At 71.3% G+C, this 230,686-nt stretch carries 173 protein-coding genes, 1 tRNA gene, 2 rRNA genes, 2 pseudogenes and 1 riboswitch (1 of these 179 cut by a window edge); of the genes and pseudogenes, 56 read left to right on the top strand and 122 right to left on the bottom strand.

The window, feature by feature from the left end; all coding sequences use genetic code 11:
* From ACQP09_RS28610 to eccD, 9 genes are all read right to left on the bottom strand, one after another.
* Window positions 1–11,080: the 5' portion of a hypothetical protein gene (locus ACQP09_RS28610; RefSeq protein ID WP_433406791.1), read on the bottom strand. Its footprint begins 3,182 nt before the window's first position; only the first 11,080 of its 14,262 coding nucleotides appear in the window; its start codon is at window positions 11,078–11,080; its stop codon lies beyond the left edge, outside the window.
* A 117-nt stretch (window positions 11,081–11,197) separates the two neighbouring features.
* Complete coding sequence (locus ACQP09_RS28605) at window positions 11,198–11,566, bottom strand: hypothetical protein (protein WP_433404739.1); 369 nt, start codon at window positions 11,564–11,566, stop codon at window positions 11,198–11,200.
* A gap of 4 nt (window positions 11,567–11,570) precedes the next feature.
* Window positions 11,571–12,020 (bottom strand): YbaB/EbfC family nucleoid-associated protein, encoded by a 450-nt coding sequence (locus ACQP09_RS28600; RefSeq protein WP_433404736.1) that lies wholly within the window; start codon window positions 12,018–12,020, stop codon window positions 11,571–11,573.
* 64 nt (window positions 12,021–12,084) lie between these two features.
* Entirely contained in the window at window positions 12,085–15,672 is a 3,588-nt protein-coding gene (locus ACQP09_RS28595) for an AAWKG family protein (protein ID WP_433404733.1), read from the bottom strand.
* A gap of 48 nt (window positions 15,673–15,720) precedes the next feature.
* On the bottom strand, window positions 15,721–16,194 hold the full coding sequence (locus ACQP09_RS28590; RefSeq protein WP_433404730.1) for a type VII secretion system-associated protein: 474 nt from the start codon (window positions 16,192–16,194) through the stop codon (window positions 15,721–15,723).
* 108 nt (window positions 16,195–16,302) lie between these two features.
* Window positions 16,303–16,611, bottom strand: coding sequence for a WXG100 family type VII secretion target (locus ACQP09_RS28585; RefSeq protein WP_364788416.1), 309 nt, complete (start codon window positions 16,609–16,611; stop codon window positions 16,303–16,305).
* Window positions 16,612–16,639: 28 nt separating this feature from the next.
* On the bottom strand, window positions 16,640–16,975 hold the full coding sequence (locus ACQP09_RS28580) for a hypothetical protein (RefSeq protein ID WP_433404726.1): 336 nt from the start codon (window positions 16,973–16,975) through the stop codon (window positions 16,640–16,642).
* A 404-nt stretch (window positions 16,976–17,379) separates the two neighbouring features.
* Complete coding sequence (eccB, locus tag ACQP09_RS28575; protein WP_433404723.1) at window positions 17,380–18,912, bottom strand: type VII secretion protein EccB; 1,533 nt, start codon at window positions 18,910–18,912, stop codon at window positions 17,380–17,382.
* 43 nt (window positions 18,913–18,955) lie between these two features.
* The gene (gene eccD, locus ACQP09_RS28570; protein ID WP_433404721.1) at window positions 18,956–20,359 is read right to left on the bottom strand and encodes a type VII secretion integral membrane protein EccD; all 1,404 of its coding nucleotides are present in this window, start codon (window positions 20,357–20,359) and stop codon (window positions 18,956–18,958) included.
* A 417-nt stretch (window positions 20,360–20,776) separates the two neighbouring features.
* Between eccD and eccCa the strand changes: the two genes are divergently transcribed.
* On the top strand, window positions 20,777–24,784 hold the full coding sequence (eccCa, locus tag ACQP09_RS28565; protein ID WP_433404718.1) for a type VII secretion protein EccCa: 4,008 nt from the start codon (window positions 20,777–20,779) through the stop codon (window positions 24,782–24,784).
* A 61-nt stretch (window positions 24,785–24,845) separates the two neighbouring features.
* On the opposite strand, the gene ACQP09_RS28560 is transcribed toward eccCa, so the two are convergent.
* From ACQP09_RS28560 to ACQP09_RS28545, 4 genes are all read right to left on the bottom strand, one after another.
* On the bottom strand, window positions 24,846–26,138 hold the full coding sequence (locus tag ACQP09_RS28560; protein WP_433404715.1) for a S8 family serine peptidase: 1,293 nt from the start codon (window positions 26,136–26,138) through the stop codon (window positions 24,846–24,848).
* Complete coding sequence (locus ACQP09_RS28555) at window positions 26,135–29,446, bottom strand: right-handed parallel beta-helix repeat-containing protein (protein WP_433404713.1); 3,312 nt, start codon at window positions 29,444–29,446, stop codon at window positions 26,135–26,137. The genes ACQP09_RS28560 and ACQP09_RS28555 overlap by 4 nt, the downstream gene beginning before the upstream one ends.
* Window positions 29,447–29,590: 144 nt before the next feature.
* Entirely contained in the window at window positions 29,591–30,961 is a 1,371-nt protein-coding gene (locus ACQP09_RS28550) for a ricin-type beta-trefoil lectin domain protein (protein ID WP_433404710.1), read from the bottom strand.
* The gene (locus ACQP09_RS28545; RefSeq protein WP_433404707.1) at window positions 30,958–31,623 is read right to left on the bottom strand and encodes a type VII secretion system-associated protein; all 666 of its coding nucleotides are present in this window, start codon (window positions 31,621–31,623) and stop codon (window positions 30,958–30,960) included. The genes ACQP09_RS28550 and ACQP09_RS28545 overlap by 4 nt, the downstream gene beginning before the upstream one ends.
* 286 nt (window positions 31,624–31,909) lie before the next feature.
* Here ACQP09_RS28545 and ACQP09_RS28540 point away from each other — a divergent pair, with 286 nt between their 5' ends.
* Window positions 31,910–32,920 carry a mannose-binding protein gene (locus ACQP09_RS28540; protein ID WP_433404704.1) on the top strand — a complete coding sequence of 337 codons (1,011 nt, stop codon included), beginning with the start codon at window positions 31,910–31,912 and terminating at the stop codon, window positions 32,918–32,920.
* A 127-nt stretch (window positions 32,921–33,047) separates the two neighbouring features.
* Here the strand turns inward: ACQP09_RS28540 and ACQP09_RS28535 are convergent, their stop codons facing one another.
* The 11 genes from ACQP09_RS28535 to ACQP09_RS28485 form a co-directional block, all read right to left on the bottom strand.
* Complete coding sequence (locus ACQP09_RS28535; RefSeq protein ID WP_433404701.1) at window positions 33,048–34,205, bottom strand: agmatine deiminase family protein; 1,158 nt, start codon at window positions 34,203–34,205, stop codon at window positions 33,048–33,050.
* 67 nt (window positions 34,206–34,272) lie between these two features.
* Complete coding sequence (locus tag ACQP09_RS28530) at window positions 34,273–35,157, bottom strand: ABC transporter ATP-binding protein (RefSeq protein WP_433404699.1); 885 nt, start codon at window positions 35,155–35,157, stop codon at window positions 34,273–34,275.
* On the bottom strand, window positions 35,150–36,136 hold the full coding sequence (locus ACQP09_RS28525; protein WP_433404697.1) for an ABC transporter ATP-binding protein: 987 nt from the start codon (window positions 36,134–36,136) through the stop codon (window positions 35,150–35,152). Before ACQP09_RS28525 ends, ACQP09_RS28530 begins: the two co-directional genes overlap by 8 nt.
* Window positions 36,133–36,993, bottom strand: a complete 861-nt coding sequence (locus ACQP09_RS28520; RefSeq protein ID WP_433404694.1) for an ABC transporter permease — start codon at window positions 36,991–36,993, stop codon at window positions 36,133–36,135. Before ACQP09_RS28520 ends, ACQP09_RS28525 begins: the two co-directional genes overlap by 4 nt.
* Window positions 36,990–37,949: an ABC transporter permease gene (locus ACQP09_RS28515; protein ID WP_433404692.1), complete on the bottom strand. Its 960-nt coding sequence runs from the start codon at window positions 37,947–37,949 to the stop codon at window positions 36,990–36,992. Before ACQP09_RS28515 ends, ACQP09_RS28520 begins: the two co-directional genes overlap by 4 nt.
* Window positions 37,946–39,643: an ABC transporter substrate-binding protein gene (locus tag ACQP09_RS28510; protein ID WP_433404690.1), complete on the bottom strand. Its 1,698-nt coding sequence runs from the start codon at window positions 39,641–39,643 to the stop codon at window positions 37,946–37,948. The genes ACQP09_RS28515 and ACQP09_RS28510 overlap by 4 nt, the downstream gene beginning before the upstream one ends.
* 74 nt (window positions 39,644–39,717) lie before the next feature.
* Window positions 39,718–40,734 carry an agmatine deiminase family protein gene (locus tag ACQP09_RS28505; RefSeq protein WP_433404687.1) on the bottom strand — a complete coding sequence of 339 codons (1,017 nt, stop codon included), beginning with the start codon at window positions 40,732–40,734 and terminating at the stop codon, window positions 39,718–39,720.
* A gap of 121 nt (window positions 40,735–40,855) precedes the next feature.
* Window positions 40,856–42,604: an urease subunit alpha gene (locus ACQP09_RS28500; protein WP_433404686.1), complete on the bottom strand. Its 1,749-nt coding sequence runs from the start codon at window positions 42,602–42,604 to the stop codon at window positions 40,856–40,858.
* Complete coding sequence (ureA, locus tag ACQP09_RS28495; RefSeq protein WP_433404683.1) at window positions 42,601–43,392, bottom strand: urease subunit gamma; 792 nt, start codon at window positions 43,390–43,392, stop codon at window positions 42,601–42,603. Before ureA ends, ACQP09_RS28500 begins: the two co-directional genes overlap by 4 nt.
* A gap of 217 nt (window positions 43,393–43,609) precedes the next feature.
* Window positions 43,610–44,191, bottom strand: a complete 582-nt coding sequence (locus ACQP09_RS28490) for a TetR/AcrR family transcriptional regulator (protein ID WP_433404680.1) — start codon at window positions 44,189–44,191, stop codon at window positions 43,610–43,612.
* A 158-nt stretch (window positions 44,192–44,349) separates the two neighbouring features.
* Window positions 44,350–46,113 carry a serine/threonine-protein kinase gene (locus ACQP09_RS28485; protein ID WP_433404678.1) on the bottom strand — a complete coding sequence of 588 codons (1,764 nt, stop codon included), beginning with the start codon at window positions 46,111–46,113 and terminating at the stop codon, window positions 44,350–44,352.
* A gap of 176 nt (window positions 46,114–46,289) precedes the next feature.
* On the opposite strand from ACQP09_RS28485, the gene ACQP09_RS28480 reads away from it, so the two are divergent.
* The 4 genes from ACQP09_RS28480 (at window position 46,290) to ACQP09_RS28465 (ending at window position 48,991) form a co-directional block, all read left to right on the top strand.
* The gene (locus tag ACQP09_RS28480; RefSeq protein ID WP_433404676.1) at window positions 46,290–46,889 is read left to right on the top strand and encodes a TetR/AcrR family transcriptional regulator; all 600 of its coding nucleotides are present in this window, start codon (window positions 46,290–46,292) and stop codon (window positions 46,887–46,889) included.
* 178 nt (window positions 46,890–47,067) lie between these two features.
* Window positions 47,068–48,222, top strand: a complete 1,155-nt coding sequence (locus ACQP09_RS28475; protein WP_433404674.1) for an agmatine deiminase family protein — start codon at window positions 47,068–47,070, stop codon at window positions 48,220–48,222.
* A gap of 173 nt (window positions 48,223–48,395) precedes the next feature.
* Window positions 48,396–48,797, top strand: a complete 402-nt coding sequence (locus tag ACQP09_RS28470; RefSeq protein WP_433404672.1) for a DUF4436 family protein — start codon at window positions 48,396–48,398, stop codon at window positions 48,795–48,797.
* Entirely contained in the window at window positions 48,746–48,991 is a 246-nt protein-coding gene (locus ACQP09_RS28465) for a DUF4436 family protein (RefSeq protein WP_433404670.1), read from the top strand. Before ACQP09_RS28470 ends, ACQP09_RS28465 begins: the two co-directional genes overlap by 52 nt.
* 894 nt (window positions 48,992–49,885) lie before the next feature.
* Here ACQP09_RS28465 and ACQP09_RS28460 read toward each other — a convergent pair.
* Window positions 49,886–50,920: a macro domain-containing protein gene (locus tag ACQP09_RS28460; protein WP_433404668.1), complete on the bottom strand. Its 1,035-nt coding sequence runs from the start codon at window positions 50,918–50,920 to the stop codon at window positions 49,886–49,888.
* A 205-nt stretch (window positions 50,921–51,125) separates the two neighbouring features.
* Here ACQP09_RS28460 and ACQP09_RS28455 point away from each other — a divergent pair, with 205 nt between their 5' ends.
* From ACQP09_RS28455 to ACQP09_RS28440, 4 genes are all read left to right on the top strand, one after another.
* The gene (locus ACQP09_RS28455; RefSeq protein WP_433404665.1) at window positions 51,126–53,579 is read left to right on the top strand and encodes an SIR2 family protein; all 2,454 of its coding nucleotides are present in this window, start codon (window positions 51,126–51,128) and stop codon (window positions 53,577–53,579) included.
* 493 nt (window positions 53,580–54,072) lie between these two features.
* Window positions 54,073–54,399 (top strand): very short patch repair endonuclease, encoded by a 327-nt coding sequence (locus ACQP09_RS28450; RefSeq protein ID WP_433404661.1) that lies wholly within the window; start codon window positions 54,073–54,075, stop codon window positions 54,397–54,399.
* Window positions 54,400–54,751: 352 nt separating this feature from the next.
* Window positions 54,752–55,036 (top strand): hypothetical protein, encoded by a 285-nt coding sequence (locus ACQP09_RS28445; protein ID WP_433404659.1) that lies wholly within the window; start codon window positions 54,752–54,754, stop codon window positions 55,034–55,036.
* On the top strand, window positions 55,033–55,431 hold the full coding sequence (locus tag ACQP09_RS28440; protein ID WP_433404657.1) for a PIN domain-containing protein: 399 nt from the start codon (window positions 55,033–55,035) through the stop codon (window positions 55,429–55,431). Before ACQP09_RS28445 ends, ACQP09_RS28440 begins: the two co-directional genes overlap by 4 nt.
* A 358-nt stretch (window positions 55,432–55,789) precedes the next feature.
* On the opposite strand, the gene menC is transcribed toward ACQP09_RS28440, so the two are convergent.
* The 11 genes from menC to ACQP09_RS28385 all read right to left on the bottom strand — a co-directional run bounded on the left by menC (window position 55,790) and on the right by ACQP09_RS28385 (window position 68,680).
* Entirely contained in the window at window positions 55,790–56,902 is a 1,113-nt protein-coding gene (gene menC, locus ACQP09_RS28435; protein ID WP_433404654.1) for an o-succinylbenzoate synthase, read from the bottom strand.
* Window positions 56,903–56,927: 25 nt separating this feature from the next.
* Window positions 56,928–57,698: a GNAT family N-acetyltransferase gene (locus ACQP09_RS28430; RefSeq protein ID WP_433404652.1), complete on the bottom strand. Its 771-nt coding sequence runs from the start codon at window positions 57,696–57,698 to the stop codon at window positions 56,928–56,930.
* On the bottom strand, window positions 57,695–58,777 hold the full coding sequence (locus tag ACQP09_RS28425) for a M20 family metallopeptidase (RefSeq protein WP_433406789.1): 1,083 nt from the start codon (window positions 58,775–58,777) through the stop codon (window positions 57,695–57,697). Before ACQP09_RS28425 ends, ACQP09_RS28430 begins: the two co-directional genes overlap by 4 nt.
* Before the next feature lie 243 nt (window positions 58,778–59,020).
* A complete protein-coding gene (locus tag ACQP09_RS28420) occupies window positions 59,021–60,043 on the bottom strand; it encodes a dipeptidase (protein ID WP_433404649.1) in 1,023 nt (340 codons plus the stop codon).
* 86 nt (window positions 60,044–60,129) lie between these two features.
* Window positions 60,130–60,822, bottom strand: a complete 693-nt coding sequence (locus ACQP09_RS28415; RefSeq protein WP_433404646.1) for an ABC transporter ATP-binding protein — start codon at window positions 60,820–60,822, stop codon at window positions 60,130–60,132.
* Window positions 60,819–62,636, bottom strand: a complete 1,818-nt coding sequence (locus ACQP09_RS28410; RefSeq protein WP_433404643.1) for a dipeptide/oligopeptide/nickel ABC transporter permease/ATP-binding protein — start codon at window positions 62,634–62,636, stop codon at window positions 60,819–60,821. The genes ACQP09_RS28415 and ACQP09_RS28410 overlap by 4 nt, the downstream gene beginning before the upstream one ends.
* The gene (locus ACQP09_RS28405; RefSeq protein ID WP_433404640.1) at window positions 62,636–63,676 is read right to left on the bottom strand and encodes an ABC transporter permease; all 1,041 of its coding nucleotides are present in this window, start codon (window positions 63,674–63,676) and stop codon (window positions 62,636–62,638) included. Before ACQP09_RS28405 ends, ACQP09_RS28410 begins: the two co-directional genes overlap by 1 nt.
* Window positions 63,673–65,265, bottom strand: coding sequence for an ABC transporter substrate-binding protein (locus ACQP09_RS28400; protein WP_433404637.1), 1,593 nt, complete (start codon window positions 65,263–65,265; stop codon window positions 63,673–63,675). The genes ACQP09_RS28405 and ACQP09_RS28400 overlap by 4 nt, the downstream gene beginning before the upstream one ends.
* 212 nt (window positions 65,266–65,477) lie before the next feature.
* Entirely contained in the window at window positions 65,478–66,395 is a 918-nt protein-coding gene (locus ACQP09_RS28395; protein ID WP_433404634.1) for a serine hydrolase, read from the bottom strand.
* A complete protein-coding gene (locus tag ACQP09_RS28390) occupies window positions 66,392–67,333 on the bottom strand; it encodes a serine hydrolase (protein ID WP_433404631.1) in 942 nt (313 codons plus the stop codon). The genes ACQP09_RS28395 and ACQP09_RS28390 overlap by 4 nt, the downstream gene beginning before the upstream one ends.
* Window positions 67,334–67,354: 21 nt before the next feature.
* Window positions 67,355–68,680 carry a serine hydrolase domain-containing protein gene (locus ACQP09_RS28385; RefSeq protein WP_433404628.1) on the bottom strand — a complete coding sequence of 442 codons (1,326 nt, stop codon included), beginning with the start codon at window positions 68,678–68,680 and terminating at the stop codon, window positions 67,355–67,357.
* Window positions 68,681–68,875: 195 nt separating this feature from the next.
* Here ACQP09_RS28385 and ACQP09_RS28380 point away from each other — a divergent pair, with 195 nt between their 5' ends.
* A complete protein-coding gene (locus tag ACQP09_RS28380; RefSeq protein WP_433404626.1) occupies window positions 68,876–69,463 on the top strand; it encodes an isochorismatase family protein in 588 nt (195 codons plus the stop codon).
* Between the two features lie 11 nt (window positions 69,464–69,474).
* Here ACQP09_RS28380 and ACQP09_RS28375 read toward each other — a convergent pair whose 3' ends face one another.
* Together ACQP09_RS28375 and ACQP09_RS28370 are read right to left on the bottom strand one after the other, a co-directional pair.
* Window positions 69,475–71,142, bottom strand: a complete 1,668-nt coding sequence (locus ACQP09_RS28375) for a PucR family transcriptional regulator (RefSeq protein ID WP_433404622.1) — start codon at window positions 71,140–71,142, stop codon at window positions 69,475–69,477.
* 69 nt (window positions 71,143–71,211) lie between these two features.
* Window positions 71,212–71,955, bottom strand: coding sequence for an aspartate/glutamate racemase family protein (locus tag ACQP09_RS28370; protein WP_433404619.1), 744 nt, complete (start codon window positions 71,953–71,955; stop codon window positions 71,212–71,214).
* Window positions 71,956–72,249: 294 nt separating this feature from the next.
* Here ACQP09_RS28370 and ACQP09_RS28365 point away from each other — a divergent pair, with 294 nt between their 5' ends.
* A complete protein-coding gene (locus ACQP09_RS28365; RefSeq protein ID WP_433404616.1) occupies window positions 72,250–73,596 on the top strand; it encodes a pyridoxal phosphate-dependent decarboxylase family protein in 1,347 nt (448 codons plus the stop codon).
* 215 nt (window positions 73,597–73,811) lie between these two features.
* Here the strand turns inward: ACQP09_RS28365 and ACQP09_RS28360 are convergent, their stop codons facing one another.
* Entirely contained in the window at window positions 73,812–75,050 is a 1,239-nt protein-coding gene (locus ACQP09_RS28360) for a nucleoside monophosphate kinase (RefSeq protein ID WP_433404613.1), read from the bottom strand.
* A 261-nt stretch (window positions 75,051–75,311) separates the two neighbouring features.
* Here ACQP09_RS28360 and ACQP09_RS28355 point away from each other — a divergent pair, with 261 nt between their 5' ends.
* Window positions 75,312–75,593: a hypothetical protein gene (locus ACQP09_RS28355; RefSeq protein WP_433404611.1), complete on the top strand. Its 282-nt coding sequence runs from the start codon at window positions 75,312–75,314 to the stop codon at window positions 75,591–75,593.
* A 414-nt stretch (window positions 75,594–76,007) separates the two neighbouring features.
* On the opposite strand, the gene ACQP09_RS28350 is transcribed toward ACQP09_RS28355, so the two are convergent.
* On the bottom strand, window positions 76,008–77,336 hold the full coding sequence (locus ACQP09_RS28350) for a class I SAM-dependent RNA methyltransferase (RefSeq protein ID WP_433404608.1): 1,329 nt from the start codon (window positions 77,334–77,336) through the stop codon (window positions 76,008–76,010).
* A 113-nt stretch (window positions 77,337–77,449) separates the two neighbouring features.
* Window positions 77,450–79,498, bottom strand: a complete 2,049-nt coding sequence (locus ACQP09_RS28345; RefSeq protein WP_433404605.1) for an APC family permease — start codon at window positions 79,496–79,498, stop codon at window positions 77,450–77,452.
* A 344-nt stretch (window positions 79,499–79,842) separates the two neighbouring features.
* Here ACQP09_RS28345 and ACQP09_RS28340 point away from each other — a divergent pair, with 344 nt between their 5' ends.
* Together ACQP09_RS28340 and ACQP09_RS28335 are read left to right on the top strand one after the other, a co-directional pair.
* On the top strand, window positions 79,843–80,511 hold the full coding sequence (locus ACQP09_RS28340; protein WP_364788335.1) for a potassium channel family protein: 669 nt from the start codon (window positions 79,843–79,845) through the stop codon (window positions 80,509–80,511).
* Window positions 80,511–81,191, top strand: coding sequence for a potassium channel family protein (locus ACQP09_RS28335; RefSeq protein ID WP_433404601.1), 681 nt, complete (start codon window positions 80,511–80,513; stop codon window positions 81,189–81,191). The genes ACQP09_RS28340 and ACQP09_RS28335 overlap by 1 nt, the downstream gene beginning before the upstream one ends.
* An 85-nt stretch (window positions 81,192–81,276) precedes the next feature.
* Here the strand turns inward: ACQP09_RS28335 and ACQP09_RS28330 are convergent, their stop codons facing one another.
* The 7 genes from ACQP09_RS28330 to ACQP09_RS28300 all read right to left on the bottom strand — a co-directional run bounded on the left by ACQP09_RS28330 (window position 81,277) and on the right by ACQP09_RS28300 (window position 88,007).
* Complete coding sequence (locus tag ACQP09_RS28330; RefSeq protein WP_433404598.1) at window positions 81,277–82,083, bottom strand: DUF3159 domain-containing protein; 807 nt, start codon at window positions 82,081–82,083, stop codon at window positions 81,277–81,279.
* A gap of 3 nt (window positions 82,084–82,086) precedes the next feature.
* Window positions 82,087–82,503, bottom strand: coding sequence for an OB-fold nucleic acid binding domain-containing protein (locus tag ACQP09_RS28325; protein WP_356749040.1), 417 nt, complete (start codon window positions 82,501–82,503; stop codon window positions 82,087–82,089).
* A gap of 75 nt (window positions 82,504–82,578) precedes the next feature.
* Complete coding sequence (locus tag ACQP09_RS28320) at window positions 82,579–83,271, bottom strand: response regulator (protein WP_433404595.1); 693 nt, start codon at window positions 83,269–83,271, stop codon at window positions 82,579–82,581.
* A 70-nt stretch (window positions 83,272–83,341) separates the two neighbouring features.
* Window positions 83,342–85,897 (bottom strand): DUF4118 domain-containing protein, encoded by a 2,556-nt coding sequence (locus ACQP09_RS28315; protein ID WP_433404592.1) that lies wholly within the window; start codon window positions 85,895–85,897, stop codon window positions 83,342–83,344.
* A gap of 229 nt (window positions 85,898–86,126) precedes the next feature.
* Window positions 86,127–86,894 carry a DUF3710 domain-containing protein gene (locus tag ACQP09_RS28310; RefSeq protein WP_432150597.1) on the bottom strand — a complete coding sequence of 256 codons (768 nt, stop codon included), beginning with the start codon at window positions 86,892–86,894 and terminating at the stop codon, window positions 86,127–86,129.
* Window position 86,895: 1 nt separating this feature from the next.
* Entirely contained in the window at window positions 86,896–87,426 is a 531-nt protein-coding gene (gene dut, locus ACQP09_RS28305; RefSeq protein ID WP_433404589.1) for a dUTP diphosphatase, read from the bottom strand.
* Window positions 87,423–88,007: a PaaI family thioesterase gene (locus tag ACQP09_RS28300; protein ID WP_404069647.1), complete on the bottom strand. Its 585-nt coding sequence runs from the start codon at window positions 88,005–88,007 to the stop codon at window positions 87,423–87,425. Before ACQP09_RS28300 ends, dut begins: the two co-directional genes overlap by 4 nt.
* Window positions 88,008–88,065: 58 nt before the next feature.
* Between ACQP09_RS28300 and ACQP09_RS28295 the strand changes: the two genes are divergently transcribed.
* A complete protein-coding gene (locus ACQP09_RS28295; protein WP_433404586.1) occupies window positions 88,066–88,524 on the top strand; it encodes a DUF3093 domain-containing protein in 459 nt (152 codons plus the stop codon).
* 24 nt (window positions 88,525–88,548) lie between these two features.
* On the opposite strand, the gene ACQP09_RS28290 is transcribed toward ACQP09_RS28295, so the two are convergent.
* From ACQP09_RS28290 to ACQP09_RS28275, 4 genes are all read right to left on the bottom strand, one after another.
* Window positions 88,549–89,520, bottom strand: coding sequence for a hypothetical protein (locus ACQP09_RS28290; RefSeq protein WP_433404583.1), 972 nt, complete (start codon window positions 89,518–89,520; stop codon window positions 88,549–88,551).
* A 13-nt stretch (window positions 89,521–89,533) separates the two neighbouring features.
* Window positions 89,534–89,830 (bottom strand): DUF4193 domain-containing protein, encoded by a 297-nt coding sequence (locus ACQP09_RS28285; protein ID WP_003965732.1) that lies wholly within the window; start codon window positions 89,828–89,830, stop codon window positions 89,534–89,536.
* Window positions 89,831–90,235: 405 nt separating this feature from the next.
* Window positions 90,236–91,468 (bottom strand): sensor histidine kinase, encoded by a 1,233-nt coding sequence (locus ACQP09_RS28280; RefSeq protein ID WP_404069642.1) that lies wholly within the window; start codon window positions 91,466–91,468, stop codon window positions 90,236–90,238.
* Window positions 91,469–91,473: 5 nt separating this feature from the next.
* Complete coding sequence (locus ACQP09_RS28275) at window positions 91,474–92,127, bottom strand: response regulator transcription factor (protein WP_006128158.1); 654 nt, start codon at window positions 92,125–92,127, stop codon at window positions 91,474–91,476.
* A gap of 347 nt (window positions 92,128–92,474) precedes the next feature.
* On the opposite strand from ACQP09_RS28275, the gene ACQP09_RS28270 reads away from it, so the two are divergent.
* On the top strand, window positions 92,475–92,648 hold the full coding sequence (locus tag ACQP09_RS28270) for a hypothetical protein (protein WP_356749066.1): 174 nt from the start codon (window positions 92,475–92,477) through the stop codon (window positions 92,646–92,648).
* A 94-nt stretch (window positions 92,649–92,742) separates the two neighbouring features.
* On the opposite strand, the gene ACQP09_RS28265 is transcribed toward ACQP09_RS28270, so the two are convergent.
* Together ACQP09_RS28265 and ACQP09_RS28260 are read right to left on the bottom strand one after the other, a co-directional pair.
* The gene (locus ACQP09_RS28265) at window positions 92,743–93,543 is read right to left on the bottom strand and encodes an inositol monophosphatase family protein (RefSeq protein WP_433404578.1); all 801 of its coding nucleotides are present in this window, start codon (window positions 93,541–93,543) and stop codon (window positions 92,743–92,745) included.
* Between the two features lie 104 nt (window positions 93,544–93,647).
* Window positions 93,648–94,775, bottom strand: a complete 1,128-nt coding sequence (locus tag ACQP09_RS28260; RefSeq protein ID WP_433404576.1) for a ferrochelatase — start codon at window positions 94,773–94,775, stop codon at window positions 93,648–93,650.
* 197 nt (window positions 94,776–94,972) lie between these two features.
* Here ACQP09_RS28260 and ACQP09_RS28255 point away from each other — a divergent pair, with 197 nt between their 5' ends.
* Together ACQP09_RS28255 and ACQP09_RS28250 are read left to right on the top strand one after the other, a co-directional pair.
* On the top strand, window positions 94,973–96,220 hold the full coding sequence (locus ACQP09_RS28255) for an MFS transporter (RefSeq protein WP_433404573.1): 1,248 nt from the start codon (window positions 94,973–94,975) through the stop codon (window positions 96,218–96,220).
* Window positions 96,177–97,499, top strand: a complete 1,323-nt coding sequence (locus ACQP09_RS28250) for a D-arabinono-1,4-lactone oxidase (RefSeq protein ID WP_433404571.1) — start codon at window positions 96,177–96,179, stop codon at window positions 97,497–97,499. The genes ACQP09_RS28255 and ACQP09_RS28250 overlap by 44 nt, the downstream gene beginning before the upstream one ends.
* Window positions 97,500–97,567: 68 nt before the next feature.
* Here ACQP09_RS28250 and ACQP09_RS28245 read toward each other — a convergent pair whose 3' ends face one another.
* Complete coding sequence (locus ACQP09_RS28245; protein ID WP_433404568.1) at window positions 97,568–98,728, bottom strand: hypothetical protein; 1,161 nt, start codon at window positions 98,726–98,728, stop codon at window positions 97,568–97,570.
* A 495-nt stretch (window positions 98,729–99,223) separates the two neighbouring features.
* Between ACQP09_RS28245 and sepH the strand changes: the two genes are divergently transcribed.
* Window positions 99,224–100,294, top strand: a complete 1,071-nt coding sequence (gene sepH, locus ACQP09_RS28240; RefSeq protein ID WP_432152507.1) for a septation protein SepH — start codon at window positions 99,224–99,226, stop codon at window positions 100,292–100,294.
* Between the two features lie 72 nt (window positions 100,295–100,366).
* Here the strand turns inward: sepH and ACQP09_RS28235 are convergent, their stop codons facing one another.
* A complete protein-coding gene (locus ACQP09_RS28235) occupies window positions 100,367–101,197 on the bottom strand; it encodes a sulfurtransferase (protein WP_433404563.1) in 831 nt (276 codons plus the stop codon).
* 236 nt (window positions 101,198–101,433) lie between these two features.
* Between ACQP09_RS28235 and ACQP09_RS28230 the strand changes: the two genes are divergently transcribed.
* Window positions 101,434–102,210 (top strand): VOC family protein, encoded by a 777-nt coding sequence (locus ACQP09_RS28230; protein ID WP_433404560.1) that lies wholly within the window; start codon window positions 101,434–101,436, stop codon window positions 102,208–102,210.
* A 16-nt stretch (window positions 102,211–102,226) separates the two neighbouring features.
* On the opposite strand, the gene ACQP09_RS28225 is transcribed toward ACQP09_RS28230, so the two are convergent.
* Genes ACQP09_RS28225 through ACQP09_RS28210 form a run of 4 tightly spaced genes read right to left on the bottom strand, consistent with a single transcriptional unit; the run spans window position 102,227 to window position 107,636 of the window.
* Window positions 102,227–102,880 (bottom strand): thymidine kinase, encoded by a 654-nt coding sequence (locus ACQP09_RS28225; RefSeq protein ID WP_432152510.1) that lies wholly within the window; start codon window positions 102,878–102,880, stop codon window positions 102,227–102,229.
* Window positions 102,881–102,925: 45 nt separating this feature from the next.
* Complete coding sequence (locus tag ACQP09_RS28220; RefSeq protein WP_433404557.1) at window positions 102,926–104,113, bottom strand: alkaline phosphatase family protein; 1,188 nt, start codon at window positions 104,111–104,113, stop codon at window positions 102,926–102,928.
* Window positions 104,113–104,709, bottom strand: coding sequence for a DUF5998 family protein (locus tag ACQP09_RS28215; RefSeq protein ID WP_432152512.1), 597 nt, complete (start codon window positions 104,707–104,709; stop codon window positions 104,113–104,115). Before ACQP09_RS28215 ends, ACQP09_RS28220 begins: the two co-directional genes overlap by 1 nt.
* A gap of 41 nt (window positions 104,710–104,750) precedes the next feature.
* Window positions 104,751–107,636: a GNAT family N-acetyltransferase gene (locus tag ACQP09_RS28210; RefSeq protein ID WP_433404554.1), complete on the bottom strand. Its 2,886-nt coding sequence runs from the start codon at window positions 107,634–107,636 to the stop codon at window positions 104,751–104,753.
* A 159-nt stretch (window positions 107,637–107,795) separates the two neighbouring features.
* On the opposite strand from ACQP09_RS28210, the gene ACQP09_RS28205 reads away from it, so the two are divergent.
* Window positions 107,796–108,077, top strand: coding sequence for an HPr family phosphocarrier protein (locus tag ACQP09_RS28205; protein WP_007449776.1), 282 nt, complete (start codon window positions 107,796–107,798; stop codon window positions 108,075–108,077).
* Window positions 108,078–108,236: 159 nt separating this feature from the next.
* Here the strand turns inward: ACQP09_RS28205 and ACQP09_RS28200 are convergent, their stop codons facing one another.
* The 4 genes from ACQP09_RS28200 to ACQP09_RS28185 form a co-directional block, all read right to left on the bottom strand.
* Complete coding sequence (locus ACQP09_RS28200) at window positions 108,237–108,944, bottom strand: GntR family transcriptional regulator (protein WP_433404551.1); 708 nt, start codon at window positions 108,942–108,944, stop codon at window positions 108,237–108,239.
* A gap of 222 nt (window positions 108,945–109,166) precedes the next feature.
* Window positions 109,167–109,982 (bottom strand): M23 family metallopeptidase, encoded by an 816-nt coding sequence (locus tag ACQP09_RS28195; RefSeq protein WP_433404548.1) that lies wholly within the window; start codon window positions 109,980–109,982, stop codon window positions 109,167–109,169.
* Window positions 109,983–109,996: 14 nt separating this feature from the next.
* Window positions 109,997–110,165: riboswitch (cyclic di-AMP (ydaO/yuaA leader) on the bottom strand.
* A 224-nt stretch (window positions 110,166–110,389) separates the two neighbouring features.
* On the bottom strand, window positions 110,390–111,760 hold the full coding sequence (locus ACQP09_RS28190) for a M16 family metallopeptidase (RefSeq protein ID WP_433404546.1): 1,371 nt from the start codon (window positions 111,758–111,760) through the stop codon (window positions 110,390–110,392).
* A 26-nt stretch (window positions 111,761–111,786) separates the two neighbouring features.
* Window positions 111,787–113,142: a M16 family metallopeptidase gene (locus ACQP09_RS28185; protein ID WP_432152516.1), complete on the bottom strand. Its 1,356-nt coding sequence runs from the start codon at window positions 113,140–113,142 to the stop codon at window positions 111,787–111,789.
* Window positions 113,143–113,402: 260 nt separating this feature from the next.
* Between ACQP09_RS28185 and ACQP09_RS28180 the strand changes: the two genes are divergently transcribed.
* Window positions 113,403–115,856: a DNA gyrase/topoisomerase IV subunit A gene (locus ACQP09_RS28180; protein WP_433404542.1), complete on the top strand. Its 2,454-nt coding sequence runs from the start codon at window positions 113,403–113,405 to the stop codon at window positions 115,854–115,856.
* A 91-nt stretch (window positions 115,857–115,947) separates the two neighbouring features.
* On the opposite strand, the gene ACQP09_RS28175 is transcribed toward ACQP09_RS28180, so the two are convergent.
* Window positions 115,948–117,096: a CobW family GTP-binding protein gene (locus tag ACQP09_RS28175; protein WP_433404539.1), complete on the bottom strand. Its 1,149-nt coding sequence runs from the start codon at window positions 117,094–117,096 to the stop codon at window positions 115,948–115,950.
* A gap of 24 nt (window positions 117,097–117,120) precedes the next feature.
* On the bottom strand, window positions 117,121–118,275 hold the full coding sequence (locus ACQP09_RS28170) for a citrate/2-methylcitrate synthase (protein WP_433404536.1): 1,155 nt from the start codon (window positions 118,273–118,275) through the stop codon (window positions 117,121–117,123).
* Between the two features lie 111 nt (window positions 118,276–118,386).
* Between ACQP09_RS28170 and ACQP09_RS28165 the strand changes: the two genes are divergently transcribed.
* Window positions 118,387–119,631, top strand: a complete 1,245-nt coding sequence (locus ACQP09_RS28165; RefSeq protein WP_433404533.1) for a citrate synthase — start codon at window positions 118,387–118,389, stop codon at window positions 119,629–119,631.
* Between the two features lie 28 nt (window positions 119,632–119,659).
* On the opposite strand, the gene ACQP09_RS28160 is transcribed toward ACQP09_RS28165, so the two are convergent.
* Entirely contained in the window at window positions 119,660–120,679 is a 1,020-nt protein-coding gene (locus tag ACQP09_RS28160; RefSeq protein ID WP_015611931.1) for a LacI family DNA-binding transcriptional regulator, read from the bottom strand.
* Between the two features lie 177 nt (window positions 120,680–120,856).
* Between ACQP09_RS28160 and ACQP09_RS28155 the strand changes: the two genes are divergently transcribed.
* Both ACQP09_RS28155 and ACQP09_RS28150 read left to right on the top strand, forming a co-directional pair.
* On the top strand, window positions 120,857–122,500 hold the full coding sequence (locus tag ACQP09_RS28155; RefSeq protein WP_433404530.1) for an ATP-binding protein: 1,644 nt from the start codon (window positions 120,857–120,859) through the stop codon (window positions 122,498–122,500).
* Complete coding sequence (locus ACQP09_RS28150) at window positions 122,497–123,165, top strand: response regulator (protein WP_433404527.1); 669 nt, start codon at window positions 122,497–122,499, stop codon at window positions 123,163–123,165. Before ACQP09_RS28155 ends, ACQP09_RS28150 begins: the two co-directional genes overlap by 4 nt.
* A 36-nt stretch (window positions 123,166–123,201) precedes the next feature.
* Here the strand turns inward: ACQP09_RS28150 and ACQP09_RS28145 are convergent, their stop codons facing one another.
* From ACQP09_RS28145 to ACQP09_RS28135, 3 genes are all read right to left on the bottom strand, one after another.
* Window positions 123,202–124,794, bottom strand: a complete 1,593-nt coding sequence (locus ACQP09_RS28145) for a solute symporter family protein (RefSeq protein ID WP_433404524.1) — start codon at window positions 124,792–124,794, stop codon at window positions 123,202–123,204.
* Window positions 124,791–125,282, bottom strand: a complete 492-nt coding sequence (locus tag ACQP09_RS28140) for a DUF485 domain-containing protein (protein ID WP_433404521.1) — start codon at window positions 125,280–125,282, stop codon at window positions 124,791–124,793. The genes ACQP09_RS28145 and ACQP09_RS28140 overlap by 4 nt, the downstream gene beginning before the upstream one ends.
* A gap of 178 nt (window positions 125,283–125,460) precedes the next feature.
* Window positions 125,461–127,587, bottom strand: a complete 2,127-nt coding sequence (locus tag ACQP09_RS28135) for a DNA gyrase/topoisomerase IV subunit B (RefSeq protein WP_433404518.1) — start codon at window positions 127,585–127,587, stop codon at window positions 125,461–125,463.
* 447 nt (window positions 127,588–128,034) lie between these two features.
* Here ACQP09_RS28135 and ACQP09_RS28130 point away from each other — a divergent pair, with 447 nt between their 5' ends.
* Window positions 128,035–128,265, top strand: coding sequence for a DUF7455 domain-containing protein (locus ACQP09_RS28130; RefSeq protein WP_018516290.1), 231 nt, complete (start codon window positions 128,035–128,037; stop codon window positions 128,263–128,265).
* A 118-nt stretch (window positions 128,266–128,383) separates the two neighbouring features.
* On the opposite strand, the gene ACQP09_RS28125 is transcribed toward ACQP09_RS28130, so the two are convergent.
* The 6 genes from ACQP09_RS28125 to ACQP09_RS28100 form a co-directional block, all read right to left on the bottom strand.
* Window positions 128,384–129,214, bottom strand: coding sequence for a S1 family serine peptidase (locus ACQP09_RS28125; RefSeq protein WP_433404515.1), 831 nt, complete (start codon window positions 129,212–129,214; stop codon window positions 128,384–128,386).
* A 137-nt stretch (window positions 129,215–129,351) separates the two neighbouring features.
* Entirely contained in the window at window positions 129,352–130,902 is a 1,551-nt protein-coding gene (locus ACQP09_RS28120; RefSeq protein ID WP_433404512.1) for an RNA polymerase sigma factor, read from the bottom strand.
* 325 nt (window positions 130,903–131,227) lie between these two features.
* The gene (locus tag ACQP09_RS28115; RefSeq protein WP_432151702.1) at window positions 131,228–132,118 is read right to left on the bottom strand and encodes a FadR/GntR family transcriptional regulator; all 891 of its coding nucleotides are present in this window, start codon (window positions 132,116–132,118) and stop codon (window positions 131,228–131,230) included.
* Window positions 132,119–132,278: 160 nt separating this feature from the next.
* Entirely contained in the window at window positions 132,279–134,012 is a 1,734-nt protein-coding gene (locus ACQP09_RS28110; RefSeq protein ID WP_433404509.1) for an ATP-binding cassette domain-containing protein, read from the bottom strand.
* A gap of 145 nt (window positions 134,013–134,157) precedes the next feature.
* A complete protein-coding gene (locus ACQP09_RS28105; RefSeq protein WP_432151700.1) occupies window positions 134,158–134,901 on the bottom strand; it encodes an NUDIX hydrolase in 744 nt (247 codons plus the stop codon).
* 137 nt (window positions 134,902–135,038) lie between these two features.
* On the bottom strand, window positions 135,039–136,415 hold the full coding sequence (locus tag ACQP09_RS28100) for a DUF4192 domain-containing protein (protein WP_433404507.1): 1,377 nt from the start codon (window positions 136,413–136,415) through the stop codon (window positions 135,039–135,041).
* Window positions 136,416–136,525: 110 nt separating this feature from the next.
* On the opposite strand from ACQP09_RS28100, the gene ACQP09_RS28095 reads away from it, so the two are divergent.
* Complete coding sequence (locus ACQP09_RS28095; protein WP_433404504.1) at window positions 136,526–138,697, top strand: RecQ family ATP-dependent DNA helicase; 2,172 nt, start codon at window positions 136,526–136,528, stop codon at window positions 138,695–138,697.
* 215 nt (window positions 138,698–138,912) lie between these two features.
* Complete coding sequence (locus tag ACQP09_RS28090; RefSeq protein WP_433404501.1) at window positions 138,913–139,563, top strand: hypothetical protein; 651 nt, start codon at window positions 138,913–138,915, stop codon at window positions 139,561–139,563.
* 79 nt (window positions 139,564–139,642) lie between these two features.
* On the opposite strand, the gene ACQP09_RS28085 is transcribed toward ACQP09_RS28090, so the two are convergent.
* The 6 genes from ACQP09_RS28085 to ACQP09_RS28060 all read right to left on the bottom strand — a co-directional run bounded on the left by ACQP09_RS28085 (window position 139,643) and on the right by ACQP09_RS28060 (window position 145,537).
* Window positions 139,643–140,281: a hypothetical protein gene (locus ACQP09_RS28085; protein ID WP_433406788.1), complete on the bottom strand. Its 639-nt coding sequence runs from the start codon at window positions 140,279–140,281 to the stop codon at window positions 139,643–139,645.
* 62 nt (window positions 140,282–140,343) lie between these two features.
* Window positions 140,344–141,054 carry a ribonuclease HII gene (locus tag ACQP09_RS28080; RefSeq protein WP_433404498.1) on the bottom strand — a complete coding sequence of 237 codons (711 nt, stop codon included), beginning with the start codon at window positions 141,052–141,054 and terminating at the stop codon, window positions 140,344–140,346.
* A 139-nt stretch (window positions 141,055–141,193) separates the two neighbouring features.
* The gene (locus ACQP09_RS28075; RefSeq protein ID WP_433404497.1) at window positions 141,194–143,008 is read right to left on the bottom strand and encodes a DUF4153 domain-containing protein; all 1,815 of its coding nucleotides are present in this window, start codon (window positions 143,006–143,008) and stop codon (window positions 141,194–141,196) included.
* A gap of 212 nt (window positions 143,009–143,220) precedes the next feature.
* A complete protein-coding gene (locus tag ACQP09_RS28070) occupies window positions 143,221–144,129 on the bottom strand; it encodes an ADP-ribosylglycohydrolase family protein (protein ID WP_432151694.1) in 909 nt (302 codons plus the stop codon).
* A 12-nt stretch (window positions 144,130–144,141) separates the two neighbouring features.
* Window positions 144,142–144,801 carry a histidine phosphatase family protein gene (locus ACQP09_RS28065; RefSeq protein ID WP_433404494.1) on the bottom strand — a complete coding sequence of 220 codons (660 nt, stop codon included), beginning with the start codon at window positions 144,799–144,801 and terminating at the stop codon, window positions 144,142–144,144.
* A 130-nt stretch (window positions 144,802–144,931) separates the two neighbouring features.
* A complete protein-coding gene (locus tag ACQP09_RS28060; RefSeq protein ID WP_433404491.1) occupies window positions 144,932–145,537 on the bottom strand; it encodes a YdbC family protein in 606 nt (201 codons plus the stop codon).
* Between the two features lie 185 nt (window positions 145,538–145,722).
* Between ACQP09_RS28060 and ACQP09_RS28055 the strand changes: the two genes are divergently transcribed.
* Window positions 145,723–146,259, top strand: a complete 537-nt coding sequence (locus tag ACQP09_RS28055; protein WP_433404490.1) for a TerD family protein — start codon at window positions 145,723–145,725, stop codon at window positions 146,257–146,259.
* A gap of 118 nt (window positions 146,260–146,377) precedes the next feature.
* On the opposite strand, the gene ACQP09_RS28050 is transcribed toward ACQP09_RS28055, so the two are convergent.
* Together ACQP09_RS28050 and nrdR are read right to left on the bottom strand one after the other, a co-directional pair.
* On the bottom strand, window positions 146,378–149,272 hold the full coding sequence (locus ACQP09_RS28050; protein WP_433404488.1) for a vitamin B12-dependent ribonucleotide reductase: 2,895 nt from the start codon (window positions 149,270–149,272) through the stop codon (window positions 146,378–146,380).
* A 165-nt stretch (window positions 149,273–149,437) separates the two neighbouring features.
* Window positions 149,438–149,950: a transcriptional regulator NrdR gene (nrdR, locus tag ACQP09_RS28045; protein WP_433404485.1), complete on the bottom strand. Its 513-nt coding sequence runs from the start codon at window positions 149,948–149,950 to the stop codon at window positions 149,438–149,440.
* 503 nt (window positions 149,951–150,453) lie between these two features.
* On the opposite strand from nrdR, the gene lexA reads away from it, so the two are divergent.
* The gene (lexA, locus tag ACQP09_RS28040; protein ID WP_026242273.1) at window positions 150,454–151,251 is read left to right on the top strand and encodes a transcriptional repressor LexA; all 798 of its coding nucleotides are present in this window, start codon (window positions 150,454–150,456) and stop codon (window positions 151,249–151,251) included.
* 101 nt (window positions 151,252–151,352) lie between these two features.
* Here lexA and ACQP09_RS28035 read toward each other — a convergent pair whose 3' ends face one another.
* The 5 genes from ACQP09_RS28035 to ACQP09_RS28015 are packed head-to-tail and all read right to left on the bottom strand — an operon-like array spanning window position 151,353 to window position 159,428.
* Complete coding sequence (locus ACQP09_RS28035) at window positions 151,353–153,323, bottom strand: ATP-dependent DNA helicase (protein WP_433404481.1); 1,971 nt, start codon at window positions 153,321–153,323, stop codon at window positions 151,353–151,355.
* Between the two features lie 38 nt (window positions 153,324–153,361).
* On the bottom strand, window positions 153,362–155,263 hold the full coding sequence (locus ACQP09_RS28030) for an IucA/IucC family protein (protein WP_433404478.1): 1,902 nt from the start codon (window positions 155,261–155,263) through the stop codon (window positions 153,362–153,364).
* 60 nt (window positions 155,264–155,323) lie between these two features.
* Window positions 155,324–156,076: a GNAT family N-acetyltransferase gene (locus ACQP09_RS28025; RefSeq protein ID WP_433404477.1), complete on the bottom strand. Its 753-nt coding sequence runs from the start codon at window positions 156,074–156,076 to the stop codon at window positions 155,324–155,326.
* A gap of 36 nt (window positions 156,077–156,112) precedes the next feature.
* Window positions 156,113–157,996: an IucA/IucC family protein gene (locus tag ACQP09_RS28020; RefSeq protein WP_433404474.1), complete on the bottom strand. Its 1,884-nt coding sequence runs from the start codon at window positions 157,994–157,996 to the stop codon at window positions 156,113–156,115.
* A gap of 28 nt (window positions 157,997–158,024) precedes the next feature.
* Complete coding sequence (locus tag ACQP09_RS28015; protein ID WP_433404471.1) at window positions 158,025–159,428, bottom strand: diaminobutyrate--2-oxoglutarate transaminase family protein; 1,404 nt, start codon at window positions 159,426–159,428, stop codon at window positions 158,025–158,027.
* A 347-nt stretch (window positions 159,429–159,775) separates the two neighbouring features.
* On the opposite strand from ACQP09_RS28015, the gene ACQP09_RS28010 reads away from it, so the two are divergent.
* Window positions 159,776–160,948 carry a trypsin-like serine peptidase gene (locus tag ACQP09_RS28010; protein ID WP_433406787.1) on the top strand — a complete coding sequence of 391 codons (1,173 nt, stop codon included), beginning with the start codon at window positions 159,776–159,778 and terminating at the stop codon, window positions 160,946–160,948.
* A 207-nt stretch (window positions 160,949–161,155) separates the two neighbouring features.
* Here ACQP09_RS28010 and ACQP09_RS28005 read toward each other — a convergent pair whose 3' ends face one another.
* Window positions 161,156–161,494, bottom strand: a complete 339-nt coding sequence (locus ACQP09_RS28005) for a hypothetical protein (RefSeq protein ID WP_433404469.1) — start codon at window positions 161,492–161,494, stop codon at window positions 161,156–161,158.
* A 58-nt stretch (window positions 161,495–161,552) separates the two neighbouring features.
* Entirely contained in the window at window positions 161,553–161,795 is a 243-nt protein-coding gene (locus ACQP09_RS28000) for a DUF6411 family protein (RefSeq protein ID WP_432151681.1), read from the bottom strand.
* Between the two features lie 176 nt (window positions 161,796–161,971).
* Here ACQP09_RS28000 and ACQP09_RS27995 point away from each other — a divergent pair, with 176 nt between their 5' ends.
* Complete coding sequence (locus ACQP09_RS27995) at window positions 161,972–162,421, top strand: ATP-binding protein (protein ID WP_433406786.1); 450 nt, start codon at window positions 161,972–161,974, stop codon at window positions 162,419–162,421.
* Between the two features lie 58 nt (window positions 162,422–162,479).
* On the opposite strand, the gene hflX is transcribed toward ACQP09_RS27995, so the two are convergent.
* The 6 genes from hflX to miaA form a co-directional block, all read right to left on the bottom strand.
* Complete coding sequence (hflX, locus tag ACQP09_RS27990; protein WP_433404466.1) at window positions 162,480–164,000, bottom strand: GTPase HflX; 1,521 nt, start codon at window positions 163,998–164,000, stop codon at window positions 162,480–162,482.
* A gap of 172 nt (window positions 164,001–164,172) precedes the next feature.
* Window positions 164,173–165,627: a M1 family metallopeptidase gene (locus tag ACQP09_RS27985; protein ID WP_433404464.1), complete on the bottom strand. Its 1,455-nt coding sequence runs from the start codon at window positions 165,625–165,627 to the stop codon at window positions 164,173–164,175.
* A 71-nt stretch (window positions 165,628–165,698) separates the two neighbouring features.
* The gene (locus tag ACQP09_RS27980; RefSeq protein WP_433404461.1) at window positions 165,699–167,900 is read right to left on the bottom strand and encodes a RelA/SpoT family protein; all 2,202 of its coding nucleotides are present in this window, start codon (window positions 167,898–167,900) and stop codon (window positions 165,699–165,701) included.
* 188 nt (window positions 167,901–168,088) lie between these two features.
* On the bottom strand, window positions 168,089–168,961 hold the full coding sequence (gene dapF, locus ACQP09_RS27975; RefSeq protein WP_433404459.1) for a diaminopimelate epimerase: 873 nt from the start codon (window positions 168,959–168,961) through the stop codon (window positions 168,089–168,091).
* A gap of 89 nt (window positions 168,962–169,050) precedes the next feature.
* Window positions 169,051–169,491, bottom strand: coding sequence for a hypothetical protein (locus ACQP09_RS27970; protein WP_433406785.1), 441 nt, complete (start codon window positions 169,489–169,491; stop codon window positions 169,051–169,053).
* 107 nt (window positions 169,492–169,598) lie between these two features.
* Window positions 169,599–170,537 (bottom strand): tRNA (adenosine(37)-N6)-dimethylallyltransferase MiaA, encoded by a 939-nt coding sequence (miaA, locus tag ACQP09_RS27965; RefSeq protein WP_433404457.1) that lies wholly within the window; start codon window positions 170,535–170,537, stop codon window positions 169,599–169,601.
* Window positions 170,538–170,708: 171 nt separating this feature from the next.
* Here miaA and ACQP09_RS27960 point away from each other — a divergent pair, with 171 nt between their 5' ends.
* On the top strand, window positions 170,709–171,038 hold the full coding sequence (locus ACQP09_RS27960) for an antitoxin (RefSeq protein WP_433404455.1): 330 nt from the start codon (window positions 170,709–170,711) through the stop codon (window positions 171,036–171,038).
* 76 nt (window positions 171,039–171,114) lie between these two features.
* On the opposite strand, the gene ACQP09_RS27955 is transcribed toward ACQP09_RS27960, so the two are convergent.
* Complete coding sequence (locus ACQP09_RS27955) at window positions 171,115–171,819, bottom strand: class III extradiol dioxygenase subunit B-like domain-containing protein (protein ID WP_433404452.1); 705 nt, start codon at window positions 171,817–171,819, stop codon at window positions 171,115–171,117.
* A 117-nt stretch (window positions 171,820–171,936) separates the two neighbouring features.
* Window positions 171,937–173,460, bottom strand: coding sequence for a tRNA (N6-isopentenyl adenosine(37)-C2)-methylthiotransferase MiaB (gene miaB / locus ACQP09_RS27950; RefSeq protein WP_432151673.1), 1,524 nt, complete (start codon window positions 173,458–173,460; stop codon window positions 171,937–171,939).
* Window positions 173,461–173,549: 89 nt separating this feature from the next.
* Between miaB and ACQP09_RS27945 the strand changes: the two genes are divergently transcribed.
* Window positions 173,550–174,548, top strand: a complete 999-nt coding sequence (locus ACQP09_RS27945) for a TAXI family TRAP transporter solute-binding subunit (RefSeq protein WP_433404449.1) — start codon at window positions 173,550–173,552, stop codon at window positions 174,546–174,548.
* Between the two features lie 26 nt (window positions 174,549–174,574).
* Here the strand turns inward: ACQP09_RS27945 and ACQP09_RS27940 are convergent, their stop codons facing one another.
* Window positions 174,575–175,972 (bottom strand): ATP-binding protein, encoded by a 1,398-nt coding sequence (locus ACQP09_RS27940; RefSeq protein ID WP_433404447.1) that lies wholly within the window; start codon window positions 175,970–175,972, stop codon window positions 174,575–174,577.
* Window positions 175,973–175,990: 18 nt separating this feature from the next.
* Window positions 175,991–176,683 (bottom strand): response regulator transcription factor, encoded by a 693-nt coding sequence (locus ACQP09_RS27935; RefSeq protein ID WP_381136672.1) that lies wholly within the window; start codon window positions 176,681–176,683, stop codon window positions 175,991–175,993.
* Between the two features lie 360 nt (window positions 176,684–177,043).
* Here ACQP09_RS27935 and ACQP09_RS27930 point away from each other — a divergent pair, with 360 nt between their 5' ends.
* From ACQP09_RS27930 to ACQP09_RS27890, 9 genes are all read left to right on the top strand, one after another.
* The gene (locus ACQP09_RS27930) at window positions 177,044–177,829 is read left to right on the top strand and encodes an amino acid ABC transporter ATP-binding protein (protein WP_404069524.1); all 786 of its coding nucleotides are present in this window, start codon (window positions 177,044–177,046) and stop codon (window positions 177,827–177,829) included.
* A gap of 46 nt (window positions 177,830–177,875) precedes the next feature.
* Entirely contained in the window at window positions 177,876–178,799 is a 924-nt protein-coding gene (locus tag ACQP09_RS27925) for a glutamate ABC transporter substrate-binding protein (RefSeq protein WP_433404442.1), read from the top strand.
* A 144-nt stretch (window positions 178,800–178,943) separates the two neighbouring features.
* On the top strand, window positions 178,944–179,591 hold the full coding sequence (locus ACQP09_RS27920) for an amino acid ABC transporter permease (RefSeq protein WP_317817031.1): 648 nt from the start codon (window positions 178,944–178,946) through the stop codon (window positions 179,589–179,591).
* Window positions 179,588–180,532 (top strand): amino acid ABC transporter permease, encoded by a 945-nt coding sequence (locus ACQP09_RS27915; protein ID WP_433404437.1) that lies wholly within the window; start codon window positions 179,588–179,590, stop codon window positions 180,530–180,532. The genes ACQP09_RS27920 and ACQP09_RS27915 overlap by 4 nt, the downstream gene beginning before the upstream one ends.
* Before the next feature lie 166 nt (window positions 180,533–180,698).
* Window positions 180,699–182,408, top strand: a complete 1,710-nt coding sequence (locus tag ACQP09_RS27910; RefSeq protein WP_433404435.1) for an FAD-dependent monooxygenase — start codon at window positions 180,699–180,701, stop codon at window positions 182,406–182,408.
* A 5-nt stretch (window positions 182,409–182,413) separates the two neighbouring features.
* Window positions 182,414–182,527 (top strand): putative leader peptide, encoded by a 114-nt coding sequence (locus ACQP09_RS27905; RefSeq protein ID WP_432151666.1) that lies wholly within the window; start codon window positions 182,414–182,416, stop codon window positions 182,525–182,527.
* Window positions 182,528–182,600: 73 nt separating this feature from the next.
* The gene (locus tag ACQP09_RS27900) at window positions 182,601–183,212 is read left to right on the top strand and encodes a cysteine dioxygenase (RefSeq protein WP_433404432.1); all 612 of its coding nucleotides are present in this window, start codon (window positions 182,601–182,603) and stop codon (window positions 183,210–183,212) included.
* Between the two features lie 47 nt (window positions 183,213–183,259).
* A complete protein-coding gene (locus ACQP09_RS27895; protein ID WP_433404430.1) occupies window positions 183,260–183,703 on the top strand; it encodes a rhodanese-like domain-containing protein in 444 nt (147 codons plus the stop codon).
* Between the two features lie 188 nt (window positions 183,704–183,891).
* A complete protein-coding gene (locus tag ACQP09_RS27890; RefSeq protein WP_433404428.1) occupies window positions 183,892–184,548 on the top strand; it encodes a DUF6197 family protein in 657 nt (218 codons plus the stop codon).
* A 61-nt stretch (window positions 184,549–184,609) separates the two neighbouring features.
* On the opposite strand, the gene recX is transcribed toward ACQP09_RS27890, so the two are convergent.
* Together recX and recA are read right to left on the bottom strand one after the other, a co-directional pair.
* Window positions 184,610–185,389 (bottom strand): recombination regulator RecX, encoded by a 780-nt coding sequence (gene recX / locus ACQP09_RS27885; protein WP_433404425.1) that lies wholly within the window; start codon window positions 185,387–185,389, stop codon window positions 184,610–184,612.
* Window positions 185,390–185,392: 3 nt separating this feature from the next.
* Window positions 185,393–186,523 (bottom strand): recombinase RecA, encoded by a 1,131-nt coding sequence (gene recA, locus ACQP09_RS27880; protein WP_433404423.1) that lies wholly within the window; start codon window positions 186,521–186,523, stop codon window positions 185,393–185,395.
* A gap of 472 nt (window positions 186,524–186,995) precedes the next feature.
* Between recA and ACQP09_RS27875 the strand changes: the two genes are divergently transcribed.
* The 7 genes and pseudogenes from ACQP09_RS27875 (at window position 186,996) to ACQP09_RS27845 (ending at window position 196,370) form a co-directional block, all read left to right on the top strand.
* Window positions 186,996–188,588, top strand: coding sequence for a S8 family peptidase (locus tag ACQP09_RS27875; protein WP_432151661.1), 1,593 nt, complete (start codon window positions 186,996–186,998; stop codon window positions 188,586–188,588).
* Window positions 188,589–188,830: 242 nt separating this feature from the next.
* Window positions 188,831–191,686: an ATP-binding protein gene (locus tag ACQP09_RS27870; protein WP_433404420.1), complete on the top strand. Its 2,856-nt coding sequence runs from the start codon at window positions 188,831–188,833 to the stop codon at window positions 191,684–191,686.
* 54 nt (window positions 191,687–191,740) lie between these two features.
* Window positions 191,741–192,202, top strand: a pseudogene (locus ACQP09_RS27865) (short-chain dehydrogenase); the annotation flags it as partial.
* Window positions 192,203–192,247: 45 nt separating this feature from the next.
* Complete coding sequence (locus ACQP09_RS27860) at window positions 192,248–193,444, top strand: sensor histidine kinase (protein WP_433404418.1); 1,197 nt, start codon at window positions 192,248–192,250, stop codon at window positions 193,442–193,444.
* Complete coding sequence (locus tag ACQP09_RS27855) at window positions 193,441–194,106, top strand: response regulator (RefSeq protein WP_433404416.1); 666 nt, start codon at window positions 193,441–193,443, stop codon at window positions 194,104–194,106. The genes ACQP09_RS27860 and ACQP09_RS27855 overlap by 4 nt, the downstream gene beginning before the upstream one ends.
* Window positions 194,107–194,252: 146 nt before the next feature.
* On the top strand, window positions 194,253–195,584 hold the full coding sequence (locus ACQP09_RS27850) for a cytochrome ubiquinol oxidase subunit I (RefSeq protein ID WP_433404413.1): 1,332 nt from the start codon (window positions 194,253–194,255) through the stop codon (window positions 195,582–195,584).
* A 9-nt stretch (window positions 195,585–195,593) separates the two neighbouring features.
* Window positions 195,594–196,370 (top strand): cytochrome d ubiquinol oxidase subunit II, encoded by a 777-nt coding sequence (locus tag ACQP09_RS27845; RefSeq protein ID WP_433404411.1) that lies wholly within the window; start codon window positions 195,594–195,596, stop codon window positions 196,368–196,370.
* A gap of 27 nt (window positions 196,371–196,397) precedes the next feature.
* On the opposite strand, the pseudogene ACQP09_RS27840 reads toward ACQP09_RS27845, so the two are convergent.
* From ACQP09_RS27840 to ACQP09_RS27830, 3 genes and pseudogenes are all read right to left on the bottom strand, one after another.
* A pseudogene (locus ACQP09_RS27840) lies at window positions 196,398–197,229 on the bottom strand (IS5 family transposase).
* A 41-nt stretch (window positions 197,230–197,270) separates the two neighbouring features.
* Window positions 197,271–198,407: an AI-2E family transporter gene (locus ACQP09_RS27835; RefSeq protein ID WP_433406784.1), complete on the bottom strand. Its 1,137-nt coding sequence runs from the start codon at window positions 198,405–198,407 to the stop codon at window positions 197,271–197,273.
* A gap of 160 nt (window positions 198,408–198,567) precedes the next feature.
* The gene (locus ACQP09_RS27830) at window positions 198,568–198,762 is read right to left on the bottom strand and encodes a DUF3046 domain-containing protein (protein WP_404069496.1); all 195 of its coding nucleotides are present in this window, start codon (window positions 198,760–198,762) and stop codon (window positions 198,568–198,570) included.
* A 79-nt stretch (window positions 198,763–198,841) separates the two neighbouring features.
* Between ACQP09_RS27830 and ACQP09_RS27825 the strand changes: the two genes are divergently transcribed.
* A complete protein-coding gene (locus ACQP09_RS27825) occupies window positions 198,842–199,756 on the top strand; it encodes a hypothetical protein (protein WP_433404408.1) in 915 nt (304 codons plus the stop codon).
* Between the two features lie 40 nt (window positions 199,757–199,796).
* On the opposite strand, the gene ACQP09_RS27820 is transcribed toward ACQP09_RS27825, so the two are convergent.
* The 3 genes from ACQP09_RS27820 to ACQP09_RS27810 form a co-directional block, all read right to left on the bottom strand.
* The gene (locus ACQP09_RS27820) at window positions 199,797–200,102 is read right to left on the bottom strand and encodes an AzlD domain-containing protein (protein WP_359209534.1); all 306 of its coding nucleotides are present in this window, start codon (window positions 200,100–200,102) and stop codon (window positions 199,797–199,799) included.
* Window positions 200,099–200,902, bottom strand: a complete 804-nt coding sequence (locus ACQP09_RS27815) for an AzlC family ABC transporter permease (protein ID WP_433404407.1) — start codon at window positions 200,900–200,902, stop codon at window positions 200,099–200,101. Before ACQP09_RS27815 ends, ACQP09_RS27820 begins: the two co-directional genes overlap by 4 nt.
* A gap of 116 nt (window positions 200,903–201,018) precedes the next feature.
* The gene (locus ACQP09_RS27810) at window positions 201,019–201,876 is read right to left on the bottom strand and encodes an AraC family transcriptional regulator (RefSeq protein WP_433404404.1); all 858 of its coding nucleotides are present in this window, start codon (window positions 201,874–201,876) and stop codon (window positions 201,019–201,021) included.
* A gap of 102 nt (window positions 201,877–201,978) precedes the next feature.
* Here ACQP09_RS27810 and ACQP09_RS27805 point away from each other — a divergent pair, with 102 nt between their 5' ends.
* The 3 genes from ACQP09_RS27805 to ACQP09_RS27795 all read left to right on the top strand — a co-directional run bounded on the left by ACQP09_RS27805 (window position 201,979) and on the right by ACQP09_RS27795 (window position 208,438).
* Window positions 201,979–206,682 (top strand): Lhr family ATP-dependent helicase, encoded by a 4,704-nt coding sequence (locus ACQP09_RS27805; RefSeq protein ID WP_433404401.1) that lies wholly within the window; start codon window positions 201,979–201,981, stop codon window positions 206,680–206,682.
* 71 nt (window positions 206,683–206,753) lie between these two features.
* Window positions 206,754–207,605 carry an Fpg/Nei family DNA glycosylase gene (locus ACQP09_RS27800; protein ID WP_433404400.1) on the top strand — a complete coding sequence of 284 codons (852 nt, stop codon included), beginning with the start codon at window positions 206,754–206,756 and terminating at the stop codon, window positions 207,603–207,605.
* 59 nt (window positions 207,606–207,664) lie between these two features.
* Complete coding sequence (locus ACQP09_RS27795) at window positions 207,665–208,438, top strand: SDR family NAD(P)-dependent oxidoreductase (RefSeq protein WP_433404397.1); 774 nt, start codon at window positions 207,665–207,667, stop codon at window positions 208,436–208,438.
* A 519-nt stretch (window positions 208,439–208,957) separates the two neighbouring features.
* Here ACQP09_RS27795 and ACQP09_RS27790 read toward each other — a convergent pair.
* The 10 genes from ACQP09_RS27790 to ACQP09_RS27745 form a co-directional block, all read right to left on the bottom strand.
* Window positions 208,958–209,134 (bottom strand): CsbD family protein, encoded by a 177-nt coding sequence (locus ACQP09_RS27790; RefSeq protein ID WP_432151703.1) that lies wholly within the window; start codon window positions 209,132–209,134, stop codon window positions 208,958–208,960.
* A gap of 36 nt (window positions 209,135–209,170) precedes the next feature.
* Window positions 209,171–209,641, bottom strand: coding sequence for a Dps family protein (locus ACQP09_RS27785; RefSeq protein WP_433404394.1), 471 nt, complete (start codon window positions 209,639–209,641; stop codon window positions 209,171–209,173).
* A 296-nt stretch (window positions 209,642–209,937) separates the two neighbouring features.
* Window positions 209,938–210,321: a helix-turn-helix domain-containing protein gene (locus tag ACQP09_RS27780; RefSeq protein ID WP_003965837.1), complete on the bottom strand. Its 384-nt coding sequence runs from the start codon at window positions 210,319–210,321 to the stop codon at window positions 209,938–209,940.
* Window positions 210,322–210,430: 109 nt separating this feature from the next.
* Complete coding sequence (locus ACQP09_RS27775; protein ID WP_433404391.1) at window positions 210,431–210,943, bottom strand: CinA family protein; 513 nt, start codon at window positions 210,941–210,943, stop codon at window positions 210,431–210,433.
* Window positions 210,940–211,884 carry a CDP-diacylglycerol--glycerol-3-phosphate 3-phosphatidyltransferase gene (gene pgsA, locus ACQP09_RS27770; protein ID WP_433404388.1) on the bottom strand — a complete coding sequence of 315 codons (945 nt, stop codon included), beginning with the start codon at window positions 211,882–211,884 and terminating at the stop codon, window positions 210,940–210,942. Before pgsA ends, ACQP09_RS27775 begins: the two co-directional genes overlap by 4 nt.
* Complete coding sequence (rimO, locus tag ACQP09_RS27765) at window positions 211,881–213,365, bottom strand: 30S ribosomal protein S12 methylthiotransferase RimO (protein ID WP_404069474.1); 1,485 nt, start codon at window positions 213,363–213,365, stop codon at window positions 211,881–211,883. The genes pgsA and rimO overlap by 4 nt, the downstream gene beginning before the upstream one ends.
* A 158-nt stretch (window positions 213,366–213,523) precedes the next feature.
* Window positions 213,524–214,327 carry a helix-turn-helix domain-containing protein gene (locus ACQP09_RS27760; protein WP_432151647.1) on the bottom strand — a complete coding sequence of 268 codons (804 nt, stop codon included), beginning with the start codon at window positions 214,325–214,327 and terminating at the stop codon, window positions 213,524–213,526.
* 308 nt (window positions 214,328–214,635) lie between these two features.
* Window positions 214,636–217,455: a DNA translocase FtsK gene (locus ACQP09_RS27755; RefSeq protein ID WP_433404384.1), complete on the bottom strand. Its 2,820-nt coding sequence runs from the start codon at window positions 217,453–217,455 to the stop codon at window positions 214,636–214,638.
* A 161-nt stretch (window positions 217,456–217,616) separates the two neighbouring features.
* A complete protein-coding gene (locus ACQP09_RS27750) occupies window positions 217,617–218,300 on the bottom strand; it encodes a response regulator (RefSeq protein ID WP_404069468.1) in 684 nt (227 codons plus the stop codon).
* A gap of 244 nt (window positions 218,301–218,544) precedes the next feature.
* Window positions 218,545–223,977 (bottom strand): HAMP domain-containing protein, encoded by a 5,433-nt coding sequence (locus ACQP09_RS27745; RefSeq protein ID WP_433404381.1) that lies wholly within the window; start codon window positions 223,975–223,977, stop codon window positions 218,545–218,547.
* A gap of 400 nt (window positions 223,978–224,377) precedes the next feature.
* Here ACQP09_RS27745 and ACQP09_RS27740 point away from each other — a divergent pair, with 400 nt between their 5' ends.
* On the top strand, window positions 224,378–227,005 hold the full coding sequence (locus ACQP09_RS27740) for a SpoIIE family protein phosphatase (RefSeq protein WP_433404378.1): 2,628 nt from the start codon (window positions 224,378–224,380) through the stop codon (window positions 227,003–227,005).
* Window positions 227,006–227,067: 62 nt separating this feature from the next.
* Here the strand turns inward: ACQP09_RS27740 and ACQP09_RS27735 are convergent.
* The 3 genes from ACQP09_RS27735 to ACQP09_RS27725 form a co-directional block, all read right to left on the bottom strand.
* Window positions 227,068–227,140: transfer RNA gene (locus tag ACQP09_RS27735), tRNA-Thr, on the bottom strand.
* Between the two features lie 192 nt (window positions 227,141–227,332).
* Window positions 227,333–227,449: ribosomal RNA gene (rrf, locus tag ACQP09_RS27730) — 5S ribosomal RNA — on the bottom strand.
* Between the two features lie 80 nt (window positions 227,450–227,529).
* A 23S ribosomal RNA gene (locus tag ACQP09_RS27725) occupies window positions 227,530–230,654 on the bottom strand.
* Between the last annotated feature and the right edge of the window lie 32 nt (window positions 230,655–230,686).

Below are 230,686 nucleotides of genomic sequence, written 5' to 3'. Positions count from 1 at the left end.
CCGCCTTGGCCTGGTCGTCCCAGGCCGTCCGGGCCTCGTCGGGGAAGGTGGTGTCGTCCAGGAGGCCGTGGTCGCGGGCGACGTCCTCGCGCAGCCACACCAGCGCGGTCGTCTCCGCCTCCGCTGCGCGCGGGCCGCGCCTCGGCTTGCCGAGCGCCTGCATCGGGCGGCTGTCGGAGACCCGGTGGTCCACCTCGGCCACCGACAGCCAGCTGACCGGCACCGCGAAGAGCATGCTGCGGTCGGTGACGACCTTGACGTGGGTGCCGAGCGTGGTGTCCGTGGCCGCCTTGAGCGTGGTGCCGTCGTTCGACCCGCCGATCGGGACGGTGGCGCCTGGATTGGTCACACCCGCGTTGCTGTTGCCCGCCAGCGGTGACGTGCTCGCCGCAGCCTCGACGTTGTCGGTGATGCCGGCCTCCAGCGCGTCGGAGGTCTTGCGCCGCTGCATGGCCTCCATCCGCGGCTTGTTCTCCACCGCGAGGAGGCGGGCGCCCCGACGGTGCATCTTGGCGTAGAGGCGGGAGTCGGCGGTGTGCGACTGGCCGAGGAGGCGGGCGGAGGACTGGGTGGGCAGCGGCGAGCCGTTCGGGCCGAGCGCCTCGCGGAAGCCCGCGGTCAGGCCGATCTGGCTGGTCGCCTCCTGCTGGGCCTGGGCGGGTGCGGTGCCCAGGCCGGTCAGCGGGGTGTGGCGCGCCATCCGTACGCGCCCGGCGAGCGAGGTGCCGGTGTGCCGCTTGCCGAGGTCGCTGTCGCCGGGAAAGCCGTCCGCGCGGGCGGTGGCGAGGGTCAGCGCGTCCTCCACGTTGGCCGCGCCGAGGATGTCCACGGCGAGGATGCCGGAGCCGATCACGTCGTCGAAGGGGAGGATGTCCAGGTCGGGCGCGCCGGTGCTCCCGACAGGCGTGCCCCCGACAGGCGTGTTCCCGTCCGTCGTACGCCGCGTCCCGTCCGTCGTACGCCACTCCGCGATGCCTGCCGGGCTGGCCTGATCAGCCGTCAGGATCCTTACTGCGCGCTCAGGTTCCGGTAGCGACTGTTCGGTGATCGCACCATCGGCGCCGTCGCCGTCCGGGGTGAGCAGGCTCGTCGGGAGGATCTCGTTCAGGCTGCCGACGGGAGCGGTGGTGGCGGGGCCGAGCGGTTCGCCGGACGCGTCCGTCATCGTGACGGTCAAGGTGTACGTGGTGACGATCTCGGCGTGCGTCTGGGTGGTGGCGATGTTGGGCATCGCGGTGGAGCCGGTCGTCTCGGTCCGGGTGCTGGAACGCTGCTTGGCCGCGGTGCCCTGGAGCGCCGGGTTGGCGACGAGGATGCCGTTGTCCGCCGCGCGCTGGCCGGCGCTGAGCGTCACGTCGGCGCCGCGGTCCTGTGACGTACCCTCGGCGCCGTCGCGGGCGGTGTTCCGGTAGTCCTCCAGCTCGTAGCCGGTACGGAGCCGGTCCACGGTGGTCGTGACCGGCGTCAGCGTGAACCTCAGCTGCCCGGGGCTGCCGCCGACCGGCAGGTGGTGGAGGGCGGACCAGGCGCGGTAGCGGACGGGCAGGGTCATTCCGCCGGTCGTCAGCTCGTGCACATGGGAGCGGAGGAAGTCCGGCGAGAGCCGCTGGAGGGCCTGTTCCCGGTCGTGCGACGGTACGCCGATCCGCTCCAGCCGCCCCATCAGCTGCTGCGCCGCCCGGCTCGCGTCGAGCTGGCCGCTGGGGTGGGTCGGGAAGCGGCGGGTACGCAGGAAGGGCGGCAGCCGGTAGCCGCCGCCGAGGTTGCGCGGAGTGGTGGTGGCCAGGCCGTCCGGGGCCAGCCCGGCCTCGATGGCGTCCTGCATCGGCAGGTGGAACATCACCGCGTCCCGGATGCGCTGAAGCGCGGCGGCGGCCCCGCGCGGTGCGAGGCCGCGGCCCAGCCGCTCGGAGATCCGCCCGGCCGCCGAGCTGATCCCGGCTCCGGCACGCGTACCGACGGCTCCCATCGCGGCCGTCCAGCGGTCCCGTACGGCGACGGTCTCGGCGGTGTCGGCGACCACCAGGTACATCCGACCCGCGTACGTGAGCGTGGTGTTGCGCCCCCGCGTGAGCGTCTGCGAGACGCTGCGGCCCTTGCCCCACGCGTACTGGAGGGCGGACGAGTACGTGCCGATCACCGCCTGTCGGCCCGGAGCCTGCTGCAACGGCGTCACGGATCCCTGGAGTCCGAGCGTGGTACGGGACACGGAGCTCGAACTCCCCGCCACCCGGTGCTCGTTGCCGATCGTCGCTTCCAGCGTGCCCGGCTTGGGGTCGCTCCTGACCCGGAGGTTGCCGAGCTCGCCTCGGACGGCGGCCTTCAGGTAGTGGGTGGAGAGCGGGCCCGCGCCGCTGAGCCCGGTGATCCGGGAGCCGAACGGACCCAGGTACTGGCCGAGTTGACCGGCGATGCTGAGGTTCACCATGGCCCGGCGCAGGGCGGTGCGGACCGGAGCGCCGGGAGCGCTGACGTGCCAGGAGGTGTTCGTCGCGCGGTCGGCGGTGTCCTGGACGAGCTGCTGCCGCTCGCGGCCGCCCTCGGTGCTGAGCACCACGTGCGGGGCGCTGAGCAGCCTCCGCACGAGCTGCCGGTCGGCCGATTCCGTACGCGGCAACGGACGCGTCCCGTCCAGCAGTTGGTCCGCCTCGGTGGAGGAGAGGTGACGCGGTACGGGGGTGGGCGCGGGCGCCGGCGCCGGGCCGGTGGGCGGTGGGTCGGCGGGGGCGTGGCGGTCCGAGCCGTGGGCCGCCGGCACGGCCAGCTCCACCCGGCCCACGGTCTCGCTGCCCCGGCTGAACAGCGGCCGCTCCTCGACCTTGCTCACGAAGACTCCCGCGCCCAGCACACCGACCGAAAGCAGCCGCGCCCAGCCGCGCGGACGGCGGTGACCTTCGAAGGTGGCGCCCAACTCCACCTGGTAGCTGTAGAGATCGGCGCCGTTCTGGAACGTCAACTGGTCGTGCGCGACCGCGACGGTGTTCCGGGTGGCCCGCGTGCCGGTCTTCGCGTAGCGGGCTCCGAGCGAGAGGTTGCCCGCCTGGCGCGGCACTCCGGCCGTCGGGTCCTTCGCGTGGTCGCGCGGTGAGATGCCCAGCTCGACACCGGCGGAGAGCGTGGTGGAGGCCTGCTGGCCCTGGCCGGACACCTCGGTGCCGATCACCGCGTTGCGCAGCGACCGTTCGCTCATCGTGGTCTCGAATCGCCGGTCGGTGAGCCGCGCCCGCAGAATCAGTGTGTGGTGGCCGCGCCGTACCTTGCCGTCCTCGGTGAGCGTGACCGGGATGCCGGTGGTGGTGAGGTCGTCCAGGCTCTGCGCGAGGGTCGGCCGGTTGAGCGCCTCGCGCACCTGGCGGTCGTTGTGCAGAGCGGTCCGCATCCGCCCGTCCCCGTACCAGAGCTTGGCCAGCCGCGGGTGGCGCAGCATCAGCGGTGGGACGAAGAGCGAGCGGTAGGAGCGGTGGAGCGTGTCCAGCACCGTGTCGGCGAAGGCCCGGAGGGGGTCCTGAGGAGCTGGCGCGGGGGCTGGAGGAGCCGGGATGGCAGGTGTCGGGGCCGGGGCCGGCGGTCGCTGGTCGGGGCGGAAGCCCTCGGCGCGGACCTGGCCGCTCAGGTGCACCGGGTCCTCGCGGGTGAGGTACCACGGCACCGGCGGCTCGGCGTCCCGGTTCGGGCCCGTCGCACCCGGTGTACGGCTGTCCCAGCCCGCGAGGCGGCGCGCGTCCTGGGTGGAGATCCAGTCCAGGCTGACCACCCGGACCGGACGGGCCGCCGAGGCCGGTTCGCCGGCTCCGCGCACCATCAGGGTGCGCTCGACGCGGTAGAGCGCGATCGGCTGGTTCCGGACGCGGCCGGTGGTCTTGCGGGCCGCGTCGGTGCCGAGGTGGTGGCTGCGCCCGGTGGAGAGGTCGGCGCGGACCACCGGGCCGCCCTGGAGGCGTACATCGGTCTCCGGGCCGGTGAGGGTGTAGTTGGGCCCGGCGGTGACCTGGACGCCGAGGCGGGTGTCCCGGACGTGGGCGCGCTGGTTCTGGTACGTGGTCTGGGTGAGGTCGCGCACCTCCGACTTGACCGACTCCGTGACCAGGGTGGCCCGGTGCGGGATCGACCGTTCGACGACCAGGTGGCCGAGCGGGTGCTGTCCGCTGCCCCGGGTCAGTTCGGGTCCGCTGACCGGTCCGGCGAACCGCGCGAACAGGCCGAGCAGCCGACCGGGCCGGACGTAGGAGACCAGTGTGCGGTGGGCCGAACTGCCGGGCCGTGCACCGGAGATGGCGAGCGCCACCTCCTCCGGCGGGTCCGTCAGATGGAGGGCCGTGGTGTCGGAGATCCGTGGCTCGACGCCGTCCGGGAAGGTGAGCGTCTCCGGAGCGCGCTTCGGCCCGGTGAACGGCACGGTGAGATCGTCCGGGAGGCGCCAGCTCAGGCCGTCCCGCAGCGCGAACCCGGCGGAGTGCACGGGGCTGCGCCGCCAGCGGGGGGCGGCGGTGGGCCGGCTCGCGGCCTTCGGCGCCTCCGTGACGCGCTCCACCCGCACCCGGTAGTGGACGTCGTCCAGGTGCAGATGCGAGCCGTCCAGCGCCCGGTACTCCGACTGGTGGTACGCCTGGGTGCCCTGGGTGTAGTCGGTCCGGCGGCTCCAGCCGAGCGAAACGCCAATCTTCAGCATCCAGTTGAGCGGCGGGCCCATGCCCAGCGCACCGGCGATCCGCCGCCCGACCCCGACACTGCGCCCGCCACCCGTACCGGCCTGACCGCGCCGCATGGTGTCCACCCGGACCGTGGAGCCATTGACGTCGGAGAACCTCTCCCAGCGGTGGTACGGAATGGCCTCGACGGTCATCTCATGGCCGACGCCGGACTTCTCCCGGCCCACGAAACGGGCGCCGCGCGGGGCAGTGAAGGCGCCGGGCTGGTCGGTGAGCAGGCGCAGCAGCTCCGCCTCGTCGAACTGGGCGCGCACCTTCTTCGGCAGCGTACCGAGGATCTCCTGGGCCACCAGCTCGGGCGAGCGCAGGGTGAGGACGCCGACACCGTTGAGGAGGCCGGGCTGCGGGGTCCGGCGTGCGCGGGCCGACGGTGATCCGCCGCGGGGATCGCCGCCCGGATCGGCGTCCGGGCTGAGCAGGACGGCGGGCAGCCGACTGCCGTCCTCGAAGGTGACGGTGCGCGGCGCCGGACCCGGCGGCCGGGCGGCCTCTCCGGTCAACAGCCGCGCGGGCCGGTGCCGTTCGAGCTGGGTCTCCAGCGGTACGGGGTCACCGCGGTCCGGCGTCTCCGTAGCGGGAGCGTACAGGTCGGTGATCCCGCCCATGCTCCGCAGCCACTCCCCGAAGACGTCGGAGCCGGCGGGGGCCGCCGGAGTCGGCGCGGGGGCCGCCGAGGTGGGCGCCGGGGCCGCCGGAGTGAGCGCGGGGGCCGACGTGGTCGTGGGCGCCGACGTGGTCGTGGGCAGGGCCGAAGGCGGGAGCAGGGCGTCGTAGTGGTCGGTGCCGTTGTAGGCGAGGTGCAGGGTGCCGCCGCGGCCGCCGGGGTTGAGGGGCGTGGCGGAGGCGGGTCCGGGCGGCGACGGGGCGGGCCCGACGAGCCGCAGGTCCAGGTCGAGGGTGTGCGCCAGCGCCTGCGGGAGTACGTCGGCGAAGGGTGAGGCCCACAGCGCGGGCAGCTCGGCCGCCGCGAGGATCAGGCCTTCGGTGCCGAGCCGCCGCGCGTCGGCCGGGGTGGGCGCCACATCGGCGAGGTGCGGATAGCCGCTGTCGCGGAGCATCCGCCGCCACCGGCGCCCGTCGCCGTCGGTGACGACCGCCTGCGCGATCCGGTCCCAGCGCTGGGTGATCCTGGTCTGCGCGTCCGGGTCCCCGACCCCGGCGATGGCGGTCGTCCGGAGGTCGTCGACGACGGCGAGGACCGGGTCCGGGGTCGCCTCGGCCGCCGCGGTGAGCAGTTCGGAACCGGTGAGCCGGTCGCGCAGCAGCTCACGCAGCCGGGTGACGTCCCGCGCGGCCCATGCCGGAGGCACGGTCCGGCCGCGCGCGGTGTCGAGCAGCGCCCGGAAGAGGCAGTTCCCGCCGCCCGGGGTGTGCAGCCGGCGGAAGGTCAGGCCGTCCGCGCGCACGGTGTCGGCGGGGCCGGGCGTGGTGGCTTCCTTGCTGAGCAGGGTCAGGTCTTCGGCCAGGCTCTCCGGACGGCCCGGCGTGGGCGCCAGGTCGGGCCTGCGGCGAGCGAGTTCGGCGGTGTCCTCGGGGCTCAGGGCCAGGTCGGAGAGGGGCAGCGGGGTGTCGGAGAGGGACCAGGTGATCCGTGCGGCGGGCGCGTAGGCGAGACCGCGTACGTCCTCCGGCGAGACCAGGGCGTTCGGGGGGAGCTCGGGCGGCGGCGGGGGCAGCAGTGCGTCGAGCGTGGTGTCAGGTGTGGCGGCGGCGCGCAACTCGGCGGCCGCGCGCAGGAACGCGCGGTATTCGTCGGGGGTGGGGTCCGGCGCGGGTGCGGTGACGGGGTCTGCCGTCGCTCCGGTCGCGTCCCGCCGGTCGATGACCATCCGGCGCAGGAGGTCCGGGGTCATCCGGCCGTCGCCGTAGCGGGCCGCGGTATCCGGGGCGAGCCAGCGCAGACCGTCCACGTACGCGAGTCCGGCCAGCAACTCCTTGTTTCCGGGCTGCTGTTCGGCGTCGGTGCCGAGGGCGTCGCGCAGCGTGCGGATCTGCTGGAGCGTACGGGCCTGTGCGAAGGCGTCGGCCGGGTCCGGGCCCGTGTGCAGGCCCGCGTCGCGTGCCAGGGCGTCCAGTTCGGCGCCCCCGGGTTCCGGCGTGAAGAGCCGCCACCGGCCCGGCCCGTCGGGGCCCTCGGTGAGCACCGCGCGTACGTTGCCGTCCCGGTCCTTGGCGGTGCCCGCCTCGGTGGTCGGCGCGTACACCTGGCGCCCGGTCCGGTTGGCCACGTGCTGGGCCACCGGCAGTCCCGCGATCTTCGGCTGCTGCCCGGTCTCGCAGGAGAACAGCACCAGCGGACGGTCCCGATCACCCTCCTGCTCCCAGGACTTGAGCACCTCGCCGAGCTGGACTCCGCTGACCTTCACCGTGGGGTGCGCGGCGTCGTCGGTGCCGAGGGTGACGGTACGGGGGGTGCCGTGGCCCGCGAAGTAGTCGGCGCCGCGCTCGGTGCCGGAGCCGGGCAGCGCGGTCGGCGGTCCGGTGAACACCGTACGGGGGACGGGCGGGGTGGCCCCGGTGGGCCCGTCCGGAGCCTCGGAGGAGGTGGTGCGGACACCTCGGAAGGTGTCCTGGCCGAGCAGCGCCCGGCGCCCCGCGCTCTGCGCCGTACCGTCCTCGGCAGGTCCCTGCGAGATGGTCAACGTCTGCACGGCACGGCCCGGTTGGGGCTGCGCTGCCGTCTCCGGTACCCACCGCCGTAGCTGCGCGAAAGGCACGGCGTGGCCGCTCAGGGTCGTCACGACCGGCTGGCCCTCGGCGGGCGGCGGGCTGCTTCGGCCGGTGGTCTCGGTGTCGGCGCGGCCCGTCTCGAAGTGCGTGTCCGTGGCGGTCTGTTCCGGGGCTGGGCGCGGCCTGTCGGTGTTCAGGACGCCGTTGCGGACCAGCGAGTCGACCATCTGCTCCACCGAGTGGCCGCCCTGGAACAGGCTGTACATGTTGTCCGGCACGACCGGCCGGAAGCCCTGCTCCAGAAGGAGTTTGGGCAGCAGGACCTGCACGTTGGAGCGGAGGTTGCCGTCCTGGAAGGGGTGGACGACGTGCAGCGCCCGGATCGTGCGGGCGATGGAGGCGAGCTTGGTGGCGTCGTCGGCATCGGCCCGGCCGACCCGCGCGTAGTGCTGCTGGAACAGCGTGTCGACGAGGCCGGGCGCCGCGCCCTTCCGGTAGTTGGTCGCCAGCGAGGGGTTGCTGTGCATGAAGCGGGTCAGGATGGTGACCGGCCGGGGCGAGGGCAGCGGGTTGGACCAGTTGTGCGTGGTCATGTCGTAGACCAGGGCCTGGTCCCCGATCCGCTCGTCGAACATATCGGAAGCCAGCGCGTCCCCCCGCAGCGGGAACTGCGTGGCCCCGCCTCCGGACCAGCCGATCGTCCGGCCGAGGTGCCCGGTCGCCAGGCCGTGCATGGCGAGGTACGCGGAGGAGTCCATGGGCGCCGCCACGGTGCCGGGGTCCGCCAGGAACTGCGTGTACGCCGCGACCATGCCCGCCTGGAAGCCCGGGGACCGGTCGTGGTCGTAGTAGGAACCGGGGTCGTCGGGGAAGGCGGCTTGGGCGGCTTCGTGGTTCTTGGGGTCGATGTAGAACGTCCACCACTCGTTCTCCGGCAGGAAGTCCCGCAGGGTTTCGGGGTGCTGCGGCTGCGCGGGGGCCGTTGGAGGCCCGACGGTCCCGGTGGCGGGCGCGGCGCCGGGGCCGTCGTCGCCGCGTCCTGACTCCAGGTGCAGATCCGTGGCCGCCTCGGCCTCGGGACGGGCCAGTTCGGCGAGCTTGGACGCGATGGGGGTGTCGGTGGTGGTGGGCGTGGTGGTGGGTGTCGGCTTGATGTCAGGGGTGGGGTCGGTGCCGGTCGTGGTGACCGCGATCGGCTTGGCGTCCAGGTCGACTTCGTTCCTGTTCAAGGGGATCGACTCGGCCGGAGGCGACTTCACCGGGAGCGGGTCCGTGTCCCGTGCTCCGGATTCGGTGCCGACCGGCTCAGTGGTGGACGTCTCGCCGGACGCCTCGCCGGATCGCGGCTGCACGGTCGGGCCGGTGTCGGAGGAGGGGACGGCGGTGCTCTGCGAGCCGGGGCGCGCCGCCGGGCCCGTCGACGCGGCGGGCGGCGGAGCGGTGGTCGTGACCGGCGGCGTGGCGGCCGATGTGGCGGGCGGAGGGGCGGTGGTCGTGGCGGGTGGCGGGGTGGCCGACATGACCGGCGGCGCGCCGAGCGCGTTCGCCAGCGGCATCAGCACATCCGCGCCGGGGAACGTGGTCCCGCCGCCGTCCACCGGCGTGGCGAACTCCGGACCGGTGAGCGGACGGGCCTGCACCGGTTCGCCGGGCCCCTCGCGGGTCAGCTCGACCGCACCGCGTACGGCCTCCCCGGACTCCCCCGTCACGCCCGACCCTTCCGACGCGACCGGCGGGCCGAGCACCACTGCCCGGTCGACCCCCGCGCCGTCCAGCAACGCGGCCGCTTCCGGCGACCCCGCACCCGGCGGAGGCACCTCCGAGACGACGATCGTCAGCGGAGGCGTGTTCGAGGCGCCGGGGCCGGCAGCCAGGTCCGGCCCACCGCTCACCGGCACCGGGCTGCCCTCAGCACCAGGCCCCGGCGCGTCCACCGTCACCGGTGTCCCGAAGCCCTCCAGGGCCCTGCGGACCCCGTCGGCGTCCACGTGCGCGGCGGGCCCGCCACCGGTGGGTACCACCCGTACCTCGGGCAGCTGCGACAGGTTGGCGTGCAGGCCTTCGCGTACGCCGATCTCCACGACGCCCGGCGGCTGGGAACCCCGTACGGCGGCGAGATCCCGCAGCGCCTGCTCGCGCACCTCGGCGGGGCCCTGGTGGACCTGCTGCCACAGCGCGTTCTCGGCGGCGGTCACGGGCAGCGGGCCCGGAGTGTACGGCGGCGGGTCGGCCGAGACGTACGGCGGCGGGTTCTGCGACACGTACGGCGGCGGCGACTGGCTGCCGCCGGTCACGTCGCTCCGGCTCGTGGTCTGCTGGGCGACGGGCGGCGGCGCGGAGGAGCCGGGGCCGGGGCCGTCGGCGGTGTCCGTACGGGCGGGGCCCTCGCCGCGGTCGGCGCCGTCGCCGGAACCGCGCGTGCCGGAGTCGCCGCCGGAGACGGTCGGTGGCGGCTGGTCGCGCAACTTGTCGATGGCGTGGCGCAGTTCGGCGCCGCTGTTCAGCGCGGCGCCGGTGAGCGTGGACTCGACCCGGCTGCTGATGCCCGCGCCGAAGAAGGTGGTCCAGCTGGAGGACCAGTCACCGTCGAAGGCCCCCTTGATCAGGATCTCCGCGACGACCTCTCCCGCTCCGGCGGCGAGGAAGTCGGCCGTTCCCTTGAGCCCGTAGTGCCCGGCAAGCGCGCCCGGCCGGTCGAGGTTGAAGCGCAGGATCCGGCTGTTGCGCCACAGGTCGGGGTTGTTCCGGAAGGAGAGCGGACCGTCCCGGAAGGTGACGGGCGGCGGATTGGGTGAAGGCGTCGGGCCGTTGCCGTAGGGCCCGGGGCTGTTCCCGTACGGCCCGGGGCCGTTCCCGTACGAGCCAGGGCCGTTCCCGTACGGATTCGGGTCCGGGCGGTCCTTCGGGAAGTTGCCGCCGTCCGGGTCCGGCTTGGGCGTCGGGCCGTTGTTCTTGAGGTCGATGTCCGGCGTGTCCCGCAGGTTCGGCGGGTTCTTGAAGTCGAGATCCGGGCCGTTCTTCAGGAACTTGCCGTCGAAGCTCCGGACGATGTCCTTCGCGAACTTCTCGAAGACGCTCGTGAAGAAGCCCGCCGCCGCGCCGAAGGCCGCCGCCTTGCCGATGTCGCTCCAGTCGATGGAGTCGGGCCGACGGCCGTCCGGGGCGAAGTTCATCATCGCGAGCCGCACGGCGAAGGTGGTGAACGCCTCGGCGAACGCCTCCGTCAGCGAGGGTGCCAGGTGCAGCCGCTGGAGGAGGTGGCTGAGCGTGGTGAGGATGAAGAAGCGGCTGCGCAGCTTCGCCATCATGATCTGGCTGGCCGAGGCGCCGCCGGTGAAGAAGGACATCGCCAGGTAGATGGCGATCTCGATGAGCAGCCGGATGATCTCGGCGATGACCTGCCACTTGGACTCCATGATGTCCATGGAGGTCTTACGGCGGCCCTCGGCGATCTTGTCGAGCTGGTCGGAGAAGTCGCGCAGGTAGTTCTTGCCGCCGTCGTCGATGAGCATGCCCATCGCCTTGGCGTACGACGAGGCGAGGTCGTCCGGCATGGACTCGCCGATGTCGTGGATCGACTTGTCGATCAGCGAGGACAGCCGGTCCAGTTTGCGCCCGAGACCCGAGTACGGGAGGCGGCTCTCGAAGGCGAGGTCCTCGTCGGCGTCCATGAGCTTCTCCCCGGTGAGGATGAAGATCATGGCGTTGACCTCGGGCGATACCTGGATGCTCACCGGCGGCCGCCGCCTCGCGCCGCGCGCGGGCAGGACGGAGCGGCCGCTCCCGGTCGCGTACGGGAGCGGCCTGCGCTGCGGCGGTCAGCGGCGGCCATGCCCGCCCGGGCCGTCGAATCCATCCGCTTCGAGGCGGCTGTTGCCGTGCTCGATCCCGTCGATGTTGCGGTCGCGCGTGTCCTTCATCATCCGGACGTTGCTGACCGTGGCGTCGGTGATGCCCACCAGCGCGTCCCTGATGGAGAGCATGGTGTCCTTGGTGGTCTGCCGCTCCTTCTGCTCCTGCGGCTTGGCCTTCTCCGAGAACTCGCTGTTGGTGCCGGGCCAGTTGACGGTGGGCGCCAGCTCGTCCAGGAACTCCTCGGTCATGGACCTGGTCAGGGTGCCGATCTCCTCCAGCTGGCGCGCGAGGGCCTCGATGCGCTGCGGGTCGACGTAGTACCGCTGTCCCATCCCCTCAGTCCTCTCCCTCGTCGCCGAGCGCGTCCCGCCAAGCGGGGGCGGGCGAGCCGGCCGGGGCCTCGTCGTCCTCGCGCAGCACCTCGGGGCCGAAGATGCGCTCCCAGTCCAGCTCGAACCCCTTCAGCTCCGGCATCTCGCTGCTGGGCTCGGTGAAGGGCGCCATCGCCTTCATCACATGCCGGTTCATCTTCAGGCGCGCCGCGCCCGCCGCCTCCAGGACGCTGGCGGCCAGCTCCTGCGGGGACATGTCACGGTACTTGTTCTCCAGGAACTCGATCCCGGCCAGCTCACCCTGCGGGCCGGCGGTGGCCCGTACCGCACGGTCGGAGGAGAGCGCCGAGAACGACGCCGTCCGCAGCTCTCGCTCGGTGCGCGCGACCGCCTCCTGGGCCGCCTGCAGTTCGGCCATGGCCTTCTCCAGGCGCTTCTCCAGCGGTTCCGTCACCGCCCGCTCCCTTCTTCTGCTTCGGTCGTCTCGTACGGCCCTGCGCTACGGAACCGAGTGGCCGTCACCTGCCGATCACGGCCGGGGTGCCGCCCTCCTCGGTGCCCCACACGTCCGCGTCCTCCTCCAGATAGTCGGCGGAGGTGGCCGGCCTGCGGTTACTCTGCTCCGGCTCCTCCGAGGAGTCACCGCCGGTGGTGGCGACCCTGGAGGCCGGAGTCAGGAAGGTGTCGGTGTCCTCCTGACGGTTCCAGGGGCTGCGCCGACGGCGGTTGCGGCGCTCGCTCTCCTCCGCCGCGTCGACGAGGACGGCCCGTACGCGTTCGCCGTTGCCCTTCTCGCCGCCCGCGCCCATACCGCCCATGCCGCCGCCCATCGGCATGCCGGGGCTGCCGGGCATGCCCGGGGCGCCGGGGGCTCCCGGGCCGCCGCCGGTGCCGGGGCCGAGGGGCGTCGCCTTGTCCGTGGCGCTGTCGGAGAGCGGGGACACCTGGCCGAGGGTCTCCGAGGACGGGAGGTTCGCACCGGGGAGGCCGCCGCCGGGGCTGCCACCCGCTCCGGCCTGGGCGCTCAGACCCAGCTCCGAGAGGGAGACATCGCGGGTGGTTCCATCGGGTCCCGTGCCACCGCCGCTACCGCCGCCGCTGCTGCCGTTGGCGAGGTCCTTGAGCCCGTCGAGATCGAGGTCCCGGTTCCCGTTCAGGCCGTCCAGGTCCCGGTTCCCGTTCAGGTCACCGAGGTTGCCGAGGTCGCGGTTCCGGTCGAGGTCCCGCAGGTCGTCGAGGAAGTCCGGCCTGCTGTTGCCACCGCGCGCGTTCAGCTCGTCGAGGGTGACCGTCTCGGTCCGGCCCTGAGGGTCGGTGACGGTGGCGATGCCGGTGTCCGGGTCGATGGAGTGGCGGGAGCCGTCCGGGAAGGAGTTGACGAACCGGCCGTTGTCCAGCGAGGAGACCGAGCCGTCCGGGTTGGTCACGTCGGCGCCGTGGGTGAGGTCGGTGGTGACCTCGGAGCCGTCCGGAGCGATGCTGGTGAGCTGCCCCGTGTCCGGGTCGAAGACGGCCTTGCCGCCGTCGGGGAACGTGGTCGCGAAGTCGCCGTTCTCCAGGCTGGTGAGGCTGCCGGTCGAGGACTTCAGACCCGCGTCGCCGGTGTTGAGGTTCCCGAGGTCGCCCAGGTCGTTGATGGTCTCCCGGTCGCCGAGGCCGCCCAGGTCTCCGCGTGATTCGGTCGGCAGGTCGGCGTTGATGTTGCCCAGGTCGCCGAGACCGCCCAGGTCCCCGAGGCCGTTGCGGCCGTTCAGGCCTCCGAGACTCCCCAGGTTCTCCGTGGTGACGGAGCCGTCGGGTGCCGTGGAGGTGGCCTGGCCGGTCGCGGGGTCGATCTCCTGCTTCGTACCGTCGGGGAACGTCGTCGTCAGCTTGCCGTCCTCGCCGAGCGAGGTGACCGAACCGTCCGGGTTGGTCACCCGAGCGCCGTCGCCGAGGTCCTGTGTGGTGACGCTGCCGTCGGGGTGGGTGGTCGTGAGCAGTCCGCTGTTCTTGTCGAAGGAGATGCTGCTGCCGTCCGGGAAGTCGGTGGTGAGCTGGTTGCCGTCCAGCTGGGTCCTGCCGCCGGTCGGGGTGTCGAGGGAGCCGCCCGCGCCGTTGTTGAGGTCGCCGAGGCTGCCCAGATCCTCGGAGATCGCCTGGCTGGCCGCGTCGTTGGGGTTCCGCGTGGAGCCGGGGCCACCGTTGAGCGCGCCGAGGTTGCCGAAGTTCGAGCCCACAGGGAGCGGTCCGCCGCCGGGGCTGTTCACGTCGCCGGGGCTGTTCACGTCACCGAGGTTGCCGAGGTTCTCGGAGACCGCGTTGTTCACGTCGTCGAGGCTGGGGGTGTTCGAGCCACCGGGGCCGCCGGGCGTGTTGATGGAGCCGAGGTCGCCAAGGCTCTCGGTCACCGGGACGTCCTGCTTGAGGTTCAGGAGTTCGTCGAGGCCGCCGAGGTTGCCGGGGCCCTCACCGCCGCCACCGGGCCCGTTGATGTTGCCGAGGCTCTCCTCCATCTGCTTGGCCTGCTCCTCGGCCTCCCGCTTGGCCTCCTCCTGCTCGCGCCGCTGCTCCTCACGCAGTTCGTCCTGGTACTTCTTGTCCTCGGCGCGCTGCTCCTCCTGCTCCTTGCGGAGCTCCTCCTGGAGCTTCTTGTCCTCCTCGCGCTGGAGGCGCTGCTCCTCGCGCAGCTCGTCCTGGTACTTCTTGTCCTCGGCGCGCTGCTCCTCCTGCTCCTTGCGGAGCTCCTCCTGGAGCTTCTTGTCCTCTTCCCGCTGCTTGCGCTGCTCCTCGCGCAGCTCGTCCTGGTAGCGGCGGTTCTCCTCGTTCTCCTTCTTGATCTCCTCCTTCTCCTCCTCCAGCTTCTTCTTCTCGTACTCCTCGCTCGCCGTGCCGGTCGACTTGGGCTCGGGTACGTTCTCGGAGAAGTCTTTGGAGAGGTCCAGGAACTGGTTGTTGAGCCGCGACTGCACGATGCGGGCGTTCTCGACGAGCATGTCGTCCACGGCCCGGCTCCAGATCTCCACGGCCTTGTCGCCGACCTTCGCCCAGTTGGCGATGTCGGTGAGGTCCCCGTACTCCGGGTGCACCTGGGAGAAGCCGGCCTCCGGCTTGTGGCTGACCGAGGTGGTGTAGCGGTAGGTGGTGGACGTGATCTTCGTCTTGGCCACGTTCTCCCGGTCCACCCACTTGGCCAGGTCGTCCAGGACGTAGCGCAGCACCCGGTGCGGGTCGTAGTAGTCGGACTGGGCCCAGGTGAGCCAGTAGCCGAGCAGGTCCCGGGCGGCCTGCTCCAGGTGGGAGCGGCCCAGGGAGAGCGCACGGGAGTAGACGGTGTTGCCGGTGCCGGTGGCGTCTCCGCTGCCCGCCGTCTCGTTGAAGGTCTCCACGTACGCGTCGTAGTTCTCGCGGATCTTCTCGATGAGGCTGCGGAAGACCTCCGCGGCCTCGCCCTTCCAGCTCGCGTCGTCCCGGCCGAAGCGGTCCTCCCAGTCCTTCAGCACCGGGGCGTGGAACTTGAAGAACTGGGCCGCGTAGTCGAAGGACTCGCCGGCCCTGGTGAAGGATTTCAGGTCGACGGCGTCGTTCTCCTTGGCGACCTCACCGCTGAAGCGGCCGTTGGCGCTGTTGCCCCCGTCCAGCAGGGACATGAGCGCCGCCCGGGGCCCGTTCATGTAGCGGGCCAGCGGGATGGTGCTGAACTTGTCCTTGTTGTAGTCGGTGAACTCGTTGCCCTCGCGGACGTCCACGTTGTTGACGTCGGTGGAGTCGGTGCCGGCGAAGATGATCTCGTCGCCGGACTTCACACGCCCCTCGAAGACGATGCGGGCCTGCATGATGGAGCGTTTCTTTCCGCTGTCGAAGAACCAGATGTCGTAGTCCTGGCCCTTGTTCTGCAGGAAGCCGGAATCCTTGACGAGGAGGCCGAGGCTGCGCTCCTTGATGTCCATGCGGAAGAGCTTGCCGCCGTGGTCGGAGCGGAGGGTGTCGAAGATCTCGCTGCGCTTGGGCACGGGGTAGCCGGTGATGTGGTGGACGAGGTCGGCCCAGTTGTCGGACGACGCCGCGTCCCTCTTCTCGTACTTGTCGACGTTCCCCACGGATGATTCGTCGTACCGGTCGGCCACCGCGCGCCCTCTCTCGTCTCTCGCCGTCCACCCCGTGCGCGGGGGCGGCTACTTCTCTTCTGTGCCCGAGGACCCGCTGGTGAGCGTGTCGACCTCTTCGAACGTCTGGAGCAGCGTCTGTGCGTCGATCGCGTCCAGGTTCTTGTTCTTCGTCTTGTTGGCCTCTTCGATGGTGTCGGTGAGGGCTTCCTTGAGCTCCTTGAAGAGCTCCATCTGGTCACCGAGCAGCTTGTCCAGGGAGGTGGCGACGGACTTCACGCTCTCGACCAGCGTCGGACCGGAGATCATCTTCTCCCTGCCGATCAGGCCGATGCGCAGAATCTGCGACTCCTGGTCGAGGTTGTCGGGCGTGGTGTAGCCGCCGATCAGCTCGCTGAGGGGGCGGATGCGGTCCTCGCCCTTACCCTCGCCGTCCTCCTTGTGCTTCTTGGCCTTGGTGTAGACGGGGTGGACCTCGTTGTCGCGGAAGTTCTCCATCTGCTTGAGGTCGAAATGCTTGACATCGGCGTGCTCACCGGCCATGGGACGTCCTCCTGCGATCGGGCCCGGTTGGGGTCACGGGAACGGAGCTACGGGAAGCCGGGGGCCGCCTCCACCGCGTACGGCGGGAGGCGGCCCCCGGCGGGAAGGCTAACGGGCCCGCACGCTCCCCCAGTTGTCGGCGCTGCGGCGCTCGTCGCGGGAGTGGTTGTCGTGGATGCTCTGGACCAGTTCGCCGCTGTCGCCGAGGAGCAGGGCCATGTTCTTGGTCGCCTGGTCCCATTCGGCCTGGACACCGCGGTACATCTGCTGGTCGTCACCCTCCCACGAGGTCACGAGCGGCTTGAGCTCGTCCTCCAGGTTGTTGAGGGTGGTGATGATCTGCTGGGTCTGCTGCTTCAGCTCCTCGATCGCGTTGCGGACCGTGGAGTACTGCACATCGATGATGCCGTCGGCCATGACATCTCCTCTCGGGTGGGGGGCGGGGTCAGCGCAGCGCTTCGAAGACGCCCTGACTGGTCTTGCTGTTGAGCACCTCGGTCAGGTCCTGGTTCTCCTTCGCCAGGCGGTTGGCCGACGTCACGTTCTCCTGGAGCGCGTCGACCATCTTGCTGATCTGCACGACGACCTTCTGCGCCTCACCGTTCCAGCTGCGGAAGAGCTTCAGCAGGGCCTGGCCCTCGTCGCCGCCCACACCCGAACGCGCAGCGATCTCCGCGACGTTGTTCTGGATCTTCTCGACAGCGGCCCGGGCCGACTCCAGGGAGGAGACACCTCCCAAGCCCTTGGCATAGTCCGCTTTCCTCTGTGCACTGTCCGCCATGTCGCGCTCCCTTCGTTGAGGCACGTCTCGCCGCACCGTTGCCCGCTGAGGCTAAAGAGAACCCACCGTCCGGCGCAACGTATGTTGGGGAAGATTTGAGCATAGGTCAGCCCGTCAGAATCCTTACATGCCAGCCGAGTTGTCCGAAGGTTTCGGCGAAATGAACGCGTCCCGCCGCCGTGTGGCGTGGTCCGGTCGATACGGACGGGAAACGGGCAGCCGGAGAATCCGAACGGTCATCGCGGCTGCCCATTCTCTGAGCTTTATCTGAGGTTTCCGTCCCCGTGCGGGCCGCGCTCCGACACACGCCGAAATAGGGTCCGACGGCAGCCAGTTGTGTGCGGAGTTTTATCCGCCCGACTCCCTTTCCTTTTCTTCGGCCCCCTATGGGGCGTTTGCCGGGATCATGGCCGGGAGTCGACCGTGCCGGGCGCATCGCACTCCGGGGCGGTGACCTTGGGCTCCGCCGCGCCCGAGGCGGCGGCCGGGTCCAGGTCCGCGCCGGTCGGCAGGGCCGCGAGCAGCGGTGCGGGGACGGAACCGATGTCGCCTTCTCCGTACCCGAGCGCTCCCAGCGAACCCTTGGCCGGTACGCGGTACTTCACGCCGTTCTCCGCCACCAGGTAGGTGGTCCCGGCGTGGGCCGCGCCGCTCGCGTTCAGCGCCCGGACCAGGGCGCCGCGTCCGGGACGTACCACCGTGGCGTCCGTCCGGGCGCAGGCCGGGGCCAGCGGCCGGTCGGTGCCCTGCGACACCGCGACGGGCGCGAGGGCGGCCAGCGGGACCAGCACCGACCGGATCCGGGCGCCGCCGCTGCCGCCGTCCACCTGCGCGCAGAGCGCGGTGCCGCGCGGCGCGGACTGCGGGAGGGGCGGCGTACGGGGCAGCTCGCCGGCTCCGGGTCCGGTGGCCGTGTCCTTCGCGCGGTGCGTACGGAGCGCGTCGGCGCCGACCGGGCGGGCCTCGGGCGAGCGGCCCTGGTAGGCGTCCTTCTGGGTGGCCGGGTCGCCGAGGACCAGGGCGGCCTCCAGGCGGGACAGCGGCACCAGGCCGTCCTTGCGCAGCAGGTGGTACGTGGAGCCGCCGCCGACCACGCTGACCTGGAAGAGCTGGCCGATCCGGCTGGGTTCGCCGCCGAGCTCCGGGCCCTTCTCCCCGCGCCCCGCGACCTTCGGCGGCTTCAGGGCGGGTCCGGGCGCGAGTGCGTCGAGGAAGGCCGCCGAGACCGGCATCGCCCGCTCGGAGCCGTAACCGAGGGCGTTACGGGCGTCGGACGCGGCGTCCAGCGCGAGCCTGCTGCCCCGCCAGACCAGGTACTCCGTACCGTCCGGGCCGCTCACGAGCACCGCGCGGTCGGCCCCGACGCCCTGCGAGTCCAGCGGCGCACCGGCGACCAGCGTGGTGGCTCCGGGGCTGTCCGGACCGGTGCCGACTCCGGCGCCGGAGGTGCTGGGCAGAGCTCCGTCCGGTCCGGTGACGCACATGTGCCAGGCGCCGGCGTCCAGTTGGCCGGATCCTGGCAGGGTGTCCGGGGCGCCGGGGATGCCGGCCGGTGAGCCCACGGGGACGTCCCGCAGCGAGGCGGTGGAGACGTCGACGGCCTTGAGGTCCGGGCCGCCGATCAGCCGCGCCGAGGCGAAGTTGCGTACCGGGTGGAGTACGCCGTCGGTGCCGGTCCACAGGTAGCGGGCGCCGGTGTCGCGGTTGACCACCAGGTGCTCGCCCTTGCGCCAGCTGTCGTTGCCGCCGGGGCGCAGCAGCCCGTAGACGGTGGCCCCGGCGCCGATCAGGACGGTCACCAGGAGGCCGAAGACGACGCCTCGGGTCGTCCGGCCGAGCGGGCTCTCCGGGGCGTCCGGGTCGGCCGTCAGCAGGCCCGAACTGAGCCTGCCCATCATGAAGCCGTGGGCCTGGACCTGGTCGCGCTTGGACTGCACAGCCTCTCCTCAACTCGTATCGGCTCTGGTGGTACGGGGATACTCAGCCGAACAGCCCGCGCAGCCAGCCGAAGAGGCCCGCCACCCACAGCGTGAGCGGCAGCAGCGCGACGGCGAATCCGGTGTGCGCGAGCTCCGCCGCCCGGCCCCAGTACGGCAGCATCCGGCGGCCGGGCACGATCCAGGACGCGGTCACCAGGGCTGCCGCGACGGCCAGCAGCACCCCGAAGACCACCACCCGCCCGTCCGCGTCGCCGTCCACCGCCCAGGCGCGGGCCAACAGCAGTAGCCCGAGGATCCCGGGCACCGCCAGGGTCAGGCGCTGGCCGATGTGGACCAGGCCGCGCGAGTGCAGGAGCAGCAGCAGGGTCAGCGCGAGCGCGGTGAGCGTCTCGGGCAGGTCCGGGTGGTGGGTCAGGACGGCGAGTGCGGCGGCGGCGATGGTGCCGGTGGCGGCGAAGAGCGCGGTGACCCAGCGCCCGGCGAGTTCGGTGCGCTCGGCGACCTCGTCGCCCGCGTACGGGTCGATGCCTTCCTGGAGCTGTCCGGCGGAGGACGGCAGGGCGGGCATACGCATTCCGGCCAGTTTGAAGGCGAAGGGTGCCACCGCGCCAGCGGCGAGCGCGACGACGGTCGCCACCAGCGCCACGGCGGCCGGCGCGTCCAGTCCGGTGTAGCCCATCAGGGTCCCGGCGACCGCGGTGGCGACCGCGACCACGGCGGTGGCCAGCAGGGCCGGGGCGCCGACCGCGGTGGCGGCGAGCGCGAGAACCGCGCCGCCCGCGGCCGCCGCGCCCGCGGCGAGAAGCCGCGCGCCGACGACTTCTGCCGCGTCGGGGCCGGTCAGGTCGCCGCCGGGCAGCACCCAGCCGACCAGCGCGAAGCACGGGGCGACCAGCAGGCCGAGCGCGGTCGCGGAGAGGCGGTCACCGACCGCGCGGCTGGCGGAACCGGCTCCGGCGAGCAGCAGCAGCCCGGCGACGGCCGCGAGCGCGGCCCTGGTCGAGGAGCCGGTCACGCCGGGCAGGAACACCAGCACCAGCGCGGCGGCCACGGTCGCCACGGCGGTCCCCACCAGCAGGCCGCGGGCGGCCCCGGCGTGCCAGGTGTGCAGCCGGCGGCCGACCGTCTCGGCCATCCCGTCCACCAGGTCGTCCAGCCGCGCCTCGGGCAGCGCCTCGGTGTGCGGGCGCAGATGGAGGACGGCGCCGTCGGCGAGACCGGCGCGGGCCAGCGTGGTCTCCTCGTCGAGCGGGGCGTCGCCGAGCCGCTGGAGCACCCAGCCGGCGTGGTCGAGCCCGGCCTCCTCGGCCTCCTCGCCGACGTACCGCAGGAGGGTGGGGAGCAGATCGGCCACGGGTACGTCGGCGGGCACGGCCAGATCGATGGTGACGCTCGGCGCACGTACGGTCAGGCGGCACGTTTCGGCCACCGCACTGTCGGTCATCAGCAGAACTCTCGTCTTCCGTGCAGGCTTTGACAGGAGACTTCCCCGGGAGCTTCCCGGGGAGAGGGAATGTGCGAACAGTACGGAAAGTCCGCCTATCCGTGAACCGGGTTGTGCGGCAGGGGAATTGTGGCCGCACGCCCGGCCGCCACCACTCCCCGCGTGGACAGGTCGCGTTCCGTGAATGCAGACTACTGCCTGCGGCCACCGGCCGTACCGCGGGCCGGGGTGCGAATCCGTCAGGTGCTTGCCTCTTACGGAAGTTGGCCGTCGCCCGCTATCCGCTCGAAACATTCACCCGGCGTTCATCGGGGCACGTACGGCCCGGAGAATCAGCCTGGTGCGGTCTTTCCCCGCCGGGTGCCCGCCGGTATTCGGCGCGGGCCGGAAAAGTCAGCGAACCGGAGGTTCTGTTCCTTGAGTGTCGTGCTGTTTCGCCGCCCGGCCCGCAGGCGCGGGCCGGAGATGCCCGAGGGGCAGTTGACCCTCCAGGAGCCGCCGGTCCTCGCCGAGACGGTGCCCGACACCTCGGCGGTGTGGACCTATCTGCCGATGGCGCTGATGTCGGTGTCGATGATGCTGATGTTCCTGCGCCCCGGCGGCGGGAACGGCGTCTTCATGTATCTGGCGATGGGCGTCATGGCGCTCTCGGCCGGTGCCATGCTGCTGGGGCAGCTGATGCGCCGCTCCAGCGAGCGCAAGCAGCGCCTCAAGGGTGAGCGCCGGGACTATCTGCGCTATTTGGCGCAGACCCGCAAGCGGGTGCGGACCACGATCGCGGAGCAGCAGCGGGCGCTCGCCTGGCGCCATCCGGAGCCCGCCTCGCTCCGCTCGCTGGCCCGCACCTCCCGGCTGTGGGAGCGCCGCCCGGCCGACGAGGACTTCGGCGAGGTTCGCCTGGCGGTCGGCGAGCAGCAGCTCGCCCTCACCCTGAACCCGGTCTCCACGCGCCCGGTGGAGGATCTCGAACCGCTCTGCGCGCACGCGCTGCGCCGCTTCATCCGTGCCTACTCCACCATTCCCGAGCAGCCGCTGGGCCTCTACCTGCGCTCCTCGGCGCGGATCCTGCTGCGCCCGGAGGAGGCGCCGGACGAGGAGACACCTGGTGCGGAGACCCCGGAGCACGATGCCGTACGGGCGCTGGCGCGGGCCATGCTCGGGCAGCTGGCGGTGTTCCACGCGCCGGAGGAGCTGTGGATCGCGCTCTGTGTCAGCGACGAGCGGCGGCCCGACTGGGAGTGGGTCAAGTGGCTGCCGCACGTGCTGGATCCGCACGAGGAGGACGGCGCCGGGCAGGCCCGCCGGATCACCGCCGACCTCACCGAGCTGGACGATCTGCTCGGCGCCGAGTTCGCCGAGCGCCCCGGCTTCGACCCGGACGCCCGGCCCGGCCGCGACGAGCCGTACACGGTGGTCGTGCTGGACGGCGTCAGCGTGCCGGAGGGCCACCGCTGGGAGGGCCACGGCTACCGCAACGCCCTGATCCTGGACGTGTCCGGGGCGCTGCGCTGGCGGCCCGGCCGCAACACGCTCCGGCTGACCGTCGGGCCGGACCAGGTGAGCCTGGTGCGCACCGACCGCAGCCGTAAGGAGCGCTCGGTGGAGCTCGGCCGGCCCGACCGCCTCGGCCCGCTCGGCGCGGAGTCGCTGGCCCGGCTGATGGCCCCGCGCCGGATGAGCCTCGGCGGCGACATCGCGCAACCGCTCGACACCGACGTCGAGCTGACCACGCTGCTCGGCATCCCCGACCTCCACCGGCACGATCCGCAGACCCTCTTCGACCGGCACACCGGCTCCGGCCGGCTGCGGGTGCCGATCGCGGTCGGCGTGGACGGCCGCCCGGTCGAACTGGACATCAAGGAGTCCGCGCAGGGCGGCATGGGCCCGCACGGCATGCTCATCGGCGCCACCGGCTCCGGCAAGAGCGAGCTCCTGCGCACCCTGGTCCTCGGCCTCGCGCTCACCAACTCCTCCGAGACCCTCAACTTCGTCCTGGTCGACTTCAAGGGCGGCGCCACCTTCCTCGGCCTGGAGGAACTCCCGCACACTTCCGCCGTCATCACCAACCTGGCCGACGAAGTCGCCCTGGTGGAGCGCATGCAGGACGCACTCCACGGTGAACTCATCCGCCGTCAGGAGCTTCTCCGGTCGGCGGGCAACTACACCTCGGCCCTGGAGTACGAGCGGGCCCGCGCCTCCGGAGCGGACCTCGCTCCGCTGCCGAGCCTCTTCGTGGTGGTCGACGAGTTCAGCGAACTGCTCTCCACGCACCGCGAGTTCATGGAGCTGTTCGTGATGATCGGCCGCCTCGGCCGGTCGCTCGGTGTGCACCTGCTGCTCGCCTCGCAGCGGCTGGACGAGGGGCGTATGCACCAGCTGGAGAGCCATCTCTCGTACCGCATCGGCCTGCGCACCTTCTCCGCGATGGAGAGCCGCGGTGTGCTCGGCGTGCCGGATGCCTACGAGCTTCCGGCCGCGCCCGGCAGCGGCTATCTGAAGTCCGGGGTGGAGGCACTGACCCGGTTCCGGGCCGCGTACTCCTCGGGGACGTACCGACGGCGTACGGGTGCTGTCGTGCAGGCCCGGGTGGCGAGCCAGGTGGTGCCGTGGACCAGCGGCTGGGTGGTGCCGCGCACGCTGGAGGCGGCGCCCGAGCCGGAGCCCGCGAGCGAGGAGGACGAGGAGGCGCTGCTGGAGGTGGCGCTGGAGCGGTTGCGGGGCTCCGGGCCCGCCGCGCACCAGGTGTGGCTGCCGCCGCTGGACGAGCCGTCGCCGCTGGACGCGCTGCTGCCGGGCATCGCGCCGGACAAGGAGCGGGGCTTGATCGCGGCGGGCTGGCCGGGCGCGGGGAAGCTGCGGGTGCCGGTCGGGCTGGTGGACAGGCCGTTCGAGCAGCGGCGCGATCCGCTGGTCGTGGACCTGTCCGGGGCGGGCGGCCATGTCGCCGTCGCGGGCGGTTCGCAGAGCGGCAAGTCGACGCTCGCCCGGACGCTCATCGCGGCCCTGGCGCTGACCCACACTCCGGCCGAAGTCCAGTTCTACTGCCTGGACTTCGGCGGCGGCGGCCTCTCGCAGCTCGCCGCGCTCCCGCACGTCGGCGGCGTCGCGGCGCGGCTGAACCCGGAGCGGGTGCACCGGGCGGTCGCGGAGGTGATGGCGCTCCTCGCCCGCCGCGAGCAGTTCTTCGTGGACCACACGCTCGACTCCATGCAGTCCTACCGCCGCCGGAGGGCCGCCGGGGAGTTCCCCGACGAGCCGTTCGGTGATGTGTTCATGGTCGTCGACGGCTGGTCCACGGTCCGCCAGGACTACGACGACCTGATACCGAAGTTCAACGAGCTCGCCGCCCGGGGCCTCAACTACGGCATCCACCTGATCATCACCACCACCCGGTGGGTGGAGCTGTCCGCGCAGGTCCGCGACCAGGCCGCGACCCGCCTGGAGCTGCGCATGGGTGATCCGATGGACTCCGAGATCGACACCCGTAAGGCCCGTTCGGTGCCGCGCACCGGCGGCCGGGGCATCACCGCCGACAGCAAGATGCACTTCCTCGCCGGTCTGCCCCGCCTGGACGGCAGCGGCTCGCTGGAGGACCTCGGCGAGGGCGTCGCGCACCTGGTCGGAGAGATCGCCCGCCACTGGTCCGGCCCGCCGGCCCCGCAGGTCCGGATGCTGCCGCACCGCCTCCCGGTCTCCGAACTCCCCTCTCCCGAGGCCACGGAGGGCGGTGGCATGCGGATCGCGCTCGGCCTCGACCAGGACGCGCTGGAGCCGGTCTGGCACGACTTCAGCCGAACACCGCACCTGATCGCGGTCGGCGACACCGAGAGCGGCAAGACCAACCTGCTGCGCCTGATCACCCAGGGCATCACCGCGCGTTACGCCCCCGAGGAGGCGAAGATCATCGCGGTGGACTACCGCCGTACGCTGGTCGACGCCATCCCCGAGGAGTACCGCATCGGCCATGTCATCTCGCTGGACAACCTCAACGAGACCATCGAGGGCGCGGCCCGCGCGATGAAGACCCGCCTCCCCGGCGCCGACATCTCACCGGCCCGGATGCGCGCCTGCGACTGGTGGACCGGTCCGCGCCTCTTCATCCTGGTCGACGACTACGACATGGTCTCCGGCAACTCCTTCCAGAGCCCCTTCGAGCCGCTCTTCGAGAACCTGACGCTCGGCTTCGAGATGGGCCTGCACCTGGTCGTCGCCCGCAGCGCGATGGGCGCGGGACGCGGACTGAGCGACGGCCTCATCCGCCGCCTGGACGAGGCCAACAACCCGGCCGTCCTGCTCTCCTGCCCGCCCACGGAGGGCCGCCTCTTCGGCAACGCGAAGCCGCTCAACCTGCCGCCGGGCCGGGCCCTGCACATCGCACGCCGCAAGCCGCGGCTGATGCAGACGGCACTGGTGGAGGAGGGCTGAGCGTTACGAGGTGTGTACGGAGGTGGGGCGCCCTGCGACGCGAGGGCGCCCCACCTCCGTCTCACTCCTGGCCCGCCGGCCGCCAGCCCCTCGCGCGGGCCCGTGCGAGCGCGAACCCAGCCCAGAGGACCCCGAGGACCCCGGCCGTGCCGAGGAGCACGAAGAGCGTGGCCCGGCCGGTGGCTCGGTCGGTGTCGGCGGTGTCGCGTACGGCCACGGGTTCGGCACCCTGCTCGGCGGCGGGCGCGGCCAGGTCGCCGAGGACCGTGGTGACAGCGGCGTACGCGTCGAGCTGCGGGATGTCGGCCGGGTACGCGGTGGCGGTGAGCCGCCGGACCACGGAGTCGGCCGAGCCGTCGGGATGGGCGGCGCGGACCACCGCGGCGGCCCCGGCCGCGTACGCGGTGGCCACCGCGACGCCTCCGCCGAGGTAGTGCCCCCTCCCGCGCGGCCCGCCGGAGACCACTCCGGCGCCGGGGGCGACCAGGTCGACGGCCGCGGTGGGCAGCGCGCCGTCCGGGCGGGCGCCGGCGGGCAGCATGTCGGCGACGGCGAGGACACCGGGTTCGCCGGCGGGCCAGTAGGTACGGGAGGGAATCTCGTCGGCGGAGCCGCGCGGCGGCGGCTCCGGGGTGGCCGCGGCGACGACCACCGCGCCGGCCTTGCGCGCCTCGGCGACGGCTCGGGTGAGAGCGGTGTCCTTGCGCGGGAGGGCCACGGCGACGGCGATCACGTCGGCCCGGGCCTCGGCGGCCTCGCGTACCGCCGCCGTGACGAGCTCCTCGTCCGGCTGCCCGCGCCGGTCGGTGCCGCGCAGGGCCAGGACCTTCGCTTCCGGGGCGACCCCGGCCAGCCTCGGGGTGGACCCGCCTGACCCGGCGATCAGCCCGGCCAGGAACGTACCGTGTCCGACGCAGTCGTCGGCCGCCTCGCCCTCGGCGGTGACGCGGCCCTTGAGCCCGGCCGCCCCGGGGTCGACCCCGGTGGAGATCAGCGCGACGGTGACGCCCGCGCCGGTGGAGTGCCGGTGGAGCCGGTCCAGGTCGAGGCGCTGGCGGGACCAGTCCTGCTTCTTGGCCTCCTCCTTGGAGGCGGGTGTGCAGGCGACGGCCTCGGCCCGGGGATCGAGGGCGGTGGGCATGCCGGGCAGCTCCTGGCCCTTCTCGCCGTCCTTGCCGCTGTCCTTGCTGCCGTCCTTCTCGCCGTCCTTCTCGCCGTCGGCGGCGGGGAAGGCGATGGGCGTACGGGGGTGGGGGGCGGCCTGGGCCGGGGCGACGGCCGCTGGGAGCATGAGAGCTGCGGCGAGCCCGGGTCCGTACAGCAGGCGGGTCGTCCTCCGCACCGGCGGCCTCACTGCGGGACCGCCTTCGTCGCGGCGGCCGTGACGTCGGCCGGGAGCAGGATCCGGAGGTCGTCCAGGGTGGGCGCGGCCAGTGAACTGAGCCTGCCCGCCTGGCGGGTGACCATCGACTCGACCACCTGGCGGGCCAGGCGCGCGTTGCCGAAGGAGCGGTCGCGGGGCAGCGCGTCGAAGTGCTCCTTGAGCAGCGGGCCGGTGCCGGGCCCGCACTCGTACCCCATGGCGGCCGCCTGGGCGCGGACGATGGTGACCAGCTCCTCGGAGGAGTAGTCGGCGAAGGCGATCCGGCGCGGGAAGCGGGAGGAGAGGCCGGGGTTGGAGGCGAGGAAGCGTTCCATCTCGTCGGTGTAGCCGGCCACGATGACGACGACCTCGTCGCGGTGGTCCTCCATGAGCTTGAGCAGGGTGTCCACCGCCTCCTGGCCGAAGTCGGCGCCGCCTCCGCGCGGGGTGAGGGTGTAGGCCTCGTCGATGAACAGCACGCCGCCACGGGCCTTCTCGAAGACCTCGCGGGTCAGCTGGGCGGTGTGGCCGATGTAGCGGCCGACGAGATCGGCGCGGGCCGCCTCGATCAGCTGGCCGCGTTCCAGGACGCCGAGCTGGGTGAGCACCTCCCCGTAGAGGCGGGCGACGGTGGTCTTGCCGGTGCCGGGCGGGCCGGTGAAGACCAGGTGGTTGCTGAGCGAGGGGACGGGCAGTCCGGCCGCCGCGCGGTGGCGGGCGGTGGTGATGAGGTTGACCAGGTCGGCGACCTCGCGCTTCACCTCGGCCAGGCCGATCATGTCGCCGAGGCGGGTGAGCGGGTCGTCGGCCGGTGCGGCGGGCCCGGTGGCCGTCGCGGTGGCGGTGGCGGAGACGTCGTCCGGCAGGAGCAGCCGCAGATCGTGCTCGGTGACCTGCGGCTGGGCGGAGAGGCGGACGGCCTGCCGGTCCACCATCTCCTCGAACACTCCGCGCGCGGCACGGCCGTTGCCGAATCCGGCGTCGCGGTCCATCGCACCGAAGTGCGCGGCGAGCGCCTCCGCCGTGCCGTCACCCAGCTCGTACTGGTGCTGGGCGCACATGCTCTCCATGATCGCGACCAGGTCCGGCACCGAGTAGTTCTCGAACTCCACGGTCCGTGAGAAGCGCGACGCCAGACCGGGGTTGGAGCTGAGGAAGGAGTCCATCTCACGGGAGTATCCGGCCGCGACGACCACCACGTCGTCGCGGTGGTCCTCCATGAGCTTGAGCAGCGTGTCCACCGCCTCGCGGCCGAAGTCGGCGCCGCCGCTGCCGCTGTCGGCGGTGAGGGTGTAGGCCTCGTCGATGAAGAGCACGCCGCCCAGGGCCCGTTGGAAGGTCTCGGAGGTCTTGATGGCGGTGCCGCCGACGACCTGGGCGACGAGGTCGGCGCGGGAGACCTCCACCAGGTGGCCGCTGCGCAGCGAACCCAGCTCGGCGAGGATCGCGCCGTAGAGGCGGGCGACGGTGGTCTTGCCGGTGCCGGGCGGGCCCGCGAAGACCAGGTGGCGGCTCATCGGCGGTGCGGGCATGCCGAGTTGTTCGCGGCGCTGGGCGAGCTGGGTGAGGTTGACCAGCGTACGGACCTGCTGCTTGACGTTCTCCAGGCCGATCAGGGCGTTGAGGGCGCCGAGCGGGCCGTCCGCGCGGTCCGGCGGAGGCGCGTCGGCGGCACCGGATCCGGCCGGGTCGGTGTTCTCGGCGCTGCCGCTGCCCCAGGCGTCCCGCTTGCCGTTGGAGACGCTGTTCAGGCCGTCCACGGCGAGCCGTTCGCCGGGGGCCGTCTGCACCAGGCCGCCGCCCTCGTTCTCGCGGGCGGTGCAGTTGACGAGCGAGACGGGTGCGGTGGACTCGACGCGGAAGCCGTCCTGGGCACCGCCGTTGGCCTCGCAGCCGCTGAGCGAGGCGAGGGCGCCTTCGCGGAGCAGGAATCCGTGGCCCTTGGGGGCGTGGACGGTGGTGCGGTTGGCGGTCAGCTCACCGCCGGAGGCGACGACCACGCCCTCCTCGCCGGATATCTCGACACGGAAGTCGCGGACGGTGACGTTGCCGCCGTCCTCCACGACCAGGCCGCTGGTAGCGGTGTCGGAGACCCCGCCGCCGGCCAGGTAGAGGGTGGAGCCGGAGGCCACCCGGACACCGGCTCCCTTCGGCCGGACGATCTCGCAGTCCTCGATCCGGCCGCGGGCGTCACGGGTGGCCGCGATGCCGTCGCCGGCGGGCTCCACCAGGCGGGCCCGGCGCAGCAGCGGGTTGGCGCCGCCCTGCAGCGCGACGGCGGGCGAGGAGCCGATCACCTCCAGGCGGTCCAGCTCGGGCGCCGCGTCCTCCTCCAGGAGCAGCCCGGCCCCTTCGCAGTCGCGGACGGTCAGCCCGGTCAGCGCCGGCGAGGACGCTCCGGCGACCCGCAGGGCGGCACCCTGCGCCCCGTCGACCCAGCAGTCCTCGAAGGTGCCGCGCGCCCGGTCGGTGACGACGACGCCATGGCCGCGTACGCGCGAGACCCGGCAGCGGCGCAGGACGGGGTCGGTGCCGCCGGCCAGCGCGATCCCGTTGCCGGAGGCGCCGGTGACGCGGACGTCCTCCAGGGTGGTGCGGCCCGAACTGCTCAGGTGGACACCGGTGCTGGTGTCGTGCACGACGGTCCGTACGACGGAGACAGCGGAACTCTCCTCCAGCGCGATGGAGGGCTTGTCGGTGGAGGAGATGTCGCAGTCCTCGACGGTGCCGCGGGTCTCGCCGTTGGCGAGCAGGCCGTTGCCACGGGCGCCGCGTACCGTGCAGTCGCGGATCCGCGCCTCGCCCTGCTCGGCGAGGACCAGACCGCTGGTGCCGAGGTGTTCGAGCGTGCAGGACTCGACGGTGGTGGGCGTGGTGGAGGTGACGACGATGCCCGCGCCCTGCGGGTTGCTCACCCGGCAGTCCCGCAGCGCGAGGGAGCCGGTGCCGCCGGCCAGCATGGCGGTCCATGTCGCGCCGACGATCTCGCAGCCGTCGAACGCGGCCTGCCCGCGCCGCACATCGACGGCCGGCAGCTCGGAGTCCCCGCCGCGCAGGGTGAGTTCCGAGAGCATCACGGCGTCGGCGCGCAGCGCGATCACGCTGCCCGAACGCGGCCGGATCTCCACCGTGCCACGGCCTTCGGCGGCGGTGAGGGTGACCCGGGTGTGGATCACCAGGTTCTCCGCGTACGTTCCGGGCCGGACGCTGATGAGCGCACCGGTACGGGCGGCGGCGAGCGCCTCACCGATCGTCGCGAAGCGGTCCCCGGGGCCGACCGACAGTACCTGGCGCGACACGCACCAACCTCCTTGCTACGGCGGCGTCCTGTGCGGACGCCCCTCTTCACCGGGGACACGGTTCCAGCGGTCCGGCGATGCCATCATGCCCCGTCCCGCGCGGACGGCCGCCGGGGGCGGGCTCCCGACGGCCGGATGCCCGGGTCAGGAGCTCCACTTCTGGTTGGGGTTGCCCGTGCACTCCCACAGGACCAGATACGTGGACGGGCCCCGGTCCTTGCTGTGGTTCGGGATGTCGACGCACATGCCGACGACCGTGTTGACCAGGTCGTGGGCGGGGTTCAGGTCGAACTTCTGGGCGGCGGAGCCGTTGCACCAGGCGAGCTGGATGGGGGTGCCGTTGCGGAAGACCGCGCCTGCCACGTCCAGGCACTTGTCCCGGGCGCGGATGGTGCCGTCGGAGCCGATGCGCCACTTCTGGGCGTCGGCGCCGTTGCAGTCCCACATGAAGAGCCGCTGGCCGTCGTTGAAGTTGTGGCCGGGGACGTCGACGCAGCGGCCGGAGAGGTGGCTGCGGAAGGAGAAGGGCCCCCGGAAGGTGACGGCGGGCTGGGCCTTGGCCGGCTGGTTCTTCGCCTTGGGCTGGGCCTTGGGCTGGGCCTTGGGCTGGGCCTTGGGCTGGGCCTTGGGCTCCGCTTCGGGCTGCGCCTTGGGTGGATCGGCCTTCTTCGGCGGGTCGTCGGCAGAAGCGCCCTCCTTCTCGGCCTCGCCCTTACCGCTGCCGCTGTCGCTGCCGGTCGGTGGCGCGGCGGGCGGAGCAACCTGCCGTACGGGCTGATCGGCCTTCTCCGCCCTGCCGCCGCCCTTCTCCTCCTCGGCCGGGGAGCTGGTCTCGGGTGCGGTGACGGCGAACTCTCCGGGCGCCTCCGGCCCGCTCCCGTCGAGCACGGTCCCGGCCGCCGCCGTGGACGGCTGCTCGGGCCCCTTGTCGTCGTTCCCGGCGAGTACGAGGAAGGGCACGGACACGAGGAGCGCCCCCGCCACCGCGGCCCCGGCGAGCATGGCCTTCCCGGGCCGCCCGACGGGCCCGGCCTGCTCCTGCGGCTTGCCGATGGCGGTGGCGGTCATGGTCCGTACGAGGGCGGGGAGCCGGCTCTGGGCGGCGGCGGAGGCACCGGGATCGGGCTCGGTGTCGGCCTCGGGAGCGGCGGCGCGGGGTTCGGAGCCCTGGCCCTCGGGAGCGACGGCCGCTTCGGGCTCGGCCTGCGCGGGAGCGGTTGCGGCTTCGGAGCTTCCGGCGGCGGGCTGCGCGGCTGTCGGTTCGGCCGTGTCCGGGGCGGCGGTCCTGGCCGGGGCAGCGGCCTCGGCCGGGGCCTCGGGGCTCTTCCGCTCCTCGGCGCCCACCGCTTCCTTCTCCGCTTCTACGGTACGGGAGTCGGGCACGCCGGCTCCGTCGGGCGCCTCGGGCGCGGCGGCGACCGAGGCCGTCTTCTCGTTCGCGGCCTTCTCGTTCGCGGCGGCGGACTCCGCGCGGGCCTCCGGGGAGGCGGGTGGCTGCTGGGACGAACGCGTCACGGGGTCCTCTCGGTGGTCTGGGGCCGGGGTTCGGCCGGGCTGTGGTCGTCCGCGCCGCTCACGGTGCCGGGAAGGCTGTCGGCCGGAACGAGCAGAGGAGCGGCGGCCCCGGCGTTGACCATCAACAGGGCGCCGGAGGCGCTCACCGACCTGGCCAACTCCGTGGCGGGCAGGCTGTCATGGTGAAGTGCCGAGGACATGAATTCATGTGTGGGCGAGGTGAACAGAAGCACCACCGGCGCCCCGTCCCGCCCGGCGGCCATGAGCGGCCCGCCGTCCGGCCCGCGCACCACGGAGACGTCCGCCCCGGCGAGTTCCGCGAGGGCTTCCCCGACCGTGCCGTACCCGGTGGCGGCCCGCTGAGCCGCCGCGTCCACGGGATCGGTGGGCTCCGGCCACCCGAGGACCCGAGCCGAGGGCCGGTACGCCGGGTTGGCGCGGTACTCCCCCACGCCTCCACTCTCGTCCGACCGCCACTCGCCCAGCACGGCCCACTCCGGCGGCGTAGGGTCGCCGTCCCACTCCGGATCGACGATCCCGACCCAGTGCCCCGGCGCCCGACGGGCGGCTTCCCGTACGGCGTCGGGCACCGCCGAGGCATCAGGAACGTCCAACGACAGTTCTCTCTCGCCCTCTTGCCGCTCTCCGGCCGGTATCTCCACCTGAACTCTTGGCTCCGTACGCATTACTTGAGCGCCGGACGGTCTGCCTGAACCGCCGACAGTGATCAGATCGGGAAGCCAACAGAATGTCATACGACTCCTGCTGACGGGGTCTCACCGCAGCTCCGTATCGGCCGCCGACGTGCCCGTTTGCTGCCCGAACAGGGAACGTTCCGGGACCAGTGAGGCGCGGAAGGACAAAGCGACGGGGCCGTTCTCGGGGAGACACCGCTCACCTTCCGCGCGACGGGCTACGTTGAGCACGCCCCCGAGGAGGAGTCACCGCATGTCCCCCGAGCACCCCAACACCGCGGCAGCCAAAGCCCAGACGGAGGAGGCCGCCACAACACCGACCGAGGAGACGAAGACCTCGGCAACCACCTCCGAGGCGGCACAGACACCGGCTCCCACTCCAGAGCCGGAAACATCGCCTCCCGCCTCCAAGGCGGAGGCCTCGCCACCCACCTCCGAGGCAGAGCCCACCACCACCACGGCGGCGAAGACGGCCGAGGAACCCGAGTCACGCGCAGCAGGCCTGGCCGTGGCCACGGCCATCGGCACGACGCCGGCCACCAAGACCCTCACGGCGGCCGACAAGGGACGCCCCCGCACACCGATCCTGGCGGGTGCGGCGTTCGTGGGCGCCGCGCTGGTGGCGATACCCGTGCTCCTGATGGGCAGCGCGAACGACGAGGAGCCCCGTAACACCAGCACGGCACCGGTGGCCGGAAGCGCCGACACGGTCCTCAACCCGGAACCGGCCCCGGCGGCCCTGGACGACTACGTGGCAGTGAAGCCCACGCCGTCCCCGACAGTACAGAAGAAGATCGCCCCACCACCGGCCCCGGCCGCCCCCGCACCCGCCGCGCCCGCACCGCAACCCAGCAAGAGCCCGCCACCCGAGAAGAAGCCCGAGCCCACCCCCACCCCGAAGCCCAAGCCGAAACCCAAGCCGAAGGCGACGCCCCAGCCCGACTGGGGCACCCAGACGGTCTCCGCGACCAGCTCGATCGGCGTCGGCCAGTCCTGGGCCACCAACCGCATCCGTATGACGATGCAGCAGGACGGCAACCTCGTCGTCTACAACGAGCGGAACAAGCCCGTCTGGGCCGCGATGACCTTCGGCGAGAACCACCGCGCGATCTTCCAGCCCGACGGCAACCTGGTCATCCACAACGGCGACGACCGCGCCATCTGGGCCTCCAAGACCCACGACTTCGGCGGCGCCCAGATGATCCTGCGCCCCGACGGCAAGGTGGTCATCGTCCACAACGGCCGGGTGGTCTGGTCGACCTGACCGCTGTGGACGGAATACCGGAGTCCACGCACTGCACCTGATCCGGTACCGCTGACGCCGCCGGGAGAGGGACGGATCGGCCCGGCCGTCACCGCCGCGCTGCGGTGGCGCCGGCCGGGCGTCACCGCTACGGCACGGGCTGCTGCTGGGTGACGCAGTGGATGCCGCCGCCTCCCGTGCCGAGGCGGTCGATGTTCAGCTGCTCGACGGCGCGGCCGGGGTAGAGGCGGGTCAGGGTGGCCTTCGCGGCCGCGTCGGCGCGGGAGTCGCCGAAGTGGGCGCAGATGACGGCACCGTTGCAGAGGTAGTAGTTGGCGTACGAGGCGAGGAAGTCCGGGTTGCCGGAGCGGATCCGGTCGTAGTCCGGGCCCTGGATCCGGGTCACGTCCATCGGCCCGCCCGCGGCGGTCGTCGACTCGGTGAGGATGCGGTGCTGCTGGCGTGCGTCCTTGGCGTAGGCGTCGTTGTCCGTCGCGAGGGGCATCTGGACGAGGGCTTCGCCGGGGGCGAGGAAGCGTGAGGTGGCGTCGACGTGGTTGTCGGTGATGTCCTGCCCGTAGACGCCGTCGAACCAGATGACCTTGGACGCGCCGTACGCCTCGCACATCTCGGCGGTCAGGGTGCGCTCCGACATTCCGGGGTTGCGGTTGCGGTTGAGGAGGCTGCTGCGGGTCGCCATCAGGGTTCCCGCGCCGTCCTGTTCGATGGCGCCGCCCTCGCCGACGAACTCGGCGTAGGTGAACGGCACTCCGGTGTACGCGGCGATCCGTTCGGCGACCAGGGCGTCCTTGGCGTGGGCCTGCTTCCTGCCCCAGCCGTTGAAGTTGAGGCCCACGGCGTCCAGGCCGCCGGCTCCGTCGGTGCGGAACACCGGGCCGGTGTCCCGCATCCAGCAGTCGTCGACGGGGATGGAGGTGATGACGGTGACCGATGTGCCGCACTGGGAGCGCGCCTTGGCCGCGCTCGCGGAGTTGGCCAGCATGATGACCGGCTCGTACCGGGCGATCGTACGGGCGATCAGCGCGATGTCGGCCTGGATGCCGGCGAGTGCTCCCCGGCCCCAGATCGCGGTGCTGTCGGGCCAGGCCATCCACGTACGGGTGTGGCGGACGTCCTCGATGGGGACGCGGTAGGTGCCGGCGGCGGGCCGGCGGACCGGTGCGGCGCCCGCGCTGCCCTGGACGGCTGCCAGGGCCGCGCCGGCGGCGGTGAGCCCGGCGGCCGCCAGGAATCTGCGCCTGTTCGGCCGGGGTCCTGAGGGGGTGCGGGGGGTGCTGCTGCTCATGTGATGCCTCCTGTTGTCTGCCCGCGAAGAGGTACGGGTCTTACGGGGAGCGCCCGGTGACGTGGGGTCACAGGGCGCGTCGGGCGGCGGCGATCTGTTCCGGGTCCCAGCCGGGGTGCGGCACGGAGTCCAGGAGCAGACGGGTGTAGGGGTGCCGGGGTGCGGCGAGGACGTCGGCGGTGGCACCGGCCTCGATGACCCGGCCGTGGCGCATGACGATGACGTCGTCGGTGACGCAGCGGACGACGCCGAGGTCGTGGGTGATGAAGAGGTAGCCGACAGCGGCCTGTTCGCGGATGTCGGCGAGCAGGTTGAGGATCTGCGCCTGGACGGACACGTCGAGGGCGGCGACCGCCTCGTCCAGGACCAGGACGGCCGGCTCGACGGCGAGGGCGCGGGCGATCGCGACGCGCTGGCGCTGGCCGCCGGAGAGCTGTCCGGGCCGGGCGTCGGCGGCGCGGGTGGCGAGGCCCACCTGGTCGAGGAGTTCGCGCACCCGGTGCGGGTGGTCCCGGCCGGGGAAGTGCAGGCGCAGGGTCTCGTGGAGGACCGCCGCGACGGACGTCCTCGGGTCGAGCGAGAGGTAGGGGTCCTGGAAGACCATCTGCACCTCGCGGGCGCGGGCGAGGCGCCGGGCCCGTCCCCGTACGGTCGCGGGCCGGGTCCTGCCGCCCACGACGACCTCGCCGGAGTCGGCCAGTTCGAGGCCCACGACGATCCGGGCGGTGGTGGTCTTCCCGGAGCCGGATTCGCCGACGATGCCGAGGGACCCGCCGCGCGGCAGGGTGAAGGAGACGCCGTCCACGGCGCGTACAGCTCCGTAGGTACGGGTGAGGCCGACGGCCCGGAGGGCGGGTTCGGGCGTCACGGGCCGGCGAGCGGGTTCGGGCGTCACCGCCCGGCCGGCGGGTTCGCGCACCGGCGCCGGCTCTCCTTCCGAAACGTCAGGCATCCGCGGTTCTCCTTCCGAGGCGGTCGCTGTGGTGGCAGGCGGCCTGCTGTCCGGGCCGGTCCGGGACCGGCCGGGGCTCCGGTCCCCGCTGGTCGCAGAGGTCCGTGGCGAGCGGGCAGCGCGGGGCGAAGAGGCAGCCGGCCACCTCCGTACGCAGGTCCGGGGGCTGCCCCTCGATGGCGGGGAGCCGTCCGGAGGGGGCGTCCAGGCGGGGCGTGGAGGCGAGGAGCGCCGCGGTGTAGGGGTGGCGGGGGCGGGTGAACAGGGCGTGGGCGGGGCCGCTCTCGACGATCCGGCCCGCGTACATGACGTAGACGCGGTCGCTGAGCGCGGCGGCCAGGTCGAGGTCGTGCGTCACGAACAGCAGGCCGGTGCCGAAGCGCTGCTGGAGCCGGCCGAGGAGGGCGACGACCTCGGCCTGGGTGGTGACGTCGAGGGCGGTGGTCGGCTCGTCCGCGAGCAGGAGCGCGGGGTCGCCCATGAGGGACGCGGCGATCATGACGCGCTGGAGCATGCCGCCGGAGACCTGGCCCGGGTACCTGCCGAGGACGGACGCGTCGACGCCCACCGCTTCGAGGAGTTCGGTCGCGCGGGCGGTCGCGGCCGTCCTGCTCGTCGTCCCGGTCAGGACGGAGCCCTCGGTGAGGAAGTCGCCGATGCGGCGCAGCGGGTTGATGGCCGCTCTCGGGTCCTGGAAGATCATCGCGACGGTGCCGGTGCGCAGGGCCCGTACCTGCTCGGCGCTCATGGTGAGGACGTCGTCCCCGGCCACGGCGACCGTACCCTCGGCGAGCGCGCCGGGCGGGAGCAGGGAGAGGGCGCTGCGTGAGGTGAGGGTCTTCCCGGAGCCCGACTCGCCGACGAGCGCGACGGTCTCGCCTGCGGCGACGGTCAGGTCGACGCCGTCGAGGACGCGCCGCGCGGTTCCGGGAAGCGTGATCTGCAGCCCTTGGATGTCGAGCACGTACGGCGATGTCACGGGGTCCTCCTGGCGACCCGGTCGGCCCAGCGCTCGCCGGCGACGTTGAAGGCGACGACGGTCAGCACGATGAGGACGCACGGGACCACCGCGGACAGGGGGTATCCGTGCTGGATGGCCGTCTGTCCGTCGAAGACCATGCGGCCCCAGTCGGGGGTGAGCGGGGGGACGCCGAGCCCGAGGAAGGAGAGGCCGGCGAGGTCCATGAGCGCGTAGCCGAAGTTGATGGTGGCCTGGGCGAGGACGACCGGGGCGATGTTGGGCAGGATGTGGCGCAGGCAGATGGCAAACGCGGAGTGGCCCTGGACCTGGTAGGCGCTGACGTAGGGGCGCATCCGTTCGGCCAGGACGAGGGAGCGGGTGAGCCGGCTCACGTACGGCAGGTAGGCCACCGCGAGGGCGATGACGGGGGCGAGCAGACCCTCCCCGTGGACGGAGATGACGATGATCGCCAGCAGCATGCCGGGGAACGCGAAGACGAGTTCCGTGCTGCGGGAGAGTACGGAGTCGAGCCAGCCGCCCCGCCAGGCGGCGGCCATGCCGACGGCGACGCCGAGGACGGTGGAGAAGACCACGACGCCGAGCGGGCCCAGTAGGGAGGCGCGGGCTCCGACGAGGAGCCGGGAGAGGGTGTCCCGCCCGGCGGCGTCGGCGCCCAAGGGGTGGTCGGCGGTGGTCCCGGCGAGGGCCTGGGAGAGGTCGACCGCGTTCGGGTCGTAGGGGGCCAGCCAGGGCGCGAACAGCGCGGCGAGGACGACGAGGGCGACGAAGGCCAGGCAGAACGCGTGGAGCGGCGCCCCGGCCGAGCGGGCCTTGATCCGGGCGAGGCCGGGTCTGCGGGTGAGGACGGCGGTCATGCGGCGGCCCCCCTCGTACCGAGGGTGATCTGCGGGTCGACCACCGGGAGCAGCAGGTCGACGAGGAGGTTCACCGCCATGAACAGGGCCACGATGATCAGGGAGATGGCCTGTACGGTCGGGAAGTCCTTGGTGCTGGTGGCGAGTTCGAGGAGCTGGCCGATCCCTCCGACGCTGAACGCGGTCTCCACGAGGATCGTGCAGACGAGCAGGGTCGAGACGATCAGACCGCCGGTGGTGAGCACGGTGCCGAGGGCGTTGCGCAGCACATGGCGGCGGATCACGTCCCGTTCGGGCACTCCGCGGCTGCGGGCGACGGTGACGTGTTCGCTGCCGAGGGCTTCGAGCATGGCCGAGCGGGTGACCCGGGCGAGCATGCCGATCAGGTAGAGCGCGAGGGCGACGGCCGGGAGGGTGAGGTGCCACAGGGTGTCGAGGAGGCCGTCGCCGGAGCCGCTGCTGGGGAACCAGCCGAGTTTGACGGCGAACAGTCCCTGGAGCAGGACGGCCGCGACGAACGACGGTGTGCCGACGGCGATCGTGGTGCTGATCAGGACGGCCGCGTCGGTGGCACCGCCCCGTACGGCCGCGATCCGGCCGAGGAACAGGCCGGCGGCGACGACCACGGTCAGCGCCATGGCGATCAGCAGCAGGGTGGTGGGCAGGCGGTCCGCGAGGAGGCCGGAGACGTCCGTACGGTAGGTGAAGGAGCGCCCGAAGTCGCCCTGGACCATGTCGCCGAGCCAGCGGAGATAGCGGACGGCGAAAGGGGCGTCCAGGTGGTACTGGGCGTTGATCGCGGCGACGGCTTCCGGCGAGGCGGACCGGCCGGAGAGCAGGAAGCTCGCCGGGGAGCCGGGTGCCAGGTACATGGCGCCGAACACGACGAACGAGGCGATGAGCAGCGTGGCGGCCATCTCCGCCACGCGCCGCGCGGCGAATCTCAGGAGGTTCATGGCGCGGCCCCGACATCGGCGGCCCACGGGTGGTAGAGGTAGGCGATGGTGGTGGGGGCGCCGGTGATCCTCTTGTTGAGGAACACGGAGGTCGGCCACTCGGCGACCGGGATCCACAGCAGGCGGTCGGCGGCGTGCCGCTGGAGCTCCGCGACGATCTCGGCGCGCCGCCCGGGGTCGTAGGCGGCGGTGGCCTGTTCGACGCCCCGGTCGTAGCTCCTGTCGCTGTATCCGGCGAAGTTGAGGTAGGCGCCGGTCTTGAAGTTGGCCAGCAGGTCCAGCGGATCGGTGATGGAGTGGTAGTAGGTGAGCGGGAACATGTCGATGCCCTCGCGCGCGCCGGGGTCGGTGAACAGCGCGGTGAAGGCGTTGGGCGCGATGGACTTGAGCCGGATGTCGAGGCCGATCTGCGTGCCCGCCGCCTGGACCGCGGTGGCCAGGAGCGAGACGTCCTGGCCGATGGAGCTGGTCGCGACGGTGAGTTTGGCGCCGGTGGCGCCGGCCTCCTCGATCAGCTTCCGGGCCTTGGTGAGGTCGGGTTGCGTCGGCGGCAGGCCGTCGAAGGCCGCGTTCCGCGTGCGCTCCGGCGCACCGGCCCAGGCGGCGTGCGCGGTGAGCGAGCCGGTGGCGCTGCCCGCGTTCCCGAGCCCGGCCTTCACGAACCCGGGCCGGTCCAGCGCCAGCGAGAGCGCGCGGCGGACGCGGAGGTCGCCGAGCGGGCCGTCGAGGTCGGTGATGCTGACGTTGACCGTGCTGAGGCCCTCGCCGAAGTAGAGGGTGCCCGCGCCGCTCTCCCGGAGCCGGGCGTAACTCTCGGTGGGGATCAGGTAGCCGCCGTCGACCTCGCCGCTGAGCAGGGCGTTGGTCCGGGCGGACGGGTCGGTCAGGAAGCGGAAGACGACTTCGGCGGCCTTCGCCGGGGTGCCCCGGTAGCCGTCGAACCGGCGGAGTTCGATGGACCGGCCCTTGTGCCAAGCGCGGAGCTGATACGGCCCGGTGCAGGCGAGACCGCCGGTGGTCCCGTACTCCCGCCCCGCCTTCTCGACGCCCGCCCGGGAGGCCACGACGCCCGCCGCCGTCGCCATGTACTGCGGGAACTGGGAGTCGGGCCGCTTCAGCTTGACGGTGACCTGGAGCGGGCCGGTCCTGGTGACGGAGGTGACGTTCTGGAACATCTGGGCCCAGGCCGCGGCGTTGTCCGGGTCGCGCTGGCGGCCGAGGCTGAAGACCACGTCGTCGGCGGTCATCGTCCGGCCGTCGTGGAAGCGGACGCCCGCGCGGAGGTCGTAGACCCAGGTGGTGGGGTCGGGGTGGGACGCCTTGCGGGCCAGGCCCGGTTCGACGGTGAGGCCCGGGGTCCAGCGCATCAGGCTCTCGCAGACGTTGGACAGGATCGTGTTCTGCGGGTAGTCGAAGGCCACGGTGTAGTCCAGCGTCGGCGGCTCCGCGTACACGGCCCAGGAGAACGAGTCGATCGCGTCGGCCGGCCGGGGAGTGCCGGCCGACAGGGCGAAGGAGCCGCCGGAACCCTCTCCACCGGTCGGCGGCCCGGCGCAGGCCGCGAGCACCGCGAGGCCGGTCAGGGCGCCCGTCACCGCGGTGAACCGGCCGCGCGGGCGGCGTACGCCGGTGCCGGGCCGGGAACGGCCGCGCGGAGGGCGTCCGCCGGTGCCCGGCCGGGGTGGCATCGTCATCGTGGCTCTCTTTCCGTACGGCACGGCGGAGGGACGGGGGCCTGTCCCTCCGCCGGCCGGCTGGGGGGACGGGGTCATGCGGTGCGGGGCGCGGCGGGGATCTGCTGGGTGATGCAGTGGACGCCGCCACCGCCGTACGCGATCGCCGGAGCCCGTACGCCGACGACCTTGCGGCCGGGGTACGCGGCGGCGATCGTCGCCAGGGCCGCCTCGTCCTGCGGGGTACCGGCCACGGGGACGACGACACCGCTGTTGGCGAGGTAGAAGTTCAGGTACGACACCTCGACCTGGCCGCCGGCGATGTCGGCGAAGGAGGTCTGCGGGATGTCGATGATCTTCAGCGGCCGCCCCTGGGCGTCGCTCGTGGCCTCCAGCACCGCCCGGTTGGCCCGCATGCGGGCGTAATCAGGGTGCGTGGGGTCCTCGGGGAGTGAGACGACGACCGTGCCGGGGGCCGCGTAGGCGCAGACGCCGTCGACATGGCCGTCGGTCTCGGTGTCGAGCAGCCCTCCGTACGGAAGCCAGATCACCTTGGTGACGCCGAGCCGGGCCTTCAGTTCGGTCTCGACGTCCTCCCGGCTCATGCCGGGGTTCCGGTTCGGGTGGAGCAGGCACTGCTCGGTGGTGATCAGCGTCCCCTCGCCGTCCACGGTGATCGCTCCGCCTTCGAGGACCATGGCGGAGGGGATGCGCTCGACCGCCAGGTGTTCGAGGAGCAGGGCGCTGACGCGGTCGTCGGAGTCGAAGGGCGCGTGCTTGCCCCCCCAGGCGTTGAACCGGAAGTCCACGCCGGCGCGGCGGCCGCTTCCGTCGAGGACGAAGAGCGGGGCGCTGTCGCGGAACCACGAGTCGTCGAGGGGCAGTTCGATGACGGTGACGTCGTCACCGCACCAGGAGCGGGCGTCCTCGCCGCTGCCGGGGGGAGCCACCATGGTGACGGGCTCGAACTCGGCGACCGCCCGGGCGACCTCCGCGTACTCGCCCTTCGCCGACGGGAGGACCTCGCCCCAGAGGTCGGCACGGGTGGGCCAGGCCATCAGGCACCCTTCGTGCTCGGACCACTCGGCGGGCATACGGAACGACGAGGTCATGATGAACTCATTTCTGTAGTGCTCAGCACAGCTGGCTCGACTGAAAATTCAGTCATTCGAGAAGGTATGGGTACGGGGCTGGAAGAGATCCGGAAGGGACGGAGAGGAAAAAGGCTGAAGGTCAGAGGAAGTAGAGGCGGTTGAGGGAGACGTTCTGGACGGGCTCCGAACGCAAGGGCTGCCCGTCCAGGCTGACCAGGCCGTCCCGCGCGTCCACCTGCACCTCTCCCGTACGGCTGTTGGCGACCATGTCCGCCGGGCCGATGCCGCGTGTGCCGCGCACGGCCACCCGCCGACGGCGCGTCATGAGCGGATCGCGCGGCCCGCCGAACGATTCCGCTTCGGCGGCGGCACGGCTCACGAAGGCGACCGAGAGATCTGCGGGCGCCGCTCCGTGCGCGCCGAACAGCGGCCCGAGGACGAGCGGTTCGCAGGCGTCGGTGGCGGCGTTGGGGTCGCCGGTGACTCCGTAGGCGGGGAAGCCGTTCTTCAGGACCAGCTGCGGTTTCGCGCCGAAGAACGGCGGGCGCCAGAGCACGATGTCGGCCATCTTGCCGACCTCGATGGAGCCGATCTCGTGGGAGAGCCCGTGGGCGATGGCCGGGTTGATGGTCAGCTTGGCGATGTAGCGGAGCACCCGGGCGTTGTCGTCGTGCGGGCCGTCACCGTCCATCGGGCCGAGTTCGGCCTTCATCTTTCCCGCCATGGCGAAGGTGCGCCGGATGGTCTCCCCGGCCCGGCCCATGCCCTGCGCGTCGGAGGAGGTGATGGCGATGGCGCCGAGGTCGTGCAGGACGTCCTCCGCACCCATGGTCCCGGCCCGGATCCGGTCACGGGCCAGGGCCGCGTCACCGGGCAGGTCCGTCTTGAGCGCGTGGACGGAGACGATCATGCCGTAGTGCTCGTCGATCGCGTCCCGCCCGAACGGCAGCGTCGGGTTGGTGGAGGAGCCGATGACGTTCGGCACGCCGGCCATCTTGAGGACGTTCGGCACGTGTCCGCCGCCGCAGCCCTCGATGTGGAAGGCGTGGATCGTCCGGCCGTCCAGGACGCTGAGGGTGTCCTCGACGGTGAGGCACTCGTTGAGGCCGTCGCTGTGCAGGGCGACCTGGACATCGTGTTCGTCGGCGACGCGCAGGGCGGTGTCCAGCGCGCGGGCGTGGGCGCCCATGTCCTCATGGACCTTGAAGCCGCAGGCCCCGCCCTCGGCCAGCGCCTCCACCAACGGCGCGGGGTCGGAGGACGAACCCCGGGCCAGAAAGCCGATGTTGACGGGCCAGGCGTCGAAGGCGTTGAAGGCGTGCCCCAGCGCCCAGGGCGAGTTGACGCCGACGCCCCAGGCCGGGCCGATCTCCTGGCCGATGATCGTGGTCACGCCGGACGCCAGGGACGCCTCCATGATCCGCGGCGAGAGCAGGTGCACATGGGTGTCGACGGCACCGGCGGTGGCGATCAGGCCCTCCCCCGAAACGATCGTCGTGCCGGTGCCGACCACGATGTCCACGCCGTCGAGCGTGTCCGGGTTCCCGGCGCGGCCGATCGCGTGGATGCGGCCGCGCCGGATGCCGATGGACACCTTGCGTACGCCTTGGACGGCGTCGATGACCAGGACGTTGCTGATCACCACGTCACAGGTCTCGGAGACGGCGGCGGCCTTGAGGTGCAGGCCGTCGCGCGCGGTCTTCCCGAATCCGGCGAGGAACTCGTCGCCCGGCCGCTGGCTGTCGGACTCGACGCGCACCACGAGCCCGGAGTCTCCGAGCCTCACCCGGTCGCCGGCCCGGGGGCCGTGGACGGCGGCGTACTCGCGCGGGTCGATGTGCCGGCTGCCGGGCGCACAGTGGTCGCCGTGCCGGGAAGGCCTGCTCATGCGCCTGCCCCTGACGACCCGTGCGGCCCTTGCGGCGCTGCTTGTGGGGGTGGTTCTTGCAGTGCGGGTGGTCCTTGCGGTGCGGCTTGCGGGGATGGCCCCTGCGGTGCGGGCGCGCCGAGGTATCCCCGGGCGGAGGCGCGGCGCAGGGCCTCCTCCCTGGAGCCGGGGGCGTCGAGGGGGCCGTCGACCAGGCCGGCGAAGCCGATGGCCGTCCGCGTGCCGCCGATCGGGACGAGGCCGACCTCGGCGGCGCACCCCGGGTCGAACCGGGTCGAGGAGCCGGCCGGGACGGCCAGCCGCATGCCGTAGGCGGCGGCCCGGTCGAAGCTGAGCCGCGGGTTCGCCTCGAAGAAGTGGAAGTGGGACGTCACGCTGATCGGCACGGACGCGGTGTTACGTACGGTGAGCAGCAGATCCGGCTCGCGGGCGGCCTCGGCCGGACCGGACAGGACGGCTCCCGGGGCCAGGTCGCCCAGATGGCCCCCGCCGAACGGGTCGCTGACGACGGCGAGCCGGGAGCCGTCCTCGAAGACGGCTTCGACATGGATCTCGGTGACCACGTCGGCGACCCCGGGCAGCAGGTCGTCGGGGGTCAGGACGGACCGGCCGCGCTTCAGCGCCTCGGCCAGCCGGTGCCCGTCACGGGCCGCCTCGCACACCGTGTCGGCGATCAGCGCGGTCGCCTCGGGGACGTTGAGGCGCAGCCCTCGCGCCCGGCGGGCGCGGGCCAGCTCCGCCGCGGTGAACAGCAGCAGCCGGTCCCGCTCCGTGGGTGTCAGAGGCATGACCACTCCTGACGGGCGGCGTGGGCCCGCACCCGGATCACAGCTATGAGAAGCACGCTCTTCCTCCGAAACGTCGTTCGAGGTGGCTGAGGGGAGGAGACCCGTCGACCCTCAGGGGCATCACTGTGGCACTGCCTGAAAATTCAGTCAAGAGTTGTAGCGCGTAAACAATGTGCCGGTGAACAGCCGAGGAACCGAGGAAGGAGGGGAAGGTCCGCTACCGCGGTTCCAGGCCGGACAGCTCCGCTTCGATGCCGCCCGCCAGGAGGGTCCTGGCGTGGTCGACCGCGAGCCCGCCGCTGAGCCAGCGCATGCTCAGCCCCTCCAGCAGCGCGGTGAGCCGTTCGGCGGCGGCCGCGAGCTTCGCGGCGGGAGCCATCGGCCTCACCTGGCCCAGCAGGGCGGCCACTTCCTGCACCCACACCAGGGTCGCCCGGGCGAGATCCTCACGGAGAGCCGGATCGAAGACGGCGCTCGCCCGCAGCTCTCCCCACGCCGCGCTGTTCTCCCGGACCTCGGCGGTGTCCTGCAGTTCCAGCAGCAGGATCTGTTCGAGCTCCTCGCGCGGTCCCAGAGGCGGGGCGTCCGGGCCCCGGGCCGTGGTGTAGCGCTCCGCCCGGTCGTTGATGAACTCCAGGGTGTGGCGGAGGATCCCGGTCCGGTCCTTGAAGTGGTAGTAGATCAGCCCGGTGGAGACGCCCGCCTCGGCGGCGAGTTCCTCCACGCGCAGGCCACGGACGCCACGCCGGGCGATCACCCGGGCGGCCGCTTCGAGAATCCGGGTATTACGGGACGCCATGGCGACCAACCTACCGGGCCGGCCACCGCCTTCCGCACCCGGCCGCCGCCCTGCTGAAGGGCCCTGCGGAAGGTCGGCCTCCACGGTCGCACCGGTGGAAGAAGCCGCCGGGAGAAGCCGATGGGAGAAGCCGGGGGACCCTGCCCCGGACGGCCGGGTCACCCCGTCCTGGTGTAGCGGCTCAGCACCACCGTGACCGGCCCGTCCTCCGCCTCCGCGTGGACGAGCCGGACGATCGCGATCTCCCGCCGGTCGGGGCTGCGTACGCAGAACGGGCGCTCATCGGCGAGCTCCTCGAAGAGCAGGTCGGTCACCGGCTCCGTCGCGAGCCCCCGCTCGCAGTCCGCCGGGCTGAGGACGTACCCGGCCGCGACGAAGGCGTCGGTGTCCTCCGGCGGCACGAACGCGTTCCCGCTCCACGCCAGATACCAGGACGAGGTCTCGGCAGGGACCACTTCCCCGGTCCGGAGATCGAACTCGTAGCTCCCGTCGGGTGCGGTCAGTTCAGCTTCCGCGTAGGCCGGTGCGTACGGGGCGGGGCCCGGCTCCACCGACGCGGCGGCGGAGGCCGGCGGATCCGGTACGGGGGTCCGCGGGGCCGGTCGCCGGGGAGCGTCCGAGCCGTGCGCACCGGCCGCACCGCCCTCGACGGGACGGTCCGAGAAGTGCAGCACGGCGGCGGCCGCGGCCAGGACGAGAGCACCGGCCACCGCCACCGCGACGACGCCCCTCCCCCGTCGCCGCTCACGGCCACGCCGCCGGTCGGGAACGACACCGGCGCTCCGGCCGCCCCCGCCGTGATCGGCGCCATCTCCCGTACCGCCGGAAAAGCCGCGGTCTCCCGTACCGCCGCGAAAGCCGGGGGCGCGCGCCGGGTCCGTGCCGGGGGCGGTCTGCGTCCGGGTGGGCGTGGGCCGGGCCCGGGTGGGCGCCATGTGTACCGGGTCGAGCGCCGCGTACTCGCCGGCCTGGGCAACGGCCTCGCCACCACCCGACCCGTACTCACCGACCTCACCACCCCGCCCGACCTCGCCGCGCAGGCCGGCCGGGAGCCAGCCGTGGGTGAATTCGAGCGAGGGGGCCACGCCCGGGTGCGCGTGCACGGCCGCGATGATGTCGTCCGGTGCCGGGCGGAGTCCTGGCTGCTTGGCCAGGCAGCGCCCCAGCAGTTCGCGCAGGTCGTACGGCACGTGCGCGAGGTCGGGCGGCTCGTGCACCACCCGGTACAGCGTGGCCGACTCGGGCCCGGGCCCGAAGGCCGGCACGCCTCCGGCCACGTACACGGCGAGTGCGCCGAGTGCGAAGACGTCGGCGGCGGGGGTGACGGGCAGACCCAGGGCCTGTTCCGGTGCCATGTACGCGGCGGTCCCGATGCGCAGCCCGGTACCGGTGAGGCCGGTGGCGTCGGCCGCGCGGGCGATCCCGAAGTCGATGACGCGCGGACCGTCCCCGGCGATCAGGACGTTGGCGGGCTTGAGGTCCCGGTGGACGACCCCCGCGCGGTGGATGGCCTGGAGCGCCTCGGCGATCCCGGCGACCAGCAGCAGCACCGTACGCAGCGGGAGCGGACCATGGCGCTGGACCGCCTGGGCGAGGGAGGGTCCGGGAACGTAGGCGGTGGCGAGCCACGGCACCGGATCGTCCACCCCGGAATCGACCACCTGGGCGGTGAAGAGTCCGTGGATACGCCGGGCGCTGGCGACCTCGTCGGCGAACCGCAGCCGGAATCCGGGGTCCGCCGCGAGGTCCTCCCGCACCGCCTTCAGCGCGATGGGCCGCCCGCCCCTGGTGTGGGCGAGGTACACGACGCCCATGCCCCCGGAGCCCAGCCTGGCGTGGAGGCGGTAGCCGCCGATCTCCTGCGGATCGTCGGCCGACAGCACCGGGCGGAAGGGATGTGTCCCGGGGGACGGAGTGGACATGCGCTGACTCTTTCGGCGGTACGGAAAGGGCGGACGGGACGGGCCCGAGGCGCCGGCGGGAGACCTGGGCGCACCTGGCCGGTGGAACGATCGTGCACTTGACTAAAGTTTCAGTCAACACGCCATAGACGCCCTCCCGGCATTCCGGCAGGGCGCCCCATGAGGAGGAGTACGCGGTGAGCGACCGCAGAACGGCCATTCTCGAAGCAGCGGCCACCGTCATCGCACGCCGTGGCGTACGGGGGCTGCGGGTGGAGGAGCTGGCGGCGGAGGCGGGCGTCTCCAAGGCCCTGATCTACTACCACTTCGAGGACCGCACCGACCTGCTCCGGCGCACCCTGGCCTTCGTCAACAACCGCGCCGAGCGGTACACCGCCGAGCAGGCGGCAGCGGGGCAGCCGGCCACCGGAGCACCGGCCGGCCCGCTCCGCCGACTGGAACAGGCGCTCCTGCTGGAGCTCCAGGACCTCCCCCACGTACGGGAGAACAGCACGGCCTGGGGCGAGCTCCGGGCGAGCGCCGTGTTCGACCCCGAGCTGCGCGGCGAACTGGCCCTGGCGAGCGTGATCTGGGTCCGGGAGGTGGCCGACCAGCTGGGCGAGGTCCGGCCGACGGCACCGGAGTCCGCACTCACCGCCTCGGCCGAACGACTGACCGCGCTGCTGGAGGGGCTCAGCGCCCGGTGGCTCAGCGGCATCCTGACCCTGGCGGACGCCCGCACCAGGATGCGCGAGGCGATCGGGGTGGAGGTGGCCCACCTCGATCGACTTGACTGAATTTTCAGTCAGTGTCAGAGTGCGATCAATACCGGCCGGGCGCCAGGTACGGACCCGTCGCTCGGGTCCGCAGCCCCGGCGCGCGAACCGGGGCACCGCAGGCCGACCGGCCGCAGACCGCCGCGCCGTATCCCGCGCCCACGGATAGCCTCTTGAACATCCACGATCGGAGCCCATCGTGTCTCACCGTCCCCCCACCCGTCGTACGGTCCTCCGCACCCTCACCGGGCTCGGCGCGCTCGCTTTCGGGGCCGTGGCCTGCGGCCCGGACGACTCCGCCTCCGGGGCCGTCGGCACCGGCTCCGACCGCGTCCCCGAGGGGGAACGCCGGTTCGGAGCGGAGTGGGACAGCCACGCGCGCACCTTCATGTCGTGGCCCGCCCTGGAGTCGGTGTGGGAGGAGGTCCTCCCGTACGTACGCGAGGACATCGCCCGTATCGCCCGGGCCATCGCCGAGTACGAGTACGTCGTCATGATGGCCCGGCCCGATCAGCAGAAGGCGGCTCAGCGGGCCTGCGGCTCACAGGTCGAGGTCATCCCTCTCGCGGTGGACGACATGTGGGCGCGCGACACGGTCCCGGTCTTCGTCGAGGAGGGGGGAGAGGTCATCGGGGTCGACTTCAACTTCAACGGCTGGGGCGAGAAGCAGGAGCACACGAACGACGCCCGCGTCGGCCGCACCCTCCTGTCGAAGTACGGGATTCCGCGGGTCGAGGCCCCTCTCATCGCCGAAGGCGGCTCCTTCGAGACCGACGGCGAGGGCACCCTGCTCATCACCGAGAGCTCGATCGTCAACGAGAACCGCAACCCGGGCATGAGCCGGGACGACATCGAGGCCGACCTCATCGAGACCCTGGGCGTCGAGAAGGTGGTGTGGCTGAAGGGCGTACGCGGCCAGGACATCACCGACGCGCACGTGGACAGCCTCGTCCGCTTCACGGCGCCGGGCGTGGTGCTGCTGGACCAGGCGTTCCCCGGCACTCCCCCGGACTCCTGGTCGCGCGCGGCCGACCAGGCCAGGGAGGTGCTGAGCGGGGCGACCGACGCCCGGGGCCGGCGCTTCGAAGTGATCGACCTGCCGCAGCCCGACCTCGACAGGATCACCGGCGAGGGCGACGACTTCGTGTCGACCTACGCCAACTTCTACGTGGCCAACGACTCGGTCTTCATGCCCCGGTTCGGCGACCGGAAGGCCGACGACCGGGCCCGGGGAATCCTCCAGGAGCAGTTTCCCGACCGCGACATCGTGCCGGTCGTGATCGACACCGTCGCCTCCGGAGGCGGTGGCATCCACTGCGCCACACACGACCAGCCCGGCAAGCCCGTCAGCTGACCCCATCCACCGCACGGAACGGTCGTGGCCACGTTGAGACTCCTGTCACCCGTCCGCGGCGGACTCGTCGCCTCGGGAGTCCTCCTTCTCCTCGTGGCCGTGGCCGTGACGGCCGGGGTGTGGCTCCGGTTCAACGAGCGCCAGACCCTCGGCGTCCGCCCGAGGCGGGTGGGGTGCCGCCTTCCGCCAACCTGACCCTGCAGACGTCACCCCTCGTACGGGGCGACCTGACGTTCCGCGCGCACAGCTGCATCACGACCATGGACGTACCCGTGACGCTGACCGGCGGATCGGTCACGGACTACCCGTTCGACTCCTACGCCACCACGCTGGAGTTCGGCGCGCGGCAAGAGGGTGTGCCGGTGCCCGTACGGATGACCCTGACCAACAACGACGCGCTCTTCACCGCCGCCGTGGACGGTTCCACGGTCGACGGAGCGGTGGTGTTCGACGTGGGGCTGGAACGCTCGGGCAGCACCTTCGCCTGCGACCTCTTCAGATGGTGGCGATGTGGGTGCTCGCCGTGCCCGTACGCGTCGGAGGCTGGTTCCTCGTCACCCGGCGCAGGGGCCTGACCTGGCCGGCCCTCGGCTGGATGGCCGCCACCCTGTTTGCCCTGACCGCCTTCCGCAACACCGCCCCCGGCGCACCGCCCGTCGGCTCCCTCCCCGACCACGTCGCCTTCTTCCGGGCCGAGGCGATCATCGCGCTCTGCATCGTCGTCGTGGTCGCCACGGGGATCCGGGCCGAGGAACCTCGTTCGCACTGACCCGGCTGCCTCGGCCTGCGGCAGCGCGTCGCGCCCTTCACCCACCCCGCCCCGTCAGTCCCGCCTCGTACGCGGTGACGGCGGCCTCCACACGGTTGCGTACGCCGAGTTCGGTGCGGACGGCGCTGACGTAGGCCTTCACCCGGGGTGAGAGGCAGGCACCTCCGGCCGCCACCACGTGGACACCGGCCAGGAGCTCCCGGGGGGGGCGTCGGCCTTGAGCGAGAAGCCGTCGGCGCCTTCTCACAGGGCGCGGGCGGTGAACTCGCCCTCGCCGAAGGTCGTCAGCATGACCACGCCCGTACCGGGCAGCCCGCGGCGGATGCGCGCGGCCGCCTCGATCGGTCTTGTACGCCCCTAACATCGCGGAGAACGTCGTCCCGACCAAGTCTGGCCATCTGCCAGGTGCCCGACAGGGAGAGCGCCATCGACGGCGAGGCGGCCAGTCCGGGGTCGCGCGTCAACAGCACCTGGAGGCCAGCGCAGGAAGTCTCGGCAACATACCGCAAGCGTCGTTGGAAGATCACCGTCACCAAGTACGTCCCTGAGCTCAGTGATGACGGGAGCCACTTCCCGTATGAGCTCGTCGGCACCATGGTCCTGAAGAACTCCCGCGACGATCACCGCGGGAGTTCCAGCGCCCGGCCCACCGCGACCGTTTCGCCGGAGCGGGCGAGGTCCCCCAGATACGGCAAAGCCGCGAAACTCGCGGCGGAGACGGTCGTCCCTTCGGTAGCGAGGAGGTGCCAGAGCCCTCGCCATGCCTCTTCGTCGCCGGCCGGCGATCCCAACTCCCGCTCCAGGGCGGGCGGAACCTCGCCGCAGGGTCCACGTCCGCGCCTCGGCAGTTGCCACTCGATCACACACCGATTCAAGCATGCGAGCCGATGCTACTCAGCTGCCATCCGGCATGGAAAGCACGGACCGGCAGACCTCGGCTTGACTGTCGGTATAGGCCAGGAGGTAGACGGTACGGATCCGCGAGGCCGAATGATCCCCGAAGTAGCCCACCACGGCGGTCGCCAGCTCCTGTGCCGTCCTCTGCAGATCGCTGTTGCCACCACCGGTTCCCAACAGCGGCAGCACGACGGAGCGGCATCCCTCTCCAGCCTCGTTCAAGCGGTCCACCTCCATGAGCAGATTCCGGACGCAACGCTCTAGGTCCATGACCTGACGAAATCCCGAGGCCGGTTCCCCCTCTACCGCCGCGATATGGGCGATGCGCCTGACCCCATGACTCTGGCGGAGCTCACCCGGTCCGGTGATCAGCACTTGACCCGCAGCGACGTGGGTATGGTCGACCATCTGCTCGGCGAGCTCCAAAGCGATGCGGTCTACCACAAGGTGGCCGCCCGCATCTCGGGTGCCCCCGTGATAGCGAATGGTGGCGGAGATCGTCGGCTCGGTGACGCGGGACATCTCCATGCGGGTGCTCTCAGGGTTCACCCAGACATCCACGCCCGACACATTCGCCAGATTCCCAGTGATCATTCCGAGCTGGTGCCTGCGGTTGCCCTTGATCGGAATCTCGCACCGGGAACTGCGCGCGGGCGTCACCTTTGCGTCGTGAGCCGCCAGCGCATTGTCCACGCTTTTGCGGAGCCGAGCGTTCTCCTTCGTAGCGGCCTCGAGGGCGCTCGCCGTTTCGTCGTGGGGCCTCGTCCTGGAAAGCCAGGCATACGAGGCGAGCATGAAGAACCCGGCAAACCCGGCGGCACCACCGAGCCCGAACCCCATGGCCCGGCCTTCCGAGACCGAGTCCGGGAAGATCGAGTACAGGAAGAGCGCGCTCGCCAGGGAGTAGAGGAGCACCGCGGGCAACTGCAGCGCGTACCGCCTCCCCTGCCCCCTCGGCCCGGAGGCCCAAACTTGAAGCCCAATGCCGGCCGCAATGAGACCGATCGTCACGGCCAACAACAGTACGCTCATCGGTGGTACCCCTCTCCTGCCGCAGCCCGTGAGACTGCCGCAACCTTCAGACCCCTGGATGTCTTTGACTACCACGGCGGCTGCTCTCTCGGTCCGACGCTGCCTGAATTGAGATCATGTCGCCTTGGCCGTGGGACGATTGAGGCGGACAGCCGCGTGCGCATCAGCTCCGATGTGCCCTGCGCGGCGAGCGGAAGGAGCCACGTTGCCAGCCCTGGAGTCCCTACTGACGAAAAGTCAGCTCCACTCCCTCAAAACGGCGGCCAGGAACGGCTCGTACCATGTGCTGCTCGGCGCAGGCGCGAGTCGCGGGGCCCACAACCGATACGGCGACGTCCCCATGGCGAAGGCCCTGGTGGAGGCGCTGGCCGAGGAGTACCCGGACGTTCCGATCGACGTCACAGAGGACACGCTGATGCGGGCCTATCAGCGTTCGGTCATCGGATCTTCGCGGGAAGCGGTCTGGCGGTTCCTCAAGAAGGTGTTCGGAGACGTCCAGCACGCTGAGTGGTTCACCGACCTCATCAGCCTCCCGTGGCGGCGGATCTGGACCCTCAACGTGGATGACGCAGCAGAGCAGGCGTACCGGTCCAGCCCGCTTTCCCAGTATCGCGCAGCGCGAACCATCTCCTGGGACGAGGAGTTCTCAGAGACGGGCGACCTGGAGATCATCCATCTCCACGGTCACATCATCGGCTCGAAGCCGCGACAGCTGATCTTCTCGCTGCCGGAGTACCAGGCCGCCGCTCAGGGGCACGTCGTCTGGGATCAGGTCCTCGCCTCGACCATCGGCTCACAACCGCTCGTTGTCGTAGGCGCTCGCCTGCTGGACGACCCTGACATCGAGCGCCTCCTCACCCGGAACCGGCCAAGTGCGGCAGCGCCGTCCATCGTCGTAGACCCGAAGATCTCGCCCGCGAACGAGTGGGAGCTGAAACAGTACGGCTTCGTGGTGTACAAGGGCACAGCCGAGGAATTCACGAAGGACTGGTTTGCTCAAGTCGGCCTGGATCGTGAGTCCCTCCTGGAGTTGGCGCAGAGCGAACAGCTGAGCGTTCCTCAGGTTCACGAGCTGCAGACCAACCACCCCGGACCGCGACCGAAGTCCCATCGCTACCTTGAAGGCGACGAGCCCCTCTGGTGTGACGTCATCGACAACCTGGTGGCACCGCTGTCCTGGATGCGGGAGGTCGCCAAGGACATCCGGGAATGGGCCGCCTCGGAAAGTCACGACCCGAGGATTCACCTCATCTACGGATCCCGCCTCACTGGAGTGTCCAGCGGACTCCTCTGGATAGCAAGGGAAGTACGATCCGCCGGCGTCCGATGTTACGACTTTGACCGGTCCAGCCGCTTCGACGTCCAACGACTGGTCGACAAGTTCAGCGGTCAAGGCCCCTCCGTCCTCTTCATCGACGGGGCCGCAGACTTCGCCGATGACATCTACAAGCTCCTCACCGAGGCCGGGCTGGAAAGCACTGCCGAGATCTATGTCGTGGCGGCAGAACTCCCCGGTAGGAGTCTGCAGTTGGAGGCCCGGATCGAGGCGGCTTACGAAAGTAACCTGTCCGCATCCGTGCCGGCCCGGATCCAGCGCCGCGATGCCGAAGTTCTCGTCGACCTGCGCGAAAGGCACGGTCGGCTCGGCAAGCTGGAGGGGCTGAACAGGAACCAGCGAGTCGGCCACTTCAGGAACCGCGACGTCTTCTCGGCGATGATGGAGCTAGAGCACGGCATCGGGTTTCACAAGCGCATGGAGCAAGAGGTCCTCTCGCTCGACGCCGACTGGAAGAAGGCGCTCATCCTCCTGCTTTCCGTTGCCAGCCGTGGCCGCAATTCGGTGAGCCTGCTTGAATGCGCAAAGGCGCTCAACGTCTCATCGGACACGATCGTCCGGGCCGCCCGGCGAAGCATGGAACCCTTCATCGAAATCCAGGGCGACGCCGTCGTGGCCCGCCAGCGCGATCTCCTCATGGATTCCATCGTCAAGTCCCTGGGGGACAAGGGTGCCCTTTCGGCCCTTCGTGAGTGCATCCAGAACCTGTCCCCACTTGTAAATCAAGAAAGTCTACGCGCACGCAACCGAGCGGCGATGTTCGTCCGCTACACGATGACCCAGAAGCTGTTGACCAGCATCTTCCCGAGCGAGGACGTAGAGAAGTTCTATGACGATCTCCTTCCCCATTTCGGCGGATGGAATGCCCGATACTGGGAGCAGCGAGCCATCCATGCGAAGCACCTGAACGATTGGTCACGCGCCGAGTCGTTCGCCGAGCGGGCCGTCAACCTGCTGGACGACGCGTTCACTCGAACCACTTGCGGCACAATCCTGATCAACAAGGCAAATTACTTTGCCCGCCAGGGCGAAGCCCGATGGCGGGAATTCCACCAACGCGGGAAGAGGCATTTCGATGTAGCCCTCACCGCAGATCGGGCAAACCGCGTCACAGCATTCGCCTACCTTGAAGCGGCGATGTCGCTGGCAGAGAGCGCCACGGAGCGCAACGTCCCGGAATGGGCCGACCCCATCGCCGACCTACTCCACGAGTGGAAGCCGATCTATAGCGGCCTGCGCTTGGTTCTGGGAAACAACCCGGCGCAGGACTCGGTTCGCCGAGCCGAAGCGCTATCCCGCCGATGGGAAAGACTGTCCGAGTAGGCGCTTCCCACTACAGGCCTCAAGGGGCGGACTTCTTTGGGAGCCCACCCCTTGAGGCTGGCACCGGTCGGCGACCTACATCGGCCGCTCATCAGTAGTCGGCCGCATACGAGGCCACGCAGGGGTTCACCATGCAGGTTGAGACCCCGTCGGGTGCAGCACCGCCCCGCCCTCCGTACGCTCCAGTAGCGCCTTCTCTGACAACCCTGCCATCCCGAAAACCTCGGAAGCGTCCAGCACCCAAGTACATCGGCCCAGGTCAGAGCCACCCCATGCCCCCACCCACCAAGTGCCTTCTAAACCCCTCAGTGAGACCGGGAGGGAACGCGATGCCGAGTTCGGTCGCAGCATAAGCGATGGTCGTGAACGGCCCGGACGGATCATCGGTACGCCGCCCGTAACGGTGAGGCAACCCGATGGTTGATCAGGCGTGAGAATCCAGGAACGCCGAAGAGGGACGCCGACACCGCGCGACGCCAACGCGCGGAGGGTCATGGTCGCCCAGCGAAGCCGGGTCACGGCTCCGGAGCTTGCGCTTCGCCGGGCTCTGCACTCATTGGGCTTCCGCTACCGCGTGGACCTGCCGATCGTCGGCATGCCACGTCGCCGCGCCGAAGTCACCTTCACGAAGTGGCGCACCGCCGTGTTCGTTCAGGGCTGTTTCTGGCACGCCTGTCCGACTCACCGGCACGCGCCCCGGCGCAACTCGGAGTGGTATACCGATGCCCGCCTCACGCTGATCGGTTGGCTGCCCCTCCGCATCTGGGAACACGAGACCGCCGACGGCGCGGTCGGCAGGACAAGTAAGGGAACGGCCTGAGCGGCTCAGCCCTGACATGACACTCCATCGGAACGGGCGTCAGATGAGCGTCAAGGCATCGCCCGCACCGCACATCAAGCCCATTCGCAGAACCGCAGCTCAGCGCCCTACCTAACAGGCTCCAAAATGGCAACGCACTCCACATGATGCGTCATCGCAAACATGTAGAGCCAAAACAGGTCAAAGAAAACCGCAGGTCAGAGACTTGCTCGACACAAAACGGGCGCAAGATCAATGTGCATTACGTGCACGATGGGCGCTACGTGCGATGCCTGACGCACGACGAGGGCGTCCAGAACTCCGCACCACCGCGAAGGTCGCCGAATAGCATTCGAAATGCCATACTTACGTCATGGCTGACGATGACACCGACTTCCCGCCCGGTGATGGCCCCACCAGCGGCATCTCCGTTTCCCTGACCGCCGGCACCCTGCAAGCGATCCGTGAGCGAGTGGGCAAGCGAGGCGTGTCGGCGTATCTGGAGAAGGCCGCGCAGCGGCAGATCGAGCGGGACAACCTGGACGAGCTGATCGCCGACTTCGACAAGACCCTCGGCCCCGCCGACCCGGAAGCCGTCGCAGCCAAGCGGGCCAAGCTCAATGGCGGCACCGCGTCCGGCGCCGGGGCGGCCGCGTGAGCGGCGCCCTCCTCCTGGACAGCGAGGGCCTGGCCAAGGCCGTGCAACGCGACCGCGAAGTCCACGAGTGGCTCACCGCCGCTCGTGAGGCCGACCTTCCGGTGATCACCTGTGCCGCGGTCCTCGTCGAGGTGATCCATCCCCGGATCAATGACGCCGTACTGAAGTGGACTCTGTCCCGCCTGCGGGTCGAGCCGGTCACCCAGGCCCTCGCCCAGTCCGCCGCCACTCTGCTGCGCGCGGCCGGACTCCACGGCCACAAGTACGCCATCGACGCCATGCTCTGCGCCACCGCCCTCGCCCAGCCGGGACGCGTCACGATCCTGACGTCCGACGTCGAGGACATCACCGTGCTCACCGCCGCCCATCCCCGCGTGACCGCCGAGAAAGTCTGATTCGTAACACCGCTTCGGGCCACGCAGCCTCGGGATGCCCCGGCAGGGGGCGGTGTAGGACGGATCGGCTGCGGGCGGTATCGACTGCCGCCGCAGTCTGGGCGCCCGCCCACTGCCGAGAAGGATGCTTACCGGAGGGCGGGCGGGCTGCGTGGCGTCGTGGGCACTCGCCGGTGGAAGTGCCCACGACGCCACGCCGTGCGGTGGTATTACAGTGCCGGACCAGTGACCCCTTTGGTTCGTTTCCTACACCGAATTCGATCCGGTCATTCGGTCGCGTGCGACGAGATCCAGCGAAGGGTCCCTGGGCGCGGTGCGCGCCCAGGGACCCGGAAGGTCGCTTGTCCCGTACGAAGGACTACAGCGCGATCCACTCGGTGGAGGTGGTGACCTCCTTCAGGACGTCCGGGAGCGGCTCGATGCCGAGGCCCGGGCCCGTAGGGACGTCGAGGTGGCCGTTCTCCAGGACGAACGGCTCCGTGATGTCCGTGGCGAAGTAGCGGTGGGAGCCCGAGGTGTCGCCGGGGAGGGTGAAGCCGGGGAGGGCCGCCAGGGCGACGTTGGCGGCGCGGCCGATGCCGGTCTCCAGCATGCCGCCGCACCACACGGGGATGCCGTGGGCGCGGGCGATGTCGTGGATGCGGCGGGCTTCGAGGTAGCCGCCGACGCGGGCCGGCTTGATGTTGATGATCGAGCATGCGCCGAGGGAGATGGCCGCCGCGGCGTCGGCGGCGGACTCGATGGACTCGTCCAGGCAGATCGGGGTGCGCAGGAGCTTGGCGAGCTGGGCGTGCTGGACCATGTCGTCGTTGGCGAGGGGCTGTTCGATCAGCAGGAGGCCGAAGTCGTCGAGCTTGGCGAGCTGCTGGGTGTCGACCAGGGTGTAGGCAGCGTTGGCGTCGACCTGGAGGAGGAGGTCGTCACCGAAGCGCTCGCGGACGGCGCGGACGGGTTCGACGTCCCAGCCGGGCTCGATCTTCAGCTTGATACGGACGTAGCCCTCGGCCACGTAGCCCGCCACCGCGTCCAGGAGCTCGGGTATCGAGTCCATGATGCCGACGGAGACGCCGCAGGGGACGCGGTCGCGGGCCGCGCCCAGATGGGTCGCGAAGGACACGCCTGACAGGCGGAGTTGAGCGTCGAGGACTGCGGTCTCCAGGACCGACTTCGCCATGTGGTGGCCGGTGAAGGGTTCCAGTGCGCGGCCAACGCTCGCCGCGTCCACGCTCTCCTTCAGCAGGGCCGGGACGAGGAAGCGGCGCAGGACGTCCTGGGCGCCGTCGACGTATTCGGAGCAGTAGCGGGGCTCGGACATGGCCGCGCACTCCGCCCAGCCTTCGATTCCGTCGGAGGTGACGACGCGGACGAGCAGGACGTCGCGGCTGGTCTCGACGCCGAAGGAGGTGCGGAACGGGGCGACGAGCGGCATCGCGACGCGGCGCAGTTCGACGCCGGAGATCGTGGTCTTCATGTGCGGGTGGCTCCTGGTGGGGTGTTCAGGCGGCGGTACTGGTGGTGCGGTGGATGACGTAGCTGCGGCGATCGTGGAAGCCGGCGACGCGGGCTCCCTCGGCGAGCAGGCCGCCCAGGGTGTGGCGTACGGCCAGCCGCCAGTCGTGTGCGGCGCTCGGGTCGGTGCGGCGCAGCGACTCGATGTCGTCAGGGAGGTCGATCAGGACGGTGTCGGCGTCGGTCGGGCCGATCACGGGGCGGCCGTCGTCGTTGCGCACGCCACGGGCGACTCCGGCGGGCAGGTCGAAGGTGCACGGCCCCTCGGGCGCCGTCAGATCCCAGGCGGTCAGGACGCGGTCGGACTCGTCGCCGCCGTTGATCGCGTCGTCCATCGCGCCGTAGAAGGACCGTAGGTACTCCTCGGGGCGGGCGCCGAGCTTGACAAGGTTGAAGTGGGCGTTGCGGCGGATCAGTGGATCGTAGGTCCACGTGATGCGCTTGAGCCCGCGGGCGAGGGCCCATTGGCGCTGGTGCGATTTGAGGGCGAGGCCGATGCCGCGGCCCTGGGAGGCGCCCGTGATGTGGGAGTGCAGAGTGGTGCCGACGGGGTCGCCGTAGAAGCCGACGGAGGCGCCGACCAGGCGGCCCTGCTCGTAGGCGCCGGCCACGTAGTTGCCCGCGTGGGACAGGGCTCGCATCACCTCGGCGGAGACAGGTGGGCTGTCGGCGGCCGTGCCCCATATGCCGGCGTAGAGGCGGCTGACGGTGTCGAGGTCCTCCATGACGTGGAGTTCCCTGACGTCGAGTGCGGTCAAAGCATCGCTCCGACGAGGTGGGCCAGGAGCCGGGCGCGGGCCGGCATGGTGGCGGTGAGGACGTGTTCGTGGTCGGCGTGGGCACCGTCGCCGACGGCGCCGAGGCCGTCGAGGGTGGGGCAGCCGACTCCGGCGGTGTAGTTGCCGTCGGACGCGCCGCCGACGGCTGCCTGCCGCAGGGGGCCGAGGCCGAGTCGCGCGGTGACGTCGCCCGCCAGGGCGAAGAGCCCGCGTGAGGCATCGGGGTTGAGAGGCGGGCGGTTGGGGCCGCCGGTGACGTCCAGACGCGCGTCGGGGAGTTCGGGCCGCAGGGTCCTGATCAGCTGGTCGACCGCGTCCTGGGCGGCAGCGCTGGGGACACGTACGTCGACGCTGAGGTCGGCGCGGGCGGGCACGGTGTTGTTCGCGGTACCTGCCGAAGCCAGCGTGGGGGTAACCGTCGTCCCGGGCCCCGTCTCGGCGGTCACCGTGTCTGCGATCCGGCTCAGGGCCAGGATCTGGCGGGCGAGTTCGGTTGCCGCGTTGATGCCCTTCTCGGGTTCGAGCCCGGAGTGGGCGGCGCGGCCGTGAACCGTGATGTCGTAGAGGGAGACGCCCTTGCGGCCGGTCTTGAGCGCTCCTCCGGGGGCGGAGGGCTCCAGGACGAGGGTGGCCGTGCACTGACGCGCCAGGTCCTCGATGAGCGGGCGGGAGGTGTCCGAGCCGACCTCCTCGTCGCCCGTGACGAGGACGCACACCCCGTCGAGGGAGGGCAGGGCAGCCAGTGCGTGGAACATCTGGACCAGGCCGGCCTTCATGTCGAAGACGCCGGGACCGCGGGCGATGCCCTGCTCCACCGACCAGGGGTGGGTCTTGAGGGAGCCGATCGGCCAGACGGTGTCGTGGTGGCCCAGGAGCAGGACGCGCGGGGTCCCGAAGGTCCACTGGACGTGCGTGACGCCGTCGATCACAAGCGTCTCCGGGCGGGCGCCGAGCAGCCGGCCGCCCTGCTCGGCGACCACCCGCGCGCTGCGGGCCACAGCGGCGTGGTCGGCGGAGTACGACTCGCAGGTGACGAGTTCTTCGAGGTCGGCGAGCATGGCGTCGAGCTCGAATACGGGGGCGGACGCGTAGTCCGCTCGCAGGGGGTGGGGTTCTTGGTCAACCGGCACGGTGGTTCCTCCAGGTTGGGATGACCGCCACGCTAGGCAGGCCGGACACGGCCCGGTTGGTGGCGCCGTGACAACCTGGGCGCCCGATTCGTGCCGGGGACCGAACGACCATGGAACGGGCGGTGCCCGGCGGGTCGTACGTCCCGCCGGGCACCGCTGCCGCGCCGGCCTTCAGCCCATGTGCTTGGTCATGAGCTGCCGCATGTTCCCGCCGAGGATCTTCAGGATGTCCGTTTCCGGCAGTCCTCGGCGGACGAGCGCCTCGGTCACCAGGGGCATTCCGGCGGGGCCTTCGAGGCCGGGGAAGTCGAACATCGGGTCCTCGTCGTCGAGGTTCTCGCAACAGGGCGGGGTGACGTCCGTCATGACCTCGCGTACGAAGTCCGAGCCGAGGCCGACGTGGTCGATCCCCGCGACGGAGACGATGTGCTCGATGTGGTCGACGATCCGGTCCGTGCTCACCTTCGCCTGGTCGTCGGTGAGGAAGTCCGGTACGAAGTTCACGCACACCACGCCGCCCGTGGCTGCCACGCCGCGGATCTGTTCGTCGGTGAGGTTGCGGTGGTGGTCACGAAGAGCGCGGGCGCAGGAATGGGTGGCGATCAGGGGCCGGTTGGCGAGCTCCAGGACGTGGGCGACGCCGCTCGCCCCCAGGTGGGAAACGTCGAAGAGCATGCCGAGGCGTTCCATCTCCCGCAGCGCCTCGACACCGGGTGTCGTGAGCCGGCTGCCGGTGGCGTCCTCGCGGCTGCCGTCGGCGAGCGGAGTGCGCCCCCAGTGGGCCACGGACGCGATCCGTACGCCGAGACGGAAGAGGGTGGGGAAGAGCTCGACGGAGGCGTCGATGCCAGGGGCACTCTCGAGGGCGAGAACCAAGGCGATCTTGCCCTCGGCGACGGCCGCGTCTGTGTCGTCGCCGTTCAGGCACAGCGCGACCTGGTCGGCGTTGGCCTCGGCGAGGACGTGGGCGCACTCGATCATGCGGAGGGTCTGCCGGAGCGCGCCCTCGGGCCGGTGCTGGTCGTCGATGAAGACCGGCAGGACCTGGATGTCGATGCCGCCCTCGCGCAATTGGGGCAGCCAGCGCTCGCGGAAGAAGGCGCCCCAGCGCTTCGGGGGGCGGGCTGCGACGGCCATGAGGAGGTCGTTGTGCGCGTCGGCGACGACGGCGCGGTGGTGCAGGTCGTGGGACACGACAGTCCTTTCGGGCGGTGAGGAGGCGTCCGGCGGCCCTGATAGGGGTGTCGGGCCGCCGGACGCGCGGGAGGAGGGGGCGGGCCTCAGGCGCGGGCCAAGCGCGGGACGGCGTCCAGCAGGGTGCGGGTGTACGCGTGCCGGGGCGCCCCGATCACCCCTTCGACGGGGCCGGACTCCACGAGCCGGCCGTGGTGCATGACGGCGACGGCGTCGCAGACGTACCGCACGACGGCGAGGTTGTGCGAGATGAAGAGCATGGTCAGGCCGAGTTCGCCCCGCAGTTCGCGCAGCAGGTTGAGCACCGCGCCCTGGACGGAGACGTCGAGGGCGGAGGTGATCTCGTCGGCGATGAGGAGCTCGGGCCCGGCGGCGAGGGCCCGGGCGATGGCGACGCGCTGGCGCTGGCCTCCGGAGAGTTCGCGGGGGTACTTGCCTGTATACGCGGCCGGCAGTGAGACCAGTTCGAGGAGCCGTCCGACCTCTGCCGCCCGCTGGGCCCGCGGGACTCGGGTGCCCTCCGCGACGGCGTCGCCGATGCTCATGCGCGGGTTGAGCGAGGAGTAGGGATCCTGGAACACCATCTGGACGCGGCCGCGCGCGACGCCTGAGACCGTGCCCTGGTACGGGGTGAGGCCGGCGACGGCGCGGGCGAGGGTGGACTTCCCGGAGCCGGACTCTCCGACGAGCCCGGTGACGGAGCCCCGCGGCACCTCCAGGCTGACTCCGTCGACGGCGGTGAAGGAGCCGAAGCGGACGGTGAGTCGGTCGATGTTCACTGGACCTCCCAGCAGGCCACGGAGTGGTCGTCCGTACGGGCGATCAACTTGGGGCGGATCCCGCAGCGCGCGGTGACGAAGGCGCACCGGTCGGCGAAGGCGCAGCCGTCGCCGACGTCGCCGGGCGCGGGCTGGCGGCCGGGGATGGTGCTGAGGGGACCCGACCGGTCGGTGTCCATATCAGGGAGGGAGCCGACCAGGGCGCGGGTGTAGGGGTGCCGGGCGTAGTGGAGGCCGTCGGCGGGAAGCTCCTCGACGATGCGGCCCGCGTACATCACGGCGATCCGGTCGCACAGTTCGCTGACGACGGCGATGTCGTGGGAGATGAACAGGACGCCCGCGCGCGTCTCGTCGACCACCTCGCGCAGCACCCGCAGCACCTCGCGCTGGACGGTGACGTCGAGCGCGGTGGTGGGCTCGTCCGCGATGATCAGGCGGGGCGTGCCCATGAGGCCCATCGCGATGACGGCGCGCTGACGCATGCCGCCGGACAGCTCGTGAGGATACTGCCGGGCGACCTCGGCGGGCTGCTTGATGCGGACCGTGCCGAGGCGTTCGACGGCGCGGGCCCGTGCCTCGGTGCGCGTGACGCCGTCGTGCAGGGTGGCCACCTCGGCGAGCTGTCCGCCGACCCGCAGGGCCGGGTTGAGCGAGGAGGTGGGGTCCTGGAAGACCATCGCCAGGGACGAGCCGAGCAGCTTGCGGCGCTCCGCGTCCGTGAGGCCGTCCAGGTCCACCCCTGCCAGTCGCGTGCGGGCGCTGCCGGCGAGGCCGGGGTAGGGGACGATCTGCCCGATGGCGGCGGCGGTCATGCTCTTGCCGCTGCCCGATTCGCCGACCAGGCCGACGATCTCGCCCTCGCGGACGGTCAGCGACACCTGGCGTACGGGGGTGATGTTGCCGGGGAAGGCGACGGTGAGGTCCCGTACCTCCAGGACGGCATCCGGTACGGGCTCGTCCCGGGCGGGGGTCACCACGGGGGCGACGGGCTTGCCGACGGGTTCGCTCGTGTGGGCGGCGGCCTTCGCAAAGGTGTCACCGAGCAGCATGAAGCCGAGGCCGGCGAGGGTGACGGCGAGCGCCGGCGCGACGACCACGGACGGGGTGACATAGACGTGCCCGAAGGCTTCGTTCAGCAGCCGGCCCCAGTCGTACGAGGGTGCCTGGACCCCCATGCCGAGAAAGGACATCGCGGACAGGCCGAGGAGGGCGCCACCCATCGCCTGGGCGGTGTTGAGGATGAGCGGTTCGGCGATGTTGGGGAGGATGTGCCGGGTGAGGATGCGGTGGCGGGGCACGCGCAGCATGCGGGCGGCCGCGATGTAGTCCGATGCCGCGACGGTCGCCGTCATGGTGTGGGTGAGCCGGGCGAAGGTCGGTGCGAGGGCCACGCCGATGCCGAGGACGGCGCCCTGTGCTCCGAGCCCGGCGACGACGGCGGTGAACATGGCGAGCAGCAGGGTGGGAAAGGCCACGAGGAGGTCGACCGTGGCGATGACCGCCCGGCCGACCGGGCGCGGCAGGACCTGAGGCAGGGTGCCGAGCAGGATTCCGCTGACGGTGCCGATGAGGGTGGCCAGGAACGCCAGGCCCAGAGTCAGCCGGGTGGCGACGAGGGTCCGGGCCAGCAGGTCCCGGCCGAGGGCGTCGGTGCCGAGCAGGTGCGCGGACGAGGCTCCCTGGCTGATCTCCTTGGGGTTGATCTGGTCGGCGGCGTCCTGCCAGATCAGGGGTCCGACGACGGCGAGGAAGACCATGAGGGCGACGAGTACGGCTCCCAGCAGACCGACGGGGTTTCTCAGCAGACGGCGCATCAGCCCTCCCGGCGAGTGGAGTCGGACGGGGTGGACAGTGTCGACTTGGGGTCGAGGATCCCGAGAAGGATGTCGACGAGGAAGTTGACGACGAGGACGAGCGCTCCGTATACGAGGATCATGGCCTGCGCCACGGGGTAGTCCTTCTGGGTGATGGCCTCGACGGTGCGCAGGCCGAGACCGGGCCAGGCGAAGACGTTCTCCACCAGGACGCTGCCGGTGATCAGACCACTGAGCAGCAGGCCGCCCATGGTCAGGGTCGCGGTGAGGGTGTTGGGCAGCAGGTGCACCGCGTACAGCCGCCAGGCGGGCAGTCGTTTGGCGTGGGCCAGGCGCATGTAGTCGGTGTCGAGTTCGCGCAGGGTCTCCACCCGGGCTAGGCGGGCGATCATCGCCGCCGGTGCGATGGCGAGGGCTGTGACGGGCAGTACGAAGGAGGCGGGCCCGGTCAGACCGGCGGGCGGGAACAGGCCGAGGCCGAGCGCGAGGACGAGCAGCAGCGCCAGACCGTAGAGGTACTCGGGGATGGCGACGGCGGCGCCGGTGAGGGTGGTGAAGGCGGTCTCGGTGCCTCGCCGACGTCCGTTGTGGGTGCGGACGGCGGCCCACAGGCCGAGCGGTACGGCCACGGCGAGGGCGGTGAGTGTGGCGAGGACCGCGAGGGCCAGGGTGTTGGGCAGGCCCTGGCCGATGAGGTCGCTCACCGGCTGGGAGGAGAAGAACGAGGTTCCGAGATCTCCGGAGAACAGCTGCTTGACGTAGTGCGTGAACTGAGTGAGCAGCGGCTGGTCGAGGCCGAGTTCGCTCCTGCGCTGGTCGACCAGTTCCTTCGGTGCGGTGGGGCCGAGCATCTGGCGCAGCGGGTCGCCGGGGATCAGGTGGATCATCGCGAACGACGCGACGACGAGCACGGCGAGGGAACCGGCCAGGCGCAGCAGCTGTCGGGCGAGGAAGAGCGGGGTCAGGCGTCGGACGCGGCGGCGTGGTGGGGCGGCCGGGGCGGTCTCGTGCGGGGTGAGGGCATCGGTCGTGGTGGTCACTTCCGTCCTCCCCTCATACGGATCGATGTCGCGTCGAAGAGACCCGACGTGATGCGGAAGGTGGCGTTGTGTGCGGCGATGGTGACGGTCTTGTCGACGACGGGGACGATGTCGCCGCTCTCGAACAGGGCGTGCTCCGACCGGTCCCACAGGGTGCAGCCGACGGTGCCGGGCTGCTTGCTCGCCTGGGCGGTGAGCTTCTCGTACTCCGTGTTGGTGAGGTGGGCGAAGTTGCCGCCGTCGGGGGTGAAGGGGCCGGAGAGGGTGCCGAGCAGCTGGGTGGGCAGGGTGACGCCGAGGGGCGCCCAGTCCACGTCCCAGTCCTGGGTGACCGCTTCGATCTCGCCGTAGGCGGCGTCGGACACGGCCCGCAGTCGGACGTCGACGCCGATCTGCTTCCATTGCTCGGCCAGGTACTCGGCCGCGGCCGCCATCGTCTCGCCGGACGACGTGCCGTAGATCATGCGGATCGTGAGCCGCTTCCCCTCCTTCGCCCAGATGCCGTCGGAGCCGCGGCGCCAGCCGGCTGCGTACAGGGTCGTCTTGGCCTCGACCGGGTCGTAGACGGGCAGGTGGCCGGTGACGGTGTCGCCGGGGCAGGGCTTGGGGTCCATGACCAGGCCGGTGGGGGTGCGGCCGGTGCCGCCGGTGGCGATCGCCCCGAGGGAGTCCATGTCGGCGGCCTGGAGCAGGGCCTTGCGGACGGCAGGGTCGCTGCCGGGGTGGCCCTTGCCCTGGTGGAAGAAGAACTCCTGGGTGCCGTTGGCCTGGACGATGGTGGTCACGCCGGGGAGGTTGGAGACGCGGGCGCGGTCGGGGCCGGCCAGCTGGGCGCCGTTGAGCTGGTGGGAGAGGAGCAGGTTGGCGGTCGTCGACTCGCTGCCGACGACCTTGAGCACGACCGAGCCGGGCATGGCCGGGTCGGCGGTGGTCGCCCCGTCCGGTCCCCAGGCGTAGCCGTCTCGCCTGGCGAAGGTGTAGCTCTGGTTCGGCTCGGCGGAGGTGAGTCGGAAGGGGCCCGATCCGGAGGTGCCGCTCGCCAGCAGGGCGCGGTCCTTCAGGCCCGCCCCGCAGACGATGAAGAGGTAGCGGGTGCTCTGCAGGATGAAGGCGAAGGGTTCGGGTGTCGACAGGGTCACGGTGCGGGCGTCATCGTCCGCCTTCGCGGTGAGTCCTTCGGGGACCACGACGCCGTACGCGGGCGACTTGGTGGCGGGGTCGGCGATGTGGGCGACGTTGGCGGCGATCGTGCTCGCGGTCACCGGGCTTCCGTCGGCGCAGGTGACGCCTCGGCGCAGGGTGAAGGTGACGGAGGCGGGCCTGACATCCCACCTCTCGGCGAGTCCGGAGACCATCCGGCCGTCGGGCCCTGCATGGACCAGGGTGTCGTAAGCCAGCGACAGCGCGGTGTAAGTGGTCGTGTTCTGGACCTGGGCGGGGTCGAGCAGTCCCGGGTCGCTCTTGATCGCGAAGCTGAAGGCGTCACCGCCGGACGATCCGGCCGGTGCGACGCTTCCGCAGCCGGCCGCCAGCAGTGACGCCGCGAGACAGGCGGATATCGCCTTGGCTCTTTTCATCGGGGGCTTCATTGGGGGACTCCTTGGGGCGGGAGAGTTGCCCCACAGTCGCGGCTCGTGGCCAGAAATGATTCAGTCGGGGCGACGAAAGCCGCGGGCCTCGTTGGGTGTGGGATCCCAAGCCGGGCGACCGTCTCGGAGACGCGTCGGCCCCGGACCGCGGGCGATGCGGTCCGGGGCATAACGTGTCCGTACGGAGGGGCGGCGTGCACGAGCGGGGGCGTTCAGGTTCCGGCGCGCAGATGGTCGACGGCGGCCCGGGCGGCGCGTCCGATCGCACCGTCGGCGAGCGGTTGCCGCGTGGCCGCGGTCGAGGTGCGCAGGAAGACGCCGACGGCGTAGCGCTTGCCGTCCGGGTACTCGATCACGCCGGCCTCGTTGCGTACGGGGAAGTCGGTGCCCGTCTTCCCGGCGAGCCGCACGCCCGGTTCGGGGAAGCCGGAGACGAGGCGGTGCTGCCAGACCTGCTGGCCCATGATGTCCCGGACTTCGGCGCAGGCGCTCGCCGGCCCGGCCTCGTCGTGCCAGATCGCGGCGAGCAGCGCGGTCACCTCGCGCGGGGTGCTCGACGGGCTGGTGCCGGGGGCGCAGGCGCGGAGGGTGAGGAGCCTTTCGTCGGGGATGCCGGAGAGTTGGTCGTCGAGGGAGCGGTCGGGATCGAGTTCGAGTTCCCGGCGGATGTCGTCGTCGAGGGCGGCGCAGGAGGAGAACCCGAAGTCGGGGAAGCCCAGCTCGTCGAGTGTCGCACGGACGCGGTCGGGTCCGACGATGTCAAGGAGCAGGTCGGTGGCGGCGTTGTCGCTGATCGTCATCATCATGAAGGCGAGGTCGCGGGCGCTCATCTCGACGTCGTGGGCGCAGCCGTCGGTGCCGCTGCCGCCAGCCCGGTAGGCGGCGGTGGCGGTGTGGCGCCGGGCCGGGTCGAGTTCCCCTGCTGCTACCTGCCGGGCGTACTCCAGGGCGATGGGGATCTTGAAGACGGAGGCGAGGACGACCTGAGTGTCGGCGCCGTGGCCGAACTCCGCTCCCGTGTCGAGGTCGCGGACGTGGACGAAGCCTTCGGCCCGCGCCTGCGTGAAGACGTACGAGAGAGTGGTGCGGGTCTGATCAGCCCCGGCCGACTGCGCGGCAGCTGTGGTCATGCTGTCTCCTGGAAGGTGGTTTGGACCGACGGGCGGCGCAGGTGGTCTACGGCGGTCCGGGCGGCGCGGCCGATCGCGGCGTCGGCGGCCGGATTACGCCCACCGAGGACGGGGGTGCGCAAGAAGACGGCGACGGTGTAGCGGCCGCCGTCGGGGTACTCCACGACGGCGGCCTCATTGAGTACGCCCCACAGGGAGCCGTTCTTGGCCACGACGCGGACGTCGCCGTCGAAGCCCGCGACGAGGCGGTGCACGGACAGCTGATGGCTCATGAGCTCACGGACCTCCGCGCAGGCTTCGGCGGGCCCGGCCCGGTCGCGCCAGATCGCCGTCAGCATGGACGTGATCTCCCGTGGCGTACTGGACGCGGAACGGGTCGGGTCGAGCATGGACAGGCCCCTGATCCGGTCCTCGCTCACCCGGTCGAGCTGGGCATCGATGTCGCCCTCCGCGTCGAGGCCGAGCTCCTCCCAGACCGGGTCCCACAGCTCGCGGTAGCGCCCGACCGGAAGGCGCGGGCAGCCGAGTTCGGCGGCGACGGCGCGTACCCGGTCCGTGCCGAGGATCTCCATGAGCTTGTCGGTGGCCGCGTTGTCGCTCATGGAGAGCATGAAGAAGGCGAGGTCCCGGGTGCTCAGGGTGACATCGTGCCGGCAGCTGTCTGTGCCGATGCCGCCGCCCTCTCGGTTGGCGGCGGTGATGGTGTGGCGGGCCGCCCGGTCGAGGGCTCCGGCCGCCGCCTGGCGGGCGTAGGCGACCGCGACGGCGATCTTGCGGACGGAGGCGACGATGACGGGGGCATCGGCGCGGAAGGCGACCTCGCGGTCTCCGTCGGCGTCGTCGACGTCGCGGGCGTGGACGAAGCCCTCGACTCCTGCCTCGTCGAAGATGGCCCAAAGGGCTGAGGCCGCCGCATCTGCGGTGGAAGGTGGTGCCATGGCGATCCAATCCTGCGGAGATCAGCTGGTCTTGGGTGTGGCGCGGCCGCTGTAGTGGAGGTACGAGGGGCCGTCGGGGCGCCGCTCGAACACCACCGCGTCCCAGATCGAGTCGCCTTCGTCGCGGCCGACGAACGTGGTCGCGTCGACGGCGACGAGGTCGAGGGTGCGGGACCGGGCGAGGCCGACGAGGATGCCCGTGGGTTCGGTTCGCAGCCGCAGCCCGCCCCCGTGCGCGGTGACGTGGATTCTGCTGCCGGCCCGCTCGTACACGCCAGCGAAGGGCTCGACGTCGACGTGGACGGGCGGTTCGGGCGGCGCGAGGGGAGCGGGGACATCGATCGCGTGCAGCTCCCCGAGAAGCTCGGTGACGAGACGGTGCTGGAACTCGACGCTCCGGCCGCCGTTGATCAGCACGGCGACGACCGTCCCCGGCTCGGGCAGGACCCAGAGCGCGGCGTGCTGGCCGATGGTGTCGCCGGTGTGGGAGACGGCCTCGTGGCCGTCCCACTCGTCCAGACTCCAGCCGATGCCCCACTGTCGCCCGCCGCCGTACGGATTGGGCAGGTCGACCTGCGCCTGCCGCAAGGCGGCGGGGTCGGCGAAAAGCGCTCCGGGGGTCAGGTGGGCGCGGCCGAAGGCGACCATGTCGGCGGCCCGCGCGCAGATCAGTCCCGCGGGGCCGACAGACCGAGGCAATCCCCACTGCGGCACAACGGCACCGTGCTCGTCGTGGCCGACGGCCGCGCCAAAGCGCAGGACGTCCTCCGGCAGCGTCCAGGTGTGCGTAAGGCCGAGCGGGTCGCAGATCTGCTCACGCAGGGCCTGGTCCCACACCTTTCCCGTGAGCTGCTCGACGACACGGCCCGCGATGACGAAGCCGGAGTTGCAGTACGAGTGGGAGTCCCCGACGGGGAACGTCTGCTCCAGGTCGGCACACGCCTCGACGTACCGGCGCAGGCAGTCGTCACCACGCCCGGTGTCCAGGAACAGGTCTCCGTCGATGCCCGAGGTGTGGGTAAGCAGGTGGCGCAGCGTGATCGCCTCGGTGGCACGGGGGTCGCCCACCCTGAACTCCGGCAGGATCTCCGCGACGGGAGTGTCCAGCGTGACACGGCCCTGCTCGGCGAGGAGCATCAGCTGGGTCGCGGTCCACACCTTGGTGACCGAACCGATCTGGAACAGCGAGTCGGCGCGCACCGGCGCCCCGGTGGCGGTGTTGAGGACGCCGGTGGCGCACTCGTACAGCTCGCCGCCGTACCAGAACGCCAGGCTCGCGCCAGGCACGTCGGAGTCGGCGGCGAGCGTCTCGAGGCGGCTCGTCCAGTGCTCGATGTCGGCCTTCACGCTCGCCCTCCGGGTGGTTCGATGTGTCTGGTTGCGGCTCGGTGAGCTTGGCCGAAAGCGTACGTACGAAGGCGCCGGCATGGTTCGTACGGGGATACGAAGGTGCAGGTCGGAGCTTGGTCCGCAGGACGACTCCGGGGGCGGCTGGCGTTCCTAGGGTGGCGGGCACCCGACGTACGAGGAGACGAGACGACGATGCCGCTGATCGACCGCGACGACTGCGCCCTGGTGATCATCGATGTGCAGACCGATTTCTACCCGCCCCACCGCCTCGACGTGGACCGGCAGCGGTTCCACGACATGGTGCGGCGCATCGCCTGGATCACGTCCGTGGCGGACCGCCTGGAGATTCCCGTCGTGGTGACCGAGGAGGACCCGGCAGCCAGCGGTCACACTGTGCCGGAGATCCGCGAGGTGCTGCCGGCCAAGGCGGTCACCCTGCCGAAGAACGCCTTCGCGGTGTGGGACAACCCTGAAATCGCCGCCGCGATCGAGGCCACCGGCCGCACGACGATGATCCTCGTCGGCATCGAGACGGACATCTGCGTCGCCCACTCGGCGATCCAGCTGCACCATGCCGGCAAGCGCGTGGTGGTCGTGGACGACGCCGCATACTCTCCCGGTCAGGCCCACGAGCGGGGCCTGCGGCGTCTGGCCGGCCGGGGCATCGAGACGCTGTCCACGAAGGAACTCTTCTACGACTGGGTGCGCACCATCCAGGACGCGGACGCCTTCCACGACACCCACGCGGACCTGACGCTCCCGCCGGGTGTGCGGCTCTGACCGAGCCACGCTCAGTCGGGCCTGGCGGCGGTCCCGGTCCCGCCGCCGCTCTGCGTCTGCCCCCGTCCCAGCAGGCGCAGTTGCAGCATCGCGGCGAACCGGGCAGACGGGTCCTGGAGGTCGATCTCCCCGACCTCTGCCACCCGACGGATCCGGTACCGGAAGGTGTTGGGGTGGACGAACACGCTCGCCGAGGCGGTGATCACGTCCCCGAAGGCGTCCAGCCAGGCCCCCAGCGTCTCCACCAGGTGGGCGTTGTGCTTGGCGTCGTACGCGACGAGGCGGGCGAGAGGGCCGGACAGCTCGTCGCGGTTGGCAATGGCCAGGTCCCGCATCTCCAGGAGCAGGGCGTCGACGTACACGTCGGCGATCGAGGCGACACGCTTTCCCGCCCGGCCGGTGAAGAGCACGCGCAGCGCCCGGTCGGCGTTGGCCCGCGATCGGGGAAGCGCCGCAGGTTCCTCGGCAACCGAGCCGATCCCGATGACGGCGCCGGTGCGGTCGCCCGTGCGCTGGAGGAAGTTCGCCGCCACCTGCAGGGCGCGTTCCCGGGTGTGGGCGTTGTCGCCGGGGACGGGGAAGAGGGCGTACGCGACGTCGCCGAGCAGCGCCACGGCGGAACGCGGCTGTACGGCGGTGAGGTGTACGGCCAGGGCGGCGGCCAGGCGCTGGCGCTCGGCGGTCACGTGAGCGTGGTCGTCACCCTGTTCGGGCGCGAGCCCCATGGCCATGACGAGGGTGGGTTCGTCGACGAGGCCGAGCCGGCCGAGCGCCTCGACGGCGCCGGCGCCGCCTTCGAGGGCGGTCGTGACGAGGTCGGCCCGCAGGCGGTTCTCGGCGTCCGTACCGGCCCGGAAGCGGAGCATGTGGAGGGCGACGAGCTTCGCCGCCTCCAGGAACGCCTTCTCCCGCTCCGGGGTGAGGGGCTTGCGCAGGGCCGCCCATACGGAGCCGAGGAACTCGTCCCCCGCCCGGACGGCGACGGCCACGCGCGGCAGCGCCACCTCGCCGCCGAGGGTCGGCGCGGGCACGTGCACCAGACCCTCGCTGCGGTAGAGCTCCTTGAAGACGCCGTGCTCCTCGTGGTGGCGCAGATAGCGCTCGGGCACCTGGCGGGCCAGGATGCTCTCCACTCGGGGAGCATCCGCCTCGTCCTGCCGCCCGGAGAACGCGAGGATGCGGGAACGGCGGTCCTCAATGGTGACGGGGGCGTCAAGCAGCGTGGCGATGGCGTTGGCCAGCGCGAAGAGGTCCCCTGACGGCACCCCGCCCAGGGTCTGCTCCTCCCCCTCCCCCACGTCGCCTTCAAAGAGCAGGGTGCGCAGCATCGCCGCCAGCTGCGCCCACGAGGCACCGCGGGTCAGGGCGAGCAGCGCGACACCGGTCTCCTCCACGACCGGCTCCAGCTCGTCGGCGTCGTCGACCGGTCCGCGGACGACGAGCGCAGTGGCGCCGAGCGCGGCGAGGTAGCGCAGCAGCCGGCCGGTCTCCTCCGCACCGTGGACCCCGACACCGAGCACGATGGCACGCTCGGGGTAGTGCTGTTCGTCGTACGGATCATGGATGCCGACCCCGCCGATCTCCCCAGCCGCGTCGGGATCGCCGTACAGCAGGTCCAGGAGGGTGTGGCCGAAGTCCTCGAGCACCCGGCTGAGGCTCCTGGCGGGGTGCGTCGACATGTGCCTGATCATCTCCGCAGGTTAGGACGCGTGCAGCCCCGCGACGTGGTGCGTGCGGACGAGGATACGTCAGCCTGTTCGTACCAGGGTACGAACAGGTTCGGTGGGCTGCCACAGGCGGGCGACGGCAGCTTCGGCCAGGGCCTCGGTCGAGTCGATCAGCGGAAGCATCCGGGCGGCCGCCCTGCTGATCAGAGGGATCTCGGTGCAGGCGGCTATCACCACCTGGGCGCCTTGTTCCTTGAGGCTCTCGGCGGCCGTGGCGATCCAGCGCTCGGGCCGGTCGGGATCGGCGCCGCCCTTGACCGCGCGGATCGCCGCGTCGATGTACTCCTCCTGTACCGCGGCGGGCACCTGCACGACGTCGAGCCCGAGCCCGGCGCCGGCCCGCTCGTACAGCCCGGTCAACCGCGTGCCCCGGGTCGCCAAGACGCCCACCCGCTCAAGCCCGGGCGTGCAGCGGGCCGCCGTCTCAAGCGCGGCCCTGATCATGTCGAGGACCTCGACACCGGTCGCCTTGGACAGCTGCTCGACATAGGCGTGCGCGGTGTTACAGGGAACGGCGATGCAGCTCGCTCCCGCGCGCTGGAGCCAGCGGGCCCCTTCCACGAGGGCAGGCACGGGGGACGGTCCCTCCCCGAGCAGCGCCGCGGTCCGGTCAGGGACAGCGGGATCGGCCCACATGACGACGGGCAGGTGCGCCTGGTCGGAGCCGGCCGGGGTGCGCTCGACGAGCCGCCGGTAGAAGTCGGCCGTGGCAAGGGGCCCCATCCCACCGAGGATGCCGAGGACCGGGCGGGTGACGTGACGCATGCGGGGCGGCCTTCCGTACGTTCCCGCTGTCGTCCGCGGGATCTCGACGCGATCGTCGTCCGATCCGACCTGCGGGATGTCGTCGCCGGCACCAAAAGATGCGGCCCGGATTGGTACGGAACGCCCGAGCGCCCCGCTCAGAACGGCGAGTTCGGTCGAGCGAACGAACTGACCGCCCCAGACCTGTCGCGAGTGCCGAACTCCTCCCGATGACCACGCATTTGACTGACCTCCGCCCCAGCCCCTCCCCGCCTGCCGAGCCGAGCCCGCTCGTCGCCAACACGAAAGCCCGCCATGCACACGTACGACCCTGCCCTCACCGACCTCGTTCTCGGCTCCCTGCGCGACCGCCTCTCGAACCGACCCACGCTCAACCACCCGGGTGAGGGGGACAAGCTCGGCCGGGCCCTGGCGGGGCTGATCGGGCCGGAAAGCAAAGATCCGGCAGAGGTCCTGCGGCTGTGGACCGAGCAGCTGGCACCCACCGCGATCACAGTCGACAGCCCCCGCTTCCTCTCCTTCGTCCCCGCCGCCCCCACACAGGCCGCCGCCCTCTTCGACGCGCTCGTCTCGTGCTCGTCGATCCAGGGCGTCTCATGGCTCCTCGCCTCCGGCCCCATCGCCGCCGAGAACCAGGTACTGCGCCTGCTCGCGGACCTCGCCGACATGCCGACCGCCGCAGGCGGCTGCTTCGTCTCCGGCGGTTCGGCCGGGAACCTCTCCGCCCTGGTGACCGCGCGCGACACGGCCCGGCGCCGCCGCGGCCTCGGCCGGTACGACCGCGTCAGGTTCGCCGTCTCCGACCAGGCCCACTCCTCCATCGGCAACGCCCTGCGCATCATCGGCGTCGAGCCGTTCACGGTGCCGAACAGGGATCACCGCCTGACCGGTCCCGCCCTGCGCGCGGCACTCCTCGCCGACGCAGACCCGTCGGACGTCATCGGAGTCGCGGCCACCGCCGGCACGACCAACGCCGGAATCATCGACGATCTCGCGGGAATCGCCACTGACGCGCGGGAGTTCGACCTCTGGTTCCACGTGGACGGCGCCTACGGGGGTGCCGGTCTCCTCGCCCCGAGCGTCCGGGACCGTTACCGGGGTATCGAGCACGCCGACTCCCTGGTCATCGACCCCCACAAGTGGCTCTTCGCCCCCTTCGACTGCGCCGCCCTCCTCTACCGCGACCCGAGCCTGGCCAGGGTGGCCCACACCCAGGACGCCTCCTACCTCGACGCGCTTCACACGGACGACGACACGCAGTGGAACCCGAGCGACTACGCCCACCACCTCAGCCGCCGCGCCCGCGGCCTGCCCCTGTGGTTCTCCCTCGCCGTCCACGGCACCCGCGCCTACAGCGACGCGATAGAGAAGGCCCTCACACTGGCCCGCACCACTGCCTCCCTCATCCGGAACACCCCGCACCTCGAGCTCATCCGCGAACCCGAACTTTCCGCCGTGCTGTTCCGCCGGATCGGCTGGACCGCCGAGGACTACTCGGAATGGTCCGCCCGCCTCCTCGCCGGCCAGACCGCCTTCGCCGCGCCGACCGGCTGGGAGGGCGAAACCGTCGCCCGGTTCGCGTTCTTGCACCCGGAGACAACCATGGAAATCGTCGAGGAAATCGTAGGGACCATGGCGTGAGCCACCGACCCGCGAGCTGACGGTCTCCGGGCAGCTCTCGAGCTGGGGGCCCGTACGCACTTGGCACGACAGGCGCCGACCGTTCTCACCTGACGTCTCGGGACGTCACTTCCAAAAAACGGACAGTGACGTGCATCGGCGTTCGGTTTCCCCCGGACCTGCCCACCGCCAGCGAGCCGCGAGTGAAACGGCAGCCCGCGAGCCCGTGAATCGATCTAGCCGAAATATGCATTGAGTGCAGAAATTGCGCGCTCGGTGACACTGGAGACGGTTCCCGTGCCGGAAATGGTGACCAGTCGCCGCTCGGAGCCATACTTCTTCACGACGAGCTCCGACTGGACATTCCATGCGTCCCATCGACTGGCGATGACGTTGCGGCTGTCGTCTTCGCGCAAGTAGAGAGGTCCGCCACAGATGTCACAGATCCCATCCTTTTGAGGGGCGGCGTACATGATGTGGGCAACATGGGAGCTGTCGTTCTTGCATATCCGTCGACCGACAAGACGCCGGAAAGATTCATCGCGCCCGACTTCGAAGTTCAGCGCGGCGTCGATCTTCTCTGAGGTCCTCGCTAGCAGCTTGTCTACTGCCTCCACTTGACCGAGAGTCCTGGGGATGCCATCCAGTATGAAGCCGTGTTGGGTGTCGCGGTCTTGGAGTCGGGCTTCTAGCATTCCCAGGGTTACTTCGTCGGGAACGAGTTCTCCGCGTTCCATGTGCCGACGGGCCTTATGTCCGAGTCGTGTACCGCCTCTGATGTTGTCGCGGAACAGCTCCCCAAGGTGCAGGACGGGAACCTCCAGCAGTTTACTTAGGAACGGTGATTGCGTTCCCTTTCCGCTCCCGGGCGGACCGACGAGGGCAATCCGGCAATTCTCCCGGAGCTTCAGTTGTGCGACCACGTGGATTGTTCCACGTTCGGTGGCGTCGAGGAGCATCTGTGTCGCTGATGCTGTCATCTCGTCCGCCTGAATTCGCGCCTTCTCGATGACTGACTCTGCCTGAGCCTGCGCATTCTTGAGGATGCGTTCTGCTTCGAGGTGGGCTGCGGATAGAACTCCCTGACCCCCTTCCGGGAGCAGCTGAGCGGGCGCTCCTCCGATCTTACTTCGAGTCCCAGACCGCTTTCTGTGGGCGCCGACCTGCCGCTGGTGAAGCTTGACTCGCTTCCACCGCTCGCGCCACTGGTCCAGCACTCCTTGATCATTTTTCGCCAGCTGTCGAACCAGTTCAAGGGTGAAGTCCAGTGACGGCAGGCGCTTGCCGCTGATCGCTTCAGAGATGGCGGACGAGGACAGAGACACACGGCCCGCCGCTCGTGCCGCTGTGGCGATCTCTCGGTACGACGGTGATCCGCAGTCGACGTGCAGGACGTGCAGGGCGTCCGCGAAGGCAGTCAGCTCTCGGGCATACGCGTCGACTGCTTGGTGTTGGTCATCGGTCTGATCGGCCACTCGTTCCCTCCCTCGGCGGAGTTCCAGCCTAGAAGCCCGTCTGCGAACTTCGCCGAACATCGCCGGATACCGCCGAACGATGGCCTGTTCGGCGCGGTCCTGCGCCGTACGCTCGAACGAAGTCTTCTGCCAGCGCTGTCCGGGCTTTTTCGGGTCTGGTCGCCTGGCTCGCAGGACCCTGTTGTTGGCGAGTCTCATGGGGGTGCCACACACTCGGCTGTTCCGATCACCGGGACCTGAACCTTGGAGACCACACCAGTAATGGCGTTCATCCAACAGATGGATCTTGCTTCCGTGCCTGCCTACGTCCTGCTGACCGCTCTGGCGGTCATAGCCATGCTGTTCACCATGGTCGCGATCATCGCGCGTGCCGTGGTGACGAAGGCCCGGCCCGAGGACCTGCCGCACATCCTGCCTGGCCTGGGCCAAGTACTGGCGGCGCTGGCCCTTTTCCTGCCCTGGGGACGAGGGAAGCAAGATCCGGCCGCGGCGCTCGCACCCGTCCGGCCCGAGCGAAGGGGAGCCCGTCAACCCCGCCCCTGAGCAGACTCAGGGGCGGGGGCCCGGTCCTGCCGGCAAGGCTTCAGCGGGCTCCTTCTCCGACGGGTTCGAGTGCGGCGAGGTGCCGGCCGGGATGCCCTTCCTAAGACACGGGAGCCCCTACAGTCCCGAACACGGCGTCCGCCCGACACTCGCCCCAGCATCACGGAACGTCACGGCCGAGAAGAGAGGAAGTGGGGCCGGCCAACCGCTCAGCAGCCGGTCTCGCCATCCCATCCCATGGGGCCACCCCCACGCGGGGGAGCGCCCCGCCTGACAGGCGTAAACCACGCATGACGACCCATCAGGCAACGTGCCGTTCGTACGTCAAACGTGCGTCACGTGCGTCGAATATGCGTCAAGATATCGCACCTAACACACGTAACGCCCATAATGCACAGTCGGAGAAACGCCAGGTCAGCGGCCCTTTTCGGCGGGCTCCAGGATCGCGACGCACTCGACATGGTGGGTCATAGGAAACAGATCGAACGCCCGCAGCGTCCGCACCCGGTACCCGCCCTCCGCGAAGTACGCCAGGTCCCGCGCCAGCGCCGCCGGGTCGCAGGCGACGTACGCGACACGGCGCGCACCCAGCGACACCAGGTGCTTGACCACCTGCTTGCCCGCGCCCGCGCGCGGCGGGTCCAGGACGATCAGGTCGCATTCCGTGATGCCCGTGCGGGGCAGGACCTGGTCGACCTTGCCGTGTTCGATGCGGACGCGGTCCAGGTCCTTCAGGTTGTGGCGGGCATCCTCGACCGCGCGTTTGCCGGACTCGATGCCGAGCACCGCGCCCTTTTCGCCGATGCGCTGGCCGATGGCGCCGGCGAAGAGGCCGACGCCGCAGTAGAGGTCGAGGGCCGTGTCGTTCTTGCGGGGCAGCAGGCCCTGCATCACCGCGCGGACCAGGGTGTTGGCCGCCTGCGGGTGGACCTGCCAGAAGCCGCCGGAGCCGACGCGGTACGTGCGGTCGTCGGCGCGTTCGCGGACGAAGGCGCGGCCGTGGACGCGGTGGACGCCGCCGTCGTGCTCCTCGACACGGAGTACGGAGACCGGCTTGTCCAGTTCGACCAGCGGGAGCCGGCCGCCGGGCTTCGGGGTGAGGATGACCTGGCGGTCGTTCGAGCCGGTGGCGGTGATGGCCTCCACCGCGGCGATCTGCGGCCACTCGCGCTTCTCGACGCCGAGCTCGGAGACGCCGGGTGCGGCGATCAGGCAGTGGTCGATCGGCTGGACGTCGTGCGAGCGGTGCTTGCGCAGGCCCGCCCGGCCGTCCGCGTCGATCGCGTACTGGACCCGGGTGCGCCAGGCCGGCACCTCGCCCGGCGGGAGCTTGTCGCCATCGGCCGGCATGACCGTGCCGTCCCAGCCGGCCTCCTCGGGCGTCAGGCCCGCCAGGCGCTGGAGCTGCTCGGCGATCACCTCGCCCTTGAGGCGGCGCTGCGCACCGGGCTTGGCGTGCTGCCAGTCGCAGCCGCCGCACTTGCCGGGACCGGCGTACGGGCACGGGGCCTCGACGCGGTCCTTGGACGGCTCCAGGATCCGCACCGCGTCGGCCCGCAGGAAGCGGGAGTCCGTGTCGCCGTCGGTGACCTTGGCGATGATCTTCTCGCCGGGGAGCGTGTGGCGGACGAAGAGCACCTGGTTCTCGGCGGTACGGGCGATGCAGTGGCCGCCGTGTGCGACGGGGCCGACCTCGACCTCGTACTCCTCCCCGACCAGCGACGACGTGGGTTCGTTCTGCATGAGGGGAGGCTCCAGGGAGGAAGGGGGCAAACGGTCGGGCCTGCGGCCGGACAACAGCCGACCAGTCTACGTGGGTGTGGTCGAGGCGCCGACCACGACCGGCCGCCCCCTCCTCATCCCTTCCGGTTCGGCTCCTTGTGCCGCCGCTCCACCGGGCCCCGCCGCACCGAGCCCGGAGCGCTCCAGTCCGCCCGCCTGCGGGCCCGCTGCTTCGCCGCCTCGGAGGACTGGAGCTGGTACGGGACGGAGGTGACCATCACACCGGGCGTGAAGAGCAGGCGGCCCTTCAGGCGCAGCGCGCTCTGGTTGTGGAGAAGGTGCTCGTACCAGTGGCCGACCACGTACTCGGGGATGTACACGCTGATCACGTCGCGCGGGCTCTGCCGGCGCAGGCCCTTCACGTACTCGATGACCGGGCGGGTCACCTCGCGGTACGGGGAGTCGAGGATCTTGAGCGGTACGTCGATGTTGCGCCGCTCCCAGTCCTCGCGCAGGGCCTTCGTCTCGTCCGGGTCGACGCTGATGGAGAGCGCCTCCAGGTGGTCGGCGCGGATCAGCTTGGCGTAGGCGAGGGCCCGGAGGGTGGGTCGGTGGAGCTTGGAGACCAGGACGATCGCGTGGACGCGGGAGGGGCGGACGCTGTCGTCCGGGGAGGCGTCCTCGGCGGAGATCTCGGCGGCCACCCGGTCGTAGTGCTTCCGGATCGCCGTCATCGTGCCGTAGAAGATCACCATGCCGAGCAGCGCGACCCAGGCGCCGTGGGTGAACTTGGTGGCCAGGACCACGACCAGGACCAGGCCGGTGAAGAAGGCGCCGAACGCGTTGATGGCGCGCGAGCGGATCATGTGGCGGCGCTTGGCCTGGTCGCGTTCGTCGGCCAGCAGGCGGTTCCAGTGCCGCACCATGCCGGTCTGGCTGAGGGTGAACGAGACGAAGACGCCGACGATGTACAGCTGGATCAGGCGCGTGGAGTCGGCGCCGTAGATCCAGACCAGCAGGATGGCGGCGCCGGCCAGCAGCACGATGCCGTTGGAGAAGGCGAGCCGGTCGCCGCGGGTGTGGAGCTGGCGCGGCAGGTAGCGGTCCTGGGCGAGGATCGAGCCGAGCAGCGGGAAGCCGTTGTACGCGGTGTTCGCGGCCAGGAAGAGAACCAGCGCGGTGGCCGCGGCGAGGACCATGAAGAGGAACGAGCCGTGGCCGAAGACCGCCTCGGCGACCTGGGCGATCACCGGGTCCTGCGTGAAGCTCTCGCCGACCGGGACGCCGTCGCGGATCAGGTCCTTGGCCGGGTTCTCGGCCATCTTGACATTGGTGGCCATGGCCAGGGCGATGATCCCGCAGAACATGGTGACGGCGAGCAGGCCCATCATGGCGAGCGTGGTCGCGGCGTTCTTGGACTTCGGCTTGCGGAAGGCGGGCACGCCGTTGCTGATCGCCTCCACGCCGGTGAGGGCCGCGCAGCCGGAGGAGAAGGCGCGCAGGAGCAGGAAGACGAGCGCGAATCCGGCGAGGCCCTGGTGCTCGGGTTTGATCTCGAACTCGGAGGTCGGGGCGTGCATGGTGTCGCCGAGGATCAGCCCCCGGAACGCGCCCCAGAGGAGCATCAGAAAGACGCCGGCCACGAAGAGGTAGGTCGGGACCGCGAACAGCTTCCCGGACTCCCTGACCCCGCGCAGGTTCATCAAGGTGAGCAGGACGATGGCGCCGATGGCGCAGAGCGTCTTGTGCTCGATGACGAACGGGATCGCGGAGCCGAGGTTCTCCACTCCGGCGGAGATCGACACGGCCACGGTGAGGACGTAGTCGACCAGCAGCGCGCTGGCGACGGTCAGTCCGGCACGGGGGCCGAGGTTGGTGGTGGCGACCTCGTAGTCGCCGCCGCCGCTCGGGTAGGCGCGGACGTTCTGCCGGTAGGACGCGACGACCGTGAACATCAGGACCACGACGGCCAGCGCGATCCAGGGGCTGAAGTGGTACGCCGATACGCCCGCGATGGACAGGACCAGGAGGACTTCTCCGGGTGCGTACGCCACCGAGGAGAGCGGGTCGGACGCGAAGACGGGGAGCGCGATGCGCTTGGGGAGGAGGGTCTCCCCCAGCTTGTCGCTGCGCAGCGCCCGGCCGATCAGAATCCTTTTGGGCACGTCGGTCAGTTTGGACACGCTGAGGATCGTAAGCGGAGCGTGTGCCGGTCTCGGACGACCGATCGCCGTGGCTGCCGCTGTCTCCCGCCTTTCTCCTGCGGTTCTCCTTCAGCGGGAGCAGAATCCGGCCGTAATCCTTAACGCAATCCTTGCGATCGGCGCAGCACTTTTACTCCCCCTTTGCCCATGTGTCCGGGGCAACGCACACTCGGAGGAAACAGCGGCCCACGGGCGGCATAAGCTCATCCCCGGGCAGCGCCGAAGTCGTTGCCCCGTTGTTTGCCCGGCAAGCTGAGAGAGAAGTGTGAGCAGCGTGTTTTCGCAGGTCAGCCGGTTGACCAGGACGGCGAGGTAGGCGAACGGTGCACATCGTCATCATGGGCTGCGGGCGCGTCGGAGCCGCTCTCGCACAGACCCTGGAGCAGCAGGGGCACACGGTCGCGGTGATCGACCAGGACCCGACGGCCTTCCGCCGTCTCGGGTCCGGATTCGGCGGTCGCCGGGTCACCGGCGTCGGCTTCGACCAGGACACCCTCCGCGAGGCGGGCATCGAGGACGCCGGGGCGTTCGCGGCAGTCAGTAGCGGTGACAACTCCAACATCATCGCGGCCCGGGTGGCCCGCGAGATGTTCTCCATCGAGAACGTCGCGGCCCGTATCTACGACCCGAAGCGCGCCGAGGTCTACCAGCGGCTCGGCATCCCCACCGTGGCCACGGTCCGCTGGACGGCGGACCAGATGCTGCGGCGGCTGCTGCCGTCGGGCGCGGAGCCGCTGTGGCGCGATCCGAGCGGAGGTGTGCAGCTCGCCGAGGTGCACACGACGCCGTCCTGGATCGGCCACCGGATCAGCACGCTCCAGGAGGAGACCGGCGTCCGCGTCGCCTTCCTCACCCGGTTGGGCGAGGCCATCCTGCCGACCTCGCAGACCGTCCTCCAGGAGGGCGACCTGGTGCACGTGATGATGCGTACGGACGAGATCGCCAAGGTCGAAGAGGCCTTCGCCGAGGGTCCCGAGGAGGGCGGTCACTGATGCGTGTGTCGATTGCCGGAGCGGGCGCGGTGGGCCGTTCCATCGCCGCCGAGCTGCTGGAGAACGGGCACGAGGTGCTGCTCATCGACAAGGCGCCCAGCGCCATCTCGGTGGAGCGGGTCCCGTCGGCCGAGTGGCTGCTCGCGGACGCCTGCGAGATCACGTCGCTGGACGAGGCCGCCCTGCAGCGCTGCAACGTGGTGATCGCGGCGACGGGCGACGACAAGGTGAACCTGGTCGTCTCGCTGCTCGCGAAGACCGAGTACGGCGTGCCGCGCGTGGTGGCGCGGGTCAACCACCCGAAGAACGAGTGGCTCTTCAACGAGTCCTGGGGCGTCGATGTCGCGGTCTCGACCCCGCGGCTGATGTCGGCCCTGGTGGAGGAGGCGGTGAGCGTCGGCGATCTGGTCCGGCTGCTGCGCTTCAGCCACGGCGACGCCAACCTGGTGGAGCTGACGCTGCCGCCGGAGTCGGCGCTGGCCGGGACCCGGGTCGGCGATGTGGCCTGGCCCGAGGACACGTCTCTGGTCACCATCATCCGGGGGACGCGGGTGCTGACGCCGAGTCCCGAGGAGTCCCTGGAGGCCGGTGACGAGCTGCTGTTCGTGGCGGCCCAGGCGCGCGAGGAGCAGTTGGAGGACCTGCTGTCGGTCCGCCGCGATCTGTCGTCCGACGACTGACGCGTAGCCGTAGAGCTGACGTGTGAACATAAGAGGGGCCCGTAACCGCACAACAGCGGTTACGGGCCCCTCTTGTACGTACGTCTTACGCCTCCGGGTTGCGGAGAGCCGCCGCGGCCTGCTCGGCCTTGCGGTCCTTCTCCGCCTGCTCCGCGGCCTTCTCCTCGGCCTCCATCTCGGCGAAGACGTCGATGGGCGGCGGAGCCTTCGCCAGGAAGACCCAGGTCAGGTAGACCGCGAGGAGGAACGGCGGGATCTTCAGCGCGATCAGCACCCAGCCGAACTGGGTGGTGTCGGCCCACCAGTAGAGCGGGAAGAGGATCGCGCACTTGGTGAGCAGGATGAGGCCCCAGGCGTAACTGGCCTTGGTGTACGCCTTCTTCCGGCCCGGGTTACGCGTCCGCCAGGAGAGGTTCTCCTTGAAGACCGGGCCGAGGATGAGACCGATCAGCGGCACACCGGCGGCGGCGGTGCCGAGATAGGCGACGGCCAGTCCCAGGGTGTAGAGCATGCCCGGGAGGTAGAAGTCCTTGGCGTTGCCCGTCATCATCGCGAAGACGACACCGAACGCGACTCCGAAGACGCCGCTGAAGGCGTGCTTCATGGTGCCCCGGCGGACCAGCCGGACGATCACCAGGACGACGGAGACGGCCAGGGCCGCGATGGCCGAGGTGTGCAGGTCCTTGTTGATCGTGAAGATCGTGACGAAGAGCAGCCCGGGCAGGACCGTCTCCACCATGCCGCGCACGCCACCGAAGGCTTCGAAGAGGGCGGCTTCGGTGACCGCCTTCGACGCGGCGTCCTGCTGGGCTGCGTGCCTTCCGCCGGCGTTCTCCCGGTCGGTGGGGTGGGGCTGGTCCATTTCGGACGTCGGCTTGTCGAGAGACGTCACCGGCTACTCCTTGCCGAGCGGTCGGAGTTCGTATGTGGGGTTGAACAGCACCCGGCGCCCGTGGCTCATGGCGACCCGGCCCGAGGCGATGATCCGGCGGCCGGGCTCTATCCCGACGATGGAGCGCCGACCCAGCCAGACCACGTCCAGCGGCTCGGTGCCGTCGAAGAGCTCCGCCTCCAGGGCGGGCACTCCGGCCCGGGGACGGAGGGTGACGGTCCGCAACGTACCAGCCACCTTCACGATCTGCCGGTCGGAGCACTCGGATATCCGGGTGCAGCCGGTGGCCTGGGTGTCCTCCCGCAGCTCCTCGGACTCCAGGTCCTCCTGGGAGCTGGAGAGCCGGTCGAGCATACGGCGGAAGCGCCCGGACGGCCTCTCCGCCCTGCCGGCCTTCTCGTGTCGGGGAACAGCACTCATACCCGAAGGGTACCGGTCTCGCGCGCCACGGGCCGAGGCCCGGGTGAACCACTCGAAAGGATGACGCGGCGGGCGTCAGTCGCGTTCGAAGCGGTAGCCCATGCCCGGCTCGGTGACGAAGTGGCGGGGGTGCGAGGGGTCCGCCTCCAGCTTGCGGCGCAGCTGGGCCATGTAGACCCGCAGATAGTTGGTCTCGGTGCCGTAGGAGGGCCCCCAGACCTCCTGGAGGAGCTGTTTCTGGCCGACCAGGCGGCCGCCGTTGCGGACGAGGACCTCAAGGAGGTGCCACTCCGTGGGAGTGAGCCGTACGTCGCGGCCGGCGCGGTGCACCTTCTTCGCGGCCAGGTCGACGGTGAAGCCGGCCGTCTCCACGATCGCGAGGTCCTCGGTGACGTCCTGGCCGACCGGTTCCGAGCGGCGTACGGAGGCGCGCAGCCGGGCCAGCAGCTCGTCCATGCCGAAGGGCTTGGTGACGTAGTCGTCGGCGCCCGCGTCCAGCGCCTCGACCTTCTCGTCGGAGGTGTGGCGCGCGGAGAGGACGAGGATCGGGACCCGGGTCCAGCCGCGCAGGCTCCGGATCACCTCGACCCCGTCCATGTCGGGCAGCCCGAGGTCGAGCACCACGACGTCCGGGTGGAGGGCGGCGGCGAGCTGGAGGGCGGTCGCCCCGTCGGGGGCCGCGTCGACCTCGTACTGCCGGGCCTTCAGGTTGAGCACGAGGGCGCGGACGATCTGCGGCTCGTCGTCGACCACAAGGACCCGGGTCATCGCGGACCTGCCTTTCTGCTGAGCTGGCTGTACGGGGAGGAGGGGGCGGGCTTCACGTGGGGCGGGTCCATCATGGGGCGGCCTCGGCCGGGAGGGCCGCGCGGTCCCCGGCCTGGTCCCGGCCCGGTGCCGCGGCGAGCGTGAGGACCATGGTGAGCCCGCCTCCGGGCGTGTCCTCGGCGTCCAGCGTGCCGCCCATGGCCTCGGCGAAGCCCCGGGAGACCGCGAGGCCGAGGCCCACTCCGGCGCCGCGCGGCGCGTCACCGTACCGCTGGAAGGGCTCGAAGATCCGCTCCTTGGCCCCGTCGGGGACGCCGCGCCCCCGGTCGACGACCCGGAGCTCGACGCGTTCGCCGAGCGCGCTGGCGGCCACCGCGACCCGCGAACCGCCGGGGCTGTACTTGACGGCGTTCTCCACGACATTGGCGACGACCCGCTCCAGCAGCCCCGGGTCGACGGCGACCATGGGCAGCGTCTCGGGGATGTCCAGGTCGACGCTGCCCTCCGGGACGCCGCCGAGCGCCATCGGGACGACCTCGTCGAGGTCGATCTCGCGGATCAGCGGCGTCACGGTGCCGGTCTGGAGGCGGGACATGTCCAGCAGGTTGCCCACCAGGTGGTCGAGCCGGTCGGCGCCGTCCTCGATGCCTTCGAGGAGCTCCGCCTCGTCCTCAGGCGACCAGGCGACGTCGTCGGAGCGGAGCGAGCTGACGGCGGCCTTGATCCCGGCGAGCGGGGTGCGCAGGTCGTGGCTGACGGCGGCGAGCAGCGCGGTCCTGATCCGATTGCCCTCGGCGAGCCTGCGTGCCTGCTCGGCCTCCCAGACCAGGCGCTGGCGGTCCAGGACGACGGCGGCCTGGGCGGCGAAGGCGCCGAGTACCCGGCGGTCCTCGGCGGGCAGCACCCGGCCCGAGAGCGCGAGCGCCATGTTGTCGCCGACCGGCATGTCCACGTCCGCGTCGTCGGGCCGGGCGACCGGGGCGGGGCCGACGAACCCGGCGCAGGTCCACGGGTCGACGTCGCTGGCCCGCTCCAGCAGCGCGACCGACTCCATCGCGAAGGTCTCGCGGACCCGCTCCAGCAGCGCGTCCAGCGCGGTCTCGCCGCGCAGCACGCTGCCCGCCAGGAAGGAGAGGATCTCCGACTCGGCGCGCAGCCGGGCCGCCTGGTGGGTGCGGCGGGCCGCCAGGTCCACCACCGAGGAGACCGCCACGGCGACCGCGAAGAAGATCACGATGGCGACGAAGTTCTCCGGGTCCTGGACGGTCAGGGTCTGGGTCGGCGGGGTGAACCAGTAGTTCAGGAGCATCACGCCGACGGCGGCCGAGGCGAGGGCGGGCCGCAATCCGCCGAGCAGGGCCGCGGCGACGGTCAGGAAGAGGAAGAGCAGGACGTCGTTGGCGAGGCCGGGGCCGTTCTCCAGGCTCCGCAGCAGCAGCGAGAGGAGGACCGGTCCTGCGACACCGACGAGCCAGCCCGAGACGATCCGGGCCCGCCCGAGCCGGGCACCGCGCGCGATGGGCAGGCCGCGGCCCTTGGCCACCTCTTCGTGGGTGACGATGTGGACGTCCAGGTCGGGTCCGGACTCGCGGGCGACGGTGGCGCCGACCCCGGGGCCGTAGATGTACTGCCAGGTCTTGCGGCGGCTGGAGCCCAGCACGATCTGGGTGGCGTTGACGCCTCGGGCGAACTCCAGGAGGGCGGCGGGGATGTCGTCGCCGATGACGTGGTGGAACGTTCCGCCGACGTCCTCGACCAGGGTGCGCTGGACGGCGAGCTCCTTGGGCGATGCGGAGGTCAGTCCGTCGCTGCGCGCGATGTAGAGGGCGAGGATCTCGCTGCCGGAGCCCTTGGCGGCCATCCGGGAGGCGCGGCGGATGAGCGTGCGGCCTTCGGGGCCGCCGGTGAGGCCGACGACGATGCGTTCGCGGGCCTGCCAGGTGGTACGGATGTTGTGCTCGCCCCGGTACTGCTGGAGGTACTCGTCGGCCCGGTCCGCCGTCCACAGCAGGGCCAGCTCGCGCAGCGCGGTGAGGTTGCCGGGCCGGAAGTAGTTCGAGAGCGCCGCGTCCATCTTGTCGGGCTGATAGATGTTGCCGTGCGCCATCCGGCGGCGGAGCGCCTGGGGCGACATGTCGACCAGCTCGATCTGGTCGGCCCGGCGCACCACCTCGTCCGGGACGGTCTCCTGGCGGCGTACGCCGGTGATCGACTCGACGACGTCGCCGAGCGACTCGATGTGCTGGATGTTGACCGTGGATATGACGTCGATCCCGGCGCGCAGGAGCTCCTCGACGTCCTGCCAGCGCTTGGCGTTGCGGGAGCCGGGCAGGTTGGTGTGGGCCAGCTCGTCGACCAGGGCGACGGCCGGGGCGCGCTCCAGGACGGCGTCGACGTCCATCTCGGTCTCGGCGGGGTGGGCCGGGTGGTGGGTGATCTCGCAGCGCCGGACCTGCTCCAGGCCGTGCAGCAGCGCCTCGGTGCGCGGCCGGCCATGGTGGTTCACGTAGGCCACCACGCAGTCGGTGCCGCGCTCGACCCTGCGGTGGGCCTCGGAGAGCATCGCGTACGTCTTGCCGACGCCCGGTGCCGCGCCCAGGTAGATCCGGAGTGTGCCGCGTCCCATGGCCCCATTGTCTTCTTCCGTCGGCCGTCGTCCGTCCACGGCCGGTGGCGCCCGGTGCGGCTGCCACCGTCGACGCTACTCCGCGCGCGGACGCCATCCGGGGCCGGGAGCGGGGGCGGGGGCCGTATTGACGGAACTCTGATGCGCGGTGTCACGGGAAAAGCCGGTGGGCCGCACCCCGGAAGAGGGTGCGGCCCACCAGCCGCGATGCTGTGGTGACGTACTACCGCTAGCGGACCTCGGTGATCTCCGGTCCGCGCTGGAGCTGGCCCATGCCGCCGGAGAACTTCGAGCCCTCCTGCTCCTCCTGCTGGACGCCCTCGGGCACCATCTGGGCGTCGTTGGGGAGCTTCAGGACGATCGGGTCGCGAGGGGCCATCGGGCCGTCGCCGCGGACCACCACAGTGTCCCGGAAGATCGTCTCCAGCAGGCCCGCGGCCTCCGGCTGGACGGCGCCCTGGCCGGAGATGACTCCGCGCAGGAACCAGCGGGGGCCGTCGACGCCGACGAAGCGCACCAGCTGGACACCGTTGGTGCCGTCCGGGAGCTGTACGGGGACCTGCGCGCGCAGCTCCCAGCCCAGCGGGCCCTCGACCTCGTCGATGATGCCGCCCTGCTGCGTGATGCCGGAGGCGATCTCCTCGCGGACCTCACCCCAGATGCCCTCGCGCTTGGGAGCGGCGAAGGCCTGCAGCTGGACCGCGCTGTCGCGGAGCACCACGGTGGCGGCGACGATCGCGTCCCCGGCCACCTCTACGCGCAGCTCCATGCCCTCGACCCCGGGCACGAAGATGCCGCCCAGGTCGACCCGGCCCTCGCCTGGCTGGGAGACCTCGGCGCTGTCCCAGGGTCCGTCGGGCCGGGGGGCCGGCGGAAGATTCGTCCGGCGGGCGCTCGGCGCAGCCCCGTCGGCGCTCTCGTCGGCGACCTGCTCGGCCTCGCGCACCTCGTCCGCCGCGTCCTCGGCGGAACCACTCTTCTTGCGACGTCCGAACACGTCACTGTCCTTCCCGGTCGGATACGACCGAAGCGTAGCTGTTCCCACCGTGGGTGATCCCGCCCTCGGCGACGTCCACCGACGCATGACCGCCGGTGGACCCGAAGCCCCCTTCGGCCCGCGCCGAGCCGGGAAGTTCCGCCACCTCGTGGAAGCGCACCCTCTCGACCTGCTGGACAACCAATTGGGCAATCCGGTCGAACCGTTCGAACCGCACGCTCTCGCGCGGATCGAGGTTGACCACGATCACCTTGATCTCCCCACGGTACCCGGCATCAACCGTCCCTGGGGCATTCACGAGGGCCACTCCGCAGCGGGCCGCAAGGCCGGAGCGCGGGTGCACGAAGGCGGCGTACCCGTCGGGCAGGGCGATCGAGACCCCGGTGGGCAGCACCGCGCGCTCGCCGGGGGCGAGTTCGGCGGCCTCGGTGGTCACCAGGTCGGCCCCGGCGTCGCCCGGGTGTCCGTACGCCGGAATCGGTACGTCCGGGTCGAGCAGGCGGATGAGTACGTCGACGGGGTTGCGGGTCACGGGTTCACCTCGAAGGCGCGGGCGCGCCTGACCTGGTCGGGGTCGGACATGGCGGCCTGGATCTCGGCGGGCCGCCCGTTCTCGATGAAGTGGTCCACCTTGACCTCGATGAACAGCGCGTCGGCCCGGACCGCGACGGGGCCCTCGGGACCGCCGATCCGGCCGGTGGCCGTGGAGTAGATCTTCCGGCCGTGTACGGCGGTGATCCGGGCGTCCAGGTGCAGCACGGTGTCCACCGGGACGGGCCGCACGAAGTCGGTCTCCAGCCGTCCGGTCACCGCGATCGTGCGCAGCAGCCAGTTCAGCGAGCCGAGCGTCTCGTCCAGCGCGGTGGCGAGCACGCCGCCGTGGGCGAGGCCGGGAGCACCTTGGTGGGCGGGCTTGACGGTGAACTCGGCAGTCACGCTCACGCCCTCGCCGGCCCGTGCCATCAGGTGCAGGCCGTGCGGCTGTCCGTCGCCGCAGCCGAAACAGTGCTCGTAGTGCGCGCCGAGAAGCTCCCCGGGCGGCGGGGCGTCCGGGTGCCGGACCGGGGCGACGGCGTCGGCCGGAGGTGTCAGAGCTGCTGATGTTCCACTCACAGCCGCAGACCTTACCCGCGCGGCGGCACGCCGGGCGCGCCGTGCCAAGCTTGGTTCCATGCAGCCTTCCGCACCGCCCTTCGACGAACGTCTCACCGCGCCCCGTTCCTGGTGGTTCATCGCCTTCGGGATCGGTGTCGCCTGTGCGCTGATGCTTCTACCGCTCGGCGCCCTGCCGATGCTGGCCGGACTGGTCGGCGGTACGGCGGCGGCCGCGGCGGCGGTGAGCAGTTACGGCTCCGCCCGGATCCGGGTGGTCGGCGGGGCGCTGGTGGCGGGTGACGCCCGTATTCCGCTCTCGGCGCTCGGGGAGCCCGAGGTGCTGGACGTCGAGGAGGCGCGCGCCTGGCGCACGCACAAGGCGGACGCGCGCGCCTTCATGCTGCTGCGCAGCTATGTGGGGACGGCGGTGCGGGTGGAGGTGACGGATCCGGAGGACCCGACTCCGTACGTCTTCCTCTCCACCCGGGACCCGGAGGGGCTGGCGGCGGCACTGACGGCCGTACCGGCGGTCTGAGAGCCGGTCCCGGGGAAGCGCCGGTCAGGAGCCCTCGATCTCCTTGGGCAGGACGACCGGCACGGCGGGCCGCTCCAGCGGGGGCAGTTCGGTGAGCCGGTCCCAGGGGATCTGCTGCTTGCGCAGGTCGTTCCTGATCCGGTCGGCGAGCTTGCGGGTGTCGCGGCGGTTCATCGTGGCGCCGACGGCGGCGCCGATCATGAACGGGATCAGGTTGGGCAGGTTGCGGGCCATGCGCTTGGTGATCTGCTGGCGCAGCTCGCGCTTCATCTGGCCGCCCAGGGCCGCGTTGAGCGTGGTGGGCCGGGTGACGTCGATGCCGCGCTCCTCCGTCCACGACGTCAGATAGGCGGTGGAGCGCTGGGCGAGGTTGCCCGGCGGGCGGTGGCCGTAGACCTCGTGGAGCTCGGCGACGAGCTTCATCTCGACCGCGGCGACGCCGGTGACCTCGGCCGCCAGCTCGGCGAGCATGGCGGGTGGCACGGGCAGCATGGCGGCCGCTCCGATGCCCGCGCCGACGGTGGCGCTGGCCCGGCTCGCGCCCGCCACCAGCTTGTCGGCGAGCTCCTCGGGCCCCAGCCCGGGGAACTGCTTGCGCAGGGTGGCGAGATCGCGCACCGGGACGCGGGGAGCCGTTTCGATGATCCGGTCGGCCAGCTGGCCGGCCAGGACACGGGCGCTCTCCCCGCCCTTGCGTACCCCCCGTTTCACTGCGTTCAGGCGGCCTGCCCCGGTCGTGGGCTCCGCCTGGTCCTGCTCTCCGCTCCGGTCCGGCAGGTCCGCCGCGCCCGCCACTTCGAGCGAGGCCGAACGGCCCCGCTCGTCGTCGGAGGTGCCCGAATCACCGGGACCGGGGACACCGGAGGAATCCGGCAGGGCGGCGGACTGCTCGGCAGACGGGCTGACGCCTGCTGCCGGGCCTGTGCCGCCCTGATTCGCCTCCGGTCCGTGCCGGCACCAGGGGCGCCGCTTCCGGAACGGTGTGTCGCCTGCCACGGCCGACCCTGCCTCAGTCGCAGTCGCGGCAGATGGGCTGACCGTTCTTCTCGCGCGCCAGCTGGCTGCGGTGGTGCACCAGGAAGCAGCTCATGCAGGTGAACTCGTCGGCCTGCTTGGGCAGGACCCGGACGGCCAGCTCCTCGTTGGAGAGGTCCGCGCCGGGCAGCTCGAGGCCTTCGGCCGCGTCGAATTCGTCGACGTCGACGGCGGATGCCGTCTTGTCGCTCCGACGAGCCTTGAGCTCTTCGAGGCTGTCCTGGTCCACGTCGTCGTCGGTCTTGCGTGGGGTGTCGTAATCCGTTGCCATGTCGCTCTCCCCCTCTTGGGTTTCTGCGGGTGTCTCAGCGCACGTAACGCGTGAGAGGCCGGACTTGTGCCCGACCTGAGGCGGAGATTTTGCCTCACATCAAGGTCTGTTACTCAATCGACACCCAACCGGCCGCCTCGGCGAGGCTCGGCTTGGGTGGCGATGGGGACCGTACACGGTCCCGACTGTGCAGTTCACAGGCGCCACCCCGTGTACTTCCCGTGATAGCACCCCCCGAAAACCCGGACGATTACCGGCTTTCCGAACAGGATGTGATCACGGAGCGTAGATGACCCGAAAACGGGCTCTGTGATCGATCACACACGGCTCGCCCGGGAACGGGTCCTGAAAATTCCGCCCAAAGCGAACATGGAGATTCGGTGCAGAATCACACCGTGCAGCCTCTCAGACCGGCAGGGTGACGCGCATCACGAGACCGCCGCCCTCGCGGGGCTCCGCGATGATACGGCCTCCGTGGGCCCGCGCGACGGATCGGGCGATCGACAGGCCGAGCCCGACCCCCTTGTCGCTGCCCGTGCGCTCGGTACGCAGCCGCCGGAAGGGCTCGAAGAGGTTGTCGATCTCGTACGCCGGCACCACAGGACCGGTGTTCGAGACGGTCAGCAGAGCCTGTCCGGGCTGCACGGAGGTGTCGACCTCCACCCAGCCGTCCTCGGCCACGTTGTAGCGCACGGCGTTCTGTACGAGGTTCAGCGCGATCCGCTCCAGCAGGACGCCGTTGCCCTGGACGACGGCGGCGGAGCGCTCACCGTGGATCTCGACCTTCCTCGCCACCGCCTCCGAGCGGGCCTGGTCGATGGCACGGTCGGCGACCTCGGCGAGGTCGACCGGTTTGCGCTCGATGATCTGGTTGTCGCTGCGGGCCAGCAGCAGCAGCCCCTCGACCAGCTGTTCACTGCGTTCGTTGGTGGCCAGCAGCGTCTTCCCGAGCTGCTGGAGCTCGGGGGGGGCCTCCGGATCGGAGAGGTGGACCTCCAGCAGTGTGCGGTTGATCGCCAGCGGCGTGCGCAGCTCGTGCGAGGCGTTGCCGACGAACCGCTGCTGCGCGGTGAACGCCCGCTCCAGCCGGTCCAGCATGTCGTCGAAGGTGTCCGCGAGCTCCTTGAGCTCGTCGTCCGGGCCGTCCAGCTCGATCCGCCGGGTCAGGTCGGTGCCCGCCACCCTGCGCGCGGTCCGGGTGATCCGGCCGAGCGGGGACAGGACGCGGCCGGCCATGGCGTAACCGAAGGCGAAGGCGATCACGCTGAGGCCGACGAGGGCGAGGAGCGACCGGTTGAGCAGGGTGTCGAGGGCCGCCTTGCGCTGGTTGTTCACGCAGGCGTTCACCGCGGCGTTGAAGGCGTCGGGGCTGGCGTTCGGGGGCAGGTCGCAGATCTCGCTGGTGACCTTGCCGCTCACGATCTCGAAGGGCAGCTCGCTGCCGACGTGCAGGGCCTGCGCGGCCAGCATGTAGATGATCGAGAGCAGCAGGATGCCCGCGATCAGGAACATCCCGCCGTACAGCAGCGTGAGTCGTATCCGGATGGTCGGGCGCAGCCAGGGGTACGGGGGGTCCTGCTGCTTGGGCTCCCAGGTGGGCTTCGGAGGTGCCGTGGGGGGCGGCGGGGTGGCTGCCATGGTCCTCAGATCCGGTATCCGGAGCCCGGCACGGTGACGATGACGGGCGGTTCGCCGAGCTTGCGGCGGAGCGTCATGACCGTGACCCGCACCACGTTGGTGAAGGGGTCGGTGTTCTCGTCCCAGGCCTTCTCCAGGAGCTGCTCCGCCGAGACGACGGCGCCCTCGCTGCGCATCAGGACCTCCAGCACCGCGAACTCCTTCGGGGCGAGCTGGATCTCCACCTCGTCGCGGAAGACCTCGCGCCGGTTCGGGTCGAGCTTGATGCCGGCGCGCTCCAGCACGGGCGGCAGCGCCACCGTCGTACGGCGGCCGAGCGCGCGCACCCGGGCGGTCAGCTCGCTGAAGGCGAAAGGCTTGGGAAGGTAGTCGTCGGCGCCCAGCTCCAGGCCCTCGACCCGGTCGCTGACGTCGCCGGAGGCGGTGAGCATGAGGACCCGGGTGGGCATGCCGAGCTCGACGATCTTGCGGCAGACGTCGTCGCCGTGCACCACCGGAAGGTCCCGGTCCAGCACGACGACGTCGTAGTCGTTGACCCCGATGCGCTCCAGAGCCGCGGCACCGTCGTAGACGACGTCGACGGCCATGGCCTCCCGGCGCAGTCCGGTGGCCACCGCATCGGCGAGCAGCTGCTCGTCCTCGACGACGAGTACGCGCACAGCGCAGTCCTTCCTTAGGTCCTTCTACGGGTTCACACAGCGAACGGCCCCGAGAGGGGCCGACTGTGTGCGTCCATCCTGCCCGCAACGCGTATAAACCGGCGGTAAGACGGCGCTGGGCCGCCCTGGACCGGAGAAGGGCGCGGAATTACCGGTCAGTTGAGGTTTCTCTGAGTCTGCGCATGGGGAAGAGGGGTTCACACCCGCGATCACGCCCCGGCCCGTGGCATCCCACGGCCCCGTCTCCGTTCCCGGAGAGCGGCGAGATCACCCGCTCCTCCGGCTCCCCGGCCGGAGGCATTCCGGGCACACCCCCGTGCCACCGACCCACGATGAGGGGGCGCATCATGGACGCTTTCACCGCAGGTCTGCTGCACCGCATCAAGACCACCGAGTCCGACCTCACGCGGGCTCGCGAGGACGGCGACGACTTCCTGGCGGATGTCGAGCAGGGCGAGCTGGACGACCTGCACCGCCTCGCGGCCGAGCACGGCGTGCACATCGGCGCCACAAGCGTCTGAGCGGCACAGCAGAGGGCCCCGGATGCCGTCATGGCATCCGGGGCCCTCTGCTGTGCCGCGCGGCCCTCACACCCCTCACCAGGGCTTCGGCGGGTCAGTCGTGCCAGGCGCCCAGCTCGTCCAGTGCGGCCTGCAGCGGCTCGAAGACGCCAGGGGTGGCGGCCACCGTGAGATCGCCGTCGGCCGGGAGCCCGGGACGGCCGCCGGTCAGCGCGCCCGCCTCCCGCGCGATGAGGTCGCCGGCGGCCAGGTCCCAGGGGTGCAGTCCGCGCTCGTAGTAGCCGTCCAGCCGGCCCGCCGCCACATCGCAGAGGTCCACGGCCGCCGAGCCGCCGCGCCGGATGTCGCGGAGCCTCGGGATCAGCTGCCGGGCGACGTCCGCCTGGTGGGCGCGGATGGTGCCGACGTAGTTGAAGCCGGTCGAGACGAGGGCCTGGTCCAGCGGCGGCGCCGGGCGGCAGCGCAGGGCGTTGCCGTTCGCGTACGCACCGCCGCCCAGGACCGCCTGGTACGTCTCGCCGCGCATCGGGGCCTCGACGACGCCGACGACCCGCTCGCCGTCGCGCTCGGCGGCGATGGAGACGGCCCAGGTGGGGAGGCCGTAGAGGTAGTTCACGGTGCCGTCCAGCGGGTCGATGACCCAGCGGATGCCGGTGGACCCCGGCGAGCTGGCGCCCTCCTCGCCGAGGAAGCCGTCGTCGGGGCGGAAGTCGGAGAGGTAGCCGGTGATCAGCTTCTCGGCGGCGATGTCCATCTCGGTGACCACGTCGATGGGGCTGGACTTGGTCGCGGCCACCCCGAGGTCGGCGGGACGGCCGTCGCGCAGCAGGGCTCCGGCGCGGCGGGCCGCCTCCAGGGCGAGGTCGAGCAGTTCGGACAGGGCGGGGTCGGTCACGGGGGCTCCCAGGGGCTCGACGAGAACAGGGGCTTACGCGGTGCGCGTACGGAAGGCTCTTCGCGCGTACGGGGACGCCAGGGGTCACACGTACGGCAGGGGCTTCACGCGTACGGGCTGTCGGCGCCCGCAGCGGCCGGTTTCGGCGCCCTGGCCGGGCAGCAGCCGACCGGGCAGAGGTCGTGGGACGGGCCGAGGGAGCCCAGCGCGCACGGCTTCACCTCACGCCCCCGCTCACGCGCCGCGCGCTCCAGGAGCAGATCCCGTACGGCGGCGGCGAAGCGCGGATCGTCGCCCACCGTCGCGGACCGGCGGACCGGCAGCCCCAGCTCGGCGGCCTTGGCGGTGGCCTCGGTGTCCAGGTCGTACAGGACCTCCATGTGATCCGAGACGAAGCCGATGGGCGCCATCACGACGGCGGGGACGCCGTCGCCGTGCAGGGTCTCCAGGTGGTCGCAGATGTCGGGTTCCAGCCACGGGATGTGCGGGGCGCCGCTGCGGGACTGGTAGACGAGCTGCCACGGGTGCTCGACACCGGTCCGCTCGCGCACCGCCTCCACGATCAGCCGGGCGACATCCAGGTGCTCCGCGACGTACGCACCGCCCTCGCCGTGCGCCTCCACCGGCCCTGAGGCGTCGGCGGCGGAGGTCGGGATGGAGTGCGTGGTGAAGGCCAGGTGAGCGCCCGTACGGACGTCCTCGGGCAGGTCGGCGAGGGAGGCGAGCAGGCCGTCGACCATCGGCTCCACGAAGCCGGGGTGGTTGAAGTAGTGGCGCAGCTTGTCCACGCGCGGCACGTCGAGGCCCTCCGCCTCCAGGGCGGCCAGCGACTCGGCGAGGTTCTCGCGGTACTGGCGGCAGCCCGAGTACGAGGCGTACGCGCTGGTCGCGAGGACGGCGATCCGGCGGTGCCCGTCGGCGGTCATCTCGCGCAGGGTGTCGGTGAGGTAGGGCGCCCAGTTGCGGTTGCCCCAGTAGACCGGCAGGTCCAGGCCGTGGTCGGCGAAGTCCTTTCTCAGGGCGTCCAGCAGCGCGCGGTTCTGGGCGTTGATCGGGCTGACTCCGCCGAAGAGGAAGTAGTGCTGCCCGACCTCCTTGAGCCGTTCCTCGGGGATGCCCCGGCCACGGGTCACGTTCGCCAGGAACGGGACCACGTCGTCCGGGCCCTCGGGACCGCCGAAGGAGAGCAGCAGCAGGGCGTCGTAGGGAGCGGGATCGCGCAGATCGGACATGACACCGATCCTGCCACCCGCCGCTGACAGCGCGGCAACCGACATCCGACGGTCCGTCGGGAAGGGCCGGAACCCTTGACGGCCGCACGCCCCTTCCGCGCCTCCGCACGCTTCGAAACCCGGTGTCCGGCAGCTCCGCACGGCCGTAAGCTGTATCAGCCAGCTACACGCATGACAGGCACGACCGGAGTACCTCCTTGCCCAGCCCCTACCGCGCCATCTTCGCCGCCCCCGGATCCAAGGGGTTCTCTGCCGCAGGCTTCTTCGGGCGGATGCCGTTGTCCATGATGGGCATCGGCGTCGTGACCATGATCTCCCAGCTCACCGGCCGCTACGGGCTGGCCGGAGCGCTCACGGCGACGCTCGCCATGGCGGCCGCGGTCTTCGGTCCGCAGGTCTCCCGGCTGGTCGACCGGTACGGCCAGCGGCGGGTGCTGCGCCCCACCACGCTGGTCGCGGTGGCGGCGGTGGCGGGGCTGCTGATCTGCGCGCAGCAGGGGGCGCCGGACTGGACGCTGTTCGTCTTCGCGGCGGGCGCGGGCTGTGTGCCGAGCGTGGGGTCGATGGTCCGGGCCCGCTGGGCGGCGATCTACCGGGGTTCCAGCCGCGAGCTGCACACGGCGTACTCCTGGGAGTCGATCGTCGACGAGGTGTGCTTCATCTTCGGCCCGATCATCTCGATCGGGCTCTCCACCGCCTGGTTCCCGGAGGCCGGCCCGCTGATCGCCGCCGCGTTCCTCCTCGTCGGCGTCTTCTGGCTGACAGCCCAGCGCGCCACCGAGCCGATCCCGCACCCGAAGTCGCTCCACACCGGCGGCTCGGCGCTGCGCTCCCCCGGTCTCCAGGTCCTGGTGATCACCTTCGTGGCGACGGGCGCGATCTTCGGCGCCGTCGACGTGGTGACCGTGGCCTTCGCCGAGGAGAGCGGCCACGAGGCGGCGGCCTCCCTCGTGCTGGCCGTCTACGCGCTCGGCTCCTGCCTGGCGGGGGCCGTCTTCGGGCTGCTGCATCTGAAGGGGAAGCCCGCGACCAGGTGGCTGGTGGGGGTCTGCGCGATGGCCGTGAGTATGATCCCCCTCCAACTGGCCGGGAACCTTACGTTGCTGGCCGTGGCGCTCTTTGTCGCGGGCCTCGCCATCGCACCGACGATGGTCACCACCATGGCCCTCGTCGAAGCGCACGTACCGCGCACCAAGCTGACCGAGGGCATGACCTGGACCAGTACCGGGCTCGCGGTCGGAGTGGCGCTCGGCTCCTCGGCCGCCGGCTGGGTGGTCGACGCCGCCGGGGCGAAGGCGGGGTACGCGGTGCCCGCCGTGGCGGGAGCGCTCGCGGCAGCGGTGGCGTTCCTGGGGTACCGCCGGCTGGCGAAGCCGGCTCCTACCGGAGGGCGCGGGGAAGATGACCGACACCTACGCACGGACGACGACGAACGCGTGGCGTAACTGGGCGGGGACCGTCACCGCCCGGCCCGCCAGGACCGAGTCGCCCGCGTCCGTGGACGAGCTGGTTGACGTGGTGCGCCGGGCGCACGCGGAGGGCCTCACGGTGAAGCCGGTCGGCACCGGCCACTCCTTCACGGCGACGGCCGCCACCGACGGCGTGCTGATACGCCCGGACCTGCTCACCGGCATCCGCGACATCGACCGCACGACCATGACCGTCACCGTGGAGGCGGGCACTCCGCTCAAGCGCCTCAACACCGCGCTCGCCCGCGAGGGCCTCTCGCTCACCAACATGGGCGACATCATGGAGCAGACGATCGCCGGGGCGACCTCCACCGGGACGCACGGCACCGGCCGTGACTCGGCGTCGATATCCGCCCAGATCCGCGCCTTGGAGCTGGTCACCGCCGACGGCACGGTGCTGGTCTGCTCGGCCGACGAGAACCCGGAGATCTTCGCCGCCGCCCGGGTCGGGCTCGGCGCGCTCGGCGTGATCACCGCCGTCACCCTCGCCGTGGAGCCGGTCTTCCTGCTGACCGCCCGCGAGGAGCCGATGACCTTCGACCGGGTCACGGCCGACTTCGACCAGCTGGTCGCCGAGAACGAGCACTTCGAGTTCTACTGGTTCCCGCACACCGGCAACTGCAGCACCAAGCGCAACAACCGCAGCGCCGGCCCCGTCGCCCCGCCCAACAAGGTGAGCAGCTGGATCGACGACGAGCTGCTCTCCAACGGCGTCTTCCAGGTGGCCTGTTCGGTCGGCAGGGCGATCCCGCCGGCCATCCCGTCGATCGCCAAGCTCTCCAGCCGCGCGCTGTCCGCCCGGACCTACACCGACATCCCGTACAAGGTGTTCACCAGTCCGCGCCGGGTGAAGTTCGTGGAGATGGAGTACGCCGTTCCGCGCGAGCAGGCCGTGGCGGCGCTGCGGGAGGTGAAGGCGATGGTCGAGCGCTCACCGCTGAAGATCAGCTTCCCGGTCGAGGTGCGCACCGCGCCCGCCGACGACATGGCCCTCTCGACGGCCTCCGGCCGCGACAGCGCGTACATCGCGGTCCACCTCTACAAGGGCACGCCCCACCGCTCGTACTTCACGGCGGTCGAGCGGATCATGACCGCGCACGCGGGCCGGCCGCACTGGGGCAAGATCCACACCCGGGACGCGGCCTATCTGGCGGAGGTCTACCCGCGCTTCGGCGAGTTCACCGCGCTGCGCGACCGGCTCGACCCGGACCGCATGTTCGGCAACGACTACCTGCGGCGCGTCCTCGGCGAGTGACCTCCCGGTACGCCGTCGGCCCCCTTGAAGCGTCTCAAGGGGGCCGAGGTGTTTCCTTCGGTACGTCGTCACTCGCCGGTGCCGTTGGCGGGCGGGGCCTGCTCGCCCTGGCCGGGTGCGCCGCCGGGGCCCGGGGCGGTCGTCGGGTCGGGGGCACCGGTCGCGCCGCCGCCGTCGGGGGCGGAAGGGGTCGGCGTCGGCGCGGGCGTGGTCCCGCCGTCGCCGGAGCCCGAAGGCGTCGGCGTGGGCGTGGACCCGGTGTCCGGCTTCTCGCCGCCCGTTCCCGTCCCGGGATCCGGGCTCCGGCTGCTGCCGTCGCTCGGATCGGTGGCGGGGGCGGAGCCGGTGCCGCTGCCGTCCTCGTCTCCGTCGCCGGGTGTCGGCCGCTGGTCCTCTCCGCCGTCCTGGCCGGTCTCGCCGGAGGGCGTCGGATCGGCCGGGCCGGAGTCGCGGTCGCCGCCACCGCCGCGTACGACGGAGCTGAGCGTGGTGCCCTTGCCGCCGCTGAGGTCGTTGCCCGAGATCACCTCGAAGACGGTGATCCCGGCCATGGAGACGGCGAAGACCGCGGCGGCCGCGAGCGCGGGCCGCTTCCAGCCGCGCAGCCGGGTGCCGTGCGTGGTGCCTTCGGTGAACGCGTCGTCAGGAGACGCGCCGTCGGCGGCGGCCTGTGGCAGCACCTGCGTACGGTCTCCGACCTGCGGCAGCATCTGCGTACGGTCCGGGTCCGGCCGAAGCACCCGCGTACGGTCCGGGTCGGCGACCGGCCTCAGCAGCTGCGTGCTCTCCACGTCGGAGGCGGCGTCCGGGGTGGCGTCCGGCACCACCTCCGGGACCGCGCCCGGGTCGACCGTGGGCAGCACCGTGGTGGCGTCGTCCGGCGGAGCCGACGCGGGCTCCGGTCGCGGCCGCCGCTCGGCGGCTCTGTGCGCCGAGGGGGTCGTCTCCTTGGTGTGCACCGTCACCTGGCGGCCCTCCGGGTGGGTCACCTGGACCGTCACCTCGCGGATCTGCTCGCCGGTGCGGCGGAAGAAGTGCTGGAAGACAGAGCCGCCGCAGGTGGCGACGACGCTCATCACGCCGGCCCCGGCGATGGTGCCGTACACGCCCAGCTGCGAGGCCGCCACGGCTGCCGCGACGGCTGCCACGGCACTCCCGGCGACCTGCGGCAGACTCAGATCGATGCGCCTTTCCTTGGGTTCTGTGTCACTTTCCGGCTTCTGAACCATTACCAGCCCCTGCTTGACATCTCTCCCACCATGCAACAGGAAGGGACAAATGAGCGAAGTGGATAGTTCCGTTTCCGGCGATTGTGTGAAGCACAACACGCATCAAGGGCATTTCGCAGGGAACTGGGTAACTCAATTCCCGCGCCTCCCGAGAAGTTCGGCGGCGCGCCGGTCCACCCAAGTGGCCCGAATGGAGTACCGTACGAGCCCTGGGGCGGACTCCCACGTGGGGATCCGCAGCTACGGGAGAGGGGCCGGCAGCGGCACTCGAACCGGCGGCGCCGACGTAGTGCACGGGTGCTTGCTGAACAGAGCGGCCAAATCGGTCACTTTGGGACGCAAGAGGCAACCGTGTCATGGTGGCGTTCCAGAGTGAGCGCCCGACACGCCGGGCAACTTGGCAAGGTTGTGGCAGGCTGCACCCGGGCAGGTCACACTCGACTAGCGGAAGCAGCGACGCACGTGACGTCGGCAGGCACCACCCGGGAGGTCCCCATGCCCGAACTGCGTGTCGTGGCCGTCTCCAACGACGGCACACGACTGGTGCTCAAGGCTGCGGACAGCACGGAATACACGCTTCCGATCGATGAGCGGCTGCGCGCCGCCGTGCGCAACGACCGCGCGCGGCTGGGTCAGATCGAGATCGAGGTGGAGAGCCACCTCCGCCCCCGCGACATCCAGGCCCGCATACGGGCCGGTGCCTCCGCGGAGGAGGTCGCCCAGTTCGCCGGCATCCCGGTCGACCGGGTCCGCCGCTTCGAGGGGCCCGTGCTCGCGGAGCGCGCCTTCATGGCCGAGCGGGCCCGGAAGACTCCCGTGCGCCGTCCCGGCGAGAACACCGGCCCCCAGCTCGGCGAGGCGGTGCAGGAGCGGCTGCTGCTGCGCGGCGCCGACAAGGAGACCGTCCAGTGGGACTCCTGGCGCCGTGACGACGGCACCTGGGAGGTCCTGCTCGTCTACCGGGTGGCGGGCGAACCGCACTCGGCGAGCTGGTCGTACGACCCGCCGCGCAGGCTGGTCCAGGCCCTGGACGACGAGGCGCGCTCGCTGATCGGCGAGAGCGACGGGGCCGCGCCCGAGCCGAGCTTCCCGTTCGTGCCCCGGATCGCCCGGCTGCCGCGCGACCGGCCGCTGGACCGCACGCTGGACCGGCAGATCGAGCGTCACACCGAGCGGCCCGCACCGGCTCCCGAGCCGGAGGAGTACGTGAGCAGCGCCTCGGCCGGTGAGCGTGACTCGCTGACCAGCCTGCTGGAGGCGGTGCCGAGCTTCCGGGGCGACATGGTCGTGCCGGAGCGGCCCACGCAGCCCGAGCCGCCCGCGCTGGAGCCCGCGGCCGAGGAGGAGGCCGAGACCGAGGAGCCGCCCGCCGCCGCGGCCTCGGCCGGTGCCGGGTCGGCGTACGCGGATGTGCTGATGCCGAGGGCGGTGGCCGGTCACCGCGACCGGCTGACCGGGACGACGGACCGCCAGGCCGAGGCGGACGGGGTCCGTCCGGGACGCCGGGCCGCCGTGCCGAGCTGGGACGAGATCGTCTTCGGCACCCGCCGCAAGAAGCAGGACTGACCGGGAGTGCCGGTCGGAGGGAGAGGGGCCCGTACGCGATCGCGTACGGGCCCCTCTCCGTGCTCCCGCTTATCAGGCCGGCTCGGGGCCGGTGGCGACCGGGCGGGCGGGGTCGGCGGACCACTCGGACCAGGACCCGGGGTAGAGCGCGGCGGGGATGCCGGCGATCTCCAGGGCGAGCACCTCGTGGGCTCCGGAGACACCCGATCCGCAGTACACGCCGACCGGATCGCCGGTCTTCCCCGCTCCGAGCGCGGTGAACCGCTCGGCGAGCCGTTCGGCCGGAAGGTAGCGGCCGTCCTCGGTCACGTTCGCCGTGGTCGGAGCGGAGACGGCGCCGGGGATGTGGCCGCCGACGCGGTCGATCGGCTCGACGTCGCCCCGGTAGCGCTCGGCCGCCCGTGCGTCCAGGAGCAGTCCCGTACGGGCGAGAGCGGCGGCCGCGTCCGCGTCCAGGGTGGGCAGGGCACCGGGGATCGGCCGGAAATCGCCCTCGGCGGGGTGCGGGATCTCGGTGGTGAGGTCGCCGGTCCACGCGGCGAGCCCGCCGTCCAGCACCCGTACGTCCGGGTGCCCCGTCCAGCGCAGCAGCCACCAGGCGCGGGCGGCGGCCCAGCCCTGGCCGCCGTCGTAGACCACGACCGGGGTGTCCTGGCCGACCCCGGCGCGGCGCATCACAGCGCCGAAGGCCTCCGGGTCCGGAAGCGGGTGGCGGCCGCCACTGCCCGCCGGTCCGGCCAGCTCCGTGTCGAGGTCGACGAAGACGGCCCCGGGCAGGTGGCCGGCCTCGTAGTCGGGGCGGCCGTGCGGACCACCCAACTGCCAGCGGACGTCCAGGAGCACCGGCGGCCGCGGTCCCGCCGACTCGCTCGCGTATGCGAATGCGGTGATGATGGGGTTCATGGGTGCCATCCTCGCGCAGAGGCCGTGGCGCCCATACCCATGCCTGGGCGGACGTACCGCAACAAAGCGGTCTCCGCCCGTCGAGAACCCGGGGTACGCGGCGCGGCCGGAGCCGCACCGGCGCCGGGTGGTGCGAGCATCTCCACGGGGTACCCGGACCGCGTCCTGACCCGGGAGCGCCGTACGCACCCCGTTCCCCCGTCCGGCCACACAACGGTCCGAGGAGAGACAAGACGATGACCGAGGCTGCCGCCCGGCGCACACCCGGAACACCTTGCTGGGTGAGTCTGATCGTGCACGGCCTGAGCGCGACCCAGGAGTTCTACGGGGCGCTGTTCGGCTGGGAGTTCCGACCGGGACCCGACCAGTTGGGCCCCTACGTCCGCGGGCTGCTCGACGGGAAGGAGGTCGCGGGCATCGGCCAGCTGCCGCCCGACCGCCACCTCCCGATCGCCTGGACCACCTACCTGGCCACGGACGACACGGACCTGACGGCCGAGGCGATCCGCTCCTGCGGCGGTACGGTCGCGGTCGGACCGATCGACGCGGGCGAGGCGGGCCGGCTCGCCATCGCCTCGGACCCGGGCGGGGCCGTGTTCGGCGTCTGGCAGGGCTCGGAGCACGTCGGGACCATGACGGCGGGCGTGCCCGGCACCCCGGTCTGGAACGAGCTGGTGACCCGGGAGACGTCGATGGTCGCGAAGTTCTACCAGACGGTCTTCGGTTACGAGACCGAGGCGGTGGTCTCCGCCGACTTCGACTACCAGACCCTGCATCTGGCCGGCGTCCCGGTGGCCGCGCTGCACGGCGTCGGTCAGTCGCTGCCGCGCGACCGGGGCCCGCACTGGATGACGTACTTCGAGGTCGCCGACGTGGACGAGTCGGCCGCCCGGGTGGTGGAGCTGGGCGGGCACATTCTGCAGCCGCCGCGCGAAGGGGCGAGCGGCAGGCTGGCGACGGTGGCGGATCCGGAGGGCGCCGCCTTCACGATCGTACGGTCGTCCGAAGGCTGAAGTCCTTTCGGGACGGCTAGCTCTCGGCGGCGACCGGCAGCACGTCCGGGGAGAGGGTGCCCGCGCGGGCCGTCTCGGCGGTGAGCCGGCGGCGGTGGTGGCGGCGGCAGAGCACCTCGTAACCGACCTCGCCCGCCTGCCGGTTGACGTCTCCGACGACGACCTGGGCGCCCTCGACGACCATCTCGCCGTCCACCGTACGGGCGTTGTGCGTGGCGCGGGCGCCGCACCAGCAGAGCGCCTCGACCTGGAGCGCCTCTATCCGGTCGGCCAGTTCGATCAGGCGCTGGGAGCCGGGGAAGAGCTTGGTGCGGAAGTCCGTGGTGATGCCGAACGCGAAGACGTCCAGGCCCAGATCGTCGACGACCCGGGCCAACTGGTCGATCTGGGCCGGGGCGAGGAACTGCGCCTCGTCCACGATCACGTAGTCGACCCGGCCGCCACGGCTGACCCGGTCGACGATGTGCGCGTACACGTCCATGCCCTCGTCCGCCTCGACGGCGTCCGTCACCAGGCCGAGCCGGGAGGAGAGCTTGCCCTCGCCCGCCCGGTCGTCGCGGGTGAAGATCACGCCCTGGAGGCCGCGCGCGGAGCGGTTGTGACCGATCTGCAGGGCCAGCGTGCTCTTTCCGCAGTCCATGGTTCCGGAGAAGAACACCAGCTCGGGCATGAGGGGTCGAGCACCTTTCAGAACAGCGGAGGGGGAGAAACGCGGTTACGAGCGTACTTCGAGCAGCGGGACGAGCTGTTCGACGGGGGTCAGGGAGCCGTGCATGCCGACCATGGCCGACTCGTGCGGCTCGTTGACCGACGCCGTGATGACGACGTCGTCGTGGGCGGCGGCGACCACATCGCCGATCCGGCCGTACACCCGCTCGTCGATCACCGGCCCGAACCAGCCCGCCGCGATCGCCTCGTCCCGGCTCGCCACCCAGAACTGCTCGCCGAGCACCTCGCGCCAGACGGCCAGGACGTCGCCCTGGGCGCCGGGCACCGCGTAGACATGGCGGGCGCGGCCCTCGCCGCCGAGCAGGGCGACGCCGGCGCTCAGCTCCCAGTCCTCGTCGAAGTCGATCCGGGACTGCTCGTCGAACGGGATGTCGATCATGCCGTGGTCGGCGGTGATGTAGAGCGCCGAGCGCGGCGGAAGCTGTTCCGCGAGGCGCTGGGCGAGCCCGTCGACGTACATCAACTGGCCGCGCCAGGCGTCGGAGTCGACGCCGAAGCGGTGGCCCTTGCCGTCGACCTCGCTGTAGTACGTGTAGACGAGCGAGCGGTCGCCGGCGGCGAGGCGCTGGGCGGCGGTGTCCATCCGGTCCTCGCCGGAGAGCCGGCCGAGGAAGGAGCCGCCGCTGAGCGCGACCTTGGTGAGCGGGGTCTGCTCGAAGTCCGGCGAGGAGACCTGCGCGGTGCGCACGCCCGCCGCGTCGGCCAGCTGGAAGACCGTGGGATACGGCTGCCAGACCTTCGGCGCGGTGAACGGCTTCCAGCGGAGCTGGTTCATCAGCGCGCCGGTCTCCGGGTTGCGCACGGTGTAGCCGGGCAGGCCGTGCTCGCCGGGCGGCAGGCCCGTACCGACCGAGGCGAGCGAGGTCGCGGTGGTGGAGGGGAAGCCGGCGGTGATGGGGCGGCCGGTGTTGCCGAGCGAGGTGGGGAGCAGGGAGTGCAGGAAGGGCGCCTCGTCGGGGTGGGCCTTGATCTGCTCCCAGCCGAGGCCGTCGATCAGGAAGACGCAGTTGCGGTCGGCGGGCGTCAGCTCGGAGATGGTGGCGGTGAGGCCTTCCACGCCCTGCCCGGCCGCGAGCGTCGGCAGCAGATCGGCGAGCGAGCCGCTGCCGTACGCCGGGACGGGAGCGGTGTCGAGCGCGAGCGGGACCGGGTCCTGCCAGGCGGCCTGGGCCATCACCGGCCGGTCGCGGCGGTGGCGGCCGTGGCCTCGGAGAGGGCCTGGGCGAAGGCGAGGGTCTGGCGGACGGCGTCGGGGCCGTCACCGGCCTCGCTGACGCGCAGGCTCAGGTCGTCGGCGGTGGAGCTGCCCGTGTAGCCGTGGTCGGCCTCGCAGTTGCTGTCGCCGCAGGCGGCGGGCTCCAGGTCGATCCGGGAGACCGCGCCCCAGCCGATGGTGAGGACGACCTCGCGGGGCAGCGTGCCCGCGACGTACTTCTCCGGGTTGGCCACCACGCGGCTGACCACGACGGAGGAGATCCGGTCGAGCTTGACCGACTCCGTGGAGGTGGTGGCGTACGGCGTCGGGGAGCTGGTGTCGGCGGCCTGCTCGTCGGTGTGGCTGACGATGAAGCGGTTCTCGGTCAGCACCAGGACCGTGGCATGGCGGCGGACCTCGTTGGAGTCGAACGTGGTCTCCTGGTGGACCAGGTACGAGGCGACCGGCTCCCCGCCGACGGCGGCCTCGACCGCCTCGGCCACGAGGGCCGGGTAGTAGCCGCTGCGCTCGATCGCCGCGCGCAGCCCCTGGGTCGTCGTACCGGTCTTTGCCATGTGCACCATCCTACGGTGGGCCGGTGGCTGCCTGGGACCTGTCAGTAGTTCGGGAGGCGGCGCGGGCCGAGGTCGCCGCGCGGGGGCGGCGGGGCGAGGCGGACGCTGGCGCCGAGGACGGTGAGGCCGTGAGGCGCCACGACCACCGGTTCCAGTGCCACGGAGACCACTTCGGGATGGTCGTCGACCAGCCGGGACAGCCTCAGCAGCAGCTCCTCCAGGGCCGGGGTGTCGACGGGGGCCGAGCCGCGCCAGCCGAAGAGGACCGGGGCCGCCTTGATGGACCGGATCAGCTCGGCGGCGTCGCGGTCGGTGGCCGGAACCAGCCGGTGCGCGGTGTCACCGAGGAGCTCGGAGGGGGCGCCCGCGAGGCCGAAGGAGAGGATCGCCCCGGCGGCGGCGTCGATGGAGGCCCGTACGACGGTGTCCACGCCGCGCGGGGCCATGGACTGGACGACCGGGAGGAGTTCGGCGGGCTTGCCGAGGAGTTCGGTGAACTCTCCGTACGCGCGGCGCAGCGCGTCCTCGTCGGCGAGGTCGAGCCGGACGCCGCCGAGGTCGGCGCGGTGGCGCAGGTGGGGTGCGGTGGTCTTCAGTGCCACCGGGTAGCCGAGGCGGGCGGCTGCCGCCACCGCTGCATCGGGGTCCGGGGCGGGGAGCGTGGGGCGTACGGGGATGCCGTAGCGGCCGAGCAGCTCGCGGGCCTCGTCGTGGGTGAGGGGGCGGCCGCGCGGGTCGGGGGTGGCGCCGAGGAGGGAGTCGATCAGGGCGGCGGCGCCGGGCTCGTCGGTGGTCTCGTCCAGGAACTCGGGCACCTTGCCGGGCGTGGCCGCCTGGCGCCGCCACTGCGCGTACTTCACGGCTTCGGCCATCGCGCGTACGGCACGTTCGGCGGCGGGATAGGCGGGGATGCGGCCGGGTGGGGCGGGGGGCTCGCCTGCTTCGGCTCCTGCGGTTCCTGCGGCTTCTGGAGGTGCGTTCTCCGTGGGAGCGGACGCGGCGGGCGGGCCGGAGGGCTGGGCGGCGAGTGTGGTGGGCCGGGTGCGGGGTGCGGCCGTGCTGCTCGCGGCGGCCAGCGCCTCGGCGAGGCCGCCGATCTCCACGTGGACGACGGCGACGGGCTTGGCCGGTCCGCCGGCGGCCGCGCCGCGCAGCGCTGCGGCCAGCACCTCGCCGTCGCCGGTCTCGGCCTCGCCGTTCTCGCCCACCCACGGGATGGCGGTGACGATCACGGCGTCGCAGGTCCCGTCGGCCAGCGCCTCGGCCAGCGCGTCCCGGAAGTCCTGCGGCGAGGCACCGGTGGTGAGGTCGACCGGCGGACGCGGGCGGAGCCCTTCGGCGAGGCAGGCGTCGTACGTGAGGAGGCCGAGCGACTCGGAGTTGCCGAGGATCGCGACCCGGGGCCCGGCCGGGAGCGGCTGGCCCGCCAGGAGCAGTCCGGCGTCCACCATCTCGGTCACCGTGTCGACCCGGATGACGCCCGCCTGCCGCATCAGCGCGGAGACGGTGGCGTCGGGGATGCGGCTGACGGGGACGGCGTGGCCGGGCGGGTTGGTGCCGCTGTGCCGGGCGCCCTTCACCACGACGACGGGCTTCACGGCGGCGGTGCGGCGGGCGAGGCGGGTGAACTTGCGCGGGTTGCCGAGGGATTCGAGGTAGAGGAGGGCGACGTCGGTGTCCTGGTCCTCGAAGGAGTACTGGAGGAAGTCGTTGCCGGAGACGTCGGCCCGGTTACCGGCCGAGATGAACGAGGAGAGGCCCGCGCCCCGCCGGTGGAGGCCGGAGAGGAGGGCGATGCCGATGGCGCCGGACTGGGTGAAGAGGCCGATCCGGCCACGGGCGGGCGACTCGGGGGCGAGGGAGGCGTTCAGCCGGACGGACTCGGCGGTGTTGATGATGCCGAAGGCGTTGGGGCCGATGATCCGCATGCCGTACGAGCGGGCCTGGCGGACCAGTTCGCGCTGGAGCTCACGGCCGGCGGAGCCCTGCTCGGCGTAGCCGGCGGAGAGGACGACGAGCCCTTGGACGCCGTGCTCGCCGCAGTCGGCGACGGCCTCGGGGACGCGGTGGGCGGGGACGGCGATGACGGCGAGGTCGACCTGCTCGTCGATCTCGCCGAGCGAGCGGTGCGCGGGGACGCCGTCGAGCGTGGTGAGGCCCTCGTCGAAGGCGCGGTTCACGGCGTACGTACGGCCGGTGAAGCCGGCGGCGAGGAGGTTGCGGAGGACCGTGCGGCCCACTCCCCCGGGTGTGCGGCCGGTGCCGATGACCGCGACGGAGCCGGGCGCGAGGAGGCGCTGGACCGAGCGGGCCTCGGCGCGCTGTTCGCGGCCGCGCTGGACGGCGAGGGACTTCTCGGTGGGTTCGAGGTCGAGGGTGAGGTGGACGGAGCCGTCCTCGAAGCTGCGCTGCTGGGTGTAGCCGGCGTCCCGGAACACCTTGATCATCTTGTTGTTGGCGGGCAGCACCTCGGCGGCGAAGCGCCGGATCCCTCGCTCGCGGGCGACGGCGGCGATGTGTTCGAGCAGCGCCGAGGCGACTCCGCGGCCCTGGTGGGCGTCCTGGACGAGGAAGGCGACCTCGGCCTCGTCGGCGGGCGCGGAGGCGGGCCGGCCCTGGTCGTTGATGCGGTCGTAGCGGACGGTTCCGATGAACTCGCCGCCGATCGTGACGGCCAGCCCCACCCGGTCGACGTAGTCGTGATGGGTGAAGCGGTGCACGTCCCGGTCGGAAAGGCGCGGGTACGGGGCGAAGAACCGGTAGTACTTCGACTCGTCGGACACCTGCTCGTAGAAGCTGACCAGCCGTTCGGCGTCGTCCGTGGTGATCGGCCTGATGCGCGCGGTGCCACCGTCGCGGAGCACCACGTCCGCTTCCCAGTGGTCGGGGTACGCGTGATGCGGACTCTGTTCCGGCGTGGGCTCCATGGGCAAAGCCTACGGCCGGTCTCCCGGTCGCGGAGGGATCGGTACCGGGGCAGTCTGAGGACGGCCGGGGCCTGCGGGTGGGAGGGGAGGCCGGGCACAGCAGTACGTACCGCATGAGAGACTGGTCTAGACAACCGTTGATATGTGAAGGGCAGAACCATGGCTGAGCGCCGCGTAAACGTCGGTTGGGCCGAGGGCCTGCACGCCCGCCCCGCTTCCATCTTCGTCCGTGCCGCCACGGCTTCCGGCGTCCCGGTGACGATCGCCAAGGCCGACGGCAACCCGGTCAACGCCGCCTCGATGCTCGCGGTGCTGGGTCTGGGTGCGCAGGGTGGCGAGGAGATCGTGCTCGCGTCCGACGCGGACGACGCCGAGGCCGCCCTGGACCGTCTGGCGAAGCTGGTCGCCGAGGGGCTCGAAGAGCTTCCCGAGACCGTCTGACCCATTCCGGGACCGTACGACGGTAACGGACCTGAGCCGTGGTTTCTCCCTCCGGGAGAAGCCGCGGCTTTTTCGCTGTCCCGAGGCGATGGAGAATAATTTCGGGCAGCGCGAAATAAAACCCTCGGGAATTACTTCTCTTTGTATACGGCGCGCTTGTTAATGACGGGCACCCGCGATGTTTACGCCGTGTTGCGAAGAACTCACGCGAGGCGGTGGCGCCGCCCGACGGCCGGGTCGGTCCGGTCGGCGCAGCCGGTGCGCCCCGGCGGCCCGCTCCGCGTGCAGGGCGGTGAGCGCCCTGGCCCGTTCCGCGTCGCCGCGCGCCACCGCGTCCACGATGGCTCCGTGCTCGGCCCAGGAGTCGACCGGGCGGGCCGGCTGCTCGACGGCGTACATCCAGGCGATCTTGTGCCGGAGCTGGGTGAGCAGGGCGATCAGGCCGGGGCTGCCGGAGGCCTGCGCCAGGGTCTCGTGGAACCAGCCGCCCAGCGACCGCAGATCCTCGCCCTCGCCGCGGCGGGCCCGCTCCTGGCCCAGTCTGACCAGCCCGCGGAGCACCTTGAGGTGGGCCTCCGTGCGGCGCTGGGCGGCGCGGGCGGCGCCGAGCGGCTCCAGGAGCATCCGCACCTCCAGCAGGTCGGCGGCCTCCTGCTCGGTGGGCTCGGCGACACAGGCCCCGGCGTGCCTGCGGGTGGTGACGAAGCCTTCGGACTCCAGGGTGCGCAGTGCCTCGCGGACCGGGACGCGGGAGACCCCGTACCGCCGGGCCAGCAGCTCCTCGGTGAGGCGGCTGCCGCGCTCGTAGACACCGGAGATGATGTCGTCACGGATTGCCGTGCATACCGAATGCGCGGGAATGCGCATGTCCGAACCTCCGCCTTCATCCCCGCGAAACGCGGCCGGCCGACGCCTGTTCCGTGACTCTAAGGCAATCTTCCGCAATTTCCGATGGCAGGCCTGAATTGATGGATATCTTCTGGCCAAAGGTCGGGAGCGGAGGGGATCGGTCCGGGCATTCCCGGCGCACGGCCGAAGGCCCCGGCGGGAAGCCGGGGCCTTCGGGAGGAGCGGTGGTGCGCGGTCGGGTCAGACGTTGACGCCGTGCGAGCGCAGGTAGCCGACCGGGTCCATGTCGGAGCCGTACTCGGCAGTGGTGCGGGCCTCGAAGTGGAGGTGCGGGCCGGTGGAGTTGCCGGTGGAGCCGGAGAGGCCGATCTGCTGGCCGGAGGTGACCGACTGGCCGACGGAGACGCCGATCGAGGAGAGGTGGCCGTACTGGGTGTACGTGCCGTCCGTCATCCGGAGCACGATGTTGTTGCCGTACGCGCCGCCCCAGCCCGCCTCGACGACCGTACCGGCGCCGACCGCGACGACGGAGCTGCCGGAGGCGGCGCGGAAGTCCACGCCGGAGTGGCTGCCGGAGGACCAGAGCGCACCGCCGGACTTGTAGCCGGTGGTGACGGACGAGCCGGCGACCGGGAGGTGGAAGGCGTTGAGGCGGGCGCGCTCGGCGGCGCGGGCCGCGCGGGCCTCCTCCTCGCGGATCTCCTCGGCGCGGGCCTCGGCCTTGCGCTGGGCCTCCGCCTTCGCCTTGGCCTTCGCGGCCTTGGCCTTGGCTTCGGCGGCCGCCTCGGCCTTCGCCTTCGCGACGACTTCGGCCTGCCGGTGCTGGGCCTGGGCCTGGGCCTCGATCTGCTCGGCGATCGTGGCGTCGAGGGCGATGGCCTGGGTGAGTCCGGTCTCGGCGACCTTGGGGGTCTCGGAGTCGGCCGCGGCGGCCGGAGAGGCCAGGGTGCCGAGGACACCGGTCGTGGTCAGGGCCGCGACGCCGGCGACATGAGCGCCGCGGCGCTTCAGGCGGCTCGGGGCACGGTGCTTCCCGGTGGCACGGGTGAACGCCATGGAGGTGCTTGATCCTTTCCTTCCTTCTCGCCTACCGGGTTAGCTGACGGGTTCGGAGCAGGAAGGTCTCCTACGGAGCTCCGCGCCGGTTCGCGGCACGGGGTTCCGATTCACCCCAGGGACTGCGTGTGGGTCCCCGGCTCCCCAGGCTCGCGCCTGACGGGGACTCGGCGATGGCTGCCCGGCGCTGCGGATGCGGCATACGGGTGACGGACAGCCGGGCCGACGCTAGACAAGGCGGCTGTCCGTCACCAAACGGACAGGGGGATTTGTCGCGCATCCCACAGGACGTAGGGGGAGTTACATCAGCAAGACGTGAAGAAAGGCGCCAAGCGGACAAAAGGGAGAACCCCGGCGAATTACTCCTCGCTGGGGTTCTCTCCGTCCTGGTGTGTGCCGACGGTGTGTCAGCCGCTGACGACGGTCACCTCTCCGATGCCGAGCGCCTTCACCGGCTCCGCGATCTGTGCCGCGTCGCCCACGAGGACCGTGACCAGCCGGTCCACCGGGAAGGCGCTGACCACGGCAGCGGTCGCCTCCACGGTGCCCGTCTCGGCGAGGCGGGCGTACAGCTGGGCCTGGTAGTCGTCGGGCAGGTGCTGCTCGACCTGGTCGGCCAGCGTGCTCGCGACCGAGGCGGCCGTCTCGAACTTCAGCGGGGCGACGCCCACCAGGTTCTGCACGGCCGTCTCGCGCTCGGCGTCGGTCAGCCCTTCGGCGGCCAGCGTCCGCAGGACCTTCCAGAGGTCCTCCAGCGCCGGGCCGGTGGACTCGGTGTCCACCGAACCGCTGATGGCGAGCATCGCCGCGCCGCCCGAGTCGGGCCCGGTCGAGCGCAGGACCTGGGCGAAGGCGCGTACGCCGTAGGTGTAGCCCTTCTCCTCGCGCAGCACCCGGTCCAGCCGGGAGGTGAGCGTGCCGCCCAGGCAGTACGTGCCGAGCACCTGGGCCGGCCAGACGCGCTCGTGGCGGTCGGCGCCGATGCGGCCGATCAGCAGCTGGGTCTGGACCGCGCCGGGACGGTCCACGATGACCACGCGGCCGGTGTCGTCGGCGGTGATCGGCGCGACCGGGCGGGCCTGGGCCGTGTTGCCCGACCAGTCGCCGAGGGTGTCGGTGAGCAGCGCGTCCAGGTCGATGCCGGTGAGGTCGCCGACGATGACGGCCGTCGCGGTGGCCGGGCGGATGTGGGCGTCGAAGAAGGCGCGCACGGCGGCGGCGTCGATCCGCCGCACGGTCTCCTCGGTGCCCAGGCGCGGGCGGGACATCCGGGCGGTGGCCGGGAACAGCTCCTTGGAGAGCTGCTTGGCGGCGCGCCGGGACGGGTTGGCCTTCTCGTGCGGGATCTCGTCGAGGCGGTTGCCGACGAGCCGCTCGATCTCGCTCTCGGCGAAGGCCGGGGCGCGCAGGGCCTCGGCGACCAGGCCGAGCGCCTTGGCCAGCCGGGAGGCCGGGACCTCCAGGGAGACCCGGACGCCGGGGTGGTCGGCGTGCGCGTCCAGGGTGGCGCCGCACCGCTCCAGCTCGGCGGCGAACTCCTCGGCGCTGTGCTTGTCGGTGCCTTCGGAGAGCGCGCGCGACATGATCGTGGCCACGCCGTCCAGGCCCTCGGGCTCGGCGTCCAGCGGCGCGTCCAGGAAGATCTCCACGGCCACGACCTGCTGGCCGGGGCGGTGGCAGCGCAGCACGGTCAGCCCGTTAGGCAGGGCGCCGCGCTCGGGGGCGGGGAAGGCCCACGGCCGGGCGGTGCCCGGGGTCGGCTGCGGGTGGTACTCCATGGCTACTCCAGTCACGGCGGCGTCGCTCACTTGTCCGCCCCCTCGGGCGCGTCGGTGGCCTCTTCGGCGTCCTCGGCCGGCTCGACGGGCTCGTAGACCAGCACCGCCCGGTTGTCGGGGCGCAGGGCCGCCGCTGCAGCCTCGCGCACCTCGTCGGCGGTGATGTCCAGGACGCGTCCCACGGCGGTCAGGGCGAGCTGCGGGTCGCCGAACAGGACCGCGTAACGGCACAGTTCGTCGGCGCGGCCCGCGACCGTCCCCAGCCGGTCCAGCCACTCGCGCTCCAACTGGGCCTGCGCGCGCTCCATTTCCTCCGGCGTCGGGCCCTCCTCGGCGAACCGGGCCAGCTCCTCGTCGACGGCGGTCTCGATGGTCTCCACCTCGACCCCGCCGGAGGTCTTCACGTCCAGCCAGCCCAGCGAGGGCGCGCCGGCGAGCCGCAGCAGGCCGAAGCCCGCCGCCACCGCCGTACGGTCGCGGCGGACCAGGCGGTTGTGCAGCCGCGAGGACTCGCCGCCGCCGAGCACGGTGAGCGCCAGGTCGGCCGCGTCACAGGCGCGGGTGCCGTCGTGCGGGAGGCGGTAGGCGGCCATCAGCGCACGCGCCGGGACCTCCTCGTGGACCACTTCGCGCAGCTGCTCGCCGATGATCTCGGGCAGGGTCCCGTCGCGCGGCGGCTGCTTGCCGTCGTGGGACGGGATGGAGCCGAAGTACTTCTCGACCCAGGCGAGGGTCTGCTCCGGGTCGATGTCGCCGACGATCGACAGCACCGCGTTGTTGGGCGCGTAGTACGTACGGAAGAACGCGCGGGCGTCCTCCAGGGTTGCCGCGTCCAGGTCGGCCATGGAGCCGATCGGGGTGTGGTGGTAGGGGTGGCCCTCGGGGTAGGAGAGGGCGGTGAGCTTCTCGAACGCGGTGCCGTAGGGCACGTTGTCGTAGCGCTGGCGGCGTTCGTTCTTGACGACGTCGCGCTGGTTCTCCATGGACTCCTCGTCGAGCGCGGCGAGGAGGGAGCCCATGCGGTCGGCCTCCAGCCAGAGGGCCAGCTCCACCTGGTGGGTGGGCATGGTCTCGAAGTAGTTGGTCCGCTCGAAGCTGGTCGTCCCGTTGAGCGAGCCGCCGGCCCCCTGGACGAGCTCGAAGTGGCCGTTCCCCTTGACCTGTCCCGAGCCCTGGAACATCAGGTGCTCGAAGAGGTGAGCCAGACCGGTGCGTCCCTTGACCTCGTGGCGCGAACCGACGTCGTACCAGAGGCAGACCGCGGCGACCGGGGTCAGATGGTCCTCGGAGAGCACCACACGCAGGCCGTTGGCCAGGCGGTGCTCGGTCGCTGTCAGGCCGCCGGAGCCGGCCTGTGCGGTGGCCGTGTGACCCATGGGCATGTACGTCCCTTCGATCGCGATACTGGACTTCCTGACCGGTACTTCCTGCCAGACCTGCCACTCTAAGCAAGCGCACCGGCACCTGGCGAAGTTCCCGTTCCGCGGAAGTTTCCGTCGATGGTGTCCCCGGCCGTGCCGCCCGGGACGGCTTCGGACGGGTCGAGGTCCGCGTTGTCAGTGCGGAGGTCCACAATGGTCCGCATCAGTACCCCAGGTTGTCCGATCAGAATCCGTGAATCCGAGAAGGAGTCGCAGCCGCGATGGCCCGCCGTAGCACGAAGACCCCGCCGCCGGACGACTTCGAGGAGAAGATCCTCGACATCGACGTCGTCGACGAAATGCAGGGCTCCTTCCTCGAGTACGCGTACTCGGTGATCTACTCCAGGGCCCTGCCCGACGCCCGCGACGGCATGAAGCCGGTGCACCGGCGCATCGTGTCCCAGATGAACGAGATGGGACTGCGCCCCGACCGCGGCTATGTGAAGTGCGCGCGCGTCGTCGGCGAGGTCATGGGCAAGCTGCACCCTCACGGTGACGCGTCGATCTACGACGCCCTGGTGCGGATGGCGCAGCCCTTCTCGATGCGGCTGCCGCTCGTCGACGGCCACGGCAACTTCGGCTCGCTCGGCAACGACGACCCGCCGGCCGCCATGCGGTACACCGAGTGCCGGATGGCCGACGCCACTTCGCTGATGACGGAGGCGATCGACGAGGACACGGTCGACTTCCAGTCGAACTACGACGGCCAGGAGCGCGAGCCGGTCGTCCTCCCGGCCGCCTACCCCAACCTCCTGGTGAACGGCGTATCGGGCATCGCGGTCGGCATGGCGACCAACATGCCTCCGCACAACCTGGGCGAGGTCATCGCCGCCGCCCGCCACCTGATCAAGCACCCGGGCGCCGACATCGAGACGCTGATGCGTTTCGTCCCCGGCCCCGACCTGCCGACCGGCGGCCGTATCGTCGGCCTCGGCGGCATCAAGGACGCGTACACCAACGGCCGCGGCACGTTCAAGATCCGCGCCACCGTCGCCGTGGAGAACGTGACGGCCCGCCGCAAGGGTCTCGTCGTCACCGAACTGCCCTTCACCGTCGGCCCGGAGAAGGTGATCGCCAAGATCAAGGACCTGGTCTCGGCGAAGAAGCTCCAGGGCATCGCGGACGTCAAGGACCTCACCGACCGCGCGCACGGCCTGCGTCTGGTCATCGAGGTGAAGAACGGCTTCGTGCCGGAAGCGGTGCTGGAGCAGCTCTACAAGCTGACGCCGATGGAGGAGTCCTTCGGCATCAACAACGTGGCGCTGGTCGACGGCCAGCCGCTGACGCTCGGCCTCAAGGAGCTGCTGGAGGTCTATCTCGACCACCGCTTCGAGGTCGTGCGCCGGCGCAGCGAGTTCCGCCGCACCAAGCGCCGTGACCGGCTGCACCTGGTCGAAGGCCTGATCGTCGCCCTGCTCGACATCGACGAGGTCATCCGGATCATCCGGGACAGCGACAACTCGGCGCAGGCGAAGGAGCGCCTGATGGAGCGCTTCTCGCTGAGCGAGATCCAGACGCAGTACATCCTGGACACCCCGCTGCGCCGGCTCACCCGCTTCGACCGGATCGAGCTGGAGAGCGAGCGCGACAAGCTCAACGGCGAGATCGAGGCGCTGACGGCGATCCTGGAGTCGGACGCGGAGCTGCGGAAGCTGGTCTCCACGGAGCTGGCGGCGGTGGCGAAGAAGTTCGGCACGGACCGGCGCACGGTGCTGCTGGAGTCGGCGGGTGCGCAGATCGCCTCCGTACCGCTGGAGGTCGCGGACGACCCGTGCCGGGTGCTGCTGTCGTCGACGGGTCTGCTGGCCCGTACGGCCAACGCGGAGCCGGTGGAGATCTCCGAGGACGCCCGGCGCGCCAAGCACGACGTGATCGTCTCGGCGGTCGCGGCGACGGCGCGCGGCGATGTGGGGGCGGTGACCTCCACCGGGCGGCTGCTGCGGCTCTCGGTGATCGACCTGCCGCAGCTGCCGGACACCCACGCCGAGCCCAACCTGTCGGGCGGGGCGATGATTTCGGAGTTCCTCACGCTGGAGGCGGACGAGGAGCTGATCTGCCTGACCACGCTCGACGAGGCGTCGCCGGGGCTGGCGATCGGGACGCTCCAGGGTGTGGTGAAGCGCGTCGTGCCCGACTATCCGGCCAACAAGGACGAGTTGGAGGTCATCGCTCTGAAGGACGGTGACCGCGTCGTGGGCGCGACCGAGCTGCGTACGGGCGAGGAGGATCTGGTCTTCGTCACCTCCGACGCGCAGTTGCTGCGCTATCCGGCGGCCTCGGTGCGGCCGCAGGGGCGGGCCGCCGGAGGCATGGCGGGCGTCAAGCTGGCGGCCGGGGCCGAGGTGCTGTCGTTCACGGCGGTGGACCCGGCGGCGGACGCGATCGTGTTCACGGTGGCCGGTTCGCACGGGACGCTGGACGACTCGGTGCTGACGTCGAAGCTCACGCCGTTCGACCAGTATCCGCGCAAGGGCCGGGCGACCGGCGGAGTGCGCTGCCAGCGGTTCCTGAAGGGTGAGGACGTGCTGGTCTTCGCCTGGGCGGGTCCCACCCCGGCCCGAGCCGCGCAGCAGAACGGCACCCCGGCGAAGCTGCCGGAGCCGGACCCGAGGCGGGACGGTTCGGGCACACCGCTGCTGGAGAAGGTGGCGGTGATCGCGGGACCGCCGCTGTAGGCCTCTTCGTACGGTGGGAAGCGGCCCGGAGGTGTCACGCCTCCGCGGCCGCTCTAGGCCTCTTCGTACGGTGGGAAGCGGCCCGGAGGTGTCACGCCTCCGCGCCCGCTTCTTCTCGTACGTCCTCGGGTTCCGGCTCCTGTCGTACGTACCGGAGCACGCCCCACATGGCGCGTTCGGCGTCCGGGGTTCCGGGGCCGTCGTCGGAGGCCCGCGCCGGGTCCGCGCTCTGCACCGGCTCCGGGCTCTGCACCGGCTCCGCGCGGCAGGCGGCGAGGCCGGTCCGCAGCGCCTCGGCGTCGATGCCGGCGCCGATCATGACGAGCTGGGTGAGCCGCTGTTCGTCCCGCGCCCACGGCTGCGGTACGAAGCGCAGGAACCGGCCGACCGCGTGCAGCGCGTACCGGTTGTCCCGGTCGCCCACGCCGAAGTCCGCGAACCCCTTGATCCGGTAGAGGCCTTCGGGCCGGGAGTCGAGGAACGCGATGAAGCGGCGCGGGTCCATGGGGACGTCCGAGGTGAACTCGACGCTCTCGTAGGCCGCGTGGAGGTGGTCGGCGTGCCCGTCACCGGCCTCCTCCCGCAGCAGGTCCTCGAAGGTGAGCTGGCGGATCCTCTCCTCGCCGTCCGGCCGCAGCGCCGGATCGAAGAGCAGCTCCGGGTCGATCCGCCCGTGCACAGCGGAGATCACGGCGGCGGGCGCGCTCAGCTCCGCGACCGCCGCGCGCAGCCGCTCCTGCGCGGCCTCCCCCACCCGGTCGGTCTTGTTCAGGACGACGAGGTCCGCGACGGCGAGATGGCGGTCGATCTCCGGGTGGCGCTCCCGGACCCCGTCGAACTCGGCGGCGTCGACGACCTCGACCAGTCCCCCGTACAGGATGTGCGGGTTCTCGCTGGCCAGCAGCATCCGTACGAGCTCCTGGGGTTCGGCGAGGCCGCTCGCCTCGATGACGATCACGTCCAGGCTGGCGGAGGGGCGGGTGAGCGTCTCCAGGAAGGTGTCGAGTTCGCTCGCGTCGACCGCGCAGCACAGGCAGCCGTTGCCCAGGGAGACCGTCGAGCCGACCTGCCCCGCGACCGTCATGGCGTCGATCTCGATGGACCCGAAATCGTTGACGATCACGCCGATCCGGGTGCCCGCGCGGTTGCGGAGGAGGTGGTTCAGGAGCGTGGTCTTGCCGGAGCCGAGAAAGCCCGCCAGGACGACGACCGGGATCTGCTGGGTGCGGGGCGGGGTCAACGGGGGCCTTCCTCGGTGGGGCGGTCAGGGCGCGGGGACCGGCTGCGGCGCAGGTGTGCCGATGTAGCGGGCCGCCGGGCGGATGATCTTCGAGTCCTCCGCCTGCTCCAGGATATTGGCGCTCCACCCGATCACCCGCGCCGCGGCGAAGGTGGGCGTGAACATCGCACGCGGCAGCCCGCAGAGCTCCATGACGACCCCGGCGTAGAACTCCACGTTGGTGTGCAGCTCCCGCCCCGGCTTGAGCTCGGCGAGGATCGCCTCCACCTGCCGTTCGACCTCCACGGCGAAGTCCACGAGCGGCCCGCCGAAGCCCTGCGCGATGGACTTGAGCATCCGGGAGCGCGGGTCCTCGGTGCGGTAGACGGGGTGGCCGAAGCCCATGATGCGGCGGCCGGAGAGGACCTGCTCACGGATCCAGCCGTCGATGCGGTCCGGGGTGCCGATGGCGTCCAGGGTGTCGAGCGCGCGGCTGGGCGCTCCGCCGTGCAGCGGTCCGGAGAGCGCGCCGACGGCGGCGACCAGACAGGCGGCCAGGTCGGCACCGGTGGAGGCGACGACGCGGCCGGTGAAGGTGGAGGCGTTGAAGCCGTGGTCGATGGTGGAGATGAGGTACTGCTCGACGGCCCGGACCCGGTCGGGCTCCGGCTCGGTGCCGGTGAGCATATAGAGGTAGTTGGCCGCGTACGGCAGGTCCGCGCGGGGCTCGACGGGTTCGAGGCCCTCGCCGAGGCGCTGGAGCGCGGTAAGGATCGTGGGTACGGCGGCGCAGGCGGCCAGCGCGTCGCTGCGGCGGCTGTCGGCGTCGAGATCGTAGACCGGGCGGAATCCGGCGGAGGCGCCGAGCAGCGACAGGGCCGTACGGAGTCCGGCGAGCGGTCCGGAGACGGCGCCCGCGCGGGCGATGGCGGGCAGGGCCTCGGTCACGTCGGCGGGGAGCGTGCGCAGCCTCGCCGTACGGGCGGTGAAGTCGGCGGCCGCCGCCCGGCCGGGCAGTTCGCCGTGGAACATCAGGTACCAGACGTCCTCGAAGCTCCGGGTCTGCGCGAGGTCGATCGCCGCGTACTGGCGGTAGTGGTAGAAGCCCTCGCGGCCGCGGACATCGCCGAGTGCGGTGTCGGTGACGACGACTCCGGCGAGGCCGCGCGGGACGGCGGGGGCGACAGGGGTGGTGGTCATGGCCGGTCTCTCCTCCGTGCATGCAACATTGATTCAACTGTTCATCCTTGACTGTAGATCCGTCAATATTGATTGGATCAATGTGCAGGCGGAGTGGATACGGTGATCTCCATGACGGATCAATCAGAGCCCGGCTCCGTCCCCCAGGACGCGCCACGGCTGACCACCCGCGAGGCGGCCGAGCTGCTCGGGGTGAAGGCCGAGACGGTGTACGCGTACGTCAGCCGGGGCCAGCTCAGCAGTGTGCGGGCGGCCGGGGGCCGGGGCAGCACGTTCGACGCCGAGGAGGTGCGGGCGCTGGCCCGGCGCTCTGGGCGGCGCGATCCGTCACCGGCCGGCGGCGACCTCGTGTTCCGTACCGGCATCACGCTCATCGAGGAGGACCGGTACTTCTTCCGTGGGGTCGACGCCACGGAGCTGGCCCGGCGCCACGGCTACGAGGAGGTCGCGGAGTGGGTGTGGACCGGTGAGATGCGGCCGGGCGCGCGGTTCGAGGCGCCTTCCGAGACGCTGGCGGCGGCCCGCCGGGCGGTCGGCGCGCTGCCCGTGCACAGCGGTTCGACGGACCGGCTGCGGGTGGCGGTGACGGCTGCGGCGGTGACGGATCCGCTGCGGTTCGACCTGGCGCCCGGGGCGGTGCTGAGCAGCGCGCGGAGTCTGATCCCGACGCTGGTGGGCGCGTTGCCGCTGCTCGGCGCGCCGGAGGCCGAGGACGGCTCCTTGGCCCGGCAGCTCTGGCCACGGCTGACCGCGCAACCGGCCGACGCCCCGGCCCTCGCCGTCCTGGACACCGCGCTGGCCCTCCTGATCGACCATGACCTCGCGGCCTCCACCCTGGCCGCCCGGGTCGCCGCCTCGGCGCACGCCCACCCGTACGCCGTGGTCTCCGCCGGCCTCGGGGTCCTGGAGGGCCCGCTGCACGGCGCCGCCAGCGGACTGGCCCACCGCATGCTCCAGGAGGCCGTGGACCGGGGCAGCGCGGTCCCGGTCGTCGCCGACCACCTGCGGACCGGGCGCCGGGTGCCGGGGCTGGGCCACCGGCTCTACCGGGGCGAGGACCCCCGGGCCCGGACCCTGTTCGCGCTGCTGGAGGACGTGCCACAGGCGGCCGCAGCGCTGGCGGCGGCCCGGGAGGTGGTCGCCACGACGGCTCGCCACGCGCCGCTGCACGCCAACATCGACCTGGCGCTCGCCGTCCTCTCCGTGGGCTGCGGGATGGCGGCGGAGGCGGGCGAGACGGTGTTCGCCATCTCGCGCACGGCGGGCTGGATCGCGCACGCGCTGGAGGAGTACGGGGAGCGCCCGCTGCGGATCCGGCCGAGCGGGCAGTACACCGGACCCCGGCCCACCCCTTAGGTACGGACCACTGCAAATTAGCTACGGATCAGAGGGAATTCTCGCGCGGCGGCTGAGCCGTGGATCCGCGCACCACCAGCTCGGGCTCGAAGAGCAGCTCGTCGGAGGGCACGGTCCGGCCGCCGATCTGCACCGAGAGCAGCTCCACGGCCGCGCGTCCCATGGCCTCGATGGGCTGGCGGACGGTGGTCAGCGGCGGCTCGGTGCAGTTCATGAACGCCGAGTCGTCGTAGCCCACGACCGATACGTCGTCGGGGACCGAGAGTCCACGGCGGCGGGCGGCCCGGACCGCGCCCAGAGCGAGCGGGTCGCTGGCGCAGATGATGCCGGTGACGCCGCGCTCCAGCAGCCGCATGGCGGCAGCCTGCCCGCCCTCCAGCGAGAACATCGCCCGCGCCACCCACTCGTCGGGGATGCTCGTGCCGGTCTCCTCCGCGAGCACGCGGGCGGCGGCGAGCTTGCGCTGCGAGGGCACGTGGTCGGAGGGGCCGAGGACGAGGCCGATGCGCTCGTGGCCGAGCGAGACGAGGTGGCGCCAGGCCTGCTCGACGGCGACCGAGTCGTCGCAGGAGACGCCCGGAAAGCCGAGCCGGTCGATGGCCGCGTTGATCAGGACGACCGGGATCTTGCGGTCGGCGAGCACCTTGTAGTGGTCGTGCGGGGCGTCCTCCTGGTGGTACAGGCCGCCCGCGAAGACCACTCCGGAGACCTGCTGCTGGAGCAGCAGCTCCACGTAGTCGGCCTCCGAGACGCCCCCCTTGGTCTGCGTGCAGAGCACCGGGGTCAGCCCTTGTTGCGCGAGCGCGCCGCCGACCACTTCGGCGAAGGCCGGGAAGATCGGGTTCTGCAGCTCGGGCAGGACGAGCCCGACCAGCCGGGCCCGCTCTCCTCGCAGCTGGGTGGGCCGCTCGTAGCCGAGGACGTCCAGCGCGGAGAGGACGGCCTGCCGGGTGGCGTCGGAGACGCCCGGCTTGCCGTTCAGCACCCGGCTGACCGTCGCCTCGCTGACTCCCACCTTCTGGGCCACTTGAGCAAGTCGTCGCGTCATGAGCGCAAGATTAGCGCAAGAAGTGCAAGCAGATTGCGCTCCTGAACGAACTCCCCGCAACGCTCCCAGAACGCCCGTACGAGAACGCTCACAGAAGCCGCGCCGCCAGGCAAGGGGAACGGGCTGGCGAACCCGGCGGATTTCCGCCCGGTCGCCCTGCCCCTTACCGTCTCTACGATGAACGCCGCACCCCTCTCCGGCCGGGCGCCGCGCCGGTTCGGCTGGCCGCAGCGGGTCTTCTCCCAGGTGCTGCTGATGCAGCTGGCCATCATCACGGGCGTCACCGTGCTGGTCACCGGCCTGTTCCTGGCTCCTCTCAGCGACCAGCTCGACGACGAGGCGATGCGCCGCGCGCTGGCCATCGCGCAGAGCACGGCCGCCCAGCCCGGCATCGCGGAGGACCTGCGCACCACGGAGCCGTCCGCGCTCGGCCCCGTACAGTCCGCCGCCGAGGAGATACGGCGGGCGACCGGCGCGGAGTACGTCGTGGTGCTGGACCGCCGGGGCGTGCGCTGGTCGCACCCGGAGGCGGACCGGATCGGCGAGGTGGTCTCCACCGACCCCGGGGACGCGCTGCGCGGCCGGGAGGTCATGGAGATCGACAGCGGGACGCTGGGCCGCTCGGCCCGGGGCAAGGTGCCGTTGCGCGACCCTGGGAACGAGGTGGTCGGCGCGGTCTCGGTCGGGATCGAGTACGACAGCGTGCGCGCCCGCCTCCTCGGCGCGATCCCGGGGCTTCTCGCGTACGCCGGAACCGCCCTGGCCGTCGGCGCGCTCGCCGCGTACCTGATCTCCCGCCGGCTGCAGCGGCAGACCCATGACCTGGCGTTCTCCGACATCTCGGCGCTGCTGACCGAGCGCGAGGCGATGCTGCACTCCATCCGCGAAGGGGTCGTCGCGCTCGACGGGACGGGCCGGATCCGGCTGCTGAACGACGAGGCGCAGCGGCTGCTGGGGCTCGGCCCCGAGGCGGCGGGCCGGCCGCTGGAGGAGGTGCTGGACGGCGGCAGAACGGCCGATGTGCTGGCGGGCCGGGTGGTGGGCGACGATCTGCTGGCCGTCCAGGGCAGCCGGGTGCTGCTGGCCAACCGGATGGAGACGGACGACGGCGGGGCCGTGGTGACCCTGCGCGACCGGACCGAGCTCGAACACCTCGGCCGCGAGCTGGACTCCACCACCGGCCTGATCGACGCGCTGCGCGCCCAGGACCACGAACACGCCAACCGGCTCCACACCCTGCTGGGGCTGCTGGAGCTGGAGATGCACGAGGACGCCATGGAGTTCGTCACGGAGGTGGTGGGCGTCCACCGGGCGACGGCGGAGCAGGTCACCGAGAAGGTGCGGGACCCGCTGCTGGCCGCGCTGCTCGTCGGCAAGACGACGGTCGCCGCCGAGCGCGGTGTCTCGCTGCGGCTGGCGCCCGGCACGCTGCTGCCGGACCGGGTGGTGGACCCGCGCGGCCTGGTCACGGTGGTCGGCAACCTGGTCGACAACGCCACGGACGCGGCGGCCGGGTCGGCGGACGCCCGGATCGAGGTCGGGCTGCGGGCCGAGGGCCGTACGGTGGTGCTGCGGGTGAGCGACAGCGGCCCCGGGATCGCACCGGAGCGGTACGGCTCGATCTTCACCGAGGGCTGGTCCACCAAGGACCTCCCGGCCCACGGCAAGCGAGGCCTCGGGCTGCCGCTGGTCCGGCGGCTCGCGGAGCGCCAGGGCGGCGGCGTGACCGTCGCCGGGGCCGACGGCGGCGGCGCGGTCTTCACGGTGGTCCTGCCGGAGGCGCTCGGCGCGGCGGGCCCCACGACGGGAGGCGAACGGTGATCCAGGTCCTGATCGTGGACGACGACGTGCGGGTGGCGGGGATCAACGCCGCGTACGTCGCCAAGGTCGCCGGATTCCGGGTGGCCGCGCAGGCCCACTCGGCGGCGCAGGCTCTGGCCGTGGTCGAGGAGGTGCCGGTGAACCTGATCCTGCTGGACCACTACCTCCCGGACCGCAACGGCCTCGCCGTCGTACGGGAGCTGCGCCGACTGGGCCGCCAGGTCGACGTGATCATGGTGACCGCCGCCCGTGACGTGGCGACCGTGCAGGACGCCATGCGGCACGGCGCGCTCCAGTACCTGGTGAAGCCGTTCACGTACGCCGGTCTCCGCTCGAAGCTGGAGGCGTACGCGGCGCTGCGCCGGACCCTCGACGGCGGCGGACAGGCCGAGCAGGCGGAGGTGGACCGGCTCTTCGGCGCTCTGTGGGCGGCGGGCGAGCCGGAGCTGCCGAAGGGCCACTCCCCCACCACCGCCGAACTGGTCCGGCGGGCGCTGCGCGACGCGGACGGCCCGCTCTCCGCGCAGGAGGTCGCGGAGAGCGCGGGGATGAGCCGGCAGACGGCGCAGCGCTATCTGAAGCTGCTGGAGCGGACGGGGAAGGTCCGGTTGACGCTGCGGTACGGCGAGACGGGCCGCCCGGAGCACCGGTACGCGTGGGCCTGACGGTCCTCGCTCACGCCGCCCCCGTACGCGGAGTCCCTACGCCGCTCCCGCCCCCGTCAGCGCCCGGACCTCGCTCTCGGCGTGCTTGGCCTCGTCCGGCTTCTCGGGCGAGGTGACCGTGCCGAGCCAGCCCGCCAGGAAGCCGAGCGGGATCGAGACCAGCCCCGGGTTCTCCAGTGGGAAGAGCTGGAAGTCGACGCCCGGGAAGAGTGACGCCGGGCTGCCCGAGACGACGGGTGAGACCAGGACCAGGGCGACGGCCGGGACGAGGCCTCCGTACACCGCCCAAACGGCTCCCCGGGTCGTGAAGTTCCGCCAGAACAGCGAGTAGAGCAGCGCCGGCAGGTTGGCCGACGCGGCCACCGCGAAGGCGAGGCCGACGAGGAAGGCCACGTTGAGGTTCTGCGCGAGGAGGCCGAGCGCGATGGCGACCGCGCCGATGACGGCGGCGGCGACTCGGGCGACGGCCACTTCGCCGTACTGCTTGCGGCCCGGGCGCCGGAGCGAGGCGTACAGGTCATGGGCGACGGAGGCCGAGGAGGCCAGCGTGATGCCCGCGACGACGGCGAGGATCGTGGCGAAGGCGATGGCGGCGACGATGGCGAAGAGAACCGTTCCGCCGGTGGAACCCTCACCGCCGCCGAGGTCGAGGGCCAGCAGCGGCACGGCGGTGTTGCCGGCGGCGTTCGAGGAGCGGACCTCGGCGGAGCCGACCAGGGCGGCGGCGCCGAAGCCGAGCACGATCGTCATCAGGTAGAAGCTGCCGATGAGGCCGATGGACCAGACGACGGACCGGCGCGCGGCGCGGGCGGTGGGCACGGTGTAGAAGCGCGCCAGGATGTGCGGCAGCCCCGCCGTGCCGAGGACGAGGGCCACACCGAGGCTGATGAAGTCGAAGCGCGCGGTCCAGTCGCCGCCGTAGCGCAGGCCGGGGGCGAGGAAGTCCTTGCCGTGGCCGCTGCGTTCGGCGGCGGTGTTCAGCAGGCTGTTGACGTCACCGCGGAAGTGGACCAGGACGAGCACCGTGAGCGCGACGGCTCCGCCCATCAGCAGTACGGCCTTGACGATCTGGATCCAGGTGGTGGCGCGCATCCCGCCGAAGGAGACGTAGATGACCATCAGCGCGCCGACGCCGACCACGGTCCACGTGCGGGCCGCCTCGCTCGTCCCGCCGAGCAGCAGGGCCACCAGGGAGCCCGCGCCGACCATCTGGGCGACCAGGTAGAGCACGGAGACGGTGACGGAGGAGGTGCCGAGCGCGGTGCGGACCGGGCGCTCGGCCATCCGGGCGGCGACCACGTCGGCGAGGGTGTACCGGCCGCAGTTGCGGACGAGTTCGGCGACCAGCAGCAGGACCACCAGCCAGGCGACCAGGAAGCCGACCGAGTAGAGCATGCCGTCGTAGCCGAAGAGGGCGATCAGCCCGGAGATGCCGAGGAAGGAGGCGGCGGACATGTAGTCGCCGGCGATGGCGAATCCGTTCTCCATCGGCGAGAAGAGGCGTCCGCCGGCGTAGAACTCCTCGGCGGAGCCCTGCCGGTTGCGGCTGACCCAGGTGGTGATGAAGAGCGTCACCGCGATGAACGCGCAGAACAGCAGCAGGGCGAGTGTCTGGTGGTCGCCTCTCAACGTCCCCGCCCTCCCGTCGCCTGCTGTTCGGCGCCCCGCGTCAGCTCCTGTGTGTCCCACCGCAGGTCGAGCGCCGCCCGGTCCCTGCGCAGCCGCGCGTGGCGGGCGTACGCCCAGGTCAGCAGGAAGGTGGTGAGGAACTGGCCGAGGCCCGCCACCATCGCCACGTTGACCGCTCCGGCGACCGGGCGGGCCATCAGCGCGGGCGCGGTGGTGGCCGCGACGACGTACGCGAGGTACCAGAGGAGGAAGGCGAGCGCGGCGGGCGCCACGAAACGGCGGTAGCGGCGGCGCACCTCGCGGAAGGCCTCGCTCCGGTGCACCTCCAGGTAGATCTCGGCCGCGCTGGGCCGGTGCTCCCCGGGGCCGGGCGGGCCGTCCGCCGCGCCGTCCACGCCGTCCGCCTCGTCCCAGTCCGCGGCCGACGCCTCGTACCACGGGTCGTCGAGCCGCACTCCCGCGACGGCCGGCCCTGCATCCTTCTCCACCGAGCAACTCCCTTGTCCACGGACGGCCGCGTGGCCCACGATGGGTGGTGGAGGAAGACCCCGGGTGCGTCATTCGCCCGAATTCACCTCTTCAGGTGACAGAGACCTTGAACGCGGGCGGCCCCCGCCCTCCCGGTGGTCCGGGAGGGCGGGGGCCGCGACGAGCTTGTACGGCTCCCTACGCGTCGATGCGCGAGCGGTCCAGGGTCGCCGCCGAGCTGGTGATGAACTCCTTGCGGGGCGCGACCTCGTTGCCCATCAGGAGGTCGAAGACCTGCTCGGAGGATTCCAGGTCCCCGATGTTGATCCGGCGCAGCGTGCGGTGGCGCGGGTCCATCGTGGTCTCGGCCAGCTGGTCGGCGTCCATCTCACCGAGGCCCTTGTAGCGCTGGATGGACTCCTTGACGCGCACGTTCTTGCGCTGGAACTCCAGCAGCGTCTGGCGCAGTTCGCTGTCCGAGTACGTGTACACGTACTTGTCCTGGCCCTTCCTGGGCTGGACCAGCTCGATCCGGTGCAGTGGCGGCACGGCGGCGAAGACCCGTCCGGCCTCGACCATCGGGCGCATGTAGCGCTGGAAGAGGGTCAGCAGCAGCGTACGGATGTGGGAGCCGTCCACATCGGCGTCGGTCATCATGATGACCTTGCCGTACCGCGCGGCGTCGATGTCGAAGGTCCGGCCGGACCCGGCTCCTATGACCTGGATGATGGCGCCGCACTCGGCGTTCTTCAGCATGTCCGAGACGGACGACTTCTGGACGTTGAGGATCTTGCCGCGGATCGGCAGGAGCGCCTGGAACTCGCTGTTCCGCGCCAGCTTGGCGGTGCCGAGCGCCGAGTCTCCCTCGACGATGAAGAGCTCGCTGCGCTCCACGTCGTCGCTGCGGCAGTCGGCGAGCTTGGCCGGCAGCGAGGAGGACTCCAGCGCGGTCTTACGGCGCTGGGCGTCCTTGTGCTGACGGGCCGCGATCCGCGTACGGGCGGCGGCGACGGCCTTCTCCAGGACCGCGCGGGCCTGCGCCTTGGCGTCCCGCTTGGTGGAGGTCAGGAACGCCTTCAGCTCCTTGGCGACCACACCCGCGACGATCCGGTTGGCCGCCGAGGTGCCGAGCACCTCCTTGGTCTGCCCCTCGAACTGCGGCTCCGCCAGCCGTACGGTGACGACGGCGGTGAGCCCTTCCAGGGCGTCGTCCTTCACCACGTCGTCCTCGGCGACCCGGAGCAGCTTCTGGGAGCGGAGCGCCTCGTTCACCGTCTTGGTCAGCGAGCGCTCGAAACCGCTGACGTGGGTGCCGCCCTTGGGGGTGGCGATGATGTTGACGAAGGAGCGGACGGTGGTGTCGTAGCCGGTGCCCCAGCGCAGCGCGATGTCGACGCCGAGCTCGCGGGTGACCTCGGTCGCGGTCATGTGGCCGCGGTCGTCGAGGACCGGGACGGTCTCCTTGAAGGTGCCCGTGCCGGTCAGCCGCTGGACGTCGCAGACGGCCTTGTCCTGCGCCAGGTACTCGCAGAACTCGCTGATGCCGCCGTCGAAGCGGAACGTCTCCTCCGTCTTGCCCTCGCCGTCGAGACCGCGCTCGTCGCGGACGACGATGGTGAGGCCCGGGACGAGGAAGGCGGTCTGGCGGGCGCGCTGGTGGAGCGTCTCCAGGTTGAGCTTGGCGTCCTTGAGGAAGATCTGCCGGTCCGCCCAGTACCTGACCCGGGTACCGGTACGGGTCTTCGGGACCCGCTTGCCCTTGCGGAGGCCGTTGGCGGGGTCGAAGGGGCTGTCGGGGCCCTGCTCGGTGAACATGCCGGGGACGCCGCGGCGGAAGCTGATGGAGTGGGTCGCGCTGTTGCGGTCGACCTCGACGTCCAGGCGGGCGGAGAGGGCGTTGACCACGGAGGCGCCGACGCCGTGGAGGCCGCCGGAGGCGGCGTAGGAGCCGCCGCCGAACTTGCCGCCGGCGTGCAGCTTGGTCATGACGACCTCGATGCCGGAGAGGCCGGTCTTGGGCTCGACGTCCACGGGGATGCCGCGTCCGTTGTCCCGGACCTCCACGGAGGCGTCGTCGTGGAGGATGACCTCGATCTGGTCGCAGTGACCGCCGAGGGCCTCGTCGACGGAGTTGTCGATGATCTCCCAGAGACAGTGCATGAGGCCACGGCTGTCGGTGGACCCGATGTACATCCCGGGGCGCTTGCGGACCGCCTCAAGTCCTTCGAGGACGAGAAGGTGCCGCGCGGTGTAGTTGGAGCTGTCCCGGTCGCCGCCTGCTGCGGTCAGCATCGCGGTGGACGGCACGGACGTTTCGGCGGTCACGCGGTTCGCTCCTCGCTGAATTTCATCTGGGCCCTTGGTGGGTATCACGGTCGGCTTCGGTTGCCGCTGAGAGCCTACAGAGGCCTGGTAGAGCGGTTGTAACGCCACCCTCGGGGAATCCTCATGCTAGACGAGCCCCATCCGGGCTCGCATGGATGTTCGATCATTCGTCGGAGTGACGTGCACATCACGTTCCCTTCGAGGCATGAACCATTTAGGCTCCGGGCACGTCCTCATGAACACACCGGCAAGCCGGCCGGCGGGACCCACCCCCAAGACAAGCAATGCGAAACCGTAGCGCTCCGCATACGGCACATTCGCCGCCAACCGGCAACTGACAGCCATCCCGAGAAGAAGTTTCGAAAAAAAGCCACGAGCGGGAACGTTTTCGGCCTGGTTGGATGTTGACCCTGGTACGACAGCTCGTCGAGCTAGAGAAGAGGCGACGTGACTACTGTTCTGACCCCCGCGAGCCCGCTGACCGCAGCAGACCGCTGTGACCGTTGCGGCGCCCAGGCCTATCTGCGCGTCGTCCTGATCAGCGGCGGTGAACTGCTCTTCTGCGCCCACCACGGGCGCAAGTTCGAGCCGGAACTCAAGAAGATCGCCGCGGAAATACAGGATGAGACGGATCGGCTCACCGCCGTGCAGGCGACCGCCGACGAGGACCAACACTGACACCTCGCATCCACGACGAGCCAGGGGCCGGTCCAGGACCGGCCGACGGGCGGCACCCCCTCCGGGGTGCCGCCCGTTCTCGTGTTCTCCGGCAGGCCTCCGCTCCCCGCTCAACCGCTCAGACGCGGCCCTCGGCCCACTTCACGGCGGCCGAGACCCGGGTGTACACCCCGGGGCTGCCCGCCCGCCCGCAGCCGCTCCCCCAGGACACCAGGCCGATGAGCCGCCCACGGGCCACCAGCGGCCCGCCGCTGTCGCCCTGGCACGCGTCCCGCCCGCCCCTCGGATCGCCCGCGCAGAGCATCCCTGAGGCGTCGTACGTGCCCTCCCTGCCGCCCGGGTAGGCCCGGGCGCACTCGGCGTCCGGCAGGACCTGGACCCGGGCGGAGCGCAGCACGGAGGCGTACGTACCGGCTCCCGTCGTGTCACCCCACCCGTAGACCGCCGCCCCCGTCCCGGCCCGGTACGCCTCGTCCCCGGCCCGCGCCATCGGGATGACGCCGCTCCTCGGCAGCGCGCGGGAGAGGGTCAGCACCGCGAGGTCTCCGGCGTTGGTGTCGGGGTCGTACGCGGGATTGACCCAGACCGTCCGGACCGGGATCTCCTGACCGGCGGTGCCGCTCAGCCGGTCCCGTCCGGCGATGACGCGCAGGTCCCGCACCCGGCTCACCGGTGCGCCGAGGGCCTCTTCACCCAGACAGTGGGCGACCGTCAGGATCTTCGTGGGCGCCACGGCGACGCCGCCGCAGAACTGGCCCGAGCGCGCTCCGCCGAAACGCTCACGGCTCGACAGGGCCACCACCCACGGGCTGTCCGCCACCGGGGCGGGCTGTCCGCCGACGACGACGCTGTCGGCGGCGGCCGGGAGCGGGGCCGCGAGCGGCGCCACGGCGGCCGCCGCGGTCAGGGCGAGGAACCCGGTCAGGGCACGGACGACGGGACGGGGCATGAAGGCTCCTGACGCTGAGGTGGCAACGATCCACCCAGCGTGATCCAGCCCGTCCGCCTGCGCACCCGCGGACACGCCGGAGGGCCCGGATCCCCTGGGATCCGGGCCCTCCGGCGGTGAATCTTCCGCCCTGTGTTCTAGTCCAGGTAGTCGCGCAGGACCTGCGAACGCGACGGGTGACGGAGCTTCGACATCGTCTTCGACTCGATCTGACGGATGCGCTCACGCGTCACGCCGTAGACCTTGCCGATCTCGTCCAGCGTCTTCGGCTGGCCGTCGGTGAGACCGAAGCGCATCGAGACCACGCCGGCCTCACGCTCGGAGAGCGTGTCGAGCACCGAGTGCAGCTGCTCCTGGAGGAGCGTGAAGCTGACCGCGTCCGCCGGGACGACGGCCTCGGAGTCCTCGATCAGGTCACCGAACTCGCTGTCGCCGTCCTCACCGAGCGGGGTGTGCAGCGAGATCGGCTCGCGACCGTACTTCTGGACCTCGATGACCTTCTCCGGGGTCATGTCGAGCTCCTTGGCCAGCTCCTCCGGGGTGGGCTCACGGCCCAGGTCCTGGAGCATCTGGCGCTGGACGCGCGCGAGCTTGTTGATGACCTCGACCATGTGCACCGGGATACGGATGGTGCGGGCCTGGTCGGCCATGGCGCGGGTGATCGCCTGACGGATCCACCAGGTGGCGTACGTGGAGAACTTGTAGCCCTTGGTGTAGTCGAACTTCTCGACCGCGCGGATCAGACCGAGGTTGCCCTCCTGGATCAGGTCCAGGAAGAGCATGCCGCGGCCGGTGTAGCGCTTGGCCAGCGAGACCACCAGGCGGAGGTTGGCCTCCAGGAGGTGGTTCTTGGCGCGGCGGCCGTCCTCGGCGATGATCTCCAGCTCGCGCTTGAGCTTCGGCGCGAGCTTGTCGGCGTTGGCGAGCTTGTCCTCGGCGAAGAGACCGGCCTCGATGCGCTTGGCGAGCTCGACCTCCTGCTCGGCGTTGAGGAGCGGGACCTTGCCGATCTGCTTGAGGTAGTCCTTGACCGGGTCGGCGGTGGCGCCGGCGACGGCGACCTGCTGGGCAGGTGCGTCGTCCTCGTCGTCGTCGGAGAGGACGAAGCCCTTGTTCTCGCCTTCGCCCTCCTCTTCCTCGCCGCCCTTGCCCGCCTTGACCTCTTCGACGGCCTCGTCACCGTCGAGCAGCTCGTCGTCCTGCTTGCCGGACTTCTTCGCCGCTGTCTTCTTGGCCGCCGTCTTCTTCACGGCGGTCTTCTTGGCAGCCGTCTTCTTGGCTGCCGCCTTCTTCGCGGGGGCGGCCGGGACGGCGTCGTCGGCCACCGCGTCCGCGCTCTCGGCCGCCGGGGCGGCGGTGGCCGCGACGGTCCTCGTCACGGTGGTCTTCGCCGCGACAGTCTTGGTGGCGGTGCGCTTGACCGGGCTCTTCGCTGCGACGCTCTTGCGGGCGCGCTTCGGCGACTCCGCGGCACTGACCATCAGCGTCACACCCTCTTCCTCGAGGATCTGGTTGAGGCTGCGCAGAACGTTCTTCCACTGGGTTGGCGGAATCTGGTCAGCCTCGAAGGCCCGACGCACGTCATCGCCGGCGATCTGCCCATCAGCCTTTCCCCGCTCGATGAGCGCCATCACAGACTCGGACTCGGCGATCTCCGGCGGGAGCGTACGGGATGTGCTGGCCGACACGAACAACCTCTCGGAACGATGGAAACGGCTTCCGGCCCTGCCCTGGGGAGGGCTGGAACCGACGACCGTCGACTGGGGATGTCGCCGACGGCGCGGGTTTGGCCTCGGAACTGAACAGCGCGCCCAAGGGCTGCTGTATTCCTTCCGCGGCGGTCACCTCTTAAGTCATCGCGCTGCTTCGAGGAGTGTTACGCCCGATCCGCGTGGCCCGAGTCACACCCCATTCGGGACGAACCGCGCCAGGGCGGGCATCTCCTCATCATTGTGCCGCCGGACCTGTGCGGTCCTGGCGGCACAATGCCTGTCCACCCCGGCCGTGGACCGGTCAGTGCTGCTCGCGAGGCGCGGGAACCACGCGCTCCACGTCGGGGTGGACGACGAGCAGTTGGCGCATGGCCGTCTCCGCGCCTGCGGAGTCGCCCGAGGCGAGGGCGTCGACGATGCGCGCGTGGTGGGCGAGCGAGGCGTCGCCCGGGCGGTCACAGCCGGTGACCGGGCCGCCGGAGACGTGCAGGGCGGCCGAGACGATGCCGGAGAGGTGTTCGAGCATCCGGTTGCCCGCGGCCTGGATGAGCAGGGCGTGGAATTCGGCGTCGGCGCGGGAGAAGGTGATCGCGTCCCCCTGTCCCATCGCGTGCCCCATGATCTCCACCATGTCGCCGAGGCGCTGCTGGAGGTCCTCCCGGCCGTGGCCGGCGGCGAGGCGCGCGGCGAGCGGCTCGATGGTCCAGCGCAGCTCGGCCAGCTCACGGCGCTGGTCGTCGCGCTGCGGGCCGAAGGCGCGCCATTCGATGATGTCGGGGTCCAGGAGGTTCCAGTCGCTGACCGGACGGACCCGCGTACCGACATTGGGACGCGCGCTGACCAGCCCCTTGGCCTCCAGGACGCGCAGGGACTCGCGTACGACGGTGCGGGAGACCTCGAAGCGCTGGCCGATCTCCTCGGGGACGAGGGGGCGGTCCGCACCGAGGTCGCCGGAGACGATCATCTGGCCGAGCTGCTGGACGAGTTGACCGTGCAGGCCGCGTCCGCGGCTGGCCGCTCCCCGGCGGCTCGCCCGCCCCAACTCGGAATCGGAACCGCCCCAGGGCCGGGCCGCGGCACGCTCGCCGGCGGGCGCCTCCGTATAGGGATAGCGGTCGAGTTCGCCCGAGCCGGCCAGGCCGGAATCGGCGGAGCGGGCGGCGGTCATCATGGTGTGCGCAAGGGTACTCACGCATCCTTTGTCGGCGCGGCTCGTCCACCCCTTGAGGTCTTTGGTGAAAAGCACACGAAAGGGTGATCGCCGCTCGCGCCGCAATTGACGCCATATACGTATGAACCCGGCATTTCCTAGGGAGTTACGGGCTCCTCTCCTCGACGCCGGTCCACGGTGATCACCAACGCACCTTTCCGCGAAGGCTGGTGAACAGATACGCACAGATCAGGGCCGACAACGACAGGGTGAGCGCAGCGCCCACGGGCTGCGCGACCACCCGCGCGACGGCTAGGACCCAGCGGTCGGCCTCCTGCGGCAGCTGCCACCAGGCCAGTTCGCGCAGCCTGCCCGGAAGTCCGGTGACCGAACGCGCGGACGGGGCCTCGAACACCTTCTGCACCAGCGGAACCACCAGCACCGGAACGGCCAGCACGGCGGCGATCCCGGCCCCGGCCACCCGGAAGACGCCCGCCGCCAGCAGCCCCGCCCAGGCGCAGCCCACCGCCAGGCACGCCCAACTCGCGCCGAGCGCGACGGCATTGGCCGGAACGGTGATCAACTCCGGCCCGTAGAAGAGCCGGAGGGCCTGCGCGCCGCCGACGATGGCGAGCGAGGCCAGCAGGAGGGCGAAGCCGGCGGTCACCGTCAGCTTGGCCAGCAGCAGGCCGATCCGCCGGGGCACGGTGCCACGTCCGGCGGCGAGCGCCGGGTAGCGGAACTCGTCGCCGAAGGAGAGCGCGCCCAGGATGCCCGCGCCTAGGGCGGCGGGAGGCAGCGGCAGGAGCTCGGGCCAGGCGGCGAGTGCGCGCGGCAGGGGTGTGGAGCCGGTGCGGGCGAGCAGGACGGAGAGCGCGGCGGAGACCAGCAGCACGGACGCCATGATCACGGTCGTCGTCCGTACGCCCAGGGAGCGCCGCAGCTCGTAGCGGAGCGGGCGCAGCGGGCCGCGTGCGGGGCGGGCGCGGATGGGCGGGGGCAGTTCGGAGAGCGCGGCGGCGGAGGGTTGCCGGGCCTCGCCGGTGTCCGGCGGGGCGGCGGGGCCGGTGTCACCGATCTCGTCGGCGAGTTGGTGGACCGGGACGCCGTGCCGGAAGGCGGTGTCCCCGACCTCGGCGCAGGTGGAGCCGTACACGGTGAGCCGGCCGTTCGGCTCGGGGACCACCTCGACCGAGCGCTGCGCGGCGCGGGCCTCTCTGCTGACGACCGCGGCGAGCCGGGCCGCGTGCGGGGTGCGGACGGCGACGCGGGGGCGGAGGCGGGTGCGGGCGAAGTCGGCGACCTCCTGGTCCGCGACGAGCCGGCCGCCGTCGACGGTGACGACGCGATCGGCGGTGCGGGCGGCCTCCTTGGGGTCGGCGGTGGCGTACAGGACGGTTCCGCCCTGCGCCGCGTGGGCGCGCAGCAGCCCGTACAGCCAGCTGTTCTCGCGCGGGGAGAGGCCCTCCGCCGGTTCGTCCAGGACGAGGGTGTGCGGGTCTCCGAGCAGGGCGGAGGCGAGGCCGAGCCGGCGGTCCATCCCGACCGACAGGGTGCCGAGCCGCTGGTCCCCGAGCCCGGCGAGGCCCACGACTTCGAGCATCTCGTCGGCCCGGGTCGCGGGCGTTCCGGCGGCGGCGCAGAGCATCCGGAGCTGGCCGCGGGCCGTACGGGACGGATGCCCCGGTACGTCACCGAGCAGCACGCCCACCTCGCGGGCCGGGTGGGCGATGCGGTGCAGCGGCCTGCCCCGGAAGTAGGCGACGCCCCGGCCGGAGTCGAGTTCGAGCATCAGCCGCAGGGCGGCGGTCTTGCCCGAACCGGGGGCGCCGAGCAGAGCGGTGACGCGGCCGGGCGGGGCCTCGAAGGTCAGGTCGTCCACGGCGGGCGGAGCGGCGCGACGGGGGGTGCTGGTGAGTCCGATGGCCTGGAGCATCGCTTCTCTCGCGTTCTCTCGCGGAAGGTGAGACCGCTCGGCGGCAGAGGGGTACCGCAGCAACATAACGCGACATTTCCGACTTTTCGTGCAGCAGTGGACCCCGGGTGTCCCGCACTCCCCCGGCTGCCGACAGGCGCCGCCGTCAGACCTCCGGCCGCAGCATCGGCGGATTGAGCACGGTGGCCGCACCGGCCCGGAACAGCTGCGCGGGCCGGCCGCCCTGCCGCGTGGTGGTCCCGCCGGACGGCACCAGGAACCCGGGAGTGCCGGTGACCTTGCGGTGGAAGTTACGGGGGTCGAGGACCACGCCCCACACCGCCTCGTACACCCGGCGCAGCTCTCCGACCGTGAACTCCGGTGGGCAGAACGCGGTGGCCAGCGAGGAGTACTCGATCTTCGAGCGGGCGCGCTCCACACCGTCGGCGAGGATCCGCGCGTGGTCGAAGGCGAGCGGCGTGGCCTGCTCGCCCTCCCTGAGCAGATCCTCCACCGGCGCCCAGCGCGCGCTGTGGGCGTCCCCGCCGGCCCGGGGCGCGGGCAGGTCCGGCGCGAGGGCGAGATGGGCCACGCTGACGACCCGCATCCGGGGGTCCCGTGCCGGGTCCCCATAGGTGGCCAGCTGTTCGAGATGCGCACCGTTGCCGACGGCCGGCTTCGCCGGATCGTGGGCGCACAGCCCCGTCTCCTCGACGAGCTCCCGCGCCGCCGCGGATCCGAGGTCCTCATCGGTCCTGACAAAACCGCCGGGCAGCGCCCACCGGCCCTGGAACGGGGTCTCCCCGCGGCGGACCACCAGCGCGCAGAGCGCGTGACGGCGCACCGTGAGCACGACCAGGTCCACGGTGACGGCGAAGGGCGGGAAGGTCGACGGGTCGTAGGGCGGCATGCCGTGATCATAGTCGTCTGCCTGACGATAAACACTCCCTTCGGGCACTCCGGCGATCAGGGGAGCCGGGTGTGCGGGTGGGTGCGTGGGGAGCCGGGAGCACGCCACCACCCCGCCCACGCCCCGGCCCACCGGCGTCAGCGCCGTGTCCCCGTGCCCCGCCTGCCGTAGCGCCGGACGTCGCTCGGTCGGCGTCCGGGCATCGCACCGCGGGGACCGGTGCGGGCGGTAGCGGGCGCCGGTGTGCTTCCCTGCGCGTTCGTCGTCCGGCGGTCACTTCCGCGTCGCCGTGAGCGGTTCGCCGCCGGCCTGACGCCGCGGACATGCAGGGCGGGGCCCCTTACGGCGCCCGCACCGGCCTCCTCGGCGTCCGGGGCCGTCGCATCGGAGCCCGTAGCGTCACCGCGCAGGCAGCGGCGCAGGGTCTCCGGGTCCAGGCCCTCGTTGCAGGCCCGGTGCAGGAGTTGCGCGAACGTGTACTCCGGATCCGCGCGCAGGGCCATGGACAGCGCGACCCGTGCGCTGGGCTCGTCGCCGGTGGACCAGGAGACCCAGCCCGCCAGGGTCAGCGGAGCCGCCGCGTGCTCGCCGTACGGGCCGACGCAGCGGCGGGCGAGTGTCCGCCACAGCCTCAGCGCGCGGTGGCCGTCGGGGCCTTCCATCCAGGCCGCCGCCTTGTCCCGGGTCTCCCGGTCCTGGAGGCCGAGGATGACGGCGGCGGCCTCGTCCTCGGTGATCAGCCGGTCGTCCCCGAGGTCGGAGACGGCTTCCGGCGCGGACCCCGACCGGCCGAGGCGGCCCATGAGTGCGTGGGCGAGCGTGAGGGTCTCCTCAGCCGCCTGGGCCTTCGCGCTCTCGTCCAGGATCCTCGGCACCAGCGAAGCCGCGGCCCGGTCCAGCGCCTGAAGCTGTGCGAATGCCTCGTCCGGCTTCTGCCGGGGCGCAAGCCGCGCCTCCATCTCCCGCAGCGTCCCCCGTACGTGGATCCCCGCGTACGTGGCCGCCGCGGCCATCACCGTCGTACCGGGCATGGCCAGGGGCTTTCCGTCGGGCGGGCAGCACCGGGTGTTGGGGCAGCAGTAGGACCAGTACCGGCCGTCCGAGATGCAGAGCGCTTCGAGGACCGGCACGTCGAGCGCCCCGCACGCCGTACGCAGGCTCTGGGCGAACGGCCGCAGGCGCTCCATGGTCGCCGGGCCGCTCTCACCGTCCGGCGAGTCTTGGCAGACGAAGATCAGAATCGCGTCGGGCCGCCCGCCGCGCCGCTCGCTGCCCGAGATCAGGCTCTCCGCCAGCTGCTCGGCGACCGGCCCCCATTCACCGGGCGCCCGCGGAATGCCGAGCCGGAGGCGGCCGCCGAACCGGCCGCGGCCGCCGTGCAGGGCCACCATCACGACGCTGTCGTCGGGGTGGAAGCCCATCAGATACGGGAGGGCGTCGGCGAGTTCGGCGGGGCCGCGCAGAGTGATCTGCTGACCGTCGGAGGGACCGGTGGATTCCTGGTGCTTGTTCATGGCTCGACGGTCCCGCGGGCCGCCGGATCCCGCGACCCCTGTGGATAACGTTATCCACAGGCTCGCCACGCCGTTCGCGGTTTGTGGTCGTCATCGGGTTGCATGGGGGGATGACCAACGCAGATCGCGCAGCACTCAGGGCTTCGGCCGACTCCGTCCTCGCCCGCCTCGTCGGGGATCCCACGGGTGAGGCCAGGCTGCGCGAGGACCAGTGGCTGGCGATCGAGGCGCTCGTCGCGGACAAGCGCCGGGCGCTGGTCGTGCAGCGCACCGGGTGGGGCAAGTCCGCCGTCTACTTCGTGGCGACCTCGCTGCTGCGCGCACAGGGCAGCGGCCCGACCGTGATCGTCTCGCCGCTGCTGGCGCTGATGCGCAACCAGGTCGCGGCGGCCGCGCGGGCGGGGATCAGCGCCCGCACGATCAATTCGTCCAACACGGAGGAGTGGGAGAGCGTCCAGGACGAGGTGGCGGCCGGTGAGGTCGACGTCCTGCTGGTCTCCCCCGAGCGGCTGAACAACCCCGATTTCCGGGACCAGGTGCTGCCCCGGCTCGCGGCCGCGACCGGGCTGCTGGTGGTCGACGAGGCGCACTGCATCTCCGACTGGGGCCACGACTTCCGCCCGGACTACCGACGGTTGCGGACCATGCTCGCCGATCTCCCGGTCGGCGTTCCCGTGCTCGCCACCACTGCTACGGCCAACGCCCGCGTGACGGCCGACGTCGCGGAGCAGCTGGGTACGGGCGCGGGCACGGACGCGCTGGTCCTGCGCGGTCCGCTGGACCGGGAGAGCCTGAGCCTCGGCGTGCTGCAACTGCCCAACGCCGCGCACCGGCTGGCCTGGCTGGGCGACCACCTCGGCGAGCTGCCCGGTTCCGGGATCATCTATACGCTGACGGTCGCGGCGGCCGAGGAGGTCACGGCCTACCTGCGGCAGAACGGGCATCCGGTCGCCTCCTACACCGGCCGGACGGAGAACGCGGACCGGCAGCAGGCCGAGGACGATCTGCTGGCCAACCGCGTCAAGGCGCTGGTCGCCACCTCCGCGCTGGGCATGGGGTTCGACAAGCCCGACCTCGGTTTCGTCGTGCACCTGGGCTCGCCCTCCTCCCCCATCGCCTACTACCAGCAGGTCGGCCGCGCGGGGCGCGGGGTCGAGCACGCCGAGGTGCTGCTGCTCCCCGGCAAGGAGGACGAGGCGATCTGGCAGTACTTCGCCTCGGTCGCCTTCCCGCCCGAGGAGCAGGTGCGCCGCACTCTGGACGTTCTGGCCGGCTCGGAGCGGCCGCTCTCCCTGCCCGCGCTGGAGCCCCTGGTCGATCTTCGGCGGACGCGCCTGGAGACGATGCTCAAGGTGCTGGACGTCGACGGCGCGGTGAAGCGGGTCAAGGGCGGCTGGATCTCCACCGGCGAGCCGTGGGTCTACGACTCCGAGCGGTACGCCTGGGTCGCCCGGCAGCGGGCCGCCGAGCAGCAGGCCATGCGGGACTACGCCACCACGACAGCGTGCCGGATGGAGTTCCTGCGGCTGCGGCTGGACGACGAGGAGGCCACCGCGTGCGGGCGCTGCGACAACTGCGCGGGCGCCCGCTTCGACGACAAGGTCTCCACCGCGGCCCTGGACGGTGCCCGCAACGAGCTCGGCCGGCCCGGGGTGGAGGTGGCACCCCGCAAGATGTGGCCCACCGGTCTGTCCGCGGTGGGCGTCGACCTGAAGGGGCGTATCCCCGCCGGTGAACTCTCCTCCGCCGGGCGGGCGCTGGGCAGGCTCTCCGACATCGGCTGGGGCAACCGGCTGCGCCCGATGCTGGCGGCGCAGGCACCGGACGCGCCGGTGCCGGACGATGTCACGGACGCCGTGGTCACCGTGCTCGCGGACTGGGCCAAGGGCCCCGGCGGCTGGGCCACCGGTGCGCCCGACGCCGCTCCCCGGCCGGTCGGTGTGGTCACCGTGGCCTCGCGCCGCCGGCCGCAGTTGGTGGAGTCGCTCGGCCGGCGCATCGCCGAGATCGGCCGGATGCCGCTGCTCGGGACGGTGACGTACGCGCCGGGCACCGAGGATCTGACGATGTCGCAGACCAACAGCGCACAGCGGGTGCGGGCCCTGCACGAGGCGCTGACCGTCGAACCGGATCTGGCGCGGGCGTTGGAGTCCGCGGGCGGTCCGGTCCTGCTCGTGGACGACCTCTCCGACACCGGCTGGACGCTGGCCGTCGCCGCGCGGCTGCTGCGCCGGGCCGGAGCTCAGGGGGTGTGTCCGCTGGTCCTCGCGGTTCAGGGGTGACGGGAGGCGTCATCCGGCCGGAGCTGGGCAGGGATATCAGTAGCATTCCGGCCGATACCCGTCAGCGTCGCCAATTGCTCGTTGCCGCCCGCCGATGCGCCAGGAAGAATTGGTACCGCTCCCCGCACAGTTCTCGTCGGGCCCGGTAGGGCTGTGCCGCGGCGCGCCCTCACTCGACCCTGCCCGCACCATGGGCGCGTAGCGAAGGGAGGACCATGACCTTCGGATTCGCCCCGTCCTCAGCCACTTCGATATCGGCGTTCTCGACCCCACCGGGTGGAGCGGACTCCGTCAACCGCCTTGCCCGGCTGCTCGAACCCGCCGAGTGGGCCTCGGCGGGCATCCCGCTGCTGAGCAATCCGCGCGAGGTCGTCAGCGGGCTGCACTCCCGCCACCGGCCGACGCCGGCCACCGCCGTGGTCGCGGTCCTCGATCACGAGGAACGGCTCACGGCGAGCGCCTCGTTCACGCGCCGGGACAGTGCGGCGGCGGACGGCTGGGACTTCCGCAACGCTCTGCTCGCGCAGCTGCGGCGGGTCATCCCGCACGATCTGCGCCGCCGTACTCCGGTGCGTACGGCCGTACTTCTCTACTGCCGTGACGGCGACGAGCGGTGGACCGAGGAGGACGGCGCGTGGATGTGGGGGCTGCGGGACGCCTGCACGTTGCACGGGCTGCGGTGCGGTGCCTACATCACGCTGACCGGCGGCGGCTGGCAGGTGCTCGGCGAAGGTCGGGGCGGACGGCGGCCCAGCTCGCTGTCGGAGCCGGCCCCGCTGGCCGACCTCGTGGCCGAGCAGCAGCCCGCGCTGACGCGGACCGGTGGCGGCTCGGCCGAGGCGCTGCGCCGCTCGGCCGCCCGGTGAGCGGAGAGCACTTCAAGCGCTGAGCCCCGGCCGCCGTCGCGGGCGGCCGGGGCTCCTCGGTTCGAACGGGTGCGGCGGTTCAGACGCCGGCGCCGAGTGCGGCGTTGATCGTCTGCGGGTCTCCGCAGACGATCAGCAGCGCGGTGGCGCGGTCACGGGCGACGGGCAGCGCGCGGGTGACGGTGTCACCGGCGTCCCCGTTGACCGCCACGACAACCACGGGCCGGGGCTTGGCCCGGTCGACCGCGGAGGCGTCCGCGAAGAAGACGTCGTCGCCCGCGTCCTGCTGGCCCCAGTAGGAGGCCTCGCCGAAGGACAGCTCGTGGGCGGCCCACGGGTGCTGCTCGCCGGTGGTGAGGACCAGGATGTCGCCCGGCGCGCGGCCGGACTCCAGCAGCAGGTCGACCGCTTCCTCGGCCGCGTCGAGGGCTCCGCCGGCCGGGGCCGGGATCAGCTGGAGCTGCGGCCCGGAACGATGCTCCGGTCGGCTCGGAACGCCCTGGGGCGCTGCGGGCGCGGGTACGGGTGCGGGGTGTGCGCGCTGTGCCGGAGGCGTGGGGCGCGCGGGGCCGGGGCCCGGACGGCCGGGACGCGGCGTGGCCGCGGAACGCGGACCTGGTACGGGACGGGGGGTCGGCGCGGTTCGGCCGGCGGCCGGGGTGACGCGGGGACCCTGGGCACTCTCGTGAATCTGAGGCTCCTGGAGGAAGAGAGGCAGGAAGGTGGTCTGTCGTGGGCCGACCTCATCGGTCGGCATCGCTGGTGGGCGCCTGCGCGCGGTCAGAATTCGAAGCCGAGCTGGCCCCCGCTTTCGAGTGCGGCCGCCTCGGCGGAAAAACGGACCTTCTTCAGGTGCTGCCACCGGGGCAACGCGTCAAGATACGCCCAGGAGAGGCGGTGATGGCGCGTGGGCCCCCGCTCCTCCAGTGCGGCCCGGTGCACCGGCGAGGGATATCCCGCGTTGGCGCCGAAGGCGAAGTCCGTGTACTCCTCGGACCCGCCGCCCAGTTCGGCCATCATCCGGTCACGGTGCACCTTGGCGATGACCGAGGCGGCCGCCACCGCGATGCAGGACTGGTCGCCCTTGATGACCGTACGGACCTTCCAGGGGGCGCCCAGGTAGTCGTGCTTGCCGTCGAGTATCACCGCGTCCGGCAGGACCGGCAGGCCTTCCAGGGCGCGTACGGCGGCGAGCCGGAGGGCGGCGGTCATGCCGAGGTCGTCGATCTCCTCGGGAGAGGCGTGGCCCAGGGCGTGGGCGGTGACCCAGCTCTCCAGGACGGGCGCGAGCTCGGCACGCCGCCGGGGCGTCAACAGCTTGGAATCGGTGAGGCCTTCGGGCGGTCGGCGCAGGCCGGTGACCGCGGCACACACGGTGACGGGTCCGGCCCACGCCCCGCGTCCGACCTCGTCGACACCGGCAACGGTCCTGGCGCCGGTGGTAGCGCGGAGCGAGCGCTCGACGGTGTGCGTGGGTGGTTCGTACGGCATGGCGCCAGCCAGCGTACGCCGAGAGCGAGGGCAGCAACACCCCGGGGCACCGCGCACACCGAGATTCGGCCGCCGGGCCCCGGTCCAAGGCGGGATCGGTACCGGCCCGGGGCGCGATCAGTACCGGTCCGGGAGGGGATCAGTAGGGGTCGTAGTCGTCGTGGTCCTGCTCGTAGCCGCCCCGCTCGCCCTCCCGTACGCCGTCCGTGCCCAGCCCGTAGCAGGTGTCGCGCTCGTTGGCGGCGGGACGCTCGCGGAGGATCTCCCGCGCCCGCGCCTCGCCCCAGCTGGTGGCGTACCAAGGGGAGTCGGAGGTGTGCAGCTCGCGCTGGATGACCCGGAGCGCGCAGGAGCGCTGCGGTTCCGGCAGTTCGTCGAGAGCGGGTACGGCGTCGGCGGAGAGGTCCTTGAGGTAGTCGATGTCGATCGAGGTGCGGTCGTCCTGGAAGCGCTGGACGTTCTGTTCGGCGACCACCGCGTCCGGGGAGATCAGCCCGAAGGCGAGGACGGCGGCTCCGGCGCTGACCGCGATCGCTCGCGGCAGGAACCTGGCGCCGAAGAAACCGGCGGCCAGGATCAGGACGAACACGGCGCCGAGCCAGAGTTCCATCGCCGCCACGGAGATCCGCAGCCGGGTCAGCCCGTACTCGTCGACGTACAGGTCCATGCGGCGCAGGGCCGAGGCGACGACGACCAGGGTGAGCACGCAGAGGGTGCCGAGGACGGCGCGGACCAGCGTCCGGTCCCGGCTGGCTCCGCGCGGCGCCCAGCGCAGGGCCAGGGCGATCACGAGGAGGGTGAGCAGGGTGGCCCAGAGCAGCTGCCAGAAGCCCTGGCGGGCGTACTCGGCGTGGTCGAGGCCGGTCTGCTCCCGCACCTTGTCGTAGCCGCCGAGGAGGACGACGAGCTGCAGGGTGATGAACGCGGCGAAGAGCAGGTTGAGGACGATGAGCGGAAGAGCCCATTCCGTACGTCCCCGGGGCTTGCCCGGCTTGACGGTGAGACCGTCCCACCGCACGGGAGCGGCGGCGGTCCGAGCGGCGGCCAGTGCGCCCAGGAGCCCCACGAGGAAGAGGAACGTCCGCAACGGGCCGTCGACGATCGACACATCAGGGGTGAGCCGGCCCAGCAGGTCGGCGAAGGCGGCGTCGGCGCTGGCGAAGAGCGTCCCGAACACCACGAGGAGTCCGAGGGCCACGGCCGTGGTGCGTACGGCGGTGCCCCAGCGCCCCCGCGAGCCGTCGGCCCGCTCCCGCACCCCGCGCCAGCCCCACCGGGCACCCGGCACGACCGAGTCCAGGGTGCCCACGGAGCCGAGCAGCACGCCGAGCCACGTCCGGCTGCCGTGCAGTGCGAGCGAGCCCAGGGCGAAGGCCGACACGACCGCCAGGAAGGTCGGCCAGCCCGCGTCCCGGAGCGCGGGCACGACGAGCAGCGCGAGGCCGCCGACGGCCCAGGTGGCGGTCCACGGACGCAGCCGGCGGCCGGCGGCCCGTGCGGCGAAAGCGGCGGCCAGGGCGGCGGGCACGGCGACGATCAGGAGGTTCACGCCGAGGCCGTCGCCGAGGAGGAGCGCGCTGAGTACGGCAGTGGCCAGGGCCGCCCAGAGCACGGCGGGCCGGACCAGCGGCGGCGCGGCCGGACGGAGCTTGGCCGTCGCGCCGGGGCCCTTGACGGGCGGCCGCCAGGGCTGACCGGGCTGCCAGGTCTGCTGCGCGCCTCGGGCCGGCTGCCGTTGGGCGTGGAGGTAGGCGGGCGTGGCGGGGGGCTCGGTGGCCGCCGGTGACGCCTGCTTCGCAGGCGTCGGTTCCGTAGGCTTCGCATCCGCAGGTGTCCGCTCCGGAGCCACTGCCTGCGGAGTCGGCGCCTGCGAAGCTGGCGAGCCGTCGGCCGCCGAGCCTGACGCCTCGGACGACGCGGGCACCCCGCTCGCCTCTGACGGTTGTTCGGACATGGGACCCCTCCCCCACCGGCACCCGCTCACGCCCGTAGGCGGCGCGTCGGCCCGGCATCTCATTCGGCGCGCGCCCATGGAGGCCGACCGGCGAAGATCGGCCAGGGGCGGCGTGGCGAAAGGTTAATCCCGAACCGGTGTTCGCGAACACTCAGAGTGAGGGCTGTGGCAGGACCGTGACAGACGGTCGGCCTGCCACCGGATCCGTACGGTCAGTGGTGCGCCGGGAGCAGCCAGCCGGGCGGCTCCTCCGTCTGCGCCAGCCAGTCGGCCGGCGGCGCCCCGGCCGGACCGGCGGCGACCACTCCGCCGACGATGGCGCAGGTCGTGTCGACGTCGCCGCCCGCCTGGGCCGTCAGCCAGAAGGCCGTCTCGAAGTCGCCGAGGCTCCTGGCCGCCGACCAGAGGGCGAACGGCACGGTGTCGTGGGCGCTGGTCCGGCGGCCGTTGCCGAGGACCGCGGCGACCGTACCGGCGTCCTGGTAGTCGAGCATGTCGCGGGCCCTGCGCAGCCCGGCGCCGACCGCGCTGCGGGGCACGAGCGCGATGACGCCGTCGAGCAGCGCCTCGGGCGTCGGCGGACCGTCCGGGGCCGCGGCGAGCGAGGCGGCGGCCGCGACGGCCATCGCGCCGACGACGGCCTCACGGTGCTGGTGCGTGGTGTACGAGGAGATCTCGGCCTGGTGGGTGGCCTGCTCCGGGTCGTCCGCGTACCAGGCGCCGAGCGGCGCGATCCGCATGGCCGAACCGTTGCCCCACGACCCCTGCCCCTTGAAGAGCGCCGAGGCCAGCTCGCGCCAGTCGCCACCCTCCCGTACGAGCCGGAGCAGCCGGTTCACGGCCGGTCCGTAGCCGCGGTCGAAGTCGTGGTGCTCGGCGAAGGAGTGCGCGAGCGCGTCCTGGTCGATACGGCCGTGGGCGGCGAGCACGGCCACGACCGAGGCGGCCATCTCGGTGTCGTCGGTCCACTGCCAGGGGCCGGGCGGCAGGCGGCGCTGTTTGAGCAGCGGGTAGTTGACCGGGACGAAGAACTGGGAGCCCAGGGCGTCTCCCACGGACAGGCCACGCAGGCTGGCCAGGGCGCGTTCGAAGCGCCGCTCGGAAGCAGAATCAACGGTCATCGCACAGCCACTCTATCCGGTACGGCCGTACGGTTCCGGGGTGCGCCAGTGCTGGAAGGGCCGGTCGAGGGTGTAACGGCCGTTCTCGCCGAGAAGCAGGGTCCGCGCCTCGCCGTTGCCCGGGTTGGAGAGCGATTCGAACTCGGCGACCGACCAGTGGAACCAGCGCATGCAGAACAGCCGCATGGTCAGGCCGTGCGTGATGAGCAGGACGTTCTCGGGGTGGTCCGGCTCCTCGAAGCTGCGGTGCAGGCTCTCCAGGAAGGCGCCGACGCGGTCGTAGACGTCGGCGCCGGACTCGCCCTGGGCGAAGCGGTAGAAGAAGTGCCCGTAGGCGTCCCGGTAGGCCTTCTGGAGCCGTACGTCGTCGCGGTCCTGCCAGTTGCCCCAGTCCTGCTCCCGCAGCCGGGGCTCCTCGCGGACCCGGACCCGTGCGGGGTCGAGGCCGAAGGCGCGGAAGGTCTCGTGGGTGCGCCGGTAGGGCGAGATGTAGACGCTCACCCGCTCGTCGCCGAACTGCTCGCGCAGCCGCGCCCCGGTCTCCTCGGCCTGCCGCAGGCCCGTCGCGGTGAGCCGGAGCCCGTGGTCGGGCTCCCGCTCGTACACCGTGTCGTCGGCGTTGCCCTCGGACTCGCCGTGCCGGACGAGGACTATGCGCTGCGGTCGTGCCATGCACCGACCCTAGGGGGTGTGCGGCGATTACGCGTGCCCTGTAGGCATCAGGCGCGACCCTGGAGATGACGCGCGACCCCAAAGATCACACGTGATCCTGTGGATCACGCGTGACCCATGAAGAGCGCCGTCAGACCGTCCAGGACGGTTCCAGCTCCACAACGTCCCCCGTCAGCGCGGCCACGTCCGTCTCGGTCTGCGCGCGGGCTGCCAGGCGCTGTGCGCCGTCGGCGCGGTACTTGCCGCGCTCGGCGCTCGACTTCCACATGGAGAGCACGAGGAACTCGTTGCCGGGCGCCTCCCCGAAGACCCCGCGCACCATGCCGGGGGAACCGGCCATCGCCGGGTTCCACACCTGCTTCTGCATCAGCACGAAGTGCTCGGCCCGGTCCTCATGGACGCTGCTGTGCGCGACCCGGACGACGTCCGCCTCCGCGAAATGGGGCTCGAAACCGGTCTTCACATCGAAGCGGCGCTCGAAGAGCATGACCTGCATGTCACGGAAGGTGCCCGCCTGCCCGGTCGCCGGGCCGTCGTGTCCGCGGGCCATGAACGAGTCGTAGAAGACGCGGTTCTCCCAGAACGCGAAGACATGGGCGACATCGGGGCGCGTTCGGCTCCACCCGCCGCTCTGCCCTCTGAACCCCGGCTCGCCGAGCAGCCCCGCCCACTTCCGCTGTCCCCGCTCGAAACCATGACGGTCCACCACGGAACAGCGAATCCACTTCACCAGCACCGCGCCATCGTACGGGGCGGAACGTGGCCGGGGTCACGGTCGCCCGCACGGCCCGTCCCCCGGCGCATGGCCCGATTCCGTCGTCCGCCACAGGGGCAGTTGGCGGCGCGGCCCGTTCCGTACATGATCGGGTGAATCGGATGATGAGAACGGTCCAGGGACCGTCGGCCAGGAGGGGAAGTCCGGTGAGCACTCCCAACAAGGACATCGAGAAGGTCGAAGTACGGATCAAATGGGATCCCAGCCCGCACGGTGAACCGGACGTCGACCTGGACATCATCGCGGCGACCTATCCGGCGGACGCGCCGTACGGCAGCCCCGCGTACCTGGTGCACTTCGACAGCCGCTCGCCGGACGGCACCATCACGCTGAACCGGGACAGCAGGACCGGCCAGGGGTTCGGCTTCGACGAGGTCATGACGATCGAGCTGGACCGGCTGGCGGACCGGTACGGGCGGGTGGTCGTCGGCGTCGCCATCCAGCAGCGCGAGGGCCGCAGGACCTTCGGCGAGGTCGGCTCCACCGCGGTGCAGATCCGGGAGGGCTACACGAATCTGCTGGAGGACGACTTCACGGGCGTCGCCCCGTCCACGGCGGCGGTCGTCGCGGAGTTCTCCCGTACCGGTTCGGGACCGTGGGTGTTCCGCCCGGACGTACGCGGCTTCGACTCCGATCCCGACGCGTTCGCCGCGGTGATGGGGAACCGCGACGCCGGAGCCTGAACCGCATCGGCGAGTTCCGGCCAACCCCGCGTGAGGGCGTGACGAACCGCGTGGGGGCGTGACGAAGGGGACCGGCCTCGGGCCGGTCCCCTTCTGTCAGCTACCGCTCAGCCGGATGTCAGCTGCAGCCGCTGGTCGAGCCGCAGCCCTCGCAGATGTAGCAGGAGCCGGCGCGCTGCATCTTCGTACCGCAGGAGAAGCAGAGCGGGGCGTCCGCGCTGATGCCGAGCTGCATCTCGACCAGCTCGGCCGAGGTGTGCGCCGTCGCCGGAGCCGGCTTCTCGGCGGACTCGCGGGGAGCCGCCACCGCCTTCAGCTCGGGCTGCACCGGGGCCGACTGGGCGAGGCTCTCGGAGTCCACGCCGTCCGCCTCGAAGGACGCCTCGTACGAACCGGTGTCGAGGTGGCGCTGACGCTCCTCGGCGGAGTGGATGCCGAGGGCGGAGCGGGTCTCGAAGGGCAGGAAGTCGAGCGCCAGGCGGCGGAAGATGTAGTCGACGATCGACTGCGCCATCCGCACGTCCGGGTCGTCCGTCATACCGGCCGGCTCGAAGCGCATGTTCGTGAACTTCGAGACGTACGTCTCCAGCGGGACGCCGTACTGCAGGCCCACCGAGACGGCGATCGAGAAGGCGTCCATCATGCCCGCGAGGGTCGAGCCCTGCTTGGACATCTTCAGGAAGACCTCACCGAGACCGTCGTCCGGGTAGGAGTTGGCGGTCATGTAGCCCTCGGCGCCGCCCACCGTGAAGGAGGTGGTGATGCCGGGACGGCCCTTGGGGAGGCGCTTGCGGACCGGGCGGTACTCGACGACCTTCTCGACCGCCGTACGGATGGTCTCCTCGGCCTTCGCGGTGACCTCTTCCTTCTCCTTCTCCTTGGTCTTGGCGGAGAGGGGCTGGCCGACCTTGCAGTTGTCGCGGTAGATCGCGAGCGCCTTGACGCCCAGCTTCCACGCCTCGAAGTAGACCTCTTCGACGTCCTCGACGGTGGCCGTCTCGGGCAGGTTGACGGTCTTGGAGAGCGCGCCGGAGATCCACGGCTGGATGGCCGCCATCATCCGGACGTGGCCCATCGCGGAGATGGAGCGCTCGCCCATCGCGCAGTCGAAGACCTCGTAGTGCTCGGTCTTCAGGCCCGGCGCGTCGATCACGTTGCCGTTCTCGGCGATGTGGGCGACGATCGCCTCGATCTGCTCCGGCTGGTAGCCCATGCGGCGCAGGGCCTGCGGGACCGTGCCGTTGACGATCTGCATCGAGCCGCCGCCGACCAGCTTCTTGAACTTGACCAGGGCGAGGTCGGGCTCCAGGCCGGTGGTGTCGCAGGACATCGCGAGACCGATGGTGCCGGTGGGCGCGATGACCGAGGCCTGCGCGTTGCGGAAACCGTTCTTCGCTCCGAGCCGGATCACGTCCTGCCAGGCCTCCGTCGCGGCGGCCCAGACCGGCGAGTCCAGGTCGTCGACGTGGATCGCCTTGGCGTTGGCGTCGGCGTGCTGCTTCATGACGCGCTGGTGCGGCTCGGCGTTGCGGGCGTAGCCGTCGTACGGGCCGACGACCGCGGCCAGCTCGGCGGAGCGCTTGTACGAGGTGCTGGTCATCAGCGAGGTGATGGCGCCGGCCAGGGCGCGGCCGCCGTCGCTGTCGTACGCGTGGCCGGTCGCCATCAGGAGGGCGCCGAGGTTGGCGTAACCGATGCCCAGCTGGCGGTAGGCGCGGGTGTTCTCGCCGATCTTCTGCGTCGGGAAGTCCGCGAAGCAGATCGAGATGTCCATCGCGGTGATGACCAGCTCGACGACCCGGGAGAAGCGCTCGGACTCGAAGGACTGGTTGCCCAGGCCGTCGTCCTTGAGGAACTTCATCAGGTTGAGCGAGGCGAGGTTGCACGAGGTGTTGTCCAGGTGCATGTACTCGCTGCACGGGTTCGAGCCGTTGATCCGGCCGGACTCCGGGCAGGTGTGCCAGGCGTTGATGGTGTCGTCGTACTGGATGCCGGGGTCGGCGCAGGCCCAGGCCGCCTCGGCCATCTTGCGGAAGAGGGACTTGGCCTCGACCTCTTCGATGACGTCGCCGGTCATCCGGGCGCGGAGCCCGAACTTGGAGCCGGTCTCGACGGCCTTCATGAACTCGTCGTTCACGCGGACCGAGTTGTTGGCGTTCTGGTACTGGACGGACGTGATGTCGTCGCCGCCCAGGTCCATGTCGAAGCCCGCGTCACGCAGGGCGCGGATCTTCTCCTCCTCCTTCACCTTGGTCTCGATGAAGGCCTCGATGTCGGGGTGGTCGACGTCGAGGATGACCATCTTGGCCGCGCGGCGGGTGGCGCCGCCGGACTTGATGGTTCCGGCGGAGGCGTCGGCGCCGCGCATGAAGGAGACCGGGCCGGAGGCGTTGCCGCCGGAGGAGAGCAGCTCCTTGGAGGAGCGGATACGGGAGAGGTTCAGGCCGGCGCCGGAGCCGCCCTTGAAGATCATGCCCTCTTCCTTGTACCAGTCGAGGATCGACTCCATGGAGTCGTCGACGGCCAGGATGAAGCAGGCGGAGACCTGCTGCGGCTGAGGCGTTCCGACGTTGAACCAGACCGGGGAGTTGAAGCTGAAGACCTGGTGCAGGAGGGCGTACGCCAGCTCGTGCTCGAAGATCTCGGCGTCCGCGGGAGAGGCGAAGTAGGCGTTCTCCTCGCCGGACTTCCGGTACGTCTTCACGATCCGGTCGATCAGCTGCTTGAGACCGGTCTCGCGCTGCGGCGTGCCGACCGCACCGCGGAAGTACTTGCTGGTGACGATGTTGACCGCGTTCACCGACCAGAAGTCGGGGAACTCGACGCCACGCTGCTCGAAGTTGATCGAGCCGTCGCGCCAATTGGTCATGACGACGTCACGGCGCTCCCATGCCACCTCGTCGTACGGATGCACGCCGGGGGTGGTGTGGATGCGCTCGATACGCAGACCCTTGCTCGCCTTGGTGCTCTTGGTGCGGGAACCTCGTGCCGGGCCGCTCGCCGTCTCTGTCATGCCGCCTCCCATATGTGGGCAAAAACGCCCTGAAGTGCCCAGTTCTTCCCAGGCACAGTGTGTGTCCGTTGTCCCGCGGGCCGCGCTCGGCCACGGGAACAGGTCCTGAAGCGCCCGGTCACCGGTCGGCGGACGTGAGTCCGGACGGTGACGGGCGGGTGCCGCTCAGTCGGCGGCGATGGCGGGTGCGGGGACCTCAAGGGTCTCGCCGCCCCCGGGGTCCTCCGCGGAGGGCCGCTGCGCACGCAATTCCACGATGGCGGCCTCGAAGTCTTCCAAGGAATCGAACGCCCGGTAGACGGACGCGAAGCGCAGGTACGCGACGAGGTCGAGTTCCTGCAAGGGGCCGAGGATGGCCAGACCCACGTCGTGGGTGGTCAGCTCGGCGCTGCCGGTGGCACGCACCGCCTCCTCGACCCGCTGGCCGAGTTTGGCGAGGGCGTCCTCCGTGACGGGCCGTCCCTGGCATGCCTTGCGGACGCCGGAGATGACCTTGGTACGACTGAAGGGCTCGGTCACGCCGCTGCGCTTGACCACCATCAGCGAGCACGTCTCCACCGTGGTGAAGCGGCGGGAGCAGTCGGGGCACTGGCGGCGGCGACGGATCGACGTCCCGTCGTCGGTGGTGCGACTGTCGACGACCCGGCTGTCGGGGTGCCTGCAGAAGGGGCAGTGCATGGCTCCCAACCCTCCTTCACAGCGCAACGGAATAGCCTCTCCGGCACGCCCTTGCGGGCTCCTCGGAGGCAGTCCCCAGCATAGGCGATGGCCCTGGGCCGAATGAACCCAGGACCACAACTTCTGGGTGGCCGGGACGATCCAACCACTAGATCTAGGGTTGAGTCGCGATTTCGGCCCTACCGCGTGTCGCACCCCGGGCGATGCCCGGAGGGAGCGAGGGCCAGAGGAGAGGGTACGGGAATCGCGCGGTCCGCGAACCTCCGGGGGCCGGGAGCGGGGGCCCGGGATGAAAGACTGGCCGGGGGCCGCAGCCGGACCCCGTACGAGCCTCGTACACACCACGTACGAGCTTCGTACGCACCGCCCGCCCCGTGCTCATACACCTGCGGGCAGCATTGCGGCAGCCCTTTATTCGTTTTTCACTCGAACGTGTGTTTGGCGCAACCTTTCGAAAGCTACTACCGTTGTCCAGCTAGGGAGAACATTCGAGAGGGGCCGACGTGACCACGACCGCAGACAGTGCCACCATCACCGCCCGGGACCACCGCTCCCAGAGCCGACTTGAGCCGGTGCATGCCATGAATGACTCAGTCACGAACACGGACGGGCCCGAGCCCGCACGACCCGGGCGCTCCTTGCCCGGGAGGCCGCCAGGGATCAGGGCGGACAGCTCAGGACTCACGGACCGGCAGCGGCGGGTCATCGAGGTCATCCGCGACTCCGTGCAGCGCCGGGGTTACCCGCCGTCCATGCGGGAGATCGGTCAGGCGGTGGGCCTGTCCAGCACGTCGTCCGTCGCCCATCAGCTGATGGCCCTGGAGCGCAAGGGATTCCTCCGGCGGGACCCGCATCGGCCCCGCGCCTACGAGGTGCGCGGATCGGACCAGCCGAGCACCCAGCCGACCGACACCACGGGGAAGCCCGCCGCGTCGTACGTCCCGCTGGTGGGCCGGATCGCCGCCGGTGGGCCGATCCTCGCGGAGGAGTCGGTCGAGGACGTCTTCCCGCTGCCGCGCCAGCTCGTCGGTGACGGTGAGCTGTTCGTCCTGAAGGTCGTCGGTGACTCGATGATCGAGGCCGCGATCTGTGACGGCGACTGGGTCACCGTGCGCCGCCAGCCCGTCGCGGAGAACGGTGACATCGTCGCCGCGATGCTGGACGGCGAGGCGACGGTCAAGCGCTTCCGCCGCGAGGACGGCCATGTGTGGCTGCTGCCGCACAACGCCGCGTACCAGCCGATCCCCGGTGACGAGGCGACGATCCTCGGCAAGGTGGTGGCGGTGCTGCGGCGGGTGTGAAGAGCACCGGTCGGTCGACCTGGCGGATACGAGAGGGCCCCGGGACGCTTTACGGCGATCCCGGGGCTTTCCTGTTCCCTTTCCCGGAGCTTTCTTGTTCCCTACTTGCCGTCCGCCTTGGCCAGGGCGTCGATCGCGGCGAGTGAGCGGCGCGCCTGGTTGCGGTCCGTCGTGTACCAGAAGTCGGGCATGGAGGCGCGCAGATAGCTGCCGTACCGCGCGTTGGCGAGGCGTGGGTCGAGCACGGCGACGACGCCCTTGTCGCCCGTGGCCCGGACGAGGCGGCCCGCGCCCTGGGCCATCAGCAGTGCGGAGTGCGTGGCGGCCACCGCCATGAACCCGTTGTGGCCGGCCTCCTCCACCGCCTTCTGGCGGGCGCTCATCAGCGGGTCGTCGGGCCGGGGGAACGGGATCCGGTCCATGACCACCAGCTGACAGCTCGACCCCGGGACGTCCACGCCCTGCCAGAGCGAGAGCGTGCCGAAGAGGCAGGTCTCCGGGTCGGCGGCGAAGTTCTTGATCAGCTCGCCGAGGGTCTCCTCGCCCTGGAGCAGGATCGGCTTGTCCAGCCGTCCTCGCAGCTCCTCGGCGGCCGCCTTGGCCCCGCGCATGGAGGAGAACAGCCCCAGCGTGCGGCCGCCCGCCGCCTCCACCAGCTCCGCGAGCTCGTCCAGCATGTCCGTACGCGAACCTTCGCGGCCCGGAGTGTTCAGATGGCGGGCGACATAGAGGATGCCCTGCTTGGGGTAGTCGAACGGAGAGCCGACGTCCAGCCCCTTCCACGACGGGATGTCGTCGCCCGCCATGCCCTCGGGAGCGAGCCCCAGGGACGCGCCGACGCCGTTGAAGTCGCCGCCGAGCTTCAGCGTGGCCGAGGTCAGGACCACCGAGCGCTCGGTGAAGAGCTTCTCGCGCAGCAGCCCGGAGACGGAGAGCGGAGCCACCCGCACGGAGGCGCCGAACCGGTCGTGCTGCTCGTACCAGACGACGTCGTACTCCGAGCCCTGGGTGATCCGCTCGGCGACCCCGTGGATCGACTCGACCGAGGCCAGGGCCTGCTTCCGTACGGCGTCCTCGTCCTGGACGGACTTGTCGCGGGTGGCACCGATCGCGGAGATCACCGTACGAGCCGCGTCGCGCAGCGCCATCAGCGCGTACCCGAGGTCCTCGGGCACCTCCTCAAGACGCCCCGGCAGCGCCAGCTCCATCACCCGCTCGAACCCCTCGGCGGCGGTCTGGAGCGCGTCGGCGGCCTTCTCGTTGACCAGCTTGGCCGCCCGGCGGACCGCCCGGTTGACCTGGGCCGGAGTCAGCTCGCCGGTGGCCACGCCGGTCACCCGGGAGACCAGCTCGTGCGCCTCGTCCACGATCAGCACCTCGTGCGAGGGCAGCACCGGAGCGCCCTCGATGGCGTCGATCGCGAGCAGCGCGTGGTTGGTGACGACCACATCGGCGAGCTTGGCGCGCTCCCGGGCCGCTTCGGCGAAGCACTCCGCTCCGTACGCGCACTTCGTCGCGCCGAGGCACTCGCGGGAGGAGACCGAGACCTGCGCCCAGGCCCGGTCCGAGACGCCCGGCGTGAGGTCGTCCCGGTCGCCGGTCTCCGTGTCGTCGGACCAGTCCCGCAGCCGGAGCAGATCCTGGCCGAGCTTGCTGGTGGGCGCCGCCGCCTCGAACTGGTCGAACAGCCCCTCCTCCTCGTCCTGCGGGACCCCTTCGTGGAGCCGGTGCAGGCAGAGGTAGTTGGAGCGGCCCTTGAGCATCGCGTACTGCGGGCGGCGGCGCAGCAGCGGGTGCAGCGCCTCCACCGTGCGCGGCAGGTCCCGCTCGACCAGCTGGCGCTGGAGGGCGAGGGTGGCCGTGGCCACGACGACCCGCTCCCCGTGCGCCAGCGCGGGCACCAGATAGCCGAGGGACTTGCCGGTGCCGGTGCCCGCCTGGACGAGCAGGTGGGATTGGTCGTCGACCGCCTCGGCGACGGCCTCGGCCATGGCGGCCTGGCCGGGGCGCTCCGTACCGCCGACGGCGGTGACGGCGGCGTGCAGGAGCTCGGGGAGGGATGGCTTCGTCATAGCCCGACCACCCTACGGCGCACCACTGACAACGGTGGTCACTCCCGGATCCGGGCAGCGGGGTGCAGCGGGTTGGGAACCGTGCCGTGGATCGCCGCGTGCGGGCGGCTGGAGCGGTCGCGGTAGCCGTCCACGTGCAGCCGGTTGCGGTTGAGACAGAGCCGTTCGATCTCGGGGGTGAGCATGTCGAACAGCTCGTACCGCTCCTTGAGCTCCGGGAAGCGGGCGTGGTGGCGGACGATCTCCGCCCGGACGAGTGACCAGAACTCGTCCTCGCTCACGCCGAGCTGCTCCTCGCAGAGCGGGGAGAGATAGCGGAAGACGCCGACGAAGAGGCCGGAGTGGATGAACTGGGTCAGGAAGGACGGCGCCTCGGTGAGGAGGACCGCGCGCACCTCGTCCGGCATGGTGTCGTGCTCCGGCAGCGGGTGGGCACTGATGTTGACGTCGTCGACGAAGTCCTTGATCGCGAGCCGTACGGGCACGTCGTTCTCGTCGAAGACGACGATGGCGTTCTCGCCGTGCGGCGAGAAGACCGTGCCGTACCGGTAGAGGAAGTGCAGGAGCGGCGGCAGCAGGGCGGCGAAGAGGCGGGTGAGCCAGGCCGCCGGAGCCAGGCCTGAACGCTCGACGAGTTCGGCGGTGAACGCGCGGCCCGCCGGATCCGTATGGAGGAGGGAGGCGAGCGTGCGGGCGCGTTCGCCCGGGGCGAGGCGGGGCGGCAGGGGCTCCCGCCAGATCGCGCCGAGGAGCTCCTTGTACTGGTACGGGGCCTCGGGGAGGTGGTCGTAGAGCGGGTGTTCCACGGCGACGGAGGCGACCTCGCCGAGGAGGATGACCCGGCAGGTGTCGCGCAGGAACGGGTCGGCCTCGCACAGGCCCTGGACCCAGGCGGTGACGGCCGGTGCGGCGAGGGTGCGCTCGGTGGGCAGGCCGCGCCAGACCAGGGTGTTGAGGATGGAGAGCGGCAGCTTCACCGTGTGCCGGTCGGGGCGGGCCACGTTGGCGAAGGTGCGGACGGACTGCTGCGGGAGGCGGGCGTCGCCGTCGGTGTGCAGTGCCACGATGTCGCCGTCGGCGATGGCGGGCGCGAAGAGCGGAACGATCCATTCGTCCCACTGCCAGGGGTGTACGGGCAGGTAGAGGTAGCTCTCCGGGTCGAGCCCACGGGCTTGCAGTACGGCGGCGAACGAGGCGCGTACGGAGGGGTCGAGCTCCTGGGCGTAGAGGTGCTCGGAGGTGGTGAGGCGGCCCACGCCGCGGTACTGCGCGATGCGGGTGCTCACGGCGATCCACGGCAGCTGGAGAGGGCTGCGGGTCTCGGGCGTGAAGCGGGCCGCGTCGGCTGCGGAGAAGCCGAGCCGTCCCTTGCTCGCCACCAGCCAGGGGTGGCCGGTCTGGTGTCCCTCCAACTCGGCGTAGTCGGCCTCGGCGAGCTGGGCCGCGGTGAGGGCGGTGTGGTCGAGCCGGGCGTCGGCGGAGAGCGTGAGGGTCAGTTCGCGGATGAGGTGGCCGAGGGTGGCGCCGTCGAGGCCGAGGAGACCGCCGGCGCGGGCGAGGAACCGCAGCGGGTCGCGGAACGGGCGGGCCGTACCGTCCGGAGTGCCGTTGGAGGCGGCGTGGCTGGAGGAGGCGCCGTTGGAGAGGGGGCTCGCCGGCGGGTGGACCGTCTCGATGGAGTCGGGGTCGACGCGCCAGCTCCCGTAGACGCCCCGGCGGGCCGAGAAGCGGAGCTCGGTGCCGTCGTCGAGCGTGAGGGCGTGCAGGTGGCCGTCGCCGGGCCGGCGTTCGGGCTCGATGATCTCCTCGTACGCGAACTCGCCGAGCATCTTGGCGAGCAGCCGCGCCGCGGCCCGGTCCCAGACCTGCCGGTTCAGCTCCGGCGGGCTGAGGAGGGGGTGGGGCTCGACTGCATCATGGCTCGCGGGATATGTCGGCACGGGGACTCCTCCGGGTGGGACCGATGGGGTTCGAGCGGTGTGGACGGTGCGGCGCGATGTTCACAGGTGATCACGGTACGTTCGGTCGCGGATCATGAGAGCGGCACGTTTGTCGGGGAGGTCCACCTCTGCGGAGAAGCGGAACCCGGCCCTCAGGAATGCCGATACGGACGGGGTGTTACGGAGGTCCGGCTCGGCGACGACCCGGCCGCAGCGCGGCAGGTTGTCCAGCACGAGGTCGGCGACGGCGCGCAGCAGCGTGGTGCCCACGCCCCTCCCCCGGTTGCCCACGCCTCCGATGAGGAGGTGGATGCCGGTGTCGTGGAGGCGGGCGGGGTAGTGGCGGGCCAGCGGGTCGAGGTCGGCGCGGTAGATCTCCCAGTAGCTCATGGGTGTTCCGTCGAGCACACCGAGGCAGGGGACGGAGCGGCCGTCCCCTGCGAGCTGCGGCCTCAGATGGTCGGCGGTGACGGATTCGGGCCCGGCCAGCTCCCAGAAGGCGGCGACGGCCGGGTCGTTCATCCAGCGGCTGAGGACGGCGAGGTCGCGCTCCAGGACCACCGGGACCAGGTGGAACACCCCGGCCTCGGTGGTCGCTCCGGGCCAGGTGGCCGGGTCGCCGAGCAGCCCGCCCTCGGAGCCGTGTCCCGCTGCCGCCTTGCTCCGGTCCTCGGCGATGAGGGCGAGGAGCTCCTCGGTGAGCTTCAGGTCGAGCGTGTCCTCGGTGCCCATGGGGACGCCCGGGCTCGTGGGCCGGGGGCCCGGTTCCGGAGGCGCCGCGTCGGATGCGGCGGACGCGTCGGCGGGAGGCACGGTGACACTCTCCTCTCTGGAGCGGGGCCGGGCCCCTCAGGCGTGCAGCGGGTTGGCGATGGAGACGTAGACGGACTGGGTGTCGACCGGGCCGACCAGCTCGTCCAGGCCGTGCAGCCGGGTCAGCAGATTGGCCTTGCACCGCAGTTGGCGGTTCTGGAGAAGATACGCGGGCAGGGGCGAGCCCAGTTCCGCGTTCTCGGTGAGGAATTGGCGCAGGACGGTGAGGAGGGCCTGTTCGTCGGCGAGGCGCTGGGCGCCGAACGCGCCGACGAGGCCGAGGACGTTGTTGATGCCCAGGTAGTAGGCGAACCGCTCGTCGGTGACCGGGTCGGAGACGAAGGTGTCGCTGACCGTGCCGATGCCCGGGAGCCGCCGCTCCAGCTCGTCGCGGCGGGAGTCGCGGAAGTAGTAGCCCTGGTTGTCGCGGTAGCGTCCGCCGACCGGCCAGCCGTCCGGGTCGAGCAGGACGAGGGTGTTCTGCTGGTGGGCCTCCAGGGCGACGCCGGCGTGCGCGTCGAGCCAGAGGACGGGGCGTACGACGCGGTCCAGATAGCGCCGGAACCACTCGGCGGAGACGTCCCCGACCGGGCGGCCGGTCCGGGCGGCCAGGGCGGCGACGGCCTCGGCCAGCCGGGAGCGCATCAGGGGCTGCCCGGGCCGGGGCCGCTGTGCGGTGAGCCCGGCGATGCAGACGGCGTCGTCGCCCGGTCCGAAGGGGTTCTGCCGGAGCATCACGTCGAGCCCGGTCACGGGGGTGCCCTCGGGGTCGTCGACGGCGAGCCAGGCGGGGTCGCGGACGATGTCGAAGCCGGGGTGCTCGCGCTGCCAGCTCTCGGCGAGGCCGGTGGTCAGGAGGCGGTGGACCTCGACGCCCCGGTGCAGCTCCTTGCGGAGGTTCTCGCGGCGGGAGTTGGTGATGCGGACGCCGAGGGAGAGCTTGAGCATCACGCGGGCGCCGGGCCGGTGGACGGTGCGGATGGAGGAGGTGGGGTGCCAGTGCTCGCCGTGCGGGCCGAGGTCGTGCAGCAGGCCGGTCTCCTGGAGGGCGGCGACCTGCGGACGGCTCAGCAGGTCGGCGGCCTGCCAGGGGTGCAGGGGCAGGGCGGCGGTGCCGGGCGGCAGGCGCAGCCCGTCGCGGTGCGGGGCGAGCAGCTCCTCGGCGGAGGCCGGGCCGCCGTCGGTCCAGGCGGAGTCGGTGGCGGTGAGGGAGCGGTCCACGGCGAACCAGTGGAGCGGGAAGGAGCCGTGCAGCTCGGGCGAGTAGCGCCGGGACTCCGCCTCGGAGAGCCCTTCGCGGCTCTTGGGGGTGGGGTGGAGCGGATGGCCGAGGAGGAGGGACTGCTCGGCGGTGAGGAAGAGGTCGGTGTCGGCCGGTTCGGCGGGGTGGCGGCGGCGCTGTTCGACGAAGCCGGCGGTGTGGTGTACGGAGTCGGCGACGCGGGCGACCAGTTCGGCGGAGCCGTTGCGGTCGGCTTCCCGGCCGATGAGGACGGCGACGGTGACGGCGTCGGCGGGCGGGGCCTTCTCGGGGGCGCCTTCCAGGACCGGGGCGCCGAAGCGGTGGGCTCCGGTGGCGGACCAGTAGTGCACGGGGACGAGCAGGGCGGTGCCGGTGGCGGGGAAGTCGACGCGCAGGGTGTCGCCTTCGGGCCGGGGCAGGTCGTTCTCCCGGGTCCAGCACCGCAGGAGGCTCTCGGTGCCGGCGGCGTCGGCGGCGCGCAGCGGGTCGGGGTGGTCCAAGGGGTCCTGCTCGCCGGGGACTTCGCCGTACGAGGCGTCCGAGCCGCCTTCGTACGGGGCTTTCTGACGAGGCACGGTCGTCGTCGCCTCGGCCGTGCCGGGGGCGGCCGGTCCGTCCTGCCCTCGGTGCTGGGGGGTTCCGGGGCCGTCGGCCTCGGACGCTGAGGTGGGGTTCACGGCGGTCTTCCTTGTGTGGTTCCGGGGATCAGCTGGTCGACACGGTGGCGGCCCGGCGGTGCGGTGAACGCTCCGCGGCCGCCAGCGCGTCGGCCAGCCGGTCGACGACGGCACTCGCCTGTTCGTCGGTGAGGGTGAGCGGAGGCAGCAGGCGGACCACGGCGCTGTGCCGGCCGCCCAGTTCGACGATGAGGCCGCGGTCCAGGCACTCCTGCTGGACGGCGCGGGCGAGGGCCGGGTCCGGCGGCGGGGCCGGGGTGTGGTCGTCGGCCTCGGCCGGCAGCGGCGCGGCCTCGGGGTCCACCAGCTCCAGGCCGATCATCAGTCCGCGCCCCCGTACGTCGCCGATCCCCGTATGCTCCGCCCGCAGTTTCCCCAGGCTGTCGAGCATGCGGGCGCCCAAGGCCGCCGCCCGCTCCGCCAGCCCGTTCTCCCGGACGTACGCGAGGGTGGCCGCGCCCGCCGCCATGGCGAGCTGGTTGCCACGAAACGTACCCGCGTGCGCGCCCGGCTGCCAGAGGTCCAGCTCAGAGCGGTAGACGATGACCGCGAGCGGGAGGGAGCCGCCGATCGCCTTGGAGAGGACCATGACGTCCGGGACGACGCCGCTGTGCTCGACGGCCCAGAAGGCGCCGGTCCTGCCGACGCCGGTCTGCACCTCGTCGGCGATGAGCGGGATACCGCGGGCGCGGGTGATCTCGCGCATCCTGCGCAGCCAGGCGTCCGGCGCGGGGTTGACGCCGCCCTCGCCCTGGACCGGCTCCACGATCATCCCGGCCGGGGCCGGGACCCCGCCCTTCTCGTCGTCGAGCAGGTGCTCCGTCCACCGCGCGGCGATGGCGGCACCGCGCTCGCCGCCGATGCCGAACGGACAGCGGTAGTCCTGCGGGAAGGGCAGCCGGGTCACCCGGACGTCCCGGGCGCCGCCGGAGGCTTCCAGCGCTCCGGCCGTCATGCCGTGGTAGGCGCCGGTGAAGGTCAGCAGGGTGTCACGGCCGGTCGCGGCGCGGACCAGCTTGAACGCGGCCTCGACCGCGTCCGTACCGGCGGGGCCGCAGAACTGGATGCGGGCGTTCTCGGCGAACTCCCGCGGCAGGGTGGCGAACAGCTCGGTGGTGAAGGCGTCCTTGACCGGGGTGGCGAGGTCGAGCACGTGGAGCGGGGCTCCGGAGTCGATGACCTTCCGGATGGCTTCGAGCACGACCGGGTGGTTGTGGCCGAGCGCCAGGGTGCCCGCGCCCGACAGACAGTCCAGATAGCGCCGTCCGTCCGCGCCCTCGATGGTGAGCCCGCGCGCCCGGACCGGAACGATCGGCAGGGACCGCGCGTAGGTGCGGGCGGCCGATTCGCGCAGCGACTGGCGGCGGAGGATGCCCTCGTGCGCGGGGGCCGCTGGAGGCGGTGCCACCGGAGCGGGTTCGGTCACGGACACGGCTCTTGATCCTCCTGCGGTAACAGTTGCGTTGCACGTCGATACGTTTTCGCGCGGACGGAGTGCGGGGGTGAACGCTGTCCTGGTGTCCCCCGTACGTACCAACGACGCCGGCCGCAAGGGATCACGGGTAAATCGGAACATCCTTGCGGGGACGGAACCGTGGACCTGCCGCGTACCGTCCCCATCGGCACCGGCATAGTGGGGGCCGCGCCGAAGGCCGGAACACGGCCCCGAAGTGTCCGAAACGCAGCACGGAGTACCGAGTGACGAAGTCCCAGGGGGATCACCAGATGCGAACCGTTCGCCCGACCGACACCGCACGCCGCGGCAGCCGCGTACGGCGCATGCCGCGTGGTGTGCTCGCCGCGACGGCGGCCGTCGCCGTCCTGGCGCTCACCGCCACCGCCTGCGGTCCGGAGGAGGACAACGCGGGCGGTACGACGCCCAGCGCCTCGGCCGACCCGACCTCCGACGGCAAGGTCGTCATCCCGGACGACCTGAAGAACCGGCTCAAGGAGCACGGGATCGACCCGGACAAGTGGCGGGACGGCGAGTGGAAGAACTGGGACAAGGACAAGTGGCTGCGTGAGGCCAAGGACTTCGTCAACCCGATCATCGACGGCCTCTGGGACCCGGACCGGATGCGGGAGGCCGACAAGCCCCCGGAGAACCCGGTCGACAACGACATCTCCGGCGACGACGGCGTGACGGACCCGACACCCGCCCCTGTGCAGGCGGCCGGTGTCGCGACGCCGTACCACGACAGCGAGCCGGCGTCCGGCAAGCTGCTCTTCGACGGTCCCAAGGGCTCGATGGTCTGCTCGGCGACCGTGGTGAAGGACCCGGCCAACCCCGGCAAGTCCAACATGGTGTGGACCGCCGGGCACTGTGTGCACGCCGGCAAGGCGGGCGGCTGGTACCGCAACATCGCCTTCGTCCCGTCGTACAACAACGACGGCCTGTCGCTGGCGGAGCTGGAGACCGCGCCCAAGGAGAAGATCGCTCCGTACGGTGTGTGGTGGGGCCGGTGGGCCCAGACCTCGGAGCAGTGGATCGCCGAAGGTGCGGCGACCGGCGGGCAGGGCGCTCCGTACGACTTCGCGGTGCTGCATGTGACGCCGGAGAAGGGCTCGACGGGCAAGTCGCTGGAGGAGACGGTCGGTTCGGCGCTGCCGGTCGACTTCAACGCTCCCGCCGTTCCGCAGATCCCGTCGATGACGGCCACCGGCTACCCGGCCGCGCCGCCGTTCGACGGCCAGAAGCTGCTTCGGTGCGAGGACGAGCCGGGCCGCCTCTCGGTCCGCCAGGACGAGCCGACGATGTACCGCATCGGCTGCACGATGACCGGCGGTTCCTCCGGCGGCGGCTGGGTCGCGCAGGGCCAGGACGGGCAGCCCGCGCTGGTCTCCAACACCTCGATCGGCCCGGTCTCGGCGGGTTGGCTGGCCGGCCCCCGCCTCGGCAAGGAGGCCGAGGGCGTCTACCGCGCGGTCAGCGAGAAGTACGCGGGCCAGTAGGCCGTGTGACGGTCGTACGCGGGCCGGTAGGAAGCGACCGCTGTACGCGGGTCGGTAAGAGGCGACCGCTGTACGCGGGTCGGTAAGAGGCGACCGCTGTACGCGGGTCGGTAGGAAGCGTCCGTCGTACGCCGGTCAGTGAGAAGCGCCCTTCGTGCGCGGGTCAGTCGGACCCATTCCGCCCGGGTGGCCGGCTCTGTTCGCCGGTCACCCGGGCGGTTCGCTGTCCGGGCTTCCCGGCGAGTCGAGTTCCGCGGCCCCGGCCTCCCAGCGGCGGCGCCGCTCGGCGAGGGACTGCTCCCACCACGGGGTGCCGCGTTCGCCGAGGGCCACCTTGGCCGTGTGCACCCGGCTCCGGGCCAGCTTCTCGGCCGCGGGGTCCGCGTTCCGGTGGGAGGCGGCCACCGCGCGCCGGGCCGCCATCAGGTGGCGGCGCAGCACGGCGGAGACGTCCTCGGGGATCTCCGGGTCGGTGGCCCGCCATCGACGGCCCTTCACCACGATGTACCGGCCGTCGGGGGTCCGCTCCGGCTGATCGGCGTCCATCCGGCCATGGTGCCCGACGGGCACGGCTACCGGCGTGGACGCGTGCGGGCGCACGCCGTCAGAACGGCATGTGGCCACGGGCACGCCGACCGGCCGAGCCGCTGCGGCCGACCGCCTTGGAGCTGCTGCGGAACGGCTTGCTGAAGAGCCGGCCCAGCGGACCCGGCGCCTTGCTGCCCGCGCGGGAGCCCAGGCCCAGCGTGCGCTGGGTGCCGCGCTCCGGGTGACGGGAGAACTTGGGGACCAGGAAGGCCAGCACGGCCAGGACGACACAGACGGCGACTATTCCGGCGATCATCATAATTTCCTCCTTGCTAGGTGCGTGCTGCCGTCGTGTGCCCGATGCCATGCACTCCAATCACCGCCGGGTCCCGAGGGCTTCGCGGCTCGGGCGGGACGGTGTTCCGCGCTCCGGCGGGTACACGGAGGACAACCGAGCGCCGGACCCCCGTACGGCCACGATCGAGAGGCATGGCGATGACCGATTCCACGATGAGGGCGGTGGGCTGGGCGCAGTCCTTCCCCGTCTCCCAGGGAGTGCGAGCGGGGCGCCACTGGGCGCGCGAGCACCTGCAGAGCCTGGAGTGGGCCAAGGACTCGCCCGACACCGTGGATTCGGTGCTGATCGCCGTCTCCGAGCTCATCACCAACGCGCACAAGCACGCCCGCAGCGACGCCCAGCTCATTCTGACCTGGGACAGCGCGTGCCTGCACGTCAGCGTCCACGACTCCAGCCCGCAGCCGCCCGCACCGCGTGACGCGGAGCCGGACGCGCTCGGCGGCCGCGGCATGGCCATCGTCGACGCGCTGGCCGACAGCTGGCAGCACCATCCGCGGCGGGACGGCAAGACGGTGACGGCGTGCTTCGTGCCTCCGGGGTACGAGGACTCCGCCGCCGCCGGACGCGGGGCCCCCGGGAACGGCTGACGCCCGGCCGGGCGGACCCGGTCGGGCGTCTTCGTTCACGGCCTGCGCCGTGCGGTGATCAGTGCGCGGCGGGGACGAACGTCCCGAGCTCCGCCGCCAGCTCCTCGTGGACCTGGGCCTTGAGCAGCGTGCCCTCGGCGGTGTGCTCCTCGGAGAGGACCTCACCTTCGGCGTGCACCCGGGAGACCAGCGCCCCCTGGATGTACGGCACGAGCACCTCGATCTCGACGGACGGGCGCGGCAGTTCGGCGTCGATGAGCGCGAGCAGCTCGTCGATGCCCTCGCCGGTCCGGGCCGAGACCGCGATCGCGTACTTCTCGTTGCGCAGCAGCCGCTGGAGGACCAGCGGGTCCGCCGCGTCCGCCTTGTTGACCACGACGATCTCGCGCACGTTCACCGCGCCGACGTCCCGGATCACCTCGCGGACCGCGGCGAGCTGCTCCTCCGGCACCGGGTGCGAGCCGTCCACCACGTGCAGGATGAGATCGGACTCGCCGACCTCCTCCATGGTGGAGCGGAACGCCTCTACGAGGTGGTGCGGCAGGTGCCGTACGAACCCGACGGTGTCGGCGAGGGTGTAGATCCGGCCGCTCGGTGTCTCGGCCCGGCGCACGGTCGGGTCCAGGGTGGCGAACAGGGCGTTCTCCACCAGGACACCGGCTCCGGTGAGGCGGTTGAGCAGCGAGGACTTTCCGGCGTTGGTGTATCCGGCGATGGCGACGGAGGGCACCTTGTTGCGCTTGCGCTCCTGCCGCTTGATCTCGCGGCCGGTCTTCATCTCCGCGATCTCCCGGCGCATCTTCGCCATCTTCTCGCGGATCCGCCGCCGGTCCGTCTCGATCTTGGTCTCACCGGGACCACGCGTGGCCATACCGCCACCGCCGCCGGAACCGGCGCCGCCCATCTGACGGGAGAGCGACTGACCCCAGCCGCGCAGCCGCGGCAGCATGTACTGCATCTGTGCCAGCGAGACCTGCGCCTTGCCCTCTCGGGACTTGGCGTGCTGGGCGAAGATGTCGAGGATGAGCGCGGTCCGGTCGACCACCTTCACCTTGACGACGTCTTCCAGGTGGATCAGCTGGCCCGGGCTGAGCTCACCGTCGCAGACGACGGTGTCGGCCCCGGATTCGAGGACGATGTCCCGCAGCTGGAGCGCCTTGCCGGACCCGATGTAGGTCGCCGGGTCGGGCTTGTCGCGCCGCTGGTACACCGCGTCGAGCACTTGGGCGCCCGCCGTCTCGGCGAGGGCGGCGAGCTCCGCGAGGGAGATCTCCGCGTCGCGCACCGTCCCCGAGGTCCAGACACCGACCAGCACGACGCGCTCCAGGCGCAGCTGCCGGTACTCGACCTCGGTGACGTCCTCGAGCTCCGTGGAGAGGCCGGCCACGCGCCGCAGCGCGGCACGCTCGGAGCGGTCCAGCTGGTCGCCGTCGCGCGCTCCGTCGATCTCCTGGCTCCAGGCGACGTCCTCTTCCATCAGGGCGTCGGCCCGAAGGCTCTCGGTGAGGCTCTCGGGGGTGTTCTCCGTGGCGCTCTGCGCGTCGTGCGCGTCCTGGGGAAGGGAAGAAGAGGAGGTCATTGGATCCTTACGTCGAGAGAAGTCTTTACGTCAGTCACAACGTGTGATCTGTCCGGATGATTCCCGATCATTCCCGCCGAGGGTTCCGATCGGGTCCCGGGCCGTCCGCCGTGCCGACGTGTCGATAGTGGCACGGCCCCACCGGGCCCGTCACTGGGGTTTCCCCCCGTCCTCAAGGGGTGGCACCGGGCTCAGCCGCTCGCCAGTCGGGGTGACCGGGCATCGGCGGCGTCTTCTTCCCGTACAGCCAGCTCTCGAAGAAGGCGGTCAGGTCCCGTGCCGCGATGCCGGAGGCCAGCCGGATGAAGTCCGCGGTGGTCGCCGTACCGTCCCGGTGGATCCGGACCCAGGCGCGCTGCAGCCGGTCGAAGGCGGGCGCGCCGATCTCCTGGCGCAGCGCGTAGAGGACCAGGGCGCTTCCGTCGTAGACGACCGGCCGGAAGAGGCTCAGCTTCTCGCCCTCGGCCGGGCCGTCCGGGTGCGCCGGCGGGCCACCGTTAGCCCGCCAGCCGTCGGAGAGCTTGTACGCCTCGCGCATCCGCCGCTCCAGCGTCACGCCCCCGTTCTCCTCGGCGTGCAGCGCCTCGTACCAGGTGGCGTGTCCCTCGTTGAGCCAGAGGTCGGACCAGGTGGCGGGCGAGACGCTGTTGCCGAACCACTGGTGGGCCAGCTCGTGGACCATCACCGAGTCGACGTACCACTCGGGGTAGGCGGGCTCGGTGAAGAAGGACTTCCCGAACAGCGAGAGGGTCTGGGTCTCCAGCGCGAAGCCGATACGGCTGTCGGCGACGAGGACTCCGTACGACTCGAAGGGATAGCGGCCGACGTGCCGCTCCATCCAGTCCAGCTGGTCGGGCGTCTTCTTCAGCCAGGGCTCCATCTTCTCGCGGTCGGCGGCCGGGACGACGTCGCGCAGCGGCAGTCCGTGCGGTCCGGTGTGGTGGTGGACGTGGGAGCGGCCGATGGAGACCTGGGCGAGCTCGGTGGCCATGGGGTGCTGGGTGCGGTAGGTCCAGGTGGTGGTGGCGCCGTTACGCGTGTGGCCGGCGGGCAGCCCGTTGGCTACGGCCGTGAGGTCCTTGGGGGCGGTGATGCGGAAGGTGAAGTGGGCTTTGTCGGAGGGGTGGTCGTTGCTCGGGAAGACCCGGTGGGCGGCGTCGGCCTGGTTGGCCATGGCGAGGCCGTCGGCGGTCCGGATCCAGCCGCCGTTGCCCGAGGTCCCGGCCGGATCGCTGGTGTGCCGGACGGTGATGTTCAGCGGTACGCCTTCGGGGAGGCGGCGGGGCGCCTGGAGGACCAGGTCCTCGTTCTTGCTGCCGAAGTCGGCGGCCTGCCCGTTGATCTCGACGCCCCGCACGGTGCCCCGGGCGAAGTCGAGGTTGACGCGGTCCAGCGGTGCGGTGGTGCGGGCCGTGATCTTGGTGACGGCGTCCAGGGGTTGGGTGTTGCTGCCGTGGTAGGTGAAGGCGATGTCGTACGCGAGGACGTCGTAGCCGGGGTTGCCCAGCTCGGGGAAGAGCCGGTCACCGATGCCGAGCGGCTCGGGGGCGGGCAGGGCGGCGGCGACGAGGGTGAGCGACGCGGTGGCCAGGAGGGCGGCCCGCAGGCGGCGGGAGAGGTGCGGCATGGACTACCGCTATCAGCGCCGGAGGCCTCCCCGGTGGTGCCGCGCGCCGCACCACCCGAACGGGGCGGGGCTCAGCCGGTGGCGGCCGGGTGCTGGGCGCGGCTGACGTCGTAGACCCCGGCGACCTCGCGCATCGCCCGCATCAGGGCGGGCAGTCCGGCGGCGTCGGGGAGCTGGAGGGTGTAGGTGTGCCGTACGCGTTGTTCGCTCGGCGGCTCGACGGTGGCGGAGACGATCGCCGCGTCGGCCGTGGCGATGGCCTCGGTGAGGTCGGCGAGCAGCCGGGGCCGGCCGAAGGACTCGGCGACGAGCGTGACCCGGCAGGCGGCGGTGTCATGCCCGCCGTCCTCGTCGCGCCAGCGGGCCGCGACCGGCGCGCGGCCGATCTCCCGCATCCGGGCGACGGCGGGACACTCCTGGCGGTGCACGGTGACGGCACCTCCCCGGACCACGATGCCGACCACGTCGTCCGGCGGCACCGGCGTACAGCAGCCGGCCAGCCGGGTGGGGCTCTCCGGGCCGTCGACGACCACGCCTGAGGCACGTCCGCCGGAGCGGGTGCGGACCTGTGCGGTGGCGTACGGGCCGTCGGCTGCCGGTTCCGTACGACCGTCGGTGCCGTCCTCGTCGGCCTCAAAGCCTTCGGAAGGGAAGGCATCAGGGTCTGCGGCTTCCGGAAGGGCCGCTTCCGGGTGGGTCGCGTCCGGGTGGGCGGAGAGCCAGGCGGTGATCGCGATCCGGGCGGCGGGCGTACGGGCGTGGTCGAGCCACTCGGGGGACGGGCCGGAGGCGGTGTCCTGGGCGAGCAGCAGCTGGACGGTGTCGCCGTCGCTGAGGACGGTGGAGAGGGTGGCCAGGCGGCCGTTGACCCGCGCTCCGATGCAGGTGTGCGCCCGCTCCCCGTGCTGCGCGTAGGCGGCGTCGACACAGCTGGCGCCGGCGGGCAGGCCGAGGGTCCTGCCGTCGGTGCGGAAGACGGTGATCTCGCGGTCCTGCGCGAGGTCGGCGCGGAGCGTGGTCCAGAAGGTGTCCGGGTCGGTGGCGGACTCCTGCCAGGCCAGCAGCCGGGAGAGCCAGCCGGGCCGGGTCGGGTCGGCACGCTCGTCGGACGGTTCGGCCTGCTGGGCGAGGGTGCCGTCGTGGGCGTACGGGTTGCCCAGGGCGACGACGCCCGCCTCGGCGACCTTGTGCATCCGGTGCGTGCGGATGAGGACTTCGGCGACCGCGCCCTCGGGGCCGACGACGGCGGTGTGCAGCGACTGGTAGAGGTTGAACTTGGGCGCGGCGATGAAGTCCTTGAACTCGGAGATCACCGGCGTGAAGCAGGTGTGCAGCTCACCGAGGACGGCGTAGCAGTCGGCGTCCTCGCCGACCAGGACGAGCAGCCGGCCGAAGTCGGTGGGCCGCAGCTCGCCGCGTTTGCGGCGGACCCGGTGGACGGAGACGAAGTGGCGCGGCCGGATGAGGACTTCGGCGCTGATGCCCGCTTCCCTCAGGGTCGTACGGACGTTGTCGGCGATGGTGGAGAGCGGGTCCGCCTCGCCCGTGGCGGCGGCGATGAGGGTACGGGTGTCCTCGTACTCCTCGGGATCGAGGATGGCGAAGACCAGGTCCTCCAGCTCGGTCTTGAGCGCCTGGACGCCGAGCCGTTCGGCGAGCGGGATGAGGACGTCGCGGGTGACCTTGGCGATCCGGGCCTGCTTCTCGGGGCGCATCACGGTGAGGGTGCGCATGTTGTGCAGCCGGTCGGCGAGTTTGATGGACATGACCCGGACGTCGTTGCCGGTGGCGACGAGCATCTTGCGGAAGGTCTCGGGCTCGGCGGCGGCGCCGTAGTCGACCTTTTCGAGTTTGGTGACGCCGTCGACGAGATAGCGGACCTCCTCGCCGAACTGGTCCCGCACCTGATCGAGCGTCACCTCGGTGTCCTCGACGGTGTCGTGGAGGAGTGAGGCCGTCAACGTGGTGGTCTCGGCGCCGAGTTCGGCGAGGATGAGGGTGACGGCGAGCGGGTGCGTGATGTACGGCTCGCCGCTCTTGCGCATCTGGCCGCGGTGCGAGGACTCCGCGAGGACGTAGGCGCGGTGGAGGATGGTCAGGTCGGCGTCGGGGTGGTGGGCCCGGTGCGCGTCGGCGACATGGCCGATGGCGTCCGACAGCCGGTCGCGCGGGACGGGGCCGAGCAGCGCCACGCGGCCCAGTCTGCGCAGATCGATCCGGGGCCGGCTCCGCCTGCGGGGCACAGCGGCGGGATCGGCGGCCTCTGCACTCATGAAGCACCTCCGGCGGCGTCGACCGGCGGTGGGGAGAGGCGGACGCTTCTCCGGGCCGGTGCTTGATGCTATCGACCCCACCACGTGGCGCAGTCCGGCTCTCGCCCAGCGTGAAACGGATCACCCATTCGAGCGAAGCCCGGACCGATCACCGTTTCGAGCCGGGGGCGCCGAGCGGCGCTTGCCGGTCAGCCGGTGGCCGTTTCCAGCCAGGCCGGGTCGATGGTGCCCTCGGCGACGATCACGGCCGGGCCGGTCATGTCGACCGAACCGTCCGGGTGCTCGGTGATGGTCAGCGTGCCGCCGGGGAGGTCTACCCGGTACGTCGCGGGGAGGCCGGTCACCGCGGGGTCCGTGCCGTCCCGGCGGGCGGCGGCGACGGCAACCGCGCAGGCGCCGGTGCCGCAGGAGCGGGTCTCGCCGGAACCGCGCTCGTGGACGCGCATGGCAACGTGGCGCGGGCCCCGGTCGACGACGAACTCGACGTTGACGCCGTCCGGGTAGACCGCGGCGGGGCTCACCGGAGGAGCGGAGAGCAGGTCGCCGGCGTGGGCCAGGTCCTCGACGAAGGCGACGGCGTGCGGGTTGCCCATGTTGACGTTGCGGGAGGGCCAGCTGCGCTCCCCGACGGCGACCGTGGCGCTCTCCTCGGGGAGGAGGGCACGGCCCATGGAGACGGTGATGTCGCCGTCCTTGGCGAGGTGCACCTGCTTGACGCCGCCCCGGGTGGCGACGGCGATGCCGCCCTGCTCGACGAGGCCGGCGCGCTGGAGGTAGTGCGCGAAGACGCGCACCCCGTTGCCGCACATCTCGGCGGTCGAGCCGTCCCCGTTGCGGTAGTCCATGAACCACTCGGCCTCGGCGGCCATGTCCCGGGCCTCGGGATGGGCGGCGGAGCGGACCACGTGGAGCACACCGTCGGCCCCGATACCGGCCCGGCGGTCGCAGATCCGGGCGACGACGGAGGCGGGCAGCGCGAGGGCGTTGTCCGGGTCGGGGACGATCACGAAGTCGTTCTCGGTGCCGTGACCCTTGAGGAAGGTGATCTGCGAAGTGCTCACAGGGCAACTGTACGAGCCACCGCTGACAGTCGGCGAGACCGGACCCGCCGGGCCTCCTCCGAGGAGGCCCCGGGCCGCTGCCGAGGACGTCAGCGCAGGCGGGCCACGCGCCAGACGGCGAGGGCGACCAGTCCGGCACCCGTGGCGACGTACAGCGCGATCACACGCCAGTCGATGCGGTCGCCGGAGCCCCTGGCGGGCAGGCCGGGCCAGGTGTGGCCGACGCGGCGGGCCGCCATCATGCCCCAGCCGGCCGCACAGCAGCTGATCAGGAGCCCCAGCATGGCGACCACGGCACCGCCGTCACCGAACTCGAAGGCGAGCGGGAAGGCGAACATCAGGGAGCCGACGGCGGCCAGCGTGATGATGGGTGCGAGCTGCCAGATCCGCAGTCTGCGGGCGGGCCGCAGCTCGACCTCGACCTCCGGGGCCACGTCCTGCTCGTCGGGCCCGTCGGGACTCAGCCGCCCCGCGATCTCCCGCGGCGGCGGTACGTCGTGCTGCTCCGTGTCGCGAGGGCCGGCCTCCATCGCCACGCGCCCTCCCTACTCGGACTCCACTGGTGGATCGATGCTCGATGATGGCACGATCACGGGTGCCGAATTGACGGCCTGAGCGTCCCGATGCCATCACGTGATCAGGCTGTGACCGCTCGTTCGATCAACGTCAGCGCCCGGTGCGGGAGTTCTTCCCGGTCAGCCTGTCCGCCGCCGAGCCAGTGGACGCGCGGGTCGCGGCGGAACCAGGAGTCCTGCCGGCGCGCGAAGCGCTTGGTGGCGCGCACGGTCTCGGCCCGCGCCTCGTCCTCGGTGCACTCCCCGGCGAGCGCCGCGAGGATCTGCTGGTAGCCGAGGGCTCGGGAGGCGGTGAGCCCGTCGCGCAGTCCGGACGCCTCCAGGGCACGCACCTCGTCCACGAGGCCCGCCTCCCACATCCGGTCGACGCGCACGGTGATGCGTTCGTCGAGTTCGGGGCGCTCGACGTCGACGCCGAGCTGCACGGCGTCGTAGACCGGTTCGTCGCCCGGGAGGTTGGCGGTGAAGGGCTTGCCGGTGATCTCGATGACTTCGAGGGCGCGGACGACACGGCGGCCGTTGCTCGCGAGGATGGACCGGGCGGCGTCGGGGTCGGCGGCGGCGAGCCGCTGGTGCAGGAAGCCGGAGCCGCGCTCGGCCAGCTCCGCTTCGAGCCGGCCGCGCACCTCGGGGTCCGTACCGGGGAACTCCAGGGCGTCGATGGCGCCCTTCACGTACAGCCCGGAGCCGCCCACGAGGATCGGTGTACGGCCTTCGGCGAGCAGCCGGTCGATCTCCAGCCGGGCCAGGCGCTGGTACTCGGCGACGCTGGCGGCCTCGGTGACGTCCCAGATGTCCAGCAGGTGGTGCGGGACGCCCGCGCGCTCGGCGGGTGTCATCTTCGCCGTACCGATGTCCATGCCCCGGTAGAGCTGCATGGAGTCGGCGTTGACCACCTCGCCGCCGAGTTCCCGGGCGAGGAAGACCCCCAGATCGGATTTTCCGGCCGCGGTGGGGCCGACGACGGTGATGACACGGGGGGCTGAAGCGGGACGGTTCACCGGGACAGTCTCCCAAATCCCCGGGGGTCTCCCGCCACACCGCCGAAAGCGTGGAAGGGCATCAGGGAAACGCTAAAGGGCGAGTAAAATCGGCAGGAAGGGACAGGTGACGGACAATGGGAGAGGGAGAACGCTCCCGCAGACCGTCCTCACTGCACGGAAGGTGACCCAATGGGGTTCCTGGACAACCTGAAGGCCAAGCTGGGCCCGGCCAAGGAGAAGGTCGGCGACCTCGCGCAGCAGCACGGGGGCAAGATCGAGCAGGGCCTCGACAAGGCCGCGCGCACGGTCGACCAGAAGACCAAGGGCAAGTACAGCGACAAGATCGACACGGGTACGCGCAAGGCCAAGGAGGCCGTGGACAAGCTGGGCCAGAAGGACGGCGGCACCCCCGGCGGGCACGGCACGCCCGGTACGCCTGGCACCCCCGGTGCTCCCGGTACGCCCGGCGCCCCCGGCACTCCTGGCACGACCCCGCCTCCTCCGCCGCCCGCCCACTGAGCAGGCGGCTGCAAGGCCACCGACGGCGGCACCGGAGAGCTCCGGTGCCGCCGTCGCTGCGTTCGGGTCGTTCGGGTCAGGACCAGGCGGCGACGGTGTAGCCGACCCCGTAGGGCGCGTCCTCGTACAGCAGCCGGCCCGCGAGGCCCGCTCCCCGTGCGGCACCGCTGAGCAGCTGCCAGGGCGCCCGGCCGGCCGCCTTGAGTTCGTACGCGAGTGTCTCGTCCAGCGCGTCGAGTGCGGCGAGGTCCGCGGAGCCCAGCGCCTCGGTCGCCCGGGCGTCGAAGGCCTCGGCCCGCTCGTCCAGGTAGCCGGGCGCCTTGAGCGTGCGGCAGGCGCTGCCGTCGCCCATCACCAGGAGCGCGACGCGTTCGGCGCGGGCGGCCAGCTCCTGTCCGGTCCGGGCGCACGCGGCGGCGGGGCTGCGCCCGTCGACCGCGAGCCCTTCGACCGGTGCGCCGGTCCAGCGGGCCCGGTCCAGGAGCCAGGCGCCGACGGCGAGCGAGTCCGCGAGCGCCGGTTCCTGTGCGGCCGGGTCCGGCGCGCCGAGGGTGACGTCCAGGGCGACGCCGAAGCCGCGGAAGGAGCCGTGTCCGCCCGCCGGGTACGCCCGGCCGTTCCCCGGCCCGACGACCACGAGCAGGTCGGGACGGGAGGCGGCGAGCACTCCCACCGCGTCGAGGCACGCGGCCCGCGCGGTGTCGAGTTCGGGCGCGGCCCCGGCGGCGACCTCGGGCACCAGGAGCGGCGGACAGGGGCACACGGCGGCGGCGACAAGCATGCCGGTCAGGGTACTTGCCGGGCCGCGGAAAGCCTCGTACGGACCTGGGCGCCGACCCTCTCGTACGGGCCGGGACGCCGACCCCTCGTACGGACCGGTCCCCCGGAACCGGAGCCGTCAGCCGATCCCGCAGGCCGGGGCCGCGGCGGCCGGGAGCGGGTCCGGAGCGCCGATGGACGGCAGGCCGAGCATCACTCCGGCCGGCTTGGCGGCGGCCGCCGTGGTGCGCTTCTCCCAGGCGTCGCCCGCGCGGGTGGCCCGTACGGCGAGCGGGGTGCCCTCGGCGAGCAGGTGGTGCGGGGCGGCGTAGGTGATCTCGACGGTCACCACGTCGCCGGGGCGCACGTCCTGGTCGGGCTTGGTGAAGTGGACGAGGCGGTTGTCGGGGGCGCGGCCGGAGAGGCGGTGGGTGGCGCCGTCCTTGCGGCCCTCGCCCTCGGCGACCATGACCTCCAGGGTGCGGCCGACCTGTTTCTTGTTCTCGTCCCAGGAGATCTGCTCCTGGAGGGCGGACAGGCGCATGTACCGCTCCTGCACGACCTCCTTGGGGATCTGGCCGTCCATGTCGGCTGCCGGGGTCCCGGGGCGCTTGGAGTACTGGAAGGTGAACGCGTTGGCGAAACGGGCCTCGCGGACCGCGTGCATCGTCTGCTCGAAGTCCTCCTCGGTCTCGCCGGGGAAGCCCACGATGATGTCGGTGGAGATGGCGGCGTCCGGCATCGCGGCGCGCACCTTCTCGATGATGCCGAGGAAGCGCTCCTGACGGTAGGAGCGACGCATCGCCTTCAGTACGCGGTCGGAACCGGACTGCATCGGCATGTGGAGCTGCGGCATCACGTTGGGCGTCTCGGCCATGGCGGCGATGACGTCGTCGGTGAAGTCGCGCGGGTGCGGCGAGGTGAAGCGGACGCGCTCCAGGCCCTCGATCGTCCCGCAGGCGCGCAGCAGCTTGGAGAAGGCCTCGCGGTCGCCGATGTCGGAGCCGTACGCGTTGACGTTCTGGCCGAGCAGGGTGATCTCGGACACGCCCTCGGCGACCAGGGCCTCGATCTCGGCCAGGATGTCGCCGGTGCGGCGGTCCTTCTCCTTGCCGCGCAGGGCCGGGACGATGCAGAAGGTGCAGGTGTTGTTGCAGCCGACGGAGATGGAGACCCATGCGGCGTAGGCGGACTCGCGGCGGGTGGGGAGCGTGGAGGGGAAGGCCTCCAGGGATTCGGCGATCTCGATCTGCGCCTCCTCCTGGATGCGGGCGCGCTCCAGCAGTACGGGCAGCTTGCCGATGTTGTGCGTACCGAAGACGACGTCCACCCAGGGGGCGCGCTTGACGATGGTGTCGCGGTCCTTCTGGGCGAGGCAGCCGCCGACGGCGATCTGCATCCCGGGGCGCTTGGTCTTCATCGGGGCGAGCCGGCCGAGGTTGCCGTAGAGCTTGTTGTCGGCGTTCTCGCGCACCGCGCAGGTGTTGAAGACGACGACGTCCGCGTCGCCGTCGGCGCCTTCCGGAGCGCGTACGTAACCGGCGTCCTCCAGGAGGCCCGACAGCCGTTCGGAGTCGTGGACGTTCATCTGGCACCCGTAGGTGCGCACCTCGTAGCTCTTCTGGACGTCCACTGCTTCTTCGCTCCGGTTGCCGCTGCTCATGTGACCAGGGTAGGCGGTGGCCGGGCGCGCCTTCGTCCCTGCCCGGCCGGGCCTGGTCACAGGGGCGGTGAGCTGGCAGGATCGCCCGCATGCTCCACGCTCTGTCCCGATTCGGCCGACGCCGCACCCTGCAGACGGGCGCCGTGCTCGCGGTCGTGCTCGGGCTGCTCGCGTGGTGGCTGCTGCCGCTGGGCGAACGGACCCCCAGTGGGTCGCTGACCTTCTCCACGGGGGTGCCGAGCGGTGTCTACCAGCGGTACGGAGAACGGCTGGAAGGCGCCCTTGCCAAGGACATGCCCGAGGTGTCGATAAAGCTCCTCACCAGTGAGGGCTCCCAGCAGAATCTCGCACGGGTGGCCACAGGAGAGGCGGACTTCACCATCGCCACCGCCGACGCCGTGGCCACCTATGTACGCGACGGAAGGCCCGGCGCCCATCTGCTGCGCGGCTGTGTGCGGCTCTACGACGACTACGTCCAGCTGATCGTCCCGCGCGACTCCGACATCGGCAGCGTCGCGGATCTGCGCGGCAAGCGGGTCGGCGTCGGCCAGGAGGGCTCCGGTGTGCGGCTGGTCGCGGACCGGCTGCTGAGCGCGGCGGGCGTCCATCCGAAGCGGGACGTGACGGCGGTGTCGGCGGGCATCAACACCATGCCGGACCGGCTGGTCGCCGGTGACCTCGACGCCTTCTTCTGGTCCGGCGGGCTCCCGACGGGGGCCGTGCAGGAGCTCTCGCAGCGGTTCGCGATCAAGCTGGTGCCGCTGGACGAGGCCCTGGTCAAGGAGTTGCAGTCGAACGGCGGCTCCGCCCGCTACTACCGCTCGGCCACGATCCCGGCCGACGCCTACCGCTTCGCGCAGCGCGGCACGTCGGTCGCCACGGTCGCCGTCGCCAATCTGCTCATCACCACGGACCGCACGGATCCGGCCATGACCGAGGCCTTCACCCGTACCGTGATCAACAGCCGGGACGGGATCGGCCGCGAGGTGCACGCGGCCCAGCTGGTGGATCTGCGGACGGCGATCTACACGGACCCGCTGGAGGTCCACGACGGCGCCAAGCGCTACTACCGATCGGTCAAGCCCTGAGCCGCCTCCGCCGGTAGGCGTGGGCCTCAGGGCGCATGTGGCAGTTCGCGCGGCACGGAGACGGTGACCCGCAGTCCGTGCGGCTCATGGCTCTCGTACGTGATCGAGCCGCCGCCCGCCGCGAGCAGTACGCGGGAGATGGAGAGGCCGAGCCCCGACCCGTTCACGTTCTGGTGGCGGGGGGAGCGCCAGAAGCGGTCGCCGACGCGCTCCAGCTCCTGCTCGGTGAGGCCGGGGCCCCGGTCGGCGACCACGACGGTGGTCGCGGTGGTTCCCGGGGTGACCGTGACCCGTACGTCCTCTCCGGCCGGCGTGAACTTCAGCGCGTTGTCGATGACCGCGTCCAGCGCGCTGGAGAGCGCCACCGGGTCGGCCCAGGCGGTGGCGGCCGGGGCGCCGTCCTGGACGAGGCGCACGCCCTTCTCGTCCGCCATCGGGCGCCAGGAGGCGACGCGCTCGGCGGTGAGCGGGACGATGTCGGTCAGCTGGAGGTCCGCCTCGGCGTGTTCGGCCAGCGCCAGGTCGAGCAGATCGTCCAGGACCCGGGCCAGCCGCTTGCCCTCGGTACGTACGGCGGCGATCTCCTCGTTGCCGTCGGGCAGTTCCAGGGCGAGGAGCTCGATACGCAGGAGCAACGCGGCGAGCGGGTTGCGCAGCTGGTGCGAGGCGTCGGCGACGAAGGCGCGCTGCTGCTCCAGTACGTCCTCCACGTTGTCGGCCATCTCGTTGAAGGACCGGGCCAGCCGCCTCAGCTCCGGCGGTCCGCCCGAGGCGGCGACCCGGGAGCGCATGCGGCCGACGGCGATGTCGTGGGTGGCCGCGTCCAGGACCCGGACCGGCAGCAGCACCCAGCCGGTGAGCCGAACGGCGGCGCCGACCGCGACCAGCATGGCCAGGGCCTCGCCGAGGGCGATGAGCAGCCAGGTCCGCAGGATCCGGGAGCGCATCTCGTCGGTGGGCGAGTCGATGACGACCACGGCGACCACGTCGCCGTCGCGCACGACGGGCGAGGCGACGACGACCCGGCCGTCCTGCCAGGGCCAGACCTGCGGAGGGTCGTGCGAACGGCGGCCGAGCAGCGCCTCGTTGAAGGCGGTGCGCCCCTCTCCTTCTGCGGGCAGCATCCAGCCCTCGGGGGCCTTCGCGAGGGCCAGGTCGTTGCGGTAGAAGACGCCGGCCCGGATCCCGTACACCGAGGCGTAGACCTCCAGGTCGGTGGCGAGCGTCAGCCGGCGCTCGTCGTAGGCCGGGACGGTGTCGGTGATCGGCTGGGCGAGGGCGGCGAACCGGGCGGTGTCGTCGATCCGGTCGATGACCAGGCGCTGCTGCTCGGCGGCGGCCACGCTCACCGCGAGCGGGAAGCCGAGGGTGAGCAGGACGGCCGCCATGAGGGTGATGAGCAGCGGAAGGAGACGGGTGCGCACCGGGGACGTACCGGCCGGTTACGCGGACGGCGCGACGAGCCGGTAGCCGACGCCCCGCACGGTCTCGATGAGGGCGGGCAGGCGCAGCTTGGAGCGGAGCGAGGCCACGTGCACCTCCAGGGTGCGCCCGGTCCCCTCCCAGCTGGTGCGCCAGACCTCGCTGATGATCTGCTCACGGCGGAAGACGACGCCGGGCCGCTGCGCGAGGAGGGCCAGCAGGTCGAACTCCTTGCGGGTGAGCTGGACTTCGGTGCCGTCGATGCTGACGCGGCGGGTGGGCAGCTCGATCGCGACGGGGCCGAGGCGCAGAGCGGCGACGGGCGTCGGTGCGGTGTCCTCGCCGCTGGTGGTGCGCCGGGCGACCGCGTGGATACGGGCGAGCAGCTCACCGGTGTCGTACGGCTTGGTGACGTAGTCGTCGGCGCCGAGGTTGAGTCCGTGGATGCGCGAGCGCACGTCGGCACGGGCGGTCACCATGATCACCGGGGTGGCGGTGCGCTTGCGGATCTTGCCGCAGACCTCGTAGCCGTCCTGGTCGGGCAGGCCGAGGTCGAGCAGGATGACGCCGAAGGGCTCCTTCTCCGCGGGCAGCAGCGCGCGCAGGGCCTCCTCGCCGTTGCGGGCGTGCACGACCTGGAACCCGTGCCGGGCGAGCACGGCGGACAGGGCCGCCGCGACATGATCGTCGTCCTCGACGAGCAGCAGTCTCATGGCCCTCCTCTCCGTCTCGCCGGGTCTTCTTGTCTCGCCGGCTCTTCTTGTCTCGCCGGGTCTTCCGTCTCGCTGAGTCTTCGGCTCTGGCCGAAACATTCCGTTCAGCGGTGCTTCACGTTCATTTGCCGCACAGGGCATCCACTCCGATGACGGGTATGCCAGTCAAGGGGTTGCCGGTTACAGCAGGGTTTCCGTTATGCACCCGGTACGCCCGGGAGCCGCGCGTAGCGTCCCCTTCACGCGGAGTGTCCGGTTGCCGCCGGATCGTTATGCTCAATTTCCGCTCAGATGTAATGACGCTGGTCGCACCGCGTCATTAGTGTCCTTGGAACCCGAGGAGGACGGAGCAAGAAGCCGATGAGCGGAGTTTCAGTGACCAAGGCCGCCGAGGAAGCCGCGCCCGCGGGCGACGACCTTGTCGTACTGAGCGACGTCAACAAGCACTTCGGCGCGCTGCATGTGCTCCAGGACATCGACCTGACCATCGCCCGTGGCGAGGTCGTGGTCGTCATCGGGCCCTCCGGGTCCGGGAAGTCCACGCTGTGCCGCACGATCAACCGCTTGGAGACGATCGATTCGGGTGCGATCTCGATCGACGGCAAGCCCCTGCCCCAGGAGGGCAAGGAGCTGGCGCGGCTGCGCGCCGACGTGGGCATGGTCTTCCAGTCGTTCAATCTCTTCGCGCACAAGACGGTGCTGGAGAACGTCATGCTGGGCCAGATCAAGGTCCGCAAGGCCGACAAGAAGGCCGCCGAGGAGAAGGCCCGGACCCTGCTCGACCGGGTCGGCGTCGGTGTGCAGGCGGACAAGTACCCGGCACAGCTCTCCGGTGGCCAGCAGCAACGCGTCGCGATCGCGCGGGCGTTGGCGATGGACCCGAAGGTCATGCTCTTCGACGAGCCCACGTCGGCTCTCGACCCGGAGATGATCAACGAGGTCCTCGAAGTCATGCAGCAGCTGGCCCGGGACGGGATGACGATGATCGTCGTCACCCACGAGATGGGCTTTGCCCGTTCGGCCGCCAACCGCGTGGTGTTCATGGCCGACGGAAAGATCGTCGAAGAGGCGACCCCCGAGCAGTTCTTCAGCAACCCGCGCAGCGACCGGGCCAAGGACTTCCTGTCGAAGATCCTTCACCACTGACGACCGTCGACCGACGACAACGACCTACGGCATAAGGAAAACTCACATGAAGCTCCGCAAGTCGGCCGCCGTCGCGGCCATCGCCGTCCTCGCCCTGACCGCGACCGCGTGTGGTGGCAAGGAGGGCTCCGCCGGTGACAAACCGGGCGGCACCCAGCCCGGTTCCTCCGAGGCTCCCAAGCTGCCCACGTACGAGGTCGCCAAGGACGTCGCGCTGAACTCGCCGGTCTTCAAGAAGGCCAAGCAGCGCGGCAAGCTGATCATCGGCGCCAAGGCCGACCAGCCCTTCCTCGGCTTCGAGGACCAGTCGACCAAGGAGCGCTCCGGCTTCGACATCGAGCTCGCCCGGATGATCGCGGCGGACCTCGGCTTCTCGGAGGAGCAGATCGAGTGGAAGACGGTCGACTCCGGCGTCCGTGAGACGGCCATCTCCAAGAGCCAGGTCGACTACTACGTCGGCACGTACACGATCAACGACGAGCGCAAGAAGCAGGTCGGCTTCGCCGGTCCGTACTACAAGGCCGGCGCCGACCTCCTGGTCCGCAAGGACGACGACTCCATCACCGGCAAGGAGTCGGTGAAGGGCAAGAAGGTCTGCTCGATCGTCGGTTCCACGCCGCTCCAGGAGATCAAGAAGCCGGAGTACGGCGCGAGCGTCGTCGAGCTGGCCAAGTACTCCGACTGCGTGCAGCAGCTGCTGACCAAGCAGGTCGACGCCGTCACCACGGACGACTCGATCCTCAAGGGTTACGCCGCCGCCAACTCCGGCAAGCTCAAGGTCGTCGGCAAGCCGTTCACCGACGAGCCCTACGGCGTCGGCCTGAACAAGGACGACAAGGTCCTGCGCGACGCGATCAGCGACTCGCTGGAGAACCGCGTCAAGGACGGCACGTACAAGAAGATCTACGAGGCCACGCTGGGCCTGTCCGGCTCGGACTACGTCGAGCCGCCGGCCCTCGAGCGCTACTGACGCCGTTCCCCGGCCGACGCCCCGTCACTCATGAACGTGTGACCCAGGCGTCCCGTACGCCGCCGCCGCTCCCGTGGGGCACGGCGGCGTACGGGGCGCCCCTTCCCCTGCCCTGATGCCGCTGCCCGCCGACGCGGAGACCTCATGAACGTACTGCTCGACAATTTCCCAGAGTTCCGCGACGGCTTCATAGGAACCGTGTCGATCACCGCCGTCAGCTCGGTTATCGCCCTGGTCCTCGGTGTCGTCATCGCCGGGTTCCGGGTCTCGCCGGTGCCACCGCTGCGGTTCTTCGGCACCGCCTGGGTGACGCTGATGCGCAACACGCCGCTGACGCTGCTCTTCCTGATCTTCTTCTTCGTCGTCCCGGAGATCCTCTTCCCAGGGATGAGCCCCTTCGTGCTCGGCTCGCTGGCGCTCGGCTTCTACACCTCCTCGTTCGTCTGCGAGGCGGTCCGCTCCGGTATCAACACCGTGCCGCTGGGCCAGGCCGAGGCCGCGCGCTCGATCGGCATGACGTTCTCCCAGACCCTGAGCATCGTGGTGCTCCCGCAGGCGACGCGTACCGTCATCCCGCCGCTGAGCAGCATCTTCATCGCACTCACCAAGAACTCCGCGATCGCCGGTGCCTTCAGCGTCGCCGAGCTCTTCGGCTGGCAGAAGCTGATGAGCGACAAGGGTTACGACATCGTCCCCGTCTTCATCTGGGTGGCCCTCGGCTACCTGGTGGTCACGTTTACCATCAGCGGCCTCTTCCGGCTGCTGGAGCGTCGCATGGAGGTCGCCCGATGAGCGCCAGCGTTCTCTACGACGCCCCGGGCCCCAAGGCTCTCGTCCGCAACCGGATCTACGCCGTCGTCGGCACCCTCGCCATCGCGGCCCTGATCGCCGTCAGCCTGATGCGCCTCGCCGACAAGGGCCACCTGGCTCCGGCGATGTGGGACATCTTCAACTACGCGGGCATCCGGCAGAACATCGCCGACGCCCTCGTCGCCACCCTCAAGGCTTTCGGCCTGGCGGCGGTCGGCTCGCTCGTCCTCGGCGTACTGCTCGCGGTGGGCCGCCTCTCCGACCACAAGCCGGTCCGCTGGGCGGCGACCACCTTCATCGAGCTGTTCCGCTCACTCCCGCTGCTGATCACGATCTACGCCATCTGGGTCGGCTTCCTCACCGACCACTCGATGTGGGCGCTGGCGGCGGGCCTGTCCGTCTACAACGGCTGCGTCCAGGCCGAGGTGCTGCGCGCCGGCGTCAACGCCGTCCCGCGGGGCCAGAGCGAGGCCGCGTACGCGCTCGGCATGCGCAAGACGCAGGTCATGGTCACCGTGCTGATGCCGCAGGCCGTCCGGTCGATGCTGCCGACGATCATCAGCCAGCTCGTGGTGACCCTCAAGGACACCTCGCTCGGCTTCATCATCCTGTACCCGGAGCTGCTCCAGACCGCGCGTCTGATCGCCTCCAACACGCAGGTGAACGGCCAGTACCCGTACGTCTCGACGATCGCCGTCATCGGCACGATCTACATCGTGCTCTGTCTGCTGCTCTCGTCGCTGGCGACCTGGATCGAGAAGCGCGGCCGCCGCGCCAAGACCGGCATCGCGGTGGCGCCGGCCGTCCAGGCCCCCGGAACCATCGACGCGACGGCCGGCACGTTCGGCCCGGATGCGGGGGGCGCAGGGGGCGCGGGCACCGGTATCGACGGTGCCGGTGGGGCCGGAGTGTCGAAGGACTGACCCTCACCGGTCTCTCCCGGCGGAAGCATTCGAGGCAGCGGCGCACGCGTCGCTGCCTCGGTCACTTGACGCAAGCACCCCCAATGGGTTGCATACGTTCTGTGATCACGCACCCGGCTACCTCTGCCGCATTTCGCACGACCGTACGGGTCGGAGGGCACGCACCGTGGACCCGGTGATCGTCGTCGGCGCCGGACCCGTCGGTCTGACGCTGTCGCTGGCCCTCGCCGCCCAAGGTGTCCCATGCGTGCTCCTGGACGAGGGATCGGGTGCGGAGGAAGTACGTCTCGCCCGCACGGTCGTGCTGCGTGAGGACACCGCCGACCTGGTGGAGCGGGTCGGCGCCGCCGACCTGGAGAAGGACGGACTGCGGTGGAGCGGGTGGCGCTCGATGCGCCGGAAGCAGCTGATCCGGGACGTACCGCTGGGCACCGACGACGGTGGTACGGAGGAGTCTCCGCCGCCCTCCCCTCTGCACATCCCGCAGCACGCGCTGGCCTCCGCCCTGCGCACGGCCGTCGAGGCGGCGCCGCTGGTGAACCTGGTGGAGCTCAGCCGCCTCGACACCCTGGAGCAGGACCGCGACGGCGTCACCGTGCACACCAAGGGGCCCGGTTCGACCTGGTGGCGCGGCAGCTATCTGGTCGGCTGCGACGGCGCCCGGTCCACCGTACGCAAGCTCCTGGACATCAGGTTCCCCGGTCGTACGGCGGTGGAGCGGCACGCCGTCGCCGCGCTCCGGGCCGAACTGCCCTGGCCCGGTGAGGCCGTGCTGCACCGGCAGCCGCCGTGGCGCAACGGAGGCGCCGAGGTCTGCGCGCGGCCGCTGCCGGGCGGGGTCTGGCGGCTGGACTGGCTGCTGCCGCCGCGCGGCGAACTGGTGACCCCGGACGCCCTGATCGCCCGGATCCGGGACACCCTGGCCGGCTGGTGCGGCGAGACCCCGCCGTACGAGCTGCTCGACACCGGCGTCCACACGCTCCACCACCGCCTCGCCCGGCGCTGGCGGGTGCGGCGGGCCTTCCTGGCGGGCGACGCGGCGCACCTGCTGGGCGCGCTCGGGACGCAGGGGCTGGACGAGGGGATCCGCGACGCCGAGAACCTGGCCTGGAAGCTCGCCCACGCCTGGCACCACGGCGGCGCCGACCCGCTGCTCGACAGCTATCAGGCCGAACGCCGGGCCGCCGTGGCCGCCCGGCTGCGCGCCGCCGACCAGTCCCTGCCGATACTGCGGGGCGGCGGCGGGCTGCGGACGCTGGTCCCGGGCGCGGTCCGGGGCCACGACACGCTGCTCGCCGACGGCCACCTGGGCCGTGGAGCCCTCGGTGCGCCCCCTTCGTACTCGCACTCCCCCCTTGCACCGCCGCACGCCGAGGCGCACACCGCGGTGGGTACGCCCCCCGGTGCGCCGGTCGCCGATGTACGGGTGACGGCACCGGACGGGACCGCCGTACGGCTGCGCGAACGGCTCGGGCAGGGCCACCCGCTGGTGATCCTGGTGGCGCCCGGCACCGGAGTCTGGGACCGGCGGCACTGGCTGACCGCCGGGATCATGCCGCGCCTGGTGGAGGCCGTGGAGGCGCTGCCGTCCGCGGCGGAGCTGCTGGTCACGGAGAGCTATCCGGGCGCGTCGGCGCACACCGTCCTGCTGGTGCGGCCCGACGGGCACCTGGTGGCCGCCTTCGCCGGCGTACGGCCTGCGGAGCTGTTCGCGGCGGCGCGGGCGGCGCTGGGCGGGTCGCCGGGGGCGTCGGGCCGTTCCGGTTCCCCTGAGGACGGCGAGGACGGCGAGGACGGCGAGGAGGAGCCGCAGGCGGCGCGCGCTCCGGGGCCTCGCGAGCGGGTTCACGCCGATCGGACCGCCAGGATCAATTGACCGTCATGGGCGCGCGTGGTGTACTCCAGATCATGACCGACACCGATGTGCGCCTGTGGCGGAGGGTCCATATGGACCTGCTCCGTTACGCGGGCTGCGTGTGTCGCCCGTCCTGCTGAATCGCCTTCCCCTGCCGGTCCGTGCCGCTCTCCGCACGGCCGGGATCTCACGCGAACTCTCAGGACGGTCCCTGTGTCTTCCCCTTCCTCCGCCGTGCCCACGGCCGCCGCCTCCCTACCCTCTCCCGCCACCGCGGTGGCTTCCGCTCCCGCTGTCTCCGCGCGGGTCGGCTCGGCCCGTGCCGCCTCCTCGGGGCCCACGGTCGCTGAGCTGCTCGACTTCGTACGCCGCACCGCCGAGGACACGGCGCTCATCTCCTCCCTCCCGCTGGATCCGGAGGGCCGCACCTGGGTGCGGCTCGACGGGCCCGGCGGCAGCGAGGCGTGGCTGATCGGCTGGCCGCCGGGGACCGGGACGGGCTGGCACGACCACGCCGACTCGGTCGGCGCCTTCACCACCGCGTCCGGCACCCTCAAGGAGCACTCGCTCGCCGTGCGGCTGCCCACCGACGGCTGGAAGACCCTGGAGCTGAACGAAGGGGTGGACCGGTCACGGGAGCTGGCGGCCGGTCAGGGCCGGGCCTTCGGGCAGAACCACGTGCACGAGGTCCTCAACGAGTCCGACAGCGTGCACGCCGTATCCATCCACGCGTACTATCCGCCGCTGCCACGGATCCGCCGGTTCAGCCGGACCGGTGCCGTGCTGCGGCTGGAGCAGACCGAGAGCCCGGAGGACTGGCAGTGAGCGGCGGCGACAAGGGCGGGGCGGAGCGCGTGGACGCTGGGGAACGGGTGGACGCTGGGGAACAGGTGGTCTCCACGGAACGGGTGGCCTCCGGGGAACAGGTCGGCATCGACGAGCTGCTGGAGCGGGTCCGGGCCGGTTACGAGCGGATCGGCCCGCACGAGGCTGCCGCGGCGGCGACGGACGGGGCGCTGCTGGTGGACATCCGGTACGCGGCGCTCCTGGAGCGGGACGGGCTCATCCCCGGCGCGCTGGTCGTGGAGCGCAACGAACTGGAGTGGCGGCTCGACCCGCAGGGCAGCCACCGCGCCGCCGAGGCGGTGAGCCACGACCTCCCGGTGGTCGTCATCTGCAACGAGGGGTACGCGTCCAGCCTCGCGGTGGCGTCACTGCGGCAGCTCGGGCTGCACCGGACCACCGACCTGATCGGCGGCTTCCAGGCCTGGCGCGCGGCGGGCCTTCCGGTGTCGCCGGGCACCGACGGCGGCTGATGCAGGGCTGGTGAGGGGGCGGCCACGGGCGTGACGTGGCCGCCCCCTCCCTCATTCCTGCCCATGGCGCATTTCTGAGCGGGACACTGAGCGGGACACACCCGAACGCCACACTCCGGTAGAGCGATCGCCGTAAGCGACCGACATTCACCTCATACAGAGGCGAAATGTACGGAGATGACGCACTTATGGCGATTCCCGCTCTCACCCCCGACCAGCTCGACGCCCAAGCCTCCCAGCTGTACGACACACAGGCGTGGCAGAGGATCGTCTCGGGGTGGGAGCACACCGCCCCCGAGCCCGTGGCGTCCCCGCCGGACCGTACGGAACCGGCCCACACGCAGCCCCCGGCGGAGGCAGCGGGCGATCCTTCCGACTGGCGGAGCCTGCTGTCCGTCCCCGTCGACCGGCTCATCGCGGACACGCTGCGGGCACTGCCGGCGGCGCCTCCGGCCGAGCGCCCCCTCCCCGGCCGGCTGGGTGCGGTCCTGCCCGATCGTGTCCACGCCTGGCGACGGGTCGGCCAGACCGATCTGAGGCCCTCCGTCCACCTCGGCCACGCCCGGCAGATCCTCGCCGAGTGGGGCTGGCAGAACACCCCGTACCGCCTGCGCAACGCCCGTGGGGCCCGCTGTGTGTGTGGCGCGCTGCTCACCGCGCACCGACTCGGCTACGGCTCCGCTGCCACCGTGGACCGGGCCGGCGCCTGGCTGATCACCGAGCTCCGCTCCCAGGGCTGGCCCGGCCTGATCGGCCCGTGGAACCGCGCACCGGGCCGCACCGCCGCGGACGCGCTGGCCCTGATCGACGCGGCCGCCCGCCGCGCGGCGGCAGCCGGACACTGACCACCTACGGCCCCGGCACGACGACAGATCCTGACGACAGATCCTGTCCCGCCCCGCCCCCTCAGAACGGCTCGTCCAGACCCTCCGTGTCCTCGCCCTCCTCCTCCAGCGCCTGGCGCACCACCCGCAGGGCCATGCCCTCCCCGTACCCCTTGCGGGCGAGCATGCCCGCGAGGCGGCGCAGTCGTTTGTCGCGGTCCAGGCCACGGGTGGAGCGGAGCTTGCGGGCCACCAGCTCCCGGGCCGTCTCCTCCTCCTGGTCCGCGTCGAGCTGCCCGACCGCCTCGTCGATCACCGACGGCTCGACGCCCTTCGTGCGCAGCTCGCGGACGAGGGCGCGGCGGGCGAGGCCCCGGCCGTGGTGCCGGGACTCCACCCACGCCCCGGCGAAGGCCGCGTCGTCGATCAGCCCGACGTCCTCGAAGCGTGCGAGGACCTCCTCGGCCGCCTCGTCCGGGATCTCCCGCTTGCGCAGGGCGTCCGCGAGCTGCTTGCGCGTGCGCGGCGTCCCGGTGAGCAGGCGCAGACAGATGTTGCGCGCCTTCTCGACCGGATCGCGCGGCTCCCCCTTGTCCCGCCGGTCACGCGGCTCCCCCTGCTCGGCCCTCGACGAGGAGGGGGAACCGCTGCTTCTGGTGGTGGAGCGGGCACGGCGGCCCGCCCCTTCGCCGAACCCGCCGCCCGCGTCCGCTCCCCCGCGTGAGCGGCGCCCGGACCGCGCCCCGCGACCGGTCCCCGGCTCGTAGGCGGACCCGTCGGTGGGCCCGTCGACGAATTCGGGGCCGTCGGGGCCGCCTCCGGGCTCCGCAGGGCTGCCCGGCCACTCCGTACGACGTGTCACGGCCTAGCTCTTGGCCGCCGCGGTCTTGGCCGGCTTCGCCTTGGTGGCCGCAGCGGTCACCGGCTTCGCCGCACCGTCCGCCGCCGCTCCCGTGGTCGCGGCTCCTTCCGCTGCCGACTCGGCGGACTCGGCCTCCGGCCGGACCCCGACACCCAGCTTCTCCAGGATCTTCTTCTCGATCTCGTTGGCGAGGTCGGGGTTGTCCTTGAGGAAGTTGCGGGCGTTCTCCTTGCCCTGGCCGAGCTGGTCGCCCTCGTACGTGTACCAGGCACCGGCCTTGCGGACGAAGCCGTGCTCCACGCCCATGTCGATCAGCCCGCCCTCGCGGCTGATGCCCTGGCCGTAGAGGATGTCGAACTCAGCCTGCTTGAAGGGCGGCGCGACCTTGTTCTTGACGACCTTGACGCGGGTGCGGTTGCCGACGGCGTCGGTGCCGTCCTTGAGCGTCTCGATCCGGCGGATGTCGAGGCGCACCGAGGCGTAGAACTTCAGCGCCCGTCCACCGGTCGTGGTCTCCGGCGAGCCGAACATCACGCCGATCTTCTCGCGGAGCTGGTTGATGAAGATCGCCGTGGTCTTGGACTGGTTGAGCGCACTGGTGATCTTGCGGAGGGCCTGGCTCATCAGACGGGCCTGGAGACCCACGTGCGAGTCACCCATCTCGCCCTCGATCTCCGCACGGGGCACCAGGGCCGCGACGGAGTCGATGACGATCAGGTCCAGCGCGCCGGAGCGGACCAGCATGTCGACGATCTCGAGAGCCTGCTCACCGTTGTCCGGCTGGGACAGGATGAGGCTGTCGATGTCGACGCCGAGCTTCTTGGCGTACTCCGGGTCCAGCGCGTGCTCGGCGTCGATGAACGCCACCGAGCCGCCGAGCTTCTGCGCGTTCGCCACGGCGTGCAGCGTCAGCGTCGTCTTACCGGAGGACTCCGGTCCGTACACCTCCACCACGCGGCCGCGCGGCAGGCCGCCGACGCCGAGCGCGACGTCGAGGGCGGTCGATCCCGTGGGGATGACCTCGATGGGCTCGTTGGGCCGCTCGCCGAGGCGCATCACCGCGCCCTTGCCGAACTGTCGTTCAATCTGTGCGAGTGCGGCGTCCAGCGCCTTCTCGCGGTCGGTTCCTGCCATGGGTTCCACCCGATTTGCTTGAGTCGATCGCTTCACGTCAAAGACGCTAACCCCTGCCACTGACAATGGGCCTCGACGTCCTCCCGGCCTGTGGACAACTCCACGGTCGGGCCCGGAAAAACCCGGCCGAAATCCATGAGAATGGATGTTCGATTTCGGTGTCAAGCGCACCACGCGGGGCCGGGCGGTCGGACAGGCGGGGCCCGGCCGGGCCGGAACGCTGCCGGAACGGTTGGGTACACCTACGCATTGTTCGACCTGCCCCCAGGGCTCGATTCTTCCTGAGGCGGCGGTGGCTCCGCCCCTCGTACATCTGCCGGCCCCCCAAGATCGGCATCCGCCGTACGAGGTCGACGTCGCAATCGTCCGGAGCCTCCGCCGCGCCCCTTCCTTCGCCCGTGCCCGGTGTTCGCCGTGCGCGGGCCCAGCCGGGACCGGAGCCGGTCCCGGCCAACCCCTCAGGAGGAATCGCATGGTGTCTCAAGCTGCGGTGTGGCGTGTCGCCGCTGCCGCGTGTGCGGTCGGCGCACTGATCGCCGGTGCCGGTACGGCCGGGGCGGCACCCACGCCCCCGCCCACCGAAGGGCGCATCCTGGGCGCCGACCGGGCCGGCGCGGTGAAGGGTTCGTACATCGTCACCTTCAAGGACTCGGTGGCACGAGCCGACGTCGACAAGGTGGCGAGATCCCTCACCGGTCGGCACGGCGGCAAGATCGGCCACACCTACACCGCCGCCCTGCGCGGCTTCTCCGTGAAGGTGGACGAGGAGCAGGCCCGGAAGCTGGCCGCCGACCCCTCGGTCGCCCGGGTGGAGGCCGACGGAGTCGCGTACGCCCTGGGTACCCAGAACGACCCGACCTGGGGCCTGGACCGCATCGACCAGCGTGACCTGCCGGGTGACCGGAAGTTCACGTACCCCAACACCGCCTCCGACGTGACGGCCTATGTGCTCGACACCGGGATACGCACCTCGCACCGGGAGTTCGGCGGCCGCGCGGCCAACGGCTACGACTTCATCGACAACGACGCCGTGGCCCAGGACTGCAACGGGCACGGCACCCATGTGGCGGGCACGGTCGGCGGTGCGACGTACGGCGTGGCCAAGGCCGTGAAGCTCGTGGGCGTCCGGGTCCTGAACTGCCAGGGCTCCTCCGGCTCCACCTGGGCCCCGGTGCTCGCCGGCATCGACTGGGTGACGAAGAACGCGGTCAAGCCGGCCGTCGCCAACATGAGCATCGGCGGCGGGCGCACCTCCTCGGTCGACGACGCGCTGGCCAAGTCGATCGCCTCCGGCGTCACCTATGTCGTCGCCGCGGGCAACGACGGTGCCAACGCCTGCAACACCTCGCCGGCGGCCGTGCCGAGCGCGGTGACGGTCGGCGCCACCGACAGCCGTGACGCGCGGTCGATCTGGCCGAGCGGCAAGTCCTCCAACCACGGCACCTGCCTGGACCTCTTCGGCCCCGGCTCCGACATCGTCTCCGCCTCCCACCTGAACGACACCGGCTCCCGCTCCGACGGCGGCACCTCCATGGCCTCCCCGCACGTGGCGGGTGCGGCGGCCCTCATCCTCTCCGCCAACCCGTCCTGGACGCCCAAGCAGGTCCACGACCGGCTGATCGCCGACGCCACACCGAACAAGGTCACCGACGCGAAGACCGGGTCGCCCAACCGTCTGCTGTACGTCCCGAACGACGGCGACACCACACCTCCGCCCACCGGCAGGACCTTCGAGAACACCACCGGCTACCCGATCCGCGACAACGCGACCGTCGAGTCCCCCATCACCGTGAGCGGCATCACGGGCAACGCGCCCGCGACGCTCTCCGTCACGGTCGACATCCGGCACACCTTCCGCGGTGACCTGCGGGTCGACCTCGTCGCGCCCGACGGCGGTGTCTTCCGGCTGAAGGACTACAACGCCAACGACAGCGCCGACGACGTACGCGGCACCTTCACCGTGAACGCCGCGTCCAAGCCCGCCAACGGGTCCTGGAAGCTGCGGGTGAGCGACAACTGGGTCAACGACACCGGCACGCTGAACTCCTGGTCGCTGAAGTTCTGATAGTCGCTCGAGTTCTGACCCGCACCCCTCGGTAACACCCCACCGGACCGCCGGCGATCCATGTCCCGAACCCTGCTGGATCCCGGCGAACCCGGCCGGTGAGACCTCTCCGCGAACCTCACCGGCCGGTCTGGGGGACGCCTGCGGCGTCCGCACATGCGCCGCAGGCGTCACTCCTCTTTCGCCCCACCGCCGCGAAGCGCCATCATGCGCAAGAGCTCCCGCGAGGCCGGAAGGAAGCCGTGAACGCCGACCCGCCGATCCCCCTGCCAGGTGCCCTCATCGGGCGTTCCGCGCTCCTGGACGGCCTCCGCCCGGAGCTCGGCCGGCGGCCGTCCGTCGTGGTGATCACCGGCGAGGCAGGCGTGGGAAAGAGCCGGCTGGTCCGCGAACTCCTCGACGGGACACCGCCGTCGGGAGCCCTGGTAGCCCGCTGCCAGGAATCGGACGCCCTTTTCCCGTACGCGCCCCTCCTGGAGACGCTGAGCCGCTGCCGCCCCCGCCCGGAAGACCTGCCACCGGTGACCGGAGCGCTGCGCGGACTGCTGCCCGACCTCGCCGCTCTCCTGCCGCCCGCTCTCCCGCCCCTGGACGATCCGCGCGCCGGACGGCACCGCGTTCTGCGGGCCCTGTGCGCGTTGACCGCATCCCTGGGGAGCGTGGTTCTGGCCGTGGAGGACGTCCAGTGGGCCGACGAAGGCACGGTCGCCTTCCTCCGTACGCTCGTCTCCGACCCGCCGCCGGAGCTGGGGCTCGTCCTCACCGCGCGCGGCCGGCCCCTTCCTCACACCGACGCGGCGGGAGGCGACGGGCTCCCTTTCCCGCTGCGCCCGCCGCCCCAGGTGGCGCTGGTGGAACGGCACCTGGCGCCGCTGTCGGCGGCGGAGACGGGTGTGATGGCCGCCGGGCTGCTCGGTGTACGGACGGTGCCTCAGGAGTTCGCCGACCGGCTGCACGGGTGGACGGGCGGCCTCCCTTACGTCATCGAGGAGGTGCTCCGGCGGTGGCCGGACTCCCCGACGCGCCCGGCCGGAACAACGCGGGTGCCTGAGCCTCCGCTGCCCGCCTCCGTGCGCCGTGCGGTCGTGGAGCGGCTGCGTCACCTTCCTCCGGACGCGCGGCGGGTGGCCGGCGCGGCAGCGGTTCTCGGCGACCCCGCGCCCCTGCATCTGCTGGGAGCGGTGGCAGGGCTGGGCGAGCGGGAGACCCGCAGTGCGCTCGCCGCAGCGCTCAAGGAAGACGTCGTACGGGCGGTGGACGGCTCCTATGTCTTCCCTTACGGCCTGGCGCGCAGAGCTGTGTACGAGGCGGTCGCCGAGCCGGAACGGCCCGTACTGCACCTGCGCGCGGCCCGCGCCCTCACCCGGCACGGCGGTCCTCTCCCGCTGGTGCGGGTCGCCGAGCACTACCGGTGCGCCGGCCTCTCCACCGAGGCGGTGCGCTTCCTGGAGGCGGCCGCGGACCGCGCCGCCCGGGGCGGGGACGCCGGTGGGGCCACGGACGGCTATCTCGACGCCTTGCGCGGCGGGCCATCGGCCGTCGTCCGCGACCGGATCGCCCTGAAGCTGGCCCGCGTCGCGCTGAACGCCCGGCCCGGCCCGCAGGTGCCCGCCGCCCTGCGGGAGGTGCTCGATCAGCGTTCCCTCGGTCCCGGGCCGAGCGGCGAGATCCGCCTGCTCCTGGGGCTGCTGCTGCGCAACCAGTCGGGTTCCGGTCTGGAGGCGCTGGAGGAGATAGCTCGGGCCGTTCCCGATCTCCTCGCCGTGTCGACGGGACAGGCCGCGCGGGCGCTGGCGATCATGGCGATCCCCTCGCTCAAGGGCTGGCCGCTCGGCGAGCACCGGCGGCTGCTGGCCGAGGCGGAGCGGCTGCTGCCGCGGGTCGGCGAGGAGGACCTGCGTTCGGCCGTGCTGGCCAACCGTGCGACCGCCCTGGCCCTGATGGGCGACCCGTCGGCGTGGGACGCGGTGGCCGATCTGCCCGGCACGCTCACCGGCGAGGCGGCGGCGCGGGTGCACGCCAATCTGGCGGGGGCCGCGACCGCTCTCGGCCATCCGGTGCGTGCCCGCGCCTTCCAGGCCCGGGCGTGGCAGGCCGTCCGGACGAACCACGCCCCGTACCTCGAAGCGTTCGTCGAGACCACGGACATACTCGCCGCCTTCACGGGCGGCCGGTGGGAAGGGCTGCTGGAGCGGGCCGAGCGCGCCGAGGAGCAGTACGGGGACGTGCCCGACTTCCACGCGGAGGCCCTGCTGGTCTGCGGGCTGCTACGCCTGCACACCAAGGGCCAGACCGATGTGGCGCGCCGCCTCCTGGAACGGGCCGTGCGCACCACCGCCCTGGACACCGGCATCGTGCTGACCTCCGCCGCGGCCGCCGTGGTGCGCGTCCATCTGGCCGCCGACCGCCCCGCGCAGGCCGTCCAGGCGGTGGAGGGGGCGCTGCACCACGTCCGCCGTACCGGTGCGTGGGTCTGGGCGAGCGCCCTCGCGCCGTCGGCCGTCCAGGCGCTGGTCCGGGACGGCCGGGCCGGTGAGGCGCACCTCCTCGTCGCGGAGCTGGCCGACGGCATCACCGGCCGGGACGCGCCGGCCGCCCGGGCCGCCCTGCTGACCTGCCGGGCGCTGCTCACCGCGGCGTCCGGCCTCCAGGCCGGGTCCGGCGGCTCCGACGGCCTGTACGCGGCCGCCACGGACGCCTGGACGGATCTGGAGCGGCCCTACGAGGCCGCGTACGTCCGGGAGGCCTGGGGGCTGCGGCTGTTGGCCGCCGGGGCGACGGGCGGCCGTACGGTGCTGCACGAGGCCATCGCCGCCTACCAGGACATCGACGCCGTATGGGATGTGCTGCGCTGTCAGCGCGGGCTGCGGGAACACGGCCAGGTCACCGTCCGCCGGCCCGGCGCGCTGGGGTACGGCGACCATCTCTCGCCCCGGGAGCGGGCGGTGGCCCGGCTGGCCTCGCTCGGCCTCTCGAACCGTGAGATCGCGCGCGAGCTGGTCCTCTCGCACCGGACGGTCGAGCACCATGTGGCGCGTGCCCTGCGGAAGCTGGGGGTGTCGTCCCGTACCGAGATCGGCTCGCAGCTCGGGCCCTGACGGAACACGTGCCCTACATTGCGGCCTATCCGGCCCTGATCCGCCGGACACACCCTGGTCGTCGAGATGACCGACGGCACGGACGAGTACAACGCGGCCACCTACCGCGTCTCCTTCTTCTACGACCTGGCGAAGGCCGCCGTGAACCGGATGGCCTTCGCGCTCTCCCATGAGCTCGCGCCGCACGGTGCGACCGCCGTGGCGCTCACGCCCGGCTGGCTGCGCTCCGAGGCGATGCTCCAGGCCCACGGCGTCACCGAGGCCACCTGGCGCGACGCGGTCGCGCACGCGCCCCACTTCGCGATCTCCGAGTCCCCCGCCTATGTGGGCCGGGCCGTGGCCGCCCTCGCCCGCGATCCGGAGGTGGCGCGCTGGAACGGCCGGTCGCTCTCCAGCGGGCAGCTCGCCCAGGTCTACGGCTTCACCGACACCGACGGCAGCCGGCCCGACGCCTGGCGGTATCTGACCGAGGTCCAGGACCGGGGACTGCCCGCCGACGTCACGGGCTACCGCTGACCTCCGACCGCCGCCGTCCCGTACTCCGCGCCTATCCTTCCTGACATGTCCCTCCCTTCCGGTCCACGCGGTGGTGGCCTGTCCGCGCGCACGGCCGACATCGGGGTGACCGCCGCCGTCACATTGCTCGTGGTGGTCTGGACGCTGCTGACCATGCGATACGAGAGCGAGCCGCTGAACCGCACGGTGATCGGCTGGGCGCTCATCGCGGTGGGCTGCGCCGCCCTGTACTTCCGCCGCCGCGCACCCGTCGCCGTGGCCGCCGTGACGCTGGCCGTGTGCGTCGTCTATTACCCGCTGTCCGTGTACGACGGCCCTCTTATGGTCACGTTCGCGCTCGCGCTCTATACGGCGGCCGCCGAGGGGCGGTTCACGGCCGCCGTCGCCCTGAGCGTGGTCACTCTGATCGCCGTCGGCTTCGGTGAGGCGCGCCAGCACGACGGCAACCGGCAGATCGACGACATGTCGCTGTTCATGCTCGCGGGCTGGCTGGTCAGCCTCGTCGCCGTGGGCCGGGCCCAGTGGACCCGTGGTGCCTATCTCCGCGAGGTGGAGCAGCGGGCGCTGGCCGCGGAGCGGGAGCAGGAGGCGCGGGCCGAGCAGAGCGCGACCGAGGAGCGGCTGCGCATCGCCCGGGAGCTGCACGACGTCCTGGGACACAGCATTTCGCTGATCAACGTGCAGTCGGGCGCGGTCCTGCACAAGTTGAGCAAGAACCCGGAGCCCGCAGCGGCCCTGTCCGCCGCCGAGGAGGCCCTGGAGGCGGTCAAGGCCACCAGCAAGGACGCGCTGCGCGAGCTGCGCTCCACCCTCGGCGCGCTGCGGAAGCCCGACGAGACGGCCCCGACCTCACCCGTCTCAGGGCTCGACCGGCTCGACGAACTCGTCGCACGGGCCCGCGCCACCGGCATCGAGGTCCGGCTGCGCACCGAGGGCGAACGGCGTCCGCTGCCGCCTCCGGTCGACCTGGCGGCGTACCGGATCGTGCAGGAGTCGCTCACCAACGTCACCCGGCACGCGCGGGCGACCGGTGCGGTGGTGACGGTCGACCACACCGACGAACGAGCCGTACGGGTACGGATCGAGGACGACGGAGAGGGCTCCCCTGAGGGCTCTCCGGCCGGCAGCGGCATCCGGGGCATGGCCGAGCGTGCCAGGGCCTTCGGCGGCGAGCTGACGGCGCGGAACACCGCACAGGGCTTCGCCGTGAGCGCCCGGCTGCCGATCGAGGGGACCGAATGATCCGCGTAGTGCTGGCCGACGACCAGACCCTGGTACGGGCGGGCTTCCGCTCGATCCTGTCCGACGAGGACGACATCGAGGTCGTCGGCGAGGCGGCCGACGGCGAACAGGCCCTCGCCCTGGCCCACGAACAGCGCCCGGATGTGGTGCTGATGGACATCCGGATGCCCGGCACCGACGGCCTGGAGGCCACCCGCCGCATCACCACCGACCCGCGCCTGGCGGACGTCCGGGTCATCATCCTGACCACCTTCGACATGGACGACCACGTCTACGGAGCCCTGCGCGCCGGCGCCTCCGGCTTCCTGGTCAAGGACACCGAGCCGATGGAACTGCTGCACGGCGTACGGGTGGTGGCGCGGGGCGACGCCCTGATCGCCCCGGCCGTGACCCGGCGGCTCATCTCGGAGTTCGCGAGCCGCCGGAAGCAGCCCGAGCCGGGTCCGCGCCTGAACGCCCTCACCGAGCGGGAACGCGAGGTCATGGGGCTGGTCGGGGCCGGGCTCTCCAACGACGAGATCGCCGCCCGGCTGGTGCTCAGCCCCGCCACCTCCAAGACCCATGTCAGCCGGATCATGACGAAGCTCGGCGTCCGCGACCGGGCCCAGCTGGTGATCCTCGCCTACGAGTCGGGCATGATCACGCCCGGCTGGCTGGCCTGAGAGCGATCGAGCGCGGGCCGACCAAGCGCGGGCCGAGGTGCCAACTTCCGTAGTACGCGGACGGGCGCGCCCGCAACTCCCGTAGTAGGCGCGTTGTCCTCCCCGGGCCGACGCGCGCCACCGAACCGTGCACCGAGGCTTCCTGGGTGGATCCGGAATCGCTCGACCTCGCGCGGCTGCAGTTCGCCCTCACCGCCGGGGGCCACTTCCTCTTCGTCGCCCTGACGCTGGGCATGACCCTCCTGGTGGCCTGCCTCCAGACAGCCGCCACGGTCACCCGTAAGGCAACGCATCAACGGATGGTGCGGTTCTGGGGACAGCTGTACGTCATCAACTACGCGGTCGGCATCATCACCGGGCTGGTGATGGAGTTCCAGTTCGGGCTGAGCTGGAGCGGTCTGACGCACTACGCGGGCAATGTCTTCGGCGCCTCACTGGCCGTCGAGACGATCGTCGCGTTCTTCGTGGAGTCGACGTTCCTGGGGCTGTGGATCTTCGGCTGGCACCGGTTCAACCGGTGGGTCCACCTGGCGACGATCTGGGTCGTCGCCCTCACCGCTTGCGTGTCGGCATACTGGATCCTCGTCTCCAACGGCTTCCTCAACAACCCCGTGGGCCACCGCGCCGAGAGCGGCAAGCTGGTCCTCGCGGACGCCGGAGCGCTGCTCACCAACCCCAGTGCACTGCTGGCCTTCGGGCACATCCTGGGCGGCGCGCTGCTGACAGCCGGCTTCTTCATGGCGGGCGTCAGCGCCTACCACCTCTTCCGGCGCACTCCCGAAGTCGCGTTCTTCGTCCGGAGTCTGCGCATCGGGGTGTTCGTCTCCTTTCCCGCCCTGTGGGTCACGGCGGGGTTCGGCGGGGTCCAGCTGGCCTCACTGACGGATCTGCAGCCGATGAAGTCCGCCGTCTTCAGCGGGAGGACGGCGGAGATCGCCGAACTCCAGGCGGAGATGGTCGCCCGGTTCGGCCCCGGCGACTACGTACCCTCCGAGGTGTGGACGCGCGGCGGAGCCCTGGTGATGCTCCTGGCGTTCGCGCTGATGATGTACCTCTCCCTGGCCGGGACCCTGCTCGCCTGCTTCCGCAAGGCCGTCGAGCGCTTCCGGCTCTGGCACGTGGTGCTGATGGCCACCGTTCCGCTGCCGTACCTGGCGATGGTCAGCGGCTGGGTCTTCCGGGAGGCCGGACGGCAGCCCTGGGTGGTGTACGGGCTGCTGAAGACCGAGGACGCCGTCTCCCGCCACTCGCACGGCACCATGCTCGCCTCACTGATCACCTTCACCGTGCTGTTCGCGGCACTGGCCGTCGTCAACGGATGGCTGCTCCTGCGCCACGCGCGCCTGGGGCCGGTGGAGACGGGACTCGGCCACGACGATCGGCTCTCCGCGGATCCCGTAAGCGCTCCGGAAGCCCCGGCCGCTCCGCGTCCCGGCGGGCCCGCCGCACCTCCGCCGCCCTTCACCCCCCGCTACTGAGGAGCCGTCGTGGACACCCTGGCCGTCTGCCTGCTTGCCTTCTTCGCCACCGGCTACTTCGTCCTCGCCGGGGCGGACATCGGCACCGGCATGCTGCTGCCGTACCTGGGCGCGGACGAGGGCGAACGACGCCTGGTGATCGCCGCCTTCGCGCCGTTCTTCCTGGGCAACGAGGTGTGGCTGGTCGCCGCCGCGGGCGTGCTCGTGGGCTGCTTCCCGGTCCTGGAGGGCGAGCTGCTGAGCGCCCAGTTCACCGTGGTCGTGCCGCTGGTCGCCGGGTGGATGGTGCGGGACGCCGGGCTGTGGCTGCGCGGGCGGGGCGGTGGACGGCGGTGGCGGGCTGGGTGCGACGGCGCGGTGGTGTGCGGGAGCTGGGTGGTGGCGCTGGCCTGGGGGTGGCTGCTGGCCGCGCTGTTCGCGGGTGCGCCGGAGCGTACGGCCGCAGCCCCGGTCGGGGCCGTGACCGCGCTCGCCGTCGCCGCGCTGTTCGCCGCACACGGTCTGGGGTTCGCGGCCCTGCGCCTGACCGGGCGGCCCTGGGCCCGGGCGCACCGGCTCGTCGGACGGACCGGCGCGGGCCGGTCCTTCGCCCTGACCGCCGTCCTGATGGCCGCCCTGCCGCTGTTCGCGGGCCCGGCACTGCATCCGGCGGCGCACGCGGCGGACCGGGCGACGCTCACCCTGCTCGTCCCCGTCCTGCTCGCGTTCTGCCCGCTGCTGGTCGCCGCCCAGGCCTGGACCTGGCACACCTTCCGCCACCGGGTGACGCGTCCCTCGTACCTCTGACGCCGTCCTAGGGCCTGTCGTCAAATGTCACGCCCACATCAGGAGTGACGCGAGCGTGACAGCTGCTTCGTAGGACTCGGCAGTCTTGTCGTACCGGGTGGCGATCCCGCGCCACTGCTTCAGGCGGTTGAAGCACCGTTCCACGACGTTGCGGTGCTTGTAGACCTCGCGGTCGAAGGCCGGCGGGCGGCCTCCGCGGCTGCCTCGCCGGGCCCGGTTGCGGGCCTGGTCGGCCCGTTCGGGAATCGTGTGGGCGATGCCCCTGCGACGGAGCCAGGCGCGGATCGCCTTCGAGCTGTAGCCCTTGTCGCCCAGGACGTGATCGGGCCGGACCCGGGGACGGCCGGGTCCGATCCGGGGCACGCGGATCGCTTCCATCACGGCGGTGAACCGGGTGCAGTCGTTGGTGTTTCCACCCGTGACCACGAATGCCAGGGGTCGGCCCCGCCCGTCACAGGCCAGGTGGATTTTGCTGGTCAGACCGCCTCTTGACCGGCCGAGGGCCGGGTCGCGGAGCCCCTTTTCGGGCCCCGGCCGCGTGCTGGTGAGCGCGGACGATCGTCGAGTCGACGGACACCAGCCAGTCGACGTCGCCCGCCGCATCCGCTTTCGCCTGGGCGGCGCGGAGCATCCGGTCGAACGTCCCGTCCGCCGCCCACCTGCGGAAACGCGTATGCAGCGTGGCCCACGGGCCATAGCGCTCGGGCACGTCCCGCCAGGCCGTCCCGGTCCGGAACTTCCACACGATCCCGTTCAGGACCCTGCGATCGTCCAACCGCTTGCGTCCCCGCAACGACGCGGGCAGCAGCGGCCGGACGAACTCCCACTCGGCATCCGACAGTTCATGGCGACGTATCACGACACCATGATCCACCAGCGGTGATCATTTGAAGACACTGCCTAGGGCGTGTCCGGGGGGTTTTGACCGGGGCCGCCGAGCGCCCGGCGTATCCGGGAGACGGCCGACTCGCCGCGCCGCGGTCGGTGTCCGCCGTGCACCCTGGGGTCGTCGGTGACGTCGTACCGCTTCACATAGGCCCCCAGGAACGCCTGGAGCGTGGCGACGGCGGGGATGGCGATCAGCGCGCCGACGGCTCCCAGCAGGGCGGTTCCGGCGACCACCGAACCGAACGCGACCGCCGGATGGATGTCGACGGTCTTCGCGGTCAGCTTGGGCTGGAGGACGTAGTTCTCGAACTGCTGGTAGACCACGACGAAGCCGAGCACCCACAGCGCGTACCAGGGGTTGACCGTGAAGGCGATCAGCATCGGCAGGGCGCCCGCCAGATACGTACCGATGGTGGGGATGAACTGCGAGACGAGCCCCACCCAGACCGCGAGCGCCGGAGCGTAGGGCACGCCGAGGACGACCAGCAGGATGTAGTGCGCGACGCCGGAGATCAGGGCCATCAGGCCGCGCGAGTAGAGGTAGCCACCGGTCTTGTCGACCGCGATCTCCCAGGCGCGCAGCACCTCGGTCTGCCGGGCCGGCGGCAGTACGGAGCAGAGGGCGCGCCGCAGCCGGGGGCCGTCGGCCGCGAAGTAGAACGAGAACAGGAAGATCGTCAGCAGCCGGAACAGTCCGCCCAGGACCGTGGTGGAGACGTCGAGCACCCCTGAGGCGCTGTTCTGGACGTACTTCTGGAGCCAGTCGGAGTGCAGCAGGCTGTCCTGGACCTGGACCCGCGACAGCTCGGTGTGGAAGGTGTGGTTGACCCAGTTGATCACCGAGTCGATGTACTCGGGGAAGTCGTCGACCATGTCGACGATCTGGCCCGCGAGCATCGACCCCAGCAGGACGACGAACCCGGCGCTGAAGATCATCAGTCCGATGAAGACGATGAACGTGGCCAGCCCACGGCGCATGCCGCGGGCCGCCATCCGGCCGACCGCCGGCTCGATGGCGAGCGCGAGGAAGAACGCGATCAGCACATTGGTCAGCAACCCGATGAGCTGGTCGAACGCCCAGCTGCCGAGCTGGAAGCAGGCGTAGAGCGCGAGGGCCAGGACCATCGCGCGCGGCAGCCAGCCCGGCATGCGGGCGGGCCCCGGGCCGGACGGTGGCGCGGGAGGCCCGGCGGGCGGGGCGTCGGAAGGCTGGGCCGGAGCGCTCTCGTCTGTCGATGACACGGGACAAGTCTCGCCTACGCCACCGACAACCGGTCCCCGGCCGGAGAACGCCCGGTGACGGCAAGGGTCAGCGCTTGTCGGCGGGAACGTCCATGGCCGTGCAGACCGCGCGCCAGACATCCTTCGCGTCCCAGCCCGCGTCCAGTGCCTGGTGCACCGTACGGCCGCCGAGCTCGGCCATCACATGGTCACGGGCGAAGGAGTCCGCGTACGCACCACCGAAGTGGTCCGCCATCCGCTCCCAGAAAATCGTCAACCGCATGCCATCAGTATCCCGCTCCTGAGAGTGCACCGGTCCGCCGGGCATGTGCCGGAGCCTCTTTCCCCTCTACGGTCGGTCCATGGCTGGAACCGGAGCACACCCCCTCGTCCGCGCCGAGCACTTCATCTGGCTCACCGCCCGTGTCCTCGAACAGCGCAGGTTCGCCCACCGCTTCCTCCACGGCGCCCCGGAACCCGTCGAGACGGCGCTCGCCGCCTACCGGAACGAGGACGGCGGCTACGCGTACGCGCTGGAACCCGATCTCCGCGGCCCGGTCAGCCAGCCGCTGCACACCGCCCACGCGCTCGGCGTCCTCGACTCGATCGGCCGCTGCGACGGTCTGCGCGCGGAACGGATCTGCCGCTATCTGAGCGACGTGTCGACAAAAGAAGGAGCGCTGCCCGCGCTGCTCCCTTCACAGCGCGGCTATCCGGCCGCGCCGTTCGTCCCTGTGGTCGACGACCCGCCGGCCGAACTGCTCGCGACCGGTCCGATCGTCGGGTTGCTCCACCGCAACGAGGTGTGGCACGCGTGGCTGTTCCGGGCCACGGACTTCTGCTGGAGCGCCGTCGACGCCCTGGAGCGGTCGCATCCGTACGAGATCGAGGCCGCGATCGCCTTCCTGGACGGGGTGCCGGACCGCGCCCGGGCCGAGCGGGCGGCGGACCGGCTCGGCCGGCTGGTGCGCGAACAGCGGCTCGCGGTACTCGATCCGGCCCGGCGCGCGGAGTACCCGGTGGCGCCGGGCTACGCGCCCGGCGAGCACCACTTCCCGCACGACTACGCCCGTACGCCGGGATCGCTGGCCCGCCGCTGGTTCACCGACGAGGAGCTGGAGCGCTCGCTCGACCATCTGGCGGCCGAGCAGCGGGAGGACGGCGGCTGGCCGGTCAACTGGCGGCAGTGGGCACCGGGCACCGCGCTGGAGGGACGGCCCCTGGTGACGCTCAGGGCCCTGGAGACGCTCCAGGCGTACGGACGCCTGCCGGCCTGACCGAGGTCCGTCGGCCGCCCGGCTGCCGACGGCGCCTGGCTCAGCCCAGGGCGCGGACCCCCGCCGTGACCACCACGGCCGCGCCGACGACCACCAGGAAGGGCGCGCGCAGGACCAGCGCGAGCGCCGCGGCGGCGAGTCCGGCGGCCCGGGCGTCGAGGACAAGCTGCTGTCCGTCGCCGAAGGTCTGCTGTGCGGTGAGGGCCGCCAGCAGCGCCACCGGCAGCAGGACCGCCATCCGCCGTACGAGCGGCCGCTCCAGCACTCCGGCGGGGACCAGCAGGCCCGCGTACTTGGCGAGGTAGCAGCCCACCGCCGTCAGTCCGATCGCTATCCAGACGTTCATGAGTCCCGTCCGCCCTTCTTCTCCGTCGTCTCCTTCTGTGAGGCCGTGTCCGCTCCGCGCTTGCGCCGTCCCATCAGGAAGAGGACGACGGGCGCCGCGAGCGCGGAGAGCAGGACCGGTACGCCGGCCGGCAGGACGGGCAGCAGCGTCAGGGCAAGCAGCACGGCGACGCCCGCCGTGACGCGTTCGACGGTGCTCCTGAGCATCGGTGCGAGCAGCGCGAGGAAGACGGCGGGGCTGGCCGCGTCCAGGCCCCAGGCCTCGGTGTCGCCCAGCGCCTCGGCACCCACCGCACCCACCAGGGTCGTGAGGTTCCACAGCACGTAAAGGGTGAGCCCGGTGACCGTGAAGCCCAGGCGCGCGGACCGCCGGTCGGGCTGCGCCACCGTCACCGCGGTCGTCTCGTCGATCACCCAGTGGGCGGCGAAGGGACGTGCCATGCGCGGAAGGGCCAGCAGCTGCGAGAGCCGCAACCCGTAGAAGGCGTTGCGGACACCCAGGAAGAACGCCCCGGCCGCCGCCGTGTACGGGTTGCCGCCCGCCGCCAACGCGCCGACCAGCGCGAACTGCGAGGCGCCGGTGAAGACGAAGAGGCTCAGGGCGCAGATCTGGAGCAGGCTGAGCCCGGAGCCGGCGGCCGTGACGCCGAAGGCGAAACCGGAGAGCCCTACGGCGACACCGACGGCGAGCGCGTCCCGGACGACGGCCGCGTCCGGCTTGTGCGGTGGGGTGCCGGGCGGACCGGCGGCTATGGCACCGGTCGCGACGGTGCTCTCTGGGGGTGCTGTCTGTTCTGCCACGCGCCGCACGTTACGGGGACGGCCCCGGCCCGGTCTTGTACGTTCTTGCGCACCCCGCGGCGTCCCTGGGAGCCGCCTCTGAGGCTCGTCGTCCCTAGGAGGCGTCCCGTGCGCGCCTAGGAGTCGTCCCGTGCGCGCCGGTGGATACCTCGCTCGCGCTGGTACGCGCCGGGCGGCACCCCGACGATCCGGGTGAAGTGACGATTGAGGTGCGGCTGATCGGTGAAGCCGACGGCGGCCGCGGCCTCGGCAGGGGCGACGCCCGCGTCGAGCATCCGCCGGGCCCGCCGGACCCGGGCGTCGGTCAGCCAGGTGTGCGGCGGCATCCCGTACTCCTTCTTGAAGGCCCTCAGCAGAGCGAACGGGCTGGTGCGCAGCTCGGCGGCGAGCGCCTCCAGGGTGGGCGGCGCGTCCATCCGGCCCTCCAGCGCGCGGCGGGCGCGTTCGGCGTCCCGCGCGCCGCCGGCCCGGGGTGTCGCGCCGGGGAGTGAGCTGCCGTGCCGGGTGAGGAGGCGGGCGACCAGGACCCGCAGCAGACTGTCGGCGGCCAGCGCGTTGCCCTCCTCGGCGGCCCGGTGCACCTGGGTGATCAGCCGGGCGGCGTACGGGTCGGTCACCCGGGTCTCGGCGAAGCCCACCGTGCCGCGCAGGGGAGTCACCTCGGCCGCGATGTCGTTGATCACCTGGGCGGATGGGTAGAGCGTGTCGTACGCCCAGCCTTCGGGCTGCCCGGGACGGGCGGTGTGCGGCACCTCCGGGTTGATCATCACGACGGTGCCGGGAATCGCGTGGACCGTGCCGCCCGGCAGCCCCACGTCCTCCACGCCGCCGGTGACCGCACCGAGCACGTACCCCTCGTGGCTGTGCCGGGGAAAGGTGTGGCGGACGTACCGGGCGCGCAGAAGATCGAGGTCGGGCAGCTCCGCGTACGTCCAGTGCCGCGCCCACTCCGTCACTCGATCCGCTCCCGCCATGGCCACATTCTCGCAGGTCCCAGCGGTGCGCCGCAGGGTGAAGGGACGGCTCCGGGCGGTGTCGCGGGCCCGTTGTCAGTGGCGGGGTGCACGATGGGGGACATGACCGGCTCCGCTCTCGACGCCTTCTCGCCCGCGACCCGCAGCTGGTTCGCCGGCGCCTTCAGCGCGCCCACCGCCGCGCAGGAAGGTGCCTGGCGGGCCATCGGCGAAGGCAGCGATGTGCTGGTGGTCGCGCCGACCGGCTCCGGCAAGACGCTGGCCGCGTTCCTCGCCTCGCTGGACCGGCTGGCCGCCGGTCCGCCGCCCGCCGAGGCGAAGAAGCGCTGCCGCGTGCTGTACGTGTCCCCGCTCAAGGCGCTGGCGGTCGATGTGGAGCGCAACCTCCGCTCGCCGCTGACCGGCATCCGCCAGGAGTCGGTGCGCCTCGGCCTGCCCGAGCCGGAGGTGCGGGTGGGCATCCGGTCCGGTGACACCCCGCCCGCCGAGCGGCGCTCGATGGTGACCCGGCCGCCGGACATCCTGATCACCACACCCGAGTCGCTGTTCCTGATGCTCACGTCCTCCGCCAGGGACGCGCTGGCAGGCGTCGAGACGGTGATCCTGGACGAGGTGCACGCGGTCACCGGTACGAAGCGCGGCGCGCACCTCGCGCTCTCCCTGGAGCGCCTGGACGAGCTGCTGCCGCGGCCCGCCCGCCGGATCGGGCTCTCCGCGACGGTCCGGCCGGTCGGCGAGGTGGCCCGGTTCCTGTCGCCGCAGCGGAAGGTGGAGGTCGTCCAGCCGCCCTCCACCAAGGAGTTCGACCTTTCCGTGGTCGTCCCGGTGGAGGATCTCGGCGAGCTGGGCGGCTCGCCCGCCACCGACGGGGACGCCGCACAGGCGGAGAAGCCCTCGATCTGGCCGCATGTCGAGGAGCGCATCGCCGACCTCGTCCAGTCGCACCGCTCCACCATCGTCTTCGCCAACTCACGGCGGCTGGCGGAGCGCCTGTGCAACCGGCTGAACGAGATCGCGTACGAACGGGCCACCGGCACCGCCTTCGACCCGGACAACCCGGACAACCCCGCACTCGACCTGCCGGAAGCACACGCTCCCGCCGAGGTCATGGCCCAGTCCGGCGCGGGCCGTGGCGCCCCCGCCCTGCTGGCCCGCGCCCACCACGGTTCGGTCTCCAAGGAGCAGCGGGCCCAGGTGGAGGAGGACCTCAAGGCGGGACGGCTGCCCGCCGTGGTGGCCACCTCCAGCCTGGAGCTCGGCATCGACATGGGCGCGCTCGACCTGGTGGTCCAGGTCGAGTCGCCGCCCTCCGTCGCCTCCGGCCTCCAGCGGGTGGGCCGGGCCGGGCACCAAGTGGGCGCGGTCTCCACCGGCGTGGTCTTCCCGAAGTACCGCGGCGACCTGGTGCAGGCCGCCGTCGTCACCGAGCGGATGCGCGAAGGGGCCATCGAGGCCCTGCGCATCCCGTCCAACCCGCTGGACGTGCTGGCCCAGCAGCTCGTCGCCATGGTGGCCCTGGACAGCTGGCAGGCGGACGACCTGCTGGCCCTGGTCCGCCGGGCCGCGCCGTTCGCCTCGCTCCCGGAGTCGGCGTTCACGGCCGTGCTCGACATGCTCGCCGGCCGCTACCCCTCCGACGCCTTCGCCGAGCTGCGGCCCCGGGTCGTGTGGGACCGCGTCGGCGGTACGGTCACGGGCCGCCCGGGTGCGCAGCGGCTCGCCGTCACCTCGGGCGGGACCATTCCGGACCGGGGCCTCTTCGGGGTCTTCCTGGCCGGCGCGGACCCGAAGAAGGGCGGCGGCCGGGTCGGCGAGCTGGACGAGGAGATGGTCTACGAGTCCCGCGTCGGCGACGTCTTCACCCTGGGGACCACGTCCTGGCGGATCGAGGACATCACCCGCGACCGGGTCCTCGTCTCCCCCGCCCCCGGCGTTCCGGGACGGCTGCCGTTCTGGAAGGGCGACCAGCTGGGCCGCCCTCTGGAGCTCGGCCGCGCCCTGGGGGCCTTCCTCCGCGAGATCGGCGGGCTCTCCGAGGAGGACGCGCGGCTGCGGCTGCTCGCCGCCGGGCTGGATGCCTGGGCGGCGGACAACATCCTGGCCTACCTGGACGAGCAGCGCCGGGCCTGCGGCCATGTGCCGGACGACCGGACGATCCTGGTCGAGCGGTTCCGCGACGAGCTGGGCGACTGGCGGGTCGTCGTCCACTCCCCCTTCGGCGCCCAGGTCCACGCCCCGTGGGCGCTCGCCCTCTCCGCCCGCCTCGGTGAGCGGTACGGGATGGACGCCCAGGTCATGCACGCCGACGACGGCATCGTGCTGCGGCTCCCGGACGCCGACATGATGGGCCTGGACCTCCTCGACTTCGACGCCCCGACCACCGGGGACGCGACGGATACGGCGGACGACCGACCGGCCCCGCAACCCTTCTCGTACGACAGCGAGCAGCCTCCGGTCGGTGCCACCGATGTCGTCTTCGACCAGGGCGAGGTGCAGCAGATCGTCACCGACCAGGTCGGTGGCTCGGCGCTGTTCGCCGCCCGCTTCCGCGAGTGCGCGGCCCGCGCCCTCCTGCTGCCCCGCCGCTCCCCCGGCAAGCGCACCCCGCTCTGGCAGCAACGCCAGCGCGCTTCCCAGCTGCTCCAGGTGGCATCCGAGTTCGGTTCGTTCCCGATCGTCCTGGAGGCCGTCCGCGAATGCCTCCAGGACGTCTTCGACGTTCCCGGGCTCACGGAGCTGATGGGCGACCTGGAGGCGCGCCGGGTCCGGCTGGTCGAGGTCACCACCCAGGAGCCCTCCCCGTTCGCCCGCTCCCTCCTCTTCGGTTACGTCGCGCAGTTCCTGTACGAGGGCGACTCACCGCTCGCCGAGCGGCGGGCCGCCGCACTCTCCCTGGACTCCCACCTCCTGGCCGAGCTGCTGGGCCAGGCCGAGCTGCGCGAGCTGCTCGACCCCGAGGTCCTCACCGAGCTGGAGCAGGAGCTCCAGTGGCTCACCGAGGACCGCCGGATCAAGGACGTCGAAGGCGTCGCGGACCTGCTGCGCGTCCTGGGACCCCTGACCGACGCCGAGCTGGCCGAGCGCGGTGCCGAGCCCACCTGGGCGCCGGAGCTGGCCACGACCCGCCGGGCCATCCAGGTCCGGATCGCCGGGGCCGACCACTGGGCGGCGATCGAGGACGCCGGAAGGCTGCGCGACGCCCTGGGAACCGCACTCCCGGTCGGTGTTCCCGAGGCGTTCACCGAACCGGTGAAGGACCCTCTCGGCGACCTCCTCGCCCGTTTCGCCCGGACACATGGTCCCTTCACCGCCGCCCGGGCCGCCGAGCGGTTCGGGCTCGGCACGGCCGTCACGGACGGCGCGCTGCACCGGCTCGCCGCCTCCGGCCGGACCGTCCAGGGGGAGTTCCATCCGGCGGGTATCGGCCAGGAGTGGTGCGACGCCACCGTCCTGCGCCGGCTCCGCCGCCGTTCGCTGGCCGCGCTCCGCCAGGAGCTGGAGCCGGTGGAGCCCGCCGCGCTCGCCTCCTTCCTCCCGCAGTGGCAGCACTTCGGCTCCCACCGGCTGCGCGGCATCGACGGGCTGGCCCGCGCCGTCGAACAGCTTCAAGGGGCGCCCGTGCCCGCCTCGGCCCTGGAGAAGCTGATCCTGCCGAGCCGCGTCATGGGCTACACGCCGGCGATGCTCGACGAGCTGACGACCACGGGCGAGGTCGTCTGGGCCGGGGCGGGAGCACTGCCCGGCAAGGACGGCTGGCTCTCCCTCTACCCGGCCGACAGCGCACCTCTGCTCCTGCCCGCCCCACACCCCCTGGAGCTGTCCGCGCTCCACGAGTCCCTGCTCACCACGCTCTCCGGCGGATACGGCCTCTTCTTCCGGCAGATCGCCGACCAGGTCCGGGCCACCACCCACCCGGACTCCTCCGACCAGCAGCTCGCCGACGCCCTCTGGGAGCTGGCCTGGTCGGGCAGGCTCACCAACGACACCCTCGCCCCGCTCCGCTCACTCCTCGGCTCCGGCCGGACAGCGGGTTCCACCGCCCACCGCGCCCGGCGGAACGTGCCCCGAGGGCGGTACGGATCCCTCACCGCGGCCGCCCGGCCCGCCTCCCGCACGGGCCCGCCGACGGTCTCCGGCCGCTGGTCCCTGCTGCCGCCACGCGAGCCGGAGCCGACCCACCGCGCCCACGCCCTGGCCCGCACCCTGCTCGACCGGCACGGGGTGGTGACCCGGGGCGCGGTGCAGGCCGAAGGGGTGGAGGGCGGCTTCTCGGCGACGTACCGCATCCTGGCCGCCTTCGAGGACAGCGGGCAGGCCCGGCGGGGCTACGTGGTGGAGGGCCTCGGTGCCGCACAGTTCGCGATGGACGGAGCGGTGGATCGGCTGCGGGCGGCCGCCACGGCCCGCGACCGCCGCGACCCGGGCACCGCGTCCCAGGCCCTGGTGCTCGCCGCCGCCGACCCGGCCAACGCGTACGGCGCCGCCCTGCCGTGGCCGGAGTCCCCGGACGGCGCCGGGCACAAACCGGGCCGCAAGGCCGGGGCGCTGGTGGTCCTCGTCGACGGCGAGCTGACGCTCTACATGGAGCGCGGCGGCAAGTCCCTGCTCGCCTGGCCCACCGACCCCGAGTCGCCCGCGCTGCTGGCCGCGGCCGAGGCCCTGGCCGCCTCCGCCCGCGCCGGTGCGCTCGGCACGGTGACGGTGGAGCGGACCAACGGGGCCTCCTCGCTCACCTCGCCGCTGGGCCGGACCCTGGAGGCGGCCGGCTTCCTCGCCACCCCGAAAGGCCTGCGCCTGAGAGCCTGAGCCCCGACGGGCCCACACCGCCGCACCCCACCACCCCACCACCCCACCGCCTCTGGCCCCATCATGGAGGCATGCCCGAAGGAGACACCGTCCTGCAGACCGCCGCCCGGCTGCACACAGCGCTGGCGGGCCGGGTCCTGACCCATGCCGACCTGCGCGTCCCGCGGTTCGCCACCTCCGACCTGAGCGGCCGTACCGTCCTGGACGTCACCGCACGCGGCAAGCACCTGCTGACCCGCGTCGAAGGCGGGCTGACCCTGCACAGCCACCTCCGGATGGACGGGGCCTGGCGGATCTACGCACCGGGCGAGCGCTGGCGCGGCGGCCCCGGCCACCAGATCCGCGCGGTCCTGGCCAACACCGAGCACACCGCCGTCGGCTACCGCCTCCCCGTCCTCGAACTGCTGCGCACCAGCGAGGAGAGCAAGGCCGTCGGCCACCTCGGGCCGGATCTGCTGGGCCCCGACTGGAACGTCGGCCTCGCCGTCGAGCGGCTCCTCGCCGCCCCGGACCGCCCCATCGGCGACGCGCTCCTGGACCAGCGCAACCTCGCCGGGATCGGCAATGTCTACAAATGCGAGCTCTGCTTCCTGGCCCGCGTCACGCCCTGGCTCCCCGTAGGCGCCCTCCCCGAAGGAACGCTGCCCCGGCTGGTCGCCCTGGCCCACCGCCTCCTCGATGCCAACCGCGACCGCCCCACCCGCACCACCACCATCCGAGCCGAACGCCGCCCCCGCCCGAACACCCCGGCCCCCACCCCCTCACACCGGCCCCTCCCGCCCCTGCGGGTCCAGGACCCCCTTTACGTCTACGGGCGGGTCCGGCGCCCCTGCCTGCGCTGCGGCACCCCGATCCGCAAGATCGACCAGGAGGACCGGCCCACGTACTGGTGCCCGTCCTGCCAGTCGGGCCCGACGCCGTAAGCAGTACAGGACCCACCCACCTGTTGACGGACCGTCAGATACACCTTTACGGTCCCGTCATGCCCCTCTCCGTGCATGACGCGTACGACCTCACGGGCCGCTCCGCGTTCGTCACCGGCGCGGCGAGCGGAATCGGCCGGGCGAGCGCCGTGCTGCTGGCGGAGGCCGGGGCCACGGTCCACTGCGCCGACCGCGACGAGACGGGCCTGCGCCGGACGTACGAGGCGATCACGAACGCCGGCGGCCGGGCCCGTACCCACCCGCTCGACGTCACCGACCGCGAACAGGTCCGGGCGGCCGTTCGGGCGGCGGGAGAGCTCGACATCCTGGTCGCCTCGGCCGGAATCATGCACACCAGCAGCGTTCTGGAGACCGAGGACGAGGACCTGGACCGGGTGCTGGCGGTCAATTTCACAGGGGTGCTGTACGCCTGCCAGGAGGTGGCCCGCTCCCTGGTCGCCCGTTCCGCACCCGGATCGCTGGTCACGATGGCGTCCGGCGCCGTGGACTCCGCGAGCGCGGGCCTGCTCTGCTACAGCGCGGCGAAGGCGGCCGTGGTCCAGCTCACGAAGACGCTCGCCACCGAGCTGGGCCCGCACGCCATACGGGTGAACGCGGTGGCCCCGGGCTGGATCCGTACGCCGATGACCGGCCGGCACGGAGCGGAACTGCAGCAGCGGGCGGAGGCCACGGTGGCCCGCGTCTCTCCGCTGGGCCGGGTCGGTGAACCCGAGGACGTCGCCCACACCGTGCTGCACCTGGCGTCCGACGCGTCGGCCTTCACCACCGGCCAGATCCTCCGCCCGAACGGCGGCGTCGCAATGCCCTGGTGACCCCCGCCCCGAACCGCGAAGGCCCCGCCGCAAGCCGCCCACGCCAAGCCTCGGCCGTAAACCGCCCACGCCAGGCCTCCCCCGTAAACCGCCCACGCCAGGCCCGTGAAGCCCACTCCCCCGACCCCGGCCCCGCCCCCGTCGTCCGCCCCACCGCCGCGGCCACCGATGCCACATGGACCGGCAGCAGACTCAGCCCCCAGCCGCCCGCCGCCACCGCGCCCTCCACCGCACCGGCCTGCTCCGGCTGCAGCACCAGCCGCAGCACCGCCCACCACCACACCCCGCCGAGGACCAGCGCCGGCACCCATCGCCGTACCATCGCTGCCCTCCTGCGGCCGACGCCCTTTCGGGCAGTTTCCCCTGGCAGCGGCGCCCCCGCACGCAGAACGTACGACCGACGGCTCCCCCCACGCACGGGTGGCCCGCCGGAGATCAGCCCCCCACACGCACGGGTGCCCCCGCCGGAGATCGGCGGGGGCACCCGGTGAGGACAGCGGCGCGAGGCGCCGCCGGCCCTTACTTGTCGTTGTCGTTGCGCAGTGAGTCCGTGACGCCCTTGGCGCGGTCACCGGCCTCGTCGACCTTGTCCTTGGCCGTGGCCTTGGTCTGGTCGGCCTTGCCCTCGGCCTCCTTGCGGCGGTCGCCGGTCAGCTTGCCGACGGCCTCCTTGCCCTTGCCCTTGAGCTTGTCCATGGCGTTGTCACCAGTCACGATGTCGATTCCTTTCGCTCAGGCACTTTCGGCCTGGAACATCCAGGCGTGCTTTTCGAGGTCTGCGGTCAGTGCGATCAGGATGTCCTGGGTGACGGGATCCGGCGCGTCGGTCACTTCGATGCGCTCCCGCATCCGGCCGATCACCACACCCAGGGCGTCGACGAGCGCCTTCACGGCGTCGGTGTCCTTGATCCAGCCGTCGGAGACGGGCCGGATGGCGGTCTCCTTGGCGACGGTCGCGGAGCGGCCGTCCGGGTTGACGCCGATGGCGGAGGCACGCTCGGCGACCGTGTCGGAGTGCTGCCGGGCCGTGACGACCACGTCGTCGAGCTGGAGGTGTACGGACCGGAATCGCGGGCCGACCACGTTCCAGTGGATCTGCTTCGCCACGAGGGAGAGGTCGACCAGATCGACCAGCGCGCCCTGCAGCGCTTCTCCGACGAGCTTGAGATCGCTCTCGGACAGTGGGCTCTTCACCACAGACATGCAAACACTCCCATCCGTCAGGCGTACTGCTGACCGTCGTCAGGCGTTTCGCTGACCATTCCGGCGCATCACTCACGATGGCACAAATGAAACAAAACAGTCATGTTGGCCTCAACCTCCGTCTGCCCGCTTCCTCGCGACTCACACACGCGGAGCGCACACAGAAAAAGCACGCGGAAGGAGCACACAGCTGTGGAACACGCGGCGAGAACACACACCGGGCACACACGCCGGAGTCCCGGCCGACCCCTGTGGGGCCGACCGGGACTCCGGTCGAGCACTGTGCCGCGCGCGGATCAGGCGGCGACGACGTCCACCGCTTCCGCGGGCGCCTTGATGGTCACCCGACCCGACGGCACACCTGCGACCGACGAGACGGAGACGGAATTGAGCATGGGACGAACCGGTACTGGGACCGGATCACTGGCAGCTGCCGACTCGGCCAGCTCGGCGAGCGAGAGCTCGTCGCTCACTTCCCGCATGAGCTCGGACATCCGTACGTCAAGCGCGTCGCAAATCGCGGAGAGCAGCTCGGAGGATGCCTCCTTCTGCCCCCGCTCCACCTCGGACAGATAACCGAGCGAGACCCGGGCGGACGAGGAGACTTCGCGCAGAGTACGGCCTTGGCGCTGGCGCTGCCGACGCAGCACGTCACCCAGCAGGCGACGGAGCAGAATCATCGGTGGCTCCCTCCTCGGACCGCGTAGCCGCATCCTTCACGCCCTACCGTACCGCCTTGTGCTGCGGCCGTGCGGGGAGCGATGTCGTGTTCACTCAGGGCTGCAAACATCAATTCCCCCCGATCTGTTCCGTATCCTGTGCCCGCGCATTTCCGCCGAGTTCGCTCACGAGCAGACCGAGGACGCTTCGTACGCTCTCTCTACGGATGTCCGCCCTCGATCCATTCAACCGCAGAGTGGTCACTTTCTCGACGCCGGAGGGTCCCGCTACGGCAATGTGGACCGTTCCGACGGGCTGCCCGTCCTGCGGCTCCGGGCCGGCGACGCCGGTCGTGGAGAGGCCCCAGTCGGCGCCGAGCGCGCGGCGCACACCGGCGGCCATCTGCCGTGCGACCTCGGGATCGACCGCCCCGCGCTCCACCAGCAGGGTCCCGTCCACGCCGAGGACCTCGCTTTTGAGGGCGGTGGCGTACGCGGTGACCGATCCTCGGAAGGACCGTGAGGCGCCGGGTACGGAGGTGAGCTCGGCCGCCACCAGCCCGCCCGTCAGCGATTCGGCGACGGCGAGCGTCTCACCGCGCTCCGCGAGCCGCTCCAGCGCCCGGGCAGCGGCGGCTGTCACCGCTCGGCCTCCGCGGCGTCACGCGCCCCCAGGACAGGCTCCACAGCCGTGGGACCACCGGAGACGCGCACAGCAGACTCGGAATCAGCGGCACCGGCAGCACCAAGAGCATCACCGGAACCAGAAGCACCACCGGCCACACCAGCACCAACACCAGCACCACCGGAAGCACCGGCACCACCGGAAGCGCCAGCACCACCAGACGCACTCGCACCACCAGAAGCTCCCGAGACACCCCCCGCCCCAGGAGACCCCGCCGCCTCGTTCAGCGCCGCCGCGGTCCGGCCCACGGCGGCCCGCTCGGCGGCCAGGCTCCGGCGGCGCAGGACGACGGCCTGGCGTACGTAGTCGAGACCGGTGACGACCGTCAGCACGACGGCCACCATCATCATCCAGAAGCGCAGGGTGGCCAGCGGCCCGGTGAGCATCAGGACGTACATCCCGGCCGCCGTCCCCTGCGCCAGGGTCTTGAGCTTGCCGCCTCTGCTGGCCGGGATCACCGCGTGCCGGATCACCCAGAACCGCATCAGCGTGATGCCCAGCTCACGGGCGAGGATCACCCCGGTGATCCACCACGGCAGATCGCCCAGGATCGAGAGGGAGATCAGCGCGGCTCCCATGATCGCTTTGTCGGCGATCGGGTCCGCGATCTTCCCGAAGTCGGTGACCAGGTTGTACGTCCGGGCCAGATGACCGTCGAAGAGGTCGGTGATCATGGCGATGGCGAAGGCCGCCCAGGCGAAGGAGCGCCAGGCCGGGTCGTATCCGCCGTTGTGGAACAGGAGGAGGACGAACCCGGGTACGAGCAGCAGCCGCACCATGGTCAGGATGTTGGCGATGTTCCACAGGCTGGCCTGGTTGACGGCCGCAGTCCCCAGCTTGCCGCCGCGGACCGGCTTCGCGCCGGAACCGCCTGCCGCGGATGCCGGGACTCCCGTCATCTGGCTGCCTCCGCAAGCTCGTGGTGTTCGGCCACCAGGTCGACGCCCTCGGTGCCCACTGCCTTTGCCTCGACCATAAGGCCCGGTACGAGTCCCTCGCGTGTGGTGAAGACCACCTGGCCGTCCGTTTCCGGGGCCTGGTGCGCGGCGCGGCCGATCGCGACCTCGCCGTCCTCGTCCGACTCGACGGACTCCACGAGCACCTGAAGGGTCTCGCCGACGCGCTCCTCGGCGCGCTGCGAGGTCAGCTCCTCGGCCAGCTGGGAGATGTGGGCGAGCCGCTCGGCGATGGTGTCGGCGTCCAGCTTGTTCGCGTAGCCGACCGCCTCGGTGCCCTCCTCGTCGGAGTAGCCGAAGACACCGATGGCATCGAGGCGGGCGCCGGTGAGGAAGCGTTCCAGCTCGGCGAGGTCGGCCTCGGTCTCGCCGGGAAAACCGACGATGAAGTTGGAGCGCGCACCGGCCTCGGGGGCCTTGGACCGGATGGTGTCCAGCAGCTCCAGGAAGCGGTCGGTGTCACCGAAGCGGCGCATCGTGCGCAGCACGCTCGGGGAGGAGTGCTGGAAGGAGAGGTCGAAGTACGGGGCGACCTTCGGCGTCGAGGTGAGGACGTCGATGAGGCCGGGGCGCATCTCGGCGGGCTGGAGGTAGCTGACCCGGATCCGCTCGATGCCGTCCACGTCGGCCAGCTCGGGCAGCAGGGTCTCCAGGAGGCGGATGTCGCCGAGGTCCTTGCCGTACGAGGTGTTGTTCTCGGAGACGAGCATGACCTCCTTCACGCCCTGCTCGGCCAGCCAGCGGGTCTCCTGGAGCACGTCCGAGGGGCGGCGCGAGATGAAGGAGCCGCGGAAGGAGGGGATGGCGCAGAAGGAGCAGCGGCGGTCGCAGCCGGAGGCCAGCTTCACGGAGGCGACGGGGCTGGTGCCGAGGCGGCGGCGCAGCGGGGCGCGCGGTCCGGAGACCGGGGCGACGCCTTCCGGGAGGTCCGCGGGCGCGGGCGCGGGTTCGGTCTCCTGGGCGTGCCCCGGCAGGGACACCGCCGCGGACTGCCGCTCGGCGGGGCTGATCGGGAGCAGCTTGCGGCGGTCGCGCGGGGTGTGCGAGGCGTGGATGCCGCCGTTGAGGATGGTCTGCAGCCGGTCGGAGATGTCGGCGTAGTCGTCGAACCCGAGGACGCCGTCCGCCTCCGGCAGGGCCTCGGCGAGGTCCTTGCCGTAGCGCTCGGCCATGCAGCCGACGGCGACGACGGCCTGGGTGCGGCCGTGGTCCTTGAGATCGTTGGCTTCGAGCAGGGCGTCGACGGAGTCCTTCTTGGCGGCTTCGACGAACCCACAGGTGTTGACGACTGCGACATCCGCGTCCGAGGCGTCCTCGACGAGGTCCCAGCCGTCCGCTGCCAAGCGGCCTGCAAGCTCCTCCGAGTCCACCTCGTTACGGGCGCAGCCAAGAGTGACAAGGGCGACGGTACGGCGTTCGGGCATGGACTCAAGACTACTTCGTCCCGGCGGCCCTCCCGCCGAGCAGGGTTGCCTGCGCTCTCTCCTGCTACGGGGAGTAACAGGCGGGAGGTCCGCCGGAAACGCCGACGGGCGCCCGGCACAAGGCCGGACGCCCGTCGAAGGGGTGAGGAGGCGCGGACTCAGCCGGCCTCGGGGTCACCCTTGGTGTACGTGAGCCGCTCGACCTGGCCCGGCTCGAAGCGGTCCTGCAGCTTCTTGCCGTTGACGAAGAGCTCGATCGCCCCGGCGTTGCCGAGGACGAGGTCGATGCGCTCCTCGTCCTGGAAGGTCTTGGACTCACCTTCGAGCAGCAGCCCGTCGAAGAGCAGCTGTCCGTTGTGGTCCTTGACGGAGATCCAGCTCTTGCCCTGGTTCGCGCCGAGCTTGACCGTCACCTTGTCCCGGGGGGCGGCGGCGATGGCACTCTCGGACGGCACGGGCTTGGGCTCGGCCGGCTTGGTGGTGGTGGGTTTGGCCGCGGTCTTGTCGGGCTTGGAGCCCTCCGCGACCTGGGCGGTGTTCGACGGCTTGTCCTCTCCACCGTTGAAGAGGGTGAAGCCGACGAAACCGATGACGGCGACGATGGCCGCGACCATCGCCGCGGTCCAGTTGGGCCGCCGCGGTTCGGAACGGATGCGCTCCGCCTCGAACAGCGGAGCGGCGGGGGTCGGTGCGGGACGGCCGCCGTGGTCGGCGTCGAAACGTTCGACCAGGGGTTCCGGGTCGATGCCGACGGCACGGGCGATGTTGCGGATGTGGCCGCGTGCGTACACGTCGCCGCCACAGCGCGAGAAGTCGTCCTCCTCGATCGCGTGCACGATGGGGATGCGCACCCGGGTGGAGCTGCTGACTTCCTCGACCGTCAGACCTGCGGCGATGCGAGCCTGCTGAAGGGCACGACCGATCGAAGGCCGGTCGTCTTCGGGGGAGTTGCCGATGGACACGGGGGCGCCTTTCGAGCGTGAGCCACCTGCTGGATGTTCAGTCTAGGGGGGGTACGAAAGGGAGGGGCAACCGGGAGGGACGACTTTGTACGCCATCGGGTTCGCCGGGCGGCCCCGTGGACCTCTCCGCGGACGGAGCGGCACCGGGACCGTGCCCCAGTCGGGGACTGGGCAACCTGGAGTGGGCCGAACAGGGTGGGTGACAACGGGCTGGGCGGAAGGGAGGAGCATCGTTCCTCCCCTCCCTCCAACTGGACGTACGACCGCACGAAACGGTTGCCCACAAAACCTTTACGGGTGGATTACCCCTATGGAGCGGATTCCCCGCGGATGACGGCCAACACCCCGTCGAGCTCGTCCGGTTTCACCATCACGTCGCGCGCCTTGGACCCTTCGCTGGGTCCGACGATGTTGCGGGACTCCATCAGGTCCATCAGCCGCCCGGCCTTGGCGAAGCCGACGCGCAGCTTGCGCTGGAGCATCGAGGTCGACCCGAACTGGGTGGAGACGACCAGTTCGGCGGCCTGGCAGAGCAGGTCCAGGTCGTCGCCGATGTCCTCGTCGATCTCCTTCTTCTGCTTCGTACCGACGACGACGTCGTCCCGGAAGACCGGGGCCATCTGGTCCTTGCAGTGCTGGACGACGGCGGCGACCTCGTCCTCGGTGACGAAGGCGCCCTGCATACGGGTGGGCTTGTTGGCGCCCATCGGGAGGAAGAGGCCGTCGCCCTTGCCGATGAGCTTCTCGGCGCCGGGCTGGTCGAGGATGACCCGGCTGTCGGCGAGGGAGGAGGTGGCGAAGGCGAGCCGGGAGGGCACGTTCGCCTTGATCAGACCGGTCACCACGTCGACCGAGGGGCGCTGGGTGGCGAGCACCAGGTGGATGCCGGCGGCGCGGGCGAGCTGGGTGATGCGGACGATGGAGTCCTCGACGTCGCGCGGGGCGACCATCATCAGGTCGGCCAGCTCGTCGACGATCACCAGCAGATACGGGTACGGCGACAGCTCCCGCTCGCTGCCCTCGGGCGTCTTGCACTTGCCGGTGCGCACGGCGTGGTTGAAGTCGTCGATGTGCCGGTAGCCGAAGGCGGCCAGGTCGTCGTAGCGCAGGTCCATCTCCCGCACGACCCACTGGAGCGCCTCGGCGGCCTTCTTGGGGTTGGTGATGATCGGCGTGATCAGGTGCGGGATGCCCTCGTACGCGGTGAGCTCGACGCGCTTGGGGTCGACCAGGACCATCCGGACGTCCTCCGGGGTGGCCCGCACCATGATCGAGGTGATCAGGCAGTTGATGCAGGACGACTTACCCGATCCGGTGGCACCGGCGACCAGGACGTGCGGCATCTTCGCCAGGTTGGCCATCTCGTAGCCGCCCTCGACGTTCTTGCCGAGCGCCACGAGCATCGGGTGGTCGTCCTCGGCCGCGTCGGCGAGGCGCAGGACGTCACCGAGGTTGACCATCTCCCGGTCGGAGTTGGGGATCTCGATGCCGACGGCGGACTTGCCCGGGATCGGCGAGATGATCCGTACGTCCGGACTGGCCACGGCGTACGCGATGTTCTTGGCGAGCGCCGTGATCTTCTCGACCTTCACGGCGGGGCCGAGCTCGATCTCGTAGCGGGTGACCGTCGGGCCCCGGGTGAAGCCGGTGACGACGGCGTCGACCTTGAACTCGGTGAACACGTTGGTCAGCGAGGCGACGACGGCGTCGTTGGCCGCGCTGCGGGTCTTGCCGGGCCCGCCGCGCTCCAGCAGGTCGAGCGAGGGCAGCGAGTATGTGATGTCGCCGGAGAGCTGGAGCTGCTCGGCGCGGGCGGGCAGGTCGCCGGTGCGCTCGGGAGCGGGCTTGGTCAGATCCGGTACGCCACCGGGGTCGACGGGCCCGGAGGGCGCCCCGGCCCGGCCCGCACTCCGGTCCTCCTTCTCCGCGCCGCCGCCCCGCTCGGCCTCACGGGCGCCGGGGACGGGCGTGGCGCCGGTACGGTCCCGGTCGCGGTCCACCGAGACGCCCTGGGTCAGGTCGGCGACGACCGGCGAGGGCGAAATGCCGTTGAGCACGGCCCCGTCGAGCGCGGCGGCCGCGGCCGCGGCGACGTCCACCGCGTCCATGGACCGGTTCATCGCGGGCTGCGCGGCGGGCCTGCGGGGCCGCCTGCGCTTGGTGAGGGCCTCGGCCTCGGCGCTGTCGTGGTCGTACAAGGCGTCGTCGGCGTCGGGGGCCTGCCGACGTCCGGAGCCGCGCCGCGTCCCGGCGGGCAGCGCCTCGCGCCACTGCTCGTCGTAGCGCTCGTCGTCGTCCTCGTACACCTCGCCGGGTTCGTACGCCGGTTCCACGATGCCGAGGCGGACGCCGAGCTGGCGCAGCCGACGCGGGATGGCGTTGACCGGGGTCGCGGTGACGACGAGGAGGCCGAAGACGGTGAGCAGCACGAGCAGCGGTACGGCGAGGACCTCGCCCATCATGAAGATCAGCGGCTTCGACGCGGCCCAGCCGATCAGCCCGCCCGCGTCCTGCATGGCCTCCGTGCCGTCCTCGCGGCCCGGCGACCCGCAGGCGATGTGGACCTGGCCGAGGATGCCGACGACGAGGGCGGAGAGCCCGATGACGATCCGGCCGTTGGCGTCGGGGCGCTCCGGATACAGGATGAGGCGTACGGCCATGGCGCCGAGCAGTATCGGCGCGAGCAGATCGAGCCGGCCGAACGCACCGGTCACCAGCATCTTCACCAGGTCGCCTACCGGCCCCTGGAGGTTGGACCAGGTGCCCGCGGCGACGATCAGCGCGAGGCCGAGGAGCAGGAGCGCGAGGCCGTCCTTGCGGTGGGCTGGGTCAAGTCCCTTCGCACCGCGCCCTATGGAGCGGAACACCGCGCCGACACCGTGCGCCATGCCGAGCCAGATGGCGCGCACGAGCCGGTAGATGCCGTTGGTGGGGGACGGCGCGGGTTTGGGCGCGGGCCTCTTGGCCGCCGCCTTCTTCGCGGGCGCCCTTTTCGCGGGCGCGGCCGCCTTCTTGGGGGCGGTCTTCCTGGGGGGCGCGGCTTTCTTCGCCGGCCCAGGCGTACGGCCGGCGCGCTTCGCGGTGCCCGCTGTGGACTGGGAACCCTTGCCGGACGTACGTGAGGCCATGGTGCCGAGGTTACCGTTGTCGACGCCCGTGAACACGTTCGCCTACGGGTTCACCCGACTGTGTCGCCGCCCGACGGCCGGGAACTGACGCGCCCTCAGCGCGGAGAGCGCTCCGGGCACGGCCCGAAGCCCCTGATCCGTAAAGCAGAAGGCGGAAAGCCTTAGCTCTGAGCCGGCAGGATCCCGGCGCCGCCGCCCGTGCCCGGCTCCAGCGCGTCGAGCGCACGGCGCAGGCCGGTCAGCTTGCGTTCGAGATGGGCCGCCGTGGCGACGGCCGCCGCGTCGGCGGACTCGTCGTCGAGCTGCTTGGAGAGGGCCTCCGCCTGCTCCTCGACCGCCGCGAGCCGCGCGGAGAGCTCGGCCAGCAGACCGGCCGGCTCCTTCTCGTGCTCGCCGTTCGCCTGGCCGTCGCCGTCCAGCTGGAGCCGCAGCAGCGCGGCCTGCTCGCGGAGCTTGCAGTTCTTCATGTACAGCTCGACGAAGACCGAGACCTTGGCGCGCAGCACCCACGGGTCGAACGGCTTGGAAATGTAGTCCACCGCGCCTGCCGCGTATCCCCGGAAGGTGTGGTGCGGGCCGTGGTTGATCGCGGTGAGGAAGATGATCGGGATGTCCCGCGTCCGCTCCCGCCGCTTGATGTGGGCGGCGGTCTCGAAACCGTCCATGCCCGGCATCTGGACGTCCAGCAGAATGACCGCGAAATCGTCCGTGAGCAGCGCTTTGAGCGCCTCCTCCCCTGACGATGCCCGGACCAGTGTCTGATCGAGCGCAGAGAGGATGGCCTCCAGCGCCAGCAGATTCTCCGGCCGGTCATCGACCAGGAGGATCTTGGCCTTCTGCACCATGGCCCGCCCTCCTCGCCCCGGAAATGCACCGGGTGCCGCCCCAGGGGACGACTCCCTTTCGCCGTCCGTCCTTGTGCCGGTCATGGTAGCCGCACCCCGCCCGTCACCACACCCTGTCACCGTGATGTCACTGTGCACATACCGCAAACGCGGTGGGAGACCAGAAGGTTCCCCGGATACAGGCCGTTCACACCCGTTCGCGCACAGCCGGTCAGCAACTCACACTGATTCATTCACAATCCGATCACTCTCCGTGCATCCACCGCTCCATAACCGCCAGCAGATGATCAGGATCGACCGGCTTCGTCACATAGTCGGAAGCACCGCAGTCGATCGCCTTCTCCCGGTCGCCCTTCATCGCCTTCGCGGTGAGCGCGACGATCGGCAGCCCGGCGAACTGCGGCATCCGCCGGATCGCGGTGGTGGTCGCGTACCCGTCCATCTCGGGCATCATGATGTCCATCAGCACGACCGTCACATCGTCGTGCTGCTCCAGGACTTCGATCCCCTCGCGGCCGTTCTCCGCGTACAGCACGGCCAGTCCGTGCTGCTCCAGCACGCTGGTGAGTGCGAAGACGTTACGGATGTCGTCGTCGACGATGAGCACCTTCTCGCCCCGGAACCGGAACGTCCGCCGGGGCTCCGCCGTCTCCTCCCCCGCGGCCGCGCCGCCCTGCACCCACTCCTCGTGCGGGATGCTCTCGCCGGCCGGCCGCCCGGCGGGCAGCGCGGGACGCCGGGCCGCGTCCCCGAGGGCCTTGCGCCGCCGCCGGAACACCCCGGCGGAGTTGGCCGGGTCCCCGAGCGGGGCCGAGTCGCCACCCTGCGGCGCCTGTCCGTTCTCGGACCCGCCGCCCAGCCCCTCGCCGGAACCGGAACCCACCTGCGGGAAGCTCTGGGGCGGCAGTTCGGCGCGGTGCAGCGGCAGGTACAACGTGAAGGTCGAGCCCCGGCCCGGCTCGCTCGCCGCGTGGATCTCACCGCCGAGCAGCCGCGCGATCTCCCGGCTGATGGAGAGGCCGAGGCCCGTACCGCCGTACTTGCGACTCGTCGTCCCGTCCGCCTGCTTGAACGCCTCGAAGATCACCAGCATCTTGCTGGACGCGATCCCGATCCCGGTGTCGGTGACCGAGAAGGCGATCAGATCGGCGTCCGCGTCCCGCAGCGAACCGGCCTCCAGCAGATGCTCCCGGATCGCGTTCGGCACATCGGCTCCGGCCGGCCGGATCACCAGCTCCACCGCCCCGCTGTCGGTGAACTTCACCGCGTTCGACAGCAGGTTGCGCAACACCTGGAGGAGGCGCTGCTCGTCGGTGTGCAGCGTCGCGGGAAGCTCCGGCGAGACCCGCACGGAGAAGTCGAGACCCTTCTCCGCGGTGAGCGGGCGGAAGGTCGCCTCCACGTAGTCGACCAGCTGGACCAGCGCGATCCGGGTCGGGCTGACATCCATCTTGCCCGCCTCGACCTTCGACAGGTCGAGGATGTCGTTGATCAGCTGGAGCAGGTCGGAACCGGCCCCGTGGATCGTCTCGGCGAACTCGACCTGCTTCGGCGACAGATTGCCCTCGGCGTTGTCCGCCAGCAACTTGGCCAGGATCAGCAGCGAGTTGAGCGGCGTACGCAGCTCGTGCGACATGTTCGCCAGGAACTCGGACTTGTAGCGCATCGAGACCGCGAGCTGCTCGGCGCGCTCCTCCAGGACCTGCCGGGCCTCCTCGATCTCGGTGTTCTTCACCTCGATGTCGCGGTTCTGCTGGGCCAGCAGCTCGGCCTTCTCCTCCAGTTCGGCGTTGGACGCCTGGAGGGCCTTCTGCCGGTTCTCCAACTCCTGCGAGCGGTCACGCAGTTGCTCGGTCAGCTCCTGGGACTGCTCAAGGAGCTTCTCGGTCTTGGTGTTGACGCTGATGGTGTTGACGCTCGTCGCGATCATCTCGGCGAGCTGGTTGAGGAAGTCCCGCTGGATGTGCGTGAACGGCTGGAACGAGGCCAGCTCGATCACACCGAGCACCTTGCCCTCGAAGAGCACCGGCAGCACGATCACATGCGCGGGCGGCGCCTCGCCGAGGCCGGAGGAGATCTTCAGATAGCCCGGCGGAACGTTGTCCACCTGGATCGTCCGCTTCTCCTCGGCCGCCGTCCCGATGAGCGTCTCACCGGGCCGGAACGAGGTCGGCATCGAGCCCGCGGAGTAGCCGTAACTCCCGCGCATCCGCAGCTCGTACGAGGTGTCGTCGGGGGTTTCCGGACCCACCTCGTCGGAGTCGCCCGGGGACATGGCCAGGAAGAACGCGCCGTGCTGCGCCGAGACCACCGGCGTCAGCTCGCTCATGATCAGCGAGGCCACGTCGTCCAGATCGCGGCGGCCCTGCATCAGACCGGAGATCCGGGCCAGGTTGCCCTTCAGCCAGTCCTGCTCCTTGTTGGCGAGGGTGGTGTCACGCAGGTTGGCGATCATCGTGTTGATGTTGTCCTGGAGGACCTGGATCTCGCCGGCCGCGTCCACATCGATCTTCAGGTTCAGATCGCCGCGGGTCACCGCCGTGGCGACGGCCGCGATGGCGCGCACCTGACGGGTCAGGTTCCCGGCCATCTCGTTCACCGACTCGGTGAGGTCGCGCCAGGTGCCGTCCACGTCCCGCACCCGCGCCTGACCTCCCAGCTGCCCTTCCGTGCCCACCTCACGGGCGACCCGGGTCACCTGCTCGGCGAACGAGGAGAGCTGGTCGACCATCGTGTTGATGGTGTTCTTCAGCTCCTGGATCTCACCGCGCGCGTCGATGTCGATCTTCTTGGTGAGGTCGCCCTTGGCGATGGCCGTGGTGACCGTGGCGATCTGCCGCACCTGGCCGGTCAGGTTGGAGGCCATCGAGTTCACGGACTCGGTGAGGTCCTTCCACGTACCCGAGACGCCCGGCACCCGGGCCTGACCGCCCAGCTCACCTTCCGTACCCACCTCACGGGCCACACGCGTGACCTCGTCCGCGAACGAGGAGAGCGTCGTCACCATGGTGTTGACGGTGTCGGCCAGCTCGGCGACCTCGCCGCGCGCCTCCACGGTGACCTTCTTGGTCAGGTCACCGTTGGCGACCGCGGAGGAGACCCGGGAGATGTTCCGCACCTGGCTGGTCAGGTTGTTGGCCATCAGGTTGACGTTGTCGCTGAGATCCTTCCAGATGCCGGTCGCCCCGCGCACCCGCGCCTGGCCGCCGAGAATGCCCTCGGTGCCCACCTCGCGGGCCACCCTGGTCACCTCGTCGGCGAAGTTGAGCAGCTGGTCGACCATCGTGTTGACGGTCGTGACCAGTTCGAGGATCTCGCCCTTGGCGTCGACGGTGATCTTCTTGGAGAGATCGCCCTTGGCGACGGCGGTGGTGACCTCGGCGATGTTGCGGACCTGGAGGGTCAGGTTGTTCGCCATGCCGTTGACGGACTGCGTGAGGTCCTTCCACGTACCGGAGACGCCCTGTACCTCGGCCTGGCCGCCGAGGATGCCTTCCGTACCCACCTCACGGGCGACCCGCGTCACCTGCTCGGCGAAGTTGGAGAGCTGGTCCACCATCGTGTTGAGGGTGTTCTTCAGCTCCAGGATCTCGCCGCGCGCGTCCACGTCGATCTTCTGCGACAGGTCACCGCGCGCCACCGCCGTGGCCACCTGCGCGATGTTACGGACCTGGGCGGTCAGGTTCCCCGCCATCCCGTTCACCGAATCGGTGAGATCGCGCCACACTCCGGCCACACCGGGCACCTGCGCCTGACCGCCGAGCCGGCCGTCCGTACCCACCTCACGGGCCACCCGGGTCACCTGGTCGGCGAAGGCGGAGAGCTGGTCGACCATGGTGTTGATCGTGTTCTTGAGCTCCAGGATCTCGCCCCGGGCGTCCACGTCGATCTTCTGCGACAGGTCGCCCCGCGCCACCGCCGTCGTCACCTGGGCGATCTGCCGCACCTGGGAGGTGAGGTTGCCGGCCATGAAGTTGACGGAGTCCGTCAGCTCCTTCCACGTACCGGAGACGCCGTCCACGCGCGCCTGACCCCCGAGACGGCCCTCGGTGCCCACGTCCCGGGCCATCCGCGTCACCTGGTCGGCGAAGCTGGACAGCTGCGCCACCATCGTGTTGACGGTGTTCTTCAGCTCCAGCATCTCCCCGGCCACGTCCACGGTGACCTTCTGGGACAGGTCACCGTTGGCGACCGCCGTGGTGACCTGTGCGATGTCCCGGACCTGACCGGTCAGGTTGCGGAAGGCGGTGTTCACCGAGTCGGTGAGGTCCTTCCACGTCCCCGCCGCCCCCGGCACCTCCGCCTGGCCGCCGAGCCGGCCCTCGACGCCGACCTCCCGGGCCACGCGCGTCACCTCGGAACCGAACGACTGAAGCTGGTCCACCATCGTGTTGACGGTGTTCTTCAGCTCCAGCATCTCGCCGGCCACGTCGACCGTGACCTTCTGCGACATGTCACCGCTGGCCACCGCGGTCGTCACCTGCGCGATGTCCCGCACCTGCGTCGTCAGGTTCCGGAAGACCGTGTTCACCGAGTCGGTGAGGTCCTTCCACGTCCCGGCGGCCCCGGGCACCTGCGCCTGGCCACCCAGGAGGCCTTCGCCACCGACCTCGCTCGCCACACGTGTCACTTCGTCCGCGAAGGTGCGCAGCGTCTCGGTCATCTGGTTGATCGTCTCGGCGAGCTGGGCGACCTCGCCGCGCGCGCTCACCGTGACCTTCTGCGTCAGGTCACCGCTGGCGACGGCCGTCGTCACCTCGGCGATACCGCGTACCTGGGAGGTGAGGTTGCCCGCCATCGTGTTGACGGAGTCGGTGAGGTCCTTCCACACCCCGGCCACACCCGGCACGGTCGCCTGACCGCCCAGCTCACCTTCCGTACCCACCTCACGGGCGACGCGCGTCACCTCGGAGGAGAACGAGGACAACTGGTCGACCATCGTGTTGACGGTGTTCTTCAGCTGGAGCATCTCACCGGCCACATGGACGGTGACCTTCCGCGACAGATCGCCCTTGGCGACCGCCGTCGTCACCAGCGCGATGTCCCGCACCTGGGCGGTGAGGCGGTACGCCATGGTGTTGACGGAGTCCGTCAGGTCCTTCCACGACCCGGACATCCCGCGCACCTGCGCCTGGCCGCCCAGCTTGCCCTCGGTACCCACCTCGACGGCGACCCGGGTCACCTGCTCGGTGAAGACCGACAGCTGGTCGACCAGGTTGTTGACCGTACGGGCGACCTTCAGGAACTCGCCGCGCAGCGGCCGTACCGTCTCGTCCGTCGTGTGCGACCGCAGCTCCATCCGCTGCTCCAGGTCACCGTCGGCGACCGCCGACAGCACCCGGCCCACCTCGGAGACCGGCCGCGCGAGATCGTCGACGAGCTCGTTGGAGGCGTCGATCGCGGCGGCCCAGGAACCCTCGCAGGCGCCCGTCTCCAGCCGCTCGGTCAGCTTGCCCTCACGCCCGACCACACGCCGTACCCGCGCCAGCTCACCGGTGAGGTGGAGATTGCGGTCGGCGACCTCGTTGAAGACCGCCGCGATCTCCGTCATCACGCCGTCGCCGGAGACGGTGAGCCGCCTGCGGAAATTGCCGTCGCGCATCGCCACGAGTCCCGCCAGCAGTCTGTTCAGAGCTGCCGCGTCGACCTCGACGGTGCCATTGCGCTGCTTTTTCACGGACTGTCCGCCTTTTGTACGCGTTTCTGAACCCCGCGCCGCCACGCCAGACTCCACCGTGTCCCTCCCGCAGGGGTTGACCGTTTCGCTCGGGCCTATCCGGAAGCTTGCCCAGTTCCACTGTGGACCACCGCCACAGCACACCGTCAACGGGCGGCCGGGCGGACGTCAAATCGTTGCAACGTACCAGGCCGGAACAGGTCGGCGGGCAACCTCCCCCGCTTGCACCCCATCACTCCCACCGGGAGACATACTCGTGCGCCCGCGCACGACTCCCGGGGAGACCTGTCCCGATCTCGGCCCTCGTGTACCCGGCACCCTTGCCGAACGTCTAGCCTGGCAAGCGAATCGAAGCGGCGAGAAACGGGCACAGGACTCGGGGAAGCGACGAGACACCAATATGGGGAGTGCTGTGATCACCGCGCGCGCGGCCGCCACCTTCGAACCGGTCGGGCGCTCGGTCGCGACCGCCCGCGCCTTCGTCCGGGACACCCTCCAGGGGTGGGGGTACAACGATGTCGTCGACGACGCCGTCGTCCTCACCAGCGAGCTCGTCACCAACGCCGTGATCCACGCGGGTACGGCAGCCGACGTCCTCTGCCTCCGTACCGAGGACGGCGTACGCGTCGAGGTCGCCGACCACTATCCGGAGCGCGAGGTCCCGCTCCAGAGCAACGGGCTCGACTTCGGCTCACCGGACCGCGAGAACGGCCGCGGCCTGCTGCTCTGCGCCGCGCTCGCCACCCGCTGGGGCGTCGAGTACACGCCCACCCGCAAACATGTCTGGTTCCAGCTGGACCTCCCCGAGCGCCCGGTCGGCATCCGCTCCGCGGGCCCGCTCCTGCCCACCCCGCTGCTGCCCGTAGCCGACCAGCGCGTACGGGTCGCGGTCGTCCAGATCGACCACTCCGGCGCGATCGCCGCGTGGAACGACGACGCGGCCTTCCTCTTCGGCCACGGGACGGACGAGGTCTCCGGCAAGCAGCTCACCGACTTCGTGGCCTGGCCCCACACGCCCGGCACCAACACCGGCATCGCGGACGCGCTCCGCCTCTCCCGCTGGGAGGGCAGCTACGGCATCCGCTGCGCCGACGGCCGCGTCACCCCCGTCTACGCCTCCCATCTGCGGGTCCGCGACACCGAGGGCGAACCGTCCACGGTCTGCCTCCTCGTCCGCGACTACGAACGCGCCGTCCTCCAGTCCCCGGTCCGCGCCCCGGCCTCCGACGCCTCGTCCGAGAACCGCACCACGGACCCGTTCGAGGTCTTCATCGGCTCTCCGGCCCCCGACGACCTGGACGGCCTGCTCCAGCGGACGGTGGAACGGGCCCGCGACATGCTCGACGCCGACTCCGCGTTCCTGCTCCTGGCCACCGACGACGAGACGGAGCTGGAGGTCCGCGCCACGACGGGACTGCCCTCGGCCCGCCAGCGGTTCGCGAGAGTCCCCGTGGAAGCCGGAACAGGACGCTACGGCTCCGCCCGCATGCCGGCCGTCCACGAGGACCTGACCGCCGTGCCCGGCGCCGTCCCGCTCCTCACCGACACCGGGATGCGCTCGGTCGTCACGGTCCCGCTGAAGGTCGAGGGCCGCCTCACCGGCTCCCTGGGCGTCGCGGCCGAGGCGCCCGGACGCTACTCGAACGAGGAGGCCCTGCGCCTCCAGTTCGCCGCCGACCGCATCGCACTGGCCGTCGAGTCCGCCCGCCTCGGCGAGCTGGAACGGCTGCGGCGCGGCTCGCTCTCCTTCCTCGTCGAGGCCTCCGACCTGCTGGCCGGCACGCTCGACCGGGACCAGACGCTGGCGCTGATGGCCCAGATGACGGTCCCGACCCTGGCCACCTGGTGCGCGGTCTACACGATCGCGGACCAGTCCTCGGACCCGTACCTCTCGTACGTGCTCCACGAGGACGAGGACCTCATCGACGGCCTCAAGGCCCTGCTCTCCAAGATCGACCCGCCGGACCCGGTCCCGACGCCGGGAGCACGCGTCTGGGCGGCCCCTTCGGAGGCCGGTCACCGCGCGGCGCTGTCCACGTCGACCCGCAGCCTGGACCACGATGCGCCGTTGAGCATGTCCACGGCCACCCGCACCATCCTGGCCACGGCCCAGGCGGTCGGCGGCGAGACGGTGGTCCTGCCGCTGGTCGCCCGCAACCGCGTGATCGGCATGCTGACGCTCGGGAAGCCCTCGGACGACCACTTCCGCCAGGAGATCCTGGAACTGGCCGAGGACCTCTCCCGCCGGGCCGCGCTGGCCCTGGACAACGCCCGCCTGTACTCGGAGCGCATGGCCATCAGCCAGTCCCTCCAGCGCAGCCTCCTGCCCCCGGGCCTCCCCGACGTCCCGAACGTCGAGATCGAGGTCATCTACCGCGCGGCCGGCGAGGGCAACGAGGTCGGCGGCGACTTCTACGACGTCTTCCCGATCCACGACGGTGCGTACGGCTTCGCCATCGGCGACGTCTGCGGTACGGGCCCCGAGGCCGCCGCCGTCACGGGTCTCGCCCGCCACGCGCTGCGCCTGCTGGCCCGCGAGGGCTTCCCCGGCCCGGCGGTCCTGGAGCGCCTCAACGCGGCGATCCTCGACGAGGGCGCCCGCAGCCGCTTCCTCACGCTCCTGTACGGCGAGCTGTGGCCCCAGGAGGACGGCAGCGCTCTCCTGAAGGTGGTCTGCGCCGGCCACCCGCTGCCGCTGCGCCTGCGCCAGGACGGCTCGGTGGAGCCTGCGGCCGAACCGCAGCCCCTCCTCGGCGTCCTGGAGGACCTGGAGCTGTACGAGGAGGAGGTCACCCTCAACCCGGGCGACGTCCTCCTCTGCGTCACGGACGGCGTCACCGAACGCCGCGAAGGCACCCGCATGCTCGGCGACGACGGCCTCGCGGACGTCTTGTCGACCTGTACGGGCCTGACGGCCGGAGCCGTCGCCGCACGCATCCTGCGAGCCGTGGAGCGCTTCGCCGCAGAGCCCGCCTCGGACGACATGGCCATCCTGGCCATGCGCGTCCCGGAGCCGCCGCGTATCTGATCCAAGGCCGGCAAACGAGAAAGGCCCCCGCCATGTGGTGGGGGCCTTTCTCTTTCTCGCTGAGCCCCAATGCGGAATCGAACCGCAGACCTTCTCCTTACCATGGAGACGCTCTACCGACTGAGCTATTGGGGCCTCGTTGCGCTGTGGCAACGAGGTAAACCATACACGGGATCCAGGGATACGCATAATCGCGGCCGGCACGCTTTACCGGGACCTCGGCGACAGGCCTGCCGCCACCGGCGGGACAGAGCCGGCGGGCGCTATCTGGCCCGGAACGCAGAAAAGCCCCGCACCACAAGGGTGCGGGGCTCTCCCACAATAATTGTTCGGCGGCGTCCTACTCTCCCACAGGGTCCCCCCTGCAGTACCATCGGCGCTGAAAGGCTTAGCTTCCGGGTTCGGAATGTAACCGGGCGTTTCCCTAACGCAATGACCACCGAAACACTATGAAAATTTGAACAAAACCGGTGTTGACACGGCTGTTCGTTATTTCAGAACTAACACAGTGGACGCGAGCAACTGAGGACAAGCCCTCGGCCTATTAGTACCAGTCAGCTCCACCCCTTACAGGGCTTCCACATCTGGCCTATCAACCCAGTCGTCTACTGGGAGCCTTAACCCCTCAAGAGGGTGGGAATACTCATCTCGAAGCAGGCTTCCCGCTTAGATGCTTTCAGCGGTTATCCTTTCCGAACGTAGCCAACCAGCCATGCCCTTGGCAGGACAACTGGCACACCAGAGGTTCGTCCGTCCCGGTCCTCTCGTACTAGGGACAGCCCTTCTCAATATTCCTACGCGCACAGCGGATAGGGACCGAACTGTCTCACGACGTTCTAAACCCAGCTCGCGTACCGCTTTAATGGGCGAACAGCCCAACCCTTGGGACCGACTCCAGCCCCAGGATGCGACGAGCCGACATCGAGGTGCCAAACCATCCCGTCGATATGGACTCTTGGGGAAGATCAGCCTGTTATCCCCGGGGTACCTTTTATCCGTTGAGCGACAGCGCTTCCACAAGCCACTGCCGGATCACTAGTCCCGACTTTCGTCCCTGCTCGACCCGTCGGTCTCACAGTCAAGCTCCCTTGTGCACTTACACTCAACACCTGATTGCCAACCAGGCTGAGGGAACCTTTGGGCGCCTCCGTTACTCTTTAGGAGGCAACCGCCCCAGTTAAACTACCCATCAGACACTGTCCCTGATCCGGATCACGGACCCAGGTTAGACATCCAGCACGACCAGAGTGGTATTTCAACGACGACTCCACAACCACTGGCGTGGCCGCTTCACAGTCTCCCACCTATCCTACACAAGCCGAACCGAACACCAATATCAAACTATAGTAAAGGTCCCGGGGTCTTTCCGTCCTGCTGCGCGAAACGAGCATCTTTACTCGTAGTGCAATTTCACCGGGCCTATGGTTGAGACAGTCGAGAAGTCGTTACGCCATTCGTGCAGGTCGGAACTTACCCGACAAGGAATTTCGCTACCTTAGGATGGTTATAGTTACCACCGCCGTTTACTGGCGCTTAAGTTCTCAGCTTCGCACACCCGAAAGTGCACTAACCGGTCCCCTTAACGTTCCAGCACCGGGCAGGCGTCAGTCCGTATACATCGCCTTACGGCTTCGCACGGACCTGTGTTTTTAGTAAACAGTCGCTTCTCGCTGGTCTCTGCGGCCACCCCCAGCTCACCGAGTAAATCGGATCACCAGGAATGGCCCCCCTTCTCCCGAAGTTACGGGGGCATTTTGCCGAGTTCCTTAACCATAGTTCACCCGAACGCCTCGGTATTCTCTACCTGACCACCTGAGTCGGTTTAGGGTACGGGCCGCCATGAAACTCGCTAGAGGCTTTTCTCGACAGCATAGGATCATCCACTTCACCACAATCGGCTCGGCATCAGGTCTCAGACTTCATGCACGACGGATTTACCTACCGTGCGTCCTACACCCTTACCCCGGGACAACCACCGCCCGGGCTGGACTACCTTCCTGCGTCACCCCATCGCTTACCTACTACAAGTCTGGTTCATCGGCTCCACCACTACCCTCAACTCCGAAGAGATCGGGCCGGCTTCACGGACTTAGCATCGCCTGATTCAGTACTGGGCGTTTCAAAGCGGGTACCGGAATATCAACCGGTTGTCCATCGACTACGCCTGTCGGCCTCGCCTTAGGTCCCGACTTACCCTGGGCAGATCAGCTTGACCCAGGAACCCTTAGTCAATCGGCGCACACGTTTCTCACGTGTGTATCGCTACTCATGCCTGCATTCTCACTCGTGAACCGTCCACAACTCGCTTCCGCGGCTGCTTCACCCGGCACACGACGCTCCCCTACCCATCCACACAGGCGTTGGCCCTATGTGTGTGAATGACACGACTTCGGCGGTACGCTTGAGCCCCGCTACATTGTCGGCGCGGAATCACTTGACCAGTGAGCTATTACGCACTCTTTCAAGGGTGGCTGCTTCTAAGCCAACCTCCTGGTTGTCTCTGCGACTCCACATCCTTTCCCACTTAGCGTACGCTTAGGGGCCTTAGTCGATGCTCTGGGCTGTTTCCCTCTCGACCATGGAGCTTATCCCCCACAGTCTCACTGCCGCGCTCTCACTTACCGGCATTCGGAGTTTGGCTAAGGTCAGTAACCCGGTAGGGCCCATCGCCTATCCAGTGCTCTACCTCCGGCAAGAAACACACGACGCTGCACCTAAATGCATTTCGGGGAGAACCAGCTATCACGGAGTTTGATTGGCCTTTCACCCCTAACCACAGGTCATCCCCCAGGTTTTCAACCCTGGTGGGTTCGGTCCTCCACGAAGTCTTACCTCCGCTTCAACCTGCCCATGGCTAGATCACTCCGCTTCGGGTCTAGAGCGTGCAACTCAAACGCCCTATTCGGACTCGCTTTCGCTACGGCTTCCCCACACGGGTTAACCTCGCTACACACCGCTAACTCGCAGGCTCATTCTTCAAAAGGCACGCAGTCACGACTGCATGTGCAAGCACATACAGCGACGCTCCCACGGCTTGTAGGCACACGGTTTCAGGTACTATTTCACTCCGCTCCCGCGGTACTTTTCACCATTCCCTCACGGTACTATCCGCTATCGGTCACCAGGGAATATTTAGGCTTAGCGGGTGGTCCCGCCAGATTCACACGGGATTTCTCGGGCCCCGTGCTACTTGGGTGATTCTCAAACGAGCCGTTGATGTTTCAGCTACGGGGGTCTTACCCTCTACGCCGGACCTTTCGCATGTCCTTCGCCTACACCAACGGTTTCTGACTCGTCTCACAGCCGGCAGACTATGAAAGAGAACTCCCACAACCCCGCATGCGCAACCCCTGCCGGGTATCACACGCATACGGTTTGGCCTCATCCAGTTTCGCTCGCCACTACTCCCGGAATCACGGTTGTTTTCTCTTCCTGAGGGTACTGAGATGTTTCACTTCCCCTCGTTCCCTCCACACTGCCTATGTGTTCAGCAGCGGGTGACAGCCCATGACGACTGCCGGGTTTCCCCATTCGGAAACCCCCGGATCAAAGCTTGGTTGACAGCTCCCCGGGGACTATCGTGGCCTCCCACGTCCTTCATCGGTTCCTGGTGCCAAGGCATCCACCGTGCGCCCTTAAAAACTTGGCCACAGATGCTCGCGTCCACTGTGCAGTTCTCAA

This window comes from Streptomyces sp. CA-146814 (assembly GCF_050942385.1).
In the GTDB taxonomy this organism is placed as follows: Bacteria; Actinomycetota; Actinomycetes; order Streptomycetales; family Streptomycetaceae; genus Streptomyces.
Note: the sequence above shows the minus strand (reverse complement) of the source record. Positions and strands in the feature narration are given on the sequence as shown.

Excerpts from the sequence above, each read along its gene's own strand:
- ACQP09_RS28605 (WP_433404739.1), bottom strand. The coding sequence starts at position 11,566 with ATGGGACAGCGGTACTACGTCGACCCGCAGCGCATCGAGGCCCTCGCG.
- ACQP09_RS28590 (WP_433404730.1), bottom strand. The coding sequence starts at position 16,194 with ATGGCCGGTGAGCACGCCGATGTCAAGCATTTCGACCTCAAGCAGATG.
- ACQP09_RS28585 (WP_364788416.1), bottom strand. The coding sequence starts at position 16,611 with ATGGCCGACGGCATCATCGATGTGCAGTACTCCACGGTCCGCAACGCG.
- ACQP09_RS28580 (WP_433404726.1), bottom strand. The coding sequence starts at position 16,975 with ATGGCGGACAGTGCACAGAGGAAAGCGGACTATGCCAAGGGCTTGGGA.
- eccD (WP_433404721.1), bottom strand. The coding sequence starts at position 20,359 with ATGACCGACAGTGCGGTGGCCGAAACGTGCCGCCTGACCGTACGTGCG.
- ACQP09_RS28540 (WP_433404704.1), top strand. The coding sequence starts at position 31,910 with ATGTCCCCCGAGCACCCCAACACCGCGGCAGCCAAAGCCCAGACGGAG.
- ACQP09_RS28535 (WP_433404701.1), bottom strand. The coding sequence starts at position 34,205 with ATGAGCAGCAGCACCCCCCGCACCCCCTCAGGACCCCGGCCGAACAGG.
- ACQP09_RS28530 (WP_433404699.1), bottom strand. The coding sequence starts at position 35,157 with ATGCCTGACGTTTCGGAAGGAGAGCCGGCGCCGGTGCGCGAACCCGCC.
- ACQP09_RS28520 (WP_433404694.1), bottom strand. The coding sequence starts at position 36,993 with ATGACCGCCGTCCTCACCCGCAGACCCGGCCTCGCCCGGATCAAGGCC.
- ACQP09_RS28515 (WP_433404692.1), bottom strand. The coding sequence starts at position 37,949 with ATGAACCTCCTGAGATTCGCCGCGCGGCGCGTGGCGGAGATGGCCGCC.
- ACQP09_RS28510 (WP_433404690.1), bottom strand. The coding sequence starts at position 39,643 with ATGACGATGCCACCCCGGCCGGGCACCGGCGGACGCCCTCCGCGCGGC.
- ACQP09_RS28505 (WP_433404687.1), bottom strand. The coding sequence starts at position 40,734 with ATGACCTCGTCGTTCCGTATGCCCGCCGAGTGGTCCGAGCACGAAGGG.
- ACQP09_RS28500 (WP_433404686.1), bottom strand. The coding sequence starts at position 42,604 with ATGAGCAGGCCTTCCCGGCACGGCGACCACTGTGCGCCCGGCAGCCGG.
- ureA (WP_433404683.1), bottom strand. The coding sequence starts at position 43,392 with ATGCCTCTGACACCCACGGAGCGGGACCGGCTGCTGCTGTTCACCGCG.
- ACQP09_RS28490 (WP_433404680.1), bottom strand. The coding sequence starts at position 44,191 with ATGGCGTCCCGTAATACCCGGATTCTCGAAGCGGCCGCCCGGGTGATC.
- ACQP09_RS28485 (WP_433404678.1), bottom strand. The coding sequence starts at position 46,113 with ATGTCCACTCCGTCCCCCGGGACACATCCCTTCCGCCCGGTGCTGTCG.
- ACQP09_RS28460 (WP_433404668.1), bottom strand. The coding sequence starts at position 50,920 with ATGAGCGTACTGTTGTTGGCCGTGACGATCGGTCTCATTGCGGCCGGC.
- ACQP09_RS28450 (WP_433404661.1), top strand. The coding sequence starts at position 54,073 with ATGGTCGCCCAGCGAAGCCGGGTCACGGCTCCGGAGCTTGCGCTTCGC.
- ACQP09_RS28445 (WP_433404659.1), top strand. The coding sequence starts at position 54,752 with ATGGCTGACGATGACACCGACTTCCCGCCCGGTGATGGCCCCACCAGC.
- menC (WP_433404654.1), bottom strand. The coding sequence starts at position 56,902 with ATGAAGACCACGATCTCCGGCGTCGAACTGCGCCGCGTCGCGATGCCG.
- ACQP09_RS28425 (WP_433406789.1), bottom strand. The coding sequence starts at position 58,777 with ATGCTCGCCGACCTCGAAGAACTCGTCACCTGCGAGTCGTACTCCGCC.
- ACQP09_RS28410 (WP_433404643.1), bottom strand. The coding sequence starts at position 62,636 with ATGCGCCGTCTGCTGAGAAACCCCGTCGGTCTGCTGGGAGCCGTACTC.
- ACQP09_RS28400 (WP_433404637.1), bottom strand. The coding sequence starts at position 65,265 with ATGAAGCCCCCGATGAAAAGAGCCAAGGCGATATCCGCCTGTCTCGCG.
- ACQP09_RS28395 (WP_433404634.1), bottom strand. The coding sequence starts at position 66,395 with ATGACCACAGCTGCCGCGCAGTCGGCCGGGGCTGATCAGACCCGCACC.
- ACQP09_RS28390 (WP_433404631.1), bottom strand. The coding sequence starts at position 67,333 with ATGGCACCACCTTCCACCGCAGATGCGGCGGCCTCAGCCCTTTGGGCC.
- ACQP09_RS28380 (WP_433404626.1), top strand. The coding sequence starts at position 68,876 with ATGCCGCTGATCGACCGCGACGACTGCGCCCTGGTGATCATCGATGTG.
- ACQP09_RS28375 (WP_433404622.1), bottom strand. The coding sequence starts at position 71,142 with ATGTCGACGCACCCCGCCAGGAGCCTCAGCCGGGTGCTCGAGGACTTC.
- ACQP09_RS28370 (WP_433404619.1), bottom strand. The coding sequence starts at position 71,955 with ATGCGTCACGTCACCCGCCCGGTCCTCGGCATCCTCGGTGGGATGGGG.
- ACQP09_RS28365 (WP_433404616.1), top strand. The coding sequence starts at position 72,250 with ATGCACACGTACGACCCTGCCCTCACCGACCTCGTTCTCGGCTCCCTG.
- ACQP09_RS28355 (WP_433404611.1), top strand. The coding sequence starts at position 75,312 with ATGGCGTTCATCCAACAGATGGATCTTGCTTCCGTGCCTGCCTACGTC.
- ACQP09_RS28350 (WP_433404608.1), bottom strand. The coding sequence starts at position 77,336 with ATGCAGAACGAACCCACGTCGTCGCTGGTCGGGGAGGAGTACGAGGTC.
- ACQP09_RS28335 (WP_433404601.1), top strand. The coding sequence starts at position 80,511 with ATGCGTGTGTCGATTGCCGGAGCGGGCGCGGTGGGCCGTTCCATCGCC.
- ACQP09_RS28325 (WP_356749040.1), bottom strand. The coding sequence starts at position 82,503 with ATGAGTGCTGTTCCCCGACACGAGAAGGCCGGCAGGGCGGAGAGGCCG.
- ACQP09_RS28320 (WP_433404595.1), bottom strand. The coding sequence starts at position 83,271 with ATGACCCGGGTCCTTGTGGTCGACGACGAGCCGCAGATCGTCCGCGCC.
- ACQP09_RS28315 (WP_433404592.1), bottom strand. The coding sequence starts at position 85,897 with ATGGGACGCGGCACACTCCGGATCTACCTGGGCGCGGCACCGGGCGTC.
- ACQP09_RS28295 (WP_433404586.1), top strand. The coding sequence starts at position 88,066 with ATGCAGCCTTCCGCACCGCCCTTCGACGAACGTCTCACCGCGCCCCGT.
- ACQP09_RS28285 (WP_003965732.1), bottom strand. The coding sequence starts at position 89,830 with ATGGCAACGGATTACGACACCCCACGCAAGACCGACGACGACGTGGAC.
- ACQP09_RS28280 (WP_404069642.1), bottom strand. The coding sequence starts at position 91,468 with ATGGCAGCCACCCCGCCGCCCCCCACGGCACCTCCGAAGCCCACCTGG.
- ACQP09_RS28270 (WP_356749066.1), top strand. The coding sequence starts at position 92,475 with ATGGACGCTTTCACCGCAGGTCTGCTGCACCGCATCAAGACCACCGAG.
- ACQP09_RS28260 (WP_433404576.1), bottom strand. The coding sequence starts at position 94,775 with ATGTCCGATCTGCGCGATCCCGCTCCCTACGACGCCCTGCTGCTGCTC.
- ACQP09_RS28250 (WP_433404571.1), top strand. The coding sequence starts at position 96,177 with ATGACCGACACCTACGCACGGACGACGACGAACGCGTGGCGTAACTGG.
- ACQP09_RS28245 (WP_433404568.1), bottom strand. The coding sequence starts at position 98,728 with ATGGTTCAGAAGCCGGAAAGTGACACAGAACCCAAGGAAAGGCGCATC.
- sepH (WP_432152507.1), top strand. The coding sequence starts at position 99,224 with ATGCCCGAACTGCGTGTCGTGGCCGTCTCCAACGACGGCACACGACTG.
- ACQP09_RS28235 (WP_433404563.1), bottom strand. The coding sequence starts at position 101,197 with ATGAACCCCATCATCACCGCATTCGCATACGCGAGCGAGTCGGCGGGA.
- ACQP09_RS28230 (WP_433404560.1), top strand. The coding sequence starts at position 101,434 with ATGACCGAGGCTGCCGCCCGGCGCACACCCGGAACACCTTGCTGGGTG.
- ACQP09_RS28225 (WP_432152510.1), bottom strand. The coding sequence starts at position 102,880 with ATGCCCGAGCTGGTGTTCTTCTCCGGAACCATGGACTGCGGAAAGAGC.
- ACQP09_RS28220 (WP_433404557.1), bottom strand. The coding sequence starts at position 104,113 with ATGGCCCAGGCCGCCTGGCAGGACCCGGTCCCGCTCGCGCTCGACACC.
- ACQP09_RS28215 (WP_432152512.1), bottom strand. The coding sequence starts at position 104,709 with ATGGCAAAGACCGGTACGACGACCCAGGGGCTGCGCGCGGCGATCGAG.
- ACQP09_RS28210 (WP_433404554.1), bottom strand. The coding sequence starts at position 107,636 with ATGGAGCCCACGCCGGAACAGAGTCCGCATCACGCGTACCCCGACCAC.
- ACQP09_RS28205 (WP_007449776.1), top strand. The coding sequence starts at position 107,796 with ATGGCTGAGCGCCGCGTAAACGTCGGTTGGGCCGAGGGCCTGCACGCC.
- ACQP09_RS28200 (WP_433404551.1), bottom strand. The coding sequence starts at position 108,944 with ATGCGCATTCCCGCGCATTCGGTATGCACGGCAATCCGTGACGACATC.
- ACQP09_RS28195 (WP_433404548.1), bottom strand. The coding sequence starts at position 109,982 with ATGGCGTTCACCCGTGCCACCGGGAAGCACCGTGCCCCGAGCCGCCTG.
- ACQP09_RS28190 (WP_433404546.1), bottom strand. The coding sequence starts at position 111,760 with ATGGAGTACCACCCGCAGCCGACCCCGGGCACCGCCCGGCCGTGGGCC.
- ACQP09_RS28185 (WP_432152516.1), bottom strand. The coding sequence starts at position 113,142 with ATGCCCATGGGTCACACGGCCACCGCACAGGCCGGCTCCGGCGGCCTG.
- ACQP09_RS28180 (WP_433404542.1), top strand. The coding sequence starts at position 113,403 with ATGGCCCGCCGTAGCACGAAGACCCCGCCGCCGGACGACTTCGAGGAG.
- ACQP09_RS28170 (WP_433404536.1), bottom strand. The coding sequence starts at position 118,275 with ATGACCACCACCCCTGTCGCCCCCGCCGTCCCGCGCGGCCTCGCCGGA.
- ACQP09_RS28165 (WP_433404533.1), top strand. The coding sequence starts at position 118,387 with ATGACGGATCAATCAGAGCCCGGCTCCGTCCCCCAGGACGCGCCACGG.
- ACQP09_RS28160 (WP_015611931.1), bottom strand. The coding sequence starts at position 120,679 with ATGACGCGACGACTTGCTCAAGTGGCCCAGAAGGTGGGAGTCAGCGAG.
- ACQP09_RS28155 (WP_433404530.1), top strand. The coding sequence starts at position 120,857 with ATGAACGCCGCACCCCTCTCCGGCCGGGCGCCGCGCCGGTTCGGCTGG.
- ACQP09_RS28125 (WP_433404515.1), bottom strand. The coding sequence starts at position 129,214 with ATGCCCCGTCCCGTCGTCCGTGCCCTGACCGGGTTCCTCGCCCTGACC.
- ACQP09_RS28110 (WP_433404509.1), bottom strand. The coding sequence starts at position 134,012 with ATGCTCCAGGCCATCGGACTCACCAGCACCCCCCGTCGCGCCGCTCCG.
- ACQP09_RS28105 (WP_432151700.1), bottom strand. The coding sequence starts at position 134,901 with ATGCCGCCCTACGACCCGTCGACCTTCCCGCCCTTCGCCGTCACCGTG.
- ACQP09_RS28100 (WP_433404507.1), bottom strand. The coding sequence starts at position 136,415 with ATGAACAAGCACCAGGAATCCACCGGTCCCTCCGACGGTCAGCAGATC.
- ACQP09_RS28095 (WP_433404504.1), top strand. The coding sequence starts at position 136,526 with ATGACCAACGCAGATCGCGCAGCACTCAGGGCTTCGGCCGACTCCGTC.
- ACQP09_RS28090 (WP_433404501.1), top strand. The coding sequence starts at position 138,913 with ATGACCTTCGGATTCGCCCCGTCCTCAGCCACTTCGATATCGGCGTTC.
- ACQP09_RS28080 (WP_433404498.1), bottom strand. The coding sequence starts at position 141,054 with ATGCCGTACGAACCACCCACGCACACCGTCGAGCGCTCGCTCCGCGCT.
- ACQP09_RS28075 (WP_433404497.1), bottom strand. The coding sequence starts at position 143,008 with ATGTCCGAACAACCGTCAGAGGCGAGCGGGGTGCCCGCGTCGTCCGAG.
- ACQP09_RS28070 (WP_432151694.1), bottom strand. The coding sequence starts at position 144,129 with ATGACCGTTGATTCTGCTTCCGAGCGGCGCTTCGAACGCGCCCTGGCC.
- ACQP09_RS28065 (WP_433404494.1), bottom strand. The coding sequence starts at position 144,801 with ATGGCACGACCGCAGCGCATAGTCCTCGTCCGGCACGGCGAGTCCGAG.
- ACQP09_RS28050 (WP_433404488.1), bottom strand. The coding sequence starts at position 149,272 with ATGACAGAGACGGCGAGCGGCCCGGCACGAGGTTCCCGCACCAAGAGC.
- nrdR (WP_433404485.1), bottom strand. The coding sequence starts at position 149,950 with ATGCACTGCCCCTTCTGCAGGCACCCCGACAGCCGGGTCGTCGACAGT.
- ACQP09_RS28035 (WP_433404481.1), bottom strand. The coding sequence starts at position 153,323 with ATGACGAAGCCATCCCTCCCCGAGCTCCTGCACGCCGCCGTCACCGCC.
- ACQP09_RS28010 (WP_433406787.1), top strand. The coding sequence starts at position 159,776 with ATGCCGCGTGGTGTGCTCGCCGCGACGGCGGCCGTCGCCGTCCTGGCG.
- ACQP09_RS28005 (WP_433404469.1), bottom strand. The coding sequence starts at position 161,494 with ATGGACGCCGATCAGCCGGAGCGGACCCCCGACGGCCGGTACATCGTG.
- ACQP09_RS28000 (WP_432151681.1), bottom strand. The coding sequence starts at position 161,795 with ATGATGATCGCCGGAATAGTCGCCGTCTGTGTCGTCCTGGCCGTGCTG.
- ACQP09_RS27995 (WP_433406786.1), top strand. The coding sequence starts at position 161,972 with ATGACCGATTCCACGATGAGGGCGGTGGGCTGGGCGCAGTCCTTCCCC.
- hflX (WP_433404466.1), bottom strand. The coding sequence starts at position 164,000 with ATGACCTCCTCTTCTTCCCTTCCCCAGGACGCGCACGACGCGCAGAGC.
- ACQP09_RS27985 (WP_433404464.1), bottom strand. The coding sequence starts at position 165,627 with ATGCCGCACCTCTCCCGCCGCCTGCGGGCCGCCCTCCTGGCCACCGCG.
- ACQP09_RS27980 (WP_433404461.1), bottom strand. The coding sequence starts at position 167,900 with ATGAGTGCAGAGGCCGCCGATCCCGCCGCTGTGCCCCGCAGGCGGAGC.
- ACQP09_RS27970 (WP_433406785.1), bottom strand. The coding sequence starts at position 169,491 with ATGGAGGCCGGCCCTCGCGACACGGAGCAGCACGACGTACCGCCGCCG.
- ACQP09_RS27960 (WP_433404455.1), top strand. The coding sequence starts at position 170,709 with ATGGGGTTCCTGGACAACCTGAAGGCCAAGCTGGGCCCGGCCAAGGAG.
- ACQP09_RS27955 (WP_433404452.1), bottom strand. The coding sequence starts at position 171,819 with ATGCTTGTCGCCGCCGCCGTGTGCCCCTGTCCGCCGCTCCTGGTGCCC.
- miaB (WP_432151673.1), bottom strand. The coding sequence starts at position 173,460 with ATGAGCAGCGGCAACCGGAGCGAAGAAGCAGTGGACGTCCAGAAGAGC.
- ACQP09_RS27945 (WP_433404449.1), top strand. The coding sequence starts at position 173,550 with ATGCTCCACGCTCTGTCCCGATTCGGCCGACGCCGCACCCTGCAGACG.
- ACQP09_RS27935 (WP_381136672.1), bottom strand. The coding sequence starts at position 176,683 with ATGAGACTGCTGCTCGTCGAGGACGACGATCATGTCGCGGCGGCCCTG.
- ACQP09_RS27930 (WP_404069524.1), top strand. The coding sequence starts at position 177,044 with ATGAGCGGAGTTTCAGTGACCAAGGCCGCCGAGGAAGCCGCGCCCGCG.
- ACQP09_RS27925 (WP_433404442.1), top strand. The coding sequence starts at position 177,876 with ATGAAGCTCCGCAAGTCGGCCGCCGTCGCGGCCATCGCCGTCCTCGCC.
- ACQP09_RS27920 (WP_317817031.1), top strand. The coding sequence starts at position 178,944 with ATGAACGTACTGCTCGACAATTTCCCAGAGTTCCGCGACGGCTTCATA.
- ACQP09_RS27915 (WP_433404437.1), top strand. The coding sequence starts at position 179,588 with ATGAGCGCCAGCGTTCTCTACGACGCCCCGGGCCCCAAGGCTCTCGTC.
- ACQP09_RS27905 (WP_432151666.1), top strand. The coding sequence starts at position 182,414 with ATGGGCGCGCGTGGTGTACTCCAGATCATGACCGACACCGATGTGCGC.
- ACQP09_RS27890 (WP_433404428.1), top strand. The coding sequence starts at position 183,892 with ATGGCGATTCCCGCTCTCACCCCCGACCAGCTCGACGCCCAAGCCTCC.
- recA (WP_433404423.1), bottom strand. The coding sequence starts at position 186,523 with ATGGCAGGAACCGACCGCGAGAAGGCGCTGGACGCCGCACTCGCACAG.
- ACQP09_RS27875 (WP_432151661.1), top strand. The coding sequence starts at position 186,996 with ATGGTGTCTCAAGCTGCGGTGTGGCGTGTCGCCGCTGCCGCGTGTGCG.
- ACQP09_RS27860 (WP_433404418.1), top strand. The coding sequence starts at position 192,248 with ATGTCCCTCCCTTCCGGTCCACGCGGTGGTGGCCTGTCCGCGCGCACG.
- ACQP09_RS27855 (WP_433404416.1), top strand. The coding sequence starts at position 193,441 with ATGATCCGCGTAGTGCTGGCCGACGACCAGACCCTGGTACGGGCGGGC.
- ACQP09_RS27835 (WP_433406784.1), bottom strand. The coding sequence starts at position 198,407 with ATGCCGGGCTGGCTGCCGCGCGCGATGGTCCTGGCCCTCGCGCTCTAC.
- ACQP09_RS27830 (WP_404069496.1), bottom strand. The coding sequence starts at position 198,762 with ATGCGGTTGACGATTTTCTGGGAGCGGATGGCGGACCACTTCGGTGGT.
- ACQP09_RS27825 (WP_433404408.1), top strand. The coding sequence starts at position 198,842 with ATGGCTGGAACCGGAGCACACCCCCTCGTCCGCGCCGAGCACTTCATC.
- ACQP09_RS27820 (WP_359209534.1), bottom strand. The coding sequence starts at position 200,102 with ATGAACGTCTGGATAGCGATCGGACTGACGGCGGTGGGCTGCTACCTC.
- ACQP09_RS27810 (WP_433404404.1), bottom strand. The coding sequence starts at position 201,876 with ATGGCGGGAGCGGATCGAGTGACGGAGTGGGCGCGGCACTGGACGTAC.
- ACQP09_RS27805 (WP_433404401.1), top strand. The coding sequence starts at position 201,979 with ATGACCGGCTCCGCTCTCGACGCCTTCTCGCCCGCGACCCGCAGCTGG.
- ACQP09_RS27800 (WP_433404400.1), top strand. The coding sequence starts at position 206,754 with ATGCCCGAAGGAGACACCGTCCTGCAGACCGCCGCCCGGCTGCACACA.
- ACQP09_RS27795 (WP_433404397.1), top strand. The coding sequence starts at position 207,665 with ATGCCCCTCTCCGTGCATGACGCGTACGACCTCACGGGCCGCTCCGCG.
- ACQP09_RS27790 (WP_432151703.1), bottom strand. The coding sequence starts at position 209,134 with ATGGACAAGCTCAAGGGCAAGGGCAAGGAGGCCGTCGGCAAGCTGACC.
- ACQP09_RS27785 (WP_433404394.1), bottom strand. The coding sequence starts at position 209,641 with ATGTCTGTGGTGAAGAGCCCACTGTCCGAGAGCGATCTCAAGCTCGTC.
- ACQP09_RS27780 (WP_003965837.1), bottom strand. The coding sequence starts at position 210,321 with ATGATTCTGCTCCGTCGCCTGCTGGGTGACGTGCTGCGTCGGCAGCGC.
- pgsA (WP_433404388.1), bottom strand. The coding sequence starts at position 211,884 with ATGACGGGAGTCCCGGCATCCGCGGCAGGCGGTTCCGGCGCGAAGCCG.
- rimO (WP_404069474.1), bottom strand. The coding sequence starts at position 213,365 with ATGCCCGAACGCCGTACCGTCGCCCTTGTCACTCTTGGCTGCGCCCGT.
- ACQP09_RS27755 (WP_433404384.1), bottom strand. The coding sequence starts at position 217,455 with ATGGCCTCACGTACGTCCGGCAAGGGTTCCCAGTCCACAGCGGGCACC.
- ACQP09_RS27750 (WP_404069468.1), bottom strand. The coding sequence starts at position 218,300 with ATGGTGCAGAAGGCCAAGATCCTCCTGGTCGATGACCGGCCGGAGAAT.
- ACQP09_RS27740 (WP_433404378.1), top strand. The coding sequence starts at position 224,378 with ATGGGGAGTGCTGTGATCACCGCGCGCGCGGCCGCCACCTTCGAACCG.